This is a genomic window from Idiomarina aminovorans (assembly GCF_023155095.1).
GTDB classification, from domain to species: domain Bacteria; phylum Pseudomonadota; class Gammaproteobacteria; order Enterobacterales; family Alteromonadaceae; genus Idiomarina; species Idiomarina aminovorans.
Window position 1 is genome coordinate 1 of sequence record NZ_JAKNDA010000006.1, and the last position, 207,159, is coordinate 207,159.

185 protein-coding genes, 1 tRNA gene, 3 pseudogenes and 1 riboswitch are annotated in these 207,159 nt (G+C 45.4%); of the genes and pseudogenes, 108 read left to right on the forward strand and 81 right to left on the reverse strand.

The genetic code is table 11. The features are described 5' to 3' along the window. Positions 1–1,684: retention module-containing protein (locus L8G48_RS11140; protein WP_248264689.1), on the reverse strand; the 1,684-nt coding region annotated here is incomplete at its 3' end. 342 nt (positions 1,685–2,026) lie between these two features. Between L8G48_RS11140 and L8G48_RS11145 the strand changes: the two genes are divergently transcribed. The 9 genes from L8G48_RS11145 (at position 2,027) to L8G48_RS11185 (ending at position 10,578) form a co-directional block, all read left to right on the forward strand. After that, positions 2,027–4,186 carry a S9 family peptidase gene (locus L8G48_RS11145; RefSeq protein WP_248264690.1) on the forward strand — a complete coding sequence of 720 codons (2,160 nt, stop codon included), beginning with the start codon at positions 2,027–2,029 and terminating at the stop codon, positions 4,184–4,186. 32 nt (positions 4,187–4,218) lie between these two features. After that, positions 4,219–5,304 carry a DUF2891 domain-containing protein gene (locus L8G48_RS11150; protein WP_248264691.1) on the forward strand — a complete coding sequence of 362 codons (1,086 nt, stop codon included), beginning with the start codon at positions 4,219–4,221 and terminating at the stop codon, positions 5,302–5,304. Between the two features lie 98 nt (positions 5,305–5,402). Continuing rightward, positions 5,403–6,050 (forward strand): cupin domain-containing protein, encoded by a 648-nt coding sequence (locus L8G48_RS11155; protein WP_248264692.1) that lies wholly within the window; start codon positions 5,403–5,405, stop codon positions 6,048–6,050. A 160-nt stretch (positions 6,051–6,210) separates the two neighbouring features. Continuing rightward, complete coding sequence (locus L8G48_RS11160; RefSeq protein ID WP_248264693.1) at positions 6,211–6,549, forward strand: metalloregulator ArsR/SmtB family transcription factor; 339 nt, start codon at positions 6,211–6,213, stop codon at positions 6,547–6,549. 82 nt (positions 6,550–6,631) lie between these two features. Next, on the forward strand, positions 6,632–7,654 hold the full coding sequence (gene arsB / locus L8G48_RS11165) for an ACR3 family arsenite efflux transporter (RefSeq protein WP_248264865.1): 1,023 nt from the start codon (positions 6,632–6,634) through the stop codon (positions 7,652–7,654). A gap of 10 nt (positions 7,655–7,664) precedes the next feature. Beyond that, positions 7,665–8,522, forward strand: a complete 858-nt coding sequence (locus L8G48_RS11170) for a VOC family protein (protein ID WP_248264694.1) — start codon at positions 7,665–7,667, stop codon at positions 8,520–8,522. A gap of 90 nt (positions 8,523–8,612) precedes the next feature. Next, entirely contained in the window at positions 8,613–9,164 is a 552-nt protein-coding gene (locus L8G48_RS11175) for an efflux RND transporter periplasmic adaptor subunit (protein ID WP_248264695.1), read from the forward strand. Positions 9,165–9,176: 12 nt separating this feature from the next. Beyond that, positions 9,177–9,599 (forward strand): efflux RND transporter periplasmic adaptor subunit, encoded by a 423-nt coding sequence (locus tag L8G48_RS11180; protein WP_248264696.1) that lies wholly within the window; start codon positions 9,177–9,179, stop codon positions 9,597–9,599. Continuing rightward, the gene (locus tag L8G48_RS11185) at positions 9,583–10,578 is read left to right on the forward strand and encodes an efflux RND transporter permease subunit (RefSeq protein ID WP_248264697.1); all 996 of its coding nucleotides are present in this window, start codon (positions 9,583–9,585) and stop codon (positions 10,576–10,578) included. Before L8G48_RS11180 ends, L8G48_RS11185 begins: the two co-directional genes overlap by 17 nt. Positions 10,579–10,680: 102 nt before the next feature. On the opposite strand, the gene L8G48_RS11190 is transcribed toward L8G48_RS11185, so the two are convergent. The 6 genes from L8G48_RS11190 to mntP form a co-directional block, all read right to left on the reverse strand. Continuing rightward, positions 10,681–12,378 carry a diguanylate cyclase gene (locus L8G48_RS11190; protein ID WP_248264698.1) on the reverse strand — a complete coding sequence of 566 codons (1,698 nt, stop codon included), beginning with the start codon at positions 12,376–12,378 and terminating at the stop codon, positions 10,681–10,683. Continuing rightward, entirely contained in the window at positions 12,371–12,757 is a 387-nt protein-coding gene (locus tag L8G48_RS11195) for a response regulator (RefSeq protein ID WP_248264699.1), read from the reverse strand. The genes L8G48_RS11190 and L8G48_RS11195 overlap by 8 nt, the downstream gene beginning before the upstream one ends. Positions 12,758–12,774: 17 nt before the next feature. Continuing rightward, on the reverse strand, positions 12,775–15,654 hold the full coding sequence (locus tag L8G48_RS11200; protein WP_248264700.1) for an ATP-binding protein: 2,880 nt from the start codon (positions 15,652–15,654) through the stop codon (positions 12,775–12,777). After that, entirely contained in the window at positions 15,651–18,911 is a 3,261-nt protein-coding gene (locus L8G48_RS11205) for a PAS domain S-box protein (RefSeq protein ID WP_248264701.1), read from the reverse strand. Before L8G48_RS11205 ends, L8G48_RS11200 begins: the two co-directional genes overlap by 4 nt. Beyond that, entirely contained in the window at positions 18,912–20,984 is a 2,073-nt protein-coding gene (locus L8G48_RS11210; RefSeq protein ID WP_248264702.1) for a GGDEF domain-containing phosphodiesterase, read from the reverse strand. Positions 20,985–21,654: 670 nt separating this feature from the next. Then, positions 21,655–22,212, reverse strand: a complete 558-nt coding sequence (gene mntP / locus L8G48_RS11215) for a manganese efflux pump MntP (protein WP_248264703.1) — start codon at positions 22,210–22,212, stop codon at positions 21,655–21,657. 18 nt (positions 22,213–22,230) lie between these two features. After that, positions 22,231–22,383: riboswitch (yybP-ykoY riboswitch) on the reverse strand. 111 nt (positions 22,384–22,494) lie between these two features. Here mntP and L8G48_RS11220 point away from each other — a divergent pair. From L8G48_RS11220 to L8G48_RS11230, 3 genes are all read left to right on the forward strand, one after another. Then, positions 22,495–22,911 carry a YqaA family protein gene (locus L8G48_RS11220; protein WP_248264704.1) on the forward strand — a complete coding sequence of 139 codons (417 nt, stop codon included), beginning with the start codon at positions 22,495–22,497 and terminating at the stop codon, positions 22,909–22,911. A 629-nt stretch (positions 22,912–23,540) separates the two neighbouring features. Then, positions 23,541–25,154, forward strand: coding sequence for a PepSY-associated TM helix domain-containing protein (locus L8G48_RS11225; protein WP_248264705.1), 1,614 nt, complete (start codon positions 23,541–23,543; stop codon positions 25,152–25,154). After that, the gene (locus L8G48_RS11230) at positions 25,147–25,404 is read left to right on the forward strand and encodes a hypothetical protein (protein ID WP_248264706.1); all 258 of its coding nucleotides are present in this window, start codon (positions 25,147–25,149) and stop codon (positions 25,402–25,404) included. Before L8G48_RS11225 ends, L8G48_RS11230 begins: the two co-directional genes overlap by 8 nt. 274 nt (positions 25,405–25,678) lie before the next feature. On the opposite strand, the pseudogene L8G48_RS11235 reads toward L8G48_RS11230, so the two are convergent. Together L8G48_RS11235 and L8G48_RS11240 are read right to left on the reverse strand one after the other, a co-directional pair. After that, positions 25,679–26,910, reverse strand: a pseudogene (locus L8G48_RS11235) (ABC transporter permease). Beyond that, positions 26,904–27,629, reverse strand: coding sequence for an ABC transporter ATP-binding protein (locus L8G48_RS11240; RefSeq protein WP_248264707.1), 726 nt, complete (start codon positions 27,627–27,629; stop codon positions 26,904–26,906). Before L8G48_RS11240 ends, L8G48_RS11235 begins: the two are co-directional and overlap by 7 nt. A 170-nt stretch (positions 27,630–27,799) precedes the next feature. Here L8G48_RS11240 and L8G48_RS11245 point away from each other — a divergent pair, with 170 nt between their 5' ends. Further along, positions 27,800–28,309, forward strand: a complete 510-nt coding sequence (locus L8G48_RS11245) for a DUF3299 domain-containing protein (protein WP_248264708.1) — start codon at positions 27,800–27,802, stop codon at positions 28,307–28,309. Positions 28,310–28,320: 11 nt separating this feature from the next. Here L8G48_RS11245 and L8G48_RS11250 read toward each other — a convergent pair whose 3' ends face one another. From L8G48_RS11250 to L8G48_RS11260, 3 genes are read right to left on the reverse strand one after another with little or no spacing between them, the layout of a single operon-like run. Further along, positions 28,321–28,719, reverse strand: coding sequence for a MerC domain-containing protein (locus L8G48_RS11250; RefSeq protein ID WP_248264709.1), 399 nt, complete (start codon positions 28,717–28,719; stop codon positions 28,321–28,323). A gap of 2 nt (positions 28,720–28,721) precedes the next feature. Then, positions 28,722–29,204 carry a Fur family transcriptional regulator gene (locus tag L8G48_RS11255; protein WP_248264710.1) on the reverse strand — a complete coding sequence of 161 codons (483 nt, stop codon included), beginning with the start codon at positions 29,202–29,204 and terminating at the stop codon, positions 28,722–28,724. 2 nt (positions 29,205–29,206) lie between these two features. Further along, positions 29,207–29,707 carry a ZrgA family zinc uptake protein gene (locus L8G48_RS11260; protein WP_248264711.1) on the reverse strand — a complete coding sequence of 167 codons (501 nt, stop codon included), beginning with the start codon at positions 29,705–29,707 and terminating at the stop codon, positions 29,207–29,209. 91 nt (positions 29,708–29,798) lie between these two features. On the opposite strand from L8G48_RS11260, the gene L8G48_RS11265 reads away from it, so the two are divergent. Both L8G48_RS11265 and L8G48_RS11270 read left to right on the forward strand, forming a co-directional pair. Continuing rightward, positions 29,799–32,285, forward strand: a complete 2,487-nt coding sequence (locus tag L8G48_RS11265; protein ID WP_248264712.1) for a TonB-dependent receptor — start codon at positions 29,799–29,801, stop codon at positions 32,283–32,285. 43 nt (positions 32,286–32,328) lie between these two features. Continuing rightward, positions 32,329–33,723: a 5-methyltetrahydrofolate--homocysteine methyltransferase gene (locus L8G48_RS11270; RefSeq protein ID WP_248264713.1), complete on the forward strand. Its 1,395-nt coding sequence runs from the start codon at positions 32,329–32,331 to the stop codon at positions 33,721–33,723. A gap of 161 nt (positions 33,724–33,884) precedes the next feature. Here the strand turns inward: L8G48_RS11270 and fni are convergent, their stop codons facing one another. From fni to L8G48_RS11305, 7 genes are all read right to left on the reverse strand, one after another. After that, a complete protein-coding gene (fni, locus tag L8G48_RS11275) occupies positions 33,885–34,898 on the reverse strand; it encodes a type 2 isopentenyl-diphosphate Delta-isomerase (protein ID WP_248264714.1) in 1,014 nt (337 codons plus the stop codon). Further along, a complete protein-coding gene (locus L8G48_RS11280) occupies positions 34,891–35,694 on the reverse strand; it encodes a Brp/Blh family beta-carotene 15,15'-dioxygenase (RefSeq protein WP_248264715.1) in 804 nt (267 codons plus the stop codon). The genes fni and L8G48_RS11280 overlap by 8 nt, the downstream gene beginning before the upstream one ends. Further along, positions 35,681–36,730: a lycopene cyclase family protein gene (locus tag L8G48_RS11285; RefSeq protein WP_248264716.1), complete on the reverse strand. Its 1,050-nt coding sequence runs from the start codon at positions 36,728–36,730 to the stop codon at positions 35,681–35,683. Before L8G48_RS11285 ends, L8G48_RS11280 begins: the two co-directional genes overlap by 14 nt. A 14-nt stretch (positions 36,731–36,744) precedes the next feature. Beyond that, a complete protein-coding gene (locus L8G48_RS11290; RefSeq protein ID WP_248264717.1) occupies positions 36,745–37,647 on the reverse strand; it encodes a phytoene/squalene synthase family protein in 903 nt (300 codons plus the stop codon). After that, positions 37,644–39,128, reverse strand: coding sequence for a phytoene desaturase family protein (gene crtI / locus L8G48_RS11295; RefSeq protein WP_248264718.1), 1,485 nt, complete (start codon positions 39,126–39,128; stop codon positions 37,644–37,646). Before crtI ends, L8G48_RS11290 begins: the two co-directional genes overlap by 4 nt. Beyond that, the gene (locus L8G48_RS11300) at positions 39,128–40,015 is read right to left on the reverse strand and encodes a polyprenyl synthetase family protein (RefSeq protein WP_248264719.1); all 888 of its coding nucleotides are present in this window, start codon (positions 40,013–40,015) and stop codon (positions 39,128–39,130) included. Before L8G48_RS11300 ends, crtI begins: the two co-directional genes overlap by 1 nt. A gap of 61 nt (positions 40,016–40,076) precedes the next feature. Continuing rightward, on the reverse strand, positions 40,077–40,850 hold the full coding sequence (locus L8G48_RS11305) for a bacteriorhodopsin-like (protein WP_248264720.1): 774 nt from the start codon (positions 40,848–40,850) through the stop codon (positions 40,077–40,079). 418 nt (positions 40,851–41,268) lie between these two features. On the opposite strand from L8G48_RS11305, the gene L8G48_RS11310 reads away from it, so the two are divergent. After that, positions 41,269–42,042, forward strand: a complete 774-nt coding sequence (locus L8G48_RS11310; protein WP_248264721.1) for a hypothetical protein — start codon at positions 41,269–41,271, stop codon at positions 42,040–42,042. 66 nt (positions 42,043–42,108) lie between these two features. Here L8G48_RS11310 and L8G48_RS11315 read toward each other — a convergent pair whose 3' ends face one another. Together L8G48_RS11315 and L8G48_RS11320 are read right to left on the reverse strand one after the other, a co-directional pair. After that, entirely contained in the window at positions 42,109–43,422 is a 1,314-nt protein-coding gene (locus L8G48_RS11315) for a type II toxin-antitoxin system HipA family toxin (RefSeq protein ID WP_248264722.1), read from the reverse strand. Next, entirely contained in the window at positions 43,422–43,697 is a 276-nt protein-coding gene (locus tag L8G48_RS11320) for a helix-turn-helix domain-containing protein (protein WP_248264723.1), read from the reverse strand. Before L8G48_RS11320 ends, L8G48_RS11315 begins: the two co-directional genes overlap by 1 nt. A 462-nt stretch (positions 43,698–44,159) precedes the next feature. Between L8G48_RS11320 and L8G48_RS11325 the strand changes: the two genes are divergently transcribed. After that, a complete protein-coding gene (locus L8G48_RS11325) occupies positions 44,160–46,523 on the forward strand; it encodes a TOTE conflict system archaeo-eukaryotic primase domain-containing protein (RefSeq protein WP_443986723.1) in 2,364 nt (787 codons plus the stop codon). Between the two features lie 95 nt (positions 46,524–46,618). Here the strand turns inward: L8G48_RS11325 and L8G48_RS11330 are convergent. Both L8G48_RS11330 and L8G48_RS11335 read right to left on the reverse strand, forming a co-directional pair. After that, positions 46,619–47,296, reverse strand: a pseudogene (locus tag L8G48_RS11330) (nucleotidyl transferase AbiEii/AbiGii toxin family protein). A 6-nt stretch (positions 47,297–47,302) separates the two neighbouring features. Next, on the reverse strand, positions 47,303–48,076 hold the full coding sequence (locus tag L8G48_RS11335; RefSeq protein ID WP_248264725.1) for a type IV toxin-antitoxin system AbiEi family antitoxin domain-containing protein: 774 nt from the start codon (positions 48,074–48,076) through the stop codon (positions 47,303–47,305). Between the two features lie 564 nt (positions 48,077–48,640). Between L8G48_RS11335 and L8G48_RS11340 the strand changes: the two genes are divergently transcribed. The 5 genes from L8G48_RS11340 (at position 48,641) to L8G48_RS11360 (ending at position 51,525) form a co-directional block, all read left to right on the forward strand. Next, positions 48,641–48,793, forward strand: a complete 153-nt coding sequence (locus L8G48_RS11340; protein ID WP_248264726.1) for a hypothetical protein — start codon at positions 48,641–48,643, stop codon at positions 48,791–48,793. Then, positions 48,783–49,376, forward strand: coding sequence for a Fic/DOC family protein (locus tag L8G48_RS11345; protein WP_248264727.1), 594 nt, complete (start codon positions 48,783–48,785; stop codon positions 49,374–49,376). Before L8G48_RS11340 ends, L8G48_RS11345 begins: the two co-directional genes overlap by 11 nt. A gap of 11 nt (positions 49,377–49,387) precedes the next feature. Then, positions 49,388–49,735: a DUF3024 domain-containing protein gene (locus L8G48_RS11350; protein ID WP_248264728.1), complete on the forward strand. Its 348-nt coding sequence runs from the start codon at positions 49,388–49,390 to the stop codon at positions 49,733–49,735. 123 nt (positions 49,736–49,858) lie between these two features. Further along, entirely contained in the window at positions 49,859–50,629 is a 771-nt protein-coding gene (locus L8G48_RS11355) for a type IV toxin-antitoxin system AbiEi family antitoxin (RefSeq protein ID WP_248264729.1), read from the forward strand. Then, positions 50,626–51,525 carry a nucleotidyl transferase AbiEii/AbiGii toxin family protein gene (locus tag L8G48_RS11360; protein ID WP_248264730.1) on the forward strand — a complete coding sequence of 300 codons (900 nt, stop codon included), beginning with the start codon at positions 50,626–50,628 and terminating at the stop codon, positions 51,523–51,525. Before L8G48_RS11355 ends, L8G48_RS11360 begins: the two co-directional genes overlap by 4 nt. Positions 51,526–51,770: 245 nt before the next feature. Here L8G48_RS11360 and L8G48_RS11365 read toward each other — a convergent pair whose 3' ends face one another. Beyond that, complete coding sequence (locus L8G48_RS11365) at positions 51,771–52,940, reverse strand: serine hydrolase domain-containing protein (protein WP_248264731.1); 1,170 nt, start codon at positions 52,938–52,940, stop codon at positions 51,771–51,773. A 211-nt stretch (positions 52,941–53,151) separates the two neighbouring features. On the opposite strand from L8G48_RS11365, the pseudogene L8G48_RS11370 reads away from it, so the two are divergent. Continuing rightward, positions 53,152–53,336 (forward strand): annotated as a pseudogene (locus L8G48_RS11370) (DDE-type integrase/transposase/recombinase); the annotation flags it as partial. Positions 53,337–54,037: 701 nt separating this feature from the next. Here the strand turns inward: L8G48_RS11370 and L8G48_RS11375 are convergent. The 6 genes from L8G48_RS11375 to L8G48_RS11400 form a co-directional block, all read right to left on the reverse strand. Beyond that, positions 54,038–55,846: a S8 family peptidase gene (locus tag L8G48_RS11375; RefSeq protein ID WP_248264732.1), complete on the reverse strand. Its 1,809-nt coding sequence runs from the start codon at positions 55,844–55,846 to the stop codon at positions 54,038–54,040. After that, positions 55,843–57,069, reverse strand: coding sequence for a hypothetical protein (locus L8G48_RS11380; RefSeq protein WP_248264733.1), 1,227 nt, complete (start codon positions 57,067–57,069; stop codon positions 55,843–55,845). Before L8G48_RS11380 ends, L8G48_RS11375 begins: the two co-directional genes overlap by 4 nt. Positions 57,070–57,170: 101 nt before the next feature. After that, positions 57,171–58,721: a hypothetical protein gene (locus tag L8G48_RS11385; protein WP_248264734.1), complete on the reverse strand. Its 1,551-nt coding sequence runs from the start codon at positions 58,719–58,721 to the stop codon at positions 57,171–57,173. Between the two features lie 231 nt (positions 58,722–58,952). Beyond that, the gene (locus tag L8G48_RS11390; RefSeq protein ID WP_248264735.1) at positions 58,953–60,296 is read right to left on the reverse strand and encodes a hypothetical protein; all 1,344 of its coding nucleotides are present in this window, start codon (positions 60,294–60,296) and stop codon (positions 58,953–58,955) included. Positions 60,297–60,396: 100 nt separating this feature from the next. Next, positions 60,397–61,284 carry a hypothetical protein gene (locus L8G48_RS11395; RefSeq protein WP_248264736.1) on the reverse strand — a complete coding sequence of 296 codons (888 nt, stop codon included), beginning with the start codon at positions 61,282–61,284 and terminating at the stop codon, positions 60,397–60,399. Between the two features lie 15 nt (positions 61,285–61,299). After that, entirely contained in the window at positions 61,300–61,737 is a 438-nt protein-coding gene (locus L8G48_RS11400) for a hypothetical protein (RefSeq protein WP_248264737.1), read from the reverse strand. A gap of 354 nt (positions 61,738–62,091) precedes the next feature. Between L8G48_RS11400 and L8G48_RS11405 the strand changes: the two genes are divergently transcribed. The 9 genes from L8G48_RS11405 (at position 62,092) to L8G48_RS11445 (ending at position 74,415) form a co-directional block, all read left to right on the forward strand. Further along, positions 62,092–63,066, forward strand: coding sequence for a hypothetical protein (locus tag L8G48_RS11405; RefSeq protein ID WP_248264738.1), 975 nt, complete (start codon positions 62,092–62,094; stop codon positions 63,064–63,066). A 45-nt stretch (positions 63,067–63,111) separates the two neighbouring features. Next, positions 63,112–63,933, forward strand: coding sequence for a hypothetical protein (locus tag L8G48_RS11410; RefSeq protein ID WP_248264739.1), 822 nt, complete (start codon positions 63,112–63,114; stop codon positions 63,931–63,933). A gap of 424 nt (positions 63,934–64,357) precedes the next feature. After that, complete coding sequence (locus L8G48_RS11415; RefSeq protein WP_248264740.1) at positions 64,358–65,551, forward strand: hypothetical protein; 1,194 nt, start codon at positions 64,358–64,360, stop codon at positions 65,549–65,551. Positions 65,552–65,710: 159 nt separating this feature from the next. Then, positions 65,711–67,330 carry a hypothetical protein gene (locus L8G48_RS11420; RefSeq protein ID WP_248264741.1) on the forward strand — a complete coding sequence of 540 codons (1,620 nt, stop codon included), beginning with the start codon at positions 65,711–65,713 and terminating at the stop codon, positions 67,328–67,330. Further along, entirely contained in the window at positions 67,293–67,979 is a 687-nt protein-coding gene (locus L8G48_RS11425; protein WP_248264742.1) for a hypothetical protein, read from the forward strand. Before L8G48_RS11420 ends, L8G48_RS11425 begins: the two co-directional genes overlap by 38 nt. Next, a complete protein-coding gene (locus L8G48_RS11430) occupies positions 67,976–68,923 on the forward strand; it encodes a hypothetical protein (RefSeq protein ID WP_248264743.1) in 948 nt (315 codons plus the stop codon). Before L8G48_RS11425 ends, L8G48_RS11430 begins: the two co-directional genes overlap by 4 nt. A 437-nt stretch (positions 68,924–69,360) precedes the next feature. Beyond that, a complete protein-coding gene (locus L8G48_RS11435) occupies positions 69,361–69,897 on the forward strand; it encodes a hypothetical protein (RefSeq protein ID WP_248264744.1) in 537 nt (178 codons plus the stop codon). Then, complete coding sequence (locus tag L8G48_RS11440; protein ID WP_248264745.1) at positions 69,894–71,267, forward strand: site-specific integrase; 1,374 nt, start codon at positions 69,894–69,896, stop codon at positions 71,265–71,267. The genes L8G48_RS11435 and L8G48_RS11440 overlap by 4 nt, the downstream gene beginning before the upstream one ends. A gap of 10 nt (positions 71,268–71,277) precedes the next feature. Beyond that, a complete protein-coding gene (locus L8G48_RS11445; protein ID WP_248264746.1) occupies positions 71,278–74,415 on the forward strand; it encodes a hypothetical protein in 3,138 nt (1,045 codons plus the stop codon). A 118-nt stretch (positions 74,416–74,533) separates the two neighbouring features. Here the strand turns inward: L8G48_RS11445 and L8G48_RS11450 are convergent, their stop codons facing one another. Both L8G48_RS11450 and L8G48_RS13540 read right to left on the reverse strand, forming a co-directional pair. Further along, positions 74,534–74,929, reverse strand: a complete 396-nt coding sequence (locus L8G48_RS11450) for a hypothetical protein (protein ID WP_248264747.1) — start codon at positions 74,927–74,929, stop codon at positions 74,534–74,536. A 331-nt stretch (positions 74,930–75,260) separates the two neighbouring features. After that, on the reverse strand, positions 75,261–76,112 hold the full coding sequence (locus L8G48_RS13540) for a DUF2971 domain-containing protein (RefSeq protein WP_248264748.1): 852 nt from the start codon (positions 76,110–76,112) through the stop codon (positions 75,261–75,263). Between the two features lie 968 nt (positions 76,113–77,080). Between L8G48_RS13540 and ltrA the strand changes: the two genes are divergently transcribed. Beyond that, positions 77,081–78,376 carry a group II intron reverse transcriptase/maturase gene (gene ltrA / locus L8G48_RS11460; protein WP_248264749.1) on the forward strand — a complete coding sequence of 432 codons (1,296 nt, stop codon included), beginning with the start codon at positions 77,081–77,083 and terminating at the stop codon, positions 78,374–78,376. A 77-nt stretch (positions 78,377–78,453) separates the two neighbouring features. On the opposite strand, the gene L8G48_RS11465 is transcribed toward ltrA, so the two are convergent. Further along, complete coding sequence (locus L8G48_RS11465) at positions 78,454–78,747, reverse strand: hypothetical protein (protein WP_248264750.1); 294 nt, start codon at positions 78,745–78,747, stop codon at positions 78,454–78,456. Between the two features lie 496 nt (positions 78,748–79,243). Here L8G48_RS11465 and L8G48_RS11470 point away from each other — a divergent pair, with 496 nt between their 5' ends. The 10 genes from L8G48_RS11470 (at position 79,244) to L8G48_RS11515 (ending at position 86,758) form a co-directional block, all read left to right on the forward strand. Next, positions 79,244–79,675 (forward strand): nuclear transport factor 2 family protein, encoded by a 432-nt coding sequence (locus L8G48_RS11470; RefSeq protein WP_248264751.1) that lies wholly within the window; start codon positions 79,244–79,246, stop codon positions 79,673–79,675. A gap of 63 nt (positions 79,676–79,738) precedes the next feature. Beyond that, on the forward strand, positions 79,739–80,740 hold the full coding sequence (locus L8G48_RS11475) for an AAA family ATPase (RefSeq protein ID WP_248264752.1): 1,002 nt from the start codon (positions 79,739–79,741) through the stop codon (positions 80,738–80,740). A 153-nt stretch (positions 80,741–80,893) separates the two neighbouring features. Beyond that, on the forward strand, positions 80,894–81,631 hold the full coding sequence (locus L8G48_RS11480) for an alpha/beta hydrolase (protein ID WP_248264753.1): 738 nt from the start codon (positions 80,894–80,896) through the stop codon (positions 81,629–81,631). A gap of 457 nt (positions 81,632–82,088) precedes the next feature. Beyond that, on the forward strand, positions 82,089–82,703 hold the full coding sequence (locus L8G48_RS11485) for an FMN-binding negative transcriptional regulator (RefSeq protein ID WP_248264754.1): 615 nt from the start codon (positions 82,089–82,091) through the stop codon (positions 82,701–82,703). 75 nt (positions 82,704–82,778) lie between these two features. Beyond that, positions 82,779–83,204 carry a GNAT family N-acetyltransferase gene (locus tag L8G48_RS11490; RefSeq protein WP_248264755.1) on the forward strand — a complete coding sequence of 142 codons (426 nt, stop codon included), beginning with the start codon at positions 82,779–82,781 and terminating at the stop codon, positions 83,202–83,204. Between the two features lie 135 nt (positions 83,205–83,339). After that, positions 83,340–84,044 carry a hypothetical protein gene (locus L8G48_RS11495; protein ID WP_248264756.1) on the forward strand — a complete coding sequence of 235 codons (705 nt, stop codon included), beginning with the start codon at positions 83,340–83,342 and terminating at the stop codon, positions 84,042–84,044. Between the two features lie 38 nt (positions 84,045–84,082). Then, positions 84,083–84,583 carry a flavodoxin family protein gene (locus L8G48_RS11500; RefSeq protein ID WP_248264757.1) on the forward strand — a complete coding sequence of 167 codons (501 nt, stop codon included), beginning with the start codon at positions 84,083–84,085 and terminating at the stop codon, positions 84,581–84,583. A gap of 289 nt (positions 84,584–84,872) precedes the next feature. After that, positions 84,873–85,304, forward strand: coding sequence for a nuclear transport factor 2 family protein (locus tag L8G48_RS11505; RefSeq protein ID WP_248264758.1), 432 nt, complete (start codon positions 84,873–84,875; stop codon positions 85,302–85,304). Positions 85,305–85,427: 123 nt separating this feature from the next. After that, the gene (locus tag L8G48_RS11510; RefSeq protein WP_248264759.1) at positions 85,428–86,360 is read left to right on the forward strand and encodes a zinc dependent phospholipase C family protein; all 933 of its coding nucleotides are present in this window, start codon (positions 85,428–85,430) and stop codon (positions 86,358–86,360) included. Beyond that, the gene (locus L8G48_RS11515) at positions 86,357–86,758 is read left to right on the forward strand and encodes a hypothetical protein (protein ID WP_248264760.1); all 402 of its coding nucleotides are present in this window, start codon (positions 86,357–86,359) and stop codon (positions 86,756–86,758) included. The genes L8G48_RS11510 and L8G48_RS11515 overlap by 4 nt, the downstream gene beginning before the upstream one ends. A 665-nt stretch (positions 86,759–87,423) precedes the next feature. Here the strand turns inward: L8G48_RS11515 and L8G48_RS11520 are convergent. The 6 genes from L8G48_RS11520 to L8G48_RS11545 form a co-directional block, all read right to left on the reverse strand. Further along, positions 87,424–88,386 (reverse strand): DUF4350 domain-containing protein, encoded by a 963-nt coding sequence (locus L8G48_RS11520; RefSeq protein WP_248264761.1) that lies wholly within the window; start codon positions 88,384–88,386, stop codon positions 87,424–87,426. Positions 88,387–88,825: 439 nt separating this feature from the next. Next, entirely contained in the window at positions 88,826–89,356 is a 531-nt protein-coding gene (locus tag L8G48_RS11525; RefSeq protein WP_248264762.1) for a hypothetical protein, read from the reverse strand. A gap of 31 nt (positions 89,357–89,387) precedes the next feature. After that, a complete protein-coding gene (locus tag L8G48_RS11530; protein ID WP_248264763.1) occupies positions 89,388–89,915 on the reverse strand; it encodes a DNA-binding protein in 528 nt (175 codons plus the stop codon). A gap of 40 nt (positions 89,916–89,955) precedes the next feature. Further along, positions 89,956–90,888, reverse strand: coding sequence for a hypothetical protein (locus tag L8G48_RS11535; RefSeq protein WP_248264764.1), 933 nt, complete (start codon positions 90,886–90,888; stop codon positions 89,956–89,958). A gap of 52 nt (positions 90,889–90,940) precedes the next feature. Further along, positions 90,941–92,119, reverse strand: a complete 1,179-nt coding sequence (locus L8G48_RS11540) for a tyrosine-type recombinase/integrase (RefSeq protein WP_248264765.1) — start codon at positions 92,117–92,119, stop codon at positions 90,941–90,943. After that, a complete protein-coding gene (locus tag L8G48_RS11545) occupies positions 92,112–92,351 on the reverse strand; it encodes a hypothetical protein (protein WP_248264766.1) in 240 nt (79 codons plus the stop codon). Before L8G48_RS11545 ends, L8G48_RS11540 begins: the two co-directional genes overlap by 8 nt. A 145-nt stretch (positions 92,352–92,496) precedes the next feature. On the opposite strand from L8G48_RS11545, the gene L8G48_RS11550 reads away from it, so the two are divergent. The 3 genes from L8G48_RS11550 to L8G48_RS11560 are packed head-to-tail and all read left to right on the forward strand — an operon-like array spanning position 92,497 to position 96,543. Further along, entirely contained in the window at positions 92,497–92,700 is a 204-nt protein-coding gene (locus L8G48_RS11550) for a helix-turn-helix domain-containing protein (RefSeq protein WP_248264767.1), read from the forward strand. 31 nt (positions 92,701–92,731) lie between these two features. Then, complete coding sequence (locus L8G48_RS11555) at positions 92,732–94,387, forward strand: dsDNA nuclease domain-containing protein (RefSeq protein WP_248264768.1); 1,656 nt, start codon at positions 92,732–92,734, stop codon at positions 94,385–94,387. Beyond that, positions 94,387–96,543 carry a helicase-related protein gene (locus L8G48_RS11560; protein ID WP_248264769.1) on the forward strand — a complete coding sequence of 719 codons (2,157 nt, stop codon included), beginning with the start codon at positions 94,387–94,389 and terminating at the stop codon, positions 96,541–96,543. Before L8G48_RS11555 ends, L8G48_RS11560 begins: the two co-directional genes overlap by 1 nt. A 247-nt stretch (positions 96,544–96,790) precedes the next feature. Here L8G48_RS11560 and L8G48_RS11565 read toward each other — a convergent pair. The 6 genes from L8G48_RS11565 to alr all read right to left on the reverse strand — a co-directional run bounded on the left by L8G48_RS11565 (position 96,791) and on the right by alr (position 103,086). Beyond that, positions 96,791–96,867: transfer RNA gene (locus L8G48_RS11565), tRNA-Arg, on the reverse strand. Between the two features lie 175 nt (positions 96,868–97,042). Then, positions 97,043–97,369: a helix-turn-helix transcriptional regulator gene (locus L8G48_RS11570; RefSeq protein ID WP_248264770.1), complete on the reverse strand. Its 327-nt coding sequence runs from the start codon at positions 97,367–97,369 to the stop codon at positions 97,043–97,045. Between the two features lie 382 nt (positions 97,370–97,751). Next, positions 97,752–99,311, reverse strand: coding sequence for a serine hydrolase (locus L8G48_RS11575; RefSeq protein WP_248264771.1), 1,560 nt, complete (start codon positions 99,309–99,311; stop codon positions 97,752–97,754). 150 nt (positions 99,312–99,461) lie between these two features. Continuing rightward, positions 99,462–100,463 carry a cytochrome d ubiquinol oxidase subunit II gene (gene cydB / locus L8G48_RS11580; RefSeq protein ID WP_248264772.1) on the reverse strand — a complete coding sequence of 334 codons (1,002 nt, stop codon included), beginning with the start codon at positions 100,461–100,463 and terminating at the stop codon, positions 99,462–99,464. A gap of 3 nt (positions 100,464–100,466) precedes the next feature. Beyond that, the gene (locus L8G48_RS11585) at positions 100,467–101,855 is read right to left on the reverse strand and encodes a cytochrome ubiquinol oxidase subunit I (protein WP_248264773.1); all 1,389 of its coding nucleotides are present in this window, start codon (positions 101,853–101,855) and stop codon (positions 100,467–100,469) included. 139 nt (positions 101,856–101,994) lie between these two features. Beyond that, entirely contained in the window at positions 101,995–103,086 is a 1,092-nt protein-coding gene (gene alr / locus L8G48_RS11590) for an alanine racemase (protein WP_248264774.1), read from the reverse strand. A 149-nt stretch (positions 103,087–103,235) separates the two neighbouring features. Between alr and L8G48_RS11595 the strand changes: the two genes are divergently transcribed. Genes L8G48_RS11595 through L8G48_RS11605 form a run of 3 tightly spaced genes read left to right on the forward strand, consistent with a single transcriptional unit; the run spans position 103,236 to position 106,755 of the window. Beyond that, a complete protein-coding gene (locus tag L8G48_RS11595) occupies positions 103,236–105,287 on the forward strand; it encodes a S9 family peptidase (RefSeq protein WP_248264775.1) in 2,052 nt (683 codons plus the stop codon). Beyond that, positions 105,284–106,105 (forward strand): prephenate dehydratase, encoded by an 822-nt coding sequence (locus tag L8G48_RS11600; RefSeq protein WP_248264776.1) that lies wholly within the window; start codon positions 105,284–105,286, stop codon positions 106,103–106,105. The genes L8G48_RS11595 and L8G48_RS11600 overlap by 4 nt, the downstream gene beginning before the upstream one ends. Then, positions 106,105–106,755, forward strand: coding sequence for an alpha/beta hydrolase (locus L8G48_RS11605; protein ID WP_248264777.1), 651 nt, complete (start codon positions 106,105–106,107; stop codon positions 106,753–106,755). The genes L8G48_RS11600 and L8G48_RS11605 overlap by 1 nt, the downstream gene beginning before the upstream one ends. A gap of 23 nt (positions 106,756–106,778) precedes the next feature. Here the strand turns inward: L8G48_RS11605 and L8G48_RS11610 are convergent, their stop codons facing one another. Further along, complete coding sequence (locus L8G48_RS11610; protein WP_248264778.1) at positions 106,779–107,867, reverse strand: ATP-grasp domain-containing protein; 1,089 nt, start codon at positions 107,865–107,867, stop codon at positions 106,779–106,781. Then, complete coding sequence (gene purE / locus L8G48_RS11615) at positions 107,864–108,355, reverse strand: 5-(carboxyamino)imidazole ribonucleotide mutase (RefSeq protein WP_248264779.1); 492 nt, start codon at positions 108,353–108,355, stop codon at positions 107,864–107,866. The genes L8G48_RS11610 and purE overlap by 4 nt, the downstream gene beginning before the upstream one ends. Positions 108,356–108,554: 199 nt before the next feature. Here purE and L8G48_RS11620 point away from each other — a divergent pair, with 199 nt between their 5' ends. The 3 genes from L8G48_RS11620 to L8G48_RS11630 all read left to right on the forward strand — a co-directional run bounded on the left by L8G48_RS11620 (position 108,555) and on the right by L8G48_RS11630 (position 111,241). Then, on the forward strand, positions 108,555–109,100 hold the full coding sequence (locus L8G48_RS11620; protein WP_248264780.1) for a hydrolase: 546 nt from the start codon (positions 108,555–108,557) through the stop codon (positions 109,098–109,100). A 183-nt stretch (positions 109,101–109,283) separates the two neighbouring features. Further along, on the forward strand, positions 109,284–109,490 hold the full coding sequence (locus L8G48_RS11625) for a cold-shock protein (RefSeq protein WP_011233297.1): 207 nt from the start codon (positions 109,284–109,286) through the stop codon (positions 109,488–109,490). Positions 109,491–109,669: 179 nt separating this feature from the next. Next, positions 109,670–111,241 (forward strand): methyl-accepting chemotaxis protein, encoded by a 1,572-nt coding sequence (locus L8G48_RS11630; RefSeq protein WP_248264781.1) that lies wholly within the window; start codon positions 109,670–109,672, stop codon positions 111,239–111,241. On the opposite strand, the gene cysE is transcribed toward L8G48_RS11630, so the two are convergent. The 4 genes from cysE to L8G48_RS11650 all read right to left on the reverse strand — a co-directional run bounded on the left by cysE (position 111,238) and on the right by L8G48_RS11650 (position 114,204). Further along, the gene (gene cysE, locus L8G48_RS11635) at positions 111,238–112,065 is read right to left on the reverse strand and encodes a serine O-acetyltransferase (RefSeq protein WP_248264782.1); all 828 of its coding nucleotides are present in this window, start codon (positions 112,063–112,065) and stop codon (positions 111,238–111,240) included. The genes L8G48_RS11630 and cysE overlap by 4 nt on opposite strands. Before the next feature lie 9 nt (positions 112,066–112,074). Further along, the gene (locus L8G48_RS11640) at positions 112,075–112,533 is read right to left on the reverse strand and encodes a DUF2489 domain-containing protein (protein WP_248264783.1); all 459 of its coding nucleotides are present in this window, start codon (positions 112,531–112,533) and stop codon (positions 112,075–112,077) included. After that, positions 112,533–112,946, reverse strand: a complete 414-nt coding sequence (locus tag L8G48_RS11645; RefSeq protein ID WP_248264784.1) for a GTPase-activating protein — start codon at positions 112,944–112,946, stop codon at positions 112,533–112,535. Before L8G48_RS11645 ends, L8G48_RS11640 begins: the two co-directional genes overlap by 1 nt. A 631-nt stretch (positions 112,947–113,577) precedes the next feature. Continuing rightward, positions 113,578–114,204, reverse strand: coding sequence for a c-type cytochrome (locus tag L8G48_RS11650; RefSeq protein WP_248264785.1), 627 nt, complete (start codon positions 114,202–114,204; stop codon positions 113,578–113,580). 195 nt (positions 114,205–114,399) lie between these two features. On the opposite strand from L8G48_RS11650, the gene yihA reads away from it, so the two are divergent. Next, positions 114,400–115,020, forward strand: coding sequence for a ribosome biogenesis GTP-binding protein YihA/YsxC (gene yihA / locus L8G48_RS11655; protein ID WP_248264786.1), 621 nt, complete (start codon positions 114,400–114,402; stop codon positions 115,018–115,020). Continuing rightward, complete coding sequence (locus tag L8G48_RS11660) at positions 115,007–115,924, forward strand: DMT family transporter (protein WP_248264787.1); 918 nt, start codon at positions 115,007–115,009, stop codon at positions 115,922–115,924. The genes yihA and L8G48_RS11660 overlap by 14 nt, the downstream gene beginning before the upstream one ends. 120 nt (positions 115,925–116,044) lie before the next feature. Here L8G48_RS11660 and polA read toward each other — a convergent pair whose 3' ends face one another. The 7 genes from polA to dprA all read right to left on the reverse strand — a co-directional run bounded on the left by polA (position 116,045) and on the right by dprA (position 123,567). Continuing rightward, complete coding sequence (polA, locus tag L8G48_RS11665) at positions 116,045–118,810, reverse strand: DNA polymerase I (protein WP_248264788.1); 2,766 nt, start codon at positions 118,808–118,810, stop codon at positions 116,045–116,047. Between the two features lie 399 nt (positions 118,811–119,209). Continuing rightward, positions 119,210–120,049, reverse strand: coding sequence for a shikimate dehydrogenase (gene aroE, locus L8G48_RS11670; RefSeq protein WP_248264789.1), 840 nt, complete (start codon positions 120,047–120,049; stop codon positions 119,210–119,212). Continuing rightward, a complete protein-coding gene (gene hemF, locus L8G48_RS11675) occupies positions 120,046–120,960 on the reverse strand; it encodes an oxygen-dependent coproporphyrinogen oxidase (RefSeq protein ID WP_248264790.1) in 915 nt (304 codons plus the stop codon). Before hemF ends, aroE begins: the two co-directional genes overlap by 4 nt. After that, positions 120,953–121,513 carry an L-threonylcarbamoyladenylate synthase type 1 TsaC gene (tsaC, locus tag L8G48_RS11680; RefSeq protein ID WP_248264791.1) on the reverse strand — a complete coding sequence of 187 codons (561 nt, stop codon included), beginning with the start codon at positions 121,511–121,513 and terminating at the stop codon, positions 120,953–120,955. Before tsaC ends, hemF begins: the two co-directional genes overlap by 8 nt. Positions 121,514–121,540: 27 nt before the next feature. Next, positions 121,541–122,053 carry a DNA topoisomerase family protein gene (locus tag L8G48_RS11685; protein ID WP_248264792.1) on the reverse strand — a complete coding sequence of 171 codons (513 nt, stop codon included), beginning with the start codon at positions 122,051–122,053 and terminating at the stop codon, positions 121,541–121,543. Then, complete coding sequence (locus L8G48_RS11690; protein ID WP_248264793.1) at positions 122,053–122,526, reverse strand: DUF494 family protein; 474 nt, start codon at positions 122,524–122,526, stop codon at positions 122,053–122,055. Before L8G48_RS11690 ends, L8G48_RS11685 begins: the two co-directional genes overlap by 1 nt. Positions 122,527–122,529: 3 nt before the next feature. Next, positions 122,530–123,567, reverse strand: coding sequence for a DNA-processing protein DprA (dprA, locus tag L8G48_RS11695; RefSeq protein ID WP_248264794.1), 1,038 nt, complete (start codon positions 123,565–123,567; stop codon positions 122,530–122,532). A gap of 62 nt (positions 123,568–123,629) precedes the next feature. On the opposite strand from dprA, the gene def reads away from it, so the two are divergent. The 4 genes from def to trkA are packed head-to-tail and all read left to right on the forward strand — an operon-like array spanning position 123,630 to position 127,802. Beyond that, on the forward strand, positions 123,630–124,154 hold the full coding sequence (def, locus tag L8G48_RS11700) for a peptide deformylase (RefSeq protein WP_248264795.1): 525 nt from the start codon (positions 123,630–123,632) through the stop codon (positions 124,152–124,154). Next, positions 124,154–125,104 carry a methionyl-tRNA formyltransferase gene (gene fmt / locus L8G48_RS11705; RefSeq protein ID WP_248264796.1) on the forward strand — a complete coding sequence of 317 codons (951 nt, stop codon included), beginning with the start codon at positions 124,154–124,156 and terminating at the stop codon, positions 125,102–125,104. The genes def and fmt overlap by 1 nt, the downstream gene beginning before the upstream one ends. Then, positions 125,101–126,429, forward strand: a complete 1,329-nt coding sequence (rsmB, locus tag L8G48_RS11710; protein WP_248264797.1) for a 16S rRNA (cytosine(967)-C(5))-methyltransferase RsmB — start codon at positions 125,101–125,103, stop codon at positions 126,427–126,429. The genes fmt and rsmB overlap by 4 nt, the downstream gene beginning before the upstream one ends. Beyond that, positions 126,426–127,802: a Trk system potassium transporter TrkA gene (gene trkA, locus L8G48_RS11715; protein ID WP_248264798.1), complete on the forward strand. Its 1,377-nt coding sequence runs from the start codon at positions 126,426–126,428 to the stop codon at positions 127,800–127,802. Before rsmB ends, trkA begins: the two co-directional genes overlap by 4 nt. Here the strand turns inward: trkA and L8G48_RS11720 are convergent. The 3 genes from L8G48_RS11720 to L8G48_RS11730 are packed head-to-tail and all read right to left on the reverse strand — an operon-like array spanning position 127,799 to position 131,776. Further along, positions 127,799–128,416: a YigZ family protein gene (locus tag L8G48_RS11720; protein ID WP_248264799.1), complete on the reverse strand. Its 618-nt coding sequence runs from the start codon at positions 128,414–128,416 to the stop codon at positions 127,799–127,801. The genes trkA and L8G48_RS11720 overlap by 4 nt on opposite strands. Then, entirely contained in the window at positions 128,409–129,767 is a 1,359-nt protein-coding gene (gene pepQ, locus L8G48_RS11725) for a Xaa-Pro dipeptidase (RefSeq protein WP_248264800.1), read from the reverse strand. Before pepQ ends, L8G48_RS11720 begins: the two co-directional genes overlap by 8 nt. An 11-nt stretch (positions 129,768–129,778) precedes the next feature. Continuing rightward, the gene (locus L8G48_RS11730; protein ID WP_248264801.1) at positions 129,779–131,776 is read right to left on the reverse strand and encodes a transglycosylase SLT domain-containing protein; all 1,998 of its coding nucleotides are present in this window, start codon (positions 131,774–131,776) and stop codon (positions 129,779–129,781) included. An 87-nt stretch (positions 131,777–131,863) separates the two neighbouring features. Between L8G48_RS11730 and fadB the strand changes: the two genes are divergently transcribed. From fadB to tusA, 3 genes are all read left to right on the forward strand, one after another. Next, the gene (gene fadB / locus L8G48_RS11735; RefSeq protein ID WP_248264802.1) at positions 131,864–134,020 is read left to right on the forward strand and encodes a fatty acid oxidation complex subunit alpha FadB; all 2,157 of its coding nucleotides are present in this window, start codon (positions 131,864–131,866) and stop codon (positions 134,018–134,020) included. Between the two features lie 20 nt (positions 134,021–134,040). Next, positions 134,041–135,204 (forward strand): acetyl-CoA C-acyltransferase FadA, encoded by a 1,164-nt coding sequence (gene fadA, locus L8G48_RS11740; protein ID WP_248264803.1) that lies wholly within the window; start codon positions 134,041–134,043, stop codon positions 135,202–135,204. Between the two features lie 265 nt (positions 135,205–135,469). Beyond that, positions 135,470–135,709, forward strand: a complete 240-nt coding sequence (gene tusA, locus L8G48_RS11745; protein ID WP_248264866.1) for a sulfurtransferase TusA — start codon at positions 135,470–135,472, stop codon at positions 135,707–135,709. Between the two features lie 20 nt (positions 135,710–135,729). On the opposite strand, the gene L8G48_RS11750 is transcribed toward tusA, so the two are convergent. Together L8G48_RS11750 and L8G48_RS11755 are read right to left on the reverse strand one after the other, a co-directional pair. Continuing rightward, positions 135,730–136,221, reverse strand: coding sequence for a GNAT family N-acetyltransferase (locus L8G48_RS11750; RefSeq protein ID WP_248264867.1), 492 nt, complete (start codon positions 136,219–136,221; stop codon positions 135,730–135,732). Between the two features lie 16 nt (positions 136,222–136,237). Then, complete coding sequence (locus L8G48_RS11755) at positions 136,238–136,837, reverse strand: DNA-3-methyladenine glycosylase I (protein WP_248264804.1); 600 nt, start codon at positions 136,835–136,837, stop codon at positions 136,238–136,240. A 93-nt stretch (positions 136,838–136,930) separates the two neighbouring features. On the opposite strand from L8G48_RS11755, the gene glyQ reads away from it, so the two are divergent. Further along, a complete protein-coding gene (glyQ, locus tag L8G48_RS11760) occupies positions 136,931–137,851 on the forward strand; it encodes a glycine--tRNA ligase subunit alpha (protein ID WP_248264805.1) in 921 nt (306 codons plus the stop codon). 13 nt (positions 137,852–137,864) lie between these two features. After that, positions 137,865–139,931 (forward strand): glycine--tRNA ligase subunit beta, encoded by a 2,067-nt coding sequence (gene glyS, locus L8G48_RS11765; protein ID WP_248264806.1) that lies wholly within the window; start codon positions 137,865–137,867, stop codon positions 139,929–139,931. 81 nt (positions 139,932–140,012) lie between these two features. Here glyS and gyrB read toward each other — a convergent pair whose 3' ends face one another. The 4 genes from gyrB to dnaA are packed head-to-tail and all read right to left on the reverse strand — an operon-like array spanning position 140,013 to position 146,026. After that, complete coding sequence (gyrB, locus tag L8G48_RS11770; RefSeq protein WP_248264807.1) at positions 140,013–142,430, reverse strand: DNA topoisomerase (ATP-hydrolyzing) subunit B; 2,418 nt, start codon at positions 142,428–142,430, stop codon at positions 140,013–140,015. A gap of 15 nt (positions 142,431–142,445) precedes the next feature. Beyond that, the gene (recF, locus tag L8G48_RS11775) at positions 142,446–143,510 is read right to left on the reverse strand and encodes a DNA replication/repair protein RecF (protein WP_282444915.1); all 1,065 of its coding nucleotides are present in this window, start codon (positions 143,508–143,510) and stop codon (positions 142,446–142,448) included. A 12-nt stretch (positions 143,511–143,522) separates the two neighbouring features. Further along, positions 143,523–144,626 carry a DNA polymerase III subunit beta gene (gene dnaN, locus L8G48_RS11780; protein WP_248264809.1) on the reverse strand — a complete coding sequence of 368 codons (1,104 nt, stop codon included), beginning with the start codon at positions 144,624–144,626 and terminating at the stop codon, positions 143,523–143,525. A gap of 35 nt (positions 144,627–144,661) precedes the next feature. Continuing rightward, the gene (dnaA, locus tag L8G48_RS11785) at positions 144,662–146,026 is read right to left on the reverse strand and encodes a chromosomal replication initiator protein DnaA (RefSeq protein WP_248264810.1); all 1,365 of its coding nucleotides are present in this window, start codon (positions 146,024–146,026) and stop codon (positions 144,662–144,664) included. Between the two features lie 403 nt (positions 146,027–146,429). Here dnaA and rpmH point away from each other — a divergent pair, with 403 nt between their 5' ends. The 6 genes from rpmH to L8G48_RS11815 are packed head-to-tail and all read left to right on the forward strand — an operon-like array spanning position 146,430 to position 152,012. After that, complete coding sequence (gene rpmH / locus L8G48_RS11790; RefSeq protein ID WP_248264811.1) at positions 146,430–146,564, forward strand: 50S ribosomal protein L34; 135 nt, start codon at positions 146,430–146,432, stop codon at positions 146,562–146,564. Continuing rightward, a complete protein-coding gene (gene rnpA, locus L8G48_RS11795; protein ID WP_248264812.1) occupies positions 146,557–146,931 on the forward strand; it encodes a ribonuclease P protein component in 375 nt (124 codons plus the stop codon). Before rpmH ends, rnpA begins: the two co-directional genes overlap by 8 nt. Beyond that, positions 146,886–147,197, forward strand: a complete 312-nt coding sequence (gene yidD, locus L8G48_RS11800) for a membrane protein insertion efficiency factor YidD (protein WP_248264813.1) — start codon at positions 146,886–146,888, stop codon at positions 147,195–147,197. The genes rnpA and yidD overlap by 46 nt, the downstream gene beginning before the upstream one ends. Continuing rightward, positions 147,194–148,861, forward strand: coding sequence for a membrane protein insertase YidC (yidC, locus tag L8G48_RS11805; protein ID WP_248264814.1), 1,668 nt, complete (start codon positions 147,194–147,196; stop codon positions 148,859–148,861). The genes yidD and yidC overlap by 4 nt, the downstream gene beginning before the upstream one ends. 57 nt (positions 148,862–148,918) lie before the next feature. After that, a complete protein-coding gene (mnmE, locus tag L8G48_RS11810) occupies positions 148,919–150,295 on the forward strand; it encodes a tRNA uridine-5-carboxymethylaminomethyl(34) synthesis GTPase MnmE (protein ID WP_248264815.1) in 1,377 nt (458 codons plus the stop codon). A 37-nt stretch (positions 150,296–150,332) separates the two neighbouring features. Beyond that, on the forward strand, positions 150,333–152,012 hold the full coding sequence (locus tag L8G48_RS11815; RefSeq protein ID WP_248264816.1) for an FUSC family protein: 1,680 nt from the start codon (positions 150,333–150,335) through the stop codon (positions 152,010–152,012). Here L8G48_RS11815 and L8G48_RS11820 read toward each other — a convergent pair. Next, positions 152,001–152,246, reverse strand: coding sequence for a GIY-YIG nuclease family protein (locus tag L8G48_RS11820; RefSeq protein WP_248264817.1), 246 nt, complete (start codon positions 152,244–152,246; stop codon positions 152,001–152,003). The two genes, L8G48_RS11815 and L8G48_RS11820, sit on opposite strands and share 12 nt — an antisense overlap. 74 nt (positions 152,247–152,320) lie before the next feature. On the opposite strand from L8G48_RS11820, the gene gloA reads away from it, so the two are divergent. Continuing rightward, positions 152,321–152,875: a lactoylglutathione lyase gene (gene gloA, locus L8G48_RS11825; RefSeq protein ID WP_248264818.1), complete on the forward strand. Its 555-nt coding sequence runs from the start codon at positions 152,321–152,323 to the stop codon at positions 152,873–152,875. Positions 152,876–152,924: 49 nt separating this feature from the next. On the opposite strand, the gene L8G48_RS11830 is transcribed toward gloA, so the two are convergent. Further along, the gene (locus L8G48_RS11830; RefSeq protein ID WP_248264819.1) at positions 152,925–153,176 is read right to left on the reverse strand and encodes a protein-tyrosine phosphatase family protein; all 252 of its coding nucleotides are present in this window, start codon (positions 153,174–153,176) and stop codon (positions 152,925–152,927) included. A 169-nt stretch (positions 153,177–153,345) separates the two neighbouring features. Between L8G48_RS11830 and L8G48_RS11835 the strand changes: the two genes are divergently transcribed. The 20 genes from L8G48_RS11835 to L8G48_RS11930 all read left to right on the forward strand — a co-directional run bounded on the left by L8G48_RS11835 (position 153,346) and on the right by L8G48_RS11930 (position 171,497). Continuing rightward, positions 153,346–153,795 (forward strand): flavodoxin domain-containing protein, encoded by a 450-nt coding sequence (locus L8G48_RS11835; protein WP_248264820.1) that lies wholly within the window; start codon positions 153,346–153,348, stop codon positions 153,793–153,795. A gap of 393 nt (positions 153,796–154,188) precedes the next feature. After that, positions 154,189–156,084: a tRNA uridine-5-carboxymethylaminomethyl(34) synthesis enzyme MnmG gene (gene mnmG, locus L8G48_RS11840; RefSeq protein ID WP_248264821.1), complete on the forward strand. Its 1,896-nt coding sequence runs from the start codon at positions 154,189–154,191 to the stop codon at positions 156,082–156,084. 9 nt (positions 156,085–156,093) lie between these two features. Next, positions 156,094–156,714, forward strand: coding sequence for a 16S rRNA (guanine(527)-N(7))-methyltransferase RsmG (rsmG, locus tag L8G48_RS11845; protein ID WP_248264822.1), 621 nt, complete (start codon positions 156,094–156,096; stop codon positions 156,712–156,714). Positions 156,715–156,762: 48 nt separating this feature from the next. Continuing rightward, the gene (locus L8G48_RS11850; protein WP_248264823.1) at positions 156,763–157,554 is read left to right on the forward strand and encodes a ParA family protein; all 792 of its coding nucleotides are present in this window, start codon (positions 156,763–156,765) and stop codon (positions 157,552–157,554) included. A 19-nt stretch (positions 157,555–157,573) separates the two neighbouring features. Beyond that, complete coding sequence (locus L8G48_RS11855) at positions 157,574–158,449, forward strand: ParB/RepB/Spo0J family partition protein (protein ID WP_248264824.1); 876 nt, start codon at positions 157,574–157,576, stop codon at positions 158,447–158,449. Positions 158,450–158,617: 168 nt separating this feature from the next. Next, a complete protein-coding gene (locus tag L8G48_RS11860; protein ID WP_248264825.1) occupies positions 158,618–159,004 on the forward strand; it encodes an ATP synthase subunit I in 387 nt (128 codons plus the stop codon). Between the two features lie 12 nt (positions 159,005–159,016). After that, complete coding sequence (gene atpB / locus L8G48_RS11865) at positions 159,017–159,814, forward strand: F0F1 ATP synthase subunit A (RefSeq protein ID WP_248264826.1); 798 nt, start codon at positions 159,017–159,019, stop codon at positions 159,812–159,814. 63 nt (positions 159,815–159,877) lie between these two features. Continuing rightward, positions 159,878–160,135, forward strand: coding sequence for a F0F1 ATP synthase subunit C (atpE, locus tag L8G48_RS11870; protein WP_011235847.1), 258 nt, complete (start codon positions 159,878–159,880; stop codon positions 160,133–160,135). Positions 160,136–160,172: 37 nt separating this feature from the next. Then, positions 160,173–160,643 carry a F0F1 ATP synthase subunit B gene (atpF, locus tag L8G48_RS11875; RefSeq protein ID WP_248264827.1) on the forward strand — a complete coding sequence of 157 codons (471 nt, stop codon included), beginning with the start codon at positions 160,173–160,175 and terminating at the stop codon, positions 160,641–160,643. A 17-nt stretch (positions 160,644–160,660) separates the two neighbouring features. Further along, positions 160,661–161,194, forward strand: a complete 534-nt coding sequence (gene atpH / locus L8G48_RS11880; protein ID WP_248264828.1) for a F0F1 ATP synthase subunit delta — start codon at positions 160,661–160,663, stop codon at positions 161,192–161,194. A gap of 14 nt (positions 161,195–161,208) precedes the next feature. Next, positions 161,209–162,750: a F0F1 ATP synthase subunit alpha gene (atpA, locus tag L8G48_RS11885; RefSeq protein ID WP_248264829.1), complete on the forward strand. Its 1,542-nt coding sequence runs from the start codon at positions 161,209–161,211 to the stop codon at positions 162,748–162,750. A gap of 54 nt (positions 162,751–162,804) precedes the next feature. Next, a complete protein-coding gene (atpG, locus tag L8G48_RS11890; protein WP_248264830.1) occupies positions 162,805–163,668 on the forward strand; it encodes a F0F1 ATP synthase subunit gamma in 864 nt (287 codons plus the stop codon). 42 nt (positions 163,669–163,710) lie between these two features. After that, positions 163,711–165,096 (forward strand): F0F1 ATP synthase subunit beta, encoded by a 1,386-nt coding sequence (gene atpD / locus L8G48_RS11895; RefSeq protein WP_248264831.1) that lies wholly within the window; start codon positions 163,711–163,713, stop codon positions 165,094–165,096. Between the two features lie 17 nt (positions 165,097–165,113). Continuing rightward, positions 165,114–165,530: a F0F1 ATP synthase subunit epsilon gene (locus tag L8G48_RS11900; RefSeq protein WP_248264832.1), complete on the forward strand. Its 417-nt coding sequence runs from the start codon at positions 165,114–165,116 to the stop codon at positions 165,528–165,530. A 121-nt stretch (positions 165,531–165,651) separates the two neighbouring features. Further along, complete coding sequence (glmU, locus tag L8G48_RS11905; RefSeq protein ID WP_248264833.1) at positions 165,652–167,022, forward strand: bifunctional UDP-N-acetylglucosamine diphosphorylase/glucosamine-1-phosphate N-acetyltransferase GlmU; 1,371 nt, start codon at positions 165,652–165,654, stop codon at positions 167,020–167,022. Between the two features lie 3 nt (positions 167,023–167,025). After that, the gene (glmS, locus tag L8G48_RS11910) at positions 167,026–168,858 is read left to right on the forward strand and encodes a glutamine--fructose-6-phosphate transaminase (isomerizing) (RefSeq protein WP_248264834.1); all 1,833 of its coding nucleotides are present in this window, start codon (positions 167,026–167,028) and stop codon (positions 168,856–168,858) included. 251 nt (positions 168,859–169,109) lie between these two features. Further along, positions 169,110–169,667, forward strand: a complete 558-nt coding sequence (locus L8G48_RS13545) for a hypothetical protein (RefSeq protein WP_248264870.1) — start codon at positions 169,110–169,112, stop codon at positions 169,665–169,667. Then, positions 169,631–169,948 carry an RNA-directed DNA polymerase gene (locus L8G48_RS11920; protein ID WP_505465441.1) on the forward strand — a complete coding sequence of 106 codons (318 nt, stop codon included), beginning with the start codon at positions 169,631–169,633 and terminating at the stop codon, positions 169,946–169,948. The genes L8G48_RS13545 and L8G48_RS11920 overlap by 37 nt, the downstream gene beginning before the upstream one ends. 36 nt (positions 169,949–169,984) lie before the next feature. Further along, positions 169,985–170,746 (forward strand): IS5 family transposase, encoded by a 762-nt coding sequence (locus L8G48_RS11925; protein ID WP_248263312.1) that lies wholly within the window; start codon positions 169,985–169,987, stop codon positions 170,744–170,746. Positions 170,747–170,753: 7 nt separating this feature from the next. Beyond that, entirely contained in the window at positions 170,754–171,497 is a 744-nt protein-coding gene (locus L8G48_RS11930) for a hypothetical protein (protein ID WP_248264835.1), read from the forward strand. Positions 171,498–171,562: 65 nt separating this feature from the next. On the opposite strand, the gene L8G48_RS11935 is transcribed toward L8G48_RS11930, so the two are convergent. Then, the gene (locus L8G48_RS11935) at positions 171,563–172,324 is read right to left on the reverse strand and encodes an IS5 family transposase (RefSeq protein WP_248264836.1); all 762 of its coding nucleotides are present in this window, start codon (positions 172,322–172,324) and stop codon (positions 171,563–171,565) included. A gap of 23 nt (positions 172,325–172,347) precedes the next feature. On the opposite strand from L8G48_RS11935, the gene L8G48_RS11940 reads away from it, so the two are divergent. From L8G48_RS11940 to L8G48_RS11950, 3 genes are all read left to right on the forward strand, one after another. Beyond that, the gene (locus L8G48_RS11940; protein WP_248264837.1) at positions 172,348–172,689 is read left to right on the forward strand and encodes a hypothetical protein; all 342 of its coding nucleotides are present in this window, start codon (positions 172,348–172,350) and stop codon (positions 172,687–172,689) included. An 814-nt stretch (positions 172,690–173,503) separates the two neighbouring features. Further along, complete coding sequence (locus tag L8G48_RS11945; RefSeq protein ID WP_248264838.1) at positions 173,504–174,496, forward strand: response regulator; 993 nt, start codon at positions 173,504–173,506, stop codon at positions 174,494–174,496. Further along, entirely contained in the window at positions 174,489–175,430 is a 942-nt protein-coding gene (locus tag L8G48_RS11950) for a GGDEF domain-containing protein (RefSeq protein WP_248264839.1), read from the forward strand. Before L8G48_RS11945 ends, L8G48_RS11950 begins: the two co-directional genes overlap by 8 nt. A gap of 33 nt (positions 175,431–175,463) precedes the next feature. Here the strand turns inward: L8G48_RS11950 and L8G48_RS11955 are convergent, their stop codons facing one another. Beyond that, a complete protein-coding gene (locus L8G48_RS11955) occupies positions 175,464–175,859 on the reverse strand; it encodes a phosphate ABC transporter substrate-binding protein (protein WP_248264840.1) in 396 nt (131 codons plus the stop codon). A 9-nt stretch (positions 175,860–175,868) separates the two neighbouring features. Further along, positions 175,869–177,005 (reverse strand): hypothetical protein, encoded by a 1,137-nt coding sequence (locus tag L8G48_RS11960; protein ID WP_248264841.1) that lies wholly within the window; start codon positions 177,003–177,005, stop codon positions 175,869–175,871. Positions 177,006–177,200: 195 nt separating this feature from the next. On the opposite strand from L8G48_RS11960, the gene L8G48_RS11965 reads away from it, so the two are divergent. Both L8G48_RS11965 and L8G48_RS11970 read left to right on the forward strand, forming a co-directional pair. Further along, positions 177,201–178,079: a cation diffusion facilitator family transporter gene (locus L8G48_RS11965; RefSeq protein WP_248264842.1), complete on the forward strand. Its 879-nt coding sequence runs from the start codon at positions 177,201–177,203 to the stop codon at positions 178,077–178,079. Between the two features lie 12 nt (positions 178,080–178,091). Further along, positions 178,092–178,664 (forward strand): glutathione S-transferase family protein, encoded by a 573-nt coding sequence (locus L8G48_RS11970; RefSeq protein WP_248264843.1) that lies wholly within the window; start codon positions 178,092–178,094, stop codon positions 178,662–178,664. Here L8G48_RS11970 and L8G48_RS11975 read toward each other — a convergent pair. From L8G48_RS11975 to L8G48_RS11985, 3 genes are all read right to left on the reverse strand, one after another. After that, positions 178,661–180,319: an acetolactate synthase large subunit gene (locus L8G48_RS11975; protein WP_248264844.1), complete on the reverse strand. Its 1,659-nt coding sequence runs from the start codon at positions 180,317–180,319 to the stop codon at positions 178,661–178,663. The two genes, L8G48_RS11970 and L8G48_RS11975, sit on opposite strands and share 4 nt — an antisense overlap. Positions 180,320–180,447: 128 nt before the next feature. Then, a complete protein-coding gene (locus tag L8G48_RS11980) occupies positions 180,448–183,048 on the reverse strand; it encodes a TonB-dependent receptor (RefSeq protein ID WP_248264845.1) in 2,601 nt (866 codons plus the stop codon). Between the two features lie 224 nt (positions 183,049–183,272). Next, a complete protein-coding gene (locus L8G48_RS11985) occupies positions 183,273–183,653 on the reverse strand; it encodes a DUF4168 domain-containing protein (protein ID WP_248264846.1) in 381 nt (126 codons plus the stop codon). Positions 183,654–183,822: 169 nt separating this feature from the next. Here L8G48_RS11985 and L8G48_RS11990 point away from each other — a divergent pair, with 169 nt between their 5' ends. The 3 genes from L8G48_RS11990 to L8G48_RS12000 all read left to right on the forward strand — a co-directional run bounded on the left by L8G48_RS11990 (position 183,823) and on the right by L8G48_RS12000 (position 187,397). Further along, a complete protein-coding gene (locus L8G48_RS11990) occupies positions 183,823–185,310 on the forward strand; it encodes a sensor histidine kinase (protein WP_248264847.1) in 1,488 nt (495 codons plus the stop codon). After that, entirely contained in the window at positions 185,307–186,647 is a 1,341-nt protein-coding gene (locus L8G48_RS11995; protein WP_248264848.1) for a sigma-54-dependent transcriptional regulator, read from the forward strand. Before L8G48_RS11990 ends, L8G48_RS11995 begins: the two co-directional genes overlap by 4 nt. Positions 186,648–186,710: 63 nt before the next feature. Beyond that, positions 186,711–187,397: a type 1 glutamine amidotransferase domain-containing protein gene (locus L8G48_RS12000; protein WP_248264849.1), complete on the forward strand. Its 687-nt coding sequence runs from the start codon at positions 186,711–186,713 to the stop codon at positions 187,395–187,397. Between the two features lie 7 nt (positions 187,398–187,404). On the opposite strand, the gene L8G48_RS12005 is transcribed toward L8G48_RS12000, so the two are convergent. Together L8G48_RS12005 and L8G48_RS12010 are read right to left on the reverse strand one after the other, a co-directional pair. After that, entirely contained in the window at positions 187,405–189,438 is a 2,034-nt protein-coding gene (locus L8G48_RS12005; protein WP_248264850.1) for a TonB-dependent receptor family protein, read from the reverse strand. Positions 189,439–189,440: 2 nt separating this feature from the next. Further along, a complete protein-coding gene (locus tag L8G48_RS12010) occupies positions 189,441–190,574 on the reverse strand; it encodes a PQQ-dependent sugar dehydrogenase (RefSeq protein WP_248264851.1) in 1,134 nt (377 codons plus the stop codon). Positions 190,575–190,704: 130 nt separating this feature from the next. Between L8G48_RS12010 and L8G48_RS12015 the strand changes: the two genes are divergently transcribed. Further along, positions 190,705–192,216, forward strand: coding sequence for an FMN-binding glutamate synthase family protein (locus L8G48_RS12015; RefSeq protein ID WP_248264869.1), 1,512 nt, complete (start codon positions 190,705–190,707; stop codon positions 192,214–192,216). On the opposite strand, the gene L8G48_RS12020 is transcribed toward L8G48_RS12015, so the two are convergent. Next, positions 192,213–193,127 carry a hydrogen peroxide-inducible genes activator gene (locus tag L8G48_RS12020; RefSeq protein ID WP_248264852.1) on the reverse strand — a complete coding sequence of 305 codons (915 nt, stop codon included), beginning with the start codon at positions 193,125–193,127 and terminating at the stop codon, positions 192,213–192,215. The two genes, L8G48_RS12015 and L8G48_RS12020, sit on opposite strands and share 4 nt — an antisense overlap. Positions 193,128–193,299: 172 nt before the next feature. Between L8G48_RS12020 and L8G48_RS12025 the strand changes: the two genes are divergently transcribed. The 6 genes from L8G48_RS12025 to L8G48_RS12050 all read left to right on the forward strand — a co-directional run bounded on the left by L8G48_RS12025 (position 193,300) and on the right by L8G48_RS12050 (position 198,974). After that, positions 193,300–193,845 carry a peroxiredoxin gene (locus tag L8G48_RS12025; RefSeq protein ID WP_248264853.1) on the forward strand — a complete coding sequence of 182 codons (546 nt, stop codon included), beginning with the start codon at positions 193,300–193,302 and terminating at the stop codon, positions 193,843–193,845. Positions 193,846–193,930: 85 nt separating this feature from the next. Then, positions 193,931–194,458, forward strand: coding sequence for a carboxymuconolactone decarboxylase family protein (locus L8G48_RS12030; RefSeq protein WP_248264854.1), 528 nt, complete (start codon positions 193,931–193,933; stop codon positions 194,456–194,458). Between the two features lie 120 nt (positions 194,459–194,578). Then, positions 194,579–195,811, forward strand: coding sequence for a Zn-dependent hydrolase (locus tag L8G48_RS12035; RefSeq protein WP_248264855.1), 1,233 nt, complete (start codon positions 194,579–194,581; stop codon positions 195,809–195,811). 66 nt (positions 195,812–195,877) lie between these two features. After that, the gene (ccoG, locus tag L8G48_RS12040) at positions 195,878–197,308 is read left to right on the forward strand and encodes a cytochrome c oxidase accessory protein CcoG (protein WP_248264856.1); all 1,431 of its coding nucleotides are present in this window, start codon (positions 195,878–195,880) and stop codon (positions 197,306–197,308) included. Then, the gene (locus L8G48_RS12045) at positions 197,301–198,305 is read left to right on the forward strand and encodes a serine/threonine protein kinase (RefSeq protein ID WP_248264857.1); all 1,005 of its coding nucleotides are present in this window, start codon (positions 197,301–197,303) and stop codon (positions 198,303–198,305) included. Before ccoG ends, L8G48_RS12045 begins: the two co-directional genes overlap by 8 nt. A gap of 51 nt (positions 198,306–198,356) precedes the next feature. Further along, positions 198,357–198,974 (forward strand): thiol:disulfide interchange protein DsbA/DsbL, encoded by a 618-nt coding sequence (locus L8G48_RS12050; protein ID WP_248264858.1) that lies wholly within the window; start codon positions 198,357–198,359, stop codon positions 198,972–198,974. A gap of 1 nt (position 198,975) precedes the next feature. Here the strand turns inward: L8G48_RS12050 and L8G48_RS12055 are convergent, their stop codons facing one another. Both L8G48_RS12055 and yihG read right to left on the reverse strand, forming a co-directional pair. Beyond that, entirely contained in the window at positions 198,976–200,211 is a 1,236-nt protein-coding gene (locus L8G48_RS12055) for a mechanosensitive ion channel family protein (RefSeq protein ID WP_248264859.1), read from the reverse strand. Positions 200,212–200,223: 12 nt separating this feature from the next. Beyond that, entirely contained in the window at positions 200,224–201,135 is a 912-nt protein-coding gene (gene yihG / locus L8G48_RS12060) for a 1-acylglycerol-3-phosphate O-acyltransferase, YihG family (protein ID WP_248264860.1), read from the reverse strand. A 117-nt stretch (positions 201,136–201,252) separates the two neighbouring features. Between yihG and L8G48_RS12065 the strand changes: the two genes are divergently transcribed. From L8G48_RS12065 to L8G48_RS12075, 3 genes are read left to right on the forward strand one after another with little or no spacing between them, the layout of a single operon-like run. Further along, complete coding sequence (locus tag L8G48_RS12065) at positions 201,253–201,852, forward strand: ImuA family protein (protein ID WP_248264861.1); 600 nt, start codon at positions 201,253–201,255, stop codon at positions 201,850–201,852. Beyond that, on the forward strand, positions 201,852–203,255 hold the full coding sequence (locus L8G48_RS12070; protein ID WP_248264862.1) for a Y-family DNA polymerase: 1,404 nt from the start codon (positions 201,852–201,854) through the stop codon (positions 203,253–203,255). Before L8G48_RS12065 ends, L8G48_RS12070 begins: the two co-directional genes overlap by 1 nt. A 33-nt stretch (positions 203,256–203,288) precedes the next feature. After that, the gene (locus L8G48_RS12075; protein ID WP_248264863.1) at positions 203,289–206,375 is read left to right on the forward strand and encodes an error-prone DNA polymerase; all 3,087 of its coding nucleotides are present in this window, start codon (positions 203,289–203,291) and stop codon (positions 206,373–206,375) included. Between the two features lie 12 nt (positions 206,376–206,387). Here L8G48_RS12075 and L8G48_RS12080 read toward each other — a convergent pair whose 3' ends face one another. After that, entirely contained in the window at positions 206,388–206,936 is a 549-nt protein-coding gene (locus tag L8G48_RS12080; RefSeq protein ID WP_248264864.1) for a gamma carbonic anhydrase family protein, read from the reverse strand. Positions 206,937–207,159 lie beyond the last annotated feature (223 nt).

Sequence of the window (207,159 nt, forward strand, 5' to 3'; positions counted from 1 at the left end):
AGTCCGAAGACGTACCCGACAAGCTCAGATTTCCGCCATCAGCTTCGCCGGCAACACTCAGGCTGCCCTCAACATTGTCTAATTCATCGTTAGTGGAAGCCGTCTGTTCAGTACCGTTGTTATCTTCGGCGGCAACATTGATGGTTAACTCACCATCCACCAGGCCGGAGATATCGGCATCAACCGTATAGGTACCATCTGCTGCAACAGTTGCCGTGGTTTCAACGCTGTCACCGTTCTTATCGGTGATTGTAATGGTCACTTCTGTACCTTCGGCCATATCGGTGGAAGTACCCGATACCGTAATATTGCCGTCGGTAACCTCACTGGCTACCGTTAGATCACCCGCCACATTATCCAGCTCGGCTGTATCATTCGCCGTGACTTCATCACCGTTATTATCCGTCGCAGACGCATCAATGGTTAACTGTCCATCAACCAGGCCAGACACGTCGGCATCAATGGTATAGTTGCCGTTGGCATCGACCGTTGCTGTGGTTTCAACCGTGTTACCGTTCGCGTCGGTAATGGTAATGGCCACTTCCGTGCCTTCCGGTAAGTCCGAAGACGTACCCGACAAGCTCAGATTTCCGCCATCAGCTTCGCCGGCAACACTCAGGCTGCCCTCAACATTGTCTAATTCATCGTTAGTGGCAGCGGTCTGCTCGGTGCCGTTGTTGTCATTCGCAACAGCGTTAACCGTTAAGTCGCCGTCGACCAGGCCGGAGATATCAGCATTGGTGGTGTAGTTACCGTTAGCATCCACAGTTGCGGTTACCGTAACCGTATCGCCGTTAGCGTCAGTAATGGTAATCGCCACTTCCGTGCCTTCGGCCATATCGACCGAACTGCCGAACACGGTGATAGTGCCGTCAGTCACTTCACTTTCAACTGTCAGGTTACCTTGAGTTTCATCAACTACCACATTGTCACTGTCGGTAATGGTTTCACCGGTTACATCAACAGCGGAGGCTTCAATTGTTATATCGCCGTCGTTCAAAGAGATGAGGTCAACACTCGAAACAGAAAAGCTTCCATCGGCATTAATCGTTGTTGTAAGAGTCAATTGATTCCCTTGCGAATCGGTCAATAACAGGGAAACAGTGCTTGCGGGGGGCAGGTTGGTCGTTGTTCCACTCAGGCTCAGGCCTGAGCCTCCCTGATCATATTCTGCAGTTAAGTTAATCGTACCGGGAGAAACAACACCGGGGTCAGGCTGCTCTGCTGCTGCCGCTGTGATATCAGCGCCTGTAATTTCTACCGGCGTCAAACCAACCGGTGTGTCATAAACCGTTTCTAAAACACGCGCAAGACGAACAAAGTTGCTGCCTGTGTCTCCACCCACTGCGGCATTACCAGCGGCAGGCGCCTGAAATTGCTCTAACAGATCCCCATCTGTTTCATCCAGAACATTAAGAATGTCATCTGCGCTACTTTCATCAGCAATAAACTCTAGATCATCAACTGAATCGTCCGGCAATTGCTCACGAGTAATTGCAAAACTCGCACCACCTTGAACCAAAACTTGTTCGTCATTGGGGTATTCCAGCACGACATTACTGTTGCTTTCCGTCAGAACCACGTCGCCTTGAAAAAGCTGGTCACCAACGGCCAGGTTTTCTATGGATCCATCTGCGCGCTGAACTTGAACATTACCTTCAATGCGAACAATTGTAGCTATCATTATATGCCTCGATTAAATTGGGGAACTACTGACGTTAACGTTAACAAGTTTACAACTAAATCCTATTGTACCCAGGTCCAGTTTTTAGCTGGTATAAACTAAAGCTACAAGATTTTATCTCATGATAACTGGATTTAGTCATGGTTGATCGGCCGCACTTACCCACCCCTCACTGACCTTACGGTTAAAGCTAGAATCCCTAGCGCTCGGGAAACAGCGAGAAAAAACGGATACAAGCGTGGGGGTAATTGGGTTAAAAGAACTCTTCCAATATAGCTAACAATTAACAACTTTGTTAACATCATTCTAGCTAAAAATAACAACCCTAAATATGAGCCCGACATGAAAAAACTTCACCCCTTTTATATTGCTTTATTAAGTGCTGCGTTACTCCAGGCTTGTTCTCCAACAAATCAAAACACTAAAACAACCACGTCCGCTTCTTTGGAAAACATAAAAGCACCAGTTGCAAAAAAAATCCCTCATGAAATGACCATTCATGACGATACCCGCATCGATAATTATTATTGGATGCGCGATGATGACCGCAAGGACCCCAAAGTACTGGCCTATCTTGAAGCCGAGAATGAATATGCCGAGAAAATGCTGGCTCACACCGAAAGTCGCCAGCAGCAATTATTTGAAGAAATGAAAAATCGTATTGCCAAGGATGATAATTCCGTACCGGTACGAGACGGCAAATACTATTATTCCACAGAAATGCAGGGCGATAACGAATACCCAATTTACGTGCGCAGCAAAGATTTTTCAGGCACCAATAAGCAAATTTTGTTGAATGTTAACGAGCTTGCCAAAGGCCAGGATTATTATTCCGTAGGCAGTCTAGCCGTTAGCCCGGACGATGCCATTCTTGCATACAGTGAAGATACCGTCAGCCGGCGTATGTACGAGATTAAACTGAAAGATATGACGACCGGCGAATTACTACCGGAGCGGATAACCAATACGTCAGGCGATATTGTCTGGGGCAACAATGGGCAGTATTTTTACTACATAAAAAAAGACCCAGAAACTCTGTTGGGCTATCAGGTGTATCGTCATAAACTCGGCACCGAGCAGCAACAAGACAAACTGGTCTACGAGGAGCAGGACACCACCTTTTATACCGGTATCAGCAAAAGCAAAGACGACTCAAAAATTTACATTATCCACGACGCCACGGAGTCAAAAGCGGTTTCCCTCATTGATGCCAACGACCCTAATGCCATGCCGGTTGAATTTGTGCCAAGAGAAGACGGGCTGGAATACAGCATCGCCAAACATAACGATGAGTATTATGTGCTGACTAATTTAGAGGCGGTGAACTTTCGCCTGATGAGGGTGAGTGCTGACCAACTGGGCGAGAAACAAAACTGGGCAGAAGTGCTTCCTCATAAAGCAGATACTCGCCTCGAAGACATTGAATTATTTGACCAGCACCTGGTTTATAAGCAGCGCCAGCGCGGCCAGACTCAGGTATTTGTGCGTAACCTGAACACGGGTGACGAACAGGAACTCTCTTTTCGCGACAAAGCTTATACGCTTTATCTGTACGGCAATAACGAATCCAACCCTGCTCTGCGACTTTACTACACCAGTATGACGACCCCGGGCAGCCACTATGATGTAGACCTTAGCAACCTGGATAAAACGCTGTTAAAACAAGAGCCGGTACTGGGCAATTTCAAAGCTGAAAATTACGCTTCCGAGCGGTTATTTATTACCGCCCGCGACGGTGCTGAGGTGCCGGTTACACTGGTTTATCGTAAAGACACGTTCAAAAAAGACGGTACCAACCCACTTTATCAATACGGTTACGGTTCTTACGGTTCCACTTCAGAACCCAGCTTTAGCAGCAACCGTCTAAGTCTGCTGGACAGAGGCTTTGTCTTTGCTACTGCTCATATTCGCGGCTCGCAAATGCTTGGCCGCCCTTGGTATGAAGATGGCAAAAAGCTCACGAAACAAAATACTTTTAATGACTTTGTCGATGTCACTCAAGCGCTGGTTGAGCAAGGTTATGGTGCTAAGGATAAAGTCTTTGCTATGGGCGGTAGTGCCGGCGGGCTGTTGATGGGTGCCGTTATTAACCAGGCTCCGGAGTTATACCTTGGTGTAGCAGCACATGTACCTTTCGTTGATGTAGTCACTACCATGCTGGATGAGAGTATTCCGCTCACTACTAATGAATTCGATGAATGGGGTAATCCGAAAGAGAAAATCTTTTACGACTACATGCTTTCTTACTCACCTTATGACCAGATTAAAGCTCAGGACTATCCTAATCTGCTGGTAACTACCGGTCTGTTCGACTCGCAAGTGCAGTATTTCGAGCCAGCCAAATGGGTTGCCAAGCTCAGAGATTATAAAACTGACGACAACCTGCTAGTGTTTAAAACCGAAATGGAAGCGGGTCACGGCGGCGTTTCCGGGCGCTTTAAACGTTTAAAAAATACAGCGCTGGAATACGCTTTTTTCCTGGACTTACTGGAAAACGAGTAGCCAGCGTTAGCTCTAGTATATGAGGCAATATTATGAAGATTCGCAGCATAATCAGTAGCGCATTATTACTCTCGGTCAGCCTGTTCACTCAGGCGGCCGATGACAACACAACATCACATAGTCTGACACTGTCCGAGGCAAATAAGTTGGTTGCTCTGCCACTGCATTGTGTCGAAACGCCCTATCCTTATAAAACGGGCATTGTATTGGGTAGCGCCGACGACTTAAAAGAACCATCCGCGCTACATCCGGTTTTTTACGGTTGCTTTGACTGGCACAGTGCTGCACACGGCTACTGGTCATTAGTCACGTTACTACGCCAGTTTTCGGGCTTAGAGCAGGCAGACCAGGTAAAAGCTGTGCTGAAACGTAATTTAACCGCCGACAAGGTCGCACGTGAAGTCGACTTTTTTAGTAAAGACATTAACGACTCTTTTGAGCGCACCTACGGCTGGGCCTGGCTGCTAAAACTCTCTGACGAGCTGCATTCATGGCAAGACCCTAAGGCCAAAGAGCTGGCAGCTAACTTACAACCACTGGCCGATTTAATCGTTGAGCGTTATATCAACTTTTTACCAAGGCTGGTTTATCCGGTGCGTGTAGGCGAGCACACCAATACGGCCTTTGGCTTAAGTTTCGCTTATGATTACGCTGTAAACCGCGAACATAAAGAGTTGCAGCAGCTAATTGCTAAACGCGCTAAGGACTATTTCCTGGATGATAAAAACTGTCCGATAAGCTGGGAGCCCAGCGGCTACGATTTTCTCTCACCTTGCCTGGAAGAAATTGGCCTGATGCAGCGCGTTTTACCCGAGCAGAAGTTTTTAACCTGGTTAGAGAAGTTTATGCCGCAACTGGCCGCCCCCGACTTCAGCCTGGCCGTCGGTGAAGTTGGCGACAGAACCGATGGTAAATTAGTGCATTTGGATGGTTTGAACTTCAGCCGTGCCTGGAACCTCTATGCGCTGGCTAATCAGTTCCCACAGTACGCGCATTTGCGCAAAATAGCCGATAAGCATATGGCACATTCCTACCCGAACCTAATCGGTGACAGCTACGAAGGCGGTCACTGGCTGGGCAGCTTTGCTATTCAGGCGTTGAATCAGACCCAGCAATAATTGCCGGGGTTTCCGACATCGTTCAGTTAGGGCGTGAACTATAAACGCTCTAACTTACGTAAATGTAATACTGTTTCGACGGATGTAAGGCTTTTCTAATGTTAAATTTAGACTTCTCTAAACGCGTTATCATTGAAACCACCCAGCAAGAATGGATTGATAGCCCCGCGTCGGGAGTACGTCGTAAGTTACTGGAACGAGAAGAGGCAGAGCGAGGTCGTGCAACCAGTATTGTCGAGTATAAACCCGGTGCCTCTTTTACAACTCATGAGCATCCGTGGGGCGAGGAGATACTGGTTCTTGAGGGTATTTTCTCCGATGAAAACGGAGATTACCCTGCCGGCACTTACATCCGTAACCCCCCGGGTAGTTCACATGCGCCCTTTAGCAAAAAAGGCTGCAAACTAATGGTCAAACTGCATCAGTTCCAACTCGACGATACCAGTCAGGTGCGAGTTAATACCAATGAAACTGAGTGGCTGCCTGGTCAGGGCGGTCTGCAAGTTATGCCGTTACACAGTCATGGCACTGAACACATCGCACTGGTTAAGTGGCCAGCCAAAGAGGTTTTTAAACCACATCGGCATATGGGGGGTGAAGAAATATTGGTATTATCCGGCGAGTTTTGTGACGAATATGGCCGCTACCCCGAGGGCACTTGGTTGCGCAATCCGCATATGAGCACACACCACCCTTTTGTTGATGAAGAAACCATTATATGGGTGAAGACCGGGCACTTGGGATAACCAAGATAAATTAGCTTACAAACCCAGGACCGATCTGTTATCACGGACAGTTAAAAATCGCTTCCCTTACTATCATTGCATACTTAACTAGCGTTGAATGCCAACCCTATACATGCAATAATTATTATATATTTAATTTTTTATATTTTTATTTATGAATATGATCCAGTTTTACAAATGTCTATCGGATATCAACCGATTAACTTGCCTTTGTCTGATACACGAAGCTGGAGAAGCCTGCGTTTGTGAAATAATCAATGCGCTTCATGTTGACCAGCCCAAAGCTTCCCAGTACCTGAGCCAATTACGTAAATGTGGGTTATTAATCAGTGAGCGCCGGGGTAAGTGGATGTACTATAAGTTTTCGCCTGAGTTACCAGACTGGGCACGCAAGGTCATCAAAACAACGCTCGACAATAATAAAAGCGAGTTCGAGCAGGCATTTACCGACTTTAAGAAGAATCAGTTAGCGACCGACACAGCAGTAAGCGAAGACTAATAATGACTGGCGTGGATCTGCATTCAATTTAAGGAGTTTTGTTGTGAGTAAAGCATTAAAAGAGCCTTCAACAACTGAAGGTATGGGTCTGTTTGAACGTTATCTATCAGTTTGGGTGGCGCTGGCCATTATTGCGGGTGTATTGCTGGGACAATTTGCACCGGTAATACCTGAAACTCTGTCGCGTTTTGAATACGCCCAGGTATCCATACCGGTGGCTGTACTAATTTGGGCCATGATCTTCCCAATGATGTTGCAGATTGATTTCACCTCGATAGCGGGCGTGCGCCGGCAGCCCAAAGGGCTTGTCATTACCACCACGGTCAACTGGCTGATTAAACCTTTTACCATGTTTGCCATTGCCTGGTTCTTTTTCATGGTCGTGTTCGAGCCCTTTCTCGCAAACGACACAGCAAGCCAATATTTAGCCGGAGCCATTCTCTTAGGGGCAGCCCCCTGTACCGCAATGGTCTTTGTCTGGAGTTATCTCACCCGCGGTGATGCCGCCTATACATTGGTTCAGGTTGCGATTAACGATCTCATCATGTTAGTGGCCTTTGCGCCGATCGTTGTTCTTTTGCTCGGTGTTTCAAATATCCAGATACCCTGGGAAACGCTCATTTTATCAGTGGTTCTGTATATCGTTATTCCGCTAACTGCCGGTATTTTAGTCAGACAAACTATTATTAAACGTCGCGGTATCGATTGGTTTAACAGCGTATTTATGAAACGCATTGCACCTATCACGCCAATAGGCTTGATTGCTACGTTAGTGCTGCTTTTTGCTTTTCAGGGCGATGTCATTATTGCTAATCCTCTGCATATTGTGCTGATTGCCATTCCGTTGATTATTCAAACGTTTCTGGTTTTCTTTATCGCCTATGGTTGGGCTAAAAAATGGAAAGTCCCACATAATGTCGCGGCCCCCGCAGGCATGATTGGTGCCAGTAACTTTTTTGAACTCGCTGTCGCAGTCGCCATTTCACTCTTTGGGCTGCAATCCGGTGCCGCATTAGCGACCGTGGTTGGCGTTTTAGTGGAGGTACCTTTGATGCTTGCACTGGTGAGAATTGCGAATAAAACGCGCGGTCATTTCCCTACTTGAGGTATAAGTTATGAAAAAAATAGTATTCCTGTGCGTTTCAAATTCGGCCCGTAGTCAAATGGCCGAGGCTCTGGCCAGAGAAATCCTCCCTCAAGAAGTTGAGGTGCTAAGTGCGGGAAGTGCACCATCACGTATTCATCCATACGCGGTAACAGTTATTGAAGAGCTTGGCATTGATATAAGCCAGCAGTACGCAAAAAACATTGAGGATGTTGACACTAAAGATGTCGATACAGTGATAACACTTTGTGCTGAGGAGGTTTGTCCAACCTTTTTTGGTGACGTAAAACGACTGCACTGGCCAATGACGGATCCCTCTGCTGGCTCAAATGATGAAGCAGAGATACTCGAGCGCTTTCGCACTGTCCGTGACCAACTCAAGCAGCGAATCTTGGTGTTAAACGAATTATTGCCGGTACCCGAAAGTATTGAGTCTACCGAATTCCACGCCAGCATTCGTGTTTCAGATCTTGCCAAAAGCACAGCCTTTTATGCGTGGTTGTTGAATATTTGGCCAAAAGAATGGACGCACCGATATGCCACCTTTATTCGCGAGGATCTCAAGGTTAACTTTGTGCTCGTTGTGGCTGATGGCAAAGAATTACATCACGACACGCTTTACCATTTAGGCATTGCGGTTGATAGTAAGCAGGCTGTGGTTGATGCGTTTTTCAAGTCAAAAGACTTTGGCGCAACCGTAGTAAAACCGCCAAGAACCACATGGAAAGGAACGCCCCTGCATGAATTGTGGTTGGAAGATAGCGACGGTAATTTAATTGAAATTTATGCTCGATTAACCGCCGAAGAGCTTGCACAGAAACCTGAGGATGAGCTTCCGGTTTTCTTGGTTGAAGGAACAGCAAATTAAGCAGTCCAGCAACAATTTAAAGGCGAACTTCGGCACGATAACGTCCGGTTGGATAATAAACACTTTTTTAAAAAGACGGTTGGAAACATTATGAAAACCACTATAAGCCGACTGGCCGGTATTCTCTGCTTGACTGTTATTTTGGCAGGCTGCTCTGAGTCACAGTCGCCTGATAAAAATAAGCCACTTGCTGTTGCCACTATCTCCGTAGAGCAGCCACACCGGCAAGCGCATCAGTTTACCGGGACCATACAACCCCGCTATAAAACCAAGCTGGGGTTCAGAGTCGCTGGAATAATAGCCGAACGTCTTGTTGAACCTGGCGACAAAGTTAAAGCAGACCAGCATTTAGCGGTTCTTGATGATGCCGACTTTATCGAACGCAAAGAAGCCGCAGACGCAACATTAAAGGCCAGCCGGGAAAACCACCGAAAAGCTGAAAATGACCTGACCCGGGGTAAAGAATTATTGCGTGAAGGCGCCATTGGGCAGGAACAGTTAGAAGCCTATCAGGTTGCTTATCAGTCAGCTGAACAACGGCTTCAACAAGCGCTGTCGGAGCAACGACAGGCGAGTAATGCTTTGAGTTATACGCAACTGGTTGCGCCACAAGCAGGTATTGCTGTCGATGTTAGCGCCTAACCCGGATTGGTTGTGGGGTCGGGTCAACCGGTAATACAACTGGCGCATGGCAACGCGATGCAAGTGGTGGTTGATTTGCCCGGCGCTCTCAATGCACCTGAAAAAGCACGCCTGATACTGGACGACCAACAAGTGTCATTATCACGTTTTTCGCAGGCCGGCGCACTGGATCCTCAAACATTTACCCGCCGGGTTAGATACCAGCTCGACGAGACGGCTAGGGGCGCTGTTTTTGGTCAGCTAGGAACGGTTGAGATAAGCAATAATAGCAACCGGGATAATCTGTTCAGTATTCCAATTTCAGCCCTTGATGAGCGCGGTGAGCGAGCTCGGGTTTGGGTAATACGAGAGGGCAACGCGGTAACGGAACCGGTACAGGTGGTTAAAATAAAAACCTATCAGGCGATTATTAGCAGTAATGCAAAAACATCCTAATACCATTGCGCCGCACCTGGAGTGGAGCGAACGAGTGCACGCCTTAAAACTCAATTGGCGTGATGCTGAACTGGCCAAACATGGATTAACCCCCGCTGGCGTTGCACAACAACTTCAGCTGCAGCTGGACGGTCAGCGTATTACTCAGCTGCGTGATGGTCTGCGCACCGTTCCATTAACAGCAATTGGTTCAGCAAGTGGCATTGACCATAGTCAACAGGCGGCACAACAGCGTGATGCCCTGTCACGTATCGAGCTGCGTACGCAATCCGGCAATGTGGTGCCATTGCAACAAGTCGCGGATATCAAAGTAGAATTTGAAGACCCGGTGCTAAAACGCTACAACCGACAATTGTCGCTTGCCGTTAACAGCGAAATTGAGGGGGCTCAGCCGAAAGATATTACCGAAGCCCTGTGGGCTGACTTGCAGCAGGTGCGAGCCGATATGCCCTATCAATATGATGTTCAGATAAGCGGTACCGAGGAGCAGTCGGCAAAAGCGCAGGGGTCAATCAGAGCATCAATGCCACTGATGGTGGCATTGATGCTGATTTTTGTGATGCTACAAATGCGTAGCTTCAGCGGTACCTTTATGGTCATTGTCACTGCACCGCTGGGTCTCATTGGTGCGGTTATTGCGTTGTTACTGTTTAATCAACCCTTTGGCTTTGTCTCGACCCTGGGGTTAATCGGCCTGGCCGGTATTCTAATGCGTAACACACTGATTTTAACTCAACAGGTCAGTGATAATCTCGCTGACGGTATGAGCCAGCGAAAAGCCATTATTGAAGCGGCAGTGCAACGGGCACGGCCCGTCCTATTAACCGCGTTAGCTGCGGTACTGGCCTTTATTCCGCTGACATTAGACAGTTTCTGGGGGCCTTTGGCTTACGTGTTAATTGGCGGCGTGAGCGTAGGCACAATTATAACGCTGTTATTTGTGCCTGCACTTTATGCTTTATGGTACCGGGTTTCATAAGATGGCACCGAAAATCAAACCGCATATGGGTATTAACAACGGCGACTCTAATAATGGGTCGCCCATGACTCACCCGTGAACTTTTTGAATACAAAGTCTTTTTTATACGTTCTGTACCCGCTTACTAACCCGGTTACGGCCATTGTTCTTGCTTAAGTACAATGCTTTATCTGCCTCTTCAGTTAGTTCTGAAGCGTTAACGTTACTGTTAAAATCTTCTGAGCAGACACAACCACCTGAAAAAGTACAGTTGAAAACATTTTCGTCTGCAACAAATTCCATTTCGCTGAAAACTTTTCTTATCGTATCGATGACCTTAAAGGCCGCAGTTTCCGGAGTGTTGGGTAAAATTACCATAAACTCTTCACCACCATAGCGCCCGATAATATCGGTTGAACGGAGCCGGTGACGCAGAAGGGTCGCAACTGAAGCAATTACGGTATCACCTGTGGCGTGCCCGTAAGTATCGTTAACCCGTTTAAAATGATCGATGTCCAGCATAACAATTGAGACCGGACTTGCTTCCCGTTGTGCCCGCTTAACCTCAAGCTCTGCCTGTTCTTTAATAGCGGCGTGTTTTAATAAACCGGTCAAGCCATCTTTACTAATTAATTGGTTTAAAACTCTTGCGCGTTGTATTCTGGAACGTATTGAGGAGATGAGCTGCTGGTACAAAATGGGTTTAACTAAGAAATCATCAGCATTGAACAGTAAAGCTTCCGCTTGCTTGTCGATATCCTGCTCTGCCGACAAATAAACAATAGGAAGGCTTTCGAACTGCACATGTTGACGAACCAATAACGCAATATCGATACCTGAATAATCGGGCATTTCCATATCAAGCAATAACAATTCGGGCCTGAATTCAGCGAGTTCTGGAATAATATTTTTAATGTCACTAAGGATATTAACCCGCATCCCTTCAGACTCTAATTCTAATTTCAATAAAGAACAAAGCTCCTTGTCATCATCAATTAGCATGACTCGCGGCGGCTCAACCTTTTTTCTGTTTAATACAACTTCTAAATGACCGATTAACTCAGGAAAAGCGACAGGTTTTTTCATAAAGCTTAAAGCTCTCGCTTTCGCGGCTTTCATTCTTTGCTCAAAATCATCGTTTTCGGACAACATGATAAGCCCACCTGGACTCTCATGTTTGACATAAAAAGCGTTGTTAGTGTCCACCAGCTCACTGAAGTCATAGCCATCCATATCAAGAATAGTTGCATCAGGCCATCCTTTTATCCCGGCTTCTTCCAAAGCTTGCCCTAACTCAATGGTACGAATTTTAAAATTGAAGTTAACAAGTTGTTTGGAAAACTGCTCCGCCAGTGTTTTATCCTCTTCAATTAACCAAACCTCAATGTCTTCATCATGTTCGGGGGTATCGATCTGCGCCGGACTTTTACTCGAACGAGCCCTCAACGACTGAGTCGTGTTGTGTTCTTCAAGGATTTCAGTTGAGCTCAATAATTCACAAAAACTGGTAACTTCGTCTTTGATAAGCTGTACCAGAGTGTTCTTATTTTCACTTGTTTGCTCTGTGCTGATTTTTTTCAGTATTTCATCAATACGCCGCGACTCGGTGCCGACATCCTCAAAGCCAAAAGTACCGGCCGACCCACTCATTGAATGCAAAATACGGTGCAGGTTTTCAACGCATTGTTCGACGGTCTCTGTAGTCAAACCGTTTAGTATGGAACTTAGCTTGCGTCTGTCCGCAACCAGGCGCTGTTTATACTGAACTCGAATAGTTTCGATTTGATTCAGTAGCTCATCTGATACGTCATGATTACTCATTAATGTGGCTCCAAATGTCTCTCAGCTGAGAAGGTAATTTCATCGGGTCAAAAGGTTTAGAGATAACATCTTCAGCCCCCAATTCTTTGAGCTCATCAACTTCCGAACTTAACACTTTTGCCGTAAAAAAAACCACTGGTATTTCCTTCACAAGCCCCTGTTCCTGCAACTTTTTCAAGGTATGAGGACCATCTAACTCTGGCATCATCACATCAAGCAGTACTATGTCAGGTTTAAATTCTGTTATGCGGTCGATAGCTTCCTGCCCGGACGAGCAAATGAGCGACGTAAACCCACCAACTTTTTCCAGCGAGAGCTTTGCTATTGCCTGAATGTCAGGTTCGTCATCGACTAATAGAACACGTTTTAGATCAGACATTGAGTCTCCTAGTCTGTTTATCGTCCAGAGAGCGAATCAATTAACTCAATAAATTGAGTAAGAGTAAATGTAGCTTTACTCATCACCGCATCTACTTTTTTCGCTCCTTCGAATGTAACCTCGTAGTCAGAGGTTACAATGATCTTAATATCCGGGTTTAAACGACGAGCTTGTTCAACAACTTCCCAACCGGAGCCATCTGGTAAAGCAATATCTAACACCATAATATCGTATTTCTGCATTGCTAACATACGCTCAGCGTCAGCGACAGTGCGGGCAGTGTCGATTACATACTTGTCTCTGAGAGTGGCGGTGATGATCGTAGAAAAGTCGTCATAATCTTCTACATGTAATACTTTATTCCTATTAAATAGTTCAGTTTCCGAGCTTACCTTGTCAACGTGTTGCTCTTTACTGTCCAATGGGTCGTGCTCGCGGTCATTGTCTGCCACCGCTATAGGTAAGGAAAACCAAAACCGCGTTTCATGATCAGGTTTGGATTCAAACCCGATAGTACCCCCCATTTGCTCAATAATGGTTTTGGTAATAGCCAACCCAAGGCCGGTCCCCCCTTTACCACGTGAGTCTGAAGATTCAGCTTGCGAAAATGGTTCAAATACTTTTTCCTGAAAAAGCTCCGGAATACCCGTTCCATGATCAATAACGTCAATTAATACGGTACCTTCATGTGTCGATAGTTTGACCTGAATAATGTCACCAGCAGGAGAAAACTTAGCCGCATTTGACAGCAAATTCGTCAGCACCTGCATAAACCGAAGCTCATCGACGGCAACAGTGGCTGGTTTTGATAAGTGATTATCAAGCTGAATTTTAGCTCCGTACTGCTGGGCGTACCCCTGGTTTTCTGCTACGGCTTTTTTAACCAAGTCTGCCACTTCAAATTCTAAAATTTTCAACGACACTTTGCCCGATGTCATTTTTTCGATATCGAGTAAGTCATTAATGAGTAATGTTAAACGCTGACTATTTCGACTGGCTAAATCGAGCACCCCCTGAGTTTCCTCAGAGAAACTGTCAGACTCCAGAGACATTAACGACAGGGCGCCAGAAATAACGGAAAGCGGCGTTCGTAATTCATGACTAACGGTGGATAAAAACTGTGACTTCAATCGCCCCGCCTGCTCTGCCGCTTCTCGCGCAAATACCAGTTCGGATATATCCAATACAGTACCCAGCATAGATTCGGGCACACCCATTTCATTGCACTGAATAATCGCGTGGCCTTTTAACCAACGGAGCTCTCCGGTATCGTCTTTAATAATCCGAAACGTTGTTTCCAGCGGAGGCGGATCGTCACGAAACGGTTCCCTCTTGTTAGCTTTTTCAGTCAGTTTTGCCAAAAACTCGCTAAATTCCTGCTTTTCCTGTGGGTAGAAAACTCGTTCCATGCTCGAATAGTGAGCGTCAAAGCTCTCTGAGGCAACGCCGGTAAGCTCATGCATCTGTTTATTCCACAGTATAGCTTTGTTGTTAAGGTTCAGTTCCCAGACACCTAAGTTAGCCACTCGGGTAGCAGACTCTAAGCGCTCTTTTAACTCCCGCAGCACTTGCTGATCACGAAGTTGCCGACTGACATTGCTCGCTAAACCTAAGTAGCCAACGGCGTTGCCGTTATTGTCAAACTCTCGTGTAACTGTTAATTCAACAGGAATCCGCTCGCCTGTTTTCGATAGATAGGTCCAGTTGTCTTTTTCCGAGCCTTCAATATCGGGAATGGCGGTAAAAACGGAAAAGCCAGAGATGGTTTTCTTCAGCTTCTGAGTCAGCCGCTCGCCTTTTTCTTTGACTTCTTCTGGATCATGAAAAATGGCAGGCGTTTTTTCATTAACCACTTCTTGTGCCGAGTATCCCAACATGCGCTCCGCACCGCGATTAAAGACATTTATAAGGCCGTTTTTGTCTGTCGCAATAATAGCTGTTTCACTGGCGGCATTCAGAACATGGCTTAGCTTATTATTAACCGCAGTCACTTCCTGGGTTCGAACCTCAACTTCGGTTGCCAGTGAATTCAGCAGTCGCCGCTGATATATCTGCCGGGTTAAATAGAAAAGTCCCAGAACCCCCAGAAAGGATAAACACCAAACGAGGATACGAACCGGCCAAAGATTCGGAAAAACATTATCGGTTGTAATAGCGAGCTGCCATTCGCCACCCGGAACATCCACCTTCGTGGTTACCTTGGCAGCGTTAAAAATGGATGCGTCCCCCAAAAATATTTCAGCAGGACTTACGCGATTATTAACATGCCTTAACCCCAGCCTTGCAGAACTGCCAGCCTCTTTAACTTCTTTAATAAGCGACTGGAATAAACTTTCGGCATCAATGACAGCACTTATCAGCCCCCAGTAGGTCTCATCAATATACAAGGGTGAGCGATATATAAGACCAAGGTCGCCTTGCACTAACTCGAGAGGACCGGACAACTTTGCCTGACCTGAGTTAATGATCTTTTTAATATCGGTCCATTGTGCGGGTATTTGCTCATAACGCAGTCCTATTGCGGCCTCATTTCCTTCAGCCGGCATAACCCAACGCAGTTCATTATTGGGCGCAATACCAATATTCCGAAAGTAAGGACTGAACTGGTAAACCTGTTGCAGCATTGAGTTAATTTCTTCTGCAACAATATTTCCCTTTCGGGCTCTTACATAGGCCTCAATGCCACGTGTTAAAAAAGTGGCTCCGTAAAGTTCGGTTTCAAGTTGCGACTTTATCCTGTTTGCAAGTTCCGTTGTAGCGATCTCAGTTTGGTATTTTTGATAACTCTGGTAGTCCCTAATAACATACTCAGCGATGCCTATCACACCAATAAATACAGTAACGGCAATAAGTTTAGGCCAGTTTGTTTTTATTATTTGAGGTTGCAGATCACTCATTTTTTATCACCACTACTGGCTATTACTTTCGGTAATAGAACGAAAAACTCGGTGCCTTTATCACTGGTGGTAAAATCGATACTGCCATTTAAGCCTTCAACAATTTCTTTGCATATTGATAAACCTAAACCGGTTCCCCCTGTTGTGCGGGTATTGCTTGAATTCGCCTGGGCGAACTTTTCAAAAACTCTCGGCTGGAAGTCGTCAGGAATACCCTCTCCGCGGTCTTTTACGGCTATACGCACGTACTTGCCAACCGCTTCGGCGGTGACCGATACAGAGCCATTCTTCGGTGAAAATTTAACCGCGTTTGACAATAAATTGGTAGTAACTTGTTCGAATCGTTGCGCATCGACACGAATAAGAAGTTCCGGACTTACCGGGGCCAGATGCAATTTCACCTGGTAACGTTGGGCATAGGGCTCATTTCTTTCTATAATACCGTGCAACAATGAAGCTGCTGCCAACGTTTCAAATTGCATATCCATTTTGCCCGCCAGCAGTTTCTCCAGATCCAAAATATCGTTAATTAATAAATTCATCCGGACACTGTTCTTTTTCGCTATTTCTATCATTTCAACTGCGGCGGCCGGTATATCACCCGCAGCACTGCCCAATAATAAGTCCAGTGAGCCCGTAATTGCTGTTATGGGGGTTCGAAGTTCATGGCTGACGGTTGAGACAAATTGGTTTTTTATTTCCTCATTACGCTTACGCTCAGAAATATCTTCAATAATCGACCAGATTAATTTTCGCCCCTGATCGTCATACACAATCATGCCATTTAATAACACCGGATAACGACGGCCGTCCTTGCGAATATACTCTTTTTCGAAAGGCCCAAAACGCCCGAATTCTGCTAAAGACGCAAGTTGCTTTATTTCTTCTTGCTCATACTCACGCGGCGTAATATCCCAATAACTGAGGGTGACAAACTCGTCACGGGTATACCCGGTCGGCGCTAAAAGTGCTTCATTTAAATCGACGAACTGGCCGGTTTCATAGTCGTTTAATGCAATACCAATGGGCGATAATTCAAAAAGCCCCCGCAAACGACTTTCACTGTTTTCCAGCGCCTCGTTTTTCTGCTTAAACGCCAGTGTGGTAGACACCCAACGCGCCAACAGACTTAAGAACTGTTTTTCGGTCTCTTTAAAAGGCTCGTTTCTGGCCTTAGCAGAAGAAAAGTTCAGCGTACCAAAGCGTTCGCCGTTTACTTCAATAGGAAGACCAATATAAGATTCAAGACCAAAAGTGTCATAACAAGGGTGCTGACGGAACTCTGACGAAATCATATGGTGTATGGCAATAATTTTGTTTGCCGACAGTACAATGTCACAATAGGTTTCGCCGAGCGGAAATTGTTGGCCGGCTTCCAGTTCAGTCTCATCTGGCGCGTTATAAGCAATAATTTGGTATTGTTCATTTTCTACCCGGCTGACAATACCCAGTTCAAGCTTTAAGTAGTCGCAGGCTAATTTTAGTCCTTGAGAAATGCGCTTTAACGGTTCCTCAGGTGAAAGCGAAGCAATACGGTTAAGCGCTTTAAATGCAGCAAGTTGCTTTTCTAACTCTTGTTGATTTCGCTTTTCCTGAGTGATGTCCAGAATAAAGCCATCGAAATAGTCAACGTCTCCGGCGCCCTGTTTTATGGCTCGTCCTTTTTCCTGAGCCCAACGAATACTGCCATCGCGATGCAATATTCTGTATTCCAGCAACCATTCGTGATCAGTCTCAATAGCGTCGGCAACAGCTTGTTCCAGCCGCTTTTTATCATCAGGGTGAATGACACTGTCATAACTGCGAACATTATTTTTAATGAAGTCAGTAGCTGGGTAGCCGGACAGAGGATCGACTTTGTCACTCATATAAAGCATCGTCCAATGCTCATCGTATAGGCAGCGATAAGTCACGCCCGGAATATTATCAACCAGCGAACGAAACTGCGCTTCGCTGGCTTTTAGAGCCTGCTTACTTTTCACCTGTGCGGTTATATCGCGCACAGCAAACACATACTGCAGTTCTTCATTATTAATAAGTGGTGCACCATTGACCGAAACCGCTTTCCACTCCCCGGACGGCCAGTGAATAGCATGTTGCACATTTTTTACGGCTTCACCTGTTTTCCGTACTACGGCAAAAGGCAACTGTTCGGGAGGATAATAACTGCCGTCAAGCTGAGTAATTCTCCAACGCGGATCATCAAACGTTGCATTTGTTTTATCCGGCGCATCGTTGCTTTTCAGACCGAGTACTTTAATTGCTTCGCTATTTGCATAGACAAACTGCCCTTTCGCATCCAGAACAAAAAAAGCAACGACATTGCTATTAAAAATATTTTCCAGAAATTGTTTTTGAGACTCGACTTTTTGCTCTGTTACTTTTTGTTTGGTGATATCTTCGTGGGTACCGGAAATAAGCAAGGGCTCACCCATTTTTGTTCTGGATACCAAACGACCTCGGGTATGCACCCAAACCCAGTGCCCGTCTTTATGGCGCATACGTGCTTCAAAATCATAGAAAGCGAACTCACCATTAAAATGTTTTTGTAATAGTTCTGCTGACGCTTCGAAATCATCGGGATGAGCGAGGTTTACCCAGGTGTCGATAGATAGGGGCTGAAGCTCACTCAGCGTGTAACCGACAATATCGGCCCAACGCTCATTAAAAACCGTTTCACCGGTTTGAACATTCCACTCCCAGGTACCGACATTGGTGCCTTCTAAAATAGACAGTAATCGTTGTTTGCTTTTCGCTAGCTCTTCTTGCTGCTCACTCACCCATACTTCTTGCTGAACCGCATCAGCAAGGTCTTTAAGCAGTATTTTATCTTCATCAGAAAGTGTCCGGGGTTTGGTATCAATAATACATAACGTACCAATGCGATGCCCATTTTTACTGTTTAGCGGATACCCTGCATAGAACCGGATGTTCGGTTCACCAACCACCAGGGGGTTATCGGCAAAACGTTCATCATTGAGGGTGTCGCGAACTTCAAACAACTCATCTTTTAAAATAGTGTAGGCACAAAAAGCAACATCACGAGGCGTTTCTGCTGCGAGTAAACCTTGACGAGATTTAAACCATTGCCGGTTTTCATCAACCAGCGAAATGAGTGCGATAGGTATATTGAGCGCTCTTTGCACAATACGGGTGAGCCGATCAAACCGCTCTTCAGCCGCCGAATCTAGCAACCCGGCTTCTTGAAGAGCTTTTAAACGCTCGGCTTCATTGCCTGAAACACCTGCTGGTTTCATTTACGCACCCCGTGATTTAGATGACGTTATATTTTTTATCCAATCTTTTTCTGGTTGAGGTTTGTGAAAATAAAAGCCTTGTTGTAAATCTACGCCGCTATCTTTCAGGTAAGTCGCTTGCAAACCGGTCTCTACGCCTTCAGCAACAATGGATACCCTCATTTGCTTTGCCATTAAAATAATCGAATCTAATAAATTACGGTCTCGCTCACTCTCGAATGCGCTTTGTATGAATTCCTTATCAATTTTTAATTCCGAAACCGGCAGCCATTGTAAGCGGCTAAGATTCGAATACCCGGTACCAAAGTCATCAATTGAGAATTTAACACCGGCCTGGTCAAGCGTTTTCATAATACTCAGAACCTTCTGATGCTGTTGAAGCAGCAGATTTTCTGTTATCTCAATAATTAAGCGCTCTGTTGGCGCGCCCACGCGATTCATCGTCTCGAATATTTGAGCCGTAAAACCCTCATGTAAAAACTCCTTGGGGCTGACATTGATAGCCACAGGCTTATTTGTTTCTTTTATGACTTGAGCAACCTGCTCTAACATCCAATGACCAATTGGGACAATAAGCCCTAACTGCTCCGCCAGTGGAATAAACTCGTCGGGCGGCACCATTCGGTCACCGAGTTGCCAACGAATTAAGGCCTCAGCACCAAGCGTTTTATAATCCCTGCCTACCTTTGACTGTAACCAGCACTTAAGCCCAGTCTCACAACCGGTGTCGATGCACTCCAACTCATTGTGGAGCGCGGTTTCCAGCGCATAGTCATGTTGTAAATTGGACTGCATCAACTCCTGGTAAATACTGAGTCGATTTCTGCCCTGTGCTTTCGCACTGGCTAACGCAGATTCGGCGTTAACTAACGCATGGTTCGAGTTTGTTCCCTTATTTAACGTTGCAATACCAATGCTGACAGTCACATGTATCTTGTGGCTATGACTGGTTTGTACCGGCTCTCGCATTAATGGCAGTAAAGACTGAATTTGAGCAAGAGATGCCTGCTCAGGACAGTGCGCATGAGTAAATGCAACAATAAATTTGTCAGCCAGGTCTTTCGCTAACAGCGCGTTAGCATCTACGTTCAATTTAATTCTTTCGGCAACAACAGCTAAAACCTCATCCCCGACAGACTCACCTAACACTGAGTTTATTCGTCTGAAATAATCAATATTAATACAGGCTACCGTTATTTTTGCCTCCGCCCCCCAGGTTTCCACTTGCTCTATCAACCGAGTACGGTTCGGCAGCCGGGTTAATTCGTCATAATGAGATAAAAACTCTATCTTTTCCGCTGCTTTTTTTTGCTGCGTAATATCACGCACCATGCCAATAAAACGCTTGCCATTGGGTGTATCCGTTTCTGACACTGCTAACTCAATCGGGAAAGTACTGCCGTCTTTGCGTGCTCCGATGACTTCCCGGCCAATACCAATTATCTTTTTTTTACCGGTCTTGTTGTAATTTTTAAGGTATTGGTCATGCTCGCGCCGGTAAGGCTGCGGCATTAATATTTTTACATTTGTGCCAATAACATCGCTTGCCTGGTAGCCGAATATCCGTTCAGCGGGTTTGCTAAAGCCTTGTATAATACCCTTACTATCAATGGTTATGACGCCATCAACCAGATTATCCAGAATTGTATTAAGGGCGACCGTTTGTCGTTCAAGCTCCGTTAAGTTTGCGTGACTGGATGAAATGTCTTGTATTGAACCAAACAGGAAAGTCTTACCCGCGACACTTTCAAACACTGAACCACACGTTTTTATCCACTTTGTGGTGCCCTTTTCAGTGATAACCTGAGCTTTCAGGCACCAGGGTTTGCTTTTTTCAACCGCATTATCAATAGCATCCAAAATAATTTGATCGTAAGGGGAGCAATAATATTTAACCGCTTCATCGACAGATGGCGGCTCATGGGAGGAGCGCTCAAAGAGTTCATAGGTATGCAGACTCCAAAACAGCGTATTTGCTTCTACGTCTATACACCAGGAGCCACTCTTAGTAAGGTTTTCGGTTTTTTCTAAAAGCTGCTTTGCAGACACCGGCCAGTTAAAATTGTTCGTCATATTTTACTGCCCTTGCAGCTGAGCCAAACTGTTCTGAATTCAATAATTTTCACCTGTAACGTTTCTTGGTAAAGCCAAACCCGACGAATAATGCATTCTAAAATTTTAGGGCGTGTTGATCTTTGCTGACTGCTTTTTCAGCAGCTTGGCTGATATTTATACAAGGCAGAGCTTGTGATGTGTCGTTATTCTACATGAACAAGCGATAACGCCGTAGAAATGTCAGCCAAGTGCTGCCCGAAGGGTTCGTCTGGCGGCACTTTGCTCTTTGTCACTCGTCGCTTATTTAGAATAATTAAACTTCATTCCTCGTTTCGCGATCAAAACGCCGCCAGAAGGAACAAAATCTAATCAGGAAAGATCAACACGCCTTAGGATCACTCCTTTATATACTAGAACAAAATGACTAAAGATGTATGGTTTTTTGGGTTCCCCGGGCACAAATTCTTATTGTCATAAAAGACAGGGTTGATGTTGAATTCGACTGGCTGGGTGACTTGATTAGTTGAGCTGATTGAACATGAGATTAGGGCAGATTTCTATTTGGTGCTAAACCTGCTTAATGAAATTGAGCAGAGCTGTGCTGAGAACTCAAAGTTAAGGTGCAGATAGAACTACCAAGCTCAGATTAGACAGTGAAATTATGACGTTACCTTAATAAAACAGCTTCTTATAAGTGGCTCGATAAGATCCAAAAGCCCACTCCGATTAAAGTAATTCCACCGAATATTTCAGCCCGATGGCCTATTATCGCTCCAACAAAGCGCCCTAACATCACGCCCAGCGTCACCATCAGGGTTGTGGCTAAACCGATAAGCCCGGCAGCAAGCCAAATATTGACATCGATAAAAGCAAGGCCTACACCAACAGCCATAGCATCAATACTGGTGCCCAAAGCCGTAATAGAAACTTTAAACAACGATTGTCTGGAAGGTTTTTTTATTTCTTCTTCGCTGGGTTTAAAGCCTTCATAAACCATATGCAAACCAAGGGCCAGCAATAAGAAAAAGGCGATCCAATGATCCCAGGCTTCAACATAAGAGGATGCTGACTTACCGATTAGCCAACCAATAAGAGGGGTTATTGCTTCAATCGTCCCGAAAATTACGCCCATTCTTAGTGCTTCGAAAAAGCGAGGACGGTTAAGGCTTGCTCCTTTACCGACCGCCGCAGCAAAAGCGTCTGTTGACATAGAAAAAGCAAGTAAAAGGAGAGCGATTGGGTTCATTGAGTTATCTCCGGCCGGGCCTTCTGAGTCCACAATATACCCACACGCCCGACTTTCAGCATGGATATATCGATGGTCTCGCCAACCGAGAGGTGTTCGCACCATGGCATGTGGCCAATTATGTTGACACGAACGCTTCCAACTATGGAAACAGGCTACTCCCCAACGTAGGCACTATATTACAAAACTTAACTGAAACTCGCAAAGGTATTTGCTTTAGTATTCATTTTTGAGCGCTACTAAACGGTTCTTTTATATGCCGACCGGTGTCATTATGGTCGTATGTATTTCAGTATATTTCTGACAGCGTTTCTGGCCGCCACAATACTACCCGCTCAATCTGAGTTTGTGGTCGTGGCGGCACAGCAGCTGGATTACAATGTCTGGATAATTTGGTGGCTGGCTTCAATCGGTAATACGCTGGGCTCAGTGGTCAATTACGTTCTGGGTCGCTTCTTGGTGCAATATCAGGACCGGCGCTGGTTTCCGTTTAAACCGAAATCTCTGGCCCATGGTCACCGTTGGTTTGAGCGCTTTGGTAAGTGGTCACTGCTTATGGCCTGGGCGCCGTTTATTGGTGATCCGCTAACTTTTATAGCCGGTATGCTGAGATTAACCTTCTGGCAATTTTTAATTCTGGTGTTTATTAGTAAATCTGGCCGCTACGCTATTTTACTGGGTATTACGCAGTTGTTTTAATGACTCTCGGTAACTATTGCACCGACTGGATTAACCATAAACGGTAGTCAGGTTTTATTGACCACTTGACGCAACTTCACACCAGCCCATCGGTTTATCCCGGGCTTCCTGTGCGCTAACAGCGGCATCCTCTGATTATCAATTCAGCACCTCATTCGTTTATTCAGTATTGTTGCGCAACACTTCCCGTAAACGCCTTATCTCTACTTGACATAAAATTGAATTGAGAACGATTTACATTTATAGTTAAGTTCTGTTCGTTTCAGATTTAAAGTTATGCACTTTCAGCTTGCCAAAACAGATAAAACAATCAATACCGGACTATTAGGAACTAGGGATTATGAGCAGCCGCAGGACAACATTTAATCATATCAAAATGCGTCATTTCGCAGCGTGCCTGATATCACTGGTAACGGTCACTGTGATGATACCAGGCATGAGCACCTACTTGCCCTTGAGTACGCCAGATAAAATCGGTTTGCCCATCTTTCTGTTCCTTTTTCTTTGGGCCGTTTTTTTTATCTATTCCTATTTAGCCAAAAATGTTTGGCATCCCTTGCTCGTCATGTCTCTGCTATTGGTTTCGCATTTGACACTATCTATTTTAGCTCTGCAATAGAGGGTTTACTTTGAAAAGCTTTACAATAAAAAAACTCTATACTCTTCACAGTTGGGTCGGTATTGTCACGGGAATACTGTTATTTGTAATAGCCTTCACCGGGGCTGTTTCGGTGTTTGGCCGACCAGAGATTAAAGTTTGGGCCAACCCTGAGGTTCGGCAAGCCGCAGAGATCAAACCTCAATCACTTGAGCAACTTATCGTTCAGCACGTTAGTGACATACCCGAATCTTTCCGGGAAGAGATCAATATTTTCCTGCCACGCGCACGCACATTCACCAATTTAACGGTCGTGTTTGAAGACCACGACAACGGACAGGCGATTGTTAAAACCTTCCATAACCAGTCTCTGCAACTACTGTCCACCAGAACCGGGTCTGTTAGAGAATTATTTGAAACGCGCGAAACAGATATCGCTGATTTTATTGTTGATTTCCATGCAGATCTTCATCTTGGAAGTCCTTTGGGGTTATTACTCACCGGCCTCCTGGGTTTAACTTTAACGGTGTCTATTATCACGGGTTTTTTCATACACCGTAAAAAATTACGCAACCTTTTTACGTTCAGATGGAAAAAAAGTTTCGATGTCTCGCTTGCAGACTTTCATAAAGTACTTGGTGTCTGGGGGCTCTTATTTAACGGTGTAATTGCGTTTACCGGCGCATTCCTTGGGCTTGCTACCGTGATACTTATTCCAGCGGCGGCATTTGTAACCTTTAATGGTGATCAAGAAAAGCTCGTGGAAATGTTCGTTACAACACCAGAGCCGATCATGGCAAATGAGTTTGCTTCAACTAAAGTCGCCAAACCATTAGCGCATGCGCAGTCCTATGACGAGGACATGCGATTAGAGCTTATTTCAATTTATGGGTTTGAAGATAAAAACGCCAAAGTCTATATCAGTGGTGTTGGCTCAGATAAGGTATCCGCGCAAACCCTGAGTTACGAAGGCAGCTCAGGCAACTTTACTGAAGCCTTTGGTCGATTTGGTAAGCTTGAAGGGGTTTCTCCGGTTATACTTGATTTAATGTTTCCGCTGCACTTCGGAAATTTTGGTGGTCCTCTGGTCAAGTTAATTTGGACATTACTGGGGTTAACAACCGCACTGTTGCCAATTAGTGGCATGATGCTTTGGCTCCACCGCGGAGAAAAATCCTCTACCAGCAACTTTAGTGCGTCAACTTACAGCAACGTCAAGCGACTAGTGATAGGAGCCTGCGGTGGTGTTGTATTCGCAACGGCGGTTTTATTTCCGGCACAACTGGTGGCGTGGAGCACAACCCCTCAGTTAAGTAGCTCAGTGTTATTTGGGATAATATTTTTTGGTAGTTGGCTTTTATCTATCGTCCTCGCTTTTTGTATCAAGAACACGGGGTTATCTTCAAAATTAATGGCGTATTCGACCGCAGTCACCCTGCTTTGCGTGCCATTTTTAAACGTGCTGACTACGGGGGACGATATTTTTTCACTATTTTTACTGAAGCAGTGGGAAACGGCAATTACCGATCTAACCTTATTTACGCTCGGTGTTCTCATCATTTTTACGACAAAACGAGTCTCAAATAAGTCCAGCTTAGAACCTGTTGGTAACGACAACAGCGACAAAGGAATAGGCAATGCTTGATAATATGACTGATAGTATGACAATTGTAGCGGCTATCATTATGCAATGCGTAGCCATTTGGGTATTGGTTAAAAACAGTCAAGCACAACGTTCAAAGTTACGTTGGGTAATAGCAATTATCGCCACAGTTTTGTCATTTTTATTCTTCAGCTTAACTTATGGCATTTTAGCCGGTGCTGTTATCGCCATATCAATGTTAAGCCTGCTTGGTATTGCGTTTTCGTTACTATCCAATTCTCTTTCCGCATAGGCGAGATATAAAAAACCCCAGCAAAATAGCTGGGGTAAAACCTGCACCAGGGAGAGTGTTAGATAAGCGCTGTTGATAAGCGCCTAAAACCAACGGCAAAAACTATAACAAAAGACGCAATTGAAAACAATTATCATTTACACTTGTCTTTACGGGGTACAGCATAAACGTGTTTATGCCAAATCTAAATAATCCAAAAGGTTGTAATTTTTTTCCTGCATAGCCTGGCCGAATTATGATCACCAAAAAATGACGGCACTAACCGGTTTCAATTCTAGTGACCTAACCTGCTATGCAAAGCATTTCTATAGGCTTCCAGCGCCGGTATAATAGATGTAACAGCAGCGGCAACAATAATAATACCTGCAATAATCAGTGTATTCATCGACATTAGATTAGCGCTTAAAAACAGACCACACTCTGAGGCTAACCAATCACTCATCAGGTAAAGTACCGTACTGACAAAACCTATCGCAGCTGCGGTCGTTAAAATAGCGAGTATCAGCGCTTCAAGCAGTACCAACAAAAAAATGGTTTTTGGGCCGGCACCTAATATTCGCATTACCGCAATTTCTGCTGTGCGCTGATTCATCGAAGCAAGCAACATGGTTGCGAGGCCAAACAATGAGGAGATTAAAACCAGGACACTTATAACGCGCAACAGATTTTCGACGGTACCCATCATCTGCCACAGCTCTGTCAACGCAACTCCGGGCAGGATGCCCATTAGCCGGTCTTCCTGGTAATTGTTGATTTCCCGCTGCAGTTTAAAAATCGTGAATTTTGATTCTACCCCCAACATAATAGCTGTGATGCTTTTGGGAGATACTTCTACTGATGAATGCTGGTCAAGTATGCGTTGCAACTTCGAGGCCGGCAGATGAATAGCTTCTATTCCTTCGAGAGTAACGTGCACAGTTTTATCAACCGGAGTGCCCGTGGGTTTTAATATTCCACTGATAATAAAAGGACTCTCATCGTGATGTTTGAAGCTGTTAGCTCCAATGCCATGTGAGAGAACAATTTTATCACCCACCCGATAATCCAGTTTTTGGCTACATCGGCCCCTATAACCGTCTCGAACATACCGGTGAAAGCATTGCCTTGCTTAAAACTTAACGGCTGCTTGTTGCCATATTTGAAGTCAGTGAAATAATCGTCGTTGGTTCCCATTACCCGAAAACCACGGTGTGAATCACCCAGTGACACAGGGATCGCCCATTTTACCTGACTACTGTTATTTAAGGCCTGATAACTCGCAAAATCGATAGTGTTGGTTGGGCTGCCCATTCTGAATACGGAATACAGAAGTAAATTGAGCTGACCGCTGGGCGCGCCAACTATGATATCAACACCCGATATGGTTCTATTAAAGCTCCCTTTTGCCTGTTCGCGAATATGTTCCACGCTGAGCAAAACACTAATACTAATTAACAATGATAAAAAGGTAAGAACAACAGATTTACGGCGGCTGCCGAGGCTGCTCCATGCAAGAGAAACTAGCATTGTTGACTCCCTAACGGCTGACATAACGACGACATAGGCGTACTGTTTTCGAAAAATCGTTCTAAATACATGTCATGGCTGACGAAGATCATAGTGGTGTTACCGCCCTGGCATATCTCGGTCAGGATTTCCATGAACGCATTTCTTGCCGAGGCATCTAGCGCCGATGTGGGTTCATCAATCAGCAACAGTTCAGGTTCATTAATCAGCGCACGAGCAATCGCCACTCGTTGTTGCTGGCCGACACTCAACTCCCGGGCTGGCTTTTGCAAAGTAATGGCCGGGAGTTTGAGTTTTAATAGTATTTTTTGTGCTTTTTCTTCTACGTTGGCGATGGGTGACTTAGCAAAGTAAGCGGCAAGTTGAATGTTTTTTAAAACACTTAAATAAGGGATCAGGTTGAATTGCTGAAAAACAACACCAATATGATGAGCCCTAAATTTGTCTCGCCAGCGAGCTGACTTTGCAGAGAACGGTTGGTCTAAAAGGTTTATTTCACCCTGGTTAGGTATCAGTACGCCGGCCAGCAAATTTAAAAGAGTCGTTTTTCCTGAACCCGATTCTCCATGTAAAAACACTTGTTCGCCACGCTTTAATTTCCATTCAGGAATATAAAGGCCACTGTCTTTTTCTGATTTATTATAGTGGTGCCGAACTTGCTTAACATTGACAGCAAGGGGAGCGCACTTATCTTCAGTGAGTACTTTAGTGTTTCTCATCGCTGTTTTTCTTTTATTTTGAAGTTACGCAATACGATAGTTATGTTATAACATAACGAACATATTCTACTAAATACTCATTGGTTTAAAATATGATGATTCATTCTTTACTTTCAGCTAATAAAAGCATCTTTGTTTTTCTATTCTTGTGTTTGCTGACGTTCTCATTAATGGCTCAAGAAAAGCCTGTTCAATACGTAGAGGTAGAATGGACGGAACTGATGCCAGAGGATGATCTGGAGGCATTAATGAACCCGCCTGATTATTTGTCGGAGATACCGGATGGTTCGCAACAAGATTCAGTCGATGCTTTTGAACAAAAAGCGTTCTCAAATGAAAAAGCACAGCGTTTTCAGCAAGCCTTAACCTCTACTGAAGTGATCAAAGAGTTCGAGAATAAAGCCATTCGGATTCCGGGGTTTGTTGTTCCGCTGGCGAACAACGCAGAGCAGAAGATTACAGAGTTCTTTATCGTGCCTTATTTTGGAGCTTGTATACATTTGCCGCCGCCACCTCCCAATCAAATAATTCACGCGGTTGTCGAAGAAGGTATCGAACTCGATAGCCTTTATGAACCACTTTGGTTTGAGGGAGTGCTGGCCATCGAAATGACAGAAAATGGTACAGGCTCCTCAGCCTACAGGCTAAGGATTGACAACTTCTTTCGTTACCAAGACTAAGAGATTCTTGCTTATTTAGCCTCGGGCTGTCTCCGGTTCCGTAATTGATAATTCCTGATATGGGCATAAGTGATAATACTGGAACCGATGACCGTAAATATCACATCGGCATACGGACCGAACGTGTCATGGTCTATAAACGCCGTGAACACCAGTATTGCTAGCCCCGTTGCGCCGATGAGTAATGTAAAACGATTGCGGTGGTGACGATGACCCATTAGCAAAGCCATAAAGCTAATGGGGATGACAGCAAACAACATCCACTGATGAAAAGTTTCGTCGTTTAAAGTAAGCAACCCGGTTATTGGGGGAAGCACGATGAGTAGAATAGGCAGAAGTAGACAATGAACAAGACAAAGTCCCGAAAGCCCTATTGCCGTCTTATCACCGATTTTTTGAAGATTTACCATTGTTACTCCTTTAAGGGATCATAATGAGTGGCTTTACAGTCAGCACATAGGCTATTAATTTCTACCTGTGAACTGGACGAGAAAAAGCCTGATTTGTTTATAAGCTCAGCAAGGGATGTCACAATCTTCGACGATACCTCGATTTCATTAACGCACTGGCAATTGCGACAAATTAAGAAAAATGACATGTCCGAGCCTTGATACTTTGTAATGTTCTTGCAGGCAATATATTTACTGGCGGAACGTAAACGGTAAGCGAGTTTTATTGACTCCAGGAATTCCAGAATACGGTATACGGATACTGCACTAATGGTTGGTTCGGTCACAGCATTATAATTGTCTGTTATCTCGTACGCTGATAATGGACGTTCTGCCTCTAGCAGCGTTTTAAGCACGCGTTGCCGCTTCTGCGTAAAATTACAGCCTTTGGCTTCGCAGATTTCTGTTGCTGCCCGAAGATTATTATCGACATACCTTTTATGCATTTTTACCACTTTATAAACGGTTTAGCCGGGGTCACATCCTGAGTACCCTGACCCTGTTCAAGAACCCATTGCGCCTTAACTAAATCTGTAGCAACCCACTTAAAAAAAAGAACCTGGACTTCAGTAATGCCTCTCTCACAATCGAACGTATAGCTGATGTCGATATCATGATGCCCATTCCCACCCTGTTTTAAGTTTTCTAAGTTATGCTTAACCTTGGTTACTGAGCATCGCCCGCTTAACTCGACAATCTGACTGTTGTTTTCGAGTCGTTCAGCAACTTTCTTAAGTGCCCCCCGCTCTGCGTCAGTTTCTGGCGTATGTTCAAACCCAAGCATATCTGCGGCCGGAAGAGTCAATGAAATCTGCCAACGATTTTCTTCCTGAGAAATGAATATTTGTCCCTGACCGTGCACATGAGCATTCGCTGCATTCACTGGCAATGCATGAAAATAGCTCACCACTATTATTAAGAAGCTATATGCAATTGATAGGACTTTCATAGAGTGACATTACCTTTACTTGCGAATCATTATCGTTATGTTATAACATATCAAAACAATGATAAAGTCACTATTTAATTAGGAGAACAAAATGCTGAAGCTATCACCTATCGCTCTGTCGATAGGGGCATTAATATCAACAAGCGCTCTGGCTCAATCTATTGAGGGGGTTGTTCAAGATGCAAACGGTAATGCTATTTACAACGCTAGCGTCGTTGTAAAAGGCACGAGTGTTAGTTCACGTACAGATGAAAGCGGGCGTTTTTTCATCGACCCGATGCTCGAGGGTGAGCGGGAGCTTCACATTTCAGCAGAAGGCTATGCTCACTTGTACCGTCAGGTTAGCGTTGCAAACGATGAATCTGAATCAATCCGGCTTACTTTAAAGCGCTCTCCTATCGAAGTCATAGACATTGTGGCGTCACCGCTGCACATGTCGGCAATGGAATCTGCGTCACCGGTCAGTGTTTTAGGAGCTGAAGAATTACGGCGCCAACAAAGTGCTACGCTCGGCGACACACTAGAGAAGACTCCCGGGGTTCATACTAACTTTCACGGCAAGGTTGCCAGTACACCGGTCATTCGTGGTTTGAGCGGACCACGAGTTTTGATCGCTCAAAATGGCCTCGATGTCAGCGATGTTTCGCGCGTTGGTCCTGATCACTCAGTGGCATCGGAGGCCTCGACCGCACAACAAATCGAAGTGTTAAGAGGCCCGGCGACGTTATTTTACGGCAGCGGCGCTATCGGTGGTGTTGTCAATGTCGTTGATGGTCGTGTTCCGACAGACAACACAACCCGCGGCGAGTGGCTGCTGGAAACTCACGCCGTTGACGATAGCAAATTAGGCTCATTCAATGTCACTACCGGCTCAGGCCCGGTCGCTTTTTACGCCGATGGCTACTCACGGGAGTCTAACGATTATGAGGTGCCCGTTGCACCTGATATCGACAGTAGTGCTGAAGGCGACGGTTTTAAGGTTGAAAACAGTGGCGAGGAGTCTGATGGTTTCACACTTGGGACCAGTTATTTGTTTGACCAGGGTTACGTTGGCGTGGCGGTAGAGCAATTTAACCGGACCTATGGTATTCCCGGCCATACGCACGGCGGTGACGAAGAGCACGCCCATGACGAAGAACACGGCCATGAAAATGGACATTCGGAAGAAGAGGCGGTTTTTGCTGATTTAGAGCAAACAAGAATTCAGCTATTAAGCGAAATTAATTTTGACAATGCCTGGTTCAGCCAACTAAATACACGGGCTGCTTTTACCGACTATGAGCATGCTGAAGTAGAGCACGGCGCAATAGGAACGACATTTGAAAACGAAACTCAAGAACTTCGCCTCGACCTGAGCCATCAGGAGTGGGCCGGCTGGACCGGTGCTCTAAGCTTTCATTATAAAAACAGTGATGTCGCTGCTCAGGGGAGTGAAGCCTTTACTCCGCCATCAGAGACGCAGACCTTAGCAGTAGCCGTTATGGAAGAGCGCCACTTTGGTGACGTGCTGGTTCAGTTTGGCGCAAGAACGGAGCGTGTTGAGCTTGAGGCAAGTTCAGTGCTGCTACCTGAAATTGATGTTCACGCTCATGACCCAGATGGACATAATGAACACGCACAGCACGGCGATGAACACAGTGGCGAAACGCGTGTATTTGATGTAGAGCATGAATTCACACCGGTCAGTCTATCTGCCGGGTTAGTTTGGGACTTTACCCCCGGCTACAACTTTGGAGTGTCGTTATCGCGTTCACAGCGAGCTTCTTCTGCATCTGAACTTTTGTCATTCGGCCCCCATATTGGTACACGAACCTATGAGGTTGGTGCTTTATTTGCGCTGCACAATGACGGCGGGCATCAGCACTTCGGTTTAACAGAACAAGATATTGACCTTGAAACCGCGAACAATATCGATTTAACACTGCGTAAAACAGATGGCGATATCGGTTTCATTTTAAACGCTTTTTATAACCAGGTAGACAACTATTACTACCAGACTGCGACGGAATTATTCGCACCAGACGGTCATGACCATGGCGATGAACACAACCATCATGCAGAGGAAGGTCATGACCATGGCGATGAACATAACCATCATGAAGAGGCAGGTCACGACCACGCCGGCGAATTACCGGTCTACCTGTTCCAATCAGATGACGTGGTTCTGCATGGCTTTGAAGCTCAAGTAGCCTGGCAGGCAACGGATGCATTTAAAACAACATTTTTCTCAGACTACGTTCGCGCAAGATTGAAAGATGGTGGCGAGTTACCTCGCACTTCTCCGTTTCGATTTGGAGCCAAACTCAGCTATCAGGCAAACAATTGGACCGCCAACCTCGACATCACTCGTTACCAAGAGCAGGACAATGTAGCGACACGAGAAACGGCAACGGATGGCTATACCATGCTTGATGTCAATGTCTTATACGACTTGCCTTTCTTTAACCGTTCTATGGCTGTGTATTTAGACGTTAACAATCTCACAGATACTGAAGCCCGGGTTCATACGTCTTTCCTGAAAGATATTGCACCTCGGCCGGGCCGGAGCATTGGTTTTGGGGTAAAAGGCTCGTTCTGACTCACTGATTTAAACACTATAAAACATAACTAAAGGACTTATCATGACTGAATTATTTAAGTTAAACCTGCTTTGCGTTGCATTAGGGGGCCTGTTATTAACAGGTTGTGGAGATGCAGAAACCACAATTGTTGAACAAGACCCGGTAGAATCGCCTGGCGACGATCACGACCATGGCGGTGAGCATGGTCATGACCACGGCGATGAGCATGGAATAGCATCAGGCCGCTTAGCTGTGACGGATGCATCGACCAATCAAACAACAATATTCGACCTTGAGGAAAGCTCTTCACTCGATACATTTTCATTAATGTACGAAGGGAGTCGTTTATCTGCTTCCGCAGATTATCGTTATGTTGCAATAACCAACCGTAACGAGGGGCGAGTCGGCTTTATCGATGGCGGATTATGGCAGGAAGACCACGGTGATCACATGCATCCTTACAGTGAGCCGCCAATGATGAGTGACTACGAGCTATTTGGTGAGCGCCCAACGCACTTGGTGGGCCACGATGGGCAACTTGCGATTTTCTTTGATGGTAATGCAGATGCCGGGTTGCCTGCATCGGTTCAGGTTATTACTGACACTGATATTGCAAACGAGTCTGCTGAGGTACCAACACTAACGTATAACAATAATATGCATGGTGTCGCGTTACCAAAGGGAGAGCATTTGTTCTCTACCATTCGACGCGCAGACACTGATAGCTCCTCAAACTCAAAAACACTTCCTGACCAAGTCGGCGTTTACCATTTACACGATGCGGAGTACGAACTTGAGCAAACACTGGAAACCGTGTGCCCTGATCTGCACGGTGCCGCTCAGAACCATGATTATGTAGCATTTGGCTGTAGCGATGGGGTAATGATTGCTCATCAGCATAACGCTGATTTTGAATCTGTAAAAGTTGACAACATTGATGGTTTAAATGACCTGCGTATTGGCAATTTGTACGGCCACGAAGACAGCGGGACTTTTATGGGTGTCGCTTCTTCTCATGGTAGCGGTGAGGCTACTCTTGTCGCAATTGACCCGCAAGCGAACGAAATGGAGCTTCTGAATTGGGGCAACGCTGAAGATGCAAGCCCGGTATCTTACACATTTTCTAATAATGGTGAGCATTTCTTAATTCTGGACGACCAAGGCTTCTTAACTATTCTTCATGGGCATATGGAAGGCGACCACATGCACTGGGAGGTAGAGAGCCGACTCGATATTACTGAGGAGGATGTGGCCGACATGCCGGAAGACGCTTCATTCAGCATGACGGTTGCTCAAAATGGCCACTATGCGTTTGTTGCTGACCCAATTGCTCAACATGTTCTGACGGTCAATCTTGAAGAAGCAACGATTGAAGGCGATATGGAGTTAGAATTTGTTCCTGGCCGTTTAATCTGGCTGGGTATTAAAGCAGAAGAAGACGCCCACGAGCATTAATACATTGAGTTTTCCCTGGAGTTTGCCGCCTGTAATGGGCGGCTTTTTACTGGGTTTTCAATGAAGCCAGTGTTAACCACCTCATTGCTGCGCGTAGCCTCTATCGGTAACCATCAAGCTCATTGTGCCGTCATCCGCTAATGACCAGAATTCGATACGAGTTATGGATATAGGTGAGAGGCGAGATGTTTATTTTTGAGGCTATCAATATTTTTACTGCCGCTGCCCCAACAAGCAATTTTTAGCTCGACTTTAAGCTGCTCAACCGCTTCAATGCAGGCCTGTTCTGATTGACGAGCAAACGGCAGAATATGCCCCGCAATACCGCAGATTGATGCTCCTAAAGCCAAAGATTTAGCAATGTCGAGTCCATTGCGAATACCTCCAGATGCAACTATGGGTAAAGAAAAGCCGTTTTTAGATAACTCGTTGACTAATATCGGGGTCGATTTACCCCACTCGGAAAAAACCTGAGCTGCAAGCGCGAGACGCTGATTAGAAGACATGGCCCCTTCAATAGAGATAAAATCAGTACCGCCTTTACCCGCTACATCGACTGCTGCGGCTCCTGCTGCCTGGCATTGTTGGGCAGCTTCAAGACCAAGGCCCATGCCAACTTCTTTTACAATAACGGGAACCGGGCAAGCTTCAATACAAGCGCGCAAGATGTCTGTGCTTCTCCTCCACTCGGTATCTCCGTTATCCTGAAATACTTCCTGCATAGGATTTAAATGAACAAACATCGCATCTGCGTTAATGCGTTCGGCACATAGCCCTAAAATACTTGTATCGTTCCATTTAATTAAGTTTGCGAGCCCCACGTTGCCAAAAAGAGGCGCTTTCCCGGCCATCGGTCTGATCGATTTAGTAAGGCCACTGTCTCGTTCATGTTCAATACTTACACGTTGAGAACCCACAGCTAAAGCGATGCCGCACTCTTTAGCTGCAACAGCCAGGTTGGCATTAATAAAGTCAGCTTCCGCTGTTCCTCCCGTCATTGAGCTAATCAAAATAGGTGCTGATAGCGGAAAATTCAAAAACTGACTCGCTAGCGATATTGACTCAAAATTAAAGTTGGGTAGCGCACAATGTTCTAAGTAAAGCTTGTCAAAGTCGGAGCTTGCCGTTTTAGATTGTGACGCCGCCAATTCAATATGAGACTTTTTTCTATCCATAATTATCTCGATTATGTTTAATGTCGCGCTCTATTAAAAGCATATGAGGAAACGTCAATGCCGCCAGACCAATAAACACAACTGCAATGGTTTGAGTTTGAATTGGCAGGTGCCCTAACCAAATAACAATTGCTCCAATAAAAACCGGTAATAGGGTCAGTACTGTTAGTATTTTTAATGCGTTTCGTTGCGTATTTCTGGGCAGGCGCTGCCACTGCGCTATAAGATGTTTTGGACTATGAGATAACGCAAAATACAGTGCAAAATAAACTAACGGGCTGGTTAAATAAGCAACGGCAATAAGAGAGCATAAGCTTAGCATTGTGTGTCTGGAAGACGGTTTATGTAAGTACCGAAGCAAGTGTATAAAAACTGCCAGCAGCAATAGTTGAGCTGTCCAGGACATGGCCAGTGTCAATGCCATGGATTGTTCGGGCGTTAAAAACAATGCCTCAAAATAAATACGCACGGAATCAGGATGAAAATAAACCGGTAAACCTAAAATAACGGCGCCAATAACCACAGCCAACCAGTCGTTATTCGATGATAAATCGCGGCCAAAATGCAGTGCAGAGAACATTAAAAATAATGATAACGAGGTAACAGGCGATAACCACCACAAAATAATGACCGAAACCGCAAGTAACATATACCCCGTTAGCCACAGTATCATTTGTGTAGTTGTTCTCCAGCACTGCAAGCGTTTCGCTACGAAAAAATCCATCGCACCATGGGGCAGTCCCGCTATGGTTGCAAGCGTTAAAGCAACAACAGACAGTGTATCAATCTCTGCCATATAACGCCCTCAAAAAAGGCAGTTTGGGGACCGCGGTCATTACATTCCAATAATCGGTAAAGCCAGGTTCTGTCATGAAGCGAGCGAACTGACCAGGACTCAATTGCCGGGCAAGACACATGAATACGTCTGGCAAGGCGTGAGGTTGGTCTTTTATGACTCTCAACAACGCTCGGTCAAAACGGTTTTGAGTCGTTATCTTTGACGGATAGCGGGGTTGACCATCAACCATAATTGATTGTGCGCAATTCCTGGCCCAGTGTTTTGTTCCAAGATACCCATAACCGGTCCCCCATCGAAGTTGTTGCGAATTGAGTCTCTTGTAGGCTTTAGTTTTCAGGCCCATGGGAAGCACCGCGCATTCCTCGCGAATAATCTCTGAGTTATTAAACCCATGACGCTGAGCCGCTTTGCACCATAACTCGTTCAGCTTTTCTCGTGGTAAATTCTCAACCGAAAACTGAGTAACTTCAAAAAGCACTGAGTCACTGCTGGTGGGTAGAATATAATCAAACGTAAATTGTCCCTGCTCTAAACGCATGTTTCCCATTAGCGTCGCTTGGTGTTGGGTGAGATTTTGGGTTTTAATCTCTTTACCGAGAAACGACTGCTTGATGATAAACTGGTCTGCTGGCGCAGGCCGTGTGTCGACAACTATCCCTTCGGCATGATGAGTCTCAAATTTATAGCCCATCCGTATCGAAACCTGAGAATGCGCATTTAACCTGTGCAAAAGATCGGTGAACACATCGATGCCTCTGAGCCTACAATAGCGATGTTGTTTGCTTTCGTGAGTTATTTGTTCTCCAGTTCCATGTTGGCTAAAAGCCCATGAGGAATAATTTTGGCCATGTTTAGGAATAGAGTCGGTGTCCGCAAAAAAGCAAAAGCTCCTGTCATCGGTATAAGACGTTTTTTGCTCATAAACCTCAATGGCTCCTGGCAATGGTTTGCCTGCGTCTTCAAAATTCGTCAAAATTTCATCGCATAAAGACAACCCCGCCAGTCCGCCGCCGATTATTGTTAGCCACGCCATAGGTTCTAACTCAGTTACCGTGGATTCAGCAGCGCCGACGACTTTGACGGCCGGCCAATGCCGCCAAGCCGGATGTAACGCCAATAGCTAGGCTTCGTCAAGAAACGCACAACACATTTAGCGGTAATTATTGTTTTTCTTATTATGCCGACACGTTTGCGCGACCTCCAGTTTACGGCCTGCTCCGCAAGGATTTGCTCGCCAATTTCCTGGTACAGGTAACTCGCTGCTAATATTGCAAAACGCGAACGCAATGGCAGTAAAGCGATTCCCAGGCGAGCATGCCGGTAACGTACTCGGGCTTGTTTGATGAGCCGGCAGATAGCGGCCCGAATTTGAGGTTCGGTATTCTGGTCAGCCGCTAAGATTTGTGTTGGCGTCAATTCTCCAAGCCAGCTTGCGGGTAGATACCTTCGGCCGAGTGCAGCGTCCTCGTATACATCCCTGGCGATATTGGTCATCTGCATTGCTATACCCAGATCAATTGCATGATCAATTGCCCGCTTGTCTTTGCTGCCTAGTGCTTCGCACATCATTTCGCCAACAGTCCCGGCGACACAATAACAGTAGTCATCCAGTTCATCTTTATCCTTAATTTCTACAGTGCCTGTGTCATAGCTCATGCCGCGTAAAAACTCTGAAATTGAGGTCTCGGATATTATTAACACGTCGTCAGAAAGGTGATTGTTGCTGCCAACGTTAGTTGGCACTGAGCTTCGTATGCTATTCAATCGCTTTAGGGCGGTTGACTTGCTATCGGCTTCGTCAATAGCATCATCGATACTCCTCAAAAAAGCATATAAAGCGGTGGCTCTCTGAAATGCGGTCTTGCTTAAAAATAGACCCGCAAAATAAAACGTTTTACCGTTTTTTTTTAAAATTTCTGCCTGCTCGTGTTTATTAATCGGGATTTTCATGGCAGATCCGTCTGACTATCCGGGAGAAGTCTCTCAACCACTTTAGCCGAACTCAATACTCCTGGCATACCGGCACCCGGATGGGTTCCTGCGCCAACCAGGAATAAGTTGTTATATACCTCTGAGCGGTTATGAAATCTAAACCAGGCTGACTGGGTAAACTTAGGCGAAATAGAAAACCCCGCACCATCCTCGCTTAAGTAGTCAGCTTTGAAATCTTCCGGAGTCATGGAAAAAACGCTAGTGATTGTCTGCTTAAGGTTAGGAAGTAATGTTTTATCGAGTGCATCAATGATTTTTTTTCTCAACTTCGGCTCTTCTGTCTGCCAGTTAATATTGGCACGTAAGTTCGGTACCGGGGCCAACACATAAAAGCTATCGCACCCCTTTGGGGCAAAAGAGGCATCTGTTGCCGTAGGCCGATGCAGATAAAGAGAAAAGTCATCCGGCATATCTTTTTCAGCAAAAATTTCTTTGAGGAGCTCCTCATAGCGTTTGCCTAACCATATAGTGTGATGTTCAACGTTTGGATATTGTGCTTTAGTTCCAAAAAACAGAACATACAATCCCATGGAACGTTGGCTTTTCTCGGTCTTCAACCGAATACTCATTTTTTGTCGTGATTGAGGTAACAATTGTTGATACAAAAAAAGCGGATCGCCATTGTAGATAAAGTTATCGGCACTCAACGTCTCTCCATCGTTCAAGGTAATAGAACTTATGCATTTACCTGAGATATTGGCCGACACCATTGTAGTTTCCGTTTTAATGGTTATTCCAACATCCAGCATGAGCTGACGAAGGGATTCGACGATGGCACCAGTACCACCTTTAGCAAAAGAAATTCCATATTGGCGTTCTAAATAATGTATCAACCCGTAGATTGAGGTTGTCGAGAATGGGTTACCACCAACCAGTAATGGCTGTATCGAGAAAGCCTGTCGCAATTTATCGTTTTTTAAATATCGGCTGACCATTTTCCAGACACTGCGATCGGCTCTCAGTTTGATTAAATGAGGCACTTGGGCAAGCATCGTCATCAAACGGTGAAAGGGCTGGTCTGCTAACTGTTCGAATCCAACCTTATAGATTTTACGACTGTGTTCTATAAGCTTTAAATAACCGCTAACATCGTCTGGACTTATCTTTTCTATTTCATCTAATGTGTTCTCTATCGTTCCGCCATAATTAAATCTTGTTTTATCGTCAGAAAAGTAGAACTGATACCACGGACTTAATGGAATAAATGTAATGTAATCTTGGCGGTTTTTACCAAACAATGAAAATAACTCGTCAAATAAAAACGGGGCAGTTACTACAGTGGGTCCGGCATCAAAAATGAACCCGTTGCGCTCAAATACTTGTGCGCGGCCACCAAGTTCGGTTTTTTTTTCAATTAATGTTACTTCGTGTCCTTTAGCTGTGGCTCGAAGCGCACAAGCCAGACCACCAAAACCTCCGCCAATTACAACCGTTTTCATTAACTTGCCACCGCTAATTTAGAATGCTTTTGAAAAATTAAGGTTTTGATATAGCCAAAGCAGTTTTGAATACTTTCTTCTTGTGTTGCTAATAGACGCTCAGCCAATTTGAGGTGTTTCTCGATATTGATGGTAGCCAGTCGATAAATGTCTTGCTTTGGCGCATTTTTTGCCAATATCCAGTAACCATTTAGGCGATGATTTTCATCAATATTTCGATCTTCTATATCATCAAGAAGCTGATAAACAACACCAAGCTCAGCAAAGGCTTCAGTAACAGTAACAATGTTATCTTTATTACTTCCCTGCAATACCATCGCAGAGATAACGGGTAATCCAAGCAGAGCCCCTGACTTTCGCTGAACCGCATCGACATAATCGGTATAGGTATAATGCTCAACTGCATTGGTGTCACAGTCGCGAACTTGCCCCTCAGCAGCGGCATGAATTGAATTGCGAAAAATAGTCGCGAGTGCCCGCATTGAACCTGAGTCGATATGGGGAATCGTGTTGATCAGAAAAAATGCCTCAACAAGTAATGTATCGCCAAGACAAATAGCTGTTTCACTGCCAAATTCGTACCAAATAGTGCTTACGTTATTCCGGTATCTATCGTTATCCATCAAGTCATCGTGAATTAGTGATGCCTGGTGGACAAGTTCACAAGCACAAGCGAGATGCTGACATTGCTCTTCTGTTATGCCTAAAGTCAATGCTGTACGCAACGACAGACGAAGCCTGAGACGTTTGCCTTTTGCTAATAACTGATGCTGCCAGGCAGCTTGAAGTTTAGGCGTCGCGTCGTGCAAACTGCTTGCTAAACGTATTTCGCAGTCACTAGCAAGCCTTTCGATTGTTGCATTTACAACTGATTGGTAAGTTGTCATACAGCCTCCGGAGCGGGCCTAGTTTTGACTGAGCCACACAATGTAGCTCAGTCAATTTACACTACGCTTTGGTTGCAGTGCTCTCGTTTGTTGCTGCATACCAAATCAACACACCGAATGCGATTTTATTGACGACATCGGCAAGGTTATAAACAATATTTAACGTATCTTGGTCGGCACTACCGGTCATGTAGCCTAATACGTAACCCAATGGATAAATTGCCCAGCCAATAGTTACTATCCAGCGCATCGCAGAATACGCATATTTAACAGCCGGGGTTGCTTTCGAAGCCGCCGCTTTGCCAGCCTCGCCAAAGAAAATCTCGTAGAGGATATAAAGCCAACCGATCATACCAATAACAAAACCAACGGTAATATTAATGTAACCCGCTTCACCAAGGTAACCCGGAATCAGCATGACCAAAGTACCTATGAGCAAACGCCAGAAAATACCGGCACTCGCTGCACCAATAGCACGTAGAATTAAGTAAAACTCAATCATTAGCAATGGCACGGTTAATAACCAATCAATGTAACGGTAAACCGTTGGTGTTTCTCCAGTAGCTACCCAAACGTCTCGCATGTAAAAGTAATGGAATGCGGCAATAAAAGTCACCAGCGCCGAAACGGTCAAAGACGTTTTCCACTTACCATCGACACATTGTGTTTCCCAAAGAAAGAATACTGTAGCGGCAGCAAGCGCCATCGAAATAAGCCAGAACGAAATGCCGACGAAATCATCGGGTTGAAGATTTGCGGCATTTGCGGTTCCCGGCAGCAGTAATAATAATGCTGGAACTAATGCCGCTTGCCATTTTTTTAATATTGCGCTCATAAAGCACCTCAGATAAATGATTAAGTTGCCCCCGGCATACCACTTAATTGCATCAAGGGTGAATAAGGGTGAATAAAAAAAAGCAGCTCATTAACTCTACATAAAAATAACACTTGAGCTACTTATGTATAGACTATTTCAGGTTTTATGGATCAAAAAAAGATCAAAAAACATTCATTTATTAGATATTTTTTAAAACAGGGGAAATTCAAGGAGTTTAAGCTGGTTTGCCTTATGTGTTTTAGTCGGGATATGGACGAGGGTTCTCATCGTTATGCTTAACATACTATTTGGCTGAATTTATCTGCTTCGCTTCTTTGAAGAAAAATTACAATTAGTCTATTTTAAAAGCTCTTGCGCCGCTCACGCGATAACAATAGCGGTATGACTTAATGTAACCTCCGGGAACTTATAATATATGAAATTTAAAATATTCATTGTTGCGGTTAGTTTTGCTTTGACTGTAGCCTCCAGTCCGTTAATGGCTGAAGATACTTCCATCACGGTAAGAGTATTGAGCAAAGACGCTAAATTTATAGGTTCAAGCGTAGGAGGAGCAAGGGTTATCCTACGCGACAAAGAAACGGGTGAGGTTCTGGCACAGGGAGTAACCGCCGGCGGTACCGGAAACACCGCCAAAATAATGCATAAAAATAGCGGTCGTCGCGCTGGCTTAGCTGATGAATCTGCCGCATCTTTTGAAACTATACTAAACCTTGATCGCCCGCGACTCATTGAAGCGGAAGTTTACGGGCCACTTGCACAACCACAAGCAACGCATGCAGCAAGTGCAACTCAATGGGTGATTCCAGGAGGTCACCTCTCGGCTGGTGATGGTTGGGTAATAGTGCTGCCCGGTCTTATAGTCAATGTAATGGAACCGGCAGCAACTCAAAAAGTATCAATCGATAATGCAAACAACCTATCTATCAGAGCTAATGTCATGATGATGTGTGGTTGCCCAATCACTCCTGATGGACTCTGGGATGCGAATCAATTCGAGATTGCTATGACTGTCATAAAAAACGGAAAAAAAATAGCTGAACAAAAAATGTTTTACGCGGCTGAAAGCAGCATGTTTGAAGGTAAAATGCCTGTCAGAGAGCCGGGAGTATACCAAATCATCGTACATGCTTACGACCCAGAGAATGGGAATACCGGTGTCGATAAAACGACGGTTATTATTAAGTAAAACAATATTTAAGATGGGTAACCGTGCGAAACTTATCACATAATCCCAATACGAGTTTGGGTATATTCATTCAATAAGCAGTCGACGTTTACGCTCACGCATACCATCAAAAATCGGCGTCGAAACGCTCGTTGGGAAGTCATCAGGTAAATCGTTTTTCACTCGCTCAATAGCATCATCAACTTGGTCGCACATTTCAGTGATAATTTCACTCATTCTGGTCGGACTGAATTCCGCGTCTTTTGCCGCGTTTAGAAAATGACGCTTAAAAATTTGATAGATGTTACATTTCTTACCGCCCGATCCCCGTAAGCTCATCGCAAGTCTTAAGTCGCGAATATTGAGGCCGGTGCCACCCACCGCAGGATAAGCAGAAATAATGTCGTAAATCGGGGTCAATCGATAAGCACCATAAGGCTCAATATGAACGGAGAAATTCTTTGCGTGCCCATCAGTCGCACCTAATAAGAAAAACAACACCTGTGCCCCCATGAAAACCTCGCGATCACGCATGGATTCAGCAGATCCCTGAAGATGTTTCATGATATTGGCAATCGATGGTCCGTTATCGGATTCATATTTTCTAGCAGACGGAAGACCAAGTACCTGACAATAATCCTCTTGGGGGAGCCGCATTAGCCATGAATGATCACTGGAATATGTACGGTCAAAGCGCTTAATGGCGAGGGCTTTAACATTTGGCGTGATAATCACTTCGCAATCCGGTGCACCAAAACCGAGGGCTCTCGCGATTTTTAGGCAGAGCATTTCATTCTCCACACTGTCACTCAGATCAATCGTGTGATTATGGCTTTGAATCTTCCCAATCGGAAGTTTAATGATATGAGTCGTCGGCGTGTTTCCATTTGGAATACACCATACATCGTCTATTTTTAACAGGGCCGTTTTTTCCTGAGCCCCGGCAATTGAGATTCTGAAGTCGTCCAGCTCCCTCAACATGCCCAGAGGTGCCTTAGACTGGTAACCTTTTAAAACCCGCTCTAACTTCTCTTCTGTGAGTCTTTCATACCGAAGTTCACGAACGTCCCCTGGATCCTCACCTTCTGGGACGAACTGCAACGCACCGACACTATCTTTCCCAATAGCCGAGAGTAAGTCAAACGCTTGGTTGGAGTCGGTTTGATAACGGGCAACAATCCGGTCCCTGATCTCCTCATTGTCGGGCAGCAGGTTATCAAAAAAGTTAGTAACTTCCCGTCCTGCATAAGCGTCATGCCGTAACGGCATCGACAAAGAAATTGGACGAGCGCCATCTTTAGTGATCCACGCCTCATTATAGGAAAATGTCTGAGCGCCAGAATCACTTCTACTCAAATGCCCTACCCGGTAGCCGTTCATATAAACGTCGAGTGTATTCATTACCACTCCTCGGTCCATTTATCACCGGGCAATAAAGAGTCACTGCTCTTATTCCGCACGATGCTGATTCTGGGTTTTACTGAGAGCTCGAGCTCTAAAGCAGACAGTAAACGAAACAAGGTATCGAGTTGCATTTTCTCTGGCATTGACTCAAATTTTGAGACCGTCCCTTGTCTTAATCCGACTAAATCTCCAACCTTAGCTTGACTCAGGCCGCGATTTTTTCGTTCATCTCGTAGGTAGTTCGATAATGCTTTAGGATCAGTAATTTTCATTGCGCCCTCTTTTATACGCAAGTTCGTATAAAATTAATATTATACGCATATACGTATAAGTCAATATTTATACGCAACTATGTATAAAATACGTATTATTCGCGAGTGCGTATAGGGCATGTGGATGAATATCTGGATTGCTCGTTACGTCAAAGATGGAGCTAAAACTTACGATACAATAAAGACGTCCGTGACACTGAAAATGACAGAACGTTTTGAATTAGCGTATAATTTAGTCATTAGAAACTGGGGAGGTTGCTAATGAAAAGGTCTCCTGCTCAGGTAAAAAAACAGCAAGTTTTGTCCCTAAAATTGAGAACTTTAAAACAAGCCTCATGTATGAAGGGTTGAAGTTGAAATGCTCCGTTGACGGTCAAACTATCGCTTCGTTAAAACGTAAATATGCGCAATAAGTATGGTGTCGCATACGACAACTATTGCGACATTATTGGTGTCATAGCTATGTCTTGTTCTAGCCCCAATACAAATGATTACAATGATGTAGGGACTATTAATAGGCGTTTAACCGAACTTGAAAATGAAAAGCAACAGCTGATAGCACGCAAACAATCTTTGCTTGAACAGAATCCCCTCGCAGCTTCAGGCCGCAAGTTATCCCCGTCGCAAAAAATAGATATATTTAGGAATCTATTCCGAGGTCGTACAGACATTTTTTCTCTTCGTTGGCAGAACCAACAGGGACGAAGTGGATATGCCGTTGCATGTGACAACGAGTGGGTTCAGGGAATCTGTAATAAGCCACGTATCAAATGCCAGGATTGTAATCATCGAAAGTTCAGTGAATTAAGCGATAGGGTGATCTATCAGCACTTGGCAGGGCAGCAAGTTGTTGGTTTATACCCACTACTACATGATGATACTTGTTATTTATTGGCTGCGGACTTTGACAAGGGCGACTGGCAGCGCGAAGTAAAAGCAATGTCTCAGGCCTGTACAGAATATGATGTGCCCCATGCAATTGAAATTTCAAGATCCGGTAATGGTGCTCATTTATGGATATTTTTTGAGGAAAAAGTTCCAGCTAAAAACGTGCGTTCATTAGGGTTTCGGTTGCTTGACGTAGCGATGGACATTTTTCCAAACTTATCCTTTGAATCCTACGACAGATTGTTCCCCAACCAGGATATTCTCCCGGAAGGTGGCTTCGGCAATCTAATAGCACTTCCACTGCAGCGAGAAGCAAGGCTGGCAGGCCATAGTTCCTTTGTCGATAAAGAGTTAAAAATGATCAGTGATCAATGGCAGTTTCTTGCGAGCATGAAAAAATTGTCACGTGAGAAACTCGCCACTGTGCTTGGCAAAATTTCACAAAATTTAAACCATACTGATAGCGAGTTAAACGAAACGACGCCACCTTGGGAAAAGACAGCCAAACCACAACCATTGGTTATGGAAAATCCTCCTCAGCAGGTAACCATAACACTGGTTAATTACATTTATTTTGCGCTTGAAGAGCTTCCGAAAAATCTAGCTGCGAGGCTAAGACGGTTAGCTAGCTTCTCTAATCCAGTATTCTTTAAAACCCAGGCGCTTCGCTTTTCTACTCATGGGATCCCCAGGTTTATTTCTTGCGCGCGCATCGAACAGGGCTATTTAGCACTTCCGCGGGGTTGTTTAGATGAAGCGTTAGCATTACTGCAAGAAAATGGTATTGGTACACAAATTACGGATAAACGTGAGGCGGGAGCAAAGATAAAAAGGCTCACTCCACGCTTCAAGCTAAAAAAGAACCAGCAAGCAGCGATTAACGCCATGGTCAAGTACGATGTAGGTATACTGCACGCCCCCACTGCTTTTGGAAAAACAGTTACCGCAATAGGATTAATAGCTGAACGTAAAACAAACACGCTAATCCTTGTACACAGTCGCCAGCTTCTTGAGCAGTGGCAAGAGAGATTACGCTCATTTTTACCAGACACTATCACTGGTGTTGTTGGGGGAGGTAAGAAGCGACCGAGCGGAGTTATTGATGTCGCTACCTACCAAAGCCTGTTTAGTAAAAAAGACAACACCGTATCGACATTGGTCCAGGAATACGGTCATGTAATTGTCGATGAATGCCATCATGTATCTGCACCACGGTATGAAATGGTATTGAACGAAGTGCGGGCTAAATATGTGCTGGGCTTAACAGCCACTCCCGAAAGACAAGATGGGCTCCAAAAAATAACGTTTATGACAACCGGACCGATCCGACACAACGTTAAAAAGGCAAGTGGGGATAAGTTCAGACAAGATATAAGAATCCATCACCGCTATGACAAACCGCCTCAGCAACTGCTAGGCGATGAAAGCAGGCCCCGTATAACCGATGCCTATCAGTGGATAATGGAAAACGCCGAGCGGAATCATCAAATCGTATCCGATATCGTAGCTTGCGTTGCCGCAGGTCGGCACCCACTCGTGCTGACTGAAAGGCGCCAGCATGCGAAAATTGTTGACGTTTTACTTAAACAACAGGGTATTGAAACACTATTACTTAAAGGCTCTATGAAAGCTGCTGAGCGGCGAAGCGTCGATGAGAAATTAATATCAGCACAGGCCATTGTCGCTACCGGAAAGTACGTTGGGGAGGGCTTTGACTTACCGAGGCTTGATACACTGTTTCTGGCTATGCCAATTGCCTGGAAGGGCTCTTTAGCGCAGTACGCCGGTCGGATTCATAGGGAATCAGATGGTAAAAAGAGCGTTATAATCCACGATTATGTCGACTCTGAGCTCCCAATGTTAATGCGTATGTTCAATAAGCGGGAAAAGGCTTATAAAGCCATGGGGTATAATGTTCATGTCGAAGCTCCAGAATAAAGAGGCTGCGTTGTTGCTCAAATACGCATAACGAGAACCCAACTAGTCAGATCACTAAACTGCGATTTAGGAGAGAAAACTGACGCTTTACGCAACTATAAACACTGGTGCACCCGGCAACCCCTGCCTCCGGAGGAGACCCCAACGAAAGTTTCCGGAAGTAATTCCGAAATTGGACGCGGGTGGCTGATAATATAAACAAGTAACGCTTTACGAATATCGTCAGTTAAGCCTTCATTATCCAAGAGTAATTTTACGTCAAACAAATCTCTGGGATGTTGCCGATCGAGCGCGGCGCAAATCTTACCAGCATAAAGATCGGAGAAATTAACCACGGAGATTTCTGCGAACCCAAATTCATTTTCAACCGCATCAGTAACACTCAAGGTTGTCGCTTTGTACACAGTTCCTCGAAGTACGGGTGACAGTTCTATCTTTATCTGAACCTTTTTATCTTCAATATCGCGCTCTACCAATAACCGGAGAGCATCTCGTTTAGTTTCAAAAACGCGTATAACTTCAACACCCCGCAGTCCGTTAGTAAGGCTTTTCGCAATTTGCTCCAAGTGATTGCTGATAGTATGAAGAGCTTCATCTCAATCCATCATTGGCAAAAATACCAGATCAATATCAACCGAAAGCCGAGGACAGTCTCTGACGAATAAATTAATCGCAGTGCCACCTTTGAGCGCAAAACAGTGATGAGTTGCGACAAATGGCAGAACCTGCATGAGCAACTGAACCTGACGATAATAAATGTTATTTCTATCCATAGTAATTCACATCTCCTTGGGAACCGTGATTTGCCACTTGCTTTCCAGGCGGCCATCGACTGCGACAGCCCGTTTCCCTGTACCTAAACCATAGTCGGCAGGTGTTAGATATTTAAACCAAGGGTGTTGGTTCCGCTCAGATAACCAGAAGAAAAGACGCTTCACTTTTATATTTAGACAGTCCTTCAAAAGGGTGTCGATTTTGCGTGGTGACAGGTTGTGTAGCCCCTGAAGTAGCGCGTCAGCATGTTCAAAACTGACGCTTTTAGGTACTTGATTTAGTACTTCAAAATACGCCTTCTCAACACAAGAATACGTTATTCTTGGCAATCCTGCTGACCATTCATGATGGCGTAAAAATTGTTGGTTACGCATTAACGAGTCAGGCCACAATCGCTTCGTTCCATGCCATTCAAAAGTAGCCTCGACATTGACTCTACAGATCCATGTAGGAAGCTTGCTTGGTGAATAAATAGCGATTGTTGGCTTTGAACTCCTTTGTACATAGTGACTTACACCACTAAGTTCCAGTGCAGTTAACCCACCAACATGGACAGGACAGCCCGACATTCGTTGCAGTGAAGCGACAACACCTTGCCAAGTAGGACGGGTTTCGTCTCGGTAGTACACACCAGGTACAGCAACGACTAAAGCCTCTCTTCTTACTGAGTTATCGATGTAATGTAAACTCAACCCCTGCTCTTGTAGCCAACGCTTCGTTGCCACCATACCGAGAGGAAGTCTTTGTTTTAAGGTTTTGCCTGCTTCATGATTTAACATGTGATGCTCTTTGAGTTTATAACTTAACAAATACACGTTTATTATCGACGTGTATTTTGAACTAGTCAAACCCAGGGAGGTAAAAAATTCATTAAAGAGATTTTTGTTAGTGGTGACTTGTGCTAAAAACGCTGATGCTATTGGCGCACCCGATAGGAGTCGAACCTATGACCTCTTCCTCCGGAGTAAATAGCGACTGGCTGTTGTTAAATGTTGAGGGTAGGTATCAACCGTGTAGGCCAAGTCATACAACGATCTTAGGAATATTTTAACGAGGCCATTTAGCCAGATGTTTTAGCGTTTTATCTCCAAACCCTGCAAAACCTGTCACAAGAGGGTATGGAAAAAAGGATAGTTAGCCAGATAACCACTACCCTAAATTATGTGTCGGTTAGCAATCATCATGGTTTAAATATTAATTAAAACGCCTATAATTTGGTAGGAACAAGCGTTCTTGAACGGGAGCTAAACCTCCCTATGCAGTAAAGATGGCCATGAAACTGAGCATGGCAGAGCGTGTTGAATTAGCGTATAATTTAATCAGCAGAAACTGGAGAGGCGCCAATGAAAAAATCTACCGCTCAGATGAAAAAGACAGCAAATTTTGTCCCTAAAATGGAGAATTTCAAAACAAGCCTCATGTATGAAGGTTTAAAATTGAAAAGCTCCGTTGACGGTCAAACTATCGCCTCGTTAAAACGTAAATATGCACGATAAGTATGGTGTCGCGCACGACAACTACTGCTATCCAAATTCCGATGTTCTGATTAATAAGCTCAACATCCGAAATACCGACGATTTAGCAGAGGCTGAGACTGAATTTACTACCTTACGCTACAAAGAATACCGCTCTGAGCCTTCGAGTATTAGTCGTTTTACTTTCGATCACCTGAAAGAATTACACCACCATTTATTCCAAGATCTATACGAATGGGCTGGTGAAATACGTACCATAGACATATCAAAAGGTGAGACCCGATTTTTTACAAGCTCCCGCATTGAAGCAGAAGCGACTCAACTTTTTACACAAATACCAACACTGAGTAATGCGCTAAATCGAAATGCGCTCGTTCAGAGGGGGGCCGACCTTTACTGTGAAATTAATTTACTGCATCCATTTAGAGAAGGAAACGAACGTACGCAGCGCTTATTTTTTGAAGAAGTGATGTTTTCACTTGGTTATGACGTAACCTGGCCCCTTCTTTCACAGGAACAATGGATTGAAGCCAACGTAGCGGGCGTGCTTTTAAACCTCAACCCGTTAGAACAAATTTTTGAACAGGCCCTCCGAAAAATTTAGGAACTCCACCTATGGCACTCAGTGAATTCGAAATTAAGAAATGTGAGAAAGAACTTGAAGCGTTCATGGCGGTAAGGCGACCGCCCGTGCACATAAGACCAGAGCTTGACCTTGGTTACCGAGTTGAAAATCAGAGTATCGAAATTTTCAAGATCAGACCGCAGTGGCAAAACCCTTCTGAAACCATGGAGCTGCCGGTGGCAAAAACAACCTACGTAAAAACGCAGAATTGCTGGAAAGTGTATTGGCAGCGCGCTGATCTGAAATGGCATGCTTATGAGCCAAAACCAAAAGTGAAGCGACTTAGTGAGTTTTTAAAACTTGTGAGTGATGATCAGTACGCTTGTTTCTTTGGTTGAGCATCAATCGACAACCAGCCCCGAAGTTTAAAATTCAATCTCTTTAAGTACTAATAGCGCCGAAATATAAAATAATATAAACTCAGGGTTAACGTGGTTTATAAATTATACTAGGTTGGCACTATGAGTACTGAATCATCATCTAAATTAAACAAACTGCTCAGAGACCAACCTGCCGGAGTTGTGCTTTGCTCTGCCTGGCTTGCTGATAATGGTTACAGCAACGATCTGCAAAAGCGCTATAAGAACAGTCAGTGGTTTGAATCTGTCGGTACGGGCGCATTAATCCGTTACGGTGATCAGGTCGATTATCTGGGTGCTATATATGCACTGCAAACCCAACTGGGTCTGTCTGTCCATCCGGGGGGGAAGACTGCATTAGCACTGCAAGGCAAATCACACTACTTAGAGCTCTCTCCAAAACATGCCCAACTGTTTGGTGACAAAGGCGAGCATTTGCCGCTTTGGTTCAAGAAGCGGGACTGGGGTCTTAGGGTAAAATGCACGCTCACCAATTTCCTACCGCCAGATCTTGGTATGACCGAATTATCACATAAGCAATTTAAGGTGACGGTATCCGACCCTGCGCGAGCAATCATGGAATGCTTATATCTGGCACCAAAGTCACAATCATTAAAGGAAGTTTATGAGTTAATGGAAGGGCTGAACAACCTGCGGCCGGTATCCGTGCAAAAACTGCTTGAAGCCTGCAAATCAATCAAGGTTAAACGCCTGTTTCTCTATATGGCTGACAAAGCGAATCACGACTGGGTGCGTTACCTCAATTTAGACAACGTGAATCTAGGCTCCGGCAAGCGCTCGATAGTAGCTGGTGGTGTGTATGTGGCGAAGTATCGGATCACCGTACCGAAGGCTCTGGAGACATTGGCATGAATGGCGCTTATAAAAGGCAGGTGAAGCTGCTTCTGAATGTGTTGCCAGAAATCGCGAAAGAGGATTGTTTTGCGATGCATGGTGGTACGGCCATCAATTTGTTTCTGCAGGACATGCCAAGGCTGTCCGTAGACATCGATTTAACTTATGTCGAGATAGCAGAGCGGTCTGAAACCTTGGATGCCATTAATGTTGCTCTTATGCACATAAAGGAGCGCATTGAAAAATTGAGTGCCTCCATCTGCGTTCAGCATAAACCAAACGTTTGTAAGCTTCAGATTAGTCAGCAAGGGGTGCAAATTAAGGTTGAAGTGAATATGGTCGGACGCGGCTTATTGGGGCCTGCAAACAGAACGGCACTGTGTTCATCTGCACAAGAAGAATACGACGTATTTTGTGCCATGCCGATAGTTCCTCTTGGTCAGCTTTATGGAGGTAAACTCTGTGCGGCTCTTGACCGGCAGCACCCAAGAGACCTTTTCGATACGAAGCTGTTATTGGAGGGTATCGGCTTTACGGACGAAATAAAACGTGGCTTTATTTTCGCCCTCATCAGCAGCAACCGACCCACGCATGAAATGCTTGAGCCAAACTTACTTGATCAGCAAACAGCCTTTGAAAACCAGTTTGAAGGGATGAGTAATCTTGCATTCAGCTACGCCGACTATGAAGACGCCAGGCGCAAACTTATCGATGCAGTAACAACCAATTTAGACCGGACCGATAAGCGTTTTCTTTTATCGTTTAACCAACTGCAACCGGACTGGTCTGTATACGACTATCAACGCTTTCCATCCGTTAAGTGGAAGCTGCTAAACTTGGCGAAATTCAAAGAAGACAGTCCAGACACCTATCAACGGCAACTTCATCGACTTGAAGAGATATTGGCAAGCTGATTTATCGCTCTAGCGAAAAGCTGCGTCTGTCATTCCCCGAAACAGTTTCATTTTCATGCAGGCGGCGTATCGCCTGTTAACTTTGAAAAGGCGTACCTTGAGAATCTACAGACTGTCTAGTGAAAGCTAGGAAGTCCAATGGCAAAGACTAAAGGGTTGAATGGGAAAAGGACGGATGCCTTTTACTACAACGGGCCGACAGCTGAGCGCTGATACGTCCCGTGTCAAAGAGAGAAGATCGATGATTAGATATCGGGGTTTTCCATTAAAAAAGCGGTCATATGTTTAACGATATTCCAGGCACTTTTTCTGGCGGGCTTTAAATCGCCGTAATTGGTTGTGACGGCTATAGAGATTTGCAACTCCGGAATAATCACTAACAGCGCAAACCAAAAGCGGTTAGAGCCGTTGTGATATAACACTTTGTGCTCATTCGCCCAGGAATCATCCAACGCCAAAATCCAACCATAGGCATAGTCTTCCATACCGGGTTCGTGGAGTCGTTGATAGGTTTGGGCACTCAACAGCTCGCTTTTACCCTGACTGCCCAAAAGATGTTCATTCGCATAGGCAGATAAGTCTTTGAGCGACATGTGAATCATACCAGCAGGTCCCATGATAGGAGAGTTATCAGTGTCGGTGGTTACCGCTTCCGGGCCGCTAAACCAGGTGATTTTATGACCTCGTGGTTGTTTCATCGTTTCGTTTACATCGACAGGTGGACCGAAGCCACCGCTCGACAAATCCAGCGGTTGAAACACCTCTTCACGAATAAGATCTTCCCAGGTTTTCCCGGTTTTGGTGGTGGCCAATACAGCAGCAATTGTATAGCCAACATTGGAATATTCGAAATCAGTGCCCGGCTTATAATCGGGCTTTTCCTCTAGTATTTTCAGGACTTCTTCTTTGCGTAGCGCGTCGCGCTCTATCCCTTCTTTTGGGTACAGCGACTGGATCCGCCAGGGGAAGTCAGTTTCAGCTCCACTAGTGTGAGTGAGCAGCTGCGACAAAGTGGCGTCTCGCCATTGAGGTCTTACCCTGCTGTCGGTGAGGATGTCACCAACTGTGGTATCCCATTGCAACACGCCTCTTTCCACCAGTCGGGCTATCATGGTGGCAGTCATTGATTTAGTGACGGAGCCAATATGCCATTTGTCATCGATTGATACAGGTACACCGCTTTTGGTTTCTCTTTCACCGTATACCGCCGTCGCCAGATGTACTCGATTTTTGGAAATTGCCGCTCCCAGAGAGACTAAGCCACTGTTTGCATGTTCTTCAGACACGATAGCTTGCAGTTCTTTTGTTATTTTAGTATCTGTTGTCTGTGCAAATGTTACTGAAAAAGTCATACTCAATGTAATGGCAACCATTAGCTTCATTTGCCGCTGAAACCCTACACGATATTTTTTCAAAACTCTCACTTACTCGCTGTGGATTAAAAACCAAATAATTCAAGGCCTGATGAATAGCCCGCACCTGACGGATAATGAACTTACCTATTCGATCTGAAATTTTCAAGGATCTTGTTATCACACCATTTTATTTGCTGTTTTTTAGACGTCGAGGTTAAGCATACACACACGGCGAGATCGAGAACATAAATTGAGCAGTTTTAGATTCAAGTGGTCAATGCAACAGCGAATGACCAAAGAGTTGGTGCTTGATGCGCTACTCATGGCGGTATGGCGGAGAAACCCTCAACAAACTGTTACTGTTCACTCGGATCAAGGAAGCCAGTATACGAATCTCGACCGGAGTCATTCCTTAAAAGTCATAATTTAGAAGGAAGCATGAGCCGTCGCGGAAACAGATTGAGATGGTATCTACACGAGTCAGGGCATTTACATGAATCAAAAACCCTACAGACCTTATCCCAAAAGATAGAATCATGTCTTATTTCTATAATTAGCGTTTTTTAGAGTAAAGGTCATATTGGTGGGTATAAAAAGGCTAAGCCGAAAATTCTGTCACGAGTTTGTCACGCATATGTCACGGGCTTGTTTTTGGTGACTTTTCGAGACTTTAGGTAAAGGTCAATAGGTTTTTAAATTGACTCAAAATCGCAAACAGAAATAATGCCGGAATATGTAGTGAAAATGCTTGAAAGCTTTTGATGGCGCACCCGATAGGATTCGAACCTATGACCTCTGCCTCCGGAGCAAAGAACGACGAAACTGGGTAGTTTGGGGTTAACCGTCCGAAACTGGCTTTACTCGATACATCAATAGTTTACTGAGTTTCGAACGCAGGCCATTTAGCCAGAGGTCAGAACGTAAAAGAACAGTGTCGTGCAAAACTTGCCACAATTCAGCCAGCCAAAATGGACCACTAGCCAGAAAATTTCTAGTTTCGGAACTTACCACGAACCCCCAAACTCAGTTTCGACGCTCAACCCGAAGCTCAGAACTGGAAATTTATAATATTTGATGTCCCTAAGCCCTACGGGCTTAGGGACATCAAATGAAGAGAACACTCTAAATTCACTTTAAGTCGTGAACCAAAACTTCATTCACTCAGCACAAACAGCAGGCCGGGTATCTGGTAACGCTTTTTCGATATTCATCGCTCTAACCTCATCACAGACACCATCTTCACAGGTTTGCATACCATAATCGAATGATTCTGCATCGATACTTTCAAGAGTCACTATTGGCTGGTCGAACTGACCTTCAATTGATGGCGTAGCAGTTTCCCAGTTACTCCCTTTGGATATCGATACAAGCTGATATTGCACGCCTTCAGTGTGAAAGCCTCCCATAAAGGTTACTTTGTACATTTCGCAAAGCCTACCCTCACTTCCGAAGTGATCCATATACCATTCTTGTTCACACTCATCCTTACCTGCAAGAGCATGCTCTATACGGTTCAGTTCGCCCTCTTGAGCTTGTTGAGCGATCGTATAAACACCAAGTGCTTCCATCAGGCCTGACCCACAGCTGCCATCACCACACGATGGACCTAGTGTATCAGTGCGAGCCGTCGTCTTTAACGCAAATTTGAGTAACTCATCGTCGGCCAGAGTCAATTGCTTTACTGTTGCCAACACGCTCGATACCAGCGGCGCCGAGTAGGATGTTCCCTCACCGTAGCAGGCATGTTCACTGTCACCACAGACGACCGCAATACGTTTACCCTGAGCCATAATGTCGATGCTTTCGTCCGAGTTAGTAAAATCCGCTTTTTCACCGTCACGGGCTAAAGAGCCAGTAGAAATAACGTTGTCACAATTCGCAGGAGAGTGTTCAACTGCGTTTCCCGATTCATTCCCGGCCGCGGCAACAAAAGTAAATCCTGCCTCTGTTGCGCGATTGATAGCGTCCTGCAAAAAAGTTGGACACTCCATCGTTTGAGCGGCAAAACTCATATTAACCACGCCAACGTTGCCGCTGTATGGCGTTACGTTATCGAACGATTTACCCGTCAGCCAATCCATCGCATCAGCAGCATCGCTCAGAAAGCCGGTTCCACAAGTCAACGTCCGAATTGCATGGACATTTACGTTATTGGTAACACCTGAAATGTTTTTGCCGTTATCAATCAGTGCTGTCGCAATACTGCTAACTTCCAAACCGTGAGATCCGCAATTCATTCCGTCCAACTCGGCAGGAGGCTGAAAGTTATCACTTCGCTCTTGAGCTGGGCCATCTTTTTCAAGCGCAGTCGTCGAAAAGTTACGCCCACCTGCAGTGTATGGCGACTCTGAATTTTCAACGAAACTAGAATCCATAACAATTAAATCAACGGGGTTTTTAACTTGCGTCACCGCATCCATGCCGATCGCATCCCAAAACCCAAGAATATTTGAACCTGATGGCGAATCGTCAGCACTTTGAAAGTAGTCAAGCTGATATTGGCTGAACGCAGGATCGTTTACTGACTGGCTTGTAGCCGTTGAACTTGATACATAACCCACTATGCCGGGTCTGGTTCTCGTAACTGCATCAACCTCAACCAGTCCGAACTTTCCTGATTGGTTCAAGATCTCTGCGACGCGAGCCGAGCTGTATCCATAAGATGGAAGTTTAACGACCTCAAAGCCGCCTCCGTTATTCGAGACCGCGCTTCTTAATTGGTTTAACCGTTGCGCTTTTTCGCTGCTCAGACACCAATCATTTGCACCATCCGGTGTTGCTACACAGCTTTCTGAAAAGCTTTCACTAGTTGCACTCTGCGTAGCAGTTGACGTTGAACCTGCATTTATTACTAAACGGACTGTATCACTAGAGCCAAGTAAAACGGATTCTCGATCCTGCGCAACACCTTGCAAGCTTACAAAGGCTAATGCACCCACAGATAAAAGTTTGAATGTATTTTTCATGCGTCACCTTCGTCGTCGCTTGAACAAGTTTGAGATTCGGGAAAGGCAATAGCCTCCAGGAACTCAAAGGCAGGGTCAAAGACCCATGTTCCATCTTTAAACTGACCTAAAGAGGTATTACCAATTAACTGAGACACTCGGCCAGATTCACTAACGTAAACCTCGGTCAACTCGATATTACCTGTAACTGGTGATGCAGCGGTTATAGCCTCCTGAAGAACGCTGGCTGTAGAATTCATGTGTGCTTCAATTAAGGGTACAGCCTCATTAAATTGGTTTACCAAGTGGTCTTCGCCTGCACTTAATGCTTCGTAGTCTTCTACTGCATAAACACTATATTTGTGCCATACCTCAAGCTCTCTGGCTGATTCAAAACCTGCTTCTGTAGACACCTGCCTCAAAAGAGAAGGACTTTTTACAGTGTGACTTTCATTGAAAAAGACAGCGAGCTCTTCTAAACGCTCAACCAAAAGCTTCTGCTCCGATAAATCAATAACGCCTGATATTGATGACATGAGAGAATGGAGCCGATTAAGTGACAAACTTCCTGAGGTGTTATCGGTAGTTAATTCAAGCGTGATAGATTGAGATTTACCGTCACCATCTGTTGCCTGAACTTCAATCGTCATGGCATGGTTGTTATATTTAAACTCATCAGCAGTCAGTGTCAGCAATACTCCTGAACTGGTCTTAGAAACCGAATGACCGATTACATCTCGTCCTTGGCTACTAAGCGTAATATCGGTAGTAACAGTCCCTCTGCTGCCCAAATAACTTAAAGGGATTTCTAACTCGGAGTTTTCAGTTATTGATGAAGCAGTCGTGCTCGTCTCAATTTTATCGAATCCTGAAACATTAACTAAGGACAAAGAAAGTGTCTTTGTTGACGAACGCCCTTCACTATCTGTAGCTGTCACTTTTAAAGTTGCAGCGTCGTCTTCATAGATTTCAGCAAGTGTCAGCTCGATATTGCCACCGTTACTAGATACTCCACTAGTATCTAGACTCAATGCTTGAGAGCCCTCGACCTCAATACTGAACTCTGCATTACCTTGAGCATTAGATGCTGAGACGGATACAGTTTCACTGGAGTTTTCATCAATGCTACTCAGCGAGCCTAGAGAAACACTCAGTGGAGGAATTGAGCTCTCTCCCTCCGAACCGCCTCCGCCACAGGCGGATAAAATACTGGTCGCAACCAGCAAAAAGGCGAGCTTTTTCATAGAAATATCCTTATTAAATAAGCATGTTAATTAAAACTGTTACGGCGTACCAAAATCGTAAAGTTTCCGTTCGGGCCACCTTGGGGTTTGTTAAAGACTGATTATTGCTTTGTATTAAAGAAAAAGCGACTCGCTAGGCTCGAGAGCCCTAATAGCAATAGAAAGCCTAGCGAAGTCGAACCTCCGCTTGTATCGGAGCTAACATTCTCTGACGGGCCCTCGTTGCTGGTGCCGTCGTCACTCCCATTGTCGTCGTTGCCACCACCATCATCGGTGTCACCATTCCCATCGTCGTCATTGCCACCACCATCATCATTACCGCCATCGTCAGCGGTGAATGTTAATGTGGCATCCAGGATATTATTAAATCCGTCGCGATCAACATCGTAATCGTCCGAGTAGATCTCGCCGGCAATTTGATAGCCGGAATCTGCAAGGGTGCCAAACGACAGTAAGATCTCTTTTTCTTCCAGTGGACCGAACGGCAGCGCACACGACAAGCCACCTTCAGACAACTCACACCCATCGGCACTATCAACCGATAATTCAGGATAGTTGTCATCAAAACGCACTTGAGCAACCACATTATCAACCGTTGTGTTGGTGTTATTTTTTAGTGTAACGACAAGGTAGGTCTCTGTTTCTGATGATGCATTTTCATTAATGCTCGCTGTAGCTGATAAATCAATTACTTCACCACTGCCTCGGCACCAGCCAATATCACACAGCATGTAAGCGGCCACACCCAAATCCGTTGTGTGTGCCACACTGGAGCGCATTAGCTGAGCCGGTTGAATGTTGTTTGAAACGTGCGCTCCTACTTGGGGATCATAACTACCATCTGCCAATGGATCGGCAAACATTTCAACGTACGTTTTGTCATTATAGGTCTGGGTTCCACTCGTCAACTCATTAGACAGCGCACTTTGGGTTGCTTCAGAGCCTAACAACAATAAATCATCGACACTTTTACCGGCCTCAACGCGGGCGTCGATATTCATGTTGTCATAGAGCGCTATGTTACCGTTCTCTTGATGGTAACGCAGCATCTCCGTCATGGTGGTGTTAACTGAATAATCCTCCGGCACACATCCACCCAGACAGTTCGTGTCCGCAAATCCATAGAAGTGAGTTAACTCATGGTAAACCACCGTCGCCAGTAAAGGCAGGCCCGTGTTTTCTGATATTTCTTCAAAGAAGAAGTCATCATCACGGTCAACAAACGTAGTCTCACCGTAGTTGTCGTAATCAGTCGTCTGTTTTTCTGTCAACGCGGCCGTCAGTGTCAACGGATAATGACGCCCCTCTTTCATGACACCAAAATCATCTTTTTGGGTTCTTTCCGTCACTTCTGAGAATGAAGGGCCTAAAGTTAATGCCCCGTAACCATCTAATGCCCCAAACTTTACACTCCAGGTTAACGGTACGTCATTTTTAAACTGGAGCGACATAGCCCGAACAGCATGCTCGATAGTGCTTTTACGAAACTCACCCACCGTTGTTTCAGTGCCATCCGGCAGTGTTAACGCGCGCGTATCATTAACCCCTTTGTCGGCAGCATCCATATAATCCGGCACAATTTCGGTTGGCTCTGCTATTGAGTGAGTAGAAATAAAAAATAACAAGGAAAGAAAAAAGCTTTTAGTTTTCATCGACAATCAGCGTGTACGAAATTATGTCGGGATTCTGTCAAATACCAGATAACAATTCAATAACTTTTTAACAAGCTGACCTTCAAGCTAAAAGTTGAATTCAGATAGTAAGAAAATTAAGAATAATGTAATGGAATAAACCTAAGGGGTACTAAAAATATCAAAGGGTTAGCTCCCTAACCCGAATAGGTTTGGGAGCATTTACTACAATTTTTAGAGAAAACTCAGCACCTACAAAGTTTGTTGCTTTAGCATCTCCTCAATATCGGCTGGACCATTTATTTTAAAGCGATTACTAACGTCTTCTGACTGCCTAAAAACCTGATAGAAAGACCGCTGACTCGAGTTCCCTGAAAGCTTCGCAACATGAACAATATTACTTCGTCCTTCAGCTTTTAAAATATAAAAAGCCAATCCATACTCGTCGTCATCTAGTGAGTAACTATCGTTTTCATCGTCAAACGAATCTAAACTGATATCTATCAAAGACAAAGCTTCTGCATGAACGTCTTTCATGTAATTTTCTACAGCACTATCGAACTGATTCTTAGCACTCATGAGTAAAGAATGGCTTTTTACAGCACTTCTCTTAAGTCGATCAATATTAGAATCTGACTTGGCGAGATAATCCGATCTTTCAATACGCTTCTCTAACCGAGAAATTTCTTTTTGAATAGAGTTAGCATCGATACCGGTTTGATTTTTCGCAATAATTTTCGCTCTACGAAGTTCACTTTTTACAGAATCAAGCTCATCATCTAAATGATCCATCTCGTAATCCGCATTTTCATAAAGAAGACCATACTTTATGACTGCGGCGATAAGTTTTTCATTCCCAATAGACTCTTTAACTACAAGGCACCGCTCGCTTGAGTCTACCTTCGATTCCTTGCCAATTAGAGCTAATTTCTTGTTACTTTCGTTTTTGTCACGAGCTCTCTGCACAGCTCTAGCACCAAAATAGACATCATATTGATTATATAATTTAAACCTACGATTCACGTCTATAGCAAGTTCGTCCTCGATAATAATTTCACGCAAATCTTTGCTGAATTTTTCCTGCGCTTCCTTTTTCATGTTTTTGAAAGTATTTAACTTTTCTGTAGCAGCATCATAAGCAGATTGTTCCTTGGAGATACGTTTATTATAGTCAGATAATTTACTCTGAAGTTCTTTCAGAACTGACTTATAACGTTCTTTATCTCTTTGGTGAGAGGCGGTTATCTCTTTTGCCTCTTGCTCTACTTCTTTATCTATCATTACGAGAGTATCTTTAATGCTCTCATATGCTTCTTCTACTGCGGCATAGGAGTCAGGAGTATAAGACGGTTGAGGAAGAGGTTTTAACGACCCGTCCGAATTTACAATAAACGACGAAATATTATTTTCTCGCCTAAAAGCTTTTGCAGCTTTCACGTCATCTTTATCTACTGTTGCCACGTACCCTTCAAACTCCAGTTCTGACTCGATATTATTGCTGCTATGAATATCGCTCTTTATTTTTTCAATATTCTGACCGCAGCCACCTAGTAAGCCAAGTGAAATCCCAATGCTAACGATATAAAAAAATTTCATTCTCAATCCTTTTTCGAAAAGTTAAATGTCCCACATACGAGCCAAAAGCCAGTAATTAAAACCCAATTATCTTTTTGCTGTATCGCGAAAAAGTCATTCTTTAAAAAATAAGGTTGTAAACCATAACAACGCCAAACACGACTAAAACTTTCCCCGTATTGTTGGCAGTAAACACCGTTTTGATAAATCCAGCCATATAACCCAAGCTATTTTTTATAAGCTCATATAGCCCGTCACAGCCTAGAGCAAGGTCTTTATCACTTGCCGACTTTTTAACTTTATCTACGCCGCGTTTGAGAGCATCCAAGGACTCCGTCGCATCATGCTCTTTCAGCAATAATTTTATTTCTGCAATATGAAGGTTAACAACCTCAATATATTTACTCAGGATCCCACTACTGCGCTCCAGTACAACACCTGCTTTAGCTCGAACTTTAGAGCTGTCTCCAAAAGAGGAGTCTATTGGCACCTTTCGTGTTTTGAGCCTGATAAACAAACTCAAAAACATCAAAATCATACCGCCAACAACTAAATAGGCACCAGCACCTAGATAACCCAGTAGCTTCTCCCAACCTTGGGACCTAGATAGATTCACACCCATCATGCTTAGCGTCTCGGATGCCTCTGAAGCTTCACTGAATATATCGTAAAAAATAGTGCCATAAGTTATTAGGAAGTAACCGACAACGACTTTTGCTGCCATCGGGAAAACACCTGTTAATGCAGTGGCAATAGCGACCGCACAGCAGGAAATGAAAAAGGTAAGTTCACCGCTGGACATTTCACTTGCGATGCCCATAGTCTCTGTTTGTCCCCACATTTTAACTTCTACAACGTTAAAAAAGTGGCCAGCCGCAAAAACCGCAATTGCAAAAACGATAAAAAAGTTTAGCAGTTTTGTTTCTTTAACCGGATCAGCCCAAGGGTCAATACTTTCATTATCGTCTGATATTATATTTGAAGCGTCTGCATCATTATTGTCGCTCATAAGTAAATCCTTCGCTTAACCTTTGGTCGTTACTGCTTCGCAGGAAGCTCCTTGTATTGCGACTTTAGGAAGAAACTTCTTAATATCGACTGGGTTTTCTTTACTTTCGACAGCGTTGATTACTATTGAAAAACTCAAACCACATTTTGTCACAGCTGAAACTGAATATTGTCCAGCAGAACTGACCTGAAAGGTTACATTGTTGCCGTCGATGTATTCCTTAATATAAGTACTATTTTCATTAGCACTACTTATTTCGTCACCGCCGTAGACGGTAGCAATCAACGTACTATCAGACGGCATTGTGACATGAAATACAGTCGACTTAGATTGCTCAGCTGACACGAGAGCTGACGGTGCTGATGTAACAGATAGAAAACCCGATGATTCTTGTGCCGCAAAACTACTAAATGCTACAAACATGACCGCTAGTGACATTAAGTTAAATTTCATTCTTTGCTTCCTTAAAATAGTTATTTTCTCCATAAACAGCTGATAAGCTATCAAAAGAAACAAAAAAACAACATAATTTTTTTGGTTTAGTCAGGCAAGTAATTATTGTTTCCGACACGCTTATCATCAAAAATTAGTATCAATGGATGTTCAAAAAACCAGCCTGTCTAGTGGAAGCTGGGAAGTACAAACGAAGCAAACGAATATATTCACGGGGCTTTTTATCGACGTTAGTTTTAACGCTTTGAAGCAATTATGCGTTGCTCAAACTCATGTGGTAAATTCAGTACATAAAATAAACAAAGACACACAAGGAAAGATGCTTTGGATATTAGAATGACAAAGGAGGACTTCTTGGCTCAAGTTAAAAGTGAGCTAACTGATGTCCAATTTAAGGGTGTAACACTTGGCATTGACTGCCTAATTGAGAATGAAGCCTCGTCAGAAAATTTACCAATCGTTGTGGTGGGTTACGAAGATCGAGATAGGGAGCAAGCACTGAACTTCCTAATCAAATTCTTCCGAGAGGCATACCCTAATGCTCCTAAACAATCATCGTTTATCGAGCCTCTAATGACCGCCGGTACGTGTGAAAAGGATGCGCTGTTATCTTTAATTAATAGTATGCGCTCTCGCGGACGTTTATTGTTTTACTGGGCGGATAGCACTAACTGGTTCAAGTTATTACCATCAGGCTTATTTCACGTTATCCAAATAGAGAGGAATAGCGCGCGCAGAGGAAAAAACGAGCAAGGCGAGAAACTTTTCGAATCAATCGATAAAACCTACAGTGATGCCGGAGATGACTTATCTCGTGAAATTTTTGGATTAATAAATTTCGATAGCGAAAACTCTCTGAATGGAGACTTCAACGCTCATTACCTCCTTTATGAGGAGGCAAGTAGCAAAATAATCCGCCCTATCCCAGCGCCTCTAACTCTTCACTTTGATGAAATAATTACTATCAACTCTCCTTTGTGGCAGAAGCAGGCTTGCGTTGCATTACGCCGTTATCAGGCAAAGGAATGTAATGACGGTTTTCACTGGGATGAATCTGATGAAGGCTGGCAGAATACGGTTATACACCCTGTCCTTGATGAAATTAGACTTTGCGATGGTAAAGGGGTTCGAGAGTGTTTAATCGGGCAAGTAACTATGGAGCTCTCACCCGACGAGACGTACTACTTATCAACTGTTTGGTTGCACCCTTTTTACAGGCGTCGAGGTAAGTTAAGAAACTTGTGGCCGGAGTTAAAAGAGAAGTATGGAGACTTTGAAGTAGAGCAGCCAAACGACAACATGAGTGCTTTTTTGGCATCAATTTCTTGAGTGATTTTTATATTGCTTCGAAAGTACCGGTAGATAGGAGCGTTTATGTATATAGCCAAATGCACAGAAGACGGCGTAAGCTACGCAGCAGTGGACTTCTCCCGACTTCCACATGATGAGATTGCCAGAAAACGGCGCTTTTTAGTTTGCCTTGGATGTGGTGGCCCAGCTTACTTCATGAAGGCATCGAAAAGTGGCAGGTCGGCATGCTTCGGAGCGCGACCTCACGCGGAAGGGTGCGATGAGGCAGCGCCTAAATATGAAACAGATCCAGACGGTCGAGGAGAAGATCAAGAGCAATTAAATAACCCAGCAGAACGGATTGTTGTCGACTTACGCTTCGGCACTGGTAAAAAGCCTGAAGTCAAAGAGAATGACGATTTACGTCCGAATCATGGACGAAGAGGACGTTTCCAACCTGGCGGTGCTAGACCAAATGCTGAAACACACAGGCGTCTAAGCTCTTTGTTGCGACATCTGATGGAAATAGAGGGCTTCAGTCAGTCAAAACAAATCCTCGATATTGATGAGTATGGGGAGTTCGTAGCTAAAGATTTTTTCATCCCCCTTCTCGACGCTAGTGAGGAGCACTCGGGGCTTTTCCGGGGATACTGGGGAATGTTAACCGATGCTCAACTCGATTCTGATAATACACTTTGGCTGAATAGCCGAGGGAGGCACAACATAAGTTTCTGTATCGACTCGCAGTCAGCTTCCGAGCTTTTTAATCGGTATGGAATTCAAGACGAGGAAGAGCTGTCTGGTGCCTATATACTGGCAATGGGCAAAGTGAGAGTCTCAGCAAACGGAAAAATTTACTGCCCTCTTGATGAAGAGCAACTATACACACTAAGGCTTGTACGGTGACTCGGAAGCTTGTATCAATAAAAGTCATCTTATTTATCAAATCCATTTGATCACATTCGAGAAGATATAGTGATTAACAAAGTTGTGGAGTGCAACAGCACCCCACAACTTTCTGAGTAAAAGGTAAATCACTTACCTTTCGCATTGCCTCGGTTCCCACCTAACACCTTGCCAGGATTTGTCGACAGCCAGTTTCCACCTGGTCCTGGATGAGTAGATGGACCGCGACCGCCTGATTTTCCGTTGCTTTTAGCCATAATCTTTCTCCTTGATTGTTAAATTTGGAAGCCAGCGAGCGAGCCTAAAGCCCTATCAGCTGGTAAAGTTAAGATAGTTAAACGGAGGAGTCCCGTCATTGGGCTTTTTGGCGACGTTGATTTAGTAACTTGAGTTTAAGCCGCCTACTAATACAGAGGAAATAGTAATGGTCCCTAAAGATTTGGAGCCAATTATTCTTAGCGAATTGGTTGGTGTTTGGGCATATGTAGATCCCGAATCAGCAACCTCTACTGTTGTCATAAAAGCGGCTGGTACCGCAGCAAAATCTATGGCTAAAGGAGCAGAGGTTAAGCTCTACCTAGGTGTTGCCGGTAAAAAAGAGCTGTTTGTTGGTGGTGGCCTACAAATCTATGACACCCAAGATAACCCGTTAATCCTCCCGATCTTTGCGAGAACTGAATCTGAAGTTATTGGCTGGCGAAATATTGCAAATGAAAGAAGTTTCCGAGTAATTATCATGGATGAATTCGATGCTCCAGTTCTTCGTGGAACCGGATACTTAAATAAGGTGAATCATACGCTCACCAAAGTATTAGCTACTGCTTCCTGGATATCTAATGCAAAGTTATTAGATCCTTTTATTGAATCAATCTGGCACGCAATTGATCCACGCTATATCCCAACTAACTCAATAGCAGCGCACGTGCATGATGTGGAACTACAACTAGACCTGAAGCAGACATTGATTATTTCAGCTTCTGAAAGCGGGACATTTCAATATGACCTCAGTGACATGCATGAGGGCGCAACTCAGGAAAACCATCTACATCAGCAGCTATATTTACTCTTCGGTAACAACGTATTCCTATCCCCCCAAATTGAACGAGGAAAAAAGATAAGGGAACTTACGGACGTACTTGTCGTATCGTCAAAATCAACTCTATTTTTTGAATCGAAGGCGTTGTGCTTAAACGATTCAAAAGGTGACTCATGTTATGAGCGGCGAGTAGGTAAAGTGATTAGCCATGCTGAGAAAGCAATAGGTCAGCTGGAAGGCGCAGTAAAAAGTTACCGTAAGCCAGAATACAGAGTAATGGACAGCGCAGGCATTGAGTTACCTCGCTCAGATTCACCAAATCAAACCGCTATTGTGGTTATTTCAGAGTTTGTGCCGCATGATAACTGGAAAATAATTTTAGAACTTATTCGCAACACTTACCTGAAATCTGATGTTCGAATCGTTGTTGTCGATCTTGCAGAATTAATGCGGTTGATAAAAATGAGTAGTTATCGAAATATTAATTTAGGTATTTTATTAAATCAACGGTTCATAGCGAGCTTGGAGAGCGAAACTTTAGACATTCGCAGCGAGGATTCATCCCTGCCATTTAATTTATAGCAGTTCCTGACTTCAACTATTAACTGCAACGCCCCAAATTTACTACTTAGGCTATCATAAACCTTAATTTTAGGTTATTGCCTGAAAAAACTGATGCAATTATTGACGGCTACGCGCAATTGATACTATAAATAACTTAAATAATTAAAAAAAACATTCATGAATCACGCTATTTCAACTCGTATCACCGCCTTGGCTCTAATTTCATCGTGCTTTTCTGCATCTGCGCTTAGCTCTGATGTGCTTGTCTCAGCAGATTTTAACGTGGGACAAGGCTTTAATTACCTAATCGACAATAATTGTTATGTCGTCACGCCCAAGCATGTCATGGGCGACGCTCAGTCTGCCAACATCATGTTACCGACCCGGCAGTATCAAACCGCGGAACTTGAACATTTTTTTGCGGTTGATATAGCTTTGCTCAAAGCAACGACTTCCGCAGCACAGTGCAATACCAATAGTTTTCTGCAAATCAGTGATTTGCAGAAACTATTGCAGGTATACCAAGAAGGAGTACTAAAAACGCGCCTCGCCGATGGTAGCGTACTGCAAACGAAGGTAGTAATTAATGCCGTCGATGACAGCGAGTTTCTCGCAATCAAACCAGAGCGTAACGACGAGACATTAAAGCAAGGCTATAGCGGCAGTATTTTATTTGTGGCCGAGCAAGCAGCCGGCGTTCTACTTGAGGTCGATGACGAAGGTGGTATTGTATATCGTGCGGATGCACTAACAACCGCGTTACATGACTACTTCGATCTAAGCGTACCGGACACTTCGGCGTCAGAACCAACAGATACGGCTGCTGCGAATGATGATGAAACTACCACAAACTCGCATCTAACTGGGCGCTTAGCTACCAATCAGATCAAAGATTATCGAATACAAATGCTTGGCAATAGTCCGGTCGAGTTTATCATAAAGCATACAGAATCTGATTCAATGAGGTTCGCTATTCAGATTTTGGATAAGCGCGAAAACGAACTTTTGGATCATAAGTTTTGGAACACAAATGACTACAAATTTGCCTTCACACCACCTAATGATGACGAGTTTATTGTGCGCATCCGTGGTTTACAGGACTTCGGTGAATTTGACATCAAAATGAATGATTATGCCTTTGATGCAGAGTTACGCGGCGCAGGAAATCAAATTACGGTACCAGGTCAGATTGCTCCGAAAATTGCACTCAACGCGGTTTCCGAATATCGACTTAATGGCGAGCAAAACAGTCCAATTGAATTCACTTTACATGAAATCGCAGCCGATGAATTCAGGTATAGTATTCGTATTATCGATAGCGCAGGCACCACACTGCAAAATTACAATTTCTGGTCAGACCGTGACTACAACTACACCTTCACACCACTCTCCTCAGGTGAATATTTGGTTCGTGTAGTCGGCCTGCAACATTACGGACAGACACAAATTAACATCAACCAATGGACTACTAATGCGGAATTGCTGAGCAGACAAAACGTGGTTTCTACAGGTGATTTGGTTTCCGCTAAACTGGCCGAAGATGCTGTTGCGGAATACCGCATGATGATGACTGCCAATGCCCCCATCGACTTTAAACTCGATGCTGTCGCACCGGAAATGAGATTTCGGTTGGAAATTTTCGATGAAACCGGTGATAAAAAGTATTCCGAGGAGTTTTGGACCAGCCGTAATAATCGCTTTGTGTTTACTCCACTGTCATCAGACGTACACTTGATTCGCCTAACTGGATTACAAAATCATGGCACCTTTAACTTCAAGCTATTTGGCTACGATTAAACCTTTATTGGTTGCTACGTTGGCACTGTTCGCATTAAGCTCACAGGCCAACCAAGTTAATGGTTTTACAGAATCATATAGCGATACGGTAAAAGTTTCGGGGCAATTTTTAAAAGGTTTACAGTATGCAGACGCCCAATTCGAAACCACGCCGCATATCTATTTCCCTCGCGCATACTCGGGCACTATTTGTGTGTTTGTCAGCAGTGCTGATGGCCGCTATAAGTCGCAATACCAATACAGTTTCGCCGAACCCGTTGAAGGCTTGATCGCCATTTCATTTCCAACTCAGTATAAGGAAGAGCTAAGTGCTTTTACTTCAAACGAGTTGGGATTGCTTGCCACCGTACAAGACGACTGCAAACAAACGAACGGACGTTATCTGGTGAGTGCCTGGGGCAAACCCAAATCCTTGAACAGTATATCTATATTTATTCGCAGCAATGCGCGCCGCGATATTGCTGTTCCCCGTGCGACACAGGCTTCACCAAATCCAGTCAAATGCCAAGATCTAAACAGTAGTTACCGCGTCTCGTACGACAAAGAGTGCATCATTACCAATGTGAGCGCTGATGCCCTTCAGCAGGTCGTTATCAAACGCCGGAACTTACGTGCCATTCCTGACGAATTGATTGAGTTTTACCGATGAGTGAGCAATGGATACGCCGTTTTTTCCGAAAAGCGTCAAAAGCCTTGTTGGGGATTTTTTTAACCAATGAGGATTTACCCTATACCGCAACAGAGTTTCGTGACCGTATTTCACACAGCCGGTTTCGTATTCTGATTCACGCCTTAGTTGGCATTTTTTGGCTGCTACTCGCTTATATTATTTTTATTTCAGTGCGTTTCCTCGCAACACCCGACACCCTATATAACGTCAACGCAACCTCTGAAATTATTACGATCAATTCATATAAAGATAGTGCTTTTATGCCTTGGAAGCTAGAATCCGCCACCCGCTATTCTGAGTGCGGTACCGATACCTCAGCGGTCAGCGGTACGCTCGAAATCGCGCGTGAAACCACTTTGTATCTAGAACGGGTGGGGACGGGTTCGTTATGGATAACATTGAGTTCTGATACTCTCGCCCCAGCAGGTGAACTTCTCAATACTGCAGGGGAACGCGTTGAATTAAGTGATTGTGAAGCCTTTGAGCTACCGGTTTCTGATATTAATAGCTACACCTTGCCGATTGACGGTGTTATGACATTAGGCGGCGAAGTAAAAGAAGCTTCAACTCGCGAACCTATTTTACATAGTGGCTCCGTAGCAATTTCTGATAAGGGTGCATTGTCGCGCCAATACTATCAAACTGATCCTTACCCGCTTGAACTTGGGGATAAGTTTTATATCAAAGAGCCATCAGTGCAAAGTTCAGGATTTATCTATGTCGATAGTTCCCCAGGTATTAAAGCCACTTATAGTGGGAAAGGTGACATTGGTGTTATTCAACGCTACAAATCCGAAGATGTAGTTTTAAGAAACAGTATTTGGACTAAGCTTGCTAATGATGAAACCTTGATAGTTTTATGGGTGTTTTTAGTCGCCGCATTTTCATTCTTAAAATACATTATGCGCGTAAATATCGAATAGTTCATTCAGATCATGTAATTGCAAGCTTGGAATACTGACCTAAAGTTACAGCCACCCGAAGAAGAAACACCTTTTACCTTTCTGGCTCTTTGACTAAGGTTATCAGTGAACTTTCCCATTTGGCAGCCCCTCGCTTCCGATTACTTTTAATTTGTTAAAACAGTAAGAACCTCATGTCGACAATCATTTTAACTTAATACCTGTTTAATTATTAACCACCCTGACAGTCGTTGCCCCCTCAATTGCCCTTAACCTGAAAATTTCAGTGACATTTTTTTGAAGTGAAAAAACCTTAAAAATAAGGAGAAAAACACCCCAAAAAATCTTTTTCGTTTTTTGCTGCGGCTCACCGGAAATTATTCCCGTTCCGTGGGATACGATAATTAATAAGGCCTGTAGGCCGGTTTAATACCCAACGATACGGAAAAGGTGGTGTCATGGACAGTAATGACCAACAAGTTATCAAAGCAAAAGTCGAGCAAATAGTTATCCATCCATTTGCGCAACCTGCATATGAGTGTGACCTTGATTTGCGTCGCCAATGTATACAGCATTCAGCCGCTTTATCACTGTCGTCACCGTTTCCCTTCGAGTACCCGAAAGTCGTTAACATAGATGGGGGCTTTCAGGTTATATCAGGTTGGTCGCAGCTTTTGTATCCGAGCACTGACATGCCTGAAGTGTTACAGGTGGTATGTATCTCTCATGCCAATGATGATGAAGTATCAGATATCGCTTGGCAGTATCTTATCGCAAGGCTCCTCAATCAAATAGACCACGCAACATTCTGCGCACAACTGAGCCAAGTTCTCGAGCGAAGCTCTCTCTCCCATACCGATATCGAAGCATTAACCGGTGTATCAGCGAGAACGCTTTTTGCGATTGCCCGGAAACTCTCTCAAACAAGCCTCAGCACATCAAAACGACAAATATCGCGGCTAGAACAAAGCACTGATGAAGGAGTCTGGTTATGATTTGGCGGAAAAGAAAATATCAGGACACGCACCAGCGGAAGAATCAGAAGCGTACTCAGTCTTCACCCTACCGGCTGACACGACAAACGCTAAACGATCTGAGTTCATTCTTGTTCGAAAACTCGGATAAATTGCAATATGGCATAGCCTTAGCTTCCTTGGTAACAGGTCGTACGATTTCGTCGCTTGTCGACCTTGATATCCCCTTCGAGCTTCTAGAGTCGGGCGTGGGGAGGCTGTTTATCCGCTGGCATTACGGTCAGGCGTCGTCACCACTATTTGACAGTGCGGATAGACTCATAAAAGACAATGCAGCTTATATAGTGCTTCCGCCCTGCATTGCATCCCCCATTGCCAGAGCCCGCGAACGAGCCATCCCAGCTAGTGAGCTTGAAAGTCAATTTTCACTTCCAGCGTCGCGCAAGCGAGGTCCGTCTGGGCAGCTTATAACACTCAACACGATACAGCACGTTATCGACTATGAGCTCACTAAAGTCGGAATGACACGTTTTGAGAGGGACTTTATCGCCGATAATCAAATGAGCGATAACATGCAAAACTTCTACGCTGCGTTTTCGGCCCGACTCCTTCACCAGCGCCACGCAGATTTCATGGCCTTATTTTTGCCGGAGCATGAAGTTGAAATGTGTAGGCAGCATGCGGCACCCGACAGTTATTTATTTGGCTCTAAAAAAGCATTGTCTTCCTCAGATGTTCTGTCCATCTATTCAGCTCTTGAGTTAGCTCTCGGAGAAGCACTGAGAAATAGAGACCATATCGCTGCCCACAACATTTATACCCTCTATGTTGTTAGCACGTTGCAGCTTGCGACGATGCATCGCCCGACGTCAAATGCATTCAGAACGTTGAGTACGTTTTGTAATAACTTCGAGCAGGTCGAGATTGTCGACAAGTCCGTTAGTTCGACACGCCTAGTCCCTGTGTGCAAATACGCACAGAAGTTACTGACGGAATACATTGAATATTTGAGGTCCTATCAAGCGCGCTTTCAATTTATTAATCGCGCTAAATATCACGCTATTGAGGACATGTTATCAGGACGTTCAAACCTCTTTCGCATTCAAACCGCGTCAACATTTTTACCCAACATCGAGCACTTACCGGAGGCGCTCGATGATGACGTATTTAATAAGATTAACTGGCATCGCCACACGATGGCCAGCTGGCTCATCATAAACGACGTCGTTCGAGATGCACTCTCCGTCTTTATGGGTCATCGACAAGCTCTGGACTTGCCAACTAGCGCCCGCTCGACGTTCTGTTATGACCAGCTTCGTTCGATAAGCGAGCATATAAACAAGGTACTGCACACACTAGGTTTACCGCACCTGTCACCAGGAAAACGTTAAGGAGAACAAAATGGAGTTAATTCGACAACTCATGGTCAAGTACGACACACCAAATAAACGCGAAATTTACAAAGCCAGTGTCGACTCTGCTGACAGGTTACTGCCATTGTTAAGCTCGTCGTCAATTGCTGAGCTTGATGATGCTGAAAAGGAGGTTCTATTTTCTGATGTATACAAAACGGCCCGTGACGCTGGGTTGAACAATAGATTCAGACGCTCGCTTATCGATGTTGTTTACCGAAGACTTTATGGTAAGCGTTATTACAGTAAACCGCGAATGGCTGGCTTTGTTAACGCTAAAACCTTCAGGGCAAAGTCGTTGCTGCATGATGCCGACAAATGTGTATCCGATTTTGTCGCTCAGCAAGGGACTCTTAATGCCAAACAACGACTGTTTCTCATCCTGTTTCACGCAGCATTTGAAAGCGGATTATGTTTTGAAGAGGCTTTAGACGACCTTTATAAGACGCTGACTGAATCCAGGCAGGTACTGCAGCCAGTGGGAAGTTCTTGGATAATTCAATTGTCATATTCACGTCAAGGACATGAAACTAACGCGAAAGTTGGTAATAAAAAAGTGACTCATCGAATTTTCCGCGCAGGTCCGCTTACTCTGCTCGCCATAGAGGGATTCATGAAAAGCCGATCAATTGTCTGTATAACCCAAACAGCAACCGAGTTATTAAAGTCCGAGTTAGCCAAGATCATGTCGGCGCCGACCATTGGTCAACTCAACGACAGGAGATTTTTTCGGGCTATCGCATTACTTGTCAGTGAGCAGCCTGGCTCAGAACTTCGCAGTTTCTTAATGCATTACGCCTGTGGTGATTTGAGTAGTGCATCCACATCGATTGAGTGTCTTAACCACATTAATACACAGTCGTTTCATGCGGTCACGTCTCCAATCACCGAGTTGCCTGACAAACGTTTAGCGGTCGATTCCACCGCCGTGTATCAGAATAAAAAAGATCTCCCGGCATATCACTCAGAATTCAGCAAAGCATTACGAGAGCTTTTCAAAACAAAAGATAATTCCCGTCTCTCAAAAGAGCAGCGCATAGCTAATATCGTTCAAACAATTGATGCCTTCATTGCACAGCGCGAGGAGTCGATGAGTGATGCTGAGTTTGCTCTTATCGATTGGCTGAAATATTGCTACGAATTTGATAAGTCAACGACGTTCGCGACGGGTGACCGAGATGTAAGATCTGTAGCTACCCTTTGGCTTGAGGTTTGTAGCACAACGAGTGTTTATGTACTCGACGAGTCTGAAATGACCGCGCTATATAATGAGCTTATGCGCAAGAAAAAGTTATCTGATTCCAAGTACGTGGATAAAATAACAGACCTTGTCTACTTTTTGCATGAGCAACGCGAGGTGCCTCTTCCTCAACAACTCGAGCCACGCGATAAACGGTCCGCTCATGTTCGTTCAAACATACCCGCCAAAGAACACATACCTCATCTTCTGCAAGACATCAATGACATATATGCCAGTGAGTCTCAGCATTTTCGGGAGTCAGTGACTGTGTTGCTTATCCTTATCACTCGTACCAATATTCGCCCGCACGAGGCGATGCATCTTGCAGTAGAAGATATCTCAACCTTTGACACTGGCCACATTTTTATACGTAACAAGCGATATTTCTCAGAAAAGACCTACTCCGCTAGGCGTCTCATAGAGCTCGATACATTTTTGCTACCAGAGGAGTCAAGGTTCGTACGCCAGTTCATCAACCGGCGCATGGAGCGGGCCGGACGTTCACTGTCAAAGAACGGTAGTGTCCGGTATGAAAGGCCGCACGCCTTACTATTTTCCCAAATTCCTCAAAAAGATATTCCGCTTAACATGCGAGACATTAGTAAACATGTGACTCGCCTGCTGTCGTCTTATACGGGCGTGCACACACCGATGTACCAGCTGCGTCACTTTGCCATTTCCATAGCGGTGCTTGTGTGTTTTGCATCAGACGAAACTGCTGGTGAATTAACGCCATATTCACCCGAGCAAATCACAGTTATCAGAGATTACTTTCAGCTCAACGATTCGCTTAATGTGCTCTACAAGCTGTCGGCTTGGGCGGGTCACCTCGAACCTAACATGACCCTATCAACCTATACGCATTTCACCGACTTGCTGCTGTTCCAGTCGGTTATGCGCGCAAACATACCGACTCCGCTGGGTTACGTAAAAGCGCTCTCCTGTGTTCAATCTGCGCGTATCGACAAGATTTGTGCGCAACACTCACTCGGCCGAACTCCGGATAGAGCACAGTTGATGGTTTTAACCGATGGAATACTCAAAAAAGAGCGCGGGGCCTGGATAGCCAAGCCCGGCAACGGTGTAAAAAAAGGAGATATCGACATGGATAGTTTACTCAATTTAAAGACCGAGTTTGACGCCTCTCACGTCTGCCTTGTGCTTGAAGCCTACGACAAAGGGCGATCTATTGAAGAAATTCGAGACATTTACAATATCGAACCTAAGATAATCGAATCAGTTATTGATGCGGCGCGAGATACTCAGGAGCGCTATCGGACTAAGCGCAGGCAATCGAGACTCTATACAGCTGAAACCCGCAACCTTGGTGTTCCAGTGCCAAACGCCAACACAGATACGATGGCAGCAAATACGATTATCCAGCACATGGCGTCTGCACCGATGGAGCACCTCAGCCAAGCCATAAGACGAGCGTGCCATACGCTATTATGCGCATCGACGTACAACCACCGCTACGTATCATTTAATACAAAGGATATAAATGAGGTGCTTGAACTCATCACGACCCTGAGACAGTTTATCCCTGCATCTCGCTTTTACGTTGAAATTCATGCTGACAAGTCAATCCGGGAAGAGTGCATCAGGGATTATTGGAGTGAGCTTCTTGCCGGAGTTGGTGCTTCAGAAATCAAGTTCAAAGACGGTGGTAGGCGCCAAAACTCAAAAGGGAGCGTTCAACTTTACTTTCTAAGTCACGACATCAATGAAAATAGTGCGGACCATGTTAAAAAGAACGGTCAGCATTATGCGTCAAGTGCACTGCGGTATGCACTTCACACACTAGCGATCCATTCTGGGGCAATGAGACGATACTACGATCCCAATTTTGAGTATGACCCCGACAATGTTTATAAGTTAACTAAATGAAGTTTTAGTGGGTAGATGTCCGATCCGTGCCAACAGCGGACGTTAACACTTTCATCATCTGCGCCCATGAAGCCGAGGCAAAAGCACAGTGTAATGGACGTTGCCGTGCCTGCACTTGCTAAGGTTTAGTACCGTCTAAATGATTAAGAATAGGAATCACGCCCTGAGCAACCACAATACTCGCCAGAGCGAAAGGTAAATTGTAGTACCATGGCATAGAGTTGAATATGCCGTTAATAAAGCCAAACAAGCCAAATAAAAGCAGAAATAGAAGCGGAATGGCAGATATAATACGCATTAGGCCACGCTCCTGACCAAGGATGCTTTCCCAGCGGCCATGCCATATTTCCCAAAACAGGTAGCCAGAAAATGCCGTAATGAAGCCTAGCGTATAACCAACAACTGCCTTCACTTCAGTGGTGTAACCACTTTCATTTAAAAACTGCATTATTTGAAATGATGCAAGCCAAATAATTGTTCCCCAACCTCCAAGCTGTACTTGCCAGTCTTTCATAATTTATACAATCCTTGTAAGACTTACATTAAAGTAATGTGGTTGAAATTATTAGCTTACACTAAGTGTAAGACTTTTCGTATTTTTTCATAGCTATAATACCTTCTATTTATCGCTACTTCTTAACTCGAACTCCCAGATGTACTGAATAGTTTTTTGGAAGTCTGGGAAGTTCATTCCGAGGACCTCTAATGGAGTCATGACAACGCCACGTTAATTAGTGAGCAATGCCCACCACCTAACTTAGATCATTGTACCGTAAACACTAAACCCGATTAAAATCAAAAATGCCACGCGTTGCTAATCTACCTAAAACGCTTTGTTAGCTAAACTAGAGCGTAAAAATTGGTGCCTGTGACATTTTTGAGCGAATAACCTCGGCATCAACTTTATACTTCTTAGTTATCGACTTAACTAACTTAAAGAACCATTCAGGTGCATCGTAGGCTACTCTAATTTCTTGAATTAGTAGTGTTAGGTCAATATCTACAACTGTACCGCGATCATTTTCTGGTCGTTCGCTTAATAAATCAGCGTTAGCGTTATATGCAAGAAGACGTATTTCATTCTCAAAAGAATAAAATTCCGACTTGTGCATCAACGGAGCTAATCTATGATATTCCTGAAAGTTGTCTTCTTCATGCGATATGTAATGTACTGGAGAAAGAACCAATTCACGTTCATGCTTTTTAGCTATAGCTTTAGATAACCGATCTACATTGGTAATAATGCAAACAGAGTTAGTTGAACCACCATATATTTTCCACATTGCCATGCTTTCTGCTTTGTTGGCATGCCAACAACTTACATCGACCCAGTGACGATGTTGTTTAAATACAGTTTCATACTCTACTTCACTGTGATGGAAGCTACCAAACACTGTGTTATATGTTCGGTTATCATAGTCACTTTTTAACTTGGTTTTATGTGCATTTCTTTCAGCAAGTTCTTCTGCTGTTGGTTTAGTTGCTGAAGGACTACTGCATATTGCTTGCTCCAATAAGTTCGCCTTACCGTTACTTACCATGATATATGTCGGCGTCAAACCACCTTCAAGTTTATCTTCAAAGCAAGAAACACGGGATAAAAACAATTTGCTCGTATCCAACATGTCCACAAACTTTGCGAAATCTACATATCGCTGCAATTCGGTACTCGTATCAATATCACCAACAATTTCCACGGAACCTCCTTTGCTTAGCTAGCGCTGCCACGTAACTTCGGTGTTCCCTTTGTGCTGCATTATCCTTAGGGTTTTAGGCTCATCCTCTCCGCACTCCTCACACCACAGCTGAATTTCAATTACGTCACGCCTCCCAGCAATTTTACTTGATTCGAGCCTAGATACTTCGACACCTTTACTGGAGCAAAACGTGGCTGTACCATCACCATCCTCGGAATCACGCATGACGACGTTGACAGACGTTTGGTGTGTATAGTTACCGCCACAATCTGGGCACAGCAACTCGTCATCCCCATTAATTTTGACCATATTAAACCTCCTTAACTTAGATTGGACTGCTAACGCCGCCATAAACCGCGCGAGTTTTCGAGCGTCGGGTGACCGAAGGGAGCGAATTTAATGGCCTTGTGTACGCCCAGCATGGGCATGAACTAATGAGGTGAAAGTCCTCTGTAGGAAGATCACCGTTTACCCTGTTTAATCAGTACAGTAAACGATAACTACTAGCGAATGGCAAGGGCAAATCCGCGAGGGCTTGTCTGAAGGAAGCCGGACGCAAATCTGCGAGCTGATGAACAAGAACATCATATGAGGCGTAGGCTGAAGGTGAGTTGGCACAAGACGACGAAACCATGTGATCTAACGGCCACCGTAAATGATGCAGCAGTGCAGAGATAGTTCATGCTCTTATCTGGGGAGATCTGCTTAACAAGCGATCGGTAATTAACCAGTGAGGCTCTGGTATACAAGTGCCTTGGCTTTCCAGTGCCATCGATTGGAAAGAGCGAACTAGATGAAAACCGATAGCGTCAACAGGGGTAACTCTGTGGATGATTAAGCAGAAGTCAGCAGACGGCATAGTAGCCAAACACCCATCGTAATGGTTGGGACACGGTGAAGGCCCGAACATTTAGAACAAAGGAGGAGCCTTATTGAACTTGAACACACGAATACCGACCGGTAGCGACGTGACTCAGCGTATTGATGAGCAGCCAGCCTTTAGTGCAGATCTACTTGAGCTTATTCTCCGTTCAGCCAATATGTTAGCTGCATGGAAACGAGTTCGAGCCAATAAAGGGGCTGCTGGCATTGATGGAATGACCACTGATGACTTCCCCGCTTGGGCAAAGGATGGAAACTGGAAACGTATTATGACTGAGCTTCGCTCAGGCCAATATCAACCTTCACCGGTTAGACGTGTGGAAATTGATAAACCTGATGGCGGTAAACGCCTCTTGGGTATTCCGACTATCGTTGATCGCGTGATCCAACAAGCCATTGCTCAAGTTCTTACGCCTATTTTTGACCCAACCTTCTCAGACAATAGCTTTGGGTTCAGGCCAAATCGAAATGGGCAGCAAGCAGTGAAACAGGTACAAGGCATCATCAAAACGGGACGCCGTTTTACTGTCGATGTCGATCTGTCGAAGTTCTTTGACCGCGTTGATCACGATTTACTCATGACGCACCTTGGCTATAAAGTAAAGGATAAGCGATTGCTTAAATTGATTAAACGCTACTTGCGAGCTGGGGTTATCGATAACCAGTTTTATAGTAAAAGTCGAGAAGGTGTACCTCAAGGCGGGCCATTATCGCCGTTATTGGCAAACATCATGCTCGACCCTTTGGACAAAGAGCTTGAGAAACGCGGCCACCACTTTGCCCGCTACGCGGACGACTTTACCATACTGGTGAAGACACCCCGTGCGGGAGAAAGAGTGCTCAATAGTATCAGCAGATTCCTGAGTCATCGCTTGAAATTGGTCGTTAACACGACCAAAAGCCACGTCGTTAAAACCAGTGAAAGCAAATTCCTTGGATTCACCTTCAAGGCAGGCCGCATTCAATGGCACCAAAAGACCTTGTTGAAGTTTAAACAACAAGTTCGACGGTTAACGAACCGCAACTGGGGTGTATCAATGCATTATCAACTCTTTAAAATCAGCCAATATTTACGTGGCTGGATAAACTACTTTGGTATCGCCAATTGCTATCAACTCTGCGTTGATTTAGATCATTGGATCAGGCGCAGAGTACGAATGGCCTATTGGAGACAGTGGCGAAGGCCGCGCACCAAAGTCAGAAATTTAATGAGATTAGGAGTGCATGTTCAGGCAGCAGTGGCGTGTGGCATTACCAGCAAAGGACCATGGCGTAGTGCTAAAACTCCGGGGATCAATCAGGCATTATCGCTTGATTATTTAAAATCTGAAGGGCTTTACGCATTGCGTGATGGATGGATTGCGCTTCGCTATCCTAAATGAAACGCCCTGTGCGGAGCCGCATGCAGGGTGTTGTGGGGGCTGGAGGTTAGAGACCTCCGGCTACCCGATTATGTTTATTAATCATCTTTCGCCATTGCTCTCTTATAACCATACCACCCCTCAATATCGCCTTCGATTTCGAAGCGAGAGCTTATGGCGTTAAGAAAAGCTGAATGAGCCTTCTCTGAAGCAAGCATTAAGGTGTCGTCAGTGTGATCACCTTTAACGAAATATTTTCCATTATTCATCGTGCACTGATACATACCAAATTCATCGACGTCTGAGACAGCCCTATACAAGGCATAAACCTCTTCATGGTCATCTGGATCGGCTTGATCAAGCCATGAATCAAAATCAGTAATTGTTGCCATTCTTATATCTCTCCTTTATGAAACATAACAGTAACCGAGCATGCTCAGTTACACTCTACCGAGCGCACAATATCCAACCTTTTTTGTTATCTAATTGACAATAAGCAACTTAAATGCACAACACAATGGCAAAACGCACAATATTGCAGGGATAAGTTTGCCGTGTCTCATTGGGTTGTTCACACTTATTAATAACAGGACGGTTAACCACTAGTTGAGGTAGACAGAGAATATCAAAAAGGCCAAAGGTCCGCTGCTCGCTCTTAGCGGACTGATTGCTGAGAGCTGTAAACTCAATCGGTAACTATAATTCTATCGTTACCAAATGGGCTAACACTAAGGCATCGCGTTATCTGATGCTCGTATATCATATTATTCAAGCCTGGCCGCCAGTAGGCGCTCCCGCTCAAGCTAGTTGTTTTATTCAAGAGTTGCTTTATTGTTGCAGAGGAGTAGTTTAGTTGGCTAATAACTAACAAGTCTTCAAGGAGGAGAAATGAAATATTGTCATGTGCTGTTTGCATCGTTACTGCTCTCTAACGTTGCCTTCGCAAGTGATTTGACCGCTAAAGTAAACCAGTATTTCGAAGCGCAAGAAGCAGTGGAGCATAAAAACTCAACAAAAAACGATGTTAGTAACTTACTGGCACTGCTCACCGAAGATGCAACATTTGAGCACCCAAAATTTAATGCCGTTCAATCAAAAAGCGAATACAGAAAAGGCCTGCTTTCATATTTAGGAAAGTATGGCGAGTGTGATATCCAGGTTAAAAATGTCATTGAAGGACTTAATGCTGTCACCGTCGAATATTTGCATCCTTGCGTTGATAAAAATGGGAGCTCAGATCCTGAAGGGAACAAACAAAAGCTGGTTACTTTATTCGAGTTTAAAAACAACAAAATAAAATTGATTAGGCACTACTTTTAACCTGTGAATTAAATAAGTGATTAAATCGCACATCAACTGTGTACAAAATGAAGGATATATAAGATGGGATGGAAGGGAGCTGTTAGGTCTATCGGTGCAGCGGTTCGTGCAGCAGAGCGAGATGCAAAACGCAGACAAAAAGAATTGGAAACAAAACATAAGCAATATGCAAAAATGCAGGAATTAGAGCAAGCGGCATATGAAGTTGATGTTTATGAAAACCATATCGAAGTAATTCAATCGACTCACAAAGAATGCAGCCCGGTTGTAGACTGGACCCGTATCGCAAGCTCTAAACAGCCTACAGAACCCCAAAAAACGAGTCTTAGAGAGGAAAAAGCACGGCTTAAATTAGAACAATATAAGCCTGGAATATTGGCTCGGCTTTTCAATAATAAGGAAAATAAGAAGGCGAAAATCGAACGAGAAGTAGACATGGCGATAACAGCAGATAGTGAGGATTATGGAGCCAGACTCTCACGCTGGAAACAAGATGTGACGGAATGGAAAGAGAGTGTGGGTATCGCCGAAGCCCTATTAAAAGGGGAGCCAGAAGCTAAGCTTGAAGCAATAGAAAATCTACAACCTTTTACGGAAATTTCTAATCTTGGCTCAAGTTTATCGGTAGTTGTACATCAAGATGGTCTATTGGAGGCGACAGTTAATGTTCATGGTAAAGAAATTGTACCAAGCGAATCAAAGAGCCTTTTAAAGAGCGGCAAGCTATCGGTCAAAAAGATGCCGAAAGGCAAGTTTAATGAAATATATCAAGACTATGTGTGTAGTTGCGTTTTAAGAGTAGCTAACGAGCTTTTTTCATGTATTCCCGACAATTTGGTTATTGTTACTGCTGTGGATGAGTTGCTTAATTCTAAAACAGGACATTTAGAAGAAGCTCCGATATTATCCGCCGCTATATCTCGCAGTACGATGAATAGGCTCAATCTTGAAACAATAGATCCTTCAGACTCTATGACTAACTTCATTCATAATATGTCCTTCAAAAAGACAAAAGGGTTTGAGAGTGTAGAGCGCCTAGAGCCAGAAAAGCTCGATAGTGCATAATTTCTTAAATTGCCAAGGTCGAGCCTTTTTTATTTGACTCTTTTCTTATTAAAGTAAATGTTGCGCGAATAATGTCCGCTGAGAGCGAATAACAGACATTTACTACGAACCGTAGTAATGTAAGAAAAAATCAAATCGTAAAGGACTATAAATTTGAGACTCCTCACATTATTCGCAAGTTTACTTTTCAGTACTTTAGGCTTTGCAGGCGACAAAATTTACGATGAGTCCAGGGACAGAAGTATTCCGATAGAAGTTTCATACCCTAATCTAAAAGAGCACTGCAATGAGGCCCAACAATGCTCAGTAGCATTACTTAGCGCAGGTTACGGCGTATCACATACTAAGTACGCTTTTTTGTCGAAACAGCTAAACCAGATGGGTTACATGGTTGTTGCTATTGGGCACGAACTAGAGAGCGACCCGTCGTTGTCGGTATCAGGTAACTTGTTTGAAACTCGGAGGGAAAACTGGATTAGAGGCGCTGAAACACTGGACTTTATTAAACATAATCTGGCATCTACTTACCAAAACTATAACTTCAATGATTTGCTACTTATTGGTCATTCAAATGGTGGGGATATTTCTTCCTGGCTCTCGAATGACGGCAAGGATTACATTGATACCGTCATTACGCTTGACCATCGTCGCGTTCCGCTTCCTAGAAGTGAGAATATTAATGTCCTCTCAATTCGAGGCAGTGATTACCCTGCTGACGAAGGCGTATTGCCGTCACCGAGAGAGGCACACGAGTACAGTATTTGCGTTAAAGAAATACCCAAATCCCGGCACAACGACATGACGGATTACGGCCCTGACTGGCTTAAAGATGAAATTAATAGAGTTATAGAAAATTTTCTTAACGGCACGGATTGCCGAGCCAATTCATGATTAATACTAAAACGACAACTCTTGCAGTATATGCGGGTTTAATCTCTGTAATTATTGGAGCAGCAACATTTGCGTTGAGTTGGAATTTATACGACATTCTTGGCGGTCCTCTGCCTGGCACACAAAGTGTTATTCTTCCCCGGTAGTTTAACGTTGATATATGTATGGCATCCACTTTTCACAGAAGAGGTTAACTTTTGGCCTAAGTTCGCTCTTCAAATGTTAGGACAGTTTTTTGTTGTTACAGCCTTGGCGATGGCCTGTGTTGCCCTTGTTAAGAAGATCCTTCGCATTACCCGGAAATAGTGATATTGAAACAACAGTTTCGCTGCTAGGGAAATAAAAAAATTGGCATAGTATTGAGCTTTAGAGGCCGTAAGCAACCATGCTGCTGAGAGCGAGTTACGAAAGTGTTCATACGGAACACCAATCAACCTTCTTTACATGATAGGAATCTATGTATATACCGAAGAATATGGAAATGACTGAAGCCGAAGCAATCAGTAAATTTATTTCTGATTACGGGTTCGGTATTTTGGTTTCCCCTGATTTGTCAGGAACTCACCTGCCTTTCATTTTTGAACCAGAAGAGGAGGAGCTCGGTTGTCTTTATGGGCATTTCGCCAGGTCTAACCCGCATTGGGAGGCTTTAGAGAGCCAGCGGGTAATGGTTATTTTTAACGGCCCGCATTCGTATGTGTCTCCTACTTGGTATCAGTCAAAACCAGCCGTTCCAACTTGGAACTATGCAGCGGTTCACTGTTACGGGGTTGTAACACTGCTGAATGACGAAGAGAACGAGCAGGCAATGAATCAACTGGTCGCAAAGTATGAACCTGAGTTACTTGAAGCGACGGAACTCATGCCATCTGATTATCAAGCAAGGCTTCGCAAGAGGGTCGTCGGTTTTAAAATTCTTGTTGACGATATTCACGCAAAGGAGAAGCTAGGTCAGCATCGTAAGGTCGATGATCAAGCGGGGGTGTTCTCAGCACTTATAGAAAGTACTCACCCGGATGCAGTGGCTTTGTCGTCGTATATGAAAAAGCGAAAACTTGGCATTGGCAGTTAACGAAACGCAGGACTCACGGCCTGCGTCAACCGCGCTTAGGCCATTCGCCCATGTACTTGAGTTTAGGACTTAAAAGTGAAATCAATCGATTACATCATCTGCAATGAAGCCCCAACAGCCGAAGAATATATACTACTGCGCCGCCAAGTTGGCTGGGATGATATTGATTTGGGTGTAGCTCAAAAAAGCTTAGATGGTTCTTTATTTCACGTATCAATCAGGGATGACAAAAAACTGATAGGTATGGCTCGGATCGTTGGCGATGGTTTTATGTACTTTTATATTCAAGACGTCGTCGTTTCCCCTGACTATCAGGGGTATGGTCTTGGCAAAGCCCTAATGGGAAGGGTAGAGCGTTATCTTTCTAAAGCATGTCCCATTGGTGCTACTGTTGCGCTACTAGCCGTCCGAGGTAAAGAGAGTTTCTACCGAGGTTATGGTTATATTGAACGAGATGGCCTTAATCTTGGAAAGGGAATGTGTCGCTTTGTTCGAGATTAGCCTAATGCAATCTAATTATGAATTGCCTCTGAGAATCTTATTATTGTCGACAATATAGCGATTATAACTGACTTTTATTTATTTTAAGCGTAAATAAATTATATATTGTCGACAAATTTACCTATCTAGAATTTTATGCTTTTCAATTTCTTTGGGACTTTAAATTCAATCTTAATTGTGGTCAGCTTGGTTGGTGTCTTCTCGCAAGTGCGGACGGTTTGGTTACGTAAAAAGGACAACTTTAACGGAGCAACTGAAGTCCTTTCTCTGAACAAATTCTTTGTGAGCTTTTTGGCTTATTATTCATTCTTTGTATACGGCATGTCGATTGAGCCTTTTAATCACTTTATCGTCTGGCCGAGGTTGATTGCTGCTCTATTAGTAGCGGTTATTTTGTATGAAATATGGGTTGACCGAAAAGCCATTACTTCTCTCAGCTTCCTTATTCTAGCTGTTGTTTTGCTCGTTTCAGGAGTTGTTTTTGGTGTGACGGCAGATACTTATGAAGATGACGGACGTCAGCTAATGACGGTTATGATTGTTTTTATTACCATTTTTCTCGCGCAAGGTTATATTCATCAAATCATGCAAGTACTGAAGTTAGGCAGTACCGGTGCTTTGGATATCAAGATGAGTCAGTTCATTCTGCTGATGGATCTGTCGACAATCGCATTTGCATTTGTCATGGGGCTTGAGGATGGTTGGCCCCTGATGTTGTTAGCGGTAGTCAGTGCATGTACAAAACTCATCATCCTTTACTTATTTCGATGGGTTCGCAAAAGTATGTCTGCAGAGCGAAAACGTCAGACTACATATCGAGCGGATCTTGGTGATTGTTAGCATGAATTATTCAGCCTGTAACGCAAGAGGAGAGTGAAATGAAGATAGCAGTCATATTAGGAAGTTCGCGTTCGGACGGGAATACCCGATACCTCGCTGATGAATTCGTCGAGCAAACTAATGCTGCTTTCTTCAACTTAGCGGATTACGATATTTCAGCTTACGATTATAAGCATGAAAATAAGGGCGATGACTTTTTATTGCTTATTCGTGAACTAATTGAATTTGACCATCTAGTGTTTTCCTCGCCCGTTTATTGGTATTCAATGTCGGCATTGCTAAAGACTTTTTTCGACCGCTTTTCAGATCTTTTAACTGTGGAGAAAGAACTTGGTCGGCAGCTTAAAGGCAAGTCATGTTCAGTCTTATCAACGGGCTTCGAGATTGAATTACCGGTGTGTTTTGTACAGCCGTTTGAACTGACAGCTAACTATATGCATTTGGTTTACAAAGGTTGTGACTATGTTTCTATACAATCGGAATCAGACCTGGAACAGGTCAACAAATGTGTGACTGAAGCTTTAAAAAAGTTGAATTAAAAAGAGATTCGCAGAGTTTTCATTAACGGTACAAACAGCATGTCTGCTCTTCTCTCTTAGTGGACTGATTGCTGAGAGCTGTAAATTCAATCAGTAACTATAATTCTATCGTTACTAAATGGGCTAACACTAAGGCATCGCGTCATCTGATACTCGTATATCATTTTATTTAAGCCTGACCATCAGTAGACCCTTCCACTCAAGCTAGTTGTTTTATCCCAGAGTTGCTTTATTGTTGCAAAGGAGTAGTTTAGTTAGTTGAAAATTAACAAGTCTTCAAGGAAGAGAAATGAAATATTGCCATGTAATTTTTGCTTCGTTACTGCTCTCTAACGTTGCCTTCGCAAGTGATTTGACCGCTAAAGTAAACCAGTATTTCGAAGCGCAAGAAGCAGTAGAGCATAAAAACTCAACAAAAAACGATGTTAGTAACTTACTGGCACTGCTCACCGAAGATGCAACATTCGAGCATCCCAAGTTTAATGCCGTTCAATCAAAAGACGAATACAGAAAAGGCCTGCTTGCCTATCTAGGAAAATATGGTGAATGCGATATCCAGATAAAAAATGTCATTGAAGGACTTAATGCTGTCACCGTCGAATATTTACACCCTTGCACTGATAAAAAAGGGAGCTCTGATCCTGAAGAAAACGAACAAAAGCTGGTTACTTTATTCGAATTTGAAAACAACAAAATAAAACTTATTAGGCACTACTTCTAACGATTTATTAAATTGCATCTCACCTGTGCGTCAAATGAAAGATATCTCAGATTAGGGTTTATCGGCATCGCAGAGCGAGATGCAAAATTGCGAAGTTAGAATAAGTTAAAACGGGAGGCAATTATGCCAGGTGCATTCGCTCACTTAAGTATTGCTAATGTTGCAAAAGAGTTTAAAGCAATCAAAAACTTAAATATGGCTGCTAATGTTAAAGCACAACTAGGAAGTCATTTAGAACTTATTGAGCTGGGCTCTGTTAGTCCAGATTATCCATATTTGACCTTAACGCTGTTTGGCCGTAACGAACAAACCGAATGGGCTGACTATATGCATCTCGGCGACACAAAACGAATTGTCGAAGCTCTTATTAAAAATACAAAGGCGCTAAGTGACGAAAATAAGCTGTTCGTTTTTCCGTGGTTAGCTGGGTACATTTCGCATGTTATCGCTGATGTGACGATTCATCCGGTGGTCGAGTGTAAAGTTGGCCCTTATGAGGGTAATGAAAAAGCGCATCGAGTTTGCGAAATGAATCAAGATACCTACATCTGGTTTGAAAGGACGGGGCTGGGTGAACCAGGTTATTGTGAGCGTATTGCTGAGAATTTAACCAAGTACGACGCCAATGGAAAATTTAATCCCACTATTCAAAAAGTTTGGTCGGCCGCACTCAGAGAGGTATACCCAGAAAAGTTCGAACAGTCTCCGCCGAATATTGAAAGTTGGCACGATGGCTTTAGAAAAATTACTGGCACGGCTAAAGAAACGCACAAACTTTTTGAATGGGCGCGGCATGTTGCAGTGGGCTCTGGCAGTGGTTATCCCTTGCGGGAAGAAGTCGACTTTACTTATATCCGCAATTTGAAAACTCCAGTTAGCAATAAAGATTACGATGAAATATTTGACTTGGCAGTTGGTAATGTCCGGACGTATTGGGAATTTTTGGCCGCTGCGGTATTTGATGACGGAGATACCAGTATGTTCAAACACTGGAATTTAGATAACGGTGTCGATAGAGACTCAGATAAGCAGACCTTATGGGAGAACGTATCATGAAACTATTACTGATTATCTTAGCTTTATTAATTACTAATGCTTGCGCAGCTGAAAATCAGACTTTATGCGATACAGAAAATCGTTATGAAACTGCCTCTCATTTTTCTGATTTCGTGCAAAAAGTGAATTTTAAATATGCGCTCGAGGATGTAGAAGGCCTGAGCAATGACGAAGTTATTGATCAAGTCGCAAGTACAGACGAAGACTACCGAGCTATTCTCGATAATTTTAACGTTAAATCATACTTTGAAGACGACAATGTGGTGATGCTGATGTGCGAGGGAGACTCGCTCATTATTGAGGACGCTGGATGTACAGCAAAAGTTGAAAAGGTTTTTGAGTGTGGTGAACGTCCGACATGTGCTTTATCTAGCAATGCTTTTAAAGTTTGTAATTGAGGTGAATTAAGCAAAATGATGTGGTCGTTGCCATTAACTCTTTCTCATGGTGTAGCCCGTAGCTAAGTATATTTGGTGTCAAATTTCAGTCTGCTGTGAGCGATGAGCGGACCCCGGTTTTCAGATGGGCACTTACCTAGTCTCTACTTATTCTTAGCAAACTTATGTAGCTAGCCAGCGCAGCCACAAGCAACCAAAACAATACTATAGAGAACCAAACCACAGGGGATGCTTGACTCACTCCCCACTCGTTAAAAGTTATCTGACTTTGATTGAAGAGTGATGCCGTACCAACATACTGAAGTGGGATGTTCGCCCACAACAATGCTGAAAAAATTATAGGGAAGATATCTAATTTAAGGAAAGCCATAAGTGACATTAGTAATGGAGGTAGGTTTAAAAAGATACCTACTTTTACGGTTCTTAAAAGAAGTTGTCTCACGAACGTATCCTTTTGAAAAAAGAGCAGTAAAACGATAGATGGTAAACGAAGTGCTGTAAACTTATATCGAAAGTTTACTGATCCTTTCGCTAATTAAATAAAGCGTCCGTTCTGGCGTGATTTCGAAAGGAAGTTTAAGTATGGCAGCTCAAATGAACGAACAGCAGACTTAATCTGGTGTTTTTTTATCGATTAAAACCGTGAAAACTAGCTCCTTTCGCGATTAATCGGTACTCGAAAGCCAAAAGATAATATTGATTAGGAATTGCTCGTTTTGCTCAGCACCAACTGCTCTTAAACCATATTTCTTACCTGTTTTAAGATCCAGTTGTGACGAAAACATCATACCCTCAGAGAATACGGCTACACGACCTTTTTCGAACTTTAGAACGGCTCCTTGGCTCCAACCGTTCATTGATATTCGAGGTGTAGAAGAAGTAACCTGAAATGGTATGAGCGGCTCTATAGACACAGCACCCTGTCCAATTGTTAACAATGACGTTGCTTCATCAGGAGCTTTGAATGCAGACCCGCCAAAGGTCTTTACTTGCGTTACTTGACCGAAAGATGGGCTCTTCTCATTCAACGCTTTCGTAGGCACAGGCATAAGTGGCTCTCGTGACGAATTATTGCTCGCACCGGTTGTAATAGGATGATCAGCGAGAGTGTTATCTGCACTCCGAAATACATAAGACCCAACATGCCCATTACTAAATTCGAAACCGAAGGCGAGTGCGAGATTTTCGACAACTTTTGGAAACGGTGTGTGGTCAGCGATTAAAAAAAGTGAACCTCCATCACTAACCCACTTTTTGATATTATCAACCTCGTCATCATCTAATGCACGGCCAAACGGTGGTTGCCAGTCACTCCTATTACGATCTAGCGCATTGGCAATCACTAGAATATCGGCTTTATTCAAACGATCTGATGTGAAACTTCTAGTGTTCGACCTGACCTTATAACCATTGTTCGACAAAACTTGCTCGAAAGGTTTATATCGACCTGAAATGGTAAGAAAGTTATTGTGTGCCTCATCAACGACAACCACCGTGTTCGCATCTGAGGTCATACTGGTTTTATTACCACGGGGTTGAAAGTCAGGGTCAGCTTGCTGCGAGCTTTCAGAGCATGCTGAAATTGCCAAAACCAAACACAGAAAGATAAGCTTAGATAATAGATTCATTTACAATTCCTTTTGGGAAACTGAGGCTCCCAAAAAATGCCAGACGCTCAGATGCTGCTTAATCTCTTGAGATTACCATAAAAGACACTTTAGACATCCGCTCTTGGCACTTTGCCGACCTTTCCCACTCTTTAAAAATGGCATCATGTGAGTTTTAGCCTACGCTTTAAATAGCCAATATCGGCAAACAAGAAAAGGAGTATTCTATGGCTGTTAGACATACACCCGAATCAGGTGAGAGCGTCGTCCACAAGGGACACAAAGGTGGGACAACAGGATGTGGAGAAGACACCAACGTAAAACCGTCACACTGGACCAATACGACTGCGCCAGTTACGTGCAACAGAAATGGCTGTAAGAATTAGAAGATAGATTAAGGGCTAGTTTGAATGCTAGCCCTGCCTTTGGTAAGTAGCATTTGCTATTCTCAGCGCAAGTTTCAACTGTCCAAACTCATATTCTCTGAAAACACCTGGTCTTTATCATCGTGCTCCGACAGGTAATTAAAGTGCCAGATAATGTCCGCTGAGATGTTACGAGAGCCTGCGTATTGACGGATGAAGTCGTTCACCATGTAGCGATAACGAGTAAATTCCGAGCTGAATTCAAATGCCTTGAAAAGGTCAGACACGCGCTCATCGTATTCAAGATTAATACGCGCTTCGGCAGCTCTAAATGCGTAATAGAAAGCCAGGTCTTCAGACTTTAACGGCCATTTGTCGATGTTCTCGGGCAATAGCGAATAAGCCAGTCGGTATTCAGAGCAGACGCACCCTACCGATGCGAAACACTGGAGCAGCCCCTGCACCTCAGCTGAGGGTCTCAGTAAGTTGTACCCCTTGAATGTTGGCTTACGATATAAAAACAGCTCGCCATCGGTATGGTGTAACTGACTTTGTATTTCTATCTCGGCGTCCTCTAAAAGGCTATCGGGCGCTAAACCGACAAAACTAACGGTTTTAATGGTCATATATACCTCTCTTTAGATTCTTTAACGTGAACTATTCTTTAGATGCGTCGAGCCTCCCGCGAAGCTCCGCGTTCTCAATCATTAACTTGGCATTTTGCTCCGCCAGCGCGTCCCGCTCAGCCTGTATCTCATCAAGCTCGTCTTCGAACTTTTCAACGCAATCCACCGCTGATTGCTCGCTTTCCTGATAATGTGCGATAGATGCCGCGTGATTTGCTTCGATACTTTTGAGGCGACGCTCAAACAGGCTTTGCGCATCGCCATAGGCGGCAATGGCCATATGCTTCATGGCCTGCGATACCTTCTCGATAAGTAGCTCAGCTTCATCAGCGTAAGCGCTGGGTAGCACATCAAACGACAAGTCGCTGCGGGTCGTTGGGTACAACGGCTCGTCGCGTTGATTTTCATAGCTGTCCCAGATGGATTTTATGCGGGCCAGACCGCCCCTATCGCCCAACTGGACACGAATGGCGCCCGCATTCGGGCGCTTTCCTCGCTTCTCCAGTGCTAAACCGGCATCAATGATTTGCTGCTCGCTGACTTCTGGGTGACGTGCCATAGGTCATTCCTCTTTAACGAAATTAATTAAATTAAAGAAATTAATGATTGGCTGTAATGGGCACGCCCATTTCCGCATCAGCCAAAAAGGCCATGGACTGCTCACCCTCAATACTGAAATGCTTTGAGCGCTCTAACACGTCAATCAGTAACGTTTTTTTATCCGCCGGTGACGCTGTATCCGGGATAAGTGCTACCCAGGCTTCTCTTAAACGCTCTGCCATCAGCGGCGCTTTTGCATCAAGCTTCTTCAATGCGGTAGCGCAGAGCTCGAGTGTTAAATGTGACGAGTCAACGCGACATCCCAACCGGGTTGGTAACTGTTGATTGGTCAGGGTTTGTGTCTTACCGATATCATGTAAAAGCGCAGCAACAATGGCGGTATCGCGCTCAATGGGTTTAAACGTTTGCACACCCAGGATATTCCAGGCGACATCAATGGAATATTCAAGCAGCCCTGCCCCGTAACTGTGGTGCCCGTTAAGCGTTGCGGGGCATTCTAGATAAGCGGCCGCCACGTTTTTCTGTAACAGCACGTCACAGAGAAACTCTTTCATGACCCCCGACTGAATGCGGCTCTCCATCACAAGCAGCGCTTTAAAAATGTCAGTGCGTGGGCACTTAGCGATCGGCAGCGATGCGAGTGATGTACCAATGGCGTCGCAGTCATCGGCGCAGGCCAGCAATTTACAGACGCGAACGCTTTGCTCGCCAAGAAGCGACTTAGCAACTTCAACGTGAACCATAGCGTCTACTAATATCGCTTCGTCGCGCAGCTGCTCGTACCGTGCATACACTTCTAACGTACCTGAGCTGTCAGATAACGTCAGTTTGCAGCGCTCCTGCGCCTCGGACGTATTCACGTACTCCACTTCGCATAAATAGTAGCGTCCGGTAAAGCGCATGTGCTCATTCGCATCGACTAGCAGCGGTTGAATGGTGTTCTTGATGGTGGTGATTGCAACGTTGTTCATAATAACTCTCCAGGAATATTTAAATCGGTAACGTGACGGAGTGAACGTGTACTCACTCTGCGTCGGGTTTAAAGTCGTTGAAGTTGGATTTGAGAAGACGCTCAAACGCTGAGCCGTCCTGACGCGTAAGGTTTGGCACGTAGCGTGAGTACACCCGAAACAGCATTTCTGTGGTTGAGTGACCCATCTGTCGGGCAATCCACTCAGGACTCTCCCCCGCCGCCAGCCATAGCGTGGCTGCGGTATGACGAGTTTGATAAGGTCGACGTTTACGTAAACCCAAATGTCGAAGCAGTGGATACCAGACACGTTTGGTCACGTTGTTGTGCGACAACGGCGAGCCGTTACGGGTGCAAAACACGTACTGACGGTCACCGGTTGCTTCGTATTGATGTTTCAATGCATCAAATACCAACTGGCTCATATCAATAGCGCGAAACGACCCATCGTTTTTGGTACTTTGAACTTCGCCATTAACGATAGTGCTGCGCACCATAATTTGCCGACGGTCAAAATCAACCGCGTCCCACTGAAGTCCATCGATTTCCGCTGTTCGCATGCCGGTAAAAAACCGCACCGTGTAGTAATCCCGAAAATCGGGACGTACCTTTTCGATAATGAGACGAACCTCATCTATCGTGAATGGCTCAACATCCGTGCGCGGCACCTTTAGCGATTTAATTCCCTGGTAAGGTGAGCTAAAATTGTAGCGGTTGGCTGCTTCATTCAAAATCATGCGCAATGGCGTTATGATATGGTTTATCCGCGACGCAGATAACGGCTTGTTGCTTCGGGACGTAACTTTGGCGAGTGAGGCCCGAAACTCAAGTATCTCCGCTTTGGTGATGCGGCCAACTTCCTTTTCTCCAAACGCAGGCAGCAAATATCCGTTCAGTGTTCTTCGTACTGTGTCGGAGTGCGACTTACGCCACTGGATCAACATTTCACTGAACCAGACTTCGGCAAAGTCACTAAAAAGTGGCGTGTCCAAATGCCGGCTCCGCACCTGCATTTCTTTGAACTGCTGCGCCTTGGAACTGCCAGGAAAGTGCTTGGCATAATCAAACGTGCCCAGAGTGATTTCCGCTTCAATCCGGTCGAGCAACTTCTGAACCCGCTTTCGATTTTCCTTCGTATCTACGAGGGATGTTTGTTCGCGGCAACGTTTGCCTCGGTAACGGAAGTCGATAAATAACTTCCCAGTTTCCGGACGTGAATTGATACTACCCATGAGCGAGCCCTCCTTTTGCCATTGGAATAGCAAGCGAGTCAGATGAATCCTGACCTATATCGCGCTGAATCGCCTCCCACAAAAATAAGATTTTTCTGCCACCGAATGGGCGGATGTAATGGATGCCCTCATGCAGCACTGAATCTTTAAGCTGTTCTCGAATGGTCCGGGGATCGTATTTAATCCTTTCAGCCAGTTCAGCTGTCGTTAAAAGCGTCATGTTATTTAACATGGCAAACTCCTTAGTTGGTTGATACACTGAATGGCATAACGTATTTCTAAACTTCAAATTGCCATCCTGAATGACATATTAGCACGCAAAATATCATTTGCAATGTTTTTTTGTCATTTAAGATGACATTTCTTAAGAGGCAGTCATGATTAAGTGTCATTTAGCGCGGATGATGGGCGAGCGAAAACTCAAGATAATGGACGTTGCACGCGATACTGGATTGAATCGCAATACCGTGACATTGTTGTATAAAGAGACAGCTCAGCGGATTGATTTTGCTGCCTTGGAAGCGCTTTGTCGGTATTTCGATTGTGAGGTCGGAGAGCTTTTTGAGGTTGTTGATATTTAAAAGTCACCCAAAGAAAATCACAAGGATTGCTATGTCTAAATCAGATAGTGGTGGTATCGGTGCTAAGAAAGGTTTTTTATATCAAGACTATGTAGCCGCTTTGTATGCGCTCAAGATGCTGTATGATAAAAATGTTATCGCAATTCGGTGTGAAGTTTCTGATGACATAGACATAGTTTACAACGATCGTATTGAGTATATACAAGTGAAAACAACAGCTGCAGACAAATCGTGGCAGTTGGGCGAAGTAACTGAAGTGAGCTCGAAACCGGCTAAAGCTGGTGGAAAAAGAAAAATATACAATAAAGATTCAATTATTCATAAGTCATTGGATTGTGATTCGGATGATTTGCCAGGATATTTTTGTATAGTCAGTCCACGCGACGTTGCCAAGAAACTATCATATCTAAAATGCCCCTTTAATGAACGCTCAAAAATTGACGGCAGGGACGCCCTTCTCAAGTCTTTAAAAGCCAAACTTAAGAGGTACGAATCTGACAATGGAAACGACGTTGAGTATTGGCTAGACCATGCTCAATGGGTTGTTATTCCATCTATTGATTATATTGAATTACAAGCGTCTAAGCTGATATTAACAATCGCCTATGAATATTACGGTATATATTTAGACCCTACCCGTCACCCTGAGCGAATACTTAATGACTTACTTACGAACTTAATAAAGAAAAGTGCAACTTCTATTGTTCTTAGAAGTTCAGATAACAAAACATATAATAGAGAAGACTTTACTTCTTGGTTCAAAGGAGAAATAGAGCATTACGGAACAGACTCAAATCCTCACGTAAAAATATATACAGTTGATCAGAAAAAGTTGAGTGCTATTCTTAGTACATTTTTAGAAGATGATACTAGATATGATTTCGATGGACATAAACATTGTAGGGGTCTTAAAGGAAATTATCACCGAAATAAGTATAAATATGATGCTATATCTAACGGAATCATAAAGTGGCTACCCGAAGTATTGCTCCGTCCTAACGAAATCGCCGATCAGTCTACGGAAAAGCTTGAAGAAAAAATAAGATTATACACTGCAAGAAAGAGTCAAAGTTTATCTGCCATAGAAGATCTAATTACCAAGGTTTTACTTCATTCAACAATACGGACTCAGCACAATTCTCAACCAATTCCGGCACACCTATATATTGATGATGACGATACCAGTTCATTTGATAATATCCATATAATACTTAACGATCATCAGCCGGACGTTCTATTGATGGGCTTTAGTTATCTGATTGATAAGGATATCCCTGCTTCCATAACTAGCATAGTAAACAGTTTTGACGCTTTATTAGAATCAAAAGCATTTAGTTCTAGGAATGAAAAAATTCTAGAAGACAAAGAAGATGGTTACCTACTGAAGCATGATATTGATGATATATTAAGCCCTAACACTTCTCTAGACGAGCACCTTTCTCGTTTTAAGTTTGCTTTCTTTCTAGGCTACGAAACTGATATTTTACGATGTAATAGTAAAGATATGGCCAATGACTATGTTACGAATCTTAAAGCTGAAGTTATATCCCACTTCGAAGAGCTTATCAACACTTTAACTAGACATGACCAGTTCTTTGAGTCTCTCAATATATCGGTATATCTATACCCCATACCTTCAATAGAAGCCCTTAAAAAATTAGTTTCAAATAATATGGGAGAGTTGTAATGTTGGAGAGAAGTGCAAAGGAGTGTCTAGAAAATGTTAAAGGCGGTTCATTAACCCCATTTAAATATCTAAAAAACGCAAATGAATATCTGTCATCACCTATCCATAAATCTATGGGTCGTGAATTTGTTATCCGAGCTTTAAATGATTTTGAAAGATTTGAAAAGCATAGTGATATCTTAAAAAGCCTAGTCCGTAAAGCCGGTTTATTCCCTTATTTAAAGAAGTACTTTGCATTTAGCGAAATGTCGGAATTAGACCTGCTCGTGTCTTTACACCAAAGTGAGGTTGACCCGAAATTTATCTTTCACTCAATGCAATCAAGAATTTATAATCTTCTGATTTCAGGACGAAATGTCGTTCTCAGCGCCCCTACCAGCATGGGGAAAAGCGCTATTGTTGACTCTCTCATAGCAAGTAACAAGTTTAGTACAGTGGTCATAGTCGTTCCAACCATAGCGCTTATTGATGAAACAAGACGGCGCATTCAAAATTCCTTCGGCCATGCTTTTCAAGTTATTCATCATGGTTCCCAAGAGAAGCGAAAAAAGAACGCCATATACGTTCTTACCCAAGAACGAGTTAATGAAAGAAAAGATCTACGTAATATCGACTTATTTATATTAGATGAATTCTATAAACTCGCTTATAGCAAAGAAGATAAGTCTCGCGTAATCGCACTCAATATTGCATTAAGTAGACTTCTATCAGTCTCTAAACAGTTCTATATGATCGGTCCGTATATAGATGGGTTTAGAGGTATGGAAAGTTTGGAACAAGAATATATATTTATCCCTTCTGAATTTAATACTGTCGCACTGAACGTTCACGAATATAATATAAAGCCAAACAACATTGAAGCTAAAAATAAATCGTTAACTAATATAATGAGAGAGCACCAGGGACAAACAATAATTTATTGTAAATCACAGAAGTCAATTGATCAGGTCGTAACATTCCTTAACCGTTTACCCACTACCAGCGGCTCCCCAGAACTTGAAGCGTATAATGCTTGGTTAGATGAGTTATATGGCAGAGACTGGTGTTATTCAAGAGCACTCGCCCGTGGCATTGCTGTGCATCACGGAACTTTGCCTAGAGCTTTACAGCAGAAAAGTGTTGAGCTTTTTAACAGTAAGAAAGTTAAATATCTAATATGCACATCTACGCTGATAGAGGGAGTTAATACGGCTGCTGAGAACGTAGTAATCTACGACAATAAGCGATCTACTGCCTCTCTTGATGATTTCACTCGAAAAAATATTTCTGGTCGCGCGGGTAGAATGAATCAGTATTTAGTAGGGAACGTGTATTGTCTGGAGGGTGTTCCCAGTAAATCTCCTACGGCCAACATCGTTGATTTACCGCTCGGTCAACAAAATATAGATACTCCTCTTAACTTAATTGCGGGTATGCAAAGCGAACATCTAACAGAGATTAGTAAAGAATCTCTCAGCCGGTATACCTCATCGTCCGATGTGCCCGTTGAAGTAATTCGAAATCACGCATCATATGACATCACTACCATTGAAGAAGCATTTAAGTGGGTCTGTGAACTAGGGATTATTGAGTTGAAAGCTCTTTCGACTAAAAAGAATCCCGACAGCCGAGTTTTGGATTTGCTTACCCAGTTTATAAAAATGGTAGAATATGGTGCGCTTCAAAGGTTAAGCTATCATTACTTAGACAATCAAGAACTGAGACATCGGTTGGCTTGGTATATATACGCACCTTCGCATACTCAATATATTAAGGAGCGGATAGATTATATATATCAAAGCAGGGACGGATTAGACCTACGCTCCGAGGCTACAGATAAAGAACTAAAAGTTGTTAGGAATATATTTAAGCATTCAGTTCCTAGAGCATTAATGCTTTTTCAAGATCTTATAAATTATAGAGCAGAGAATTTTGAGTTAGAAGTTAAGGCTGACTTCGGCTATTTAATTCATATCTTTGAAAATTCACACCTGCCTTCCATATTTTCGGCTATGGAAGAAATGGGGATAGCTGTAGAAACCTTAGAAAAACTAGTTAGCGAACGTTTGAGTGAGTGCAGTATAGAGGTTCTATCGAGATACCTACGTATCAACTATAGGTTTTTTGATAACCTAAATTCTATAGATCATATGTTTATTAAACTTGCACTATCATAAGTTTTTTCGCTCTTCGAGATAAATGATAGGTAAAAAGCATTGTACTTGATTCGATTGAGGCAAAGGTCAAACTCAATGCTTTTTAGTACGATTGTAAAATCTCAGGCCACAATCTGGACACAGAATGGACACAGCCCTGATCCAACCCAAAATCAGTCACAACAGCTAACGGTCACGCAAGAAAAACATCAAAGAGAAGAGTTTAGAACGAATACCAGAGGAAGAAAATCGCTGCAGACCAGAGAAATGGCGCGCCCGACAGGAGTCGAACCTGTGACCTCCGCCTCCGGAGGGCGGCGCTCTATCCAGCTGAGCTACGGGCGCATTTCCAATTTTTGACTTCTAACCACTGTGCCTATTTACCGAATGACCTCTGCCTCCGGAGGGCAGCGCTCTATCCAGCTGAGCTACGGGTGCGTAGTTAGGAGTATTCAGAGCAGGCGTGGATTTTAGGGAATATCTGCCGCAATGTCCAGTGCTGAAGCCACAATCCGCGACGCTAGCAGTAACTGAGAAGGTCCTCGGCGCGCTGACGTAAAGCTTGCTTCAGGCTGTCGGGGCTTAGAATGGTAAAGTCGAAAGGCAGGCGCGACAGCCACCAGCCGAACCAGTAGGTGCTGTCGACCATGGTTTCAATATATATCGACCTACCTTCCTGCTTTACAATATTGGCATTTGAGCTGAGTTCACGGGTCGCGGTATCTAAATCGGTATGTAATAGAACACGAACTTTCAGGTTGCCTTGCATAGTGCAAAGGCTTTGCTTGAACTGATCAGCCGCATTGTAGTTTGTTGGCCTTTCAAAGGTGGTTTTAAGCAGTGTCACTTCGGTTAACTTATCTAATCGAAACGTACGTAACGCCTGACCGTGCGCTTATCCACACCAAGCGTTTGTGCAAGTTGGTGCCATTTTAACGCCTATGCGACTGCAATAGTTCTAAACGGAAGTAAAACCCATAATAAAGAGGCTCACTTATGCAAAAAACACCAAAGAAATTGTTTTCTACACGAATCCTGAGTCGCGGAGCCGAATTGTCCGTCGTATGCAAAGAAATGGCGCGCCTTACACCACCAAGGTGCTGAATTATGAAAACGGCGAGATGAAAAATGTCCTGCTTTTCAACGGGCAACGCAACTCGATGACGAATTGAGTAAGAGCTAGAAGCCTTTGAAAACAGGCAGCCAGAGCATTCTGACTGCCTGTTATTTTAATTGGCGGTTCCCTGCTTTTGCTTTTTCAAGTTCAGGTTGTGAAAGTCAAAGCTAAAGTCAGTAAACGGTGCAACAGCTTCCATTACCGCACTCTTCACTTCATTATTTCGGCTCACATCAAAATCAATAAAGGCATCGGCCTCAAGCAAAGGTTCATTCCAGCGCACAATAAAGGTGTCGTTATTATAATGCTCTAATGTGCCTTGCAGCATAGGAGTGTGAGTGAAGTTAATGTGCAGTTTGTTCTGCTTATAGTTAATGTTCACATCGCCGTACCAGGCGTCATTATAGGTTCCGGCGTAGTGTTTAAGCGGTAAAGCGGCTCTTATTTCTTCCGGCGTTTCTAAAGTAAATTCCGCTTTCTCGTCCATAAACGCCTGATATTTTTCCTGCTCTTCCTGCACCCAGTCACGGTCAGGCAAGTTCAGTAAATCCTCTAACGCTTCTTCGGTAATTGCCGTTAAGCCACCAAAAGCCTGCTGGTTGCTCAATACCACCATGCCAAAGTTCTTTTCCGGTATAAGCGTCGTTAATGACAACATGCCCAGAATACCGCCGCCGTGATACACCCTTTTTACGCCCTGGTAGTCCTTTACGAACCAGCCCATGCCGTAACCGCCAAAATAAGTCCCCTGCTCGGCGGCCTCAGGCGAGGTGCTCAAAGGCGTGGTTAATTGCCACATGGCCTGCTGAGAGGCTTCAGAAAAAAGACGCTCACCCGAAGGGCTCACACCACCCTGCAATTGAGCTATAAGCCAGTTGCTTAAGTCGTCTACGCTTGCTGCGGTAGCGCCAGCGGCGCCAAAATCCTCAAGAAAGTCGAGTGGGAACCGGTGCAGCTCACTACCCATCTCAATAGTGCCTACCGCAACGTTGTCATTAGTTTCCGGTATGTACGAAAAGCCAATAACACTCTCGTCCATATTCAGAGGCTGAAAAAAGGTTTTCTCAACATATTCTCTGTAAGGCATGCCCGTAACCCGGTGGATAACTTCACCGGCCGTTACGAACATTAGGTTGTTATAAGCAAAATGCTCTCGCAAACCGTGATCAATGGGTACATGCGCCAGCCCGGCGAGAATGTCGCTGGTCGACTTATCGGTGTTTGGCCAGATCATTAAGTCACCGGCTCCCAACCCCAGCCCTGAGCGATGACTCAAGATATCGCGGAGAGTCAGCGATTGAGTAATAGCCGGGTCAGCTAAACGAAACTCGGGAATGTAATCAACGACTTTGTCATCCCAGTTCAGTTTTCCCTGCTCGACCAGAGTAGCCATAGCAGCGGCAGTAAAAGCTTTAGTATTGGAAGCAATACCGAACAAGGTGTTGGCATTGACCGGCTCACCACTTTCTATATCACGCACTCCGAAGCCTTCGGCTAAAATTACCTCGCCGTCCTTTACCGCAACGACGGCAAGCCCGGGAATATTAAAAGCATCCAGTGTTTCTTCTGCGGTTTTACGAATACTTTCCGCGCTCTGTGCCCAGACTGGACTACCAACCAGCAACATTGCGCTAAGTGACACCGAACTGAATATCCGAAATAGTGACTTCATTGCAAACGGTTCCCTACTAAAATTTATTTGTAATCCTAGCGCAAGCTTACAATAAAGCCCAGCGGATCAGACCACCCACTAAAGTGACAGCCAGAACTCCTAAACACCAAAGGCCAATAAACCATAACCACTTCTTAAATATCGGCTTCATCAGTCGTGATACCCGCTGTCGGTGTCAACTTTTCCTCGGAACACCCAGTAAGTGTAACCGGTGTAAGCGAAGATCATCGGTAGCAGGAACACCGCGCCAACCAGCAGGAACTTCAGGCTGTTGTCCGGAGCGGCCGCTTCCCACAGGGTAATGCTGCGCGGTACCAGGTACGGGAAAATACTGACCGCAAAGCCGGTGTACGCCAGCAGGAACATGCCCAGCCCCCACAGGTAGGGGCGTCCTTCCTGTTTTCTGTGCAGTGAACGCAACAGGCCAATGGTCATCACCACCAGCAGTATTGGCAACGCCCACAAGCCAACCGAGGCAGGATACGTAAACCAGCGCTCGGCAATAAATTTATCCACATAAGGCAGGTACAGGCTCACAAAGGCAATGCAGGCCACCAGCAGGATGGTAGTGTACCAACCCGCGCGGTAGCTTTGTCGTTGCAGGTCACCATTGGTTTTCATCACCAGCCAGGTGGCGCCCAGCATCATGTAACCGATAACCACCGCCACGCCGCAGAAAATGGTGAAAGGCGTCAACCAGTCAAACCAACCGCCGGAGTACGCCCGCTCAGTCACCTGAATGCCCTGCAGCATGGCACCCAGCATAATGCCCTGACTCATGGCCGATATCAGCGAGCCGGTAATAAAAGACACGTCCCAGATGCCTTTGGCGCGTTTGGTTTTAAAGCGGTATTCAAAGGCGACACCGCGAAAGATGAGCCCCAGCAGCATGGCAATAACCGGCATATACAACGCCGGTAATAAGACCGAGTACGCCAGCGGAAAGACCGCCAGCAGACCACCGCCGCCCAGCACTAACCAGGTTTCGTTACCGTCCCAGACCGGTGCCACGGTATTCATCATCACATCGCGGTCTTCTTCTTTTTTAAACCAGGGAAACAGCAGTGCGATGCCTAAGTCAAAGCCATCCAGTGCAACGTAAGCAAAAACCGCAACGGAAATCAGTATCGCCCAAATCAGTGCGTAATCCATAGCTTAGGCCTCCTCGTCGTAGATGCGCTCAGCGGCCATGGTCGGCTGATGCTTCGCGTGCTCCGGAATGTGAACCTGCTCCGGGTTTCCTGCCATTTTGCGCAGAATGTAGAAGGTACCAGCACCGAATACTAAGAAATACACCACAATAAAGGCAATTAAGCTGCCGGCCACACCGGCCCGGTCTATGGGCGATGCCGCATCGGCGGTGCGCAGCAGGCCATACACCACCCACGGCTGCCGCCCAACTTCGGTCACTATCCAGCCGGCGATAACCGCCACAAAGCCCATCGGCCCCATGAACAGGCTGAAGCGCAATAACAAGCTGTTGTCGTACAGTTTACCGCGCAGGCGCTGGAGTCCGGACCACAGCCCGGCCAGTACCATTAAAAAGCCAATTCCAACCATGATGCGGAAGGACCAGAATACCGTTGCCACCGGCGGCCAGTCCTCTTTAGGGAACTGGTCAAGCCCGGTTACCTCGGCGTTGATGTCGTGCTTCAGAATAATACTGGCAAGACCGGGAACCTTCAGCGCGTAATCCACTTCAGCGGTTTCCTGATTGGGCAGGCCGAATAAATACAGCGGTGCCCGTGACTCTGTATGGAAATGCCCTTCCATGGCAGCCACTTTGGTGGGCTGGTGCTCCTGCGTATTCAGGCCGTGAAAATCCCCCACCAACACCTGCAGCGGCGCAACAATGAGCGCCATCCACATGGCCATGGAGAACATTTTACGCGCAGCCGCGTTGGTCTTGTCTTTCAGCAAGTGCCAGGCACCCACCGCGCCGACCACAAAGGCTACGGTTAAATAAGCCGCCAGCAGCATGTGCGCCAGCCGATAAGGAAAAGAAGGATTGAAAACAACCTCGAACCAGTCGGTGACCACAAACTGACCAACGTCATTCATGGCATAACCGGCTGGAGTTTGCATCCAGCTGTTGACTGACAATATCCAGAAAGCAGAAATGGCAGTACCCACAGCCACCATTAAGGTGGCGAAAAAGTGCAGTTTTTCGCCTACTTTGTTCATCCCAAACAGCATCACGCCAAGGAACCCGGCCTCCAGGAAGAACGCGGTTAATACTTCGTAACCCATTAAAGGCCCAATAACCGGGCCGGCTTTGTCTGAAAACACCGACCAGTTGGTGCCAAACTGATAGCTCATAACAATGCCGGAGACCACGCCCATACCAAAGGCTACCGCGAAAATCTTAACCCAGTAACGGAACAGCTTTTGATAAACGGGATTTCGAGTCTTTAAGTAGAGACCTTCCAGAACCGCCAAATAACTGGCCACACCGATAGTAAAGGCAGGAAAAATAATGTGAAACGCAATAGTAAATGCGAACTGAAAGCGCGCCAGAAACAATGCGTCAAAACTTTCGAACATGGCAAACACCCTTAGCTGAGGTTTGCCTTTAGTATACGCCGTTATTGACAAAGATCAGGGTTCAGAGAGTAAAGCTTGTAGGATAAATACTAATCAATGCCATACTTTTTGTATGGCTAATACCGCTAAGCCATATTCATTACACAATTACCCGGGGAACACGTCCGCTAACACCGGTCAGTAAATGCCAGGAAATGGTATCCGCGCAATCGGCAACCCGCCGCACATCGACATTTTGCCCCCATAATTCAACGTCATCACCTATCTGAACACCCTCAACCTCGGTGACATCAATGGTCAACATGTCCATCGATACCCGTCCGGCTAACCCGACTCGTTGTCCCCGAACCATGGCCGGCGTACCATTTTGAGCCTGGCGCGGGTAACCATCGGCGTATCCCATAGCAACGGTCGCAACAACACGGGGTTTATCTGCCGTCCAGGCACTGCCGTAACCAACCGACTCACCTTTTTCCAGTTTATGTAAGGCGATTACCGGAGCCACGAGGCGCATGGCAGGTTGCAGCTCTGTTTGCACTTCGGTTACTGAAGAGGGATTCACGCCGTAAAGCAGAAGCCCGGCACGCAACCAGTCATTGGCCTGAAGTGGCCACTGAGTATCCGGGTTCAGCAAACCGGCCGAATTATGAAAACTGAGCGCCTGATAGCCGCTAAGCGTATCCGACAACTTATTAAATTGCTGTTTTTGGCTGGCATTCCGACTGTGCTCCGCATCGGCATTAGCCAAATGGGACATTAAAGTCACCCCTGAAACATTATTGCTTGATTGTAGCCGGTTTAACGCTTGTTGCGCCTGCTCTTGAGGCCAACCTAAACGATGCATACCGGTATCGATTTTTAACCAGACCCACAAAGGGGAGCGCAACTGAGCCTGTTCAATGCATTCAAGTTGTTGCTCACAGTGAACCACCGGGCTCAGATCTTGCTCATAACAAATCGTTAACTCGGCAGCAGAAAAACAACCCTCCAGTATCACCAGCGGGCCTTTATAGCCACTTTCCCTAACCGCCAGCGCTTCTTCCATGAATCCAGCTGCCATGCCATCGACATGGGGTTCCAGTGCCCGGACCGCGGGTATCACCCCGTGACCATAGCCATCGGCTTTCACCACACCTAAAAGCTTTCCGCCTTCCATTATCCGGCGCACCCAGTTGGCATTGTGCTTTATAGCAGAGGAAGATATTTCAGCGCGTGTTTGGCGGTAATGCATGTGTTTCCCTTTTCATTTTTGGCCTGCATGTGGAAAAGGCCTTCAGTTTACCGTATTTTCCGCCAACTTGAACGGAACTCTCTGCATTACTCTTTGCATCGTGCGGCCAGCTTGAGTAACGTAAAGCAATAACCAAAAGGAGAACAAAAATGTGGTTAAAACAATCCGTTATTGTCGGTAGCTTAGCGCTACTTTTTACCTCTGTACCCACACTCGCCGAAAACACTGCAAAGAATACTTTTCAGGCTGACGATATTTTCCAGCTTGAATACGCCAATCAAGTCAGCATTTCACCTGACGGTAAGCATATAGCGTACATTCGCAACAGCTTTGATGACATGAAAGACAATACCCGACGCTCATTATGGCTGATTGACACCGAGACCGGTCAACATTTACCGATATTTGACGATACGTTCAGCTACGGCAGTCTGGCCTGGTCAAATGACGGAACTCGCCTGGCCTTTGCTTCCAATCGTTCTGAGAAAAACCAAATTCATGTGCACTGGATCAAAGAACAGCGCACCGCCAAAGTCACTCATGTGAGTGAAAGCCCCGGCAGTATTAGCTGGTCTAACGATGACTCACATTTGGCCTTTACTATGTCGGTAAAAACCGGGCCAACACCTTTTGCCAAGAGCGTCAAAAAGCCAACTAAACCCAAAGGGGCAAAGTGGTCGAAGTCACCCATTATTGTGCAGGAAGCTTATTACCAACGCGATGGCAAAGGCGTTCTGGAACCAGCGCATACGCAACTGTTTGTGGTTCCTGCCGAGGGCGGAGCAGCGCGCCAGCTAACCGACGGACCTTACCGACATGGCGGCCCGTTAGCCTGGACAGAAAATGACAGCCATATTGTATTCTCCGGAAACCGTTCCGAAGACTGGGCGTACCAGGTGAACGAGAGTGACCTTTACAGCGTTAGCCTTAGCTCTAAAGAAGTAGCTCAGATTACGGACAAACCCGGCCGCGAGTCTTCACCGCAATTCTCTCCTGACGGCGAGCGCCTTGCTTACTTACACAGCTCAAACGAGCCGGTGCCTTACCATAAGTCGCAATTATGGATCATGGACTGGAGCGAACGTTCCGAAACCGAATTACAGGCGGACTTTGACCGCTCTTTCAGTTCGCCTCAATGGACAGGCAATGACTCGCTGGCTGTGTCTTACGCTGACCGGGGCAAAATAGTTGTTGCCGATGTCACTCTGAGTAACGAGCTAAACAAGCGGGTTGATGTCGTTTCCGGTGTTTATGTCAGCCGCCCTTACACCATGGGGGCTTTCACCGCATCACAAACCGGAGCTATTGCCTACACTAAAGGTTCAGAGTATCGCCCTGCTGATGTTGGCTTCCAGCCACAAGGTGGTGAAGCCGTTCAGTTTACGCAGCTTAACGAAGACCTGCTTGCCCATCGCGAGCTGGGGGAAGTCCATGAAATTCGCTATGAGTCCCGCTACGACGGCGAAGAGATTCACGGCTGGTATATTACTCCGCCAAATTACGATGAAAGCAAAGAATACCCACTGCTGCTGGAAATCCATGGTGGTCCTCACCTGTCTTACGGTCCACATTTTGCCGCTGAGCATCAGCGCTACGCCGCAGAGGGCTATGTTGTTCTGTACGTTAACCACCGCGGCAGTACCTCTTACGGTAAAGACTTTGCCATGCTGCTGGACGGCAACTATTCATCGCCGTATGACTTTGCTGACCATATGAGTGGCGTTGATTTACTCATTGATAAAGGCATTGCAGACTCAGAGAACCTCTTTATTGCCGGTGGTTCAGCCGGCGGCATTGCGACAGCCTACGCGGTAGGCCTGACCAACCGTTTTAACGCGGCTGCTGCGACCAACCCAGTCATTAACTGGGTCAGTAAAGTGCTGACCGCGGACAGCTCAATTGGCCAAATCACCAATCAGTTCCCGGGCATGCCGTGGGAAAAGCTCGAGCACTACTGGCAACGCTCGCCACTGTCTATGGTCGGCGACGTTGAAACGCCGGTGCTGTTATTTACCGGAGAGAAAGACCGCCGCACGCCAATATCCGAGACCGAGCAGTTTTATCAGGCACTCAAGCTGCAGAAAGTGGATACCGCTATGGTGCGTGTGCCGGGTGCTTTTCACGGTGTTACGGCTCGTCCATCCAACATGATAGCCAAAATTGAACACGCGCTGGCGTGGTTTGAGCAGTACAAGAAATGAAGCTGTCCACTTTAGGCCCTGCCGGCACTTTTTCGGAGGTTGCCGCAGGGCTTTACCAGCCACAGAAGCATCATGACATCCAACTCTTAAACAGCCTGGTAAGCTGCCTGGATTCTGTTGGTCGCGAATGCGATGCCGCCGTTGTTCCTGTCGAAAACCTGACCGAAGGTTTCATCTCTCCGGTCGTCGATTATCTGGTTCAGCGCCCGCTACGCATTCAGGCAGAAATTCGCATTCCCGTTGGCTTTCAATGCCTCAGTAACAGCATCAGTCCCACCCAAGTATGGGCGCAGTTTGTTGCGGCCGGACAATGCAGTCAATACTTGCAGAAGTTAGCGCAGCCCACCGTTCACACCGCCAGTAACACAGCGTCTCTGGAATCTTTGTTAGCGGCGGAAGAAGCTGCTGCAGCCGTCGTTCCCTGTCACATTCGCTGCCCGAGTGAGCTGCAAATACTTAACCCTGATATTGCCGACAACCCACACAACGAGACACGCTTCGTGGTATTATCAACCGGTTCTGAAGAGCCAGAGTTCGATAAAAGCAAACGTTGGAAAAGCAGTTTGCTGCTCATAGATGACAACGATCATCCGGGCTTATTGGTTGATAGCTTACAGGTTTTTGCAAAACAGCAAATTAACTTAACCTCTATTGTTTCACGACCGGCGGGCAGTCAGTTTGGCGACTATCATTTCTTTATTGATTTTGACGGACACCGCAGCGAGCCAGGCGTGGCTAATGCTTTGCAAGAGCTGGCTAAATTGAATAACATTCACTGGCTGGGCTCTTACCCAGCCGCAGAAATAGGAACGCAGTAATGTCTCTGGAAGTTATTAAACATGAGCCGGCAGGCAACGCCGATTCGGTTATTATTTGGTTACACGGCCTGGGAGCCTCAGGCAATGACTTTGTTCCCATGACCGAGCATTTAAAACTTGCCAATGCGCAGGTTCGCTTTTTGTTTCCTCATGCACCGCAAATACCGGTAACCATAAACCAGGGCATGGTCATGCCAGCTTGGTACGACATTACCGACATGAGCATTGACCGCCAGATTGACAGCAAACAACTGCGTGAATCGGCCGCTGAAGTGCACGCCATGATCGACCAGCATATTGCTCAGGGTATCGACAGTAAACGCATTATTATTGCCGGGTTTTCGCAAGGCGGTGCCGTGGGTTACGAAGCCGCTTTAACCTACCCTAAGCCGTTGGCAGGTTTAATGGCACATTCCACTTACTTTGCTACCGCCGGCGACATTGACGTGCATGATGCGAATAAGAATTTGCCGGTTTTGGTTCAGCACGGTACGCAGGACCCGGTAGTGCCTGAAGTGCTCGGGCAAAAGGCTTGTGCGGTATTAAAAGAGAAAGGTTTTTCAGTGGCCTATCAGACCTACCCTATGCCACATTCATTGTGCATGGAGCAGGTGCAGGATATGCAAAAATGGCTGGACGAGCGGTTTTAACCGCTCTTCCACTTTGTAATAGGCTAGTTTGCCAGTAGCTGCAGTTTTTCAGCCCAGCTGCTGGCCAGGTTTTCGCCACGCTCAAATGAATCAATCATAATATTCACATGGCCTACTTTACGGCCCGGCCGGGCGTCCTTTCCGTACCAATGACAGTCGGCAGCAGCGGCTTCCCACAAGGCTTCCGGAATACCCGTTACGCCAATTAAGTTGACCATTAAGGTAGGCGCCAGCAGCAATTCAGGCAACGGTAAGCCAGTGATAGCACGAATGTGCAGGTTAAACTGGTCGCAGTTAGCGCCGCTCATGGTCCAGTGGCCCGAGTTATGAACCCGTGGCGCAACTTCGTTGACCAACAACTGTTGGTCAGCGCCTTCGCCGACCACAAAAAACTCTATAGCCAGAACGCCCACGTAATCGAGCGCATTAGTCAGTTTGCGATGGTGTTCTTTTGCCATCTCTTCAAGCGCTTTAGAGAAATGCTCAGCACCCGCCAGACTGTAAGACAAAATACCGTTGGTGTGCACGTTTAAGGTCAATGAAAAACACCGTTGCTCGCCTTTATGAGATCGCGCACCAACAACAGATACCTCGTCAGTAAAATTGATCATGTCCTCGACAATACCGGGACGCTTGCCCGCTTCTTCAGCAACCACAGCAATATCATCACCCGGACGCCAGCGCCATTGCCCCTTGCCATCGTAACCACCTTTTGCGGACTTGATCACAACCGCGTGATCACAGGCGTTTAAAATAGCGGTTAATTCGGCAGCGCTTTCGTAAGCTTTCCAGGCAGAGGTTGGAATATCCAGCGCATCACACAGCGCTTTTTGCGTGCGGCGATCAACTAACTCGTTAAAACGTTCCGCTTTTAATAGGAATTTGCCAGCGGTTTTAGCCACCAGCTCTTCGCCTAAATGCTCATGCTCCCAGGTGGTAACGTCCGCCCAGTCATTCGCCTCTGCTAGTGTCATCGATAAAGGCTGCTGACTTCCCAGCGCCATAACCTGGTCTTGCCTGTCACTGTATAAGACGCATTCATGGCCCTGCTGGATAACCGCTTTTCCCAGCATTTGTCCGAGCTGGCCATTGCCAAGAATCAGGATTTTCATTTCGGCAGCTCCAAATCTGAATTTGCCATCACTTTTTCTCTTTGTGCCTTGCGAAACTCGTGCACGCGGTTGCGAACATCACTATCAAAGCTGCCGATAACTTGCGCTGCTAACAACCCCGCATTGCCTGCTCCGGCATCACCAATGGCCAGAGTCCCGACAGCAACGCCTTTAGGCATTTGCACAATAGAAAGCAAACTGTCGAAGCCTTTTAACTGTTTGCTTGGAACCGGCACACCAAACACCGGAATAGCGGTAAAAGCTGCCAGCATTCCGGGTAAGTGAGCAGCACCTCCGGCCCCGGCGATAACCACCGGCACTCCGTCCTGTTCCGCTTGTTCCATAGTCAGCTTCAGTAAGTCCGGAGTGCGGTGCGCGGAAACAACTTTTGCCTGCCATTCAATGCCCAGAGACTCAAGCATTTCAGCCGCTTTTTGCATTACCGGCCAATCGGACTGGGAACCCATTAGAATCAATACCGGAACCATGGTGTCACCTTTTATTTACTGTTTGGATGTGCATCTGCATTTGGAAAGGCGGAGATTGTAGCCATTGGCTGCCTTAACTGCAAATTTCACGCATAATTATTAACCAAAGTTATTCACCAAGTTTAGACTTTTTGCCGATAGCGATACGAATAAGCTAAGGTTAGTATCAATTATCAATTTGTACCAACAGGACGAAACAATGCTGCTTTCTGCTAAAGATTCTTTACTGCTAATTGTTGATGCTCAGGAAAAACTACTGCCCGCCATTCATCAAAGAGATGTGGTCACCTCGCGCATGCGCTGGCTGGGCGAAATTGCCATGCAGTTGGATTTACCCATTCTTATCACCGAGCAATACCCTAAAGGTTTAGGTTACACCGTAGACAGTCTGCAAGAAATTATTGAAGCCGCCCGGGTGGTTGAGAAAACTCATTTTAGCGCGGTACGGGACGACACCTTCCGTGATGTCCTGTCAGAATATAATAAGAAGCATGTGGTTATTATGGGCATGGAAACCCATGTCTGTGTTTTGCAAACAGCAGTAGAGCTGCAGGCTTCGGGTTACCAAGTCTTTCTGCCTGCTGATACCGTTGGTTCACGTCGCCCGACCGATAAAGACAGCGCCATTGAGCGTCTGCGAAACGCTGGCGTTGAAATTATGACTTCAGAGATGGCGGCTTTCGAATGGCTGGAGAAGTCAGGAACCGATACTTTCCGCCATATCAGTCGTAACTGGTTAAAATAACGCAAGGTATTGTTGACTCAGGTTATATTAAGCGTATACTCGAAACCGCTGAGAAAATTTCGGCTATTGATTTGAGATTTTTTACGAAGTCCTTTTTGCTGTACCTCGTTTTGTAAGTCCAAGTAATACCAAGTTTTTTTTAGCAATACATTGATTTCAACATGCACTACGAGGAATATCAGCATGTCTACTACTACTGGTAAAGTAAAATTCTTTAACGAAGCTAAAGGCTTCGGTTTCATCGAACAAGAAAACGGCGCAGACGTTTTCGTACATTTCAGCGCTATTCAGTCTGACGGTTTCAAAACTTTGGCTGAAGGCCAACAAGTTTCTTTCACCGTAGCTCAAGGTCCTAAAGGCCCACAAGCTGAAAACGTAGTTCCTATGTAAGGAACCTTCAGTGCCCTGACTTGGGTGCCGAACGTTTACAAAAGAATCTCAAAAACGTCGCTTTTAGCGGCGTTTTTTTATGCAACCCTCACTTTTATTTTGCCTTTTCCTAAACTTTCCTCGCCAAAATACGATAACCTTATAAGTATTGATGTTAATCAAAACTCAAAAAGGCGCCTATGAAAAATAATGGTCCGGTTACAGGAAAGGAATACCGCTTTCCAGACCACTATCGACTGATTTCCTCTACTGATCTCAAAGGGGTTATCAAACACTGCAACGCAGACTTTGTTAATGTCAGTGGTTACACACGCAATGAACTTATCGATTCTCCGCATAATTTATTGCGTCATCCAGATATGCCCGCTGGCGTATTCGAGCAAATGTGGAAAACGATTAAACGGGGCAAACCATGGATGGGCTTAATTAAAAACCGTTGTAAAAATGGTGACCATTATTGGGTCAGTGCTTATGTCACACCAATAATGGAGAATAGCAAACCCGTTGGATTTGAATCGGTCAGAGTTGCCACCTCAGATGAACGAAAGCAGCGCGCACAAACGGTTTATGATCGTCTAAATTCCGGAAAGCATGCGTTGCCCCTTGGCAAGCGTTTATGGTCAGGTTGCAAAGATTTAATGCCAGTTGTTGTTCCTGGTGTTATCGGCAGTGCCGTTATAGCATTGCTGGGTCAGCCTCTGCCAGCCTTAATTTCCTTAGTAGCCACAGCGGTCAGCACCTTAGCTTACGGAGCTTATATTGGTCATATGCTTCAGGGTTTATTAAAGTTACGCCCGGAAGCTTTCGATTCCGAATTAGTCGGCACCACTTATTTCGATAAACAAGGGCGCGAGGCTAAACTGGCCATGCAGTTAGTCAGTGAAGGCGCACGTAATCACACAGCATTAAGCCGAATAAAAGATGCCGTCGGTGGCTTGTTAAAGGTCACCGATGATACCTATGAACAAGCGCAGCTGAGTAAGCAATACGTAGACAAACAGACAGCAGCGACAGAACAGACAGCAACAGCGATGAATGAAATGGCATCAGCGATTCAGGAAGTTGCAGATACTGTTGAACGCAATGCGCAACATGCCGGGTCAGCCAAAGCCAATGTTAATGAAAGCGTGGGTCTTGCAAACGAAGCTAGCGAGGTTATTGTCAAACTGCAAGATGCGGTGAAACAAATAGCACAAACCGTAGAGGAGCTGGATCAGTCTACCGGCGCTATAGGCGAAGCCGCAGATTTAATCTCGTCGATTGCGGATCAGACCAACCTGTTAGCGTTGAACGCAGCCATCGAAGCAGCCCGTGCAGGAGAGCATGGCCGCGGTTTCTCTGTCGTGGCTGACGAAGTACGCTCATTAGCGTCAAGAACCACTCAGTCTACAGAGAGTATTCACAAGGTCATAGAGCAGCTGAGAGAGCGTGCTCGCAACGCTGTGGAGGTATCGAAGAGAGGCGAGGAAGCTGCCGCCGAAGGGGTGAAAAAAGTTGGTCTGGCAGACAGCGCATTGGGCGAGATATCAACGGCTATTCAGGAAATTTCCGATATGTCGACACAGATGGCTTCGGCAGTGGAAGAACAAAGTGGCGTTGCGGAGCATATCAGTGAGCAAATCACTGAAATTTCCGATACCGCAAGCCAAACCCAACAAACAGCAGAACAAACACAACACTCAAGCAACGAACTGCAATTTACCAGTAAAGAGCTGTATTCATTGATTGAGCGCTTTAACTTGAAAAGTTAACTGCCAGTAGTATCCGATGTTGAAGCATCGTCCTTATGAACGCGTCGCTCAGCGGCGCGTTCACTTTCTTCTAAAAACTCGACATCATCCATGTCAACTTGCGGAATTTCACCGCAAACATCACCACCCAGTTTATTAACTGCCTCACAAAGGTCAGACACTCTATTATCTAACACCTGTACATGGTCAAGCATACGACCAATGGCCGTTGCGACCGGGTCGGGATTATCGGCGGAGATAGCGTAAGCATCAAAACCGTATTCCTTTGCCATTTTTTTACGACGCTCTGTTGTCTCAGCATCAACCCCTGACTGAGCGACACGCGCCGGAATTCCGACCACAGTATTTAGATCCGGCACATTGCGCACAACCACCGCGTTAGAGCCAATACGTGCGGATTTACCCACCGTAATTGGACCCAATACTTTTGCTCCGGCTCCAATAACCACTCCCTCTTCTAATGTAGGGTGCCGTTTACCTTTATTCCAACTGGTACCCCCCAGGGTAACGCCATGATATAAAGTTACGTCGTTGCCAATCTCTGCCGTTTCTCCAATAACCACACCCATACCATGATCAATAAAAAAGCGGCGACCAATTTTAGCCCCCGGATGAATCTCAATACCCGTTAACCAGCGAGATACATTAGAAACGAAACGAGCAAGCCAATACAGCCTCCAACCCCAGAGTTTATGACTTATCCGATGGAACCAAATAGCATGCAGCCCAGGATAGTGAAACAACACTTCCATTGTGTTCCGCGCAGCCGGATCTCTGTCAAAAACGCTGGCAATATCTTCTTTTATCCCTTTAAAAAACGGCATGCCGCCTCCTCAGGCCGCTGGAAATTGCTTCAGTAACTTATTAATGTCGGCAAGAATAATGTCTCGCATCGACTTTTCATAGCCCTCACGCTCATTATCCATTTCCCGAACTTTAGCTTTAGGGAACTTCTTACGCGATTCATGCGTCGGCATATGCTTTATTTTTTCGTACATTTCATGCAGTGCCGGATACTCTTTAGAGTAATTGTACTCTACCGATTCAGGCCGATGATCAAGCAATACAACGATACGCAAACAGCCTTCAGAAAAAGGACACTGCTCTTGTTGCATTGCCTTTGCTATCGTAATAATGCTCTCATCAATACGCTCGACACGCTTCTGCACAGCAGCATCTCGAGCCCTGGTTTGCCAACGCAGACGCAGCAACAAGTTCGTGGCATACCATCCCAAAGCGATAATAATTAAAACGCCTACAATCGCAATAACCCAATAGAGTTCACTGGACATTAGTACTCCTCATCATCCCATTCTTCATCGAGCTCATAACCCAGCTTGGCTACCAGCTGCTCATAGCGCTCCGACTTTTCATCAAGATAGCGCTGTTCTACCTCAGTCAGAGACTCATCGTTCTCAAACCGTTCGACCAGTGACTGAAGTTTTCTGTCTTCTTGTAACTGTTTGAGCTCCTGTTCAGGTGTCACCACTAATGCTACTTTACGGCGGCTTCCATGTCGGGGATCTTTCTTATCACTTTTTGTTTTGCCTTGTTGCAGAACTTTGGCAGAAGAATGCCGTTGACCGGAAGGTTGGCCTTTGCCCTTTTTCTTACCTTTTGATTCAGCGTCTGTTGTTTGCTTTTCTCTTGGCGTTTTAGACGGAGCAAGCGGCCCTGTCTTACGAGTTTTCTTGAGGCGAGTCATGGTCGCTCCTAAATAACAACTAATATGACCTATTGTAACTCATTAACGCGGATGACGTCAGTGGAAGGGTAAAATACAAAAAGCAAAAGTCTGCCCGTTGTAGGACAAGACTCGTTTAGAAAAGAAAAAAGGCGATGTTTTTACACATCGCCTGCTTCTCTCACATTATCGGCAGCGCACTGCAACTATGAGAATGGTTGTCACTGCTTCCGAGTTGTTATTGCGGTCTTCCGTAACCTATCTTTTTATTATTGTTATTATTAAATGGAGCAACGACTAGCCTATTGGCTTTACTCCCTGGATTATCGAGAAATAAGACAGAATCTGATTTTTCGATATCCTCTCGACCTCTTGTTATTTTTTTGTATCGAGTCAGCTGTATTTTTACAGTCTTTTTATTATTATCTCAAGGGCTTTTGGCATCTTATTTTTATTTTTTTCTGCCCGTACGGCCCCGGAGCGTTGTTAAGACTACTTGAACCAAATATTAATTCAATGATTTTATTGATCTAAAAAACAACTTTTTTATTACTTTTAGTTAACAACATCTAAATTTAAGCTTTTTTGATAACATTATTTATTAACGAAAAAAAAGCGGCATAAGCCGCTTTTCTATTCATCAAATAATAATTTAATACAAACCGCTCAAGAATTGCGACAACAACTCCATTTCTTCGTCTGTCATCTTTTCTGTCACGCCCCGCATCATTCCGTTTGGATCGTTAGCACGCTCACCACTGCGGAACATTTCTAGCTGAGATTTTGTATAAGCAGCGTGTTGGCCGGAAATATCCGGAAATGCAGCTAACCCCATGCCATTACCTCTGGGGCCGTGACAGCCGGAACACGACGGCATATTTGTTTCCGGGTTACCACGACGGAAAAGATCACGCCCTGATGCAACTAAATCTTCCGGAGTTTCGCCTTTTGGTTCATCTTGTGAAGCGAAGAAAGCAGCCAAGTCAGCCATATCTTGCTCAGATAACGAAGCGACCTGTCCCATCATAATGGGGTTATTACGACCTTCTTCACCACCAGTTTCCGCCGCTAGTTTGTAGTCTTTCAACTGTTTAAGCAGGTATTTTTGGTGCTGGCCGGCCAAATGCGGATACATATCGGACGGGGATTGACCATTGGGCCCATGGCAAGCCGCACACACTTGCGATTTTTCTTTTCCGGCTTGAGCGTCGCCGCTTTGTGCTACTGCGATACCGGCGGTACCGAAGAAAAGTCCCAAAAAGATTGCGAAATTTTTCATGTTTGCTTCTCTTCTGTTTTGGATGGCGCCATGCGCCCCAATAATTCACCTTAAACAGACTGCTATTTTACACAAAACTTGTGTGGATTAAACGACTAAAATCGAATCAATTACCAAATGATCGTTGGCGATACAGCCTGAATACTTCATAATGCATGTGGACGTTCCGTTTTATCAATAAAAGTGACCTTAAAAGTGGCAGATCAGCAATTAAACTACGCATCGGCAAAGTTTGTAACCAGTGCACCGGATATCAGTAAACTGCCCCCTGACACCGGCATAGAAATTGCTTTCGCCGGACGCTCTAATGCCGGCAAATCGAGTGCTTTAAATACACTGACCCGTCAGAAGTCACTGGCTCGCATCAGTAAAACCCCGGGGCGTACGCAATTAATTAACGTGTTTGAGCTCGATAGTGGTCAACGGCTTATCGATTTACCGGGTTACGGTTTTGCTAAAGTACCAATAGCGGTTAAAGAAAAATGGCAGCGCTCTTTAAGCGAATACCTCCAGCGAAGAGACAGCTTAAAAGGTATTGTGGTATTAATGGACATTCGCCACCCTTTCCGCGAAACCGACCAGGAACTTATTTACTGGGCTGTCGATTGCGAATTGCCGGTACTGGCGTTATTGACCAAAGCCGATAAGCTTAAACAAGGTGCCCGTAAGTCTATGGTTTTACAAGCTCGACAAGCCGCTATTGCTTTTAACGGCGATGTTCAAGTGGAGGCTTTCTCGTCGCTAAAGCGTTTTGGCGTTGAGCAAGTCGAAGAAAAACTCAACCAGTGGTATAGCAAAGAGTATGACGACGAATAACACGCCACCTCTTAGTGCATGGCTATTATTAGGGTTACTCGCTTTAATTTGGGGCAGTTCCTTTTTGCTGATAAAAAAAGGATTACTCGCTTTTGGTCCAATGGAAGTGGGAGCGCTTCGCATTAGTTCTGCCGGTATCGTACTGGCTCCCTTTATTGCGCGCCGCTTGAATAAAATAACTCGCAAGCATTGGCTAAAGCTCGCCAGCGTTGGCTTGGTCGGCAGTTTCATTCCTGCTTTTATGTTCGCGATAGCACAAACTCAGTTAACCAGTGGCATCACCGGTGTTCTGAACGCTTTAACCCCTATTGCCACACTGGTTATTGGCTCTCTATTCTTTTATCAAAAAGCACGCTTGGCACAAATTATCGGGGTCGCCATTGGTCTTTTTGGCACGCTGCTTCTGATTACCGCTTCCGCCAATGGCAGTTGGAATTTCAACCTTTATGCCTTGCTGGTCATGACTGCAACTATTTGTTACGGCGTGAACCTCAACCTGATTAAACATAAAATTAGTGACTTATCCCCACTAACCATCACCGGCATATCACTAATGATGGCAGCCGTTCCTGCTACTGTTTATTTGTTAGCCGGCACCGAATTTATTACTCAGGTTCAGCAGCCCGGGGCGATGTTATCGCTAGTTTCGGTTTTGGCCTTAGGCATTATAGGAACCGCTGGTGCTCTAGTCATTTTTAACCATGTTGTGCAATTAACCAATACGGTCTTTACCAGTTCAGTCACTTATCTCATTCCGGTCGTCGCCGTTTTGCTGGGCATACTCGATGGCGAGGCATTTTGGCTACAGCACGGTGTTGGCATGCTTGCTATTCTCATTGGTGTTTGGTTTGCTAACCGTAAAGGGCGTTCTGGTCTGGCAGGTATTCCACAAAAAGAGCAATAAAAAGCCCGGCTAAAGAGCCGGGCAAAAAATAATCCAGGGAGAACAATTTTTTGAGGGAGGATTAATCCCCTCAAGTATTGTGACTAGACCCCATTTAAAAAGTTCATATAATTCTTAAAATTAATGAGCTTCATCCCAGTTATTGCCCTTGCCGGCTTCCGCAATCAAAGGCACATCGAGGCTTGCCGCTTTTTCCATTACTTCAGTTAATTGCTCAATATAATCGTCCAGCCTGGCTTCTTTTATCTCAAAAACCAGCTCATCGTGAACTTGCATTAACATGCGCACATCATCCTGACATTGCTTGCTGTCAATCCAGTCAGCAACTTTCAGCATTGCTTTTTTAATAATATCCGCCGCGGTTCCCTGCATCGGCGCATTAATAGCGGCACGTTCAGCGCCTTTTCTGCGGGCTCCATTACTGGCTTTTATGTCCGGCAGAGGCAAACGACGGCCGAACAAGGTTTTAACGTATCCCTGCGCTTTTGCCTGCTCACGCGTATCTTCCATATAGCGCAACACACCAGGAAAGCGTTCAAAATACTTGTCCATGTAATGTTGAGCCTCATAACGGGCTATACCCAGCTGACGCGCCAGGCCAAAGGCTGACATACCGTAAATTAAACCAAAGTTGACCGCTTTAGCCTGCCGCCGCTGATCGTTTGTTACTTCTTCAGCTTTGCAGCCGAAAACTTCCGCCGCAGTGGCACGGTGAATGTCCAGACCTTCGGCAAAGGCATTTAATAACGAAGCATCCTGAGATAAATGCGCCATAATACGTAATTCAATCTGACTGTAATCGATAGCAACAATTTTGTAGCCTTGTTCCGGAACAAACGCCTGACGAACCCGGCGGCCTTCTGCCGTGCGAATAGGGATATTCTGCAAGTTAGGATCAGTAGAGGACAAACGGCCGGTTGCGGTAACCGCCTGTTGGTAAGAGGTATGCACCCGGCCAGTGTCTGGGTTAATCATTTTAGGTAGCTTGTCCGTATAAGTGGACTTAAGTTTTGATAATCCCCGATGCTGTAAAATCACGTCGGGCAAAGGATAATCATGCGCGAGTTCTTGCAACACTTCCTCAGCGGTTGAAGGCGCACCTTTGGGGGTTTTTTTGACCACAGGTAGCTCAAGTTTTTCAAAGAAAATGCGTTGCAGCTGTTTCGGTGAGCTTAAATTGAATTCTTCGCCCGCAATATCAAAAGCCTTTTTCTCCAGCGCATCTAATTTTTCTGCAATTTCCTGGCTTTGTTTGCCCAGTAAGTTTGCATCAATGCGCACGCCGTATTGCTCCATATCACACAATACCGGGACTAAAGGCACCTCTATACCGGTCAATACACTCAACAATTCGCTGTCGGTTTCTTTTACTTTGTTCCAGAGCACCTCGTGTAAACGGTAGGTTATATCCGCGTCTTCCGCTGCGTAGGGTCCGGCCTGCTCCAGGTCAATTTGATTAAACGTCAGCTGTTTGGTGCCTTTACCGGCAATTTCTTCAAAGCTAATGGTTTTATGGTTCAGGTAATGCAGACTTAAGGTGTCCATGTCATGCCGGGAGCTGACACTATTAAAGACATAAGATGCCAGCATAGTGTCGTTTAAAATTCCGCCTAAACGAATTTTATAGCGACGCAGAATATGCGCATCGTATTTGAGGTTTTGCCCAACTTTTTGAGGCTTTTCCGCTTCAAGCAGCGGTTTCAGTTGTTGCAACAGCCAATCGCGACCCACTTGATCAGGGGCTTCCATATAATCATGGCCGACCGGAATGTAGACCGCCTCGCCGGGTGCCGTCGCTAACGACACCCCAACAAGCTCAGCTTGCATATAATTCAAGCTGGTCGTTTCGGTATCGAAAGCAAAGTAGTCGCTTTTCTTAAGTGCAGTTAAATAATCACTCACTTCTTTTTCGGTTGTCAGTACACGGTACGCATCCCGGCAAATGTCGCTGGCTGGTTTTTCACCATCGGTTTCACCTAAGGCTTGATCCGTGGCGGCTCCACTTTCCATAAGCTCACCAAGCCAACGACGGAACTCACAACGACTGTAAAGCTCCGACAGTTTCTCGCTTTCTGCACTTTTTATTGTCAGCTCTTCCGGCTGCAATTCCATTGCGACATCAAGCTTAATGGTGGCCAGCTCGCGTGACATAAGCAACTGATCTTTATACTCAGTTAGTTTAGCTGGCATCGTTTTCGCGCCACGGAACGACAACTCAGTTACCGCATCAATATTGTCGTAAATAGCGTCAATACTCGGAATTTGCTGCAACATTGCCTGCGCCGTTTTCTCACCGACCTTCGGCAAGCCCGGAATATTGTCCGAGCTGTCACCCATGAGTGCCAGATAATCGATAATTTGATGGGGTTTAACACCAAACTTTTTCTCGACACCCTCAACATCTAATAAAGTGTCTGTCATAGTATTGATAAGCATGACATGCTCATTAACTAACTGAGCCATGTCTTTGTCGCCCGTGCTAATTAGGGTAAAGCGACCTTTCTCACCGGCTTGCTGCGCTAACGTACCAATAACGTCATCCGCTTCAACATCATCAACACATAACAATGGTAACCCCATTGCCCGGACTATATCGTGCAAAGTCTCAATCTGAGAACGCAGGTCGTCCGGCATCGGGGGTCTGTTCGCTTTGTAATCCTCATAGATATCGCTTCGGAACGTTTTTCCTTTGGCATCAAAAACGACCGCCATATGGCTTGGCTTATAACGCTTCAATAAGCTTCTCAGCATATTAACAACGCCATAAATTGCCCCTGTCGGTTCGCCTTTAGAGTTGGTTAAATGCGGTGGCGCATGAAAGGCTCGAAACAAATACGAAGAACCATCGACAAGAATAAACGGATTTTCTGGAACAGATGTGGGCATAGTTATAAACCTGAATTAAGCGTTGCCTATAGGATGCCACAGAACGGGGATCCTGACCACTGGACAGACTGTGTATAACCTGTTAATAACTCTGTTAACAACGTATTCCGCCACAGCTGGAAATTAAAATTTCCCCGTGTCAGTATTTAATTTAACTTATTGATAATGCGGGATTTAAAACGGCGGGCATCCCTAAATGCCTTTTACTTTTTATTATTATGTTTCACTGTGGAAACTATTCTGTTTACGTCCTGAGATGGAAGGAACAGCGCAGTAAACGAGTCGAATAGACTACCATAAAGTCAGCAATGATCTACTACCAAATTCAGTTTTTTTATAACCTTTTGTTACGCATTTTTCTTTACTTATAAAAAGCAAAAAAAAGCCCTTTTTAATCAATCAAATAGGCTTTCTTAATTTGGACATAACAGATGTGGTATCCGGGCGTTCGCCACCCATCCAGAGCTGATAAGAAGAAGCCGCCTGTTCCACTAACATGCCCAAACCGTCGCTCACTTTTTTGCAACCGGCCTGGCTCAGCTGATTCATAAATAGGGTGGGTTTATTCGCGTACATCAAATCATATCCGCAAGCGTCGTCTGCAAGTCGCCCCGGTAACGTCAACGCCTGTCCCATTAAACTGCTACTAGTGGCATTAATTACCAACTCGACAGGCTCTTCAATTTCCGACGCAGACGAAAGCACCTGAACACGGTTTGTTTCGGCTAATCCAAGCTCTGTCAGTTCAGATTTAAGTGCCAGAGCTTTTTCAGCAGTGCGATTTATCAAGTAAAGGCACTTTGGTTGCTGCGCGAGTAATAATGGCAATATTCCACGCGCAGAACCTCCAGCGCCAAAAAGAGCAAGTGAGCGCCCACTTACCTTAAATCTTTTATTTTTAAGGTCAAAAACCAGTCCTTCACCGTCAGTATTATCACCTAACAGCTGACCTGACTTACCGGCTATAAGAGTATTCACAGCTCCCGCTAACCGCGCTCGGTCGGTCAGTTGCGTCACCCGTTCTGCCGCCTGCTGTTTAAATGGCAAAGTCACATTAGCCCCCTGCCCGCCGTTAACGAAAAAGTCAGCAACACTCTTTGAAAACCGTGCCGGGGTTGTCAGGTAGCGTTGATACTCAACATGATCTTGTCGGGCTTGCGCAAACAAGGCGTGAATGCGCGGTGATAAGCTATGCTCAATGGGGTTTCCGAAAACACCCAGCTTAGTGACGGGCCTCATTTAGCTAACCAGTTTTGCGGCTTCAGGTAATAGGTTGTGAGTTGCTCTTCTGCTGAACCCGGCTGCGGATGCCAATCATACTCCCAGCGCGCCAGCGGTGGCATCGACATTAGAATGGATTCGGTTCTGCCCCCGGTTTGTAAACCAAACAAAGTTCCACGATCCCAGACCAGATTAAACTCAACATAGCGGCCACGGCGATAAAGCTGAAAGTCTCTTTGCTGCTGGCTATAAGCCAGGTTCTTGCGTCGCTCAACAATCGGCAGATAAGCTTTAGTAAAGGCATCCCCCACCGCTTTTATAACTGCGAAGCACTCGTCAAATGAACGATCATTGAGGTCGTCAAAGAAAATACCGCCAACACCGCGGGCCTCATCGCGATGCTTAAGGAAGAAGTAATCGTCACACCAGGCTTTATATTCCGGGTAGAACTTTTCATCAACTCTGTCCAATGCGTTTTTCGCTTGCTGATGCCATTCAATGACATCTTCCTCAAAAGGGTAAAACGGCGTTAAATCAAAACCGCCACCAAACCACCACACCGGCTCCTCGCCTTCTTTTTGCGCGATAAAGAAGCGTACATTCATATGCACCGTCGGCACCATTGGGTTTTCCGGGTGCATAACCAGAGAGACACCGCAGGCATTAAAGTCACGACCTTCTAATTCCGGTCGATGCGCGGTTGCTGATGCCGGCATTTTTTCGCCATACACATGCGAAAAGCCAACTCCGCCTTGTTCAAATACGGCGCCGTTCTTAATAATTCGTGAACGGCCACCGCCGCCGCCCGGGCGATCCCAACTGTCTTCCTGAAAGCTCTGCTGACCATCAGCCCGGGTCAGCTGTTGGCAGATATCATCCTGTAGTGACAGTAAGTAACTTTTTACCTGCTTTAAATAGTCGCTATGCATCGTCTCTGAAAACCTGATTGCTTAGTGGGTCAATAATACGGGTTGGATTCGCAGCTCCGCCAGTGTTGTCATCCATAATCCAGTCTACGCTGTCACCAAATTGCAAACGAACTTCAGCGGCCGTGCGTGCAGGCTCCTGCCCGGTTAAATTCGCACTGGTAGATACCAAAGCATGACCCAGTTCACGGCATAGCGCCCTGGCCGGTTCATGCGCAGTTACTCGTACAGCAATGGTCTTTCGACCGCCAGTGAGTAATGGCGATACCGTTTTACGGGCAGGCAAAATTAAGGTGACAGGTCCCGGCCAATATGACAAAACGCTAAAGCGTCTGTCTTGTGCAATGGCTGAATCTTCAACGAAGGGAAGCAACTGACTGTAATCGGCGGCAATCAAAATAAGGCCTTTTTCGGCCGGTCTTTGTTTCAGATGAAGCAAACGCTGAATTGCAACGTCGTTATGTGGATCGCACCCCAACCCGAAAACGGCTTCTGTTGGATACGCAATCACACCCGTTTTTATTGCGCTGCGCGCGGCTTGCCCTATTTCTGCCATAATCGCTCCTCCACTTAAGCTAAAGGATTATAACGCGTCCGACTTATAGTCGCATTGCTTTTGCGGGCAGACTTTACGAATTCCGGCAGCCGATTTCTTTTTCACCAATAACGGGTATTGGCATTTAGGACAAATTTCATCAACCGGCGGCTGATTCACGGTAAATTCACATTGGGGGTATTGGTCGCAGGCATAGAAGACAGTGCCGCGTCGCGATGCCTTTTGCTGCAACTGACCTTTGTTACACTCGGGGCAGGTAATGTTACTCTCTTCGTCAGCATTTGGCTCAGTGACATATTCACATTCAGGAAAACCACTGCAACCGACAAATAAGCCGTAACGTCCACTTTTTAGTTGTAGCTCTTTGCCGCATTCGGGGCAGGCGACACCAAGGTCTTCGGGTTCAATTTCAGATTGTTCGCGAAGACCTCGTTTATAATCACAATCAGGATAACCGGTACAGCCTAAAAAACTATTATGCCCGACATGTTTAATAACCAGTGGTCGCTCACAACGTGGGCAACGCTCATCTGATGACATTAATGCAAGGGTCCTTCCGCTTCCTCAAACAACAAGCCTTCCATTTGGTCATAGGCGGCTTCCTGACCGGGAACATTAAACAGCACCATCAGCACAACCCACTTCAGGTCATCCAGCGTAAAGTTTGTGGTTTCCAGTTCCATGACCCTATCAATCACGACTTCACGCGTCGCAAAATCCAACACACCTAAATTTTCTAAATACATTAGGAAGCCACGACTCTGGCTATCTAAACGCGTCATTTCTGCCGCTGTATAAATGCGGGTAGACTGCTGCGGGGCAACATCCAGATAAGACTTAGTTTCCATTTCCTGTAAATCGGCCAGGCGCTCTAACCACGCCAAAGCCTTCTGAATTTCCTGTTCACGGAATCCAGCCCGGGTGAGTTCATTGGTTAACTCATCGTGATCAACCACAACTTCCATTTCGGAATGAATGTAGTTTTCAAACAAGTACATGAGGATATCAAACATATTTTAGCGCCTCCCCACTTTGATGTAACCGCCTGGTACGGCTGCCACTAGCCCTTCTAATTCGAGTAACACAACTTTCTCCATGACTTCAGCAACCTCAAGTCCCGACAATTGTACCATGTCATCAATTGTTCGTGGCTCTGAACTCAGACTAGCGAACAATCGATTGTTTGCCAAGCTTTCATCGCGACATTCTGCGTCCTCTGCCGCGATACTCTGCGCATTATCAATTGAGAACCAGTCGAGGATGTCCTGTGGTGCATTAATTAATTTAGCCCCCTGCTGTATCAGCCAATGGCAGCCCTGATGTTCCGGCAGCAAAATAGAGCCGGGAACCGCACCCACCTCACGACCTTCATTCAATGCATGCATTGCTGTTGAAAGTGACCCACTTTTACGCGCGGCTTCAACCACAATTACGGCCTGACTAATACCACTAATAATACGGTTACGACGGGGAAAATGATCTATTCTGGCGGTCTGCCCCGGCGGAAACTCTGAAATCAGCAGTCCTTGGTGAGCAATAAAATCTTGTAACGCTTTGTTTCGCCTCGGGTAGTACTGATCAATACCGGTTCCTAAAACGGCGATTGTTTTTCCTTTATTTGCGGCCGTTTTGTGTGCCTGCGCATCAATCCCCATCGCTAGGCCACTTGTTACGACAATCCCCGCAGCTACTAAAGATTCACTAAACCAGTCCGCTACCTGCAAACCGCTATGGGTGGCTTTTCTGCTACCGACAATCGCCACACTGACACCCTGCAACAGCGTTTTACGCCCGCGGTAATAGAGTAACCAGGGCGGATTAGCGATAGCTCTTAACGGCTCAGGATAGTCTTCACTAAAGTAAGAAATAACGCCCTGATACTCACCGAGACACCAGTTTTCAGCCGCTTTTAACCAGCGCGCTTCAACCGGTTTAAGCGATTGCCCCCATCGTTCAAACAACGTTTGCCAGCTGTCACACTCTCTGGCTGCTCTCTGTACCTTGTTAGACGCCCGCGTCATTCCCATTAATACACATAATTCCTGTGTGTTCACAGACTGTCCTTGACCTACCAATTTAAGGTAAACTAAGAATAGATGAATACTTGGAGGTTCTAATGGCGAAAATGACGGTTCTGCAATATCCAGACGAACGTTTGCGCAAAGTCGCACAGCAAATTGAAAAGGTGGATGACAACATCCGTTCAGTTATCGATGATATGTTCGAAACCATGTATGAAGAACAAGGTGTCGGCCTTGCTGCTAGTCAGGTTGACGTGCACAAGCGTTTGTTTGTGGCTGACTGCAGTGAAGATCAAAACGAACCATTGGCGTTTATTAATCCGGAAATTACGGAAACAGAGGGTCACTTTAAAAATGATGAAGGCTGCCTGTCCTTTCCGGGTGTTTATACAAAAGTTGAACGCGCCGAAAAAATTACCGTGACCGCACTGGATAAAAACGGTGAACGTTTCAGCCGTTCCGCAGAAGGCCTACTGGCCATTTGTATTCAGCATGAACTTGATCACTTAGACGGTAAGCTCTTCGTGGACTATTTATCACCACTGAAGCGTGAGCGCATTCGTAAAAAATTAGAGAAAGAACAGCGTCTGGCTGAAAAGTATGCGGCGGAAAGACGCTAATGCGGATAGTTTTTGCAGGCACACCTGATTTTGCTGCAAGACATCTACAACAACTGCTTGATGAATCTCATCAGGTTGTAGCTGTCTATACTCAGCCAGATCGACCAGCCGGGCGAGGAAAAAAACCTCAGCCCAGTGCCGTTAAAAAATTAGCGATTGAACACCAGTTACCGGTTTATCAGCCGGAATCATTAAAATCCGATGAGGCTCAGTCTGCCCTGACGGAACTTAAGCCCGACGTTATGGTAGTGGTTGCTTACGGATTGCTATTGCCACAAGCGGTACTGGATATTCCGGCAAAAGGCTGTCTGAATGTGCATGGTTCATTATTACCCCGTTGGCGGGGGGCAGCGCCTATTCAGCGCGCCATTTGGGCGGGTGATTCAGAGTCTGGCGTTTGTATTATGCAAATGGAAGCCGGCCTCGATACCGGTCCAGTTCTGCACGAACAACGATGTGCCATTAGCCCGTACGAAACCTCAGCGTCGCTTTACCATAAGCTTGAAGGCCTGGGCCCTAAAGCGCTGACAAAAGTACTAATGGATCTCGATGCTTACCAAAGCCAGGCCACGCCACAAAATGATAACGAAGCGACTTACGCAAAAAAACTGACAAAGCAGGAAGGCAAAATAGACTGGACACAACCGGCCGCTTTTATCGAGCGTTGCGTGCGCGCATTTAATCCCTGGCCCATGAGCTGGTGTCAGTCAGCGAACCTAAAAACTCAGCAGAACACCATTAAAATCCATGCCGCTGAGCTGATTCAGGGCGCCAGTAACAAAGGCCCGGGTACGATTATTAATAGCACCCATGAAGGCATCGATGTTGGCACCGGAGATGGTATTTTACGTATAACTAGCGCACAAATGCCGGGTAAGAAAGCTCAGCCCGCCAGTACGTTAGTTAACGGCTACAGCAATGTATTTGGCCAGGGACTGGAATTACAATGAAGCAACAGAAGAGTTCGTCCAATAATGGCCAGGGGGCAAGCAGTCGCGCCGCTGCAGCAGCTGCCCTGTTCCAGGTTTTAGAAAAAGGCGAATCTCTCTCAGTCGCCCTGCCTCATGCAACCAATAAGCTTTCTGATGCTGATAAACGACTGGCCAGCGCCATTAGCTACGGTGTCTTACGTGTTCTGCCCAGCCTTAATCGTCTGGTTGGTGCAAAACTGGATAAACCACTGAAAGGTCAGTTAAAAGTACTGCATTATTTATTACTGGTTGGTGCTTATCAGTTGTATTGTCTGCGTATTAAAGATCATGCCGCGGTTAGCGCCACCGTTGAAGCCGCCCGTACACTGAGGAAACGTAACCACAAGGCTTTAGTCAACGGAATATTGCGTCAATTGTTACGCGAAGCACCATCAACCGATGAATCACAGCAGCGAGAACTGCCCGACGACCCCATGCAGAATCATCCTCGCTGGTTGTTTGATACTATTCAGGCAGACCACCCCGAACACGCCAAAAACATTCTGTCAGAGAATAACGCACACCCGCCTATGTGGTTGCGTATTAACCGTCGATATGCCAACCGCGATGAGTATTTAAAGCAGTTACAAAATAACGACCTAGCTGCTGAAGCAGACTTGCAGGCTAGTGATGCCATCCGCTTGCATTCCCCTTGCCCGGTTGAAAAGCTACCCGGCTTCGCTGAAGGTTATGTATCGGTACAAGACCGTTCAGCGCAGCTGGCAGCGGACCTCCTGAATGTCAACGCGTCACATCGTGTCCTTGATTGCTGCGCCGCACCCGGAGGGAAACTGCTGCATTTACTTGAGCGAGACAGCTTTGAGCAACCCGTTCAAGCCATCGACATTGACGCCAGGCGCCTGGACCGTGTGCATGAAAACCTTAAACGGGCGGGTTTAAGTGCCCTTATTCACTGTGCGGACGTTGCCGCAACCAATGACTGGTGGAACGGCGAGCAGTTTGACCGCATATTATTGGATGCTCCTTGCTCGGCCACAGGCGTCATACGTCGTCACCCTGACATTAAATGGTTACGCCGCGCAGAAGATGTTAGCGAACTGGCCAGTTTACAGCGTCAGATACTCGACTCTCTGTGGTCATTACTTAAGCCTGGCGGTGAACTGCTTTACGCAACCTGCTCCATTCTGCGACAAGAAAACCAAACTCAAATTGAGTCTTTTCTAAAACAGCAATCCAGTGCTAGTCTGATATCTATAAGTGCAGAGCAAAATACGCTGCAATTGCTTCCCGGTAACTATAACGGGGATGGTTTCTTTTACGCGAGATTGAAAAAAGTCGAATGAAAATAATCATACTCGGTGTTGGTCAGGTTGGCGGCACTTTGGCAGAAAACCTGGTTAGTGAACGCAACGACATCACTATAGTTGATACCGATAATGACTTGCTGGACGATTTGCAGGATAAATATGACCTGCGGGTTGTAGTCGGTAACGGCGCTCACCCAGATGTATTACGCCGTGCCGGTGCTGACGACGCGGATTTGCTCATTGCTGTCACCAGCAGTGACGAAACTAATATGATTGCCTGCCAGGTTGCTTTTTCGATATTTAATACGCCGAAAAAAATAGCGAGAATTCGCTCCGAAGAGTACATCCGTTACAAAAACCAGTTGTTTCATAATCAGGATGCGCCGGTTGATCATCTTATTTCTCCGGAACAACTGGTTACCAATTACATTAGACGGTTAATCGATTATCCCGGCGCATTACAGGTTATGGAGTTTGCTAACGGCAAAGCCAGCCTGGTCGCGGTAAAAGCTTATTATGGCGGAAAACTGGTTGGTCATGCTATTTCAACGCTGCGCCAGCACATTCCCAATATCGACACCCGGGTCGCGGCTATTTACCGTCAGGGCAAACCCATTCGCCCCACCGGAACGACCATTATCGAGGCCGACGACGAAGTGTTTTTTATTGCTGATACGCGTCACGTTAGTCGGGTTATGCAGGAACTGCAAAAACTTGAAGATAAGTATCGCCGAATAATGATTGTCGGTGGCGGTAATATTGGTGCCGGTTTGGCCAAGCAACTGGAAATTGACCATCGGGTAAAACTCATCGAGCAGTCTGAAACTCGTGCAGAAGTGCTTTCTCAACGTCTTGAACATACATTAATTTTTCGCGGCGATGCTTCTGATCAAAAGCTGTTAGAAGAAGAGCACGTAGAAGATATCGATGTTTTCATCGCGGTCACTAACGATGATGAAGCGAATATTATGTCGGCAATGCTGGCTAAGCGTATGGGTGCCCGTAAAACCATGGTACTGATTCAACGCAGTGCCTATGTCGACCTGGTTCAGGGTGGCGAAATTGATATTGCCATTTCACCACAGCGGGCTACGGTATCAGCGTTGCTTACTCACGTGCGTCGCGGTGATATCGTTAACGTTTACTCACTTCGTAAAGGTGCAGCCGAAGCCATTGAAGCAATAGCACATGGTGATGAAGACACCTCTAAGGTAGTGGGTAAAGCCATTAACGACATTAAACTTCCGCCAGGTACCACAATTGGAGCGGTTGTTCGTGGACACCAAGTACTGATGGCGCACAGTGAAACCATTATTCATTCGGGCGACCACGTTATTTTGTTTTTACTGGATAAAAAATACATCGACCAGGTTGAAAAAGTTTTCCAGCCCAGCGCCATGTTTTTCTAGTCGAAAGCCCTGAGCTGAACACGACCACGAGTTGCGGCCTGTAGTTTCTTTTGCAGCCCATCGACTTCTGCGGGCCGCAGTAATACCGTAAGCCGCACACTCTCTTCATAGTCAGATGACTCGACTTCTGCTGCAGCGTCAACCAAAAGCGGCTCAATACTGCCCTGATCGGTATAAGCAAAATTTAACTGAAAAGCTTGTTTAAATACCCGCTGTTCTTTTTTAAGCTCAGCCAACGCAGCAACGGTAGCATCCGTATAAGCCCGTTGAAGCCCACCGGTACCCAGTTTTACACCACCAAAATAACGCACCACTATAACCGTAGTTTCACCCACACCGCTATTTTGCAGCGCCATAAGGATTGGTCTGCCCGCAGTTCCTGAAGGTTCTCCGTCATCGCTGTAAGCCATACTCTGGCTATCGTCAGGGGCGGAATATAATGAAGCCGAACAATAATGGGAGGCTTTTGGCCAACGCTTTTTAACCGCCGTTAAAAATCCTGCAGCACTATCGGCGTTTGTGGTGTGAGCCACACAAGCAATAAAGCGACTCTTTTTTATTTCTATTTCTACTTCTGTCTCCGAAGCCGGAATATCGTAATCTTGATCAGGCAAGGCCAGTCACCTTTTTCGCATAAGCATCTAAACACGTTTGACGCGTCAAGTTATCATTTCGCTCGCGGTAAACCACAATATTATCTTCAATTCTTATGCCTCCAAATGGCCTGAACTCATCCACTCGCTTCCAGTTAACAACATGTTTATTGCGAGAGTAAGCCAATTTTTTCAATAAAGGCTCAATAAAATAGATTCCGGGTTCAATGGTATACACCTGCCGCGGTTCGACGGTACGAGTAGTTTTTAATGTAAGATGCCCAGTTGGAGACGGTACCGGAGTTCCTCTTTCGTCGGCCTGAGCAGCCGCGACATCGTGCACTTGCAACCCTAACGAGTGGCCGACACCATGAGGAAAGAAGACAGAGGTAATACCATCCTCAATCATTTGCTCGGGGCTGCAGCTAACAAACCCAAAAGCAAAAAGTACGTTGGCTATTTGCTCATGGGCTACTTGGTGTAAAAACGGAAACTCAATGCCCGGTTTCATTTTATCAATCAGTGCCAGGGTAATTTGGTCAAGTGCCGCTACCAGTTCTTCATATTCATTATGCTCTGCTGACCAAGTTCGGCTAATATCGGCGGCGTAACCGCAGACTTCAGCGCCAGCATCTACCAACATAGATTTTAGCAATGTTTGCGGTTGTTTATCAGGCAGCCAGTGATGCAGCACACTGGCATTTTTATTTTGCCCAATAATATGATTGTAAGGGACTTCATTCTGCCCTTGTCGAGTTGCCGCCATGTACTTCAGCAGACAATCAAATTCAGACTCTCCGTTGAAGAAAGCCTTTGCTGCTGCAATATGTCCTTCCGCAGCAATATGGTTGGCTTGTGTTAAACAGGCTATTTCATAATCCGTTTTAAATAATCGATGATAATGAAAGAAATGCAGTACCGGATCAGGGTTTATATTTTCAAACCCAAGAGCTTTTGCCACTTCAATATGCTCACCGAGATAAGCCGCATTTTTTTTATCATAAGGCAGCAGCTTTTCAATCGCTTCGGGCGAAGTAATATGTTCCACGTGGAACGCTTCTAACCAAGGTTCACTTTCTAAGCTTGCCGTTGTATGCCAAAAGTCCGGCGCGCTTAACAGAACCAGTGTTGGCCGAGTATCAGGCTTTAAAATAATCCAGGCATTGGGAAGCTGAGTTTCAGGACACCAAGCTTTAAAGTGCGGGTTAGCGCGGAAAGGATAATTCATATCATCCAGAAACCAGCGCTTTTGCTGGCCTGAATGAATCGCTAATAAATCTAAGTTTTCCCGTTTAAAGAGTCGCTCAGAGCGAGTCCGGAGTTGTCTTATATGGTCAGAAAATAACGGCCAAAAATCTGCTGTCGCAGTCATATTTAATCGCCTTATTCAGTATCAACAATAGTCATATCAACAACTTGCTCAAATAAATTATCCTCGTCACCACCCAGCATCCGATAAATCTGTTGGTAACTCAATACCGCTTTTACGTAATCTCTGGTTTCATGGTAGGGAATGGTTTCAACCCACTCATCTGCGGAAACCGGCTCTTCCGGCAGCCAATCCCTAACGCGGTAGTAACCGGCATTATAGCTTGCAGTAGCTAATAGCCAATTATTTTCAAAACGATGCTTCAGGCGACTCAAATAATCTGTTCCTAAACGCACATTAACGGACGGGTCATTTAAACGACGCCAGCTGTTGTTTTTGGTGTCCAGCTGTTTGGCGGTTCCAGGGAGAATTTGCATTAACCCTTTAGCACCCGCGCTGGAGTAAGCATCGTGACGAAAATTACTCTCGCGTCGGGTAATCGCTAACGCCCAGTTTTCGTCAATTCCCGCGGCCTGTGACGCCCGCCCTAATATATCTTTATAAGCTAACGGGAAACGAATGCCCACAGCATCAAAGTGACCAATTTGCGCTAATGTCCATATGGCCTGGTCGTGCCAGCCCCACTCACTGGCAAGATACGCTGCGACCTTTTGTTCTTCGCCATCCAGTTGCGTTAATAAGTGATTCCACTCCCGTCTGGCATCTACCCAGCGCTCCAGCTGAATGAGTTCGTAGGCACGTTGAACACTCGGATGATGGCGTATTTGCTCGAGTTGAACGACGCTGACCTCAAGCTTTTCGTGCTCTAAGCTTACGGGCTTTTGCAATCTGGCAGCGGCGAGAAACCCATAATAATGGCGCTCGTCTGATAAGTCCTCATAGAGTTGTTGCGCCACCAGCGCATTCCCGGTTATTTCCTGCGTGCGGGCAAGCCAGTAACGCCACTGGTTCCCTTGCCTAATGGCGACAGGAAGACTTTGAATAGCATTGCGCAGGCCTTCGTAATCTTTGTCTTTAAGATAAATCGCCAGACGCCATTGCAGGACTCGCTCATTTAGCGCATTAACCGGAACACGGTCATGCCAGACCCGAGCCTCCGGATGAGATTTTAAACTCAGAGCAACAGCAAACTCTTCAGCTATACGCTCTTGTTGTTGCTCGGTAAACGGCAGTTGCGGTCTCAGCGTCTTATAGCTGCGCAAAGCTATATTCTCATTTCGCCATACCAGCTTAGTAAGTGCAAAGGCGGCTATTTCCGCTTCTTTACCAGGATAACGCCCCTTAAACCATGAGCTGTCCTCTATCGCCGCCGGTGAATACCTGACCTTATGATAAAACTCTCCCAGGTACTGCTGTAACTCGGGTAAAAGCCCGGTTAAATAAGGTATTAAGGTTGGATTACCATGCTCCGCGGCTAACTGTAATCGATTCCAAATCTTTTCATCGGTTCGGCCACCCAGACTCTCCCATTTTTTTAAAATAGGGTCACAAGCGGAAGGAAGCGAAAACCCATGCTCCCAAATAGCATCAACCTGACGGCGGAAAGGCCCGTCACTCAAACCGTTCTCTCGTTGCGCTTCGATAAACTGACAACGGTGAGTCAAGGTGCCCGGGTAGCGAAAGTCACGAATAAAGCGCGCAGACTCTTCTTGCCCGGCAAGGTAAGTTAGCCAGGGTTTTCTTAGCTGCCAGTCGAGTGGCGTATTGTCATATTTTTCCAGAAAAGCCAGCACCCGGTCTTCATTGGCCAGATACCCCACTTGCTCGAGCCTTGCTAACTCCAGATACGGGACTAATGAATAACCTTCCAGTTTCTTCAGCAACAATCTGTATTCGCTAAGACGACCGCGCTTGGCAGCGTACTCCGCCTTTTTGAATAGCTCACGCTGCTGCTCCCGTTGTTTACTATCAACAGGCTCAGGCTGGACTGCACCACTGCTAAACAGTGATAACGCGAAAAACAATGGCGCACTGTAACGTATGATAAACGACTGATTTTTCATTAATTCAAACGCATGTTTAAATAACCGTTGAAAAATTGGCGTATTCACGCCAAACTCTCTCTACCTTAACCCAAAGCTGTAATAGAATCAGTTTCTTTATAGCAACAAATTAATGGAAGTCGTGGGAGACCCAAGATGATTTATCAAGGTGAAAGCATTCGGGTCGATTTTATCGAACCTGGTTTCGCGGAATTACAATTTGACGCGAAAGGCTCGGTTAATAAATTCGACCAGGCAACATTAGAAGAATTCAGCGAAGCGCTGACAAGTTTAAAAAATACCGACGACCTACGTGGCGTCATTGTGACCAGCAGCAAGTCGACCTTTATTGTTGGTGCTGATATTACTGAGTTCCTGGCATTATTTTCTGATCAGGAAAAAACCCGCAGTTGGGTTGCTAAAGCATCGCGCGTTTTTGACCAGCTGGAAGACTTACCGGTACCCACAGTTGGTGCGGTAACAGGTTTTGCGCTGGGCGGCGGCTGTGAAGCACTTTTAGCCTGCGATTATCGCGTAGCCGATAACACAGCAGTCATCGGCTTGCCGGAAGTCAAACTGGGTCTTATCCCCGGCTTTGGCGGCACTATGCGTTTACCGCGCGTTATTGGCCCCGACAATGCGCTGGAATGGATCACCACAGGCCAAAACAACAAAGCGCTGGATGCACTGAAAGTGGGTGCGGTTGATGCGGTTGTTGAACCCGAAACACTAAAAGAAGCGGCACTTAATTTAGCGAAAGCGGCAGCCGCAGGTCAGCAAGACTGGAAAGCCAAACGTCAGCCTAAACTTGAGCCATTAAAAGCCAACGACACTGAATTAATGATGACGCTGGTTACCGCTAAAGGCTTAATTGCGGCGAAAGCAGGCAAACATTACCCGGCTCCGCACAAAGCCTTAGAAGCCATTGAAAATGGCGCACGCGAACATCGTGAAGGCGCCCTGAAAGCCGAAAACAATGCGTTTTTCGACTTAACACAAACCGACGCGTGTCAGGCACAAGTCGGTCTCTTCCTGGCGGATCAAGCAGTTAAAGGTAAGTCTAAGAAGTACGCTAAAGCGGCAACTAAAGACATCAAAACAGCCGGCGTCTTAGGCGCAGGCATTATGGGCGGCGGTATCGCATATCAGTCTGCACTTAAAGGCGTACCGGCGGTCATGAAAGACATTAAGCAGGACGCTCTGGATTTAGGCATGAAAGAAGCCGGTAAAATCCTGAAAAAAGGCGTTGAGCGCGGCAAAGTTAACAATGAGAAGATGATTAAAGTCTTGTCGTCAATTACTCCAACGCTTTTAAATGAAGCCGTTAAAGACGTCGACATTGTGGTTGAAGCGGTCGTTGAAAACCCGAAAATTAAAGGCGCTGTATTAGCTGAAATTGAGGGTGTCATTGGTGATGATGCGATTCTGACGTCAAACACCTCGACCATATCAATTACCGAGTTAGCTAAAAACCTGAAGCGCCCTGAAAATTTCTGCGGAATGCACTTCTTCAACCCGGTGCACAAAATGCCATTGGTTGAAATTATCCGTGGCGAAAAAACCTCTGATGATACGGTTAATGCCGTGGTTGCTTACGCGCTCAAATTAGGTAAAACACCAATTGTTGTTAACGATTGCCCTGGTTTCTTAGTCAACCGTGTGCTTTTCCCTTACCTGGCAGGCTTTGCTGGTATGGTTGATGAAGGCGTTGACTTTGTCGGCATTGATAAAGTCATGGAAAAACAGTTCGGTTGGCCAATGGGTCCTGCTTACTTAAGCGACGTGGTGGGTATTGATACCGCCGACCACTGCACCGTGGTGATGGAAGACGGCTTCCCTACCCGCATGAAGCGTGACACATCAAGCGCTATTGCGAAGTTGGCAGCAGCAGAACGCTATGGCCAGAAAAACGGCAAAGGCTTTTATGCTTACGGCACCGATAAAAAAGGTAAGCCAACCAAAGAAGCCGATGCTGCCACCTATGAGCTATTAGGCTGTGAGCAAGGCAAGAAACTGGATGCCGACGAAGTTATTGCCCGCTGTATGATCCCATTAGTGAACGAAATAGTTCGCTGTCTGGAAGAAGACATTGTCGGCTCTGCGGCAGAAGCAGACATGGCATTACTTTATGGCTTAGGCTTCCCTCCATTCCGCGGCGGTCCTTTCCGTTATCTGGAAACGCTGGGCATGGACAACTTTATTCAACTGGCAGACAAATACGCACACCTCGGTGAAATCTATCAGGTAACAGATGGCATGCGTGAAATGGCTAAAGCCGGTAAATCTTACTTTGACACAACCGCTGCGAAGTAAGGCTTGAGGAGGTTATTAAAATGAAAGACATCGTCATTGTAGATTGTATTCGTACGCCCATGGGGCGTTCCAAAAATGGTGTTTTCCGCCATACTCGTGCCGAAGACCTCTCAGCTGCGCTGATGAAGGGCTTGCTTGAGCGTAACCCGGAAGTGGATGCCGAAGAACTGGAAGATATTTACTGGGGTTGTGTACAACAAACTTTAGAGCAAGGCTTTAACATTGCGCGTAACTCTGCACTTATTGCGGGCATTCCGCATAAAGTCGCGGGGGTTACCGTTAACCGCCTGTGCGGTTCGTCTATGCAGGCACTGCACGATGCAGCTCGCGCTATTATGAACGGCGACGGCGATATCTTTATGGCCGGCGGTGTTGAGCACATGGGTCACGTACCGATGACTCACGGCATTGATTTTCATCCCGGCATGAATAAGTCGGTGGCGAAAGCTTCGGGCAGCATGGGTATGACCGCTGAATTGTTGTCTCGCAAATTTGGTATTACCCGTGAGCAGCAAGACGAATTTGGCGCACGGTCTCACCGAAAAGCACACGAAGCCACCGTTGAAGGTCGTTTTGCCAAAGAAATTCTGCCAATGAACGGCCATAATGCTGATGGTGAACTGGTTCGCGTTACAGAAGACGAAGTAATACGCCCGGAAACCACTGCAGAAGGCCTGTCACAGCTTCGCCCAGTGTTTGACCCGGCTAACGGCACGGTCACCGCTGGTACGTCTTCAGCGTTGTCTGACGGCGCTGCTGCCATGTTGGTCATGTCAGCCGACAAAGCTAAAGCCCTAGGCCTGACGCCGCGCGTTAAAATTCGCTCTATGGCGGTTGCCGGTTGCGATCCATCTATTATGGGTTACGGTCCTGTGCCAGCCACAGAGAAAGCACTGAAACGTGCTGGTGTATCTATTGACGACATCGATGTTGTTGAACTGAACGAAGCCTTCGCCGCGCAGTCACTGCCGGTATTAAAAGGTCTGAAACTGTTCGACAAGATGGAAGAGAAGGTCAACCTGAACGGCGGTGCTATTGCTCTGGGTCATCCATTAGGCTGCTCAGGCGCGCGTATTTCAACCACGCTAATCAACCTGATGGAAGAGAAAAACGCGAAGCTTGGTCTGGCAACTATGTGTATAGGTCTTGGCCAGGGTATTGCAACCGTGTTTGAGCGTGTTTAAAGAAAACAGTGGAACCTGGGTGGTTTAACACTGCAACGTCCAGAGAAAGGGGTGAGCTATGGCTCGCCCCTTTTTATTGTCAGGAGTTACTCAGAAACACGCCGTAAACCCATCTCTGGGGGCTTGACTGCAGCCATCCACGGCTGCAGACAGTTTCTAAGTAACTCCCGCCAACAAACAGCGGGTCAATCCATCACTCACCCCTCACTCTTACGCAAACAAAGTGTTAAACTACCCAGCTGCCACATTAATCCTTTATTTAGAAATGACTCAAATGAAGTTTGATCAGGAATTAGACACGTTGGGCCTTAAGTGCCCGGAGCCCGTTATGTTAGTACGTGCGGCTATTCGTAAAATGTCAGTCGGTGAGGTTTTGCTAGTGATCGCAGACGATCCGGCAACCACCCGGGATATTCCGGGCTTTTGCGAATTTATGGAGCATGAGTTGGTGGGTTCAGAAACCGGAGGAATGCCGTACCGCTATTGGGTCAGGAAATCACATTAAAAAAACCTGACGCAACCGCATCAGGTTTTTTCTTTATTCAAATAAAACTCCCAAAACTCCGCCTGCCCTACATCGCTTAGCTCATAAGGTTCAAAGCCAAAGTTTTTATAAGCCCGCTTGGCCCGGTCATTGTTTTCAAGCACTTCTAAAGTCAGTTTCACACAGCCACGGAATTCGGCCAGGGTTTTCACTTCCTCTAGCAATTTCTTAGCAACCCCCTTGCCACGATACTCTGGAATAACGGCTATATCGTGAATATTCATCAATGGTTTTGCAGCGAAGGTAGAAAAACCCTCAACGCAGTTTGCAACGCCGACCGGCGTATCACCATCGTAGGCTAATAAAGAAAAAACATGGTCTCTTTTTGCCATCTCATCTATTAAGCTTTCTTTAACATCCTCTGATATACCTTCGCCGCCACCCATTGGGTCTTTCGCATAGGCATCCAACATGGAAATAACCGCACTACCGTGTTTGGAGTTACTATAATCCGCAAGAATAATTTCTATCATTTGTCCTTCACTCATTTTACAACCTAAACTGTTTCATTTGCTCCGCAACAGGCTCATAGCAATGACAGCTAATAACATGGTCGTTAACCATACCAACTGCTTCCATAAAAGCATAGCAAATGGTCGGCCCGACAAACTTAAAGCCTTCCTGTTTTAGCGCTTTCGCCATGTTATGGGAAGCAAGGGTTTCTGTAGGAACCTCACTTTGCGTCCGATACGCATTAATAATCGGTGAACCGCCGACAAAACTCCATAACCATTGCTCAAACTTAACGCCCTTTTGTTCTAGCTTCAAATAGGCTTCAGCATTGGTAAAAATAGCGTTTATTTTGACCTTGCTGCGGATAATATCACGGTTGCCGTACAGTAATTCTCGATCGGCATCACTCATACCGATAATGGCTTTAGGATCAAAACCTAAAAAGGCTTTCTCATAGCCAGCTTGTTTGCGCAAAATGGTCAACCAGCTGAGACCCGCTTGCTGCCCGTCCAGACACAATTTTGCAAAGAGTTCAATCGGGTCACGCACCGGCCGCCCCCAGTGTTTGTCATGATATTCACGGTAATCGTCAGCAGATCCACACCAGGAACACCGTTCCGGCTCATTATTTGTCATGCCTTCCCCTATAACCAAGGCGCTTCAGAGGGTATAATCTAGGCATAATTTTTGGCCATTGGTCAACCACAAATAACAAAGCAGAGAATGCGTATGTCGAAATACGATGTGAAAACCTTTCAGGGGCTGATTCTGGCTCTTCAGGATTACTGGGCTCAGCAAGGCTGCGCAGTGGTTCAACCCTTAGATATGGAAGTAGGTGCCGGCACATTCCATCCCATGACCTTTCTACGCTCTTTAGGTCCTGAACCAGCCAGCTTTGCCTACGTGCAACCCTGCCGCCGACCGACTGATGGTCGTTATGGTGAGAACCCCAATCGACTGCAACATTATTATCAGTTTCAGGTCATCATGAAACCCTCTCCTAAAGATATTCAGGATCTTTACCTGGGTTCGTTAGAACTGCTTGGTTTTGATCCGCTGACTCATGACATACGTTTCGTTGAGGATAACTGGGAGTCGCCCACCCTGGGCGCATGGGGCCTGGGTTGGGAGGTCTGGCTTAACGGTATGGAAGTTACTCAGTTTACTTACTTCCAGCAAGTTGGCGGCATAGAGTGTCGCCCTGTGGCCGGAGAGATCACCTATGGTCTTGAGCGTTTAGCCATGTATATCCAGGGCGTAGACAGCATTTACGACTTAGTCTGGACTGACGGCCCACGAGGCAAAATATTCTACCGCGATGTATTCCATCAAAACGAAGTGGAGCAGTCGACTTACAACTTCGAATACGCGGACGTTGATGTGCTTTTCCGTCGCTTTGACGACTGTGAAAAAGAATGTGAACTGCTCATTGAGAAGTTATTACCATTACCCGCTTATGAACAGGTTATGCGTGCGTCTCACGCGTTTAATTTGCTGGATGCCAGACACGCAATCTCTGTGACCGAAAGGCAACGCTACATTCTTCGGGTCAGAACCATGGCGAAAGCTGTTGCCGAAGTCTATTACCAGGCGCGCGAAGCTCTTGGCTTCCCTCTGGCTCAAAACAAAAAAAATACAGCAGCGAACTAAGGAGAGCAGAGCCGTGCACAAAGAAAACTTATTAATTGAGTTAGGTACTGAAGAACTGCCTCCCAAGGCGTTGAAATCTCTTCGCGACAGCTTGAGAGCCGGCATTGAGTCAGGTTTAAAAATAGCGGAACTTAGCTTCGATAGTATTGAAGCTTATGCCACGCCTCGTCGGCTAGCCGTTCTAGTCCAGCAAGTTGAGACAGAACAGCAGGATAAAGTGGTGGAGAAACGAGGCCCCGCGGTTAGCGTTGCTTTTGATGACTCCGGTAAACCAACCAAGGCGGCCGAAGGCTGGGCTCGCTCAAACGGTATTACTGTCGATGAAGCGCAGCGTTTGACAACAGACAAAGGTGAATGGTTACTCCATAAAGCCACGGTTAAAGGACAAGCCTTAACGCAACTGGTACAGGGTATTCTGGAAGCGGCGATTAAAACTCTGCCCATTCCAAAACCCATGCGCTGGGGTGATAGCACGGCTCAGTTCATTCGACCGGTACACACGTTAACGGTGATGTTGGGTAGTGAACTTCTCGACGCCGAAATTCTGGAAACAAAAAGTGCTCGTTTTATTCAAGGTCATCGCTTTCACTCTGCTCAAGGTTTTGAACTCGACCACGTCGATAACTACCTCACTAAACTGCGTGAAGCGAAAGTGATCGCTGACTTTGAAGAGCGTATCAACACCATTCAGTCAGAAATTGCACGTCTTGCTTCCGAGCTTGGTGGTGAGGTTATCCAGGATGACGAACTGGTTGAGGAAGTCGCTGCGCTGGTTGAATGGCCGGTGGCTTTAACCGCCAGTTTTGATCAAGGGTTCTTAGCAGTACCTAAAGAGCCTCTTATTGTGACCATGAAAGATGATCAGCGCTACTTTCCGGTTGAAGACGGCAAAGGCAATTTATTGTCTCAGTTCATTTTCATCACCAACATTGAAAGTCGCGACCCTCAGCAGATTATCAAAGGTAACGAAAAAGTGGTTCGCCCTCGCCTTGCTGATGCACAGTTCTTCTTTGAATCTGATAAGAAGAAGACTTTAGAGTCACGTGTTTTAGCACTGGATTCCGTATTGTTCCAGAAACAGCTTGGAAGTATTGGTGATAAAGCGCGTCGTATTTCAGTATTGGCCGGTAAAATTGCTAATCAGTTAAAGGCAGATACAGACGCGGCGGAAAGAGCGGGTTTACTCTGCAAAGCCGATTTGGTTTCCGATATGGTCTCTGAATTCCCTGAAACGCAGGGTGTTATGGGTAAGCATTATGCGTTAAACGACGGTGAAAGCCCGACCGTAGCTGAATCAATAGAGCAACATTATTGGCCGCGTTTTTCCGGAGATGAGTTACCCGTTTCAAAAGAAGCCTGTGCGGTCGCCTTAGCTGACAAACTGGATACTCTGGTTGGTATTTTTGGTATTGGTCAAGTCCCTAAAGGCGACCGGGACCCATTTGCTCTGCGTCGGGCAGCCTTAGGTTTATTACGGACGTTGGTCGAACGCCAACTGCCCTTAAATTTACACAAGCTGCTATCCGCTTCGGGTGAAGGCTTCGGCGATAAGTTATCAAACACGTCAGTTACAGCCGATGTCTTTGACTTTCTGCTGGGTCGTTTTCGCCCCTGGTATCAGGATCAGGGCATTTCCGTTGATGTTATTCAATCGGTGCTCGCCCGATCGCCCTCAAAACCAACAGACTTTGACCAACGCGTTAAAGCGGTTCAGTCTTTTAAATCGATGGCGTCAGCTGAGAGTCTGGCAGCGGCTAATAAACGGGTCGGTAATATCCTGGCAAAATCGGATGAAACCATTACCGGTGAAGTAACAGAGAGCCTATTACAAGAATCGGCTGAAGTTGAACTTTATCGGTTAGTAAAACAAACAGAGGACCATGTAGAGCCGCTAATTTTAAACGGTGACTATAGCGAGGCACTGACTCATTTATCTCAACTTAAAGAGCCGGTCGATGCGTTTTTTGAGCATGTGATGGTTAATGCTGAAGACGATAATGTGCGCATGAACCGGCTTAACTTGCTGTTTAGATTACGTCAGTTGTTTCTAAAGATTGCTGACATCTCTCTTCTTCAATAACCAATTGAATTTGATAATAAAAAGCCGGCTCATAAAATGGAGCCGGCTTTTTTTGTAGCTTTTTATCAATTGCTAATCTTACTAGACGTCCAGGTTAGCAACTTTAAGCGCGTTAGATTCTATAAACGCTCTGCGCGGTTCTACTTCATCACCCATTAAGGTCGTAAATAGCTGATCCGCGCCAATTGCATCTTCAATAGTTACTTGCAGCATGCGGCGACTATCGGGATCCATTGTGGTTTCCCATAATTGACCCGGGTTCATCTCACCCAAGCCTTTGTAGCGCTGTACATATAAACCACGTTTAGACTCGCTGATTAGCCATTGTACCGCTTCAACAAAATGATTCACCGGTTGTTTTTTCTCACCTCGGAGAACATAACCGCCTTCTTCAACCAAAGAATCAATTTCCTCACCAAGGGTCACTATTTGTTCATAGTCTTTCGACATCAAGAATTCATAATTCAGTGGATAATCGGTATCAACACCGTGTTGGCGAATCGTTGTTGTTGGCATCCACATTTTACGTTCAGTATCTTCATGCAAAGAAACCGTGTAAGTGGCGGAGTTGATTTCACGGGCCGTTAAATCATCATTTAATGTTTTAACCCACTTTTCCATGTAGTCATGGTCTTTTAAACGCTCATCGGTCAGGCGCGGCGCGTAGAATAAACGCTGTAAGAAACGTTCAGGCATACGACGGCTTAAACGTTTGATATTTTCCTGTGCCATCTGATAACCGTTAACCAACCTCTCAAGCTTATCACCAGCAATACCCGGAGCCGTCTCGTTGACGTGCAAAGAGGCATTGTCTAAGGCCAGGCTGGTTAAATAACCAATCAGTGCCGGATCGTCTTTAATGTAAACTTCCTGCTTACCTTTTTTAACCTTATACAAAGGAGGCTGAGCAATATAAATATATCCGCGCTCAATAATCTCCGGCATTTGGCGATAGAAAAACGTTAGCAGCAACGTACGAATGTGAGAACCGTCAACGTCCGCATCCGTCATAATAATAATACGGTGATAGCGCGTTTTATCCGGATTATATTCGTCACGTCCAATACCACAACCCATGGCGGTAATTAATGTGCCGACCTCAACCGAGGACAACATTTTATCAAAACGCGCTTTTTCTACGTTAAGAATTTTACCCTTCAATGGTAAGATAGCTTGGTTCTTACGGTTACGACCCTGTTTAGCTGAACCGCCTGCAGAGTCACCCTCCACAATATAAAGTTCAGAGAGTGCCGGATCTTTTTCCTGACAGTCTGCTAACTTACCGGGCAGCCCGGCAATGTCTAAAGCACCTTTACGACGTGTCATCTCGCGAGCTTTACGAGCCGCTTCTCTAGCCCGGGCAGCATCAATAATTTTATTAATGATGAGTTTAGCTTCGCTCGGATTCTCTATCAGATAATCAGCTAATTGCTCATTCATTGCCTGCTCAACGGCAGACTTAACTTCCGAGGAAACCAGTTTATCTTTTGTTTGAGAAGAAAATTTGGGGTCTGGAACTTTAACAGAAATAATGGCAGTTAAACCTTCACGCGCGTCATCACCTGTTGCAGAGGTTTTGGACTTTCTATTATATCCCTCTTTTTCCATATAGGTATTCAACGTACGTGTTAACGCGGCTCTAAAACCGGCTAAATGGGCACCACCATCACGCTGAGGAATGTTGTTAGTAAAGCAGTAAATATTTTCCTGGAACGAGTCATTCCATTGCATACTCACCTCTACCCCAATGCCATCCTCTCTTTGAATGGTGAAGTAAAAGGCTTTTTGGTGAATAGGCGTTTTATTCTGATTTAAGTAATTTACAAAAGCGGCAATACCACCTTCGTATTTAAACAAGTTTTCGCGATCATCACGTTCATCTCGTAAACGTATACCAACACCAGAATTAAGGAAAGAAAGCTCTCTGAGGCGCTTTGCCAAAATATCATAGTGATACTCGGTGTTCGTAAAGGTTTCGTGGCTAGGCCAAAAGCGCAATTCGGTACCAGTTGTGTCAGTATCGCCTATCGGTTTTACATCACTATCCGGCTCACCCATGTGATAAGTCTGCTCGTAAACTTTGCCTTGTCTGCGAATGGTTAGCTGCAGCTTTTCAGATAGCGCGTTTACAACAGAAATGCCAACTCCGTGCAGACCACCGGATACTTTATAGGAGTTGTCGTCAAACTTACCACCCGCGTGCAATACGGTCATAATAACCTGGGCAGCTGAAACGCCTTCTTCTTCATGTATATCAACGGGTATCCCACGACCGTCATCTTTCACACTGACAGAGCCGTCAGAGTGAATAGTGACCATAATTTCTGAGCAATGCCCAGCTAAGGCTTCGTCAATTGAGTTATCGACAACTTCAAAAACCATGTGGTGCAGACCCGTTCCATCATCAGTATCACCAATGTACATACCCGGGCGTTTGCGAACCGCATCCAACCCTTTAAGAACCTTTATACTCGATGAACCGTAATTATTTTCTTCCATAGTATTATCTCGATATCATTCGTTTATTACCCCATGTTCTACGTGGAACATTTGAGGTGATTTTTGAAATTTATCCGACAACTGCTTTCCAGTAATTGCGGTGATAAAAACTTGTGCGTCCAGATTTTCTAACTCTCGACAGAGTAACCCTTGGTTTCTCGAATCGAGTTCTGACGTTAAATCATCGACTAAATAAATGCAGGGTTGCCTTTTTATTTTTTGATAATGCTTCCCTTGCGCTAACTTTAAAGCGGTTATCGCGGTTTTTAATTGCCCACGAGATAAGCGATGTTTTGCTTCCACGCCATCAGCTATCACTTTAATATCAGCCTTATGCGGCCCAACCGAGGTAAAGCCGTATTTCTTATCTTTCTCTGTATGGCTTTCTAAGGCCTCAAATAAACTTTGGCTGGTATCCCAGCCTGATTTTAATCGAACTTCCATTGTAACATCGGGGAGAAAAGATTTCGCTAGCTCTTGTATATAATCATTCAGTTCTTGTCGATATTTTTCGCGACTTTTACTAATGCGCTCGCCATAATAAGCCAGTTGTTCTTTCCAGTATCTGTCTTCACGAACCGGTAGCGAGCGCTGCTTCAATAAACTGTTTCTTTGTTTAAGCAGTTGAGTATAAGCAACCCAGTCCGAGTAAAATGAATGTTCCACGTGGAACACTCCCCAATCGATAAATTGCCTTCTCTGCCCCGGTCCCTCTAACAAGATGTCTACCGATTCAGGCGTCAGTAGTTGCACGGGAACTAACCGTGCGACATCGGACATGCGCTGAACATTAGCACCATTGAGCCTTAACGATTGCTCGCCATCGGTGCTTCGTCTCACACCTATTGCGTAATCACTAGAACGACAAAAAACCGTAAAACCTTGATGACCTTCTTTTATTAACTGCCGAAATCCTCCTGGCCGGAAGGAACGACCAAAACCTAATAAATATATAGCTTCGAGCAGACTGGTTTTACCGGAGCCATTGTCGCCGGTTATCACATTAATTCCGGGGCTGGGAGACAACGCCACCTCCGAAAAATTTCGAAAATGGCTTAGGTTCAACGTCTCAATGAACATTAATACTTAATATTACAGACGCATAGGCATGATAACGTAACAGCAAGATTCATCATGCTGAGGTTCTATGAGGGCACTGCTGTTCGAATCAGCCAAGGTAAAGGAAACTTGCTCATCATCGATATTATTTAAAACATCCAATAAATAACTCACGTTAAAGCCAATTTCCAGATCATCACCCTGATAATCTACTTCTATAATTTCTTCGGCTTGTTCCTGCTCAGGGTTAGTAGCTGTGATGCATAGCTCACCGCTACTTAGGTTAAGCCTTACCCCACGGAATTTTTCATTCGATAAAATCGACGCACGTCCGAAAGACTGTTTTAAGGCGTCTCGATGAGCCACGACAACTTTGTCGCCGCCGCTTGGTAAAACCCGACGGTAATCAGGAAAGCGACCATCAACAAGTTTACTGGTAAAAACAAGTTCCGGCGTCTCTACCCGAATATGGTTATTACCGATAGAAACAGATACTTCCTGGTCGTCATCACCCAGTAAACGAAGCAGCTCAACAACGCCTTTACGAGGAACGATAACCTGGCGCTGTGCCAACCCAGGCTGATCTATTGCGCAGGTGCTCATCGCTAAACGGTGGCCATCGGTTGCCACTGAACGCAACATTCCATTATCGGTTTCGAACAACATACCATTCAGGTAATAACGTACATCCTGATTAGCCATAGAAAAATGGGTTTTTTCCATTAAGTCTTTCAGTATGGCTTGTTCAGTCACCAAATGTATATCACTTTTCCAGTCATCAATATTGGGAAAGTCGTCTGAAGATAACGTGCTTAATTTAAACTTACTACGGCCCGATTTTACCGTCGCGCTGTCTTCCTGTGAGGTAAATTCAATCGTTGAGCCTTCGGGTAAGCTTCGTACAATATCCAAGAGTTTTTTAGCGGGAAGCGTAACCGCTGCATCCATGTCCGCTGATTCAAGCGCCACGGATGAAACCAGTTCAACTTCCAGATCTGTTCCGGTCAACTTCAGCTGACCGTTATCAACTTGCAGCAACAAATTCGATAAAATAGGTAACGTATGCCGCCGCTCAACAGCGCCACTAACAACCTGCAGTGGCTTAAGAAAAGCATCGCGGTTTATTGAAAATTTCATGACTGAGTCCCCTGTTCCCTGTTTATAACGACACTTTATGACGACAATGTTCGAATAAGATTTCTATGGTCTTCTTTGATGTCGTTTTGCGCATCTTTCAATTCCTGAATTTTACGACAAGCATGCAATACCGTTGTGTGATCACGACCACCAAAGGCATCGCCAATTTCCGGCAAACTGTGGTTGGTAAGTTCTTTTGCTAACGCCATCGCCAATTGACGCGGACGCGCAACCGAGCGGCTTCGGCGTTTCGATAAAATATCGGCTAACTTAATATTATAGTATTCCGCTACGGTCTTCTGAATATTATCAATAGTGACCAGCTTTTCTTGCGCCGCAATTAAGTCACGCAACGCTTCCCTTACGAAATCGATAGTAATAGGTCGACCTGTCAGTTGTACATTAGCAACAACCCGGTTTAAAGCCCCTTCTAACTCACGAACATTGGAGCGCAAACGTTTTGCAATAAAAAAGGCAACTTCGTGCGGCATATTCAAACCACGCTCGTCTGCCTTACGCATTAAAATCGCTACTCGGGTTTCTAATTCAGGAGGTTCAATTGCAATGGTTAACCCCCAGCCAAAGCGGGACTTCAATCGATCTTCTACTCCGTCTATCTCTTTCGGGTAAAGATCGCTGGTCATAATAATTTGCTGATTACCTTCTAACAACGCGTTGAAGGTATGAAAGAATTCTTCCTGAGACCCTTTTTTATTCGCGAAAAAATGAATGTCGTCTATCAGCAAAGCATCGACCGAGCGGTAATAACGTTTAAATTCGTTAGTCGAACTGTTACGAATAGAATTGACCATGTCCTGCACAAAGCGCTCAGCGCGAATGTAAAACACCTTAGCGTCCTTGTTATGCGCCATAATGCCATTGCCAACGGCGTGTAATAAGTGAGTTTTACCTAAGCCGGTACCACCATAAACAAAAAGCGGGTTATAAACACCGCCAGGGTTCTCAGCAACCTGAATAGCCGCCGCGCGCGCCAGTTGGTTAGATTTACCCTCCACAAAATTGTCGAAAGTGTACTCCGGATGGATATTGCTCTCGAAAGGTACTTCTATATCGGCGTTACCCGATGAGAAGTTAGGTGTTTTTCTGCGGGTTGCAGCCGCGCGTTGCGGTGAGTCGTTCTCACGTTGTGTCGGCGATGCTTCACCGACCTTTAGAACAACATTAGGGACTTTATCGTCGCACAAAACTTCCAAATAGGTATTGATGGTTTTCAGATATTTGTCGCGAACCCAGTCCACCGAATAAATATTCGGCGCAAATAAAGTCAGTGTTTCGCCATTCAGTTTGGCTTGTAGGGGTCTGATCCACGTGTTGAACTGCTGTAACGGTAACTCCGATTGCAGTCGCTCTGCACATTGTTGCCAAAGCGAATTATTCACACTCTTCTCCTGGATCGTTTTTTTATTATCATAACTGAATATTGTACTTCACTCAGCTCATATTCGCTAGCACAAACTGCCTGAAAACTGCATGAATAAAGGAGTTAAAATCAGTCAAACAAATCAAAACTGGCGCATAACTTGCTTGAAACCGAAGTGACAAAGCTAACAGGAAAACGCTAAAACGGTGAATAACTGTTATTTTATCCACATTATCAATATTTTAATAACCCAAGATTGTGGATGAGATTATTTTTGGATTTATTGCCTAAAACCGTCTATGGTCATTGACTCAATGCCAAAAGATCGGTAAGATCTGCGCTCTAAAAAATTCCGTTCACGTTTGGTTTTAAATTTTTCGGCCAGCGTGGGAAATAGCAAACTGACCGATGGAATATTAGTTATGAAAAGAACATTTCAACCAAGCGTCTTAAAACGCAAACGTGCTCACGGTTTCCGTGCTCGCATGGCAGATAAAAATGGCCGCAAAGTATTGGCTCGTCGCCGTGCTCGTGGTCGTAAAGTACTGAGTGCATAAAAGTATCTCATATGGCAGGGAGTTACGTCTGTTAACTCCCTCTCATTTCCAGAGAGTATTCTCAAACCCTCCTGTAAAAGCCGTTACTGCTCATGTCACTATGTTGGCAACTCCTAATGAGCTTGGGCATCCACGTATTGGTGTGACTGTTAGCAAAAAGCGGGCTAAACGCGCTGTTGATAGAAACCGCATAAAACGACAAGTACGTGAAACCTTCCGTTTAAGACAACATAAAATTCCCGCTTTTGACATTGTAATTATTGCCAAGCAGGGTATTGTCGAGCAGGATAACGCCGCATTACGGGAAACATTGAATTATTTATGGCGAAAATTAGCAAAGCGTTGCGAACAATACCAATCGGGCTGATAAAGGTTTATCAGTGGTTTATCAGCCCACTGCTGGGCCCGCATTGTCGATTTTATCCATCTTGCTCACATTATGCCTGTGAGGCCATACAAAAACACGGTACAATTCGCGGTATTGGCTTAGCTGCTTTACGAATTGGTAAATGTCACCCCGCTCATGAGGGTGGCTATGACCCGGTTCCTCCTGCGAAACAAGATGCAAAGCCAGAAAATAACAGCGAATCCGAATCTTTACTAAAACAGCCAACAGAGACGAAATCACTATGAATTCGCCACGCACGATATTATTTATTGCCTTTTTAGTGGTGTCTTTCTTCCTATACCAGAATTGGATGGTGGAAACCGCACCCGGAACAAAAGCACCGCAAAACGTAACATCAACACAATCGAGCAATAACACTGAAAACAGTGATGTGCCTTCAGGTGGTTCAGCAAAAGTTGCGGCGGATGTCCCCGAAGGTGATCAGCCCGTTGTCACTCAGCAGTCTACAAAAACCATTCGTGTGCGCACCGATGTGTTAGATGTAGAAATTGATACACGCGGTGGCGACATTGTTTCAACTCAGTTACTCAAATTTGCAGAAACTCAGGGAAGTGAAGAGCGATTCCAATTACTGCAGAATAGATCAAATAACGTTTATGTTGCCCAGTCAGGTCTGATTGGTCCTGATGGTATCGATGCAAGCGGCAGTGGTCGCCCTTCTTACAGCTACGAAAAAGAGCGTTATGAGTCTGAAACTCAAGTTGTTGAAGTTCCGCTAACCTACACTACTGAAAATGGTGCTACTTACCGCAAAGTCTTCACTTTTACGCCGGGTAAGTACAATGTCGATGTTCGTTTTGAAATACAAAATAATACCGGCGGCGCGCTGAACACGCAGTTCTACGGACAATTGAAACGCTCCATGGGAACCGGTGAAAGCGGCAGCATGATCATGCCAACGTATTTTGGTGCCGCTTACTCACACGATGACGACAAGTTCGAAAAATACGACTTTGATGACATGCTGGATAAAAAGCTCAACGTCACCTCACAAAACGGTTGGGTAAGTATGCTTGAGCATTATTTTGTTTCAGCATGGATTCCGGAGCAAGGCCAACAAAACCGCCTATTCTCGCGTGTTGCGAATGGCAGCCAGGCCATTATTGGTGTTATTTACCCAATGACAGAAATTCAGGCCGGCAGCTCAAAAACTATTGAGTCACAGCTTTATCTGGGCCCTAAAGACCAGGACGCCATGGCTGAAATTGTTGAGCACCTGGACTTAACCGTCGACTACGGCTTTTTGTGGTGGTTAGCTCAGCCAATCTTTAAGTTACTGCAATTTTTACAAGGCCTTGTTATTAACTGGGGTCTGGCCATTATTTTGACCACCGTTATTGTCAAAGCGTTATTGTTCCCGCTAACCAAAGCACAATACGTTTCAATGGCTAAAATGCGTATGCTGCAGCCTAAAATGACGGCTTTGCGCGAACGCTATGGTTCGGACCGCCAGAAAATGTCCGGCGCCATGATGAAGCTCTACAAAGAGGAAAAAGTAAACCCTCTGGGTGGCTGCCTGCCAATGCTTTTACAGCTGCCAATATTCCTGGCTTTGTATTGGGTATTACTGGAAAGTGTTGAGTTACGTCATTCAGCCTTTATCTTCTGGATTCAGGATCTATCGACTAAAGACCCATACTACATCCTGCCTATTTTAATGGGTGCGAGTATGTTCTTAATGCAGCGACTGCAGCCAACACCTACTGCCGATCCAATGCAGCAGAAACTGTTCCAGTATATGCCAGTTATCTTTACGGTATTCTTCCTCTGGTTCCCATCTGGCCTGGTACTATACTGGTTAGTCAGTAACTTGATTACCATTGCTCAAATGCTGATCATTTACCGGGGTCTGGAGAAAAAAGGGATTAACGTCCGAAATAAGAAATAATACAGCATTAAAGCCCGGCTAATGCTGGGCTTTATTTTATGAGAGGCTCTAAAACCGATGCAAACCGATACCGACTTTGATGACACGATAGTCGCTCAAGCGACGCCGCCCGGACGCGGTGGTGTTGGTATTGTTCGTGTTAGTGGCAAAGATTGTAAGAATGTCGCTGAAAAGCTCTTAGGCCACTGCCCTAACCCCCGAAAAGCTGAGTATCTTCCTTTTTATAATTTACAAGAACAACTGCTGGATGAAGGCATTGCTCTTTATTTCCCCGGTCCTAACTCTTTTACGGGAGAAGATGTCTTAGAACTTCAAGGCCACGGCGGCCCGGTTATTATCGACATGATCATTAAGACAATCTTGGAAATTCCGGGCATTCGCCCAGCGCGCCCTGGCGAGTTTAGTGAGCGTGCTTTTTTAAATGATAAACTCGACCTCACGCAGGCAGAAGCCATTGCAGACCTTATTGATACCAACTCAGAACAAGCCGCTAAAGCCGCATTACAAAGCTTAAAAGGTGAGTTCTCGCACAAAATAGATCAACTTGTCGACGCTGTTATTCATCTTCGAATGTATGTTGAGGCAGCCATTGATTTCCCCGATGAAGAAATTGATTTTCTTTCTGACGGCAAAGTCTCCGGCGATTTAACCGAAATTATCGATCAGCTGTTTCATATAGAACAGGAAGCACGTCAAGGGACATTAATGCGTGAAGGCATGCGAATTGTTATCGCCGGGCGCCCTAATGCCGGTAAGTCCAGCTTGCTCAATACACTGGCCGGACGCGAATCAGCCATTGTGACTGAAATAGCCGGAACCACTCGCGATGTTCTGCGTGAGCATATCCAGATTGATGGTATGCCGCTGCACATTATTGATACGGCAGGTTTACGCGAAAGTCCCGATCACGTTGAAAAAATAGGCATTGAACGTGCCTGGGATGAAATTCGCCAGGCAGACCGGGTATTGTTTATGGTCGACAGTCAGGAAACTTCCGCCATTCACCCCGACGACATATGGCCGGAGTTTTTTGCTCAGTTACCGGAAGATATGCCTTACACCGTTATTCGCAATAAAGTCGACCTGTCTGAACAACCCACAGGTATAGACGAGCACAAAGGCATTCCAGTTATTCATTTATCGGCCAAAACCGGTCACGGTATTGAATTACTTCGGGAACACTTAAAACACTGTGTAGGCTACAGCGCAACTTCTGAAGGCAGCTTTATGGCTCGCCGTCGTCATTTAGAAGCCCTGGCTAAAGCGAAAACCCATCTCATGCAAGGTCAGGAACAACTGGAAGCCAACATGGCCGGCGAAATACTGGCTGAAGAACTGCGCCTGACTCAGCAACACTTGAACGAAATAACCGGTGAGTTTACCTCTGACGATCTCCTCGGTCAGATTTTTGGTTCGTTCTGTATTGGCAAATAACACCATTTCTTAGTCATCCACAAACTAAGGAGCAACAGTGAAAGACAGGTTAGCGCAATGGGGGTTTGACTACGTCCGTTTACGGTTTGGCCTTCGAACCGGCTTTGCCGCCTGCTTATCGCTTATTTTTGCCTGGGCTCTTGGTTTAGAGCACCCTCAATGGTCCGCCATGACTGTTTGGGCCGTTTCGCAACCAACCCGTGGTCTTCTCGTAGAAAAAGCCGCTTACCGTGCTTTAGGTACGTTATTGGGAACCATGTTCGGTATGGTGCTGGTGGTTTCTGCCGGCAATGATATTACCTGGCTGGTTATCGGACTCAGTCTTTGGGTCACACTTTGTGTCTATACCGGCAACTTACTGCATGGGCTTATTTCCTACGGTACTATTCTGGCCGGGTACTCAGCTTCTATGGTCGTCCTTCTGACACAAAGCCCAGACGCTCTTATACCGCTGGGCATTGACCGCCTATTGACAGTTTTTGTCGGTATCATGACCTCGTTGGTCATCAGCTGGGCTTTTACCTATAAACGAGCCGAGCAAAGCTTAATTAACCAGCTTCGCCGCCAAACAGCTGCAAATTTACAGGATATAAGTCGCTACTTCGCCGATCCGGATAATAATGATTTAAACCTTTCCGATAAGTTATCGAAGCTGGCCACCTTAGAAGCCCAACTGCTCGATCACGGTACAGGCTCTGTTAGTGCTCATGAATCGGCTAAAACATTACGCGTGGTCATTAACAGCCAACTCGGTTTTTTGGCCGAACTTAATATTCAGGAACCCGAAAAAAACCAAAAAGTAAGCGATTACTTACTAAAAGCATCCAATAAATTAAACGCTTCAGCTAAACGTTCTAAAATTATAACACCCCTTAAACAAGCATCAGAAGCCATTAACAACGCCGCTTCAAAAAAGCGTTTTCATGAGTTTGTCGAAGCAACCAGCGACCGTTTATCTTTTCGCGACTCCGGCAAAACGGCCAGCTCTACACTCCTTACCAAAACCATTTTGCATCGTGACTGGCGCGGTGCTCGCCAGGCAGCAATACGAACCTTGGTTATTATGGGGCTGATTGGCGTAACCTGGTGGTATACCGAATTATTTCAGTTTGCGTATTTAATGCTCGGTGCATCGGTTATGTTGACGCTGTTTTCTACAGCAGACAATCCGGCCTTAACCATGAAATATGTGTTTTTCGGGCAGTGTGCCGGCGCGCTGACAGCGGTACTTATTCAGGCAACGGTCTGGCAATACCAGGACTCCATTTTATGGATGCTGGTTGCTTTAATGCCAGTTATTTTGCTGGCCGGTTTTCCCATGTCGCATCAAAAAACCGCGAACGGAAGTATGGACTTCAACCTGGTCTTTTTACTGTTAATGAATCCCTCTATCGGTTATTCGTTTCATTTTAGTTATTCAATGAGTATTGCCCTTGCGGTTGTCGCCGCCCCCCTGCTTTCATTAGTTGCTTATCGACTTATTTATCCAACTAATTTAAAAGCACGTTATCAAAGCTTACTACAGACTCTGACCGAAGAAATTGAACAGCTGAACAAAACAAAACTCACCGAAAGCCAATACAACCGGCGTAAAGCTCGTTTCTATCATCGCGTAATCAAGCTCGCCCAAATTAGCGATAAACTCGGAATAAAAGATAAAAAAACTATAGTTCAGCATCTTTTAACCGGACAAAAACGACTCAACTCAACCGGCTAACTTAGCCTTTTTAATGCGCGACCATCGTTTTATTTCATATTCCCGTCGACAGGCTCCGGCTCTGTCCGGGTGATCTTCACTCCAAATCAACACAACCGGACGTCGGGCTTTGGTGTATTTAGCCCCTTTTTTGTTGTCATTATTGTGTTCACTAACACGGCGCTTAATATCCGTCGTTACACCGGTATAAAACGTGTTATCCGCACACTTCACTAAATAAACCGACCAAGTCACGCTTGAACTCTCTTACAATAAACCCAATATATAGTATACAGCAGTCACTTACTGAACCCATTAAGGACATAATTATGAGCAGACATTTTGATGAAGCCAAGGGGTTATCCGAACAACATGATCCCGCAACACACAATTTTGTCTTTAATCAAACCATGTTTCGTATCAAGGACCCAGAGCGTACCTTAAAATTCTATAGTGACGTTTTAGGCATGACCCTGGTTAAGCGTTTCGATTTCCCGGAAATGGAATTCACTCTCTATTTTATGGCGGCTATGTCACCAGAGCAGCGTAAAGACTGGTCAAACGACCACGATAAACGCATTGAACAAACTTTTGGGCGTCCGGCCATGCTGGAGCTGACTCATAACTGGGGAGACGAAAACGACGACTCTGTGTCTTACCACAGTGGCAATGAGCAACCCAAAGGCTTTGGCCACATTGGATTCGCCGTTCCCGATATAGATGCTGCTTGTGAGCGCTTCGAGAAAATGGGCGTAGAATTTCAAAAACGCCCAAACGATGGAAAAATGAAAGGCATTGCCTTTATCAAAGACCCGGACGGTTACTGGATTGAAATATTCACACCGGAACGCCAACCAGAACTATTAAACGAGCATTTGAAGTAATAACGAAGCAGGCCGGTTACTTGAGCTGGCCTTCTTTTTTGACAACTCATTACTTTAACAGCATCGACCACACTTTAGCTTCCAGTGACGTCATTCCCTGCTCGCATCCTACTTCTAAAGCCTTTTCTACCGACACTCCATCGGCTCCATTTATCGGAACATGAGAGTAAGCCATTCCAGTAAGGCTAACATCCGCAGCCTCTTCGCTGTCTTTCATTTCTTTTTGAGAGAGCAGATTAATAACAACCTCGCCGCCATTTTCAGAAATTTCAGTCAACTGCTCAGCGGATGGCGTACCCATAACCTAGAGTTTTTCGGACACCTGTTTTGATGATTCAATGCCCGCGACAACATCGAATGAAACTATTAGGGCACTTAAAGCAACTAATAGATTAACGAGAGCTTTTACCATTTAGGTTCTCCTGTATGATTTGTGTTTTTTCAATAGTAGCAAATGAGTTAAAAAAGTTATGACTGTTTTACATCTGTTAGTAGGTACAACCTCTGGAAATACTGAGTTTCTAGCCGATACGGTGAGCGAAAAACTAAACGAGCTAGGCATCAATACCAAACTGCACTACGAACCCGAATTTAAGCAATTACCAACTGATCAACCCTGGTTGATCTTTCTGGCCAGCCATGGCGCCGGTGAATATGGTGATTCAATGCTCGATTTTTACGACCAAATAAACGATCCTGAAAGTCCACATCTGACAGGGCTTAATTATGCTGTCGTTGCTATTGGTGAATCCTGTTACGACACCTTTTGTGAAGCGGGTCGTCATTGTGACAAACGTCTACAGGAATTAGGCGGAACACAAATAACTGATCGTTTAGAAATCGACATGCTGGAAGACGATCCGGAAAAGAAGGCTTTAAACTGGTTACCCGCGATCGCTGATGCAGTAAAGGCTCTGTGATCATACCCACAGGTTTGTGCACAAAGATTTCAACTTGTGACTAAAGTTGGAATAAGATCACTTAAGCACTGTCAATGAAGTGGGTATAACACTGGGGATAAAAGAGCCTGTGCATAACTACCCTACTTATCCACGATCTATGATCACAGTTCAGGCCTACTTATCTACAAAGAGTGATCTTTATATGCGCTATATAAAAAAAGGGCTGCAGCGATCTATTCACAGAAATCGTCTGACTAGTAGTAATAGTAATAAAAGATCTAAATAAGATCCTTTACTGATCTTCTTTAAGATCTTTAACAGTTCTGAATGAAATTTAACCTTTTAGATTTATGCAAAATCGCGTTAAAATAATCGGCTATTTACCGATTCTTCAACCAAAGGCCACTTTGAATGTCACAACAGAGCCAGCAACACTTTGACGTTATTGTTGTCGGTGGAGGGCACGCCGGAACAGAAGCTGCGTTAGCCGCCGCTCGTTTAGGTGTCAAAACCCTATTGCTTACGCACAATATCGATACGTTAGGACAAATGTCCTGCAACCCTGCTATTGGCGGAATAGGAAAAGGTCATTTAGTTAAAGAAATTGATGCCCTTGGTGGCTTCATGACTAAAGCTGCAGACAAAGCCGGAATTCAGTTCAGAACCCTGAATTCATCGAAAGGCCCAGCAGTGCGTGCTACCAGAGCTCAGGCTGATCGACAGCTTTATAAACAAGCGATCCGCTATGCCTTGGAAACACAACCGAATCTGTCAATATTTCAGCAGGGCTGTGACGATCTGATCGTTGAAAATGATCAGGTTACCGGCGTTGTCACCCAAATGGGTCTTAAATTCACGGCTAAAACCGTTGTGTTAACCGTAGGAACTTTCCTTGGTGGACAAATTCATATTGGTCTGGATAACTATCAGGGTGGACGCGCAGGCGATCCTCCTGCAAATGCGTTGGCTAAGCGCTTACGTGCACTACCATTGCGTGTTGAGCGCTTAAAAACCGGTACACCTCCGCGTATTGCCAGTCACAGCGTAGATTTTTCGGTCATGCAGGAACAACCCGGCGATAACCCGACTCCGGTATTTTCCTATATGGGTTCACGTTCTGATCACCCGCAGCAGATCCCGTGCTACATCACACATACTAACGAAAATACCCACGATATTATTCGTTCCGGACTTGATCGTTCACCCATGTATTCAGGTGAAATTGAAGGTGTCGGCCCACGCTACTGTCCTTCAATTGAAGACAAAATTGTCCGTTTTTCTGACAAAGGCTCGCACCAAATTTTCGTTGAACCTGAGGGGTTAGATACCTTTGAAATTTACCCTAATGGTATTTCAACCAGTCTTCCGTTTGATGTTCAGCAGCAGCTGGTTCAGTCAATTAAAGGTTTTGAAAACGCTCATATCACTCGCCCCGGTTATGCAATTGAGTATGATTTTTTTGACCCCAGAGATTTGAAGCAATCGTTGGAAACCAAAGTTATCAATGGCTTATTCTTTGCCGGACAAATTAACGGAACTACCGGTTATGAAGAAGCCGGCGCACAAGGTCTTATTGCAGGTTTAAACGCGGGGTTACAGGCGCAGGATAAAGAATCCTGGGCACCACGACGCGATCAAGCCTACATGGGCGTATTAATCGATGATCTATCTACATTAGGCACTCAGGAACCGTACCGGATGTTTACCTCGCGTGCCGAGTACCGGCTGTTGCTGCGTGAAGACAATGCGGATATTCGGTTAACGGAAATTGGTCGCAACCTTGGTTTAGTTGACGACGAACGCTGGGCCGCATTTAATAATAAAATGGAAGCCGTGGAGCAGGAAAAACAACGATTAAAAACCACCTGGGTGCATAAAGATCATGGTTCTGTAGAACAAATTAATGCACTGGTGAAAAGCTCTGTAAGCAAAGAAGTCAATGGTGAAGAACTTTTGCGCCGGCCAGAAATTCATTACAAAGATTTAGCCAGCACAGATTTTTTCGCACCCGGGCTAGACGATCCTTTAGCGGCGGAGCAAGTAGAAATTCAGATCAAATACGCGGGTTATATTTCTCGTCAACATGACGAGATTGCTAAACAACAGCGTCATGAAAATACGTTGCTGCCCTCTCCTTTTGATTACGCTAAAATTAAAGGCTTGTCGAATGAGGTTATAGCCAAGTTAAATGACCATCAACCGGAAACTGTGGGTAAAGCGGCACGTATTTCTGGTATTACACCAGCTGCTATTTCAATGCTTTTGGTTCATTTGAAAAAACAAGGTTTATTGCGTAAGAGTGCTTAAGGAATCGATGTGAAAGAGCCGTTAAAAGGATTATTAAAGCAGGCAGAAATAGAGCTATCAGAAGCGCAAATAGAACAGCAGCTGGCATTGGTTGCTTTACTGGATAAATGGAATAAAGCTTATAATTTGACCAGCGTCAGAAACCCAAAAGATATGCTCGCCCGGCATATTATGGACAGTTTAGCCGTTCGTCAGTATCTACAAGGACAACGCTTTATTGACGTGGGTACCGGCCCTGGACTACCGGGTTTGCCGTTGGCCATAGCTGAGCCCGATAAAGAATTTATTTTGTTGGACAGTTTAGGTAAACGCATTCGCTTTATTCGTCAGGTTTGTCATGAGCTTAAATTAACTAATGTCACAACCGTTCAGTCCCGGGTTGAAGATTATGAGCACGAAAAAAAGTTTGATGGTGTAATCAGTAGAGCCTTTGCCTCGCTTAATGATATGCTTTCCTGGTGTGAACATTTGCCAGCAAAAGACGGTCGGTTTTACGCTCTTAAAGGGTTATATCCACAAGACGAACTTGAGCAGTTGCCCGAAAGCTATAAAGCCGAAAGTATTGAGCGAGTTCATGTTCCCGGCATTGACGCGAGCCGGCATATCGTCATTATAAGCAAACGGTCATAAAACAACCGACAGTCGACTGTCCGACAACAACAAGAGGTTATAAAACCCGTGGCTACAACCATTGCTATTGCGAATCAAAAAGGTGGCGTAGGAAAAACAACCACAGCTGTTAACTTAGCGGCATCGATGGCTGCTACCCGTCGCAAAGTGTTGTTGATTGATTTAGATCCACAGGGTAACGCGACCATGGGAAGCGGCGTTGATAAGTACGATGTCGAAAACAGCATCTATGAATTATTGATTGAAGAAAAACCGGTTAATGATGTTGCTGTAAACGATACTAACGGTAAATATCACTTAATAGCTGCCAATGCCGATGCCACTGCCGCTGAAATTAAATTAATGGAAGTGTTTGCACGCGAATTACGTTTACGCAATGCATTAAAAGCGGTTCAGGATACTTACGACTATATTTTTATTGATTGCCCACCTTCGCTCAATATGCTTACGGTTAACGGTATGGCAGCAGCGGACTCTATTCTGGTACCAATGCAATGTGAATACTATGCGTTGGAAGGCCTTACCGCACTGATGGAAACCATTCGTCAGCTGGCCGACGTGGTGAATCCCGGGCTTGAAATAGAAGGTATTTTGCGGACTATGTACGACCCGCGTAATCGTTTGGCGAACGATGTTTCGGAACAATTAAAAAATCACTTTGGTGATAAAGTTTACCGCACGGTTATTCCGCGTAATGTGCGTTTAGCGGAAGCGCCTTCTTTTGGTGCGCCGGTTATGTATTATGATAAATCATCTACTGGTTCAAAGGCGTATTTATCCTTAGCGGGTGAACTTATCCGACGCTCCGAAAATCGTAATGAAGTAGCAGAAGAATCATAACAAGGGAATAAAGCGAATCATGTCGGCAAAAAAACGGGGATTAGGTCGGGGGCTGGATGCTTTACTGACCAGTAATCAGCAAAATTCTGATCGTCAATCTGAACAAGTAACGGAAGAAGTCAAAGGCGAACTACAGAAGTTGCCGGTTGAACAACTAAAACCGGGTCGTTATCAGCCTCGTAAAGACATGTCACCGGAAGCATTGGAAGATTTAGCGGCTTCGGTCAAAGCTCAGGGCATTATTCAACCCATAGTGGTTCGCCCTGTTGGTGACAACGACTATGAAATTATTGCCGGTGAGCGTCGCTGGCGAGCAGCTCAGCTGGCAAAACTCGACCTGGTTCCTTGTCTAATCAAAGACGTACCCGATGAAGCCGCTGTTGCCATAGCGCTGATTGAAAATATTCAGCGGGAAGACCTCAACGCAATGGAAGAAGCTACAGCGTTGCAGCGGTTGTTAGTTGATTTTAAGATGACTCACCAGGATGTTGCTCAGGCGGTCGGTAAATCACGTACTACAGTGACCAATTTACTGCGCTTAAATAATTTACAGGACGGCGTTAAAGTTTTGCTTGAACGCGGTGATATTGAACTGGGTCACGCCAAGTTACTACTTGCACTCGAAGGTGAACAACAGGCTGATGTAGCGCAGCAAATTGTTGCTAAAGAAATGACAGTACGTGATGCTGAAAAATTGGTCAGACGTACCATTGACCCTCCTAAAGAAACTGAAAAACCCGAACCAGACGCTAATATTGAACATTTAGAAACTCATTTATCGGAAACTCTGGGCGCAAAAGTTTCCATAAATCATGGCCGTAAAGGAAAAGGTAAGTTGGTTATCAGTTATACTAATCTGGATGAACTGGACGGAATTCTGACTCACATTAAATAATAATTTCCAATGTATTGATTGTTGTAGCACTTTTGTTAAATGGCATAGACACCGTCGCCTGCAGGCAAATTTGTTTGCAATTACATGGCAGATCCTTATACTAGCGCGAGTTTCGTTGTGGCTAATTGAAAGCTGCAAAAAATAGCCGCCAGTTAAAAGGTTCTCGTTGTGACACAGGCACTGAATGCGGTAGGTAAAAAGCTGGCAGGAAAAATAGTAAGCACACAATTTATTGTGGTCTTGATAGCCGCGCTTGTGACGATAATGATTTCAAATACGCAGTCGGCTTTAGGTATTCTTTGTGGTGGTTTAACCGCCGTAATACCCAATGTATTATTCGCACTTATAGCGTTTAGATACGCAGGTGCGCGCGCTAATCAGAAAGTTGTACAGAGTTTCTTTTTAGGCGAAGGCGTTAAGCTACTGCTGACAGCGTTACTACTAATAGTCGCGTTGTTAATGACAAATTTGTATCCTGTATGGTTGTTGGTTGGTTTCGTTATTGCCGTAACCATGCAGTGGATAGCACCGGTTTTATTTTTAAAATCAACCTAACTGGGAAACAACATGATAAGTGGAGAACAAACTCCGACTCAGTATATCCAGCATCACCTCCAAAACTGGACGGTTGGTGAAGGGTTCTGGGCGTTGAACGTCGATACTATCTTCTGGTCCGTGTTATTGGGTGTGCTGTTTCTGTGGAGTTTCCGCAGAGTAGCTAAAAAATCCTCTGCTGAGGTACCTGGTAAATGGCAATGCTTTGTCGAAATGCTTGTCGAGTTTGTTGACAACAGCGTCAAAGAATCCTTTCACGGTAAAGATAAACTGATAGCGCCTCTGGCATTAACCATCTTCGTCTGGATATTCCTGATGAACCTGATGGATTTAATTCCGGTCGACTGGTTACCAACAGCAGCTATGTATGGTGGTTATTGGTTAGGCTTTGTTGACGACCCGCACGATGTTTACATGAAAGTGGTACCAACCACTGACTTGAACACAACCTTTGCATTGAGTTTAAGCGTCTTTGCGCTGATTATTATCTACTCAATCAAGTACAAAGGCATGAAAGGGTTTGCCAAAGAAATGACATTAACGCCGTTTAATCATTGGGCGTTAATGCCGGTGAACTTTGTACTGGAAAGTATCACGTTATTGGCAAAACCAGCGTCACTGGCATTGCGTTTGTTCGGTAACCTGTATGCGGGTGAATTAATCTTTATTCTAATTGCGATGATTGGATTCTGGCAGCTACCGGCGCACTTTGCCTGGGCGGTGTTCCATATTCTGGTTATTACATTGCAAGCATTTATATTCATGATGTTAACCATTGTTTATTTAAGCATGGCGTCATCTGAACACTAGTGTTCTAAAAAAGTTTATAGCTTTACTTTTTAACTTTAATCTACTGAAAAACTGGAGAAATCAATGGAAACTGTAGTTGCTTTTACTGCTATCGCTGTATCAATCATGATCGGTCTGGCTGCACTGGGTACCGCCCTGGGCTTTGGTATTCTGGGTGGAAAATTCCTGGAAGCTGCTGCTCGCCAACCAGAACTGGCACCACAGCTGCAAGTTAAAATGTTCATCGTTGCAGGTCTTATCGATGCTATCGCGATGATCGGTGTTGCTGTTGCATTGCTGTTCACGTTTGCGAACCCATTCTTAACCCAGGTAGCAGGCTAATCGTTATTCGACGGTCACCAACTGAAGGAGGTCCGTTGTGAATATCAACGCTACTCTAATTGGACAAACGATCGCGTTTATCGTGTTCGTGTGGTTTTGCATGAAATTTGTATGGCCACCGATCATCAACGCTATTGAGGAACGTCAGAAGAAAATTTCTGATGGCCTTAATGCCGGTGAACGTGCTCAAAAAGATTTAGAGAAAGCCCAGCAAGAAATTGCCGAGCAGCTCAAAGAAGCGAAACAGCAAGCCGCTGAAATCATTGAACAGTCGAAAAAACGTGGCGCTAAAATTGTTGAGGAAGAAACTCAACGAGGCCATGAAGAACGAGAAAAAATCGTTGCGTCTGGACATGAAGAAGTGACTTCTGAACGCAATCGCGTTCGCGAAGAGCTGCGCAAGCAAGTCGCCGTACTGGCGGTTTCTGGGGCTCAAAAAATCATTGAGCGTGAAATTGATAAAGACGCTCATAGTGACATTGTTGAAAAACTGGTCGCTGAACTTTAATAAAGGGGTTTGAGCTTATGTCAGAACTGACTACGGTCGCTCGCCCTTACGCAAAAGCAGCTTTTGATTTTGCTTTAGAACAGGGAGCGCTCGATAAATGGGCAGAAATGCTTAGCTTCGCTGCTGCGGTGGCGCAAGACGAGACTATTGCCTCATTTTTGAGTAGCTCTTCTACTGTTGAAAAAACAACAGAGGTTTTACTGGGTGTTTGCGGCGACGAGCTCGACGACAACGCTAAAAACTTCGTTAAAGTACTGGCGGAAAATGAACGTTTGCCAGTACTACCAGCAGTTAGTGAGCTCTATCAGACGCTTCGTGCTGAACACGACAAAGAAGTTACAGTTGATGTTAAATCGGCGGTTAAATTGCTGAAAGCACAACAAACAGCTTTGAGTAAAGCACTTGAGAAGCGACTGCAACGCAAAATTAAGCTGAACTGCAGTGTCGACAAGTCCATTATTGGCGGACTTGTTATAGAAGCCGGTGATACCGTTATTGACGGCACCTTGCGCGGCAAGCTCGACAGACTTGCTTACGCACTGCAATCCTAATTGGGGACTTGAGCATGCAATTGAATTCAAATGAAATCGCAGAACTGATCAAACAGCGAATTGAGAAGTTCGAAGTCACCAGCGAAGCTCGCAACGAAGGTACCATCATGTCTGTTCAAGACGGTATCATTCGCATTCACGGACTTGCAGACTGTCTGCAAGGTGAAATGGTCGAGCTACCTGGTAATCGTTACGCTATCGCACTGAACCTGGAACGTGATTCAGTGGGTGCGGTTGTTATGGGCCCTTATGCAGATTTGCAGGAAGGCACCAAAGTAAAATCTACCGGTCGTATTCTGGAAGTTCCGGTTGGCGAAAAACTGCTAGGTCGTGTGGTCAACACACTAGGCCAGCCTATAGACGGTAAAGGTCCTGTTGAAGCTGACAGCTATGAGCCCGTTGAAAAAATTGCGCCGGGTGTTATCGAACGTCAGTCAGTTGATCAGCCTGTACAAACTGGCTACAAGTCAATTGACTCAATGATTCCGGTTGGTCGTGGTCAGCGTGAGCTTATCATCGGTGACCGTCAGACCGGTAAAACAGCTTTAGCGGTAGACGCTATCATTAACCAGAAAAACTCTGGCATTAAGTGTGTTTACGTTGCCATCGGTCAGAAAAACTCAACCATTTCAGCGGTTGTCCGTAAGTTAGAAGAGCATGGCGCAATGGAAAACACCATTGTTGTTGCGGCTTCTGCGTCTGAATCTGCGGCGTTGCAATACTTGGCTGCTTATTCTGGCTGTACCATGGGTGAATACTTCCGTGATCGCGGTGAAGACGCTCTGATTGTTTACGATGACTTGTCAAAGCAGGCTGTCGCTTACCGTCAAATTTCACTATTGCTGCGTCGTCCTCCGGGTCGTGAAGCCTTCCCTGGTGACGTTTTCTACCTTCACTCTCGCTTGCTGGAACGTGCTGCTCGTGTAAACGTAGATTACGTAGAAAAATACACCGACGGCAAAGTAAAAGGTAAAACCGGTTCATTAACGGCCTTACCGATCATTGAAACGTTGGCGGGTGACGTATCGGCATTCGTACCGACTAACGTTATCTCAATCACCGATGGTCAGATCTTCCTGGAAACTGACTTATTTAACTCAGGTATCCGTCCTGCAGTTAACGCGGGTGTATCGGTTTCACGTATTGGTGGTTCAGCACAAACCAAAATCATTAAAAAGCTGGGTGGTGGTATTCGTCTGGCTCTGGCTCAGTATCGGGAACTGGCGGCATTTGCCCAGTTTGCATCTGACCTTGATGAATCGACTCGCGAACAGTTGGAACACGGTCAGCGTGCTACCGAACTGATGAAACAGAAACAGTATAAGCCTATGAGTGTTGCTCAGATGGCTGTATCAATTTATGCCGTTGAAAAAGGCTTTTTGAAAGACGTAGCTATCGACAAAATCATGGATTTTGAAGAATCACTGCAATCTTTCATGGCGAATGAATACGCCGAGTTAATGGCTGAGATTGATAAAACTGGCAACTATAACGACGACATCGATGCGCAATTGAAAGCGGCGCTTGAGAAATTCAAGCAAACGCAATCATGGTAATAGCATTTGGCCGCACTAGCGGCCATTTGTCGTTGAGTTAACAGGAGAATCGTCATGGCCAGTGGTAAAGAGATAAAAACTCAGATTTCGGGTATCGGTAATACCCAAAAAATCACCAGTGCTATGGAAATGGTTGCTGCGTCGAAAATGAAAAAGGCGCAGGAACGTATGGGGGCAACTCGACCTTATGCGGACACCATTCGCAAGGTGATTGGTCATGTGGCGCGCGGTAACCTTGAATATCGTCATCCTTTTATGGAAGAACGTCAGGTTAAGCGTGTGGGTTACATCATTATTTCCACCGATCGCGGCTTGTGTGGTGGCTTGAACAGTAATGAGTTCAAGAAAGTTGTCAAACACGCGAATGAGTGGAAAGAGCATGATGTGGAAGCGGATTTTGCCGCAATAGGCAGTAAAGCAACCGGTTATTTCAAGCGCTTCGGTAAACTGAAAGCGCAAGTTTCAGGTATGGGTGATAAACCAGAACTGAAAGAAATAACAGGATCTATTCAGGTTATGCTGGATGCTTATGAAGAAGGTGAAATTGATCGCTTGTACGTCGTATTCAACAAATTTGTGAATACGATGACCCAGGAGCCGACCATTCATCAATTGTTGCCATTGCCGCAAGCAGGATCGGAAGATGATGTACAAACAGGTAGTTGGGATTACCTGTATGAACCGAATCCAGAAAGTATTTTAGACACGCTCATTCGTCGTTTTGTCGAAATGCAGGTGTACCAGGGTGTCGTAGATAACTTTGCTAGTGAGCAAGCCGCTCGGATGATTGCGATGAAAGCAGCAACTGATAACGCTGAAGATATTATTGATGATTTGCAGTTGAAATATAACAAGGCGCGTCAGTCAGCAATTACGCAAGAAATTTCGGAAATCGTGTCCGGCGCCGAAGCGGTATAACGCGGCAACGGTTAACAGAATTGAAGAGTTAGAGGAAACGTCATGAGTCAAGGTAAGGTCGTACAAATTATCGGCGCCGTTGTGGATTTAGAATTTCCACAAGACGCTGTACCAAAAGTATACGACGCACTGAAAGTGACCGAAGGTGGCTTAGAAGGTTTGGTTCTTGAAGTTCAGCAGCAGCTGGGCGGCGGAATCGTACGTGCCATCGCAATGGGTACAACTGACGGTCTGCGTCGTGATATCACCGTTAAAAATACCGGTGAATCAATCATGGTTCCAGTGGGTAAGAAAACTCTGGGCCGTATTATGGATGTATTAGGTAACCCGATTGATGAAGCGGGTCCTATCGGTGAAGAAGAACGTATGTCGATTCACCGTGCTGCACCCAGTTATGAAGATCAGTCAAACACCAATGAGCTGTTAGAAACCGGCATCAAGGTTATCGACTTGATTTGTCCGTTTGCTAAAGGCGGTAAAGTCGGTTTGTTCGGTGGTGCTGGTGTTGGTAAAACCGTTAATATGATGGAACTTATCCGTAACATTGCTATCGAGCACAGCGGCTACTCAGTATTCGCGGGTGTTGGTGAGCGTACTCGTGAAGGTAATGACTTCTATCACGAAATGAACGATTCAAACGTTCTGGATAAAGTTTCCTTGGTTTATGGTCAGATGAATGAACCACCGGGTAACCGTTTGCGAGTTGCTTTAACCGGTTTGACCGTTGCTGAGAAGTTCCGTGACGAAGGTCGCGATGTCCTTTTCTTTGTTGATAACATCTACCGTTATACACTAGCCGGTACAGAGGTATCAGCATTATTAGGTCGTATGCCTTCAGCGGTTGGTTATCAGCCTACTCTGGCTGAAGAAATGGGTGTTCTGCAGGAACGTATCACCTCGACTAAGACAGGTTCAATCACGTCGGTACAGGCCGTTTACGTACCAGCGGATGACTTGACTGACCCATCTCCTGCAACAACCTTTGCCCACTTGGATGCAACCGTTGTATTGAACCGTGACATCGCGTCTTTGGGTATCTACCCAGCGGTTGACCCGTTGGACTCAACTTCACGTCAGTTGGACCCTCAGGTTATCGGTGACGAACATTACGACACCGCAATGGGCGTTCAGGAAGTATTGCAACGCTATAAAGAGCTGAAAGACATCATTGCAATTTTGGGTATGGACGAGCTGTCAGAAGAAGACAAATTGTCAGTCTCCCGTGCTCGTAAAGTTCAGCGCTTCTTGTCGCAGCCTTTCTTCGTAGCCGAAGTTTTCACAGGTGCGCCGGGTAAATACGTATCATTAAAAGATACTATTGCCAGCTTTAAAGGCATTTTGAATGGCGAGTACGATGATCTGCCTGAACAGGCCTTCTACATGGTTGGTACCATTGAAGAAGCGGTAGAAAAAGCCAAAAACCTGTAACCGACCGGGAGGTTTGAATGGCAGCACAAACATTAAATCTGGACATTGTCAGCGCTGAAGATAAGTTGTTCTCAGGCGTTGTACAAACAGTTCAGGCCACTGGTAGCGAAGGTGAACTGGGTATTTACCCGGGTCACGCGCCGCTACTGACAAAAATCAAACCAGGTATGGTTCGTTATGTCAGTGAAGCGGGCGACGAAGAGCTTCTGTATGTTGCCGGTGGTGTGTTAGAAGTACAGCCTGGTCATGTCATTGTACTGGCGGACGTTGCTGTTCGTGGTGACGACCTTGACTTGCAGGAAGCTGAAGCAGCGAAAAAACGCGCTGAAGAAGCCATTGCCGACTCAGGTTCTGATGTGACCTATGCAGAAGCTATTGCTGAGTTATCGCGTGCGTTAGCTCAAATCGATATTATTCGTAAGCTTAAGCGTTAAAACTTCTGCGTTAAAATACGTAAAAGGCCTTGTTGTTAGTGCAACAGGGCCTTTTTTGTCGTTACAATAAGCTAATGTAATAAAGCTTACGCCAGCGATACCGAATTAAGGATCCATTGATATGAAGCTACGTGTTGTTATTCTGGCCGCAGGAAAAGGAACCCGCATGCGATCGGATCTGCCTAAGGTGCTGCACAAGGTTGCTAATAAACCGATGGTAGAGCATGTTATTGATACGGCACGGTCGTTAAAGCCTGACGCTATTAATCTAATTTATGGTCATGGCGGCGATAAGCTTAAACAGGCTATTGCAGGCGATGATTTAACCTGGGTGGAACAACGCGAGCAATTGGGTACCGGTCATGCGGTTCAACAGGTTATTCCGCACCTTCAAAGCAGCGAAAAAGTCATTATTCTGTATGGTGACGTTCCCCTGCTTACTGAATCTACCTTAATTAAATTAGTAACAGCCAGTGCTAACATTTCTCTTGGCCTGCTGACTATGACGTTAGCAGAGCCGACAGGTTATGGGCGTATTGTGCGTAATGAGCGCCGCAGTGTGACCGATATTGTTGAACAAAAAGACGCAAACGCACAGCAACTGGCCATTAACGAAGTGAATACCGGCATTATGATTGCCGACAGCGATAAGCTTAAAAGCTGGCTGGAAAACTTAAGTAACGACAACGCGCAAAAAGAATATTATTTGACCGATATTGTGGCTATGGCGGCTGATGAGGGTGTGAACATTGCCACCGCGCAGCCCGATAACGCACAGGAAGTAGAAGGTGCCAATAACCGTCAGCAACTCGCCGCTTTAGAGCGTGCTTTACAGCAGCGTCAGGCTGAAGAGTTAATGACTCAGGGCGTGACCTTAATTGACCCTGCCCGCTTTGATTGTCGCGGTAAATTGAGTGTCGGCAGCGATGTCACTATCGATATTAACGCGGTGTTTGAAGGCCATGTGGTTCTGGGTGACCGGGTCGTTATAGAGCCAAACTGCGTGATCCGAAATTCGGTTATTGGTGACGATACAGTCATTCGCGCGAACTCTCATATTGAGGACGCGAAAGTGGCTAAAGGCTGTAAAGTCGGTCCTTTTGCGCGGTTAAGACCTGGTGCGGAACTTGCGGACCAAGCGCAGGTCGGAAACTTTGTCGAGATGAAAAAAAGCCGCTTAGGTAAAGGCTCGAAAGCCAGCCATTTAACCTATCTGGGCGATACTCAAATCGGCGAAAATGCAAACATTGGTGCAGGTACTATTACCTGCAATTATGACGGCGTGAATAAAGCGCAGACCGAAATAGGCGACGGTTCCTTTATTGGCTCCAACAGTTCTTTGGTTGCGCCGGTTTCTATTGGTAACAATGCAACCGTTGGTGCCGGCTCGGTCATTACGCGCGCGGTGGCTGACGAAGAACTGTCTGTTGCCCGCGGCAAGCAGCGAAATATCAGCGGATGGCAACGTCCGCAGTCGAAAAAAGGAAGTTAATTTATGTGCGGTATTGTTGGAGCGACGTCGGAACGTCGGGTAACAGGTATTCTGCTCGAAGGCTTAAAGCGACTGGAGTATCGCGGTTACGATTCGGCTGGTGTGGCTATTATTGACGCTGATAAACAGTTAAAAAGTATCCGCCGCACCGGAAAAGTTCAGGAACTGAGAGACGCAATAGACCAGAATCCGTTAGACGGAACCATTGGTATTGCGCACACTCGCTGGGCAACGCATGGCGGCGTGACCGAAGCCAACGCCCACCCTCACCGCTCCGAAGATGAAATCGCCGTGGTGCACAATGGCATTATCGAGAACCATGAGCGCTTGCGAGAAGAATTGAAAGCTGAAGGTTATGTCTTTCATTCGCAGACTGACACCGAAGTAATTGCTCACTTAATTCATCACGAGCGTAAAACGCATGACGATTTACTGGCTGCGGTTAAATCAGCGGTACGTCAGCTGGAAGGCGCTTACGGTACTGTCGTTATGGACACTAAGTTCCCCGAGCGTTTAGTGGTAGCGCGTTCTGGCAGCCCGTTAGTAATTGGCGTGGGTATTGGCGAGAACTTCGTGGCTTCTGATCAGCTGGCTTTATTGCCGGTGACCCGCCAGTTTATTTACCTGGAAGAAGGCGATGTTGCGGACATTAACCGTACTGACATTGCTATTTATGACGCTGAAGACCAGCTTGTTGAACGAGAAGTGGTTGAGTCCGACGCTAATTACGACGCAGGTGGTAAAGGCGAATATCGCCACTTTATGCTAAAAGAAATTTACGAGCAGCCGATTGCCGTGCGTAATACCCTGGAAGGCCGTTTATCGGAAACCACCGTATTAGATAACGCCTTTGGTGAGAACGCAGCAGATATTTTGAAAGACATTGAGCACGTTCAGATAGTCGCTTGTGGTACCAGTTATCATGCCGGTATGGTCGCTCGCTACTGGCTGGAAGCAATGGCGAACGTGTCTTGCAACGTTGAAATTGCCTCGGAATTTCGCTACCGCAAGTCCTTTGTTCACTCCAACAGTTTGTTAGTGACCATTTCGCAAAGTGGTGAAACGGCAGACACCCTGGCGGCATTGCGCTTGTCTAAAGAGCTTGGGTATAAAGGCAGCCTGACCGTTTGTAATGTGGGCTCATCGTCTATGGTGCGCGAGTCCGACCTGGCCTTCTTAACCCGTGCGGGCGCAGAAATTGGTGTCGCATCGACCAAAGCCTTCACGACTCAGTTAACCGGCCTGCTCATGCTAACTTTAGGCATTGGTAAGTACCGGGGTATGCCAGAGCAACAGCAACAAGAGGTTGTTCACGCACTGCAGGCACTGCCGGCAAAGTTAGAAGAAGCCGTGTCATTAGCGGATGAAATTGAAAAGCTTGCTCAGGACTTTGCGAATAAAGACCATAGCTTATTCCTTGGCCGTGGTAATCAATACCCTATTGCTATGGAAGGTGCGCTGAAGCTGAAAGAGATTTCCTACATTCACGCCGAAGCTTACGCAGCGGGAGAGTTAAAGCACGGCCCATTGGCACTTATTGACGAAGAAATGCCGGTTATTGTGGTAGCACCAAACAACGATTTGCTGGAAAAGCTAAAATCTAATGTGGAAGAAGTGCGTGCCCGTGGCGGCCTGATGTACGTTTTTGCAGATAAAAACGCCCGCTTCAAAGGCGATGAGTCATTAAACGTACTTAACGTCTGCCACTGCGACGAGGTTGTAGCGCCGATTGTTTACACGGTTCCGTTACAACTGCTGTCCTACTATGTGGCCTTGATAAAAGGGACTGACGTAGACCAGCCTCGTAATCTAGCAAAAAGCGTCACAGTCGAATAATGAAGGGCCGAAAGGCCCTTTTTGTTGTCGGCGTACATTAAAGATCTTAAATGAGACATTAAAGTTGTTAAATATTGAGCTCCTTGTGAGCTAGCCAAAATCTTTACCTGTAAACACAGTGAATTTGTATTAATGTGATTAGATAACTGTTTAAGCAGGACTATATTTAAGTGACCAGATCTTATAATGATGAATGTGATTTGTACGTCGCGCTTACCTGTTACAATTATTTCCCAAACCAAAAGGAAGTAATGGGTGAGTTGCCCCCCTGCTTTTCTTCTAGACAGTTTACTCCAGAGGTCTGTAAAGCTTTGTCGGAAGCTGATAACGGTCCAAGCAGAAAGAAGAATGGTTTCGATTTAGTTGAGTTTAGAGCAACCAGATATAACAATGTACCGCGTATACTAGCCTTGGTTCACCCGAAACCATATTCAGTTTTAGTTGAGAGGATACTTAGTAGTTGGGAGAAAATACGGAATATTTGCGATAACCCGAATAGCCAAGTAAAGCCTGAAATAACGGAAGATGGTCGAGTTTTCGTAATGAACTATGAGAATGGACTAAGCAAAACTAGCCGGCTAAATAAGTTGAGTTTTGCAAAGAAGTTTATAGTTTCAGCAGATATCGCGAATTGTTTCAATAGTATTTATAGCCATTCAATCCCTTGGGCATTAGTTGGATTAGAAGAAGCAAAAAAAATAGAAAACCTAACGAGTGGTTCAATGCAATCGACTCTTCAGTTCGTTGGTGTAAGCGAAATGAAACTCAGGGAATTCCAATTGGCCCAGGGACTTCCTCTATTATCGTAGAGCTAATTCTTTCTGAGATAGATTCGAAATTGAGAGAGAAGAATTATTTATTTGAACGGTATGTCGATGATTACACGTGTTATTGTGAGTCAGACATTGAAGCAGAGTCATTTATAATTGACTTAGAAAGATACCTCTCCGAGTTTAAACTTTCGTTAAACCTATCAAAAACAAACATTAAGGCTTTACCTCTTCCTAATGACGATGAATGGGTTCTGGAGTTGCTAAGGCGTGTTGATCTTTCGCGATTAGTTTTTGAGCGGCATGGTAAAGAGTTATAATTTGTTTCGCCAAAAATAAACTAACAACTCAATACCATGCCGAGACTAATGCTAACTGATAAGCGGTGGAAAAAGCTACTTCAAGTAATGAAGAGCACAGGCCGCATTTACAATAAAACAGAACACAGAATGACGTTTGAAGGGATATTATTCCGGCTGAGAACCGGAATTCCGTGGCGTGACTTGCCATCGGAATTTGGTGATTGGAGCGCGGTTTATCGCCGGTTCAATTTGTGGTCGAAGAAAGGTTTATTAAATATGTTATTCAATGAGTTAGCAAAACTATCTGATTACGATTGGGTCTTTGCTGACGGCTCTATTGTTAAAGCTCATCAGCATAGTACCGGAGCGGCTACCGTGGATAATGAGTGCATTGGAAAGAGCCGAGGTGGTAACTCTACAAAAATTCATTTAGTCGTGGATAGTGGCGGCCTTCCTATTTATTTTGAACTATCAGAAGGCCAGAGAAATGACATAGCTCGGGCTCAAAGTCTGGTAGACCATTTGAGGGAAGTAAACATTTTCGTAGGCGACAAAGGATACGATAGTGACGCATTGAGGAAATATGTTGAAGTCAAAGGAGGGACTTCAGTCATACCCAAACGTAATTATGGCCAGGATATAGACAAATGCAGTGTCGATTGGTGCCTGTATAAATATAGGCATTTAGTTGAAAATGCGTTCGCACGAATAAAACATTATCGTTCAATATCAACCAGGTATGAAAAGTTAGCGAGAAATTATGCCAGTATGGTGTCACTGGCATTTTCATTGATGTGGCTACCGATGTATTGCTGAACAAAATATGTACAGGAAAGATCAACACGCCCTAGGAATTCTCCCCCAAAGCTATATGTATGAGGATGAAAACCAAACTCGGGAAGTTATAAGTACTCCAGCGATAATCACATTTATCAACAATGCCTTAAAGATCAATGGGAGAACCCCCGATGGTAGCGTATTAAAGTATGCTCTCCAGCTTGTAGTTGATAGGGTTGAACAACATAAAGCTGATATCGTGCTTCAAGAAGTGGTGGGCTTAGCTTGGCACTATCCTGTGTTGATTCCGTTTCTCGATAGGTTAGCTAGAAATTACGATATTGACGTCTCGGTTTACGAGAAAGAATTAAACGAACTTGTTAAAGAAAACTCTGCTAAACGCCGTAGTGATGGCATATGCTGGCCACTTTATTTGATGTTTACCAATGATTTAACTCCCTCGAATGAGGCTGTAACTCAGGTAATCAATAGCATGGACTGCTTGGGAATAACTATTCTTTCTCACTTTCTGGGATATCAAGAATCGATCCACGGCGTTGTAAATACCCTATTGGATAGTGATGACTATACGAAAGATAACTATTGGATACTGCTTTACCAGCTTTATTATCAAGGGCATATAGATAACCCATATAGGGGGGATCAGACTTTCGAGTTATTGAAGGACTTCGACGTTAATTTTATGCCCGGTGATAGCGAGAGCGAGGCGGAACGGCACTCTGAGCAAATTGCAATACAGCACATATTTCCTGACGACTTGGAAATATAGCAAGAGATAACAAAAGTGACTTAAGGATTATTAGGGCGTGTTGATCTTTCCTGTACATATTTTGTTCAGCAATGCATCGGTAGCCACATCAATGAAAATGCCAGTGACACCATACTGGCATAATTTCTCGCTAACTTTTCATACCTGGTTGATATTGAACGATAATGTTTTATTCGTGCGAACGCATTTTCAACTAAATGCCTATATTTATACAGGCACCAATCGACACTGTCTTTGTCTATATCCTGGCCATAATTACGTTTGGGTATGACTGAAGTCCCTCCTTTGACTTCAACATATTTCCTCAATGCGTCACTATCGTATCCTTTGTCGCCTACGAAAATGTTTACTTCCCTCAAATGGTCTACCAGACTTTGAGCTCGAGCTATGTCATTTCTCTGGCCTTCTGATAGTTCAAAATAAATAGGAAGGCCGCCACTATCCACGGCTAAATGAATTTTTGTAGAGTTACCACCTCGGCTCTTTCCAATGCACTCATTATCCACGGTAGCCGCTCCGGTACTATGCTGATGAGCTTTAACAATAGAGCCGTCAGCAAAGACCCAATCGTAATCAGATAGTTTTGCTAACTCATTGAATAACATATTTAATAAACCTTTCTTCGACCACAAATTGAACCGGCGATAAACCGCGCTCCAATCACCAAATTCCGATGGCAAGTCACGCCACGGAATTCCGGTTCTCAGCCGGAATAATATCCCTTCAAACGTCATTCTGTGTTCTGGTTTATTGTAAATGCGGCCTGTGCTCTTCATTACTTGAAGTAGCTTTTTCCACCGCTTATCAGTTAGCATTAGTCTCGGCATGGTATTGAGTTGTTAGTTTATTTTTGGCGAAACAAATTATAACTCTTTACCATGCCGCTCAAAAACTAATCACGAAAGATCAACACGCCTTAGTGAAGTCGACCAATAGATTACCTGATGAGTTAAAGCCTTCGTCCACTGACTATACTGTGTCCGGTCTAAAATCTGTATTAGGGGCAGTTCCTGTTGCAGGTTCATTATTATCGGAAATTGCAGGGACGGTCATACCTAATCAAAGAGTTGATCGTATAGCTGATTTTGCGCGGAAACTGGAGTTAAGAGTTTCTCACTTGGAACATTCATTTTTTGAGCGTGAAATAAAAAACGAAGAGTTTACGGATTTAGTTGAGGAAAGCCTAAGATAAGCGGCACGGGCAACCACGGACGATAGACGAGAGTATTTGGCCTCCTTATTAGCCACTAGCTTAAAGAGCAAGGACATTGAATACGCTGAGTCTCATCACTTACTCAGAATTTTATCAGAGCTGTCAGATATTGAGGTTATTTGGCTGAGGTTTTATAGCAATCCATCACTAGGTGGAGACGATGATTTCAGAGATCTTCACAAGGATGTACTTGAACCGGTAGGGTCGACTCTCGGAAGCGGCCAGAATGAGATCGACAAAGAGGCTCTTTAAAAAAGCTATAAGGATCACCTAGAGAGGCTTGGGCTTATCAGCGGTAAAGTAAAAACAGATAAGAATCCTGAGTTTGACAAATTGTCCGGTGAGTTCAAAAGGCAGTCTTTTAGAACAACTGCGTTAGGTGATTTGCTATTACGGAATGTTGACTTACTTTAGTTTGAGTGGTCTTGAGGTAGCTATCTTGCTTAATGAGTGTATTTGGTTATGCTAAAACAAAGCATACCGAGTTGATGACATGGCAAAATCAAAATACTCGCTGAGCGAGGCGCAGATTGCGAAAAGAATAAAGGAAGGACGCGGATCTGGCTCCGGCGCGGATTACAGCCCTTGGGTGCGAGTCGATGAGCTTGCATCTTTAGGCCGATCCCGGCAGGTCTATTCTCACCTCACCAAACGAATCCACCATCTACTTTCTGATCTTGAATTTTAGTCACTTTTAACCCTTTGTTGAAAATAGTCCGTTGTGGCTGTTAGGCGGAATGAGCTCGTATCTAATACGGTTAACGAACTAACGTTCTTATGGCATATTAAGTTTATGAAAGTTCTGATTTGTGATGACTCTAAAGTTGCTCGAAAGAGCATCGAGCTGTCTTTACCTAAAAGCTGGGACATTGAGGTGCGTTTTGCCGAAAACGGGCAAGAGGCGCTAGATTTAGTGGAGCAAGGACTTGCGGAACTGCTGTTTCTTGACTTAACCATGCCTGTTATGGACGGTTTTGAAGTATTACAGAATATTAGGGAAAGGGAACTAGACTGTCTGACAATAGTCGTTTCCGGTGACATACAGGAAGCGTCGCAACGCAGAGTTGAAAAATTAGGTGCTCTGGGTTTTATAAAAAAACCCATTGTTACTGAGGAACTGCAAAGCCTGCTTCAACGCTACGGCCTTATTAGAGAACTGCTACCGGCTGAACATCAGCGTCAGCTAAGTAAAACCGAGCACATTGAGCCTACCGATATCTTAAAGGAAGTCAGCAATATTGCGCTTGGCGACGCCGCAAAGCTGCTTGGTGACATGTTGGGCTCCTTTATTCAACTGCCCGTTCCCGATGTGGCTAAGCGCTCTTACAATGCCTTGATTAATGAACTTCATGACGAAGACATTCGAATAAATATGGTGTCGGAGGGCTTTGTTGGTAACGCTATAGCCGGAGAAGCCATCCTTTGCGTTGATAACCGAACCCTCAATGACTTACCATCGAAACTGTCGGACTATCACGGTTATGAATTTAAGGACGATAACCAAAGTGTGTTGTTGGATGTTGCTTCAACATTGATCGCCGCCTTTTTAAAGCGTTTCTCCTCACAACTGGATTTAGAATTAAACATAAGTCAGCCAGCTTTTCTGGGAATGAGTGAAACCGTCAATAATGTTTTTAAAGAGGATGTGAAAGACAAAAAAGTTCTAATCATCAGCATCGATTATGAGATCCCTGACTATCATTTAAGTTGCGATCTCTACGTTATTTTTACTGAAGCTTCAATTGCTGCACTGGAAGAACGAGCTGGGTACTTTATCGATGAATAAAGATCAACTAGATATCACCAACCTACATTGGTTATTGCAAATTCTCCAAAATATTGAGGTTGGGCTGATTGTTTTTGACCGCAATTACGACGTTAAAGTGTGGAATGGTTTTATGGAGAACCACAGCGGTATCAGCAGCGTTGCGGCTAAAGACGAAAACTTATTTAGACTATTGCCAACTCTGCCTAAAAGCTGGTTTGAGTATAAGACAGAATCCGTTTTGAAATTAGGTATTCAGGCTCACTGTAACTGGCAACAAGAGCCACACATTCTTAACTTTGAAAATACCCGGCCGTTTACTGCAGAGTCTGATCTTATGTTCCAGAATCTCACGTTATTTCCCTTATTTTCTACCAATAAGGAAATTTATCATATCTGCGCGCTGGTTTATGATGTCAGTGAAGAAGCAAATAATCTATTAAAACTAAAAACCATCAGCCAGACCGATGCATTAACACAGTTGTTTAATCGAGGGCATTGGCAGCAAGCGTTTGAACAAGAGTTTCTTCGTTGCCAGCGTTATGAAGATACAGCTTCTGTCATCATGATGGATATTGATAATTTTAAGCCAGTAAATGACACGTATGGACATCAGGTTGGTGACAGAGCGATTCAGTTAATCGCAAATATAATGTTGGAAAGTCAGCGAGAAACCGATATTTGTGGTCGATACGGCGGAGAAGAGTTTGTGATTCTTCTACCAAAAACGTCCTTAAACGACGGTGTTTTAGTCGCTGAGCGACTGAGAAAGCAAATAGAGCAAACGTCACTGCCTTTAGGCAAAGACCACAATGACGAGCAACTGAAGCTGACAATAAGCGCAGGGGTTGCGGAGTTTTCTAATGAATTCTCGATTGCTGAGAACTGGCTGGAAAAAGCAGACGCTGCGTTATATGACTCTAAAAAAAATGGCAGGAACCAGGTATCGAAATAAAACCTCCGGCCAGTAGCCGGAGGTTTTGTTGAGCTAGAATGAAGTTATGATATTCAACTCGTCGGTCACTTTACTCTTGTCCGACACGTAACCTATCCCTTGCGGGTTATTAAGCAAAAACGATATAACTTCGTCATCACTTTTTAATTCATTAAGCGGTGTTCCACGCCCAGTAAACTTGAGTTTGGCCCAGTGACGCTTCAGCTGTTCACCTGACTTACCTACTAGAGATTCCTCAAAGGCTTTACGTGCCGCTGAGTCCTCCGGTAAATTTACGCCTTTTAACACCTGAGACTGGCCTAAATAAATTCTGGAAACAGACTCTTCGTTAATTTCCGTTTGTGAAACTACGACACCATTTTGCGCAAAAGTTGAAAAGCTGAGTACGCTTGCTGCAAAAACGATGAGAAATAAAGTAATTTTTTTCATCATAAATCCTTAAAATACAAATTGAACCGCAGCGGAAACCAGTACGTCAGACTCGTCCGTCAACTTGTCGTCAGAGTGAGTTACGTCGAACTTTAATACGGCGCTTGGAGCAATGTTAAAGTTGGCACCAAGTGAAGTGTAAGTAGTTTCGTTAACGACATTTGTTGTCACTTGATTAACAGCGGCTTGTAATTGTGGAACAGGAACCGTAAAACGCTCGGCATTACTGATTTTATCGTCGGTTTGACCAACGGTGGCGTGTAATGCCCAGTTGTCGAAACGCTTACCTGCGGTCAGGTAACTTGACCGTTGTTCTGGAATATAACTGCCTTCAACTTCAAGATTGGTATATTCGCCACCAACGAACCAGTTAAAGTTGTCGTACATAAAACCAACGCTGGCGAAAGTTCCCTTGTCTTCAGAAACTTCCAGTTCAGAAGCAACCTGGCCGGCACCGGCTTGTCTTAATGTGTCCAGCAAGCCACTGATTTCGTTAAATTCGATATTGGTGTCATTGGTTTGATAATAAGCAATGCGCATAGTCAGGTTGTTATAGATAGCGCTGGTGTTAAAACCAATCATATTGTTCATCTCAGCTTTTGACAGTTCCGCGCCACCTATATCAATGTCATCGTTCATGTTGCCGGCAACAACTTGGGTATTGAAGATAAAGTTACCGATAAAAGCATTATGTTGAACGCTCACGCCGGTATAATTATCAAAAGCAACACGATAGACGCTTTGCGGCGTGCGTAGCCAGTGGTAGCTGTAACCGACATCCAGTGAGTCTGAGTACATATAAAAAGGTAAGCGCAATTTACCGACATTAACGCTGGTTGAGTCATTAAACTGGTACTGTAGGTAGGCCCACTCCACCCCGAGGTCAAAGTCTTCTTCGCCGCGTGACATAATTTGCGTGGTGATACTTAGTTTATCGGAAAGGTCTGCCTTTGCCTGCAGCGCAAATAAGCTTTCAGGATTAAAATCCAGGTTATTGTCATAGCCGAATAACTGGTCATCGCTGCCGGTTGTCATACCCGCTGCAATATTACCAAAGCCACTCCACTGAATTTTATCTTGTGCATGAGATGGAAGGCTTATTAATAGCGCAGATGCGCCTATACAAGCCAGTAAAGAATTCTTCATTTAAAGCTCCTGAGAAAGTTTACAACATTATAATTTAGAGGAATCTAAAATTGGCTAAATTTTGCACGTTTACATTTTTGGATACAATAGTTCGTTTGCGTTAACAATAAGTGTTAAATTAGTTAAGTTAATGTGTGTTTTTTTATGCACCTTTTATTATTTAAAAAGTACAATTAATTAACAGTTAAGGACTTTATGCACCATCACCATCATCACCATGAAAGTTCGTCAGAGCGCATCGGCTGGGCGTTTTTCCTTAACTTATGCTTTACCATCATTGAGTTTATTGGCGGGGCGCTGACCAACAGTACCGCTATTTTAGCGGATGCCGTACACGACTTGGGCGACAGTATTTCCATTGGTATGGCCTGGCTGCTGGACAAGTTCAGTCGTAAAGACGCTACGCACACCTTTACCTATGGTTACCAACGACTTTCTCTGGTTGGTGCTTTTATTAACGCCGTTGTACTGACGGCTGGTTCTGTCTGGATTTTATTCGAGGCTATTCCGCGTTTATGGAATCCAGTGATGCCCATGGCGGAAGGCATGGTGCTGTTGGCAATATTTGGTGTGATTGTGAACGGCTATGCTGCATTTAAGCTGTCGCACGGAAAATCGCTAAACGAGCGGGTGCTTAATTGGCACTTACTTGAAGACGTGCTGGGCTGGGTCGCGGTTTTAATCGTGTCGATAATTCTAATGTTTGTCGACTGGCCTATTTTGGACCCTTTGTTATCTATTGGTTTTACCCTGTTTATTCTGGTGAATGTGGTCCGCCATTTAGGGGCTACGGTTAAATTGTTTGTGCAGGCGTCTCCTGACCCGGAAGTTTATCGGCAAATACGCAAGCAATTGACGTCGTTAGAGCTCGTTAACGATGCCCATCACTTGCATTTTTGGTCACTGGACGGCGAACGCCATGTATTAACCGCACATATTGTGGTATCAAAAGAACTGGAGTGCCAGGAACGAGCGCTTTTAAAACAACAAATATCACAGCAGCTGGCAGCGTTTGAATTAGCTCATACGACGATTGAGCTGGAGTATCCTGACGAAGCTTGTCGAGATCATTAACAGGAGAAGATCATGGAATTATTCGGAAGCTATACCTCGCCATATGTAAGACATTGCCGCATTGCTTTATTGGAGAGTAAAACAAAATTCTCATTTACTGAAACCGACTTTGAAACCAGTGCGAAATTAAGTCCGGCCAAGAAAGTACCTTTTCTGCACCACAATAATGTGCGTTTACACGACTCTACCAGCATCCTGAAGTATGTAAGGGACAAGGCCGACGAGCGTTTTTTCGCTGACGTCAAAGACTTTGATCAGTACTGTTTGGTGAATACCGCTATGGATGCCGCGGTCAACTTGTTTTTGCTGGAAAAAGAAGGGATAACGGCGGATAGCGTAAGTTACCTTAAACGTCAGCAACAGCGGGTTTATGACATATTGCAACTCATGGAAGACAAAGAGCACGCGGTGGCTTACGAAGGCCCGCACCCCTTTAGTGATGGCGAATTACGTTTAGGGTGTTTCTTAAGCTGGGGGTTATTCCGTGAGCGTTTCAATTTGGATGAGTACCCGCGACTTCAGGCTTTTGTCGATAAGTTAAATGACTACCCTTACTTCGCGGATACTGATCCGACTCGTTCTTAATTGGCTTTAATAGCACGGCTGCGCTCGGGAATTTCCTCGTTTAGCAGCCGGTCATTTTGTGAATAATCTACGGGTACATCAATAAGATGAACACCGGGCTTGTTCAGGCAGTCTTCTAGCAGTGGTATCAGGTTTTCGGTTTTATCTAAACGATACCCTTTAGCGCCATAAGACTCTGCGTATTTCACAAAATCCGGATTATTGAAATCTAAGCCATAATCGTTCAGTTTCATGTGCTGCTGTTTCCATTTTATCATGCCGTAGCCGCTGTCATTCAGAACAACCACGACAATGTCCAGCCCCATTCGGACAGCGGTTTCAAGCTCTTGCGAGTTCATCATAAAACCACCATCGCCGCACACGGCCATGACTTTTTTATCCGGATTGACCAATTTGGCCGCCATTGCTGAAGGCAGACCTGCCCCCATAGAAGCCAGTGCGTTATCCAGCAGCACGGTATTAGGTTGACGCGCCGGGTAATTACGGGCAAACCAAATTTTATAGATACCGTTATCCAGAGCAATGACACCATCGTCTGGCATTGCCTCCCGAACATCTTCTACCAGACGCTGAGGTAATACCGGGAAACTGTCGTCATGAGCACCTTCGTCGGTATGGTCGCGCATATGATCCCGAACTGTCAGCATAAAGTCGAAGTCCCAGTGGTCCTGCGGTTCTATGCCTTCTTTTAATTGCCAGATACTGTTACCGATATCACCAATCATGCTGGCGTGTGGGAAGTAAACCGAATCCACTTCAGCGCCCTGAAAGTTGATGTGCACAACTTTACGTCTATCGTTGTCACCGGCTTTCATCATAAAGGGCGGTTTTTCGATCACGTCGTGGCCGACATTTAAAATTAAATCAGCTTTTTCAATGGCGCGGTGCGGGTAATCGCCGTCAGAAATAGCAGCGTTACCTAACCAGCGAGGGTGATCTTCGTTAATGACCCCTTTACCCATTTGCGTGGTGATAAAAGGAATACCGGTTTTATCCACAAAAGCACGTAACATTTTTGCGGTAATCTTGCGGTTTGCAGCAGCACCGATCAAAAGAACCGGATGTTTAGCTTCGCGCAACAGCTCAAGTACGTGGCGAACCGACTTATGTTCAGTAATAGGACGACGCGAATGGCTTGCCTCTATAGGTAACGCGGTAACCTCGTCCCGGCTAATATCATCGGATAATTCCAAATGAGCAGCGCCCGGGCGTTCGTCTGCCGCCCGGCGGAATGCTTCACGTATGTGCGCCGGAATACTGCTGCTGCTAATAATAGCCTGTGTATACTTAGTAATGGGCGTCATCATATCGACCACATCAATGATCTGGAACTGACCTTGATGACGTTCTCTTATGGGTTTTTGCCCGGTAATGACGACCATGGGCATAGCGCCGAGTTGAGCGTAGGCTACCGGAGTGACCAAGTTAGTCGCACCCGGCCCCAAAGTCGACAGGCATACGCCGGGCTTTCCGGTCAGACGGCCATAAGTTGCAGCCATAAAACCGGCGCCCTGCTCGTGGCGGGTTAAAATTAATTCTATAGTGGATTTTGAAAGGGACTCTAGTAAGTCCAGATTTTCTTCGCCGGGAATGCCGAAAATGTAATTCACACCCTCGTTTTCTAGTGCTTTTACGAATAAATCGGATGCTTTCACTTCGCTTTCTCCTTGCGTTAAAGAATCTTACTTTGGCTAAACTTACGTACAGCATAGGAGAGATGATCAAAAAAATCCGTAACCAGAGTTAACTGATTACGGATTCTACAGTTTTTAAACCTTAAATATTAGAACGAGTAACTGACTTTTGAGTAAACAAAGCGACCGCGAGGGTTGTGGACGCTCGATGCATAGCCATAAAGGTCATCGTTAAACGCTTTTGGTGGTTCTTCGTCGAACAGGTTAGTAGTACCAATTGTTAAACGAAGCTCAGACGTTACATCATAGTAAGCCTGCAAATCGACAAGCAGTTGCTCACCAACCATACGCGCTTTCTCGGATTCAACTTCATCAGGTTTTTTATAGTCTTCAAATTCACCAATGTAGTTAAAGTTTAAATTGACACCTAAAGCATCTTGATTCCACTCTGCGCGCGCTGTCCAGCGGTTTTGTGGATACTCATACTCGCCTGTGTAATCGATACCGTTTTTCTCGAACTTATTCATATAAGACCAATCAAGACCGAAGCGGACTGTTCCAAGACTCTGAGTGTTCCAGTTGTAATTGGCTGAGAAATCAAGACCCGTAGCTTCCTGACTCGATAGATTTACATAGGTATTGTAAATCGTTGCAAGCTCACCGAGTTCATCGCCGGGTAATGGATCGCGGCGCTCACAGATTTCGCTGTCTTGGTCGTTACAGTTGGCATCATAAATTGATTCAAAATCATCTTGCGCGATTTTATTGTCTTGTTCAATAGACCAATAGTCTGCCGAAATATCAATATCATCGTTAACTTGCCAAATGGCACCTAAGTTGTAGTTTGATGACTCTTCTGGCTCCAGATTGTCAGAGCCTGAGAATACAATGGTGTAGTCTAATTCAGCACAGCCCTGTCCGTCCGCATCACAACGGTATTCATCAACGAAAAAGGTAGATTCCTGTGATGGGCCTAAACCAATTTGCGCTAATGAAGGAGCGCGGAATCCCTCACCGTAAGATGCCCGCAAAGTTACATCTTCAGTCGGACGCCACTGCAGTTTAAACTGCGGGTTAAAGGTTGAACCAAAGTCACTGTAGTCGTCGTAACGACCGGCAACAGTTGCTTCCAATTGATCGGTGATTGGAATTAGGAATTCGACATATGCTGCCCACTGATCTCGCTCGGCTTCGGCTTGTACCGATTCAGTACCAAAAATTAATCCACGTTGGAACTGGTCATCCGGTTGGTCGAAAACATCTTCCTGACGGTATTCAAGACCGGCAGCCATTGACACGTAGTGGTCACCTAGCTCGAATGCTTCACCAGCAATACTGGCATCTACTGCGGTAAGGTGCGATTCACCACGACGCACAAGTGACGTGTTGATAGCATCGATAACTTCCGGGTCGTTGATGGTACCACCGAAAGGATTGTAGTTGCCGGCATTAATTTGTTCCTGAAGAAAATCCGTACGCAACCAGCCTTGTTCTTTCGAGCCCGTTTGCATACTTGAGCTGCGGCCTTTCTGGTATGAGACATCCCAACCCCAACCATTTAGGTCACCACGTAAGCCAGCGATGAAACGCAGCGTGTCTGATTCAATATCCCAAATACGGGCGCCAGCATCAATAGGACGAAAGTAGTTGATATCAACTTGTTCACCAAAAGGGTTATTTGGGTGGTCGGCTGGCACATAAAGGTTTGCGTCAGCATCAAGAGGTGTTGGTGCGCCACCGGCTTTTGAGCGGTTATGTTGGGCTGCTATTTCAATGTAGCCTTCAATGTCGCGTGAAAATTCTTTACTGGACTGAACAATTGCACCGACACGCTCTGCTTCAGGAAATATTTGTGCATATGGACCGTAATCAAATACACAAAAGTCGCCAATTCTATTATCATTCTTATCAAATATATCTTTTGTTGCTTCAGGAGCACATGCTGGGTCCGCCGTTGAAACCCCGTCGACAATGAAAGTGCCAGGAAAGCCACGTGCAGAGCGCTTATCGGCTCCCCCCCAAGGGGTTTGGTTTGCTGTACCGTTTCTACCAAACTCTGAGCCCATAATTGAGGTGTTTTTCCAATAATCCAGAATCATCGTGGTGTTACTGTCATCGTCGCCAGTACCCCACACCAGGCTCATACTGGTTTCTTCATAGTTAACATCGCCCGTGGTTCCACCATGGCTGGCTGTTAGTTCTGTACCAACAAAGTCATCTCTTAAAATGATATTAACGACACCCGCCACAGCGTCTGACCCGTAAATAGCGGATGCTCCGTCTTTAAGAATATCGATGCGTTCAATAGCGGCTACCGGAATAGAGTTAATATCGACAAATGAATTTGCAATTCCTTCAGCAAATGAAGAAACACCAACCCGGCGTCCGTTTAACAACACCAATGTTGAATCGGCACCAAAGCCACGTAAGCTAATAGCAGCTGCGCCATTGGCGGTTGTATCCTGGCTGTTACCCTGGGTTGAGAATGTTCCGACACCTGCTGATGGCAAGCGTTCTAAGAGTTGTTGCAGATTATTAAAACCTGAGGCCTCGATGCTTTCTCTGTCAATAACTTCTACTGGAGAGGCCCCTTCCATATCGGTTCGGGAAATGCGGGAGCCGGTAACCTGGATACGCTCAAGCGAATCATCTTCGGCTTGGTTGTTTACTTCCTGTGCAAAACTAATAGGCGACGCGAACGTGGCTCCTATTGCTAATGCACAAAGTGAGTATTTGAAATTTGTTTTCATTATTATTCTCCCCGAGATTCTTTACGATTAACTGTGTGTTAAATAAACAACACAGTATCTTTGTTACATTAATTTAACACTTTATCAAGAGGATATTGCTGTAAAACTTTAAAAAATTAGGGGGGGGAGTACAAAACGAGCTAAACGTAAGTTTTTATTCCTGAAACGAAAAAACCCGCGGCTCTATTTGAGCTACGGGTTTAGCTATTAAAGTTAACTCTTGATTAAGAGTTTCCATCGCCAGTCATTTCTTCTAAACGAGCGCGCAGTTCTTCGTCATTTTGCGCTTGTTGAATAATCATGTTGTATTCTTGTGGGGTCAGACCCGCGCCTTCAACTGCCGCAATCATTTCTTTCTGTGCGGACTGTTGAATTCCGCGAGCTTCTTCCTGGTTTTCTGCTTCCTGGAATTGGTCACGGTATTTTTCAGTAACTTTCTGAACATCTTCCATAGCCGTTACAAACTTAACCAGCATACCTTCTGAAATTTCTTGAGTTTGCTGTTGTTGTTGCGCCATAGAATTCTGAGCTTGTTGCTGTTGAGCCATTGCGGCGGTGCTGCCCAGTGCGAATACCGTTGCTAGTGCGATAATTGTCTTTTGCATGATAATCTCCTAAATGAACATCTCTGTTTTAATAACACTGAGATTAAAGCGAAGACTGTGCCAACTTTTTAACCAGCTGATTTTATTGTATTTTTATTTTTTTTAATATGAGTGTTCGGAAAGCAAGCCTAAAAATGTGTATCCTTGGTACACAGTTAAGGGAGGCAGTGTGACAAAAAGATACAACTGGCCGCTATCCAGCTTGCAACGACGACTGCTTATTTATGTTGTTGTGCCAATGCTGCTAATTTCCGGCATAGCGATAAGTGTGGGGTTACAAGTTGCTTCCGATGAAGCTAATGAACGGCTAAAGAGTGACTTAGAGTTATTAGGGCGAGCTATTAGCTTACCGATAAGCGACGCCTTGCTTAATAATGACTTGAGAACCGTTCAGGCAAACCTTGATTCGGTATTTAATATTGGGCGGGTTTATGGCGCATCGGTGTATAATGTGTATGGTCAGCAAGTAGCGGAAGCCGGCATTACAGAAACGGATTTAAGTAACAGCCAGCTCGCACTACAAACCGTTCAAACAGGTATAAAGCAAGACGATTACCGACGCGTTGAAGGCCGTGATGTTTTCTCGCAATTTCTTCCGATTGTTGATCGCGGTGGTCGTATTATTGGCCTGCTACAAATCAACCGGCGCGCCAGTGACTTTGACGAATCTTTTGAAACATTGAGTCAATACGCCTGGTTGAGTTGGGCGGCATTTGGCTTAATCACCATTGCGGTACTGGTGTTCGGTCATTACCGAGGTGTCGGCCGGCACGTGGTGGCACTTAAGGATGCCATGCTGCAGGTGGCGGAAGGTAATCGCAGTACTCGTGTGACACCTGCCGGGCCATCCGAACTGCAAGAGGTAGCCCAGGGGTTTAACCGTATGCTCGATAGCATCACAGAGGCTGAGCAAGAGCTGGAACAGCGTCGGGAGCATGAAGCTTCACTTCAACGAGCTCTGCGCGAGCAAGAAAAAATGGCGGCTATTGGCAGTGTGGCCAGTGGTGTTGCGCATGAACTAGGCGCTCCGCTAACCGTTATTGATGGTAGAGCCAGCCGCTTATTACGCACTCATAAAGATGATGACAGCCAGCGCCAGTTAAAAGCGGTGAGAGGTCAAGTGCAACGTTTGACCGGTTTGGTCAATCAATTGCTGGCCTTTTCCCGAACGCCGGTGCAACAGCGCGAGCCTATTTCGTTGCGTGACTTAGTTGCAACCGCAATGACCAGTATTGAGTTCGAGCAAGATAAAGGTTCCGCTAAAGTTGTGATGAAAGAGCTGGTAGATGTCATTCTGAAAGTTGATATTAAACGACTGGAACTGGCGTTAGTTAACGTATTGCGTAATGGCCTGCAGGCCGCTCAATCTGAGGTTGCCGTTGCTGCTGAATACGCCGGAGAAGGCGTCGTTATTACTATAGATGATGACGGCGAAGGCCTGCCTGAATCTATGAAAGACAAAGCATTACAGCCGTTTGAAACCAATAAACCTCAGGGCAAAGGCACTGGCCTGGGTTTAACCATCGTTAAACACGTATTGAATGATCATAACGGAGCGTTGTCTTTGACCAATAACCCAAACGGTGGCTGTCGAGTCACCTTAAGTTTGCCGGCGCAATGCATTCGACAAGTGGTCACTAACGGAGGTAACGAATGACAGCAGCAAAAGCCATTATCGGCGTTATTGAGGATGACCCGGCTTTACAGGAACTGCTGGTTGAGGAGCTTGAGGCCGAAGGTTATAAAGTCACGGCCTGGGGCAGTGTTGAAGGTTTTAAAAAAGCTGCACCGACACTGGATTTGGTCATCAGCGATATTCGCTTGCCGGGCGAATCTGGTTTACAACTTTTAGAGAGCCTGAAAAATGAAGATAGCGCGCCGGCGCTGCTATTGATCACCGCTTTTGGTACGGTCAATCAGGCCGTTGACGCTTTAAAGCAGGGCGCCGATGACTTTTTAACGAAGCCGCTCGACGTTGAGCATTTGCTGCTCAGTGTGCAGCGTATTCTTGAGCATCGGTCATTACAGCGTGAGCTAAAACGTTACCGCCAGCAACAAAAAGGGCCCGGAGGACTTATTGGGCAAAGCCCGTCAATGCGCAAACTCTATGATCAGATAGAGCGCATTGCGTCAGCCGACGGCAGCGTATTAATTACTGGCGAAAGTGGTACCGGTAAAGAATTGGTCGCAAAGGCTTTGCATCAGTTAAGTGACCGTGCTGAAAATAGCTTTCAGGCGGTAAACTGTGCTGGTATTCCCGCTGACTTAATGGAAAGTGAATTTTTTGGTCACGCCGCCGGCGCTTTTACCGGCGCTCAGAAAAAACGGCAGGGTCTTCTGAAGCAAGCTGACGGGGGCACTTTATTACTCGACGAAATTGGCGAAATGCCGATGGCGTTGCAGGCTAAGCTGCTGCGGGTCTTGCAGGAAGGTACCATTCGCGCAGTCGGCAGTGACGAAGAAGAAACCGTTAATGTCAGGATATTAGCTGCGACTCACCAGGACTTAGAAAAACACGTTGAAGAGGGCCGCTTCCGTCAGGATCTATTTTATCGTCTGGAAACCTTCAGTTTACGAGTTCCGCCTTTGCGTGAGCGTGGCGAAGACATTGAGCGCTTAGCGAATTATTTTTTACAACAGTTGCAAAAGAACAGCGATAAAGCCGTTCAAAGCATATCTTCGGCTGCGCTTGAACAACTTTATCGTTACCGTTTCCCGGGTAATGTCCGCGAACTACAAAATGCGATAGAGCGTGCCTTCACTTTTTCCCGAGACGATAAAATTGCGGTTGAGGACTTACCGCAACGGATACTCGACAGTGAGCATGAACCGGAAGTGGAACACGGACCTGAGTGGCCGACGCTGGATGAGTATCAAAATCAGTATATTCGCAAAGTGCTGGCGCACGCAGAGAGAAATAAATCTAAAGCGGCCGATATTCTGGGCGTAACCCGCCGTACCTTATACCGTTGGCTGGAACAGCATAGCGAGTGATCAAGCAGGCGTTTTATGGCGTAGTCTATACTAACTTTATAAATCATTTAACAGGAGAGCTAAGTGAAAGTATTAATGGTACTAACCTCGCACGATAAACTGGGTGACACAGACCATAAAACCGGTTTTTGGGTAGAAGAGTTTGCAGCACCCTATTATATCTTTGCAGACGCGGGTGTGGATATCACTGTGGCTTCGCCTAAAGGTGGAAAACCACCGATTGACCCGAACAGCGCTGCGCCTGATGCGCAAACAGAAGCGACCAAGCGCTTCGACAATGACAAAACGGCACAACAAAAACTCGAAACCACTTGTAAGATTGAAGATGTAGATCCGGAAGGTTTTGACGCAATTTTTTATCCGGGTGGTCACGGACCAATGTGGGATTTAACCAACGATGAACACTCTATAAAGCTGATTGAGCATTTCTGGAGTCGAGGTAAGCCGGTTTCAGCTGTTTGCCATGCGCCAGCGGTGTTATTAAATGCTAAAACTCCCAGCGGAGATGCGATAGTTCAGGGCCGCACGGTTACTGGCTTTAGTAACAGTGAAGAAGCCGCCGTAGAGCTTACAGAAGTGGTTCCTTTTCTGTTAGAGGATGAGCTGACCGCAAAAGGCGGACATTACCGCAAGGTTGATGACTGGCAGGCTTATGCCGTTCAGGACGGTATGTTAATTACCGGTCAGAACCCAGCATCATCAGAGCAGACGGCACAGCGCCTGCTCGATGTTTTAAGAACGAACCTGTAAAACGGGCTTAAAAGCGTCGGCGCCAACTGATGCCGACGCTTGCCTGCTGACCTACTGCCGGTTCAAACGAACGCCCACTTCCCTGATTAACAACAACAGCACCGACGTAATCTTTGTCCGTGATGTTATCAACCCGGGCCCAGATATCCAGCTCACTTTTAGACCACTGCCAATCGCGACTGACAGCAATATCCCAGGTAGTGTAAGACGGGGCAAAGGTGTCGTTCTGATCATTGACCGGCGTTTCATTACGATACTGTCCGGCTAATTGAACCAGCCATTGCTCGGTAGGCTGCCAGTTAAGGCGCAGATACCCCTGGCTTTTTGCCACGCCGGGTAGCTGGTTCCCCTGCAGCGGGCCATCATCAAAGGTTGCGTCTATGTAGCTGTACGATAGCAGCACATCCAGTCGCTGTGTTAGTGCGCCGTTAATGCTCAGCTCAGCCCCTTCGCGAGTGGTCTCTGAGGCATTACGGTAGATTGTGCGACCATCGTTTGACTGATCCACCAGAATTTCGTCTTCGCTTTCAATACCAAAGAAGGCAAAGTGCAGACGCCAGTCGTTAACGAGTTGGTGCTTAATGCCCCACTCCCACTGATTATTGGTTGAGGGCCCCAGCTCCCGGTTCAGGCCGGAGCCCTGGTTGCGGTAAGCCAGTTCGGTCAATGTCGGTGTTTCGAAACCTTGTCCTAAACTGAGGTAAGTGGCTGAAGTTGGCAGAAATTGCCAGGTAACAGAAACGGCTGCGGTGGTTTTGCTAAAGTTGCTGCTGCCGCTGTCGTCAGAATTATCCAGCTCAGTAAAATAATCCTCAACCTCATAATTAATGTCGCTGTAACGAACCCCGCCAGTTGCAGAGAGTTCTTCCGACAGTTGCCATTGAAAACGCAAATAAGCTGAGGTGTTCTCTATCCAGTTGAATTCGTTGCGGCGCAAATTTCCTTTCTCACCATTGTTGTTTACATAACCAAAGCGGTGATCCTGCTGACGTTCTATTTGCGCTCCCAGGGTTGCAGACCCGTTCATTCCGCGTTGACGCCAGCGCACATGCGCCCCTTCAAACTGGCGCGAAACATCAATAACCGCACCAGAACTGGTCGCGTCGTCACCGGCAAATGGCAGGAACTGCTCAATATCGCGGTCACCCTGCCAGAGCGAAATTAAACCTTCACCGCTGTCGCGTTCATGGAACCAGCTCAGCGAACCCTGACGATGATGGATATCTTTGCGGGTATTGAAATCAACGGCCCGTTGCACGGTTTGAGTCGGATCTTCTCGCCAGTCTTGAGGTGTTAATGCGCTAGGGTCCTGTAATAGCGGCGCGTCGTTATTATCGTAGCGGATAATAAAACGATTCTGGTCGTCCCACTGATGATACCAACGCAGCGCCTGTTGTTGGCGTTCGGCGGAGTTATGCCGGCGGGGGCCGTCGGTTTGAAAGTCGGATGCCAGAATTTGCAGTTGTTTAGTATCGGTTGCCCACTGCGCATTAACGTTATAGCGCTGAGTGTCATTTTCGCTGAACTGACCGCCCCACTTCAAAGCTGTTTCAGTGGGTTTGCGACTGAACCACTCAACCACGCCGCCACCGGAATTACCGTATAAAGTGGCTAAAGGACCCCGTAAAACCTCAAGTGAATCAATACTGTCAAGAAAAATACTGGACGTTTGTGCCTGACCGTCCGGCATCGACAACGGAATGCCGTCGACATTGAGCTGCAAGCCTCTGACACCAAAAGCGGCACGTGAACCAAATCCACGAACCACAAGCCGGGTATCCTGCGCGTAATTGTAGCGGTTGTCAGCTTGAATACCCGCAACACCAGCTAATGCATCACCGGCATCAACTTTCATTGAAGGCAGGGTATTTTCCACATTAACCCGGTCGATGCTGGCCGCCGTGGTCAGCCAGGGGGTTTCACCTTGCGTGGCTGTCACTACCACGGTTTCATCCACCTCTGCTGAGTGAACAACGAAAGAGGCCGCCAATAAAGGCAGCCCCGTATCAGTAAGTTTTTTTAATACAGCTGAATACGACATGATTAATCCACCGGTTTTATTTGAATGATGGAGCCATCAGACTCGTCGGTTAGTAAATAAAGGTAACCCTCCGGCCCTTGCTTAATCTGACGAATGCGTGCATCAACGGCATCTTCAAATAAATGTTCCTCGTGCATCACTCGGCCTTCGTATAAGTCCAGACGAGCCACCAGTGAGCTTTTTAAGGCCGCAACAAAAAAATCGCCTTTCCACTCAGGGAAGGCATCGCCGGTGTAAAAGGTCGCTCCGGCTGTGGCTATGGAAGGCACCCAGTAATAAAACGGTTGCTCAGTGCCTTCTTTTATCGCATCTTCACTAATTGTGCCGCCGCCATAGTCAACACCGTAAGTGACTTCCGGCCAGCCGTAATTTTTACCGGCTTGTGGAATGTTCACTTCATCGCCCCCTTGTGGACCATGCTCAACTGACCATAACTTTCCGGTTTCAGGATGAATGTCGGCACCCTGAACATTGCGGTGACCATAAGACCAAATGTCATCCAGTGCGCTGTCGTTGCCAATAAAAGGGTTGTCTTTCGGAATGCTGCCATCGGGCCAGATACGCACAATTTTGCCGTGATGGTTATCCAGTGTCTGAGCATCGTCCATGCGTGAGTAACGGTCGCCTAACGTAATGTACAGGTGTCCTTCAGGAGAAAAAACCAGCCGCGAACCAAAGTGTGCGTTGCTTTCGTATTTTGGTGCCTGACGGAAAATCACTTCTTTGCCGGTAAATTGCTTGTCTTTGAGTTTAGCGCGCATAACGGCTGTGCTGTTACCTTTGCTTCCGTCCTGAGCCGCTTCTGAGTAGCTAATATAAACCCAGTTGTTTTCGTCAAAGTTTGGATCAACCGTTATATCCAGCATACCGCCCTGACTTTTAGCGACTACGCTCGGAGTGCCGCCAATTTTTTCGCGGTAGCTACCGTTAGCCGATACCCAATAGATGTCGCCTGAGCGTTCGGTTACCAAAATGCTTTTATCGGGAAGAAACGCCATACCCCAGGGGTTAGTAAAGCCATCAGCAAAGGTGCTGACGTTAATTTTGTGACGCTCGGTTTCGATATTCTCCGCTGTGGCTGCACCACTTACCGAAACCGCTAACATAGCGGTTAAAATAATTTTTGGATTGAACATACGTCTCTCCTTCTTATTGAATTGTGTTCAGTATACGCCATTCAAAAGAATTTTGATGACACTGCGCTTGATCTGTTTGTCGCTTTGACCGTTAATACGAATATCAGTTACTTAAATGAATTGGACCCCCATGAGCGGCAACGTTTTTAGCACGGATTCCTTACTTGTATTAGCGCAGTGGTTAGCGGCCACTTTTGTATTAGTCATTATTACATTGATTGTGTCTGTCGGCGTTATGTATGTTGTCGACAAAACACAAAGCCGACACACAATCCGTCATAATTATCCTGTTGTTGGACGTTTCCGCTACATATTCGAGCGTATGGGTGAGTTTATGCGCCAATATTTTTTTGCCATGGATCGTGAAGAAATGCCGTTTAACCGGGCTCAGCGCACTTGGGTCTACCGGGCCGCGAAAAATGCAGAGAGAAACGTCGCTTTTGGTTCCACACGAGACTTAAGCCGTACCGGCACCATTATTTTCAGCAACGCGCCCTATCCACCTATGGCGGAGCAGGCTACGTTGCCCGAATCGGTCACCATAGGTCCGTATTGTCAGACTCCATATTCTCCGGTTTCGTATTTTCATATTTCCGGGATGAGTTACGGTGCACTTTCACCGGTTGCGGTTAAGTCGTTATCTCAAGGCGCCGCAAAAGCCGGCTGCTGGCTGAATACCGGCGAAGGTGGTTTATCGCCTTACCACTTAATGGGACATTGCGACATTGTTTTCCAAATGGGAACCGCCAAGTTTGGGGTGCGTGACAAAGAGGGTCGTCTGCATGAAGAGCGTCTGGCGGAGTTAGGTCGTCACGATAATGTAAAAATGTTTGAGATTAAACTGAGTCAGGGGGCCAAGCCTGGTAAGGGTGGGATTTTGCCCGGCGTTAAGGTAAATAAGGAGATTGCTCAAATTCGAGGCATTGTCGAAGGTGAAGACGCCATAAGCCCTAACCGCCATCCCGAGATTAGTAATAACGAAGAATTGCTCGACTTTATAGCAAAGGTACGAAAAATAACCGGTAAGCCTACCGGTTTTAAGTTTGTCATGGGCGATCCCTCCTGGATTGACGAACTCATAGCCTGCATTTTGACCCGGGGCGAAGAATACGCCCCTGACTTTATTACTCTGGATAGCGCCGACGGAGGAACCGGAGCGGCGCCTCAGCCGTTAATGGACTACGTTGGTTTAAGAGTGACCGAAAGCCTGCCTGTGCTTATTGATAAACTGACAGAAGCGGGCTTGCACGGGCGCATCCGGGTGATTGTTTCCGGTAAAATGATTACCCCCGCGGATGTTGCCTGGGCTATTGCTGTAGGGGCTGACTTTGTGACCTCGGCACGGGGTTTTATGTTTTCATTAGGCTGCATTCAGGCTATGCAGTGCAACAACAACACTTGCCCGACCGGAGTGACAACCGATGACCCTAAATTGATGAGAGGGTTAAATCCGGAAAATAAGTCGGTTCGTGCGGCGAATTATCACAAGTATATGGAATATGGGGTCAATATTATTGCGCATTCCTGTGGCGTTACCGATCCACGAAAACTCAACCGTCGTCATGCGCGGGTTATAAAGCCTGACGGCGAGAGTATGAGTCTGGCTGACCGTCATCCATTACCGCCAGCCAGACGCCGTTAGTTTAAGGTGTTGACGGGCAGCAACCTGGCAATTTCTTCGGCTATTTTACGGAAAGTCTGCCGACGACTGGTGGTCGGACGGTAAACCAGGCCGATATCCCGGGACGCTTCCTGCCCGGTAGGTTTTAACGATACCAGCTCGGTATTTTTTAAAATGCCTTTATCAATAGCCATTTGCGGAACGAAGGTAGCGCCTAAACGAGCATCGGCCATTTGCACTAAGCTATGTAAACTGGTGGCGGTAAACGGGTTCATTTTTATCGAATCAGTGAGCTGACAGGCCGCTACCGCATGTCCTGTCATACAATGTTCTTTTTCCAGCAGGAAAATACTGCGAGCGGGCAGCTTATCGTAGTCAACCGGCTCTCCAACCGTTTCTGCCAGTTCTTTGTGTATAACCAGCTTAAATGGGTCCCGACCCAGTATCCATTTTTGATTTCCCTGAATATCCATTGGCAGCGCCAGCAAAAGAATGTCCAATTCGCCGTTGCGCAGGCTGTGCAGTAAATTTTGAGTCGTGTCTTCAGACAACTGCAATAGCAGCTTAGGAAATTTGTCCTGTAAGTTTTTGCTCAGTTCACCGATCACGAACGGAGCTATAGTGGGAATAATGCCGAGCCTTACAGGCCCTTCCATAATATTGCCCTGCCCTTGTGCGTAATGCAGCAACTCTTCCGACGCGCTTATGATGTCCCGCGCCTTCTCCACCGTCTCTTCGCCTAATGCGGTAAAAAGAAACGACTTATGGTCCCGCTCAATAAGCTGGCAGTCGAGTTGTTCCTCCAGGTTTTGAATGCCACTGCTTAGTGTGGACTGGCTGACATTACACTCGGCCGCCGCACGATTAAAGTTTTGTTCCTGATGCAGTGCCAGCAGGTAACTGAGGTTTTTCAGACTGGGTAATTTACTCATAAGTTATCCGTTGCATTGTTTGTAGCGTCATCCGTAGAATTATCCGCTTAATTGGTATTTTCGATTATCATAATTTGTTTTATTCGTTTTATCCAATCTGTTTGCATCCTTACACTAGCTCTTAAATCGTTAAGGAGCGAATAATCTCAAATCCCAATCAAGGAGACTAATTATGTTAACAGTAGGCGATAAACTACCAGAATTTAGCGTGATTTCAGCAAAACCTAAATTCAATATGCCGGAAGAAAATGGCGAAAGTGCTTTTGAAACTATCGATAACAACAGTTTTGAAGGTCAGTGGAAAATCATTTTCTTTTATCCTAAAGATTTCACATTTGTTTGCCCGACTGAAATTGTTGAGTTCGCAAAACTGAACGAAGACTTTGTTGACCGCGATACGGTTGTCATGGGTGGCAGCACCGATAACGAGTTTGTGAAACTGGCATGGCGCCGTGAGCACCCCGATCTTGACCGTCTGAACCAGTACTCTTTTGCTGATGACGGCTCGTTGGTTGATGGCCTGGGCGTTCGTGACAAAACGGAAAACGTTGCTTTGCGTGCAACCTTTATTGTTGATCCGCACAACGTTATCCAGCACGTATCGGTAAACAACCTGAACGTGGGTCGTAACCCGGCAGAAATCGTGCGTATTTTAGACGGTTTACAGACCGATGAGCTGTGTCCTTGCAACCGCGCATTGGGCGGCGACACCCTTTAATTGGTGTCTATTCCCTTAAAATAAGCGCTGATGGCAATGCCATCGGCGCCTGCTTCCCACTTTCACCGAATTTCAGGAGTTACGTATGGCAATTGCAGATTACAAACAGTTATTAGGTGATCACAGTAAAGACACCAAATTAAACCTGTCGAGCTTATTCTCAAACGTTGAGCAGTCGGGTTTAACCAATGACCAGTTCTACGGCACAGCACTCTCGCTGGTTTACACCTTGTCGAACGACGAGCTAACCCAGGCTGTGGAAGAAGAAGCCGAAGGCAAAATTGAAGACAACGTTAAGACCGCCGCAAAAACTGCCGCGTCATTAATGGCAATGAATAATATTTATTATCGCTTCCTGCACTTATCAAGCGATAAACAGTTTTCTAAGCTTCCTGCGGGACTCCGCATGAATGCAATGGCTAACCCGGGTGTCGATAAAGCGGACTTTGAGTTGTTCTCACTGGCGGTATCGGCACTAAACGGCTGTGGCATGTGTATTGATTCACACGTGCAAACTTTGCTGAAGCATGAGGTTTCAGCGCAGGCGATTCAATCGTCAATTAAGTTAGCGGCGGTACTTAATGCAGCCTTAACTGCACGCAAACTGTCGTAACCCTCCTGGGGCTCCCCTTAGCCCTATGCAACCTTTGCCCGTGCCTTTTGGTGCGGGCTTTTTTGTTTTGGTGCTCTTTAATTTATGTCCTACGCTTATAACAGAAGCAAAGGAGGTATTATGTTGAGTATTAATGCAGATCGTTTAAAAAAAACCGTACTTGAATTATCCCGAATTGGCTATAACGAAAGCGACCATGGTGTTTACCGTTGGGGCTTTACCGATGCTGACATGCAAGCACGTCGCTGGATGATGGATCAGGCCAGAGCAGATGGTTTTGAAACCTTTATGGACGGTGCCGGCAATGTGTTTTTTGGTATCGGGGATTACAGTAAGAAACCAGCAATTCTTACCGGTTCGCATTTAGATACGGTTCCGGCGGGTGGTATTTTTGATGGTGCGCTTGGGGTGTTGGCAGGCTTCGAAGTTTTGCGCTCGATCAAAGAAAATGAGATTCAATTAAAGCATCCTGTATGGGTGGTTGGTACGGCAGAGGAGGAAGGCCGGTTTGGTGGCATGATGGGTTCACAGGCCGTTGCCGGCGTGCTTAATCCTGACTGGCTTATGTCCGCTCACGACGCTGACAACATGTACTTAAAGGACGCCATGGCTGAACATGGCATGGATGTTATGAATGCTCTGGATGCCGCCTGGCCACCGGAACGATTAAAAGCTTTTTATGAGCTGCACATTGAGCAGGGGCCGGTGCTTTTTCAAAAAGAACTGACCATTGGCGCTGTAGAGGGTATTTCCGGTGTGTTTAAATGGATAGTTCACTTAAAAGGTCAAGCCGACCATGCAGGTACCGCACCCATGAATATGCGCAGTGATGCTTTTATGGGGCTGGCAGATTTTGCGCACGAAATTGAGCGTATTATTGCCGAGGACGGCACCGATAAAACACGTATTACCGTAGGCAAGGTTGATTTAAAGCCTGGCAGTCCGCACACGGTTCCCGGCGAAGCGGTATTTACGATTGTCGGACGGGATATGAGCTCTGATGTGATGAAAGAGCTAGCAGACTCTTGTAATAAAGCGTTATCAGCCATTGCCCGTAAGCACCGCTTAAAATTTGAATATGAACAAGTCAGTTGGTTAAACCCCCAGGCCTGCTCAGAAAAATTGACAAAACAGATAGAAGAAAAGGCAAAAGCCAGAAAATACTCGTGCCTTAAAATGCCCAGTGGCGCCGGGCACGATGCACAGTTTTTCACTGAAATTACACAGTCCGGGCTTATATTTATCCCGTCTGTGAACGGTGTCAGCCATGCACCAGATGAATGGTCGCACTGGCACGATGTAGAAGCCGGTTGTAACATACTTTTCGATTGTATTATTGATTCAGCCCAGTGAGCTGCGCAGCAGAGTAATATCCGTTATACTGTGCGCACCTCGCCGTGACATTAAGTGGTATTGCTCATGGAACAAAAAGTAACGGTTCAGTCTGCCGATAAAGTTAAAATTCAACGTCCGGACGGAAAAAAGCACAACGATAACTACTCCCCTCGCAGCCGTATTTATGTGCGAGATACTAAAGGTGTGATGGAATATTTTCGTCGTGGTTTTGGCTTTCTTTTACTGGCGGTTTTTGCCCTTATTCCCTGGCTGACCTACCAAGGCGAACAAGCGGTTCTGCTCGATATTATGGAGCAGCGGTTTCGTATCTATGGTTTAACACTTTGGCCGCAGGATTTCACGGTTGTTGCCTGGTTCGCCATTGTAGCCGCCGTTGCCTTGTTTTTTGTGACTACCGTTTTTGGCCGGGTCTGGTGCGGATTTATGTGCCCACAAACCACCTGGACGTTTATTTTCATGTGGTTTGAGAAAAAATTTGAAGGCCCGCACAACAAGCGTATTAAGTTAGATGAGCGCAAAATGGATTTTGACAAGCTGTGGCGCAAAACCGGCAAACAAACCGGCTGGATACTGGTCGCTTTATTAACGTCAATGAGCTTTGTTGGTTACTTTACTGATATAAGCGACCTGTTCGTTAACTTTTTTACTCTGGACGCCGGTTTCTGGGCGACCTTCAGTGTGCTTTTCTTCACGCTCTGTACCTATGGTAATGCCGGCTATATGCGCGAAATCATGTGTACACACATGTGCCCCTACGCTCGCTTCCAGTCCGCGATGTTTGATAAAGATACTTATACCGTGTCGTACGATGCAGAACGTGGTGAACCGCGCGGACCCCGCTCACGCAAAGCTGATCCGGCAGAGAAAGGTTTAGGTCACTGTATTGACTGCTATATGTGCGTACAGGTTTGTCCGACCGGTATCGATATCCGTAATGGCCTGCAATACGAGTGTATTGATTGTGGTGCGTGCATTGATGCCTGTAATGACGTGATGGATAAAATGAATTATCCCAAAGGGCTTATTCGTTTTACCACAGAGCGCAACCTGGCGGCAAAAGACAAAAAGCAGAAAACCAATCCATGGCGAATGAAAAGTATTGGCTATTTTATTATGGTTGTGGCGGTCAGTGCGGTACTGGTATGGGATATTACCAGTCGGGTACCGTTGGAAGTGGACGTATTGCGAGATAGAAATCAGCTATTTAGAGAAAACATTGAAGGCCAAATTGAAAACGTCTTTACCTTAAAGCTGGTGAATAAGTCGCAGCAGGACATGACTTACCGCATAGAAGTTAAAGGGTTTAAGGAGTTCGAGCTGATAGGTGAGTCTACCAAACAGGTTTCAGCCGGTGAGGTTGGCACATTACCGCTAACCTTAGCGGTTCCGCCCTCTTTATTGAAAGAACAAGTCACAGAGTTTTACTTCGTGGTAACAGCGGTTGATAATGCGGATATAACTAATACGCATCAGAGCCGCTTTTTATATGAGTAATCTTACAGAGAACGCGTCAGACTTTGCTTTTCAGGGACTGACGCCGGATCTGGTTGTTAATGCCTTAGAAAGTGTCGGCTTGTATCCCGATTCGGGCTTGCTGGCGCTTAACAGCTATGAAAACCGGGTCTATCAATTCGCGGACGATGACCGCAAACGTTACGTGGCCAAGTTCTACCGGCCTCAGCGCTGGCGCACTGAGCAAATTCAGGAAGAGATTGAGTTTATTGAGGAGCTGGCGCAAGCCGAAATACCGGCTGTGTCTGCTTTGCTATTGCAGGGGAAACGGCTGCACGAATTTGAAGGTTATCGTTTTTGCGTTTACCCGAGTATTGGTGGCCGCGCATTTGAACCCAATGATCTGGATGAACTCGAGCGTCTGGGGCGTCAAATTGGACGAATGCATGCCGTAGCTCAGTCAGGCAAGTTCAAAGTTCGGGAAGCGATAGACTACCAGGGTTTTGTTGAGCAGTCCGTTGCCGAACTTCGGCAGTCTGCTTTATTGCCCGCTGAACTAACCGATGCCTTTTTCGCTATTCTTGATCCCTTAAGTGAGCGCTTACGTTCTACACCGCTACAAGACTTTGATTATCAGCGGCTGCATGGTGACTGCCACATCGGTAATATTCTGCAGTACGAGGACAAGCTGACCTTCGTCGATTTCGATGACTGTCGTTCAGGGCCTGCGGTGCAGGACTTATGGATGATGCTGAATGGTTCGCATCAGGAGCAGACGCTACAGATGGATGCCATGTTGACTGGCTATGAAGATTTCTGCGAATTTGATACCGCGCAGTTGATATTAATTGAACCTTTGCGCAGTTTTAGAATCATTCAATATATGGCATGGTTATCTCGTCGGTGGCAAGATAGTGCTTTTCAAAGAGCGTTCCCCTGGTTTGCAGAAAGCCGTTATTGGGAACAACAGATTCTGGCATTGAAAGAACAGCTAGCGGGACTGGATGAAGCGCCGCTGAACCTGGGTTTTAATGGATAGTTTTAACGGTTAGTTTAAATAGATAGCTTTAACAGATAACAGGAAATGATGATGAAAAAGTGGTTAATGGGTTTTGCCGGAGCATTAATGGTAGCAACAGGTTTTGCTCAGGCTCAGGACTTTGAAGAAGGTGTTCACTATGAAGTAATAGCTGACGAAGCCACCAGCAAGCCGGAAATTACTGAGTTCTTCTCATTTTACTGTGTTCATTGTTATCGGTTTGAACCTATTGCAAAAGAAATGAAGTCGGCATACCCGGACGCTTTTCAAAAGGCGCATGTGTCCTTCATCAGCCCTCGCGGTAACGTGGGTGAGACCATGACTCAGGCTTTTGTGGTTGCGCAAAAGTTAGATAAAGAAGAACAGATTGCAGCGGCTATTTTTGATTATAACTTCAATAAAAATAGTATGCTGACCAGCAAAGAAGACATTCGTAATGTGTTTATCGTGAACGATGTCTCGGGTGACGAGTTTGATAAAACGATGGGCAGTTTTAGTGTCCGCGCTGCGGCGGCTAAGATGGATCGCCGGGCAAGTAACTTAGGGGTTAACGCAACACCAACCTTTATCGTAAACGGCAAGTATCAAATGCTGCCACAGGGTTTCCGTGACAGCGATAACTTCCTTGAAGACTTCTCTGAATTAGCCGGTTACTTGTTAGAAAAGTAACTCAGGGTTCTGGTTTATACTGACAATAGGCGCTTTCTTCACTCTGGGAGAAGGCGTGATTGTTATTTAAATATTGGTAGTTTTTCAGCCCAAAGTCCGGCATTACACTGTATAAATACTCCACAATAGAACTCTGCACGGCCTCGTATTTCATCCATTCTGTTTGTTTGCAAAAGGCGTAGATTTCCAGCGGTAAACCCGCAGCGGTGGGCTGCATCAGGCGTGCCATAAGAGTCAGATCGTCACGTACCTGTTTGTGGTTTCTTAAGTAATTGTCCGTAAATACTCTAAAGGCCGTTAAATTGCTGACGGGCTTATCCAGTTCATTCTTTTCCAGCCAGTCGTCAACCGATTGATCAAAGTACTTTGTAGCCAGCTCTTCCAACTGTTCGTCGGAAAGTAGTTTGGAGCTGTCCAGGTCAATCATCAGTGAACGACGCATGCGTCGACCACCGGTATTGACCATACCTTGCCAATTTTTAAAAGACTCGTGAATTAAAACGTAGGTGGGTAAGTAAACAATGGTTTTATCCCAGTTTTCAATCTTTACGGAAATAAGCCCCACTTCCTGAACGGTGCCATCAACACCGTGATCAGGCAACTCAATCCAGTCTCCTATAGCAACCATGCGGTTGGTTGCCAGCTGTACCCCGGCAACGAAGCCCATTAGGGTGTCCCGGAAAACCACCATCAGAATAGCCGTCATAGCACCAAAGCCACTGAGCAGGTACATAGGAGACTTGTTCATAATAATAGCGATAGTAATGATGATAGCCATAAGTACCAGTATCAGCTTTGCCACCTGAATAACACCGGTAATAGGCACTTCCCGAGCTTTATAAGTGTAGTCATAGGCAATGGAAACAACGTTAGCTAAAGCGGTGAGAATACTGGTTATTACCCAGGTTAAGTAAATACCAACTACGATGCGTAAAGGGGATTGCCAGCTTTCAAAATCATCAATAAATAAAACAGGGATAAAACTGTGTATAACGACAACCGGAGCCAGGTTGGCACAGCGTTTAAAAAGACCGCTGTTAACCAGTGACTTATACCAACGTTCAGGTGCCCTTTGTAGCAGCCGCTCTATAGCATGATCGATAAGCCAACGTGCGATAGCGTAAGCAAGGTAGCAGCCAATTAAAACCAGTAACGAACTGATGGCCAGACTCAGTTCCTGTAAATTGCTTTCAAGACCTAATTTTTCTAGCCACTCTTTTACAAACTCAAAGTCCATTATAAAACTCCCTTAGCGGGTGCTGTGAATTTCCTTACGCATTGACTCTATGGTTTCGTCCTTTTCCTGCCAGCGCTTATTCAACCATTCCTGAAAATGCGCTCTGAAGGCTTCATCACTGGCGTAATCGCCAATTAAGTCGTCGGTAATGGGTAATGTCTTTATATCAACATAAACGTTTTTTAGCTGTCCGCTTAGTAAATGCCAGACAACAGGCCGCTTATTATTACCAGGGTAGACAATGGTAATGTCCAGAATAGCTTCAAACTGACTCCCCATAATTTGCAGTGAAAAAGCGGTGCCTCCGGCTTTGGGAGGAAGCAGGTTTTTAAAAGAGCTGTGCTTTTTCTTATGTTTTTCCGGAGTAAAACGTGTGCCCTCGCAGAAATTCACCACGGTTGTGGGAATGTGGCGAAACTTAGCGCAGGAACGCGTCGTGGTGGTGATGTCTTTACCTTTTAAATGCGGTTTCTTCTGTAAAAGCTCTTTGGAGTAACGTTTCATAAAGGGCATATCCAGTACCCAGCAACCCCAGCCAATAATAGGTATCCACATAAGCTGAGACTTTAAAAAGAAGCGCGGCATTGGCATGTGGCGACGGGTCAGGTGCATCAATACTGCGACATCGACCCAGCTACGATGATTCGCCATAACCATATACCAGCCATTTTCATGGATATCGAGATCGCCTTTGATGTGCCATTCCGTACGCTGAGTTAACTGAAACATCATCGACATGCAATAGGCCCAAACTCGAAATAAGCCATTGCCTAAGCGAGAGCAAATACGTTGAGGCGTTTTAAAAGGCAGTAAAATCTTAAACACGCCGACACCAATAATTGAAGCTCCAATAATAGCGGTGGTGCTCATTCCCCATAAAAGATTAATAACGATTCGGAAAGGAATCAGTATCAATGTCAGCATATTACCCTACTTTAACTGAAAAAAATGACACGAATCATAACTGAAGCGAGTAATGATGTCTGTTGCTAACCCGTAAAAATTAATGATACTGTATATATGTACAGTATTGGAGGTGTTATGCAGACAAAGCTTCAGACCCTTATTCAACAAGGTCTTGTTTGGCATGGTCAGGTTACAGACAGCCAGACGCCGACGCTAAGCACAGGTTTTCAGCAGTTGGACAGGGCTCTTGGTGGGGGCTGGCAATATCCCGGGTTGCATGAATGGCAGTTGCAGACGGCTTTTTCCGAACAAGCGCTATTATTGCCTTTGGTACAGCAGGCTGTACAAAAAAAGCAGTCTGTTTTTTGGGTAAACCCACCGGCCTGGCTGTCGGCAGCTGGCCTGCATTATTATGGGCTTAATGAATCCATGCAGGTGGTTATTCAAACTCAGGCTGAAAAATCGGCCTGGGCTTTTGAGCAAGTACTGCAAACCAAGAACTCTCTGGCTTTGGGTTGGTTTGGCCAAAAAGCCGCGACAGCTCAATGTGTCCGCCGTTGGCATAAAGCGGCCCAGACCGGACAAATGGGTGTAGTTTTGACTGACCCGGCTTTAAACCAAGAAGCCCGGGCTTACTCTAACCGTATACGCTTAAAACTGTCTGAAGCGGGTGTCATGCTCGACGTATTAAAGCGCAAAGTCGGCTGGCCACTGGAAAATGTTGTGCTGAACTAATGTGGTTATATTGTCACTTTCCACAATTACTACTGGATAACCGTGTTCGGTTACAGCCGGACACCAATACCCTTCCTCTGGCGCTTTATCAGTTACAGGGCAGTCAGTCTGTTATTGTGCAATGCAACGCTTTGGCGCAGGAGTCTGGAGTACAACCACACATTCAGACGGTTATGGCAATATCGCTTTGTGAGCAACTGCAGCTGATTGAGTATGTTCCGGAGCGTGAACAGCAAGTGCTGCAACAGTTAGCTACCCGGCTGTATCAATGGGCTGCAAAGTTAATTCTATACTCCCCAAAAGGTATCGCCATTGAGTTGAATAGTTTGAGTCAGCTGTATGGAGGACTCAATGCGACATTAGAAACTCTGTCTCGTGAAGTCCGGGTGTTACCGTTGACTGTTCAGTTCGCTGTAGCGTCTAACCCTTTAGCCGCAAAGCTGCTTGCTGAATACGAGGGGTCGGCTTCGCTAAGCCCTGAAGATTCCTCTGCGCGGCTGAAGCTGTTACCCATTAGTGCCGCCGGGTTAAGCACAAAAGTACAGAAACACTGTCAAGCAGCGGGCTTTCGCCAGTTGGGCGAACTGATGCAGTTGCCCGGATCTGAAGTTGGCCGTCAACTGGGTCTGGACACGCTATTGCACCTGGAGCAACTACAGGGCCGAAAACAGCAGAGTTACGACTTTTTCATGCCACCTGAAAGCTTTCAACAAAGCCTGGATTTAGTGACAGAAATTCCGTATTGGCAAGGTTTGTTGTTCCCGCTAAAAAGACTGTTCGGGGAGCTGGAGGACTTTCTTTATCAACGGCAAAAGGTGATACAGCAGGTTGATATTGAATTGCTTCATCGAAATGCGCCCCCTTCTGTTATTTCGGTGTCTCTGGCGGGGCCCGGGTGGCGTGGCCAGAATTTTTTGTCGTTACTGCAGTTAAAAATGGAATCCACGCCTTTGCCAGAGCCGGTTATAGAGATTAAGTTGCAAGCCAGTGAGCTACTGAATTCTGAGCAGCACACTAGTCACTTTTTCGGAGCTCAGCAGTATCGGCATGAAACGTTGTCGCTTATTGGTCGGTTGCAGGCAAAGCTAGGCAACCCGGCGGTGTTTTCTCCGGCAATGAATGATGATCCTCGGCCGGGGAATAATGAATTTCCCCGACCGGCAGGTGAAAAACCTCCGGCTTTATCATCAGCACTCAAACGCCCGCTCTGGTTACTACGTCCTGCAGAGCTTACCTCAATAGATTTATGGCAGTTACGTCACGGGCCTGAACGAAAAGTCTGTGGTTGGTGGGATGCCGGCGAGGTTGAACGGGATTATTGGATCGCACAAGACAAACACCGGCGTTTGGGCTGGCTTTATTACGAGTCCGGGCAGTGGTATTTACAGGGGTGGTTCAGCTGATATGTCGAAAGCTTTTTCTGTCAAAGTACGTGTATGAAAAAACAGTTCGCTGAACTACACAGTTTAAGCCATTACAGCTTTTTGCGTTCTGCGGCCTCACCGGAGGCGCTGCTGAACAGGGCTGATGAGCTAGGCTATGCTGCTATAGCCATAACTGACGAATGTTCTGTTGCCGGTATTGTAAAAGCTTATCAAGCGTCAAAAGAACGGCGCATTAAGCTGATTGTCGGCAGCGAGTTTCGGGTTACAGACGTAGGGACTTTTGTCTTACTTGCGCCAACTCGTGAAGCTTATGCGCAGCTTTGCAAAAAAATTACGCTGTTTCGTAGCCGCAGTGAAAAAGGCCATTATGAGGCCAATGTTGATGATTTTTTTGATGGTCTTTCTCAGTGTTTTTTATTGTGGCAGCCCGACTTTGAGCAAGCACAGCTCATGGCGATTGGAGAAAAGCTCAAGTCGGTATGGCGGCAGCGCTTTTGGCTCTTATACGAACGCCATTATCAGGCTGAAGATGAACTTACTTTTCAGGCTGTAACCGAATTACAACAGGCTCTTAAAGTGACAGTGACCTGCGCTGGCGGCGCATGTATGACAACCACAGAGCAACAGCCTTTATATGACATTCTCAATGCGATTCAGCAGGGAGGATCTTTAGTCCATCAGCCGGGTTTAGCCAGCAACAACGCGGAGCATCACCTGCGCAGTTTAAGTGAGCTGCAGCAGTGCTACCCGCAAAAATGGCTCTCAGAAAGTTTGGTTATTGCGAAGCAGTGCCAATTTTGTTTATCAGAGCTTCGCTATGAGTACCCTGCCGAACTGGTTCCTGAAGGTATGAGTGCTTCTGAGCATTTAAAACAGTTAACAGAGCAAGGTGCGCATTGGCGTTACCCTGAGGGGGTGCCTGCGTCAATAAAAGCTCTTTATTTAAAAGAGCTCAGGCTGATAAAAGAACAAAGCTATGAGCCTTTCTTTTTAACCATTCACGACTTAGTTCGTTTTGCCCGTGAGCAAGGTATCTTGTTTCAGGGGCGCGGGTCCGCAGCAAATTCCGTTGTTTGTTATTGCCTGGGCATTACTGCGGTTAACCCGACGCAGATTCAGGTGTTGTTTGAACGCTTCATTTCTAAGGAGCGAAATGAGCCGCCGGATATCGATGTGGATTTTGAGCACGAGCGCCGCGAAGAGATCATTCAGTATATTTATCGAAAATATGGGCGGCAGCGAGCTGCATTGGCTGCAACGGTTATTACCTATCGCTTTAAAAGCGCCTTTCGTGATGTCGGCAAAGCTCTGGGTTTTAGTGAGCAGCAGTTGCAGTATTACCGCAGTAATTTAGACACACGTGATAAAGAGCAAAGCTGGCAGCAACAATTAGCGCAGCAGCATCCGGAGGTTGCAAACTCCTTACGGGGCCGGCATCTTTTGCATTTTACCGGACAATTGATGGGCACGCCTCGTCATTTGTCTCAGCATGTCGGCGGCTTTGTCATTGCTGCCGATGAGTTATCACGACTGGTGCCTTTAGAGAATGCTTCTATGGCAGACCGAACCGTTATTCAGTGGGACAAGACAGACCTCGAAAGCCTGGGCTTATTAAAAGTGGATGTGCTGGCGCTGGGTATGTTAACTGCTCTGCGGAAAATGCTGGCGCTTATTAACTCGCGCTATAAACAGCAACTGACCATGGCAACCATTCCGCAGGAAGACAGCCGAGTTTATCAACAGCTACAAACCGCCGACTCTATGGGAATCTTTCAGATAGAGTCCCGCGCGCAAATGAATATGCTGCCACGGTTAAAGCCAAAAACTTTTTACGACCTGGTTATTCAAATTGCGATTGTTCGGCCCGGGCCTATACAGGGCGACATGGTACATCCTTTTTTACGTCGCCGTGCGGGGCTGGAAGCGGTGGACTACCCCAGTAATGAAGTCAAATCGGTATTAGAAAGAACACTGGGCGTGCCGATTTTTCAGGAACAAGTTATTAAGTTAGCTATGGTTGCGGCTGGTTTTAGCGGTGGCGAGGCTGACCAGCTCCGCCGGGCAATGGCCTCATGGGGGCAAAACGGACATTTAACCCGTTTTGAAGACAAACTCATTAACGGCATGTTGGAACGGGGCTATAAACAAGAGTTTGCCGAGCGACTGTTCCGGCAAATTTGTGGCTTTGGGCAATATGGCTTTCCCGAATCACACTCTGCCAGTTTTGCCAACCTGGCCTATGTATCAGCCTGGTTTAAGACGTATCACCCCGCCGCTTTTTACGTGGGCCTGCTCAACAGTTTACCTATGGGATTTTATTCGGCGTCTCAATTAGTACAAGATGCTCAGCGCCACGGCGTGACGTTTCTGCCGGCGGATATTAACGTCAGCAATTGGGATTATTACTGGCTACCCAAACAAAGTACAGGCTCTGAGGAAACTGTGCGCATGGGGCTAAGACAAATTCAGGGCCTGTCAGAAACGCGAGTAAAACAGGCGCTGAGCCAAAGGCCGCAAACCGGCTTCACCAGCATGCACGAGTTACGACAGACTGGATTGCGGGATTCAGATATTAATGCCCTGGCCCGTGCCGATGCATTACAAAGCATTGCCGGACACCGGCATCAGGCGCACTGGCAAAGTCTGTCTATGAGTGATCAGCAAATGCCGCTGTTTGCGAATATTAAGGACCGCCCTGCCCGTCAATTACCAGCGCCGGATGAGCCAGACAACATAAAAGCCGATTACGAATCCACGGGCCTGACCTTAGGTCGCCATCCTTTAGCCTTACTGAGGAATCACCCCGAATTAAAAAACTGTGTTATGGCCAGTGACCTGATAACCTGCCGGTCAGGACAGGTACTCACGCTGGCGGGGTTAGTTACCTGCCGTCAGAGGCCTGGCACCGGTAGCGGCGTCACCTTTTTAACGTTAGAAGATGAAAGCGGAAACAGTAATGTGGTGGTATGGGCGCACACCGCTCGGCAATTTCGACAATGCTTCTTAACCAGCAACTTACTTTGGGTCAAAGGTATTGTCGAAATTCATGACGGTGTCGTACATGTTATTGCAGGCCGGCTAAAGGACTTATCCGGCCTGTTGAGCTTCTCGCGACTGGAAAGCCGCCGTTTTCATTAAGCTTCCTTTAATTTAAGAAACCGGACTGACTTGTAAAAGGTAGTCGTCTTTTAAATCCACATAGTTTTGCGCGGATTGGCTTAAAAAGCTTGTTTCACCACTATTAAGGCGTCGTTTCTTTTCAACCGGGCTGCCGACATATAAATAGCCGCTCTCTAATCGTTTGCCCGGAGGTACTAAGCTACCCGCTCCAATAATGACATCGTCTTCGACAACCACATTATCCATTATGACTGCTGACATACCGACCAATATGCGATCACCCAGTTTGCAGCCATGCAACATACAGTGGTGCCCTACCGTGACTTCATCACCGATAACTAGCGGGTGGCCCTCGGGGTTGGCGCTGGATTTTCGGGTAACATGAAGAACGGTACCGTCCTGAATGTTACTGCGCTTACCAATCGTAATACGGTTAACGTCACCTCTTGCTGAAACCATCGGCCATACGCTGCTGTCATCGCCGATGGTAATATTACCGACAATGACTGAGCTGGGGTCTAAATAAACGCGCTCCCCGATAACGGGTTCATATTCACAGTAGCTCCGGATATCTGCCATAAGTGTACTCCTGAGTAAAAAAGCTGTTACGGCCTTTATAGCAGATACAGAATAAGAGGTCATGTCTGGCCTTAGTTTGGCGAGAAAACCACCGTGTTGCTGAAACTTTCCGCAGTCAGTGAGAAAACAGTTAAAAAGGCATGAAAAGCGCTTGACGGGGCGAGTTAAATCCCTAAAATACGCCCCACGTTCGAGGCAGGCAACGAAGCCGCCAAAAACAGAC

Coding starts and splice junctions, on each gene's coding strand:
- L8G48_RS11145 (WP_248264690.1), top strand. CDS start 2,027: ATGAAAAAACTTCACCCCTTTTATATTGCTTTATTAAGTGCTGCGTTA.
- L8G48_RS11150 (WP_248264691.1), top strand. CDS start 4,219: ATGAAGATTCGCAGCATAATCAGTAGCGCATTATTACTCTCGGTCAGC.
- L8G48_RS11155 (WP_248264692.1), top strand. CDS start 5,403: ATGTTAAATTTAGACTTCTCTAAACGCGTTATCATTGAAACCACCCAG.
- L8G48_RS11160 (WP_248264693.1), top strand. CDS start 6,211: ATGATCCAGTTTTACAAATGTCTATCGGATATCAACCGATTAACTTGC.
- arsB (WP_248264865.1), top strand. CDS start 6,632: ATGGGTCTGTTTGAACGTTATCTATCAGTTTGGGTGGCGCTGGCCATT.
- L8G48_RS11170 (WP_248264694.1), top strand. CDS start 7,665: ATGAAAAAAATAGTATTCCTGTGCGTTTCAAATTCGGCCCGTAGTCAA.
- L8G48_RS11175 (WP_248264695.1), top strand. CDS start 8,613: ATGAAAACCACTATAAGCCGACTGGCCGGTATTCTCTGCTTGACTGTT.
- L8G48_RS11185 (WP_248264697.1), top strand. CDS start 9,583: ATGCAAAAACATCCTAATACCATTGCGCCGCACCTGGAGTGGAGCGAA.
- L8G48_RS11190 (WP_248264698.1), bottom strand. CDS start 12,378: ATGAGTAATCATGACGTATCAGATGAGCTACTGAATCAAATCGAAACT.
- L8G48_RS11195 (WP_248264699.1), bottom strand. CDS start 12,757: ATGTCTGATCTAAAACGTGTTCTATTAGTCGATGACGAACCTGACATT.
- L8G48_RS11200 (WP_248264700.1), bottom strand. CDS start 15,654: ATGAGTGATCTGCAACCTCAAATAATAAAAACAAACTGGCCTAAACTT.
- L8G48_RS11205 (WP_248264701.1), bottom strand. CDS start 18,911: ATGAAACCAGCAGGTGTTTCAGGCAATGAAGCCGAGCGTTTAAAAGCT.
- L8G48_RS11210 (WP_248264702.1), bottom strand. CDS start 20,984: ATGACGAACAATTTTAACTGGCCGGTGTCTGCAAAGCAGCTTTTAGAA.
- mntP (WP_248264703.1), bottom strand. CDS start 22,212: ATGAACCCAATCGCTCTCCTTTTACTTGCTTTTTCTATGTCAACAGAC.
- L8G48_RS11220 (WP_248264704.1), top strand. CDS start 22,495: ATGTATTTCAGTATATTTCTGACAGCGTTTCTGGCCGCCACAATACTA.
- L8G48_RS11230 (WP_248264706.1), top strand. CDS start 25,147: ATGCTTGATAATATGACTGATAGTATGACAATTGTAGCGGCTATCATT.
- L8G48_RS11240 (WP_248264707.1), bottom strand. CDS start 27,629: ATGAGAAACACTAAAGTACTCACTGAAGATAAGTGCGCTCCCCTTGCT.
- L8G48_RS11245 (WP_248264708.1), top strand. CDS start 27,800: ATGGCTCAAGAAAAGCCTGTTCAATACGTAGAGGTAGAATGGACGGAA.
- L8G48_RS11250 (WP_248264709.1), bottom strand. CDS start 28,719: ATGGTAAATCTTCAAAAAATCGGTGATAAGACGGCAATAGGGCTTTCG.
- L8G48_RS11255 (WP_248264710.1), bottom strand. CDS start 29,204: ATGCATAAAAGGTATGTCGATAATAATCTTCGGGCAGCAACAGAAATC.
- L8G48_RS11260 (WP_248264711.1), bottom strand. CDS start 29,707: ATGAAAGTCCTATCAATTGCATATAGCTTCTTAATAATAGTGGTGAGC.
- L8G48_RS11265 (WP_248264712.1), top strand. CDS start 29,799: ATGCTGAAGCTATCACCTATCGCTCTGTCGATAGGGGCATTAATATCA.
- L8G48_RS11270 (WP_248264713.1), top strand. CDS start 32,329: ATGACTGAATTATTTAAGTTAAACCTGCTTTGCGTTGCATTAGGGGGC.
- fni (WP_248264714.1), bottom strand. CDS start 34,898: ATGGATAGAAAAAAGTCTCATATTGAATTGGCGGCGTCACAATCTAAA.
- L8G48_RS11280 (WP_248264715.1), bottom strand. CDS start 35,694: ATGGCAGAGATTGATACACTGTCTGTTGTTGCTTTAACGCTTGCAACC.
- L8G48_RS11285 (WP_248264716.1), bottom strand. CDS start 36,730: ATGGCGTGGCTAACAATAATCGGCGGCGGACTGGCGGGGTTGTCTTTA.
- L8G48_RS11290 (WP_248264717.1), bottom strand. CDS start 37,647: ATGAAAATCCCGATTAATAAACACGAGCAGGCAGAAATTTTAAAAAAA.
- crtI (WP_248264718.1), bottom strand. CDS start 39,128: ATGAAAACGGTTGTAATTGGCGGAGGTTTTGGTGGTCTGGCTTGTGCG.
- L8G48_RS11300 (WP_248264719.1), bottom strand. CDS start 40,015: ATGACAACTTACCAATCAGTTGTAAATGCAACAATCGAAAGGCTTGCT.
- L8G48_RS11305 (WP_248264720.1), bottom strand. CDS start 40,850: ATGAGCGCAATATTAAAAAAATGGCAAGCGGCATTAGTTCCAGCATTA.
- L8G48_RS11310 (WP_248264721.1), top strand. CDS start 41,269: ATGAAATTTAAAATATTCATTGTTGCGGTTAGTTTTGCTTTGACTGTA.
- L8G48_RS11315 (WP_248264722.1), bottom strand. CDS start 43,422: ATGAATACACTCGACGTTTATATGAACGGCTACCGGGTAGGGCATTTG.
- L8G48_RS11320 (WP_248264723.1), bottom strand. CDS start 43,697: ATGAAAATTACTGATCCTAAAGCATTATCGAACTACCTACGAGATGAA.
- L8G48_RS11325 (WP_443986723.1), top strand. CDS start 44,160: ATGTCTTGTTCTAGCCCCAATACAAATGATTACAATGATGTAGGGACT.
- L8G48_RS11335 (WP_248264725.1), bottom strand. CDS start 48,076: ATGTTAAATCATGAAGCAGGCAAAACCTTAAAACAAAGACTTCCTCTC.
- L8G48_RS11340 (WP_248264726.1), top strand. CDS start 48,641: ATGAAAAAATCTACCGCTCAGATGAAAAAGACAGCAAATTTTGTCCCT.
- L8G48_RS11345 (WP_248264727.1), top strand. CDS start 48,783: ATGCACGATAAGTATGGTGTCGCGCACGACAACTACTGCTATCCAAAT.
- L8G48_RS11350 (WP_248264728.1), top strand. CDS start 49,388: ATGGCACTCAGTGAATTCGAAATTAAGAAATGTGAGAAAGAACTTGAA.
- L8G48_RS11355 (WP_248264729.1), top strand. CDS start 49,859: ATGAGTACTGAATCATCATCTAAATTAAACAAACTGCTCAGAGACCAA.
- L8G48_RS11360 (WP_248264730.1), top strand. CDS start 50,626: ATGAATGGCGCTTATAAAAGGCAGGTGAAGCTGCTTCTGAATGTGTTG.
- L8G48_RS11375 (WP_248264732.1), bottom strand. CDS start 55,846: ATGAAAAATACATTCAAACTTTTATCTGTGGGTGCATTAGCCTTTGTA.
- L8G48_RS11380 (WP_248264733.1), bottom strand. CDS start 57,069: ATGAAAAAGCTCGCCTTTTTGCTGGTTGCGACCAGTATTTTATCCGCC.
- L8G48_RS11385 (WP_248264734.1), bottom strand. CDS start 58,721: ATGAAAACTAAAAGCTTTTTTCTTTCCTTGTTATTTTTTATTTCTACT.
- L8G48_RS11390 (WP_248264735.1), bottom strand. CDS start 60,296: ATGAAATTTTTTTATATCGTTAGCATTGGGATTTCACTTGGCTTACTA.
- L8G48_RS11395 (WP_248264736.1), bottom strand. CDS start 61,284: ATGAGCGACAATAATGATGCAGACGCTTCAAATATAATATCAGACGAT.
- L8G48_RS11400 (WP_248264737.1), bottom strand. CDS start 61,737: ATGAAATTTAACTTAATGTCACTAGCGGTCATGTTTGTAGCATTTAGT.
- L8G48_RS11410 (WP_248264739.1), top strand. CDS start 63,112: ATGTATATAGCCAAATGCACAGAAGACGGCGTAAGCTACGCAGCAGTG.
- L8G48_RS11415 (WP_248264740.1), top strand. CDS start 64,358: ATGGTCCCTAAAGATTTGGAGCCAATTATTCTTAGCGAATTGGTTGGT.
- L8G48_RS11420 (WP_248264741.1), top strand. CDS start 65,711: ATGAATCACGCTATTTCAACTCGTATCACCGCCTTGGCTCTAATTTCA.
- L8G48_RS11425 (WP_248264742.1), top strand. CDS start 67,293: ATGGCACCTTTAACTTCAAGCTATTTGGCTACGATTAAACCTTTATTG.
- L8G48_RS11430 (WP_248264743.1), top strand. CDS start 67,976: ATGAGTGAGCAATGGATACGCCGTTTTTTCCGAAAAGCGTCAAAAGCC.
- L8G48_RS11435 (WP_248264744.1), top strand. CDS start 69,361: ATGGACAGTAATGACCAACAAGTTATCAAAGCAAAAGTCGAGCAAATA.
- L8G48_RS11440 (WP_248264745.1), top strand. CDS start 69,894: ATGATTTGGCGGAAAAGAAAATATCAGGACACGCACCAGCGGAAGAAT.
- L8G48_RS11445 (WP_248264746.1), top strand. CDS start 71,278: ATGGAGTTAATTCGACAACTCATGGTCAAGTACGACACACCAAATAAA.
- L8G48_RS11450 (WP_248264747.1), bottom strand. CDS start 74,929: ATGAAAGACTGGCAAGTACAGCTTGGAGGTTGGGGAACAATTATTTGG.
- L8G48_RS11465 (WP_248264750.1), bottom strand. CDS start 78,747: ATGGCAACAATTACTGATTTTGATTCATGGCTTGATCAAGCCGATCCA.
- L8G48_RS11470 (WP_248264751.1), top strand. CDS start 79,244: ATGAAATATTGTCATGTGCTGTTTGCATCGTTACTGCTCTCTAACGTT.
- L8G48_RS11475 (WP_248264752.1), top strand. CDS start 79,739: ATGGGATGGAAGGGAGCTGTTAGGTCTATCGGTGCAGCGGTTCGTGCA.
- L8G48_RS11485 (WP_248264754.1), top strand. CDS start 82,089: ATGTATATACCGAAGAATATGGAAATGACTGAAGCCGAAGCAATCAGT.
- L8G48_RS11495 (WP_248264756.1), top strand. CDS start 83,340: ATGCTTTTCAATTTCTTTGGGACTTTAAATTCAATCTTAATTGTGGTC.
- L8G48_RS11500 (WP_248264757.1), top strand. CDS start 84,083: ATGAAGATAGCAGTCATATTAGGAAGTTCGCGTTCGGACGGGAATACC.
- L8G48_RS11505 (WP_248264758.1), top strand. CDS start 84,873: ATGAAATATTGCCATGTAATTTTTGCTTCGTTACTGCTCTCTAACGTT.
- L8G48_RS11510 (WP_248264759.1), top strand. CDS start 85,428: ATGCCAGGTGCATTCGCTCACTTAAGTATTGCTAATGTTGCAAAAGAG.
- L8G48_RS11515 (WP_248264760.1), top strand. CDS start 86,357: ATGAAACTATTACTGATTATCTTAGCTTTATTAATTACTAATGCTTGC.
- L8G48_RS11520 (WP_248264761.1), bottom strand. CDS start 88,386: ATGAATCTATTATCTAAGCTTATCTTTCTGTGTTTGGTTTTGGCAATT.
- L8G48_RS11525 (WP_248264762.1), bottom strand. CDS start 89,356: ATGACCATTAAAACCGTTAGTTTTGTCGGTTTAGCGCCCGATAGCCTT.
- L8G48_RS11530 (WP_248264763.1), bottom strand. CDS start 89,915: ATGGCACGTCACCCAGAAGTCAGCGAGCAGCAAATCATTGATGCCGGT.
- L8G48_RS11535 (WP_248264764.1), bottom strand. CDS start 90,888: ATGAACAACGTTGCAATCACCACCATCAAGAACACCATTCAACCGCTG.
- L8G48_RS11540 (WP_248264765.1), bottom strand. CDS start 92,119: ATGGGTAGTATCAATTCACGTCCGGAAACTGGGAAGTTATTTATCGAC.
- L8G48_RS11545 (WP_248264766.1), bottom strand. CDS start 92,351: ATGTTAAATAACATGACGCTTTTAACGACAGCTGAACTGGCTGAAAGG.
- L8G48_RS11550 (WP_248264767.1), top strand. CDS start 92,497: ATGATTAAGTGTCATTTAGCGCGGATGATGGGCGAGCGAAAACTCAAG.
- L8G48_RS11555 (WP_248264768.1), top strand. CDS start 92,732: ATGTCTAAATCAGATAGTGGTGGTATCGGTGCTAAGAAAGGTTTTTTA.
- L8G48_RS11560 (WP_248264769.1), top strand. CDS start 94,387: ATGTTGGAGAGAAGTGCAAAGGAGTGTCTAGAAAATGTTAAAGGCGGT.
- L8G48_RS11575 (WP_248264771.1), bottom strand. CDS start 99,311: ATGAAGTCACTATTTCGGATATTCAGTTCGGTGTCACTTAGCGCAATG.
- cydB (WP_248264772.1), bottom strand. CDS start 100,463: ATGGATTACGCACTGATTTGGGCGATACTGATTTCCGTTGCGGTTTTT.
- L8G48_RS11585 (WP_248264773.1), bottom strand. CDS start 101,855: ATGTTCGAAAGTTTTGACGCATTGTTTCTGGCGCGCTTTCAGTTCGCA.
- alr (WP_248264774.1), bottom strand. CDS start 103,086: ATGCATTACCGCCAAACACGCGCTGAAATATCTTCCTCTGCTATAAAG.
- L8G48_RS11595 (WP_248264775.1), top strand. CDS start 103,236: ATGTGGTTAAAACAATCCGTTATTGTCGGTAGCTTAGCGCTACTTTTT.
- L8G48_RS11600 (WP_248264776.1), top strand. CDS start 105,284: ATGAAGCTGTCCACTTTAGGCCCTGCCGGCACTTTTTCGGAGGTTGCC.
- L8G48_RS11605 (WP_248264777.1), top strand. CDS start 106,105: ATGTCTCTGGAAGTTATTAAACATGAGCCGGCAGGCAACGCCGATTCG.
- L8G48_RS11610 (WP_248264778.1), bottom strand. CDS start 107,867: ATGAAAATCCTGATTCTTGGCAATGGCCAGCTCGGACAAATGCTGGGA.
- purE (WP_248264779.1), bottom strand. CDS start 108,355: ATGGTTCCGGTATTGATTCTAATGGGTTCCCAGTCCGATTGGCCGGTA.
- L8G48_RS11620 (WP_248264780.1), top strand. CDS start 108,555: ATGCTGCTTTCTGCTAAAGATTCTTTACTGCTAATTGTTGATGCTCAG.
- L8G48_RS11625 (WP_011233297.1), top strand. CDS start 109,284: ATGTCTACTACTACTGGTAAAGTAAAATTCTTTAACGAAGCTAAAGGC.
- L8G48_RS11630 (WP_248264781.1), top strand. CDS start 109,670: ATGAAAAATAATGGTCCGGTTACAGGAAAGGAATACCGCTTTCCAGAC.
- cysE (WP_248264782.1), bottom strand. CDS start 112,065: ATGCCGTTTTTTAAAGGGATAAAAGAAGATATTGCCAGCGTTTTTGAC.
- L8G48_RS11640 (WP_248264783.1), bottom strand. CDS start 112,533: ATGTCCAGTGAACTCTATTGGGTTATTGCGATTGTAGGCGTTTTAATT.
- L8G48_RS11645 (WP_248264784.1), bottom strand. CDS start 112,946: ATGACTCGCCTCAAGAAAACTCGTAAGACAGGGCCGCTTGCTCCGTCT.
- L8G48_RS11650 (WP_248264785.1), bottom strand. CDS start 114,204: ATGAAAAATTTCGCAATCTTTTTGGGACTTTTCTTCGGTACCGCCGGT.
- L8G48_RS11660 (WP_248264787.1), top strand. CDS start 115,007: ATGACGACGAATAACACGCCACCTCTTAGTGCATGGCTATTATTAGGG.
- polA (WP_248264788.1), bottom strand. CDS start 118,810: ATGCCCACATCTGTTCCAGAAAATCCGTTTATTCTTGTCGATGGTTCT.
- aroE (WP_248264789.1), bottom strand. CDS start 120,049: ATGAGGCCCGTCACTAAGCTGGGTGTTTTCGGAAACCCCATTGAGCAT.
- hemF (WP_248264790.1), bottom strand. CDS start 120,960: ATGCATAGCGACTATTTAAAGCAGGTAAAAAGTTACTTACTGTCACTA.
- tsaC (WP_248264791.1), bottom strand. CDS start 121,513: ATGGCAGAAATAGGGCAAGCCGCGCGCAGCGCAATAAAAACGGGTGTG.
- L8G48_RS11685 (WP_248264792.1), bottom strand. CDS start 122,053: ATGTCATCAGATGAGCGTTGCCCACGTTGTGAGCGACCACTGGTTATT.
- L8G48_RS11690 (WP_248264793.1), bottom strand. CDS start 122,526: ATGTTTGATATCCTCATGTACTTGTTTGAAAACTACATTCATTCCGAA.
- def (WP_248264795.1), top strand. CDS start 123,630: ATGGCGAAAATGACGGTTCTGCAATATCCAGACGAACGTTTGCGCAAA.
- fmt (WP_248264796.1), top strand. CDS start 124,154: ATGCGGATAGTTTTTGCAGGCACACCTGATTTTGCTGCAAGACATCTA.
- rsmB (WP_248264797.1), top strand. CDS start 125,101: ATGAAGCAACAGAAGAGTTCGTCCAATAATGGCCAGGGGGCAAGCAGT.
- trkA (WP_248264798.1), top strand. CDS start 126,426: ATGAAAATAATCATACTCGGTGTTGGTCAGGTTGGCGGCACTTTGGCA.
- pepQ (WP_248264800.1), bottom strand. CDS start 129,767: ATGACTGCGACAGCAGATTTTTGGCCGTTATTTTCTGACCATATAAGA.
- fadB (WP_248264802.1), top strand. CDS start 131,864: ATGATTTATCAAGGTGAAAGCATTCGGGTCGATTTTATCGAACCTGGT.
- fadA (WP_248264803.1), top strand. CDS start 134,041: ATGAAAGACATCGTCATTGTAGATTGTATTCGTACGCCCATGGGGCGT.
- tusA (WP_248264866.1), top strand. CDS start 135,470: ATGACTCAAATGAAGTTTGATCAGGAATTAGACACGTTGGGCCTTAAG.
- L8G48_RS11750 (WP_248264867.1), bottom strand. CDS start 136,221: ATGATAGAAATTATTCTTGCGGATTATAGTAACTCCAAACACGGTAGT.
- L8G48_RS11755 (WP_248264804.1), bottom strand. CDS start 136,837: ATGACAAATAATGAGCCGGAACGGTGTTCCTGGTGTGGATCTGCTGAC.
- glyQ (WP_248264805.1), top strand. CDS start 136,931: ATGTCGAAATACGATGTGAAAACCTTTCAGGGGCTGATTCTGGCTCTT.
- gyrB (WP_248264807.1), bottom strand. CDS start 142,430: ATGGAAGAAAATAATTACGGTTCATCGAGTATAAAGGTTCTTAAAGGG.
- recF (WP_282444915.1), bottom strand. CDS start 143,510: ATGTTCATTGAGACGTTGAACCTAAGCCATTTTCGAAATTTTTCGGAG.
- dnaN (WP_248264809.1), bottom strand. CDS start 144,626: ATGAAATTTTCAATAAACCGCGATGCTTTTCTTAAGCCACTGCAGGTT.
- rpmH (WP_248264811.1), top strand. CDS start 146,430: ATGAAAAGAACATTTCAACCAAGCGTCTTAAAACGCAAACGTGCTCAC.
- yidD (WP_248264813.1), top strand. CDS start 146,886: ATGGCGAAAATTAGCAAAGCGTTGCGAACAATACCAATCGGGCTGATA.
- yidC (WP_248264814.1), top strand. CDS start 147,194: ATGAATTCGCCACGCACGATATTATTTATTGCCTTTTTAGTGGTGTCT.
- mnmE (WP_248264815.1), top strand. CDS start 148,919: ATGCAAACCGATACCGACTTTGATGACACGATAGTCGCTCAAGCGACG.
- gloA (WP_248264818.1), top strand. CDS start 152,321: ATGAGCAGACATTTTGATGAAGCCAAGGGGTTATCCGAACAACATGAT.
- L8G48_RS11830 (WP_248264819.1), bottom strand. CDS start 153,176: ATGGGTACGCCATCCGCTGAGCAGTTGACTGAAATTTCTGAAAATGGC.
- L8G48_RS11835 (WP_248264820.1), top strand. CDS start 153,346: ATGACTGTTTTACATCTGTTAGTAGGTACAACCTCTGGAAATACTGAG.
- mnmG (WP_248264821.1), top strand. CDS start 154,189: ATGTCACAACAGAGCCAGCAACACTTTGACGTTATTGTTGTCGGTGGA.
- L8G48_RS11855 (WP_248264824.1), top strand. CDS start 157,574: ATGTCGGCAAAAAAACGGGGATTAGGTCGGGGGCTGGATGCTTTACTG.
- atpB (WP_248264826.1), top strand. CDS start 159,017: ATGATAAGTGGAGAACAAACTCCGACTCAGTATATCCAGCATCACCTC.
- atpE (WP_011235847.1), top strand. CDS start 159,878: ATGGAAACTGTAGTTGCTTTTACTGCTATCGCTGTATCAATCATGATC.
- atpH (WP_248264828.1), top strand. CDS start 160,661: ATGTCAGAACTGACTACGGTCGCTCGCCCTTACGCAAAAGCAGCTTTT.
- atpA (WP_248264829.1), top strand. CDS start 161,209: ATGCAATTGAATTCAAATGAAATCGCAGAACTGATCAAACAGCGAATT.
- atpG (WP_248264830.1), top strand. CDS start 162,805: ATGGCCAGTGGTAAAGAGATAAAAACTCAGATTTCGGGTATCGGTAAT.
- atpD (WP_248264831.1), top strand. CDS start 163,711: ATGAGTCAAGGTAAGGTCGTACAAATTATCGGCGCCGTTGTGGATTTA.
- L8G48_RS11900 (WP_248264832.1), top strand. CDS start 165,114: ATGGCAGCACAAACATTAAATCTGGACATTGTCAGCGCTGAAGATAAG.
- glmU (WP_248264833.1), top strand. CDS start 165,652: ATGAAGCTACGTGTTGTTATTCTGGCCGCAGGAAAAGGAACCCGCATG.
- glmS (WP_248264834.1), top strand. CDS start 167,026: ATGTGCGGTATTGTTGGAGCGACGTCGGAACGTCGGGTAACAGGTATT.
- L8G48_RS13545 (WP_248264870.1), top strand. CDS start 169,110: ATGGGTGAGTTGCCCCCCTGCTTTTCTTCTAGACAGTTTACTCCAGAG.
- L8G48_RS11925 (WP_248263312.1), top strand. CDS start 169,985: ATGCCGAGACTAATGCTAACTGATAAGCGGTGGAAAAAGCTACTTCAA.
- L8G48_RS11930 (WP_248264835.1), top strand. CDS start 170,754: ATGTACAGGAAAGATCAACACGCCCTAGGAATTCTCCCCCAAAGCTAT.
- L8G48_RS11935 (WP_248264836.1), bottom strand. CDS start 172,324: ATGCCGAGACTAATGCTAACTGATAAGCGGTGGAAAAAGCTACTTCAA.
- L8G48_RS11945 (WP_248264838.1), top strand. CDS start 173,504: ATGAAAGTTCTGATTTGTGATGACTCTAAAGTTGCTCGAAAGAGCATC.
- L8G48_RS11950 (WP_248264839.1), top strand. CDS start 174,489: ATGAATAAAGATCAACTAGATATCACCAACCTACATTGGTTATTGCAA.
- L8G48_RS11955 (WP_248264840.1), bottom strand. CDS start 175,859: ATGAAAAAAATTACTTTATTTCTCATCGTTTTTGCAGCAAGCGTACTC.
- L8G48_RS11960 (WP_248264841.1), bottom strand. CDS start 177,005: ATGAAGAATTCTTTACTGGCTTGTATAGGCGCATCTGCGCTATTAATA.
- L8G48_RS11965 (WP_248264842.1), top strand. CDS start 177,201: ATGCACCATCACCATCATCACCATGAAAGTTCGTCAGAGCGCATCGGC.
- L8G48_RS11970 (WP_248264843.1), top strand. CDS start 178,092: ATGGAATTATTCGGAAGCTATACCTCGCCATATGTAAGACATTGCCGC.
- L8G48_RS11980 (WP_248264845.1), bottom strand. CDS start 183,048: ATGAAAACAAATTTCAAATACTCACTTTGTGCATTAGCAATAGGAGCC.
- L8G48_RS11985 (WP_248264846.1), bottom strand. CDS start 183,653: ATGCAAAAGACAATTATCGCACTAGCAACGGTATTCGCACTGGGCAGC.
- L8G48_RS11995 (WP_248264848.1), top strand. CDS start 185,307: ATGACAGCAGCAAAAGCCATTATCGGCGTTATTGAGGATGACCCGGCT.
- L8G48_RS12005 (WP_248264850.1), bottom strand. CDS start 189,438: ATGTCGTATTCAGCTGTATTAAAAAAACTTACTGATACGGGGCTGCCT.
- L8G48_RS12010 (WP_248264851.1), bottom strand. CDS start 190,574: ATGTTCAATCCAAAAATTATTTTAACCGCTATGTTAGCGGTTTCGGTA.
- L8G48_RS12015 (WP_248264869.1), top strand. CDS start 190,705: ATGAGCGGCAACGTTTTTAGCACGGATTCCTTACTTGTATTAGCGCAG.
- L8G48_RS12020 (WP_248264852.1), bottom strand. CDS start 193,127: ATGAGTAAATTACCCAGTCTGAAAAACCTCAGTTACCTGCTGGCACTG.
- L8G48_RS12025 (WP_248264853.1), top strand. CDS start 193,300: ATGTTAACAGTAGGCGATAAACTACCAGAATTTAGCGTGATTTCAGCA.
- L8G48_RS12030 (WP_248264854.1), top strand. CDS start 193,931: ATGGCAATTGCAGATTACAAACAGTTATTAGGTGATCACAGTAAAGAC.
- L8G48_RS12035 (WP_248264855.1), top strand. CDS start 194,579: ATGTTGAGTATTAATGCAGATCGTTTAAAAAAAACCGTACTTGAATTA.
- ccoG (WP_248264856.1), top strand. CDS start 195,878: ATGGAACAAAAAGTAACGGTTCAGTCTGCCGATAAAGTTAAAATTCAA.
- L8G48_RS12045 (WP_248264857.1), top strand. CDS start 197,301: ATGAGTAATCTTACAGAGAACGCGTCAGACTTTGCTTTTCAGGGACTG.
- L8G48_RS12050 (WP_248264858.1), top strand. CDS start 198,357: ATGAAAAAGTGGTTAATGGGTTTTGCCGGAGCATTAATGGTAGCAACA.
- L8G48_RS12055 (WP_248264859.1), bottom strand. CDS start 200,211: ATGGACTTTGAGTTTGTAAAAGAGTGGCTAGAAAAATTAGGTCTTGAA.
- yihG (WP_248264860.1), bottom strand. CDS start 201,135: ATGCTGACATTGATACTGATTCCTTTCCGAATCGTTATTAATCTTTTA.
- L8G48_RS12065 (WP_248264861.1), top strand. CDS start 201,253: ATGCAGACAAAGCTTCAGACCCTTATTCAACAAGGTCTTGTTTGGCAT.
- L8G48_RS12070 (WP_248264862.1), top strand. CDS start 201,852: ATGTGGTTATATTGTCACTTTCCACAATTACTACTGGATAACCGTGTT.
- L8G48_RS12075 (WP_248264863.1), top strand. CDS start 203,289: ATGAAAAAACAGTTCGCTGAACTACACAGTTTAAGCCATTACAGCTTT.
- L8G48_RS12080 (WP_248264864.1), bottom strand. CDS start 206,936: ATGGCAGATATCCGGAGCTACTGTGAATATGAACCCGTTATCGGGGAG.